Annotated in this window: 184 protein-coding genes, 3 pseudogenes and 1 riboswitch (1 of these 188 cut by a window edge); of the genes and pseudogenes, 88 read left to right on the forward strand and 99 right to left on the reverse strand. The window is 70.5% G+C overall.

Annotation, left to right across the window (positions count from 1 at the left end; translation table 11 throughout):
- Nucleotides 1–138 precede the first annotated feature (138 nt).
- Nucleotides 139–1,545 (reverse strand): lipase family protein, encoded by a 1,407-nt coding sequence (locus ABTX18_RS29700; RefSeq protein WP_503061232.1) that lies wholly within the window; start codon nt 1,543–1,545, stop codon nt 139–141.
- A gap of 635 nt (nt 1,546–2,180) precedes the next feature.
- On the opposite strand from ABTX18_RS29700, the gene ABTX18_RS29705 reads away from it, so the two are divergent.
- Nucleotides 2,181–2,396 (forward strand): hypothetical protein, encoded by a 216-nt coding sequence (locus tag ABTX18_RS29705; RefSeq protein WP_352125875.1) that lies wholly within the window; start codon nt 2,181–2,183, stop codon nt 2,394–2,396.
- A 193-nt stretch (nt 2,397–2,589) separates the two neighbouring features.
- Nucleotides 2,590–4,119 carry a glycoside hydrolase family 43 protein gene (locus ABTX18_RS29710; RefSeq protein WP_352125876.1) on the forward strand — a complete coding sequence of 510 codons (1,530 nt, stop codon included), beginning with the start codon at nt 2,590–2,592 and terminating at the stop codon, nt 4,117–4,119.
- Between the two features lie 19 nt (nt 4,120–4,138).
- Here the strand turns inward: ABTX18_RS29710 and ABTX18_RS29715 are convergent, their stop codons facing one another.
- Complete coding sequence (locus tag ABTX18_RS29715; RefSeq protein ID WP_352125877.1) at nt 4,139–4,849, reverse strand: hypothetical protein; 711 nt, start codon at nt 4,847–4,849, stop codon at nt 4,139–4,141.
- A 190-nt stretch (nt 4,850–5,039) separates the two neighbouring features.
- Here ABTX18_RS29715 and ABTX18_RS29720 point away from each other — a divergent pair, with 190 nt between their 5' ends.
- From ABTX18_RS29720 to ABTX18_RS29760, 9 genes are all read left to right on the forward strand, one after another.
- Entirely contained in the window at nt 5,040–5,219 is a 180-nt protein-coding gene (locus ABTX18_RS29720) for a hypothetical protein (protein WP_352125878.1), read from the forward strand.
- A 304-nt stretch (nt 5,220–5,523) separates the two neighbouring features.
- Nucleotides 5,524–6,258: an SDR family NAD(P)-dependent oxidoreductase gene (locus tag ABTX18_RS29725; RefSeq protein WP_503061236.1), complete on the forward strand. Its 735-nt coding sequence runs from the start codon at nt 5,524–5,526 to the stop codon at nt 6,256–6,258.
- A gap of 191 nt (nt 6,259–6,449) precedes the next feature.
- On the forward strand, nt 6,450–7,811 hold the full coding sequence (locus tag ABTX18_RS29730) for a carbohydrate-binding protein (protein ID WP_352125880.1): 1,362 nt from the start codon (nt 6,450–6,452) through the stop codon (nt 7,809–7,811).
- A gap of 298 nt (nt 7,812–8,109) precedes the next feature.
- On the forward strand, nt 8,110–9,234 hold the full coding sequence (locus ABTX18_RS29735) for a LacI family DNA-binding transcriptional regulator (RefSeq protein ID WP_352125881.1): 1,125 nt from the start codon (nt 8,110–8,112) through the stop codon (nt 9,232–9,234).
- Nucleotides 9,235–9,580: 346 nt separating this feature from the next.
- The gene (locus ABTX18_RS29740) at nt 9,581–10,972 is read left to right on the forward strand and encodes an ABC transporter substrate-binding protein (protein WP_352125882.1); all 1,392 of its coding nucleotides are present in this window, start codon (nt 9,581–9,583) and stop codon (nt 10,970–10,972) included.
- 2 nt (nt 10,973–10,974) lie between these two features.
- Entirely contained in the window at nt 10,975–11,934 is a 960-nt protein-coding gene (locus tag ABTX18_RS29745) for a carbohydrate ABC transporter permease (RefSeq protein ID WP_503061233.1), read from the forward strand.
- Between the two features lie 2 nt (nt 11,935–11,936).
- Entirely contained in the window at nt 11,937–12,902 is a 966-nt protein-coding gene (locus ABTX18_RS29750; RefSeq protein ID WP_503061237.1) for a carbohydrate ABC transporter permease, read from the forward strand.
- A gap of 54 nt (nt 12,903–12,956) precedes the next feature.
- The gene (locus tag ABTX18_RS29755) at nt 12,957–15,086 is read left to right on the forward strand and encodes a beta-galactosidase (RefSeq protein ID WP_352125884.1); all 2,130 of its coding nucleotides are present in this window, start codon (nt 12,957–12,959) and stop codon (nt 15,084–15,086) included.
- Nucleotides 15,087–15,135: 49 nt separating this feature from the next.
- The gene (locus ABTX18_RS29760) at nt 15,136–16,941 is read left to right on the forward strand and encodes an RICIN domain-containing protein (RefSeq protein WP_352125885.1); all 1,806 of its coding nucleotides are present in this window, start codon (nt 15,136–15,138) and stop codon (nt 16,939–16,941) included.
- Between the two features lie 150 nt (nt 16,942–17,091).
- Here ABTX18_RS29760 and ABTX18_RS29765 read toward each other — a convergent pair whose 3' ends face one another.
- The 7 genes from ABTX18_RS29765 to ABTX18_RS29795 all read right to left on the reverse strand — a co-directional run bounded on the left by ABTX18_RS29765 (nt 17,092) and on the right by ABTX18_RS29795 (nt 26,628).
- Nucleotides 17,092–18,669, reverse strand: coding sequence for an RICIN domain-containing protein (locus ABTX18_RS29765; protein ID WP_352125886.1), 1,578 nt, complete (start codon nt 18,667–18,669; stop codon nt 17,092–17,094).
- Nucleotides 18,670–18,882: 213 nt separating this feature from the next.
- Nucleotides 18,883–19,923: a LacI family DNA-binding transcriptional regulator gene (locus ABTX18_RS29770; protein ID WP_352125887.1), complete on the reverse strand. Its 1,041-nt coding sequence runs from the start codon at nt 19,921–19,923 to the stop codon at nt 18,883–18,885.
- 94 nt (nt 19,924–20,017) lie between these two features.
- Entirely contained in the window at nt 20,018–21,043 is a 1,026-nt protein-coding gene (locus ABTX18_RS29775; protein WP_352126063.1) for a LacI family DNA-binding transcriptional regulator, read from the reverse strand.
- A gap of 119 nt (nt 21,044–21,162) precedes the next feature.
- Nucleotides 21,163–23,214, reverse strand: a complete 2,052-nt coding sequence (locus ABTX18_RS29780; protein WP_352125888.1) for a beta-galactosidase — start codon at nt 23,212–23,214, stop codon at nt 21,163–21,165.
- A 98-nt stretch (nt 23,215–23,312) separates the two neighbouring features.
- Nucleotides 23,313–24,653, reverse strand: a complete 1,341-nt coding sequence (locus ABTX18_RS29785) for an ABC transporter substrate-binding protein (RefSeq protein WP_352125889.1) — start codon at nt 24,651–24,653, stop codon at nt 23,313–23,315.
- Nucleotides 24,654–24,765: 112 nt separating this feature from the next.
- The gene (locus ABTX18_RS29790; RefSeq protein WP_503061234.1) at nt 24,766–25,704 is read right to left on the reverse strand and encodes a carbohydrate ABC transporter permease; all 939 of its coding nucleotides are present in this window, start codon (nt 25,702–25,704) and stop codon (nt 24,766–24,768) included.
- 3 nt (nt 25,705–25,707) lie between these two features.
- On the reverse strand, nt 25,708–26,628 hold the full coding sequence (locus ABTX18_RS29795; protein WP_352125890.1) for a carbohydrate ABC transporter permease: 921 nt from the start codon (nt 26,626–26,628) through the stop codon (nt 25,708–25,710).
- Nucleotides 26,629–26,902: 274 nt separating this feature from the next.
- On the opposite strand from ABTX18_RS29795, the gene ABTX18_RS29800 reads away from it, so the two are divergent.
- The 4 genes from ABTX18_RS29800 (at nt 26,903) to ABTX18_RS29815 (ending at nt 29,881) form a co-directional block, all read left to right on the forward strand.
- Nucleotides 26,903–27,154: a hypothetical protein gene (locus ABTX18_RS29800; protein WP_352125891.1), complete on the forward strand. Its 252-nt coding sequence runs from the start codon at nt 26,903–26,905 to the stop codon at nt 27,152–27,154.
- Between the two features lie 217 nt (nt 27,155–27,371).
- Nucleotides 27,372–28,406 (forward strand): glycoside hydrolase family 11 protein, encoded by a 1,035-nt coding sequence (locus ABTX18_RS29805; RefSeq protein ID WP_352125892.1) that lies wholly within the window; start codon nt 27,372–27,374, stop codon nt 28,404–28,406.
- A 92-nt stretch (nt 28,407–28,498) separates the two neighbouring features.
- On the forward strand, nt 28,499–29,506 hold the full coding sequence (locus ABTX18_RS29810; RefSeq protein ID WP_352125893.1) for a polysaccharide deacetylase family protein: 1,008 nt from the start codon (nt 28,499–28,501) through the stop codon (nt 29,504–29,506).
- 132 nt (nt 29,507–29,638) lie between these two features.
- On the forward strand, nt 29,639–29,881 hold the full coding sequence (locus ABTX18_RS29815) for a hypothetical protein (RefSeq protein WP_352125894.1): 243 nt from the start codon (nt 29,639–29,641) through the stop codon (nt 29,879–29,881).
- Here the strand turns inward: ABTX18_RS29815 and ABTX18_RS29820 are convergent.
- The 5 genes from ABTX18_RS29820 to ABTX18_RS29840 form a co-directional block, all read right to left on the reverse strand.
- Nucleotides 29,833–31,572: an amylo-alpha-1,6-glucosidase gene (locus ABTX18_RS29820; RefSeq protein WP_352125895.1), complete on the reverse strand. Its 1,740-nt coding sequence runs from the start codon at nt 31,570–31,572 to the stop codon at nt 29,833–29,835. The two genes, ABTX18_RS29815 and ABTX18_RS29820, sit on opposite strands and share 49 nt — an antisense overlap.
- An 86-nt stretch (nt 31,573–31,658) precedes the next feature.
- Entirely contained in the window at nt 31,659–32,525 is an 867-nt protein-coding gene (locus ABTX18_RS29825; protein WP_503061235.1) for a carbohydrate ABC transporter permease, read from the reverse strand.
- A complete protein-coding gene (locus ABTX18_RS29830; protein WP_352125896.1) occupies nt 32,522–33,493 on the reverse strand; it encodes a carbohydrate ABC transporter permease in 972 nt (323 codons plus the stop codon). Before ABTX18_RS29830 ends, ABTX18_RS29825 begins: the two co-directional genes overlap by 4 nt.
- Nucleotides 33,494–33,513: 20 nt before the next feature.
- Nucleotides 33,514–34,758: a sugar ABC transporter substrate-binding protein gene (locus tag ABTX18_RS29835; RefSeq protein WP_352125897.1), complete on the reverse strand. Its 1,245-nt coding sequence runs from the start codon at nt 34,756–34,758 to the stop codon at nt 33,514–33,516.
- A 163-nt stretch (nt 34,759–34,921) separates the two neighbouring features.
- Nucleotides 34,922–35,968 carry a LacI family DNA-binding transcriptional regulator gene (locus ABTX18_RS29840; protein ID WP_352125898.1) on the reverse strand — a complete coding sequence of 349 codons (1,047 nt, stop codon included), beginning with the start codon at nt 35,966–35,968 and terminating at the stop codon, nt 34,922–34,924.
- A 374-nt stretch (nt 35,969–36,342) separates the two neighbouring features.
- Here ABTX18_RS29840 and ABTX18_RS29845 point away from each other — a divergent pair, with 374 nt between their 5' ends.
- From ABTX18_RS29845 to ctaF, 3 genes are all read left to right on the forward strand, one after another.
- Nucleotides 36,343–40,008, forward strand: a complete 3,666-nt coding sequence (locus ABTX18_RS29845; RefSeq protein ID WP_352125899.1) for a LamG-like jellyroll fold domain-containing protein — start codon at nt 36,343–36,345, stop codon at nt 40,006–40,008.
- A 265-nt stretch (nt 40,009–40,273) separates the two neighbouring features.
- A complete protein-coding gene (gene ctaD / locus ABTX18_RS29850) occupies nt 40,274–42,025 on the forward strand; it encodes an aa3-type cytochrome oxidase subunit I (RefSeq protein WP_352125900.1) in 1,752 nt (583 codons plus the stop codon).
- Nucleotides 42,022–42,411: an aa3-type cytochrome oxidase subunit IV gene (ctaF, locus tag ABTX18_RS29855; RefSeq protein WP_352125901.1), complete on the forward strand. Its 390-nt coding sequence runs from the start codon at nt 42,022–42,024 to the stop codon at nt 42,409–42,411. The genes ctaD and ctaF overlap by 4 nt, the downstream gene beginning before the upstream one ends.
- A 29-nt stretch (nt 42,412–42,440) precedes the next feature.
- Here the strand turns inward: ctaF and qcrB are convergent, their stop codons facing one another.
- A complete protein-coding gene (gene qcrB / locus ABTX18_RS29860) occupies nt 42,441–44,111 on the reverse strand; it encodes a cytochrome bc1 complex cytochrome b subunit (protein WP_352125902.1) in 1,671 nt (556 codons plus the stop codon).
- 17 nt (nt 44,112–44,128) lie between these two features.
- Nucleotides 44,129–45,922 carry a glycoside hydrolase family 15 protein gene (locus ABTX18_RS29865; RefSeq protein WP_352125903.1) on the reverse strand — a complete coding sequence of 598 codons (1,794 nt, stop codon included), beginning with the start codon at nt 45,920–45,922 and terminating at the stop codon, nt 44,129–44,131.
- A gap of 353 nt (nt 45,923–46,275) precedes the next feature.
- Here ABTX18_RS29865 and ABTX18_RS29870 point away from each other — a divergent pair.
- Nucleotides 46,276–46,787: pseudogene (locus ABTX18_RS29870) on the forward strand (MFS transporter); the annotation flags it as partial.
- A gap of 147 nt (nt 46,788–46,934) precedes the next feature.
- Entirely contained in the window at nt 46,935–47,531 is a 597-nt protein-coding gene (locus ABTX18_RS29875) for a DinB family protein (protein WP_352125904.1), read from the forward strand.
- On the opposite strand, the gene ABTX18_RS29880 is transcribed toward ABTX18_RS29875, so the two are convergent.
- The 8 genes and pseudogenes from ABTX18_RS29880 to ABTX18_RS29915 all read right to left on the reverse strand — a co-directional run bounded on the left by ABTX18_RS29880 (nt 47,509) and on the right by ABTX18_RS29915 (nt 58,354).
- Nucleotides 47,509–47,880 carry a hypothetical protein gene (locus ABTX18_RS29880; protein WP_352125905.1) on the reverse strand — a complete coding sequence of 124 codons (372 nt, stop codon included), beginning with the start codon at nt 47,878–47,880 and terminating at the stop codon, nt 47,509–47,511. The two genes, ABTX18_RS29875 and ABTX18_RS29880, sit on opposite strands and share 23 nt — an antisense overlap.
- A gap of 657 nt (nt 47,881–48,537) precedes the next feature.
- A complete protein-coding gene (locus ABTX18_RS29885; protein WP_352125906.1) occupies nt 48,538–50,418 on the reverse strand; it encodes a TerD family protein in 1,881 nt (626 codons plus the stop codon).
- 217 nt (nt 50,419–50,635) lie between these two features.
- Nucleotides 50,636–50,794, reverse strand: a pseudogene (locus ABTX18_RS29890) (leucine zipper domain-containing protein); the annotation flags it as partial.
- Between the two features lie 388 nt (nt 50,795–51,182).
- Nucleotides 51,183–52,319 (reverse strand): DNA polymerase III subunit beta, encoded by a 1,137-nt coding sequence (gene dnaN / locus ABTX18_RS29895; protein ID WP_352125907.1) that lies wholly within the window; start codon nt 52,317–52,319, stop codon nt 51,183–51,185.
- 102 nt (nt 52,320–52,421) lie between these two features.
- Nucleotides 52,422–53,183 carry an SDR family oxidoreductase gene (locus ABTX18_RS29900; RefSeq protein WP_352125908.1) on the reverse strand — a complete coding sequence of 254 codons (762 nt, stop codon included), beginning with the start codon at nt 53,181–53,183 and terminating at the stop codon, nt 52,422–52,424.
- Between the two features lie 163 nt (nt 53,184–53,346).
- Nucleotides 53,347–56,523, reverse strand: coding sequence for a non-ribosomal peptide synthetase (locus tag ABTX18_RS29905; RefSeq protein WP_352125909.1), 3,177 nt, complete (start codon nt 56,521–56,523; stop codon nt 53,347–53,349).
- Nucleotides 56,524–56,601: 78 nt separating this feature from the next.
- Nucleotides 56,602–56,829 carry an acyl carrier protein gene (locus ABTX18_RS29910; protein WP_352125910.1) on the reverse strand — a complete coding sequence of 76 codons (228 nt, stop codon included), beginning with the start codon at nt 56,827–56,829 and terminating at the stop codon, nt 56,602–56,604.
- 16 nt (nt 56,830–56,845) lie between these two features.
- Entirely contained in the window at nt 56,846–58,354 is a 1,509-nt protein-coding gene (locus ABTX18_RS29915) for an amino acid adenylation domain-containing protein (protein ID WP_352125911.1), read from the reverse strand.
- Between the two features lie 673 nt (nt 58,355–59,027).
- On the opposite strand from ABTX18_RS29915, the gene ABTX18_RS29920 reads away from it, so the two are divergent.
- The 18 genes from ABTX18_RS29920 (at nt 59,028) to ABTX18_RS30005 (ending at nt 81,411) form a co-directional block, all read left to right on the forward strand.
- Nucleotides 59,028–59,303, forward strand: coding sequence for a phosphopantetheine-binding protein (locus ABTX18_RS29920; RefSeq protein WP_352125912.1), 276 nt, complete (start codon nt 59,028–59,030; stop codon nt 59,301–59,303).
- Nucleotides 59,300–60,070 carry a thioesterase II family protein gene (locus ABTX18_RS29925; RefSeq protein WP_352125913.1) on the forward strand — a complete coding sequence of 257 codons (771 nt, stop codon included), beginning with the start codon at nt 59,300–59,302 and terminating at the stop codon, nt 60,068–60,070. Before ABTX18_RS29920 ends, ABTX18_RS29925 begins: the two co-directional genes overlap by 4 nt.
- Nucleotides 60,071–60,190: 120 nt before the next feature.
- On the forward strand, nt 60,191–60,406 hold the full coding sequence (locus tag ABTX18_RS29930) for an MbtH family protein (RefSeq protein WP_352125914.1): 216 nt from the start codon (nt 60,191–60,193) through the stop codon (nt 60,404–60,406).
- A 36-nt stretch (nt 60,407–60,442) separates the two neighbouring features.
- Entirely contained in the window at nt 60,443–61,717 is a 1,275-nt protein-coding gene (locus ABTX18_RS29935; protein ID WP_352125915.1) for an MFS transporter, read from the forward strand.
- On the forward strand, nt 61,714–63,258 hold the full coding sequence (locus tag ABTX18_RS29940; protein ID WP_352125916.1) for an amino acid adenylation domain-containing protein: 1,545 nt from the start codon (nt 61,714–61,716) through the stop codon (nt 63,256–63,258). The genes ABTX18_RS29935 and ABTX18_RS29940 overlap by 4 nt, the downstream gene beginning before the upstream one ends.
- Nucleotides 63,255–63,554 (forward strand): acyl carrier protein, encoded by a 300-nt coding sequence (locus tag ABTX18_RS29945; RefSeq protein ID WP_352125917.1) that lies wholly within the window; start codon nt 63,255–63,257, stop codon nt 63,552–63,554. Before ABTX18_RS29940 ends, ABTX18_RS29945 begins: the two co-directional genes overlap by 4 nt.
- A 75-nt stretch (nt 63,555–63,629) precedes the next feature.
- Nucleotides 63,630–64,685: an N-acetylneuraminate synthase family protein gene (locus ABTX18_RS29950; protein ID WP_352125918.1), complete on the forward strand. Its 1,056-nt coding sequence runs from the start codon at nt 63,630–63,632 to the stop codon at nt 64,683–64,685.
- Complete coding sequence (locus tag ABTX18_RS29955) at nt 64,682–65,458, forward strand: SDR family oxidoreductase (protein WP_352125919.1); 777 nt, start codon at nt 64,682–64,684, stop codon at nt 65,456–65,458. The genes ABTX18_RS29950 and ABTX18_RS29955 overlap by 4 nt, the downstream gene beginning before the upstream one ends.
- Before the next feature lie 44 nt (nt 65,459–65,502).
- Nucleotides 65,503–67,410, forward strand: coding sequence for a thiamine pyrophosphate-binding protein (locus ABTX18_RS29960; RefSeq protein ID WP_352125920.1), 1,908 nt, complete (start codon nt 65,503–65,505; stop codon nt 67,408–67,410).
- Between the two features lie 45 nt (nt 67,411–67,455).
- Nucleotides 67,456–68,130: an RraA family protein gene (locus ABTX18_RS29965; RefSeq protein WP_352125921.1), complete on the forward strand. Its 675-nt coding sequence runs from the start codon at nt 67,456–67,458 to the stop codon at nt 68,128–68,130.
- A complete protein-coding gene (gene rfbD / locus ABTX18_RS29970) occupies nt 68,127–69,038 on the forward strand; it encodes a dTDP-4-dehydrorhamnose reductase (protein WP_352125922.1) in 912 nt (303 codons plus the stop codon). Before ABTX18_RS29965 ends, rfbD begins: the two co-directional genes overlap by 4 nt.
- Nucleotides 69,035–70,369 (forward strand): D-arabinono-1,4-lactone oxidase, encoded by a 1,335-nt coding sequence (locus tag ABTX18_RS29975; protein WP_352125923.1) that lies wholly within the window; start codon nt 69,035–69,037, stop codon nt 70,367–70,369. Before rfbD ends, ABTX18_RS29975 begins: the two co-directional genes overlap by 4 nt.
- A gap of 4 nt (nt 70,370–70,373) precedes the next feature.
- Nucleotides 70,374–71,060, forward strand: coding sequence for an HAD family hydrolase (locus tag ABTX18_RS29980; protein ID WP_352125924.1), 687 nt, complete (start codon nt 70,374–70,376; stop codon nt 71,058–71,060).
- Nucleotides 71,061–71,095: 35 nt separating this feature from the next.
- The gene (locus ABTX18_RS29985; RefSeq protein ID WP_352125925.1) at nt 71,096–72,043 is read left to right on the forward strand and encodes a branched-chain amino acid transaminase; all 948 of its coding nucleotides are present in this window, start codon (nt 71,096–71,098) and stop codon (nt 72,041–72,043) included.
- Nucleotides 72,040–72,852 (forward strand): thioesterase II family protein, encoded by an 813-nt coding sequence (locus ABTX18_RS29990; protein WP_352125926.1) that lies wholly within the window; start codon nt 72,040–72,042, stop codon nt 72,850–72,852. Before ABTX18_RS29985 ends, ABTX18_RS29990 begins: the two co-directional genes overlap by 4 nt.
- 58 nt (nt 72,853–72,910) lie before the next feature.
- Nucleotides 72,911–76,849, forward strand: a complete 3,939-nt coding sequence (locus tag ABTX18_RS29995) for a non-ribosomal peptide synthetase (protein ID WP_352125927.1) — start codon at nt 72,911–72,913, stop codon at nt 76,847–76,849.
- Nucleotides 76,846–80,091 (forward strand): non-ribosomal peptide synthetase, encoded by a 3,246-nt coding sequence (locus ABTX18_RS30000; protein WP_352125928.1) that lies wholly within the window; start codon nt 76,846–76,848, stop codon nt 80,089–80,091. The genes ABTX18_RS29995 and ABTX18_RS30000 overlap by 4 nt, the downstream gene beginning before the upstream one ends.
- A 90-nt stretch (nt 80,092–80,181) precedes the next feature.
- Nucleotides 80,182–81,411 (forward strand): cytochrome P450, encoded by a 1,230-nt coding sequence (locus tag ABTX18_RS30005; RefSeq protein WP_352125929.1) that lies wholly within the window; start codon nt 80,182–80,184, stop codon nt 81,409–81,411.
- Between the two features lie 91 nt (nt 81,412–81,502).
- Here ABTX18_RS30005 and ABTX18_RS30010 read toward each other — a convergent pair whose 3' ends face one another.
- Entirely contained in the window at nt 81,503–82,909 is a 1,407-nt protein-coding gene (locus ABTX18_RS30010) for a condensation domain-containing protein (protein ID WP_352125930.1), read from the reverse strand.
- Nucleotides 82,910–83,457: 548 nt separating this feature from the next.
- On the opposite strand from ABTX18_RS30010, the gene ABTX18_RS30015 reads away from it, so the two are divergent.
- Nucleotides 83,458–85,038: a condensation domain-containing protein gene (locus tag ABTX18_RS30015; RefSeq protein WP_352125931.1), complete on the forward strand. Its 1,581-nt coding sequence runs from the start codon at nt 83,458–83,460 to the stop codon at nt 85,036–85,038.
- A 47-nt stretch (nt 85,039–85,085) separates the two neighbouring features.
- Nucleotides 85,086–86,294: a cytochrome P450 gene (locus ABTX18_RS30020; RefSeq protein WP_352125932.1), complete on the forward strand. Its 1,209-nt coding sequence runs from the start codon at nt 85,086–85,088 to the stop codon at nt 86,292–86,294.
- A 64-nt stretch (nt 86,295–86,358) separates the two neighbouring features.
- On the opposite strand, the gene ABTX18_RS30025 is transcribed toward ABTX18_RS30020, so the two are convergent.
- Together ABTX18_RS30025 and ABTX18_RS30030 are read right to left on the reverse strand one after the other, a co-directional pair.
- Complete coding sequence (locus ABTX18_RS30025) at nt 86,359–87,420, reverse strand: helix-turn-helix domain-containing protein (protein ID WP_352125933.1); 1,062 nt, start codon at nt 87,418–87,420, stop codon at nt 86,359–86,361.
- A gap of 159 nt (nt 87,421–87,579) precedes the next feature.
- Nucleotides 87,580–87,753 carry an RICIN domain-containing protein gene (locus ABTX18_RS30030; protein ID WP_352126066.1) on the reverse strand — a complete coding sequence of 58 codons (174 nt, stop codon included), beginning with the start codon at nt 87,751–87,753 and terminating at the stop codon, nt 87,580–87,582.
- Nucleotides 87,754–87,947: 194 nt separating this feature from the next.
- Here ABTX18_RS30030 and ABTX18_RS35900 point away from each other — a divergent pair.
- From ABTX18_RS35900 to ABTX18_RS30050, 3 genes and pseudogenes are all read left to right on the forward strand, one after another.
- Nucleotides 87,948–89,044, forward strand: a pseudogene (locus tag ABTX18_RS35900) (transposase); the annotation flags it as partial.
- Nucleotides 89,045–89,269: 225 nt separating this feature from the next.
- A complete protein-coding gene (locus ABTX18_RS30045; protein WP_352126067.1) occupies nt 89,270–89,749 on the forward strand; it encodes a hypothetical protein in 480 nt (159 codons plus the stop codon).
- Between the two features lie 302 nt (nt 89,750–90,051).
- Complete coding sequence (locus ABTX18_RS30050; RefSeq protein WP_352125934.1) at nt 90,052–90,372, forward strand: thioredoxin family protein; 321 nt, start codon at nt 90,052–90,054, stop codon at nt 90,370–90,372.
- 633 nt (nt 90,373–91,005) lie between these two features.
- Here the strand turns inward: ABTX18_RS30050 and ABTX18_RS30055 are convergent.
- Nucleotides 91,006–91,374 carry a hypothetical protein gene (locus tag ABTX18_RS30055; RefSeq protein ID WP_352125935.1) on the reverse strand — a complete coding sequence of 123 codons (369 nt, stop codon included), beginning with the start codon at nt 91,372–91,374 and terminating at the stop codon, nt 91,006–91,008.
- A 621-nt stretch (nt 91,375–91,995) separates the two neighbouring features.
- Nucleotides 91,996–92,673 (reverse strand): hypothetical protein, encoded by a 678-nt coding sequence (locus ABTX18_RS30060; RefSeq protein WP_352125936.1) that lies wholly within the window; start codon nt 92,671–92,673, stop codon nt 91,996–91,998.
- Between the two features lie 402 nt (nt 92,674–93,075).
- Here ABTX18_RS30060 and ABTX18_RS30065 point away from each other — a divergent pair, with 402 nt between their 5' ends.
- The 5 genes from ABTX18_RS30065 (at nt 93,076) to ABTX18_RS30085 (ending at nt 98,394) form a co-directional block, all read left to right on the forward strand.
- Entirely contained in the window at nt 93,076–93,882 is an 807-nt protein-coding gene (locus ABTX18_RS30065; RefSeq protein ID WP_352125937.1) for a DUF2589 domain-containing protein, read from the forward strand.
- 272 nt (nt 93,883–94,154) lie between these two features.
- The gene (locus ABTX18_RS30070) at nt 94,155–94,520 is read left to right on the forward strand and encodes a hypothetical protein (RefSeq protein ID WP_352125938.1); all 366 of its coding nucleotides are present in this window, start codon (nt 94,155–94,157) and stop codon (nt 94,518–94,520) included.
- Nucleotides 94,517–96,070, forward strand: coding sequence for a DUF2589 domain-containing protein (locus ABTX18_RS30075; RefSeq protein WP_352125939.1), 1,554 nt, complete (start codon nt 94,517–94,519; stop codon nt 96,068–96,070). Before ABTX18_RS30070 ends, ABTX18_RS30075 begins: the two co-directional genes overlap by 4 nt.
- Nucleotides 96,067–96,852 carry a hypothetical protein gene (locus tag ABTX18_RS30080; RefSeq protein ID WP_352125940.1) on the forward strand — a complete coding sequence of 262 codons (786 nt, stop codon included), beginning with the start codon at nt 96,067–96,069 and terminating at the stop codon, nt 96,850–96,852. The genes ABTX18_RS30075 and ABTX18_RS30080 overlap by 4 nt, the downstream gene beginning before the upstream one ends.
- 1,287 nt (nt 96,853–98,139) lie before the next feature.
- Nucleotides 98,140–98,394, forward strand: a complete 255-nt coding sequence (locus tag ABTX18_RS30085; protein ID WP_352125941.1) for a hypothetical protein — start codon at nt 98,140–98,142, stop codon at nt 98,392–98,394.
- Nucleotides 98,395–99,423: 1,029 nt separating this feature from the next.
- On the opposite strand, the gene ABTX18_RS30090 is transcribed toward ABTX18_RS30085, so the two are convergent.
- The gene (locus tag ABTX18_RS30090) at nt 99,424–100,317 is read right to left on the reverse strand and encodes a bile acid:sodium symporter family protein (RefSeq protein ID WP_352125942.1); all 894 of its coding nucleotides are present in this window, start codon (nt 100,315–100,317) and stop codon (nt 99,424–99,426) included.
- A gap of 239 nt (nt 100,318–100,556) precedes the next feature.
- Between ABTX18_RS30090 and ABTX18_RS30095 the strand changes: the two genes are divergently transcribed.
- The 9 genes from ABTX18_RS30095 to ABTX18_RS30135 all read left to right on the forward strand — a co-directional run bounded on the left by ABTX18_RS30095 (nt 100,557) and on the right by ABTX18_RS30135 (nt 112,124).
- Nucleotides 100,557–101,318 (forward strand): SDR family NAD(P)-dependent oxidoreductase, encoded by a 762-nt coding sequence (locus ABTX18_RS30095; protein WP_352125943.1) that lies wholly within the window; start codon nt 100,557–100,559, stop codon nt 101,316–101,318.
- 166 nt (nt 101,319–101,484) lie between these two features.
- Nucleotides 101,485–102,780, forward strand: a complete 1,296-nt coding sequence (locus ABTX18_RS30100) for a PucR family transcriptional regulator (protein WP_352125944.1) — start codon at nt 101,485–101,487, stop codon at nt 102,778–102,780.
- Between the two features lie 188 nt (nt 102,781–102,968).
- Nucleotides 102,969–103,739, forward strand: coding sequence for a glucose 1-dehydrogenase (locus ABTX18_RS30105; protein WP_352125945.1), 771 nt, complete (start codon nt 102,969–102,971; stop codon nt 103,737–103,739).
- Nucleotides 103,740–103,781: 42 nt separating this feature from the next.
- Entirely contained in the window at nt 103,782–105,290 is a 1,509-nt protein-coding gene (locus ABTX18_RS30110) for a class I adenylate-forming enzyme family protein (RefSeq protein WP_352125946.1), read from the forward strand.
- A 2-nt stretch (nt 105,291–105,292) separates the two neighbouring features.
- A complete protein-coding gene (locus ABTX18_RS30115) occupies nt 105,293–107,101 on the forward strand; it encodes a DUF3556 domain-containing protein (protein WP_352125947.1) in 1,809 nt (602 codons plus the stop codon).
- A gap of 5 nt (nt 107,102–107,106) precedes the next feature.
- Nucleotides 107,107–108,567, forward strand: a complete 1,461-nt coding sequence (locus ABTX18_RS30120; RefSeq protein WP_352125948.1) for a phytoene desaturase family protein — start codon at nt 107,107–107,109, stop codon at nt 108,565–108,567.
- A 39-nt stretch (nt 108,568–108,606) separates the two neighbouring features.
- Nucleotides 108,607–110,046 carry a DUF1254 domain-containing protein gene (locus ABTX18_RS30125; RefSeq protein ID WP_352125949.1) on the forward strand — a complete coding sequence of 480 codons (1,440 nt, stop codon included), beginning with the start codon at nt 108,607–108,609 and terminating at the stop codon, nt 110,044–110,046.
- Between the two features lie 49 nt (nt 110,047–110,095).
- Entirely contained in the window at nt 110,096–111,514 is a 1,419-nt protein-coding gene (locus ABTX18_RS30130; RefSeq protein WP_352125950.1) for a DUF1254 domain-containing protein, read from the forward strand.
- A 469-nt stretch (nt 111,515–111,983) separates the two neighbouring features.
- Entirely contained in the window at nt 111,984–112,124 is a 141-nt protein-coding gene (locus ABTX18_RS30135) for a hypothetical protein (protein ID WP_352125951.1), read from the forward strand.
- A 226-nt stretch (nt 112,125–112,350) separates the two neighbouring features.
- Here the strand turns inward: ABTX18_RS30135 and ABTX18_RS30140 are convergent, their stop codons facing one another.
- Complete coding sequence (locus ABTX18_RS30140; RefSeq protein ID WP_352125952.1) at nt 112,351–113,694, reverse strand: class I SAM-dependent RNA methyltransferase; 1,344 nt, start codon at nt 113,692–113,694, stop codon at nt 112,351–112,353.
- 145 nt (nt 113,695–113,839) lie between these two features.
- On the reverse strand, nt 113,840–115,888 hold the full coding sequence (locus tag ABTX18_RS30145; RefSeq protein WP_352125953.1) for an APC family permease: 2,049 nt from the start codon (nt 115,886–115,888) through the stop codon (nt 113,840–113,842).
- Nucleotides 115,889–116,252: 364 nt separating this feature from the next.
- On the opposite strand from ABTX18_RS30145, the gene ABTX18_RS30150 reads away from it, so the two are divergent.
- Both ABTX18_RS30150 and ABTX18_RS30155 read left to right on the forward strand, forming a co-directional pair.
- Entirely contained in the window at nt 116,253–116,921 is a 669-nt protein-coding gene (locus ABTX18_RS30150; RefSeq protein ID WP_114247122.1) for a potassium channel family protein, read from the forward strand.
- A complete protein-coding gene (locus ABTX18_RS30155; RefSeq protein WP_352125954.1) occupies nt 116,921–117,598 on the forward strand; it encodes a potassium channel family protein in 678 nt (225 codons plus the stop codon). Before ABTX18_RS30150 ends, ABTX18_RS30155 begins: the two co-directional genes overlap by 1 nt.
- 75 nt (nt 117,599–117,673) lie before the next feature.
- Here ABTX18_RS30155 and ABTX18_RS30160 read toward each other — a convergent pair whose 3' ends face one another.
- The 11 genes from ABTX18_RS30160 to ABTX18_RS30210 all read right to left on the reverse strand — a co-directional run bounded on the left by ABTX18_RS30160 (nt 117,674) and on the right by ABTX18_RS30210 (nt 129,223).
- On the reverse strand, nt 117,674–118,432 hold the full coding sequence (locus tag ABTX18_RS30160; RefSeq protein WP_352125955.1) for a DUF3159 domain-containing protein: 759 nt from the start codon (nt 118,430–118,432) through the stop codon (nt 117,674–117,676).
- Between the two features lie 3 nt (nt 118,433–118,435).
- Nucleotides 118,436–118,852 (reverse strand): OB-fold nucleic acid binding domain-containing protein, encoded by a 417-nt coding sequence (locus ABTX18_RS30165; protein WP_352125956.1) that lies wholly within the window; start codon nt 118,850–118,852, stop codon nt 118,436–118,438.
- A gap of 47 nt (nt 118,853–118,899) precedes the next feature.
- Complete coding sequence (locus ABTX18_RS30170; RefSeq protein ID WP_352125957.1) at nt 118,900–119,631, reverse strand: response regulator; 732 nt, start codon at nt 119,629–119,631, stop codon at nt 118,900–118,902.
- Between the two features lie 49 nt (nt 119,632–119,680).
- Complete coding sequence (locus ABTX18_RS30175; RefSeq protein WP_352125958.1) at nt 119,681–122,224, reverse strand: DUF4118 domain-containing protein; 2,544 nt, start codon at nt 122,222–122,224, stop codon at nt 119,681–119,683.
- Nucleotides 122,225–122,462: 238 nt separating this feature from the next.
- Entirely contained in the window at nt 122,463–123,140 is a 678-nt protein-coding gene (locus ABTX18_RS30180) for a potassium-transporting ATPase subunit C (protein WP_352125959.1), read from the reverse strand.
- A gap of 6 nt (nt 123,141–123,146) precedes the next feature.
- A complete protein-coding gene (kdpB, locus tag ABTX18_RS30185) occupies nt 123,147–125,243 on the reverse strand; it encodes a potassium-transporting ATPase subunit KdpB (RefSeq protein ID WP_352126068.1) in 2,097 nt (698 codons plus the stop codon).
- A 26-nt stretch (nt 125,244–125,269) separates the two neighbouring features.
- On the reverse strand, nt 125,270–126,934 hold the full coding sequence (gene kdpA / locus ABTX18_RS30190) for a potassium-transporting ATPase subunit KdpA (RefSeq protein ID WP_352125960.1): 1,665 nt from the start codon (nt 126,932–126,934) through the stop codon (nt 125,270–125,272).
- A gap of 7 nt (nt 126,935–126,941) precedes the next feature.
- A complete protein-coding gene (kdpF, locus tag ABTX18_RS30195; protein ID WP_148021375.1) occupies nt 126,942–127,031 on the reverse strand; it encodes a K(+)-transporting ATPase subunit F in 90 nt (29 codons plus the stop codon).
- Nucleotides 127,032–127,339: 308 nt separating this feature from the next.
- Nucleotides 127,340–128,104, reverse strand: coding sequence for a DUF3710 domain-containing protein (locus tag ABTX18_RS30200; RefSeq protein WP_352125961.1), 765 nt, complete (start codon nt 128,102–128,104; stop codon nt 127,340–127,342).
- Between the two features lies 1 nt (nt 128,105).
- Nucleotides 128,106–128,639: a dUTP diphosphatase gene (gene dut, locus ABTX18_RS30205; protein WP_352125962.1), complete on the reverse strand. Its 534-nt coding sequence runs from the start codon at nt 128,637–128,639 to the stop codon at nt 128,106–128,108.
- On the reverse strand, nt 128,639–129,223 hold the full coding sequence (locus tag ABTX18_RS30210) for a PaaI family thioesterase (protein WP_352125963.1): 585 nt from the start codon (nt 129,221–129,223) through the stop codon (nt 128,639–128,641). Before ABTX18_RS30210 ends, dut begins: the two co-directional genes overlap by 1 nt.
- 58 nt (nt 129,224–129,281) lie before the next feature.
- On the opposite strand from ABTX18_RS30210, the gene ABTX18_RS30215 reads away from it, so the two are divergent.
- Nucleotides 129,282–129,740 carry a DUF3093 domain-containing protein gene (locus ABTX18_RS30215; RefSeq protein ID WP_352125964.1) on the forward strand — a complete coding sequence of 153 codons (459 nt, stop codon included), beginning with the start codon at nt 129,282–129,284 and terminating at the stop codon, nt 129,738–129,740.
- A 160-nt stretch (nt 129,741–129,900) separates the two neighbouring features.
- Here ABTX18_RS30215 and ABTX18_RS30220 read toward each other — a convergent pair whose 3' ends face one another.
- From ABTX18_RS30220 to ABTX18_RS30235, 4 genes are all read right to left on the reverse strand, one after another.
- Nucleotides 129,901–130,935 carry a hypothetical protein gene (locus tag ABTX18_RS30220; RefSeq protein ID WP_352125965.1) on the reverse strand — a complete coding sequence of 345 codons (1,035 nt, stop codon included), beginning with the start codon at nt 130,933–130,935 and terminating at the stop codon, nt 129,901–129,903.
- Nucleotides 130,936–130,948: 13 nt separating this feature from the next.
- Nucleotides 130,949–131,245 (reverse strand): DUF4193 domain-containing protein, encoded by a 297-nt coding sequence (locus ABTX18_RS30225; protein WP_352125966.1) that lies wholly within the window; start codon nt 131,243–131,245, stop codon nt 130,949–130,951.
- A gap of 406 nt (nt 131,246–131,651) precedes the next feature.
- Nucleotides 131,652–132,887 (reverse strand): sensor histidine kinase, encoded by a 1,236-nt coding sequence (locus ABTX18_RS30230; RefSeq protein WP_352125967.1) that lies wholly within the window; start codon nt 132,885–132,887, stop codon nt 131,652–131,654.
- Nucleotides 132,888–132,892: 5 nt separating this feature from the next.
- On the reverse strand, nt 132,893–133,546 hold the full coding sequence (locus ABTX18_RS30235; RefSeq protein WP_018551468.1) for a response regulator transcription factor: 654 nt from the start codon (nt 133,544–133,546) through the stop codon (nt 132,893–132,895).
- A 378-nt stretch (nt 133,547–133,924) separates the two neighbouring features.
- On the opposite strand from ABTX18_RS30235, the gene ABTX18_RS30240 reads away from it, so the two are divergent.
- Entirely contained in the window at nt 133,925–134,098 is a 174-nt protein-coding gene (locus tag ABTX18_RS30240) for a hypothetical protein (RefSeq protein ID WP_352125968.1), read from the forward strand.
- Nucleotides 134,099–134,208: 110 nt separating this feature from the next.
- On the opposite strand, the gene ABTX18_RS30245 is transcribed toward ABTX18_RS30240, so the two are convergent.
- Nucleotides 134,209–135,027, reverse strand: coding sequence for an inositol monophosphatase family protein (locus tag ABTX18_RS30245; RefSeq protein WP_352125969.1), 819 nt, complete (start codon nt 135,025–135,027; stop codon nt 134,209–134,211).
- Between the two features lie 41 nt (nt 135,028–135,068).
- Nucleotides 135,069–136,196 (reverse strand): ferrochelatase, encoded by a 1,128-nt coding sequence (locus ABTX18_RS30250; RefSeq protein ID WP_352125970.1) that lies wholly within the window; start codon nt 136,194–136,196, stop codon nt 135,069–135,071.
- A 150-nt stretch (nt 136,197–136,346) separates the two neighbouring features.
- Here ABTX18_RS30250 and ABTX18_RS30255 point away from each other — a divergent pair, with 150 nt between their 5' ends.
- Together ABTX18_RS30255 and ABTX18_RS30260 are read left to right on the forward strand one after the other, a co-directional pair.
- A complete protein-coding gene (locus tag ABTX18_RS30255) occupies nt 136,347–137,594 on the forward strand; it encodes an MFS transporter (protein WP_352125971.1) in 1,248 nt (415 codons plus the stop codon).
- Nucleotides 137,551–138,873 (forward strand): D-arabinono-1,4-lactone oxidase, encoded by a 1,323-nt coding sequence (locus tag ABTX18_RS30260; RefSeq protein ID WP_352125972.1) that lies wholly within the window; start codon nt 137,551–137,553, stop codon nt 138,871–138,873. Before ABTX18_RS30255 ends, ABTX18_RS30260 begins: the two co-directional genes overlap by 44 nt.
- Before the next feature lie 25 nt (nt 138,874–138,898).
- Here ABTX18_RS30260 and ABTX18_RS30265 read toward each other — a convergent pair whose 3' ends face one another.
- The gene (locus ABTX18_RS30265; RefSeq protein ID WP_352125973.1) at nt 138,899–139,873 is read right to left on the reverse strand and encodes a hypothetical protein; all 975 of its coding nucleotides are present in this window, start codon (nt 139,871–139,873) and stop codon (nt 138,899–138,901) included.
- 497 nt (nt 139,874–140,370) lie between these two features.
- On the opposite strand from ABTX18_RS30265, the gene sepH reads away from it, so the two are divergent.
- Nucleotides 140,371–141,435: a septation protein SepH gene (gene sepH / locus ABTX18_RS30270; RefSeq protein WP_352125974.1), complete on the forward strand. Its 1,065-nt coding sequence runs from the start codon at nt 140,371–140,373 to the stop codon at nt 141,433–141,435.
- A gap of 102 nt (nt 141,436–141,537) precedes the next feature.
- Here sepH and ABTX18_RS30275 read toward each other — a convergent pair whose 3' ends face one another.
- On the reverse strand, nt 141,538–142,371 hold the full coding sequence (locus ABTX18_RS30275) for a sulfurtransferase (RefSeq protein ID WP_352125975.1): 834 nt from the start codon (nt 142,369–142,371) through the stop codon (nt 141,538–141,540).
- A 233-nt stretch (nt 142,372–142,604) separates the two neighbouring features.
- On the opposite strand from ABTX18_RS30275, the gene ABTX18_RS30280 reads away from it, so the two are divergent.
- A complete protein-coding gene (locus ABTX18_RS30280; RefSeq protein ID WP_352125976.1) occupies nt 142,605–143,381 on the forward strand; it encodes a VOC family protein in 777 nt (258 codons plus the stop codon).
- 78 nt (nt 143,382–143,459) lie between these two features.
- On the opposite strand, the gene ABTX18_RS30285 is transcribed toward ABTX18_RS30280, so the two are convergent.
- The 5 genes from ABTX18_RS30285 to ABTX18_RS30305 form a co-directional block, all read right to left on the reverse strand.
- The gene (locus tag ABTX18_RS30285; RefSeq protein WP_352125977.1) at nt 143,460–143,645 is read right to left on the reverse strand and encodes a hypothetical protein; all 186 of its coding nucleotides are present in this window, start codon (nt 143,643–143,645) and stop codon (nt 143,460–143,462) included.
- A gap of 236 nt (nt 143,646–143,881) precedes the next feature.
- Nucleotides 143,882–144,532 carry a thymidine kinase gene (locus ABTX18_RS30290; RefSeq protein WP_352125978.1) on the reverse strand — a complete coding sequence of 217 codons (651 nt, stop codon included), beginning with the start codon at nt 144,530–144,532 and terminating at the stop codon, nt 143,882–143,884.
- A gap of 57 nt (nt 144,533–144,589) precedes the next feature.
- Nucleotides 144,590–145,777 carry an alkaline phosphatase family protein gene (locus ABTX18_RS30295; protein WP_352125979.1) on the reverse strand — a complete coding sequence of 396 codons (1,188 nt, stop codon included), beginning with the start codon at nt 145,775–145,777 and terminating at the stop codon, nt 144,590–144,592.
- Nucleotides 145,777–146,373, reverse strand: coding sequence for a DUF5998 family protein (locus ABTX18_RS30300; RefSeq protein WP_352125980.1), 597 nt, complete (start codon nt 146,371–146,373; stop codon nt 145,777–145,779). Before ABTX18_RS30300 ends, ABTX18_RS30295 begins: the two co-directional genes overlap by 1 nt.
- Before the next feature lie 73 nt (nt 146,374–146,446).
- On the reverse strand, nt 146,447–149,335 hold the full coding sequence (locus tag ABTX18_RS30305) for a bifunctional acetate--CoA ligase family protein/GNAT family N-acetyltransferase (RefSeq protein WP_352125981.1): 2,889 nt from the start codon (nt 149,333–149,335) through the stop codon (nt 146,447–146,449).
- Between the two features lie 172 nt (nt 149,336–149,507).
- Here ABTX18_RS30305 and ABTX18_RS30310 point away from each other — a divergent pair, with 172 nt between their 5' ends.
- A complete protein-coding gene (locus ABTX18_RS30310) occupies nt 149,508–149,789 on the forward strand; it encodes an HPr family phosphocarrier protein (RefSeq protein ID WP_136327836.1) in 282 nt (93 codons plus the stop codon).
- Between the two features lie 181 nt (nt 149,790–149,970).
- Here ABTX18_RS30310 and ABTX18_RS30315 read toward each other — a convergent pair whose 3' ends face one another.
- From ABTX18_RS30315 to ABTX18_RS30330, 4 genes are all read right to left on the reverse strand, one after another.
- On the reverse strand, nt 149,971–150,663 hold the full coding sequence (locus ABTX18_RS30315; RefSeq protein WP_352125982.1) for a GntR family transcriptional regulator: 693 nt from the start codon (nt 150,661–150,663) through the stop codon (nt 149,971–149,973).
- Between the two features lie 253 nt (nt 150,664–150,916).
- Nucleotides 150,917–151,753, reverse strand: a complete 837-nt coding sequence (locus tag ABTX18_RS30320) for a M23 family metallopeptidase (RefSeq protein ID WP_352125983.1) — start codon at nt 151,751–151,753, stop codon at nt 150,917–150,919.
- Between the two features lie 13 nt (nt 151,754–151,766).
- Nucleotides 151,767–151,934, reverse strand: a riboswitch (cyclic di-AMP (ydaO/yuaA leader).
- Nucleotides 151,935–152,162: 228 nt separating this feature from the next.
- Complete coding sequence (locus ABTX18_RS30325; RefSeq protein ID WP_352126069.1) at nt 152,163–153,545, reverse strand: M16 family metallopeptidase; 1,383 nt, start codon at nt 153,543–153,545, stop codon at nt 152,163–152,165.
- Nucleotides 153,546–153,571: 26 nt separating this feature from the next.
- Nucleotides 153,572–154,942 carry a M16 family metallopeptidase gene (locus ABTX18_RS30330; protein WP_352125984.1) on the reverse strand — a complete coding sequence of 457 codons (1,371 nt, stop codon included), beginning with the start codon at nt 154,940–154,942 and terminating at the stop codon, nt 153,572–153,574.
- Nucleotides 154,943–155,205: 263 nt separating this feature from the next.
- Here ABTX18_RS30330 and ABTX18_RS30335 point away from each other — a divergent pair, with 263 nt between their 5' ends.
- Nucleotides 155,206–157,656 carry a DNA gyrase/topoisomerase IV subunit A gene (locus ABTX18_RS30335; protein ID WP_352125985.1) on the forward strand — a complete coding sequence of 817 codons (2,451 nt, stop codon included), beginning with the start codon at nt 155,206–155,208 and terminating at the stop codon, nt 157,654–157,656.
- 24 nt (nt 157,657–157,680) lie between these two features.
- Here the strand turns inward: ABTX18_RS30335 and ABTX18_RS30340 are convergent, their stop codons facing one another.
- On the reverse strand, nt 157,681–158,781 hold the full coding sequence (locus tag ABTX18_RS30340) for a CobW family GTP-binding protein (protein ID WP_352125986.1): 1,101 nt from the start codon (nt 158,779–158,781) through the stop codon (nt 157,681–157,683).
- 42 nt (nt 158,782–158,823) lie between these two features.
- Nucleotides 158,824–159,984, reverse strand: a complete 1,161-nt coding sequence (locus ABTX18_RS30345) for a citrate synthase (RefSeq protein ID WP_352125987.1) — start codon at nt 159,982–159,984, stop codon at nt 158,824–158,826.
- Between the two features lie 150 nt (nt 159,985–160,134).
- Here ABTX18_RS30345 and ABTX18_RS30350 point away from each other — a divergent pair, with 150 nt between their 5' ends.
- Nucleotides 160,135–161,439, forward strand: a complete 1,305-nt coding sequence (locus ABTX18_RS30350; RefSeq protein ID WP_352125988.1) for a citrate/2-methylcitrate synthase — start codon at nt 160,135–160,137, stop codon at nt 161,437–161,439.
- Nucleotides 161,440–161,468: 29 nt separating this feature from the next.
- Here ABTX18_RS30350 and ABTX18_RS30355 read toward each other — a convergent pair whose 3' ends face one another.
- On the reverse strand, nt 161,469–162,488 hold the full coding sequence (locus tag ABTX18_RS30355; RefSeq protein ID WP_352125989.1) for a LacI family DNA-binding transcriptional regulator: 1,020 nt from the start codon (nt 162,486–162,488) through the stop codon (nt 161,469–161,471).
- Nucleotides 162,489–162,585: 97 nt separating this feature from the next.
- Here ABTX18_RS30355 and ABTX18_RS30360 point away from each other — a divergent pair, with 97 nt between their 5' ends.
- Nucleotides 162,586–164,232 carry a sensor histidine kinase gene (locus ABTX18_RS30360; RefSeq protein ID WP_352125990.1) on the forward strand — a complete coding sequence of 549 codons (1,647 nt, stop codon included), beginning with the start codon at nt 162,586–162,588 and terminating at the stop codon, nt 164,230–164,232.
- The gene (locus ABTX18_RS30365) at nt 164,229–164,909 is read left to right on the forward strand and encodes a response regulator (protein WP_352125991.1); all 681 of its coding nucleotides are present in this window, start codon (nt 164,229–164,231) and stop codon (nt 164,907–164,909) included. Before ABTX18_RS30360 ends, ABTX18_RS30365 begins: the two co-directional genes overlap by 4 nt.
- 99 nt (nt 164,910–165,008) lie before the next feature.
- On the opposite strand, the gene ABTX18_RS30370 is transcribed toward ABTX18_RS30365, so the two are convergent.
- The 6 genes from ABTX18_RS30370 to ABTX18_RS30395 form a co-directional block, all read right to left on the reverse strand.
- A complete protein-coding gene (locus ABTX18_RS30370; RefSeq protein WP_352125992.1) occupies nt 165,009–166,601 on the reverse strand; it encodes a monocarboxylic acid transporter in 1,593 nt (530 codons plus the stop codon).
- Complete coding sequence (locus tag ABTX18_RS30375) at nt 166,598–167,041, reverse strand: DUF485 domain-containing protein (RefSeq protein ID WP_352126070.1); 444 nt, start codon at nt 167,039–167,041, stop codon at nt 166,598–166,600. Before ABTX18_RS30375 ends, ABTX18_RS30370 begins: the two co-directional genes overlap by 4 nt.
- Nucleotides 167,042–167,172: 131 nt before the next feature.
- A complete protein-coding gene (locus ABTX18_RS30380; protein WP_352125993.1) occupies nt 167,173–167,847 on the reverse strand; it encodes a response regulator transcription factor in 675 nt (224 codons plus the stop codon).
- Complete coding sequence (locus ABTX18_RS30385) at nt 167,844–169,007, reverse strand: sensor histidine kinase (protein ID WP_352125994.1); 1,164 nt, start codon at nt 169,005–169,007, stop codon at nt 167,844–167,846. The genes ABTX18_RS30380 and ABTX18_RS30385 overlap by 4 nt, the downstream gene beginning before the upstream one ends.
- Nucleotides 169,004–169,546: a DUF1453 domain-containing protein gene (locus ABTX18_RS30390; RefSeq protein WP_352125995.1), complete on the reverse strand. Its 543-nt coding sequence runs from the start codon at nt 169,544–169,546 to the stop codon at nt 169,004–169,006. Before ABTX18_RS30390 ends, ABTX18_RS30385 begins: the two co-directional genes overlap by 4 nt.
- 158 nt (nt 169,547–169,704) lie before the next feature.
- Entirely contained in the window at nt 169,705–171,825 is a 2,121-nt protein-coding gene (locus ABTX18_RS30395) for a DNA gyrase/topoisomerase IV subunit B (protein WP_352125996.1), read from the reverse strand.
- Nucleotides 171,826–172,257: 432 nt separating this feature from the next.
- On the opposite strand from ABTX18_RS30395, the gene ABTX18_RS30400 reads away from it, so the two are divergent.
- Nucleotides 172,258–172,491, forward strand: a complete 234-nt coding sequence (locus ABTX18_RS30400; protein WP_024489001.1) for a DUF7455 domain-containing protein — start codon at nt 172,258–172,260, stop codon at nt 172,489–172,491.
- 102 nt (nt 172,492–172,593) lie between these two features.
- Here the strand turns inward: ABTX18_RS30400 and ABTX18_RS30405 are convergent, their stop codons facing one another.
- The 6 genes from ABTX18_RS30405 to ABTX18_RS30430 form a co-directional block, all read right to left on the reverse strand.
- Nucleotides 172,594–173,427 (reverse strand): S1 family peptidase, encoded by an 834-nt coding sequence (locus ABTX18_RS30405; RefSeq protein WP_352125997.1) that lies wholly within the window; start codon nt 173,425–173,427, stop codon nt 172,594–172,596.
- 187 nt (nt 173,428–173,614) lie between these two features.
- A complete protein-coding gene (locus ABTX18_RS30410; RefSeq protein ID WP_352125998.1) occupies nt 173,615–175,162 on the reverse strand; it encodes an RNA polymerase sigma factor in 1,548 nt (515 codons plus the stop codon).
- A 325-nt stretch (nt 175,163–175,487) separates the two neighbouring features.
- Nucleotides 175,488–176,348, reverse strand: coding sequence for a FadR/GntR family transcriptional regulator (locus ABTX18_RS30415; protein WP_352126071.1), 861 nt, complete (start codon nt 176,346–176,348; stop codon nt 175,488–175,490).
- Between the two features lie 181 nt (nt 176,349–176,529).
- Nucleotides 176,530–178,374, reverse strand: coding sequence for an ATP-binding cassette domain-containing protein (locus ABTX18_RS30420; RefSeq protein WP_352125999.1), 1,845 nt, complete (start codon nt 178,372–178,374; stop codon nt 176,530–176,532).
- 184 nt (nt 178,375–178,558) lie between these two features.
- On the reverse strand, nt 178,559–179,323 hold the full coding sequence (locus ABTX18_RS30425; protein WP_352126000.1) for an NUDIX hydrolase: 765 nt from the start codon (nt 179,321–179,323) through the stop codon (nt 178,559–178,561).
- Between the two features lie 138 nt (nt 179,324–179,461).
- Nucleotides 179,462–180,763 carry a DUF4192 domain-containing protein gene (locus tag ABTX18_RS30430; protein WP_352126001.1) on the reverse strand — a complete coding sequence of 434 codons (1,302 nt, stop codon included), beginning with the start codon at nt 180,761–180,763 and terminating at the stop codon, nt 179,462–179,464.
- Nucleotides 180,764–180,874: 111 nt separating this feature from the next.
- Here ABTX18_RS30430 and ABTX18_RS30435 point away from each other — a divergent pair, with 111 nt between their 5' ends.
- Entirely contained in the window at nt 180,875–183,046 is a 2,172-nt protein-coding gene (locus tag ABTX18_RS30435; RefSeq protein WP_352126002.1) for a RecQ family ATP-dependent DNA helicase, read from the forward strand.
- A 218-nt stretch (nt 183,047–183,264) separates the two neighbouring features.
- Nucleotides 183,265–183,894 (forward strand): hypothetical protein, encoded by a 630-nt coding sequence (locus ABTX18_RS30440; RefSeq protein ID WP_352126003.1) that lies wholly within the window; start codon nt 183,265–183,267, stop codon nt 183,892–183,894.
- Nucleotides 183,895–184,062: 168 nt separating this feature from the next.
- Here ABTX18_RS30440 and ABTX18_RS30445 read toward each other — a convergent pair whose 3' ends face one another.
- The 3 genes from ABTX18_RS30445 to ABTX18_RS30455 form a co-directional block, all read right to left on the reverse strand.
- The gene (locus tag ABTX18_RS30445; RefSeq protein WP_352126004.1) at nt 184,063–184,683 is read right to left on the reverse strand and encodes a hypothetical protein; all 621 of its coding nucleotides are present in this window, start codon (nt 184,681–184,683) and stop codon (nt 184,063–184,065) included.
- A 60-nt stretch (nt 184,684–184,743) separates the two neighbouring features.
- Nucleotides 184,744–185,454, reverse strand: coding sequence for a ribonuclease HII (gene rnhB / locus ABTX18_RS30450; protein WP_352126005.1), 711 nt, complete (start codon nt 185,452–185,454; stop codon nt 184,744–184,746).
- Between the two features lie 308 nt (nt 185,455–185,762).
- The gene (locus ABTX18_RS30455) at nt 185,763–186,389 is read right to left on the reverse strand and encodes a TetR/AcrR family transcriptional regulator (protein WP_352126006.1); all 627 of its coding nucleotides are present in this window, start codon (nt 186,387–186,389) and stop codon (nt 185,763–185,765) included.
- 252 nt (nt 186,390–186,641) lie between these two features.
- Here ABTX18_RS30455 and ABTX18_RS30460 point away from each other — a divergent pair, with 252 nt between their 5' ends.
- The gene (locus ABTX18_RS30460; RefSeq protein ID WP_352126007.1) at nt 186,642–188,195 is read left to right on the forward strand and encodes an MFS transporter; all 1,554 of its coding nucleotides are present in this window, start codon (nt 186,642–186,644) and stop codon (nt 188,193–188,195) included.
- Nucleotides 188,196–188,305: 110 nt separating this feature from the next.
- Here ABTX18_RS30460 and ABTX18_RS30465 read toward each other — a convergent pair whose 3' ends face one another.
- The 4 genes from ABTX18_RS30465 to ABTX18_RS30480 all read right to left on the reverse strand — a co-directional run bounded on the left by ABTX18_RS30465 (nt 188,306) and on the right by ABTX18_RS30480 (nt 192,565).
- Nucleotides 188,306–190,051: a DUF4153 domain-containing protein gene (locus ABTX18_RS30465; RefSeq protein WP_352126008.1), complete on the reverse strand. Its 1,746-nt coding sequence runs from the start codon at nt 190,049–190,051 to the stop codon at nt 188,306–188,308.
- Between the two features lie 244 nt (nt 190,052–190,295).
- Complete coding sequence (locus ABTX18_RS30470) at nt 190,296–191,192, reverse strand: ADP-ribosylglycohydrolase family protein (RefSeq protein WP_352126009.1); 897 nt, start codon at nt 191,190–191,192, stop codon at nt 190,296–190,298.
- Nucleotides 191,193–191,202: 10 nt separating this feature from the next.
- Nucleotides 191,203–191,862, reverse strand: a complete 660-nt coding sequence (locus tag ABTX18_RS30475) for a histidine phosphatase family protein (protein ID WP_352126010.1) — start codon at nt 191,860–191,862, stop codon at nt 191,203–191,205.
- 97 nt (nt 191,863–191,959) lie between these two features.
- Nucleotides 191,960–192,565 (reverse strand): YdbC family protein, encoded by a 606-nt coding sequence (locus ABTX18_RS30480; RefSeq protein WP_352126011.1) that lies wholly within the window; start codon nt 192,563–192,565, stop codon nt 191,960–191,962.
- A gap of 262 nt (nt 192,566–192,827) precedes the next feature.
- On the opposite strand from ABTX18_RS30480, the gene ABTX18_RS30485 reads away from it, so the two are divergent.
- Complete coding sequence (locus ABTX18_RS30485; protein ID WP_352126012.1) at nt 192,828–193,364, forward strand: TerD family protein; 537 nt, start codon at nt 192,828–192,830, stop codon at nt 193,362–193,364.
- A 99-nt stretch (nt 193,365–193,463) separates the two neighbouring features.
- Here ABTX18_RS30485 and ABTX18_RS30490 read toward each other — a convergent pair whose 3' ends face one another.
- Nucleotides 193,464–196,370: a vitamin B12-dependent ribonucleotide reductase gene (locus ABTX18_RS30490; RefSeq protein ID WP_352126013.1), complete on the reverse strand. Its 2,907-nt coding sequence runs from the start codon at nt 196,368–196,370 to the stop codon at nt 193,464–193,466.
- A gap of 174 nt (nt 196,371–196,544) precedes the next feature.
- Nucleotides 196,545–197,057, reverse strand: a complete 513-nt coding sequence (gene nrdR, locus ABTX18_RS30495; RefSeq protein WP_352126014.1) for a transcriptional regulator NrdR — start codon at nt 197,055–197,057, stop codon at nt 196,545–196,547.
- 555 nt (nt 197,058–197,612) lie between these two features.
- Between nrdR and lexA the strand changes: the two genes are divergently transcribed.
- On the forward strand, nt 197,613–198,407 hold the full coding sequence (gene lexA / locus ABTX18_RS30500; protein ID WP_136327878.1) for a transcriptional repressor LexA: 795 nt from the start codon (nt 197,613–197,615) through the stop codon (nt 198,405–198,407).
- A 77-nt stretch (nt 198,408–198,484) separates the two neighbouring features.
- Here the strand turns inward: lexA and ABTX18_RS30505 are convergent, their stop codons facing one another.
- The 5 genes from ABTX18_RS30505 to ABTX18_RS30525 are packed head-to-tail and all read right to left on the reverse strand — an operon-like array spanning nt 198,485 to nt 206,667.
- Nucleotides 198,485–200,455 carry an ATP-dependent DNA helicase gene (locus tag ABTX18_RS30505; protein ID WP_352126015.1) on the reverse strand — a complete coding sequence of 657 codons (1,971 nt, stop codon included), beginning with the start codon at nt 200,453–200,455 and terminating at the stop codon, nt 198,485–198,487.
- Between the two features lie 50 nt (nt 200,456–200,505).
- Nucleotides 200,506–202,479 carry an IucA/IucC family protein gene (locus tag ABTX18_RS30510; protein ID WP_352126016.1) on the reverse strand — a complete coding sequence of 658 codons (1,974 nt, stop codon included), beginning with the start codon at nt 202,477–202,479 and terminating at the stop codon, nt 200,506–200,508.
- Between the two features lie 60 nt (nt 202,480–202,539).
- Nucleotides 202,540–203,289: a GNAT family N-acetyltransferase gene (locus ABTX18_RS30515; RefSeq protein ID WP_352126017.1), complete on the reverse strand. Its 750-nt coding sequence runs from the start codon at nt 203,287–203,289 to the stop codon at nt 202,540–202,542.
- A 55-nt stretch (nt 203,290–203,344) separates the two neighbouring features.
- Nucleotides 203,345–205,258, reverse strand: a complete 1,914-nt coding sequence (locus tag ABTX18_RS30520) for an IucA/IucC family protein (protein WP_352126018.1) — start codon at nt 205,256–205,258, stop codon at nt 203,345–203,347.
- Between the two features lie 29 nt (nt 205,259–205,287).
- Entirely contained in the window at nt 205,288–206,667 is a 1,380-nt protein-coding gene (locus ABTX18_RS30525; protein ID WP_352126019.1) for a diaminobutyrate--2-oxoglutarate transaminase family protein, read from the reverse strand.
- A 361-nt stretch (nt 206,668–207,028) separates the two neighbouring features.
- On the opposite strand from ABTX18_RS30525, the gene ABTX18_RS30530 reads away from it, so the two are divergent.
- Nucleotides 207,029–208,258: a trypsin-like serine peptidase gene (locus ABTX18_RS30530; RefSeq protein WP_352126020.1), complete on the forward strand. Its 1,230-nt coding sequence runs from the start codon at nt 207,029–207,031 to the stop codon at nt 208,256–208,258.
- A 235-nt stretch (nt 208,259–208,493) separates the two neighbouring features.
- Nucleotides 208,494–209,666, forward strand: a complete 1,173-nt coding sequence (locus ABTX18_RS30535) for a trypsin-like serine peptidase (protein ID WP_352126021.1) — start codon at nt 208,494–208,496, stop codon at nt 209,664–209,666.
- An 84-nt stretch (nt 209,667–209,750) separates the two neighbouring features.
- On the opposite strand, the gene hflX is transcribed toward ABTX18_RS30535, so the two are convergent.
- From hflX to miaA, 6 genes are all read right to left on the reverse strand, one after another.
- Nucleotides 209,751–211,271: a GTPase HflX gene (hflX, locus tag ABTX18_RS30540; protein WP_352126022.1), complete on the reverse strand. Its 1,521-nt coding sequence runs from the start codon at nt 211,269–211,271 to the stop codon at nt 209,751–209,753.
- Between the two features lie 176 nt (nt 211,272–211,447).
- On the reverse strand, nt 211,448–212,914 hold the full coding sequence (locus ABTX18_RS30545; protein WP_352126023.1) for a M1 family metallopeptidase: 1,467 nt from the start codon (nt 212,912–212,914) through the stop codon (nt 211,448–211,450).
- A gap of 97 nt (nt 212,915–213,011) precedes the next feature.
- Nucleotides 213,012–215,177: a RelA/SpoT family protein gene (locus tag ABTX18_RS30550; RefSeq protein ID WP_352126024.1), complete on the reverse strand. Its 2,166-nt coding sequence runs from the start codon at nt 215,175–215,177 to the stop codon at nt 213,012–213,014.
- A 304-nt stretch (nt 215,178–215,481) separates the two neighbouring features.
- Nucleotides 215,482–216,354 carry a diaminopimelate epimerase gene (gene dapF / locus ABTX18_RS30555; RefSeq protein WP_352126025.1) on the reverse strand — a complete coding sequence of 291 codons (873 nt, stop codon included), beginning with the start codon at nt 216,352–216,354 and terminating at the stop codon, nt 215,482–215,484.
- A 75-nt stretch (nt 216,355–216,429) separates the two neighbouring features.
- On the reverse strand, nt 216,430–216,870 hold the full coding sequence (locus tag ABTX18_RS30560; RefSeq protein ID WP_352126072.1) for a hypothetical protein: 441 nt from the start codon (nt 216,868–216,870) through the stop codon (nt 216,430–216,432).
- 107 nt (nt 216,871–216,977) lie between these two features.
- Nucleotides 216,978–217,916, reverse strand: a complete 939-nt coding sequence (gene miaA, locus ABTX18_RS30565; RefSeq protein WP_352126026.1) for a tRNA (adenosine(37)-N6)-dimethylallyltransferase MiaA — start codon at nt 217,914–217,916, stop codon at nt 216,978–216,980.
- 237 nt (nt 217,917–218,153) lie between these two features.
- Here miaA and ABTX18_RS30570 point away from each other — a divergent pair, with 237 nt between their 5' ends.
- The gene (locus ABTX18_RS30570; RefSeq protein ID WP_352126027.1) at nt 218,154–218,411 is read left to right on the forward strand and encodes an antitoxin; all 258 of its coding nucleotides are present in this window, start codon (nt 218,154–218,156) and stop codon (nt 218,409–218,411) included.
- A gap of 94 nt (nt 218,412–218,505) precedes the next feature.
- Here ABTX18_RS30570 and ABTX18_RS30575 read toward each other — a convergent pair whose 3' ends face one another.
- Both ABTX18_RS30575 and miaB read right to left on the reverse strand, forming a co-directional pair.
- Complete coding sequence (locus ABTX18_RS30575; RefSeq protein ID WP_352126028.1) at nt 218,506–219,219, reverse strand: class III extradiol dioxygenase subunit B-like domain-containing protein; 714 nt, start codon at nt 219,217–219,219, stop codon at nt 218,506–218,508.
- A gap of 119 nt (nt 219,220–219,338) precedes the next feature.
- Nucleotides 219,339–220,859, reverse strand: coding sequence for a tRNA (N6-isopentenyl adenosine(37)-C2)-methylthiotransferase MiaB (miaB, locus tag ABTX18_RS30580; protein ID WP_352126029.1), 1,521 nt, complete (start codon nt 220,857–220,859; stop codon nt 219,339–219,341).
- A 123-nt stretch (nt 220,860–220,982) separates the two neighbouring features.
- On the opposite strand from miaB, the gene ABTX18_RS30585 reads away from it, so the two are divergent.
- On the forward strand, nt 220,983–221,981 hold the full coding sequence (locus ABTX18_RS30585; protein ID WP_352126030.1) for a TAXI family TRAP transporter solute-binding subunit: 999 nt from the start codon (nt 220,983–220,985) through the stop codon (nt 221,979–221,981).
- A 62-nt stretch (nt 221,982–222,043) separates the two neighbouring features.
- Here ABTX18_RS30585 and ABTX18_RS30590 read toward each other — a convergent pair whose 3' ends face one another.
- Together ABTX18_RS30590 and ABTX18_RS30595 are read right to left on the reverse strand one after the other, a co-directional pair.
- The gene (locus ABTX18_RS30590; RefSeq protein WP_352126031.1) at nt 222,044–223,438 is read right to left on the reverse strand and encodes a sensor histidine kinase; all 1,395 of its coding nucleotides are present in this window, start codon (nt 223,436–223,438) and stop codon (nt 222,044–222,046) included.
- A gap of 16 nt (nt 223,439–223,454) precedes the next feature.
- Nucleotides 223,455–224,147 (reverse strand): response regulator transcription factor, encoded by a 693-nt coding sequence (locus ABTX18_RS30595; RefSeq protein ID WP_352126032.1) that lies wholly within the window; start codon nt 224,145–224,147, stop codon nt 223,455–223,457.
- Nucleotides 224,148–224,471: 324 nt separating this feature from the next.
- On the opposite strand from ABTX18_RS30595, the gene ABTX18_RS30600 reads away from it, so the two are divergent.
- The 8 genes from ABTX18_RS30600 to ABTX18_RS30635 form a co-directional block, all read left to right on the forward strand.
- Nucleotides 224,472–225,257, forward strand: coding sequence for an amino acid ABC transporter ATP-binding protein (locus ABTX18_RS30600; protein ID WP_352126033.1), 786 nt, complete (start codon nt 224,472–224,474; stop codon nt 225,255–225,257).
- Nucleotides 225,258–225,326: 69 nt separating this feature from the next.
- Entirely contained in the window at nt 225,327–226,169 is an 843-nt protein-coding gene (locus tag ABTX18_RS30605; protein ID WP_352126034.1) for a glutamate ABC transporter substrate-binding protein, read from the forward strand.
- A 74-nt stretch (nt 226,170–226,243) separates the two neighbouring features.
- Nucleotides 226,244–226,909, forward strand: coding sequence for an amino acid ABC transporter permease (locus tag ABTX18_RS30610; RefSeq protein ID WP_352126035.1), 666 nt, complete (start codon nt 226,244–226,246; stop codon nt 226,907–226,909).
- Nucleotides 226,906–227,796, forward strand: a complete 891-nt coding sequence (locus ABTX18_RS30615; protein WP_352126036.1) for an amino acid ABC transporter permease — start codon at nt 226,906–226,908, stop codon at nt 227,794–227,796. Before ABTX18_RS30610 ends, ABTX18_RS30615 begins: the two co-directional genes overlap by 4 nt.
- 251 nt (nt 227,797–228,047) lie before the next feature.
- A complete protein-coding gene (locus ABTX18_RS30620; RefSeq protein ID WP_352126073.1) occupies nt 228,048–229,661 on the forward strand; it encodes an FAD-dependent monooxygenase in 1,614 nt (537 codons plus the stop codon).
- 82 nt (nt 229,662–229,743) lie between these two features.
- Nucleotides 229,744–229,830 (forward strand): putative leader peptide, encoded by an 87-nt coding sequence (locus ABTX18_RS30625; RefSeq protein WP_311307652.1) that lies wholly within the window; start codon nt 229,744–229,746, stop codon nt 229,828–229,830.
- 74 nt (nt 229,831–229,904) lie between these two features.
- Nucleotides 229,905–230,456: a cupin domain-containing protein gene (locus tag ABTX18_RS30630; RefSeq protein WP_352126037.1), complete on the forward strand. Its 552-nt coding sequence runs from the start codon at nt 229,905–229,907 to the stop codon at nt 230,454–230,456.
- A protein-coding gene (locus tag ABTX18_RS30635; protein WP_352126038.1) for a rhodanese-like domain-containing protein crosses the window boundary here: on the forward strand, nt 230,453–230,686 show its 5' portion. The gene runs 177 nt beyond the window's last position; the window shows 234 of its 411 coding nt (coding positions 1–234); the start codon lies at nt 230,453–230,455; the stop codon falls past the right edge of the window. The genes ABTX18_RS30630 and ABTX18_RS30635 overlap by 4 nt, the downstream gene beginning before the upstream one ends.

Here is a 230,686-nt window from a genome sequence, read left to right on the forward strand (position 1 = left end):
CCCGCACCCCCCACCCCACCCCCCCCCCCTCCGGCGTACACCCCCCCCTGGGTGTCCCCCCGGGGGGGGGCCCCCCCCGCCCCCCCCCCGCCGCCCCCCCGCGCCGTTTCCGGTCACTCGGTGAGCAGTCCCCCTGCGTCAGGGCTGGAGCGGCATCGTCCAGCAGTTGGACGACGTGCCCTTGCCCGAGAGGCGGTCGGTCATCCAGGAGATCGCGTCGCCCTGGTCGGTGATCAATGGGACCAGGTGGTTGGTCAGGAGCTTGTCGCCGAGGTTCGGCAGAACGACGGCGTCGTACGTGACGTCGGCACCCTTGCGGCACCAGTCCACGGCCAGTTGGCGCGCCTGGGCGTGGGGCACGATGTCGTCCTGCACGCCGGTGGCCAGGCGCACCGGGCCTGCGGGCTTCAGCGTGCCGATGCGCTGCCGGTCGAGGGCGGCCTGTGCCCCGGGCTCGGCTGCGATCACCTCACCGAGGGACTTGCCGGTGGTGGTCCACTTGGTGCTCTTGGTGAAGCCGTATCCGAAGATCGCGTCGCCGACGCACATGGTCGAGGCGTCCTTCAGCGCGGCGCGGCCCGCGTCGTTGACGTTGGCCTCGACGACGTCGCGCAGATCGGGGTCGGACTGTGCGAAGCCGTTGATCGACCAGGCCAGGGCGCCGGCGAGGGCGCTGCCGTCGATGCCCTTCATGACGGCGGTGAGGTTGGCGGGCGGCGCACCGGCGTAGGTGCCGGCGAGCTTGACGTCGGGCGCGTAGGACGGCTGGAGTTCGGCCGCGGACGCGCTGGCGCCGCCGCCCTGGCTGTAGCCGTACAGACCGGTGCGCGAGTCGGGCGTGAGCGAGGTGCCGGGCAGCTGGTGCGCGGCGCGGGCCGCGTCCAGCAGGGCGTGGCCCTGGTCGAGCCGGTTGACGTAAGTGTGGAGCCGGTCGGTGGTGCCGAGGCCGACGTAGTCGGTGACCACGACGGCGACGCCGGCGGAGAGCAGCCGGTAGACGGCCAGGATCTCGTACCCGACGGACACGGTCTCGCCGTTCAGGGTCAGCGGGTGCTGGAGGGTCATGGAGGGCGCGCACTGGTCGCCCTGGCCCATGGTCCCGGAGGCCAGTGCCACCAGGGGGCGTGGACCGGACCCCTGCCAGGCGGCGGGCGGTTCGATGTAGGCGCCGGTCACCGCGACGGCCCGGCCGCCGGAGTCGGTGGAGCGATACATCAGCCGCGTCGCCGTACCCGGCAGCGGGCGGCCGTCCAGGCCGGGCAGGCTCAGCCCGAGCGGCAGCGGTTCATGCCGGATCACCGTGCCGTTGGCGGCGGGCAGTTCGGCCGGCGGGTGGTAGAAGTCGGGGATGGTGACTCCGCGGGACACCACGGGCTGCGTCCCGTCGCTGGCGGAAGCGGGTGCGGCGTACGCGGCCACGCAGGCCGCCGCGGTCACGGCGACGGCCACCGCGCGCAGGCCGCCGGCGCGGGGTCCGCGGGCGGCGGAAACCATGGGGGACGCCGTGGGGGAGGTGGATGGCGAACGGGTGCTCTTGCGGCTCACAGCTCACTCCTCGCTCTGCTCGGAATGTGGGTGAACGCAAGCTAGCAGCGCCCCTTACCGAAGGTAACCCACCGGTAAGTTACGCTGTGGTAACTGTCGGGTGATCGCCGTCGGGCCGGTCGCGGCGGACGCCCCCGACAGGTCGGACGTGCCGCCTCAGGCGGCGTCCGCCTGGGCGGCCAGGCCCGCCACCACCACGTCGAGGCCGAGGTCTACTGAGCGGCCGCCGTTGCGGGGCCTTCCGGGCCGGTCGGACCCATGGCAGCGGGGGCAGTTCCGCGGCGGTTCGCCGGCTCATCCGTCGCCACCCTCCTTGTTCGCTCTGGCCGGCGTGGACGACCACGAGGTCGGTTCCGCCTCCGGTCTGCTGAGCGCCACGCAGCAGCTGGGCAGCGCCATCGGCGTCGCGGTTCTCGGCACGGTCTTCTTCGGCCTCCTGGGTGGCGCCTCGGACCCCGCGGCCGACGACGTGGCCCCCGCCGTGCGCCACGAACTCGGCGCGGCGCACGTCTCCGCCGCCGGCCAGGACCGGGTGATCGCCGACTTCCGCGACTGCCTGCGAGAGCCCGCCACGTCCGAGGACGAGAAGGCGACCCCCCGCCGCCTGCGCGGCGCTGGAGAAGAGCGTCGCCGCGGTGGCGCCCGCCCCGCAGGACGCCCGGCGGATCGGCAAGGTGCTCGGCGAGTCCGCCCAGGAGGCAGGCAAGGCGTCCTTCACGGCGCCGATCCAGACCGTCGCATGGATCACCCTGGGCCTGTTGGCCACCACCTTCGCGGTCTCGTTCCTGCTGCCCACCCGGGCCAGGGACGAGGAGGAGGTACTGGAACTGGTGGCCATGGGCGACCACTGAGCGGGGGCTACTCAACGCCATCCTTGCGCCCGGCGCCGCTTTCCGACCGGCGGGCGAGTCCGGCCGGGTCCGTACTCGCCCGCGATCCGTTGACAGCGCGTCCTCCCCATGCGAGCGTCGAAGCGCTTCGATGATCGTGGCGGTGCGGCGGGCAGCCGCCCCCGCCACCCGGCCACCCCTGGGACTGACAGACATGGCGCTCTTCGACAATCCCGTGATACCCGGCTTCAGTCCGGACCCGAGCATCTGCCGGGTGGGCGACGACTACTACGTCGCGACGTCCAGCTTCGAGTACGTGCCTGGGGTGCCCCTGTGGCACAGCCGCGACCTGGTGAACTGGCGGCTGACCGGGCACGCGCTGGACCGCCCCGGGCAGTTGGAGCTGCCCGCCTCGGTCCCGGCCTCGTGCGGTGTGTACGCGCCCACCCTGCGGCACCACGACGGCCGGTTCTGGATGATCACGACGGTGGTCGACGGTGCGGGCACCTTCCTGGTGACCGCGAAGGATCCGGCCGGGCCCTGGTCGGACCCGGTTCCGGTCGGCATACCCGGCATCGACCCCGATCTGGCCTGGGACGAGGACGGCACCTGCTGGTGCGTGTACTCGGACGGCGGCATCCACGGGGTGCGCATCGATCCCGCAACGGGCGAAGTGCTGGGCGAGCCGGTGGCGTTGTGGTCGGGCAGCGGGCTGCAGTACCCGGAGGGACCGCACCTGTACCGGATCGGCGCGTGGTGGTACCTGCTGCTGTCGGAGGGCGGCACCGAGCGCGGCCACGCGATGTCGGTGGCGCGGGCGCGCAGCCTGCCGGGGCCGTTCGAGCCGCACCCGGACAACCCCGTGCTGTCCCACCGCAGTACCGGCCACCCCGTGCAGAACGTCGGCCACGGAGATCTCGTACAGGCGCAGGACGACACCTGGTGGATGGTGCTGCTGGGCACCCGGCCCCGCGGCGACACCCCGAAATACCACGGCCTCGGCCGGGAGACGTTCCTCGCGCCCGTCCGCTGGGAGGACGAGTGGCCGCTGCCGGGCCCGGTGGACCTGCGGGCCGAGGCCCCCGCCCTGGCGCCGCATCCGTGGCCGGACGAGCCGGAGCGGGACGAGTTCGACTCGCCCTCGCTCGCACCGTGCTGGGTGTCGCCGAGGCGGCAGGACCCGGCGGCCGTCCGCCTGGACGAGCGACCGGGGCACCTGGTGCTGCACGCGGGCGCGGACAGCCTCGACACGCCCGGCGCGGTCTTCGTGGGGCGCCGCCAGCAGGACCCCGACTGCACGGCCCGTGCCCGGGCCGACGTCGACCGGGGCGGCCTGGGCGGGCTCGCCGTACGGCTCGACGAGGCCCATCACTACCGGGTGGAGACGGACGGCTCCGGCCTGGTCCGCGTCGTCGCCAGGATCGGCCCGCTGTGCCACACGGTGGCCGAACGCGTGGCGCCTGCCGGCCCGCTGACCCTGCGGATCGACGTCACCACCACCGTGGTCCTGCCGCCGTCGGTCACCGACCCAGGGGCGACGGCCCCGCCCGGCCTCCGCGTGGGCGGCCCCGACACGCTGCACCTGGGGTACGAGACGGCCGACGGCGACTTCGAGATCCTGTCGGCGCTCGACGGCCGCTACCTCAGCACGGAGGTCGCCGGTGGCTTCACCGGCCGGGTCATCGGCATGTACGCGACCCGGGGCGGCGCCGCCTTCGACTGGTTCGGCCTGCGCCGGGCGTGACGCCGGCGCCGTGCCGCGCTCAGTTCTGGTTCACCGGCCAGACCGCCGCCGGGTCGCAGTGGGCAGGGCACGCCATCAGATAGACCTCGTTGCCGAGGAACATTCCGTAGGTGTCGGCCCGTACGCTGTACGGCTGCTCCGGCAGCCCCGGCCGGACCGCGAAGTCCATGCCTTCGGGCACCTGGCAGAGGTACTGCAGATCCGCACCGCACGCACAGGTGTGGGATTCGGGATCCTGCGCCCAGGACGGCGTACCACCCAGCTTGAAGGTCTGGGCTCCGATGCCACGAGGGCTGGGTGTGTCCGCGAAGGACCGCAGCGTCAACGGCAGTGCGCACACGGACGGTTCGGCCTCGGCGGCCGGAAGTGTCGCCTGCCGTTGGAGCAGAATGCGCCAGAAGGGCCCCGGGTAGGGCGATTGTGGGGCGTCCCAGTACCGGGGTACGAGCCGGCCACCGGCGTACTCGGGCTCGGACGCGTCATTGTGCGCACGGCAATGGAATACCAGCAGGTGATCCCCGCCGAAGGGGCCCAGGTCCGCGGGCACGTCGAGCTGGAAGAGCAGAGCCAGCTTCTCCCCGCAGAAGCACGCGGGCCACTCCTGCCCGTCGTCCAGGAAGGGCCATCCGCCGACGGAGTCCCGCGCCGGCCTGTCCAGCGGACCGTCCCCGACCTCGATCACGTAAGCGGGCAGTGCCACCGGCTGTGCCCCCGCACCTCGTTCGTCCATCCGCTCAGCCTAGCCTCGCCCACCCACAGGCATGCCCGGCCCCGCGAGCCCGCCCCCGTCGCCGGTCGGTCCGGGGCCGTCCCGTATGGGCGGTCCGCCGTCCGGTCCGCCGTCCGAACGCTTTGGGGGCCGTCCTCCTGATCGTGGCGGCGGTCTAGCAGTCCTCGGCGCCCTGGTGTCCCTGTGCGGCATGATGCCGCTCCCCCGTCCCTGGTCGCCCGAAGGCTGCTACTGCTGGACCGTCGGCGGCTCTCGCACCTGGGAGGTGTACGGGAGTTCTGAGCATCCGAAGCTCTTCGTCTTCATCGGCGACCCCGACTCCTGGGACCTCTACGCCCTGCGACGCCGGGGAGTATCGCCGGATCACTGACGGCGGGAGTGCGCCGTCGAGGACGGTCGCCCGAATCGGACGGTCGCCGGCGTTCGTCCGGGCCGCCCCCGAGCGTGGATCGACCCCGCGAATGCCATCCATCCACAGAATCGATTTCCCCGATCACACGTGCCGGGTCCAGATTGGTCACACCGCAATCAGGAGGACATGTCGTGAAACCCGAGGCCGCTTCCACGCTCTCCGCCGGACCCTTCGCCCTCGCCGCTCCCCCGGTCCCGTTCCCCGGCACACGGGTCCGCGTTCTCTCCCACCGCCCCGCCGGCCAGGAGCGACCGTGAACGACGTGCAGTCCAAGAGGCTCGTGGGCAAGGTCGTCGTCGTCACCGGTGCGGCCCGCGGTCAGGGTGCCGCCGAGGTGGCGGCGCTCGTCCGAGAAGGGGCCCGCGTCATCGCCACCGATGTCGCCGACGCACCCGGCTGCCGCCGGCTCGACGTCACCAGTGAGGCGGACTGGGCCGCGCTGGCCGGGGAGCTCCGGGAGCGGTACGGGCAGGTTCACGGGCTGGTCAACAACGCCGGCATCACCTGGCGCGCCCGCGTCGGGGAGGTGCGGGCCGAGGACATGGCGCGCGTCCACGCGGTCAACGTCATCGGCCCCCTGCTCGGCATCCAGCAGCTCGCCCCGCTCATGCCGCCCGGCTCCTCCATCGTGAACGTCGGCTCATCGGCGGGGCTCACCGCCCACTACCCGGTCGCCTACACCACGAGCAAGTGGGCGCTGAGGGGGCTGTCGAAGACCGCGTCGCTGGAACTCGGGCCGCGCGGTATCCGCGTCAACACGATCCACCCGGGCTACATCGAGACCGAGATGACCGCCTCCGCCGCTCCCGCGTTCCGTGCGGCCAACATCCGCGAGACGCCGCTGGGCCGGACCGGGACGGTCGACGAGGTCGTTCCGGTCGTGGTCTTCCTGCTGTCGGACGAATCGTCGTTCGTCACGGGCGCGGAGATTCCTGTCGACGGCGGGCTCACTGCCCACGGCGGCGTCAAGTCCGTCTCGGACGCCCTGCGCGCGTAGGGGCCCGCTCGGCCACAGGCTCGCCGCCGAGGCGCGCCGTCGCCGGACCACCCCCATGTGCCGCCCGGCTTAGGCCGCCCGGTGGTTCCCATGTCTGCCATCGCGCCGAACGCGGAGCGCATAAGCATCATTTGCCTGATTTCGGCAATGTCTGCGGTTCACACGTTCTCCCTGAGGAATCGAGGAACACGATGGCCCACAGAAGTGCCGGAGCCGCTCACGCCGCCCTGACCCTGGCCACGGCGGCCCTGCTGCTGACAGGAACGCCCGCCGCGGTCGCCGCCGGGCACGGGACGCCGCCCGGCGGCCCCGCAGCCGGCGCGCGCGGCGGCGACGAGCCGTCGCCCGCGTTGCTGAGGGCCCTGGAGCGGGACCTGCGTCTGACGCCCCAGCAGGCGCAGCGGCGGCTGAGCAATGAGGCGGACGCCGGTGCGCGCGCCGGTCATCTCCAGCTCGCTCTGGGCAAGACCTTCGCCGGCGCATGGGTGCGCGGTGACGACTCCGCCCATCTGACGGTGGCCACCACCGAGGCCGCAGACGCCCCCGCGATCGAGGCCGCGGGAGCCGATGCCGAGGTCGTGCGGTTCGGCCTCGCCGAGCTGCGTGACGCCGCGGCGAAGCTGGACCGTGCCGCCACCGGCACCAGGGCACTCGACACGCCGGTGCGGTACGTCGACATCCGCAGGAACCGCGTGACCGTCCAGGCTTCCGCGAGCAGCGCGGCGGAAGCTCTCGTCAAAGCCGCCGGGGTGGACCGGGCACTCGTGAACGTCGCGCTCTCACCGGAGCGCCCCCGCGCCCTGTACGACATCGTCGGCGGCGACGCGTTCTACATCGGGAGTGGACGCTGTTCCGTCGGGTTCTCCGTCACCAAGGGCGAGGAGCAGGGATTCGCCACCGCGGGGCACTGCGGCCAGGCCGGTGCGACGACCACCGGCTACAACATGGTCGCCCAGGGCACTTTCCAGGCGTCCACCTTCCCGGGCCAGGACACCGCCTGGGTGAAGACCGGGACCGACTGGACCGCGACGCCGCAGGTCAGGGGCGCGGCCGGGGAGAACGTTCAGGTGGCGGGTTCCACCCAGGCCATGGTCGGCGCCGCCGTCTGCCGTTCCGGCTCGACGACCGGCTGGCACTGCGGCGAGATCGAGCAGCACGACACCTCCGTCACGTATCCGCAGGGCACCGTCAACGGGGTGACCAGGACGACGGTGTGCGCCGAGCCCGGCGACTCGGGCGGCTCATTCATCTCCGGGAGCCAGGCGCAGGGCGTCACCTCGGGCGGCTCGGGAGACTGCACCAGCGGCGGCACGACGTACTACCAGCCCATTAATCCGCTCCTGGAGAAGTACGAGCTCGTCCTGAAGACCACCGCACAGGACGGCACCACGCCCGGCGCGGAGACGGACCAGGGCTCCTGGGCGCCGGGGCACGTCTACCGGACCGGCGACGAGGTCACGTACGACGGCGTCACCTACCACTGCGTCCAGACGCACCAGGCACAGGGGGCGTCGCGCCCGACGGACGCGCCGGCGCTGTGGGAGCGCGCCTGACGGTCCGATGACGGTATACGACCGTGTGGGGCGAGCCCGGGCCAGTCGGTCCGGGCTCGCCCCATGGGCGTACGGGGGCCTTGCGCGTACGGCGGGCCCTGCATGACCGACCGGCCGAACAACCGTGGGAAACAACGGCTTTCACATGACGGATCTGTTCCAAACTCTTGACGGCCACCTTATGACTGCGTAGACATAGCGACCAGCACCTCACAGCGGAGCACGGTGTGACTACGTAGTCACACCGACGGCGCCCGCGCCACCGGTTCGCTCATGTACGGCATCACAGGAGGACACCATGACGCGTGGAACGGGACGGGGACCGAGCCCCGCCGCGCCTCGTAGCGTAGATGTGGCCCGGTTGGCCGGGGTCTCGCAGAAGACGGTGTCCCGGGTGTTCAACGACGAGCCGTACGTCTCCGCCGATGTGCGCCAACGGGTACTCGCCGCCGCCGAACAGCTCGGCTACCGGCGCAACAACGCCGCCCGGGCGCTCGTTTCGGGGCGGACCCGTTCGATCGGCGTGGTGACACTCGGCACCGCTCTGTACGGGCCCGCCTCGCTCCTCATGGGGGTGGAGCGGGTCGTCAGGGACATGGGCTACGCGCTCCGCGTGGTGAACACGATGGAGGGCGACCCGTCCGGCATCGCCGGCGCCGTGGACTCGCTCCTCGACCAGGGGGTGGACGGGATCGTCATCTCCGAGCCGATCGACGAGGGCGACGAGGGGCACGGGGGCGGCACGGCCCTCCGTGTCGACGTCCCGGTGCTGGTCCTCGGTGCGCCGCCGACCTTCACCGCTCCCACGGTGCTCACCGCCGGAGGCCGCGCGGACCTCATGGCCTGCCGGGCCACTCAACACCTCCTGGACCTGGGCCATGAGACGGTGCACCACCTGGCCGGCCCGCAGCGGTGGTACGCGGCCCGGGACCGGCTGGAGGGGTGGCAGGCCACCCTGCGTGCGCAGGGCAGGACCGTCCCTCCGGTGGTCCAGGGCGACTGGTCCGCGGCGTCGGGGTACCGCGCCGGACGCCGGCTGGCCGAGGACGGCGACCTCACCGCCGTCTTCGCGGCCAACGACGACATGGCCATCGGCCTGATCCGCGCACTGGCCGAGTCCGGCCGGCGCGTGCCGCAGGACATCAGCGTCATCGGCTTCGACGACATCCCCGTCGCCGCCTACATCAGCCCGCCTCTCACCACCGTGCGGCAGCCGTTCGAGTCCGTGGCGCAGGAAGGGCTCAAGCGCCTGGTCCACGCCATCGAAAGCCCCGAGGAGGAACCCTTGCCGTTGAGCGACCCACCGGTCGATCTCGTCATCCGGGCCTCGACCGCGCCACCGCCGGACCCGGAAGATCCCGGCTCCACCTCGCACTACACCGTCCTGCCCTCCCCGGCAGCCGGCACCGCCCGTCCCTCCTGAGGGAGGACGTGCACCCGCCTCGCCTCCGAGCGGTGGCCGGGTCGGCGGATGCCGTGGACGTGACCCGCGCGCCCTGACGCGCCGGGCCCCACGTCCCGGCACGGCCCGGTCGCAGCCCCTGAGAACCAGGAGCCCCCGGCCGCCTTCCGGCACCCCGCCGCCCGACCCGCACCACCGCCTTCCGGCCGCGCTGTCCCTCAGGGTTCCACGCCGCCACGGCCATGCCGCCGCGCCCTCGTGCGTCGGCATGCGCGCCCCATGGCCGCGTCCGTGTCCTTCCTCTCCTCACTCATCCCCGCACGCCCTCGCCCGGCGTGCCGTCACTTCGCCTCGGCGGGAGTCAGCCATGCCCAGATCAGTGTTCACACCCAGCCCCTCCGCTCTGAACCGCCGCTTGTTCCTCACCACGACAGGAGCCCTGTCGCTCGGCGCCGCCCTCACCGCCTGCGGCGGCGGTGGCTCCTCGGCCTCCTCGTCCTCCGGAAAGCCGGTCAGCACGGCCGAGCTCGACAAGGCGATGAAGACGCCGACGGAGCTGACGTTCTGGACGTGGGTCCCGGACATCCAGAAGGAGGTCGCGCTCTTCGAGAAGCGGTACCCGGCCATCAAGGTCAAGGTCGTCAACGCCGGTCAGGGCGTGGCCCACTACACCAAGCTGCGGACCGCGCTGAAGGCCGGCAGCGGCGCCCCCGACCTGGTGCAGATGGAGTACCAGGCGATCCCCACCTTCACGATCACGGACAGCCTGCTGGACCTGCGTCCGTACGGCGCGTCCGCGCTCAAGGACACGTTCGTCGACTGGACCTGGGGGCAGGTCAGCGGCACCAACGGCGAGGTCTGGGCGATCCCCCAGGACAGCGGTCCGATGGGCATGCTGTACCGCAAGGACATCTTCGACGAGCACGGCATCGACGTCCCCAGGACGTGGGAGGAGTTCGCCGCCGCCGCGCGCAAACTCCGCAAGGCCGCACCGGATGTCCGTCTGACCAACCTCGCAGCCAACGAGGCCGCGGCGTGGCACGGACTGCTGTGGCAGGCGGGCGCCAAGCCGTACGCCACCTCCGGCAAGAGCGATCTCACCATCAGCGTCGACGACGCCGTTTCCCGCAAGCTGGGCGCGTACTGGGGCGGGCTGGCTCAGGAGGGTGTCATCGGCACCGAACCGGACTTCACCGACGCCTGGTACGCGGCGCTCAACAAGGGCAAGTACGCGACCTGGATCACCGCGGCCTGGGGGCCCGTCTTCCTCTCCGGTTCGGCCAAGGCCACGGCGGGCAAGTGGCGGGCGGCCCCGCTGCCGCAGTGGGACGCCTCGAAGCCGTCCTCGGGGAACTGGGGCGGCTCGACGACCGCGGTGATTCGCTCGACGAAGAACGCGATCGCGGCGGCCCGGTTCGCGCAGTTCCTCAACAGCGACCCGGCCAGCGCGAAGATGTTCGCCGAGACCCAGTCGTTCTTCCCCGCGACCAAGGCGCTGCTCGCCGATCCGGGCTTCACGGGCGACACCCCCTCCTTCTACGGCGGCCAGAAGGTCAACGAGGTCTTCGCCGACATCAGCACGACGGTCGCCTCCTCCTTCCAGTGGCCGCCGTTCCTGGACCAGGCCGCGACGGACTGGACCGAGACGGTCGGCAAGTCCCTCGCCAACCGGAGCGGCACCGAACGCGCCCTCGGCACGTGGCAGTCACGCCTCACCACGTACGCCAAGAACCAGGGCTTCACGGTCAAGGGGAACTGAAAATGGCCCCCACCATGGCCACCACCACGGCCACCACCACCGCCTCGTCCCGGGGCCGGCGCCGGGGCGGCACCCGGCGCCGGCCGGGGACGGTCAACCGCCGGCGCACGGCCGGACCGGTGTTCGTCGCACCGTTCATGGTCCTGTTCGTCCTGCTGTTCCTCGCTCCGCTCGGCTACGCCGCCTACCTCAGCCTCTTCCATGAACGCCTGGTCGGCGGAACCTCGTTCGTCGGGCTCGACAACTACGTGAAGGCCCTGGGGGACTCCCAGTTCCTCCACGGCATCGGCCGCGTCGCGCTGTTCTTCGTCATCCAGGTCCCCCTCATGCTGGTGCTGGCGCTGCTCTTCGCCCTCGCGCTGGACAGCGGGCTGCTGCGGCTGGCACGCGTCATCCGGCTCGGCATTTTCGTGCCCTACGCCGTGCCGAGCGTCGTCGCGGCCCTGATGTGGGGCTATCTGTACGGCCCCGACTTCGGGCCGTTCGCCCAGCTCAGCGAAAAACTGGACTGGCCGGCCCCGCACTTCCTGAGCGAGAGCTGGATGCTCGGAAGCCTGGCGAACATCGTGACCTGGGAGTTCGTCGGTTACAACATGATCATCCTGTACGCCGCCCTGCGCACCATCCCGCCGGAGCTGTACGAGGCGGCGGCGATGGACGGGGCCGGCCCCTGGCGGATCGCCTGGTCCGTCAAGCTCCCCGCGCTGAGACCCGCGCTCCAACTCACCCTGCTGTTCTCGGTCATCGGCAGCTTCCAGCTGTTCAACGAGCCCAACCTGCTGATGCGCGTCGCCCCCGACGTCATCGACAGCTCCTACACCGCGAACCTCTACGCCTACTCCCTCGCCTTCACCGGCCAGCAGGTCAACTACGCGGCCACCGTGTCGTTCCTCCTGGGTCTGGTCATCGTGATCGCCTCCTACGCCATCCTGCTCACCGCGAACCGCAGGCGGACCCCGTGACAATCTCCCGCGAAGCCTTCGCCTCGTACGATCCGGGGACGTCCTCGTCCCCGGCGGGCCCGGTCCCTCCGACGACGGATGCGGTCCCCTCCCGGCGGCCGAAGCGGCGCCGGGCCAACAAGCGCCGCAGCACCCCGCTCACCATCGCCATGCTGGCGGTCCTGGCGTACTTCCTGCTGCCGCTCTTCTGGCTGCTGGTCGCCTCCACCAAGAGCAGCCAGGACCTGTTCAACAGCTTCGGCCTGTGGTTCTCCGAGGCCCCGCAGCTGCTGACGAACATCAAGAACACCTTCGCCCAGGACGGCGGGGTCTTCACCCACTGGCTGCTCAACACCCTGGTGTACGCCGTCGTCAGCTCCGTGGGGGCCGCGCTGATCGCCGCGGCCGGCGGGTACGGATTCGCCAAGTTCCGCTTCCGGGGCGACCGGGCCGCCTTCAACCTGGTCCTCGGCGCGGTCATGGTCCCCACCACCGCCCTGGCGATCCCCACCTATCTCCTGTTCGCCGAGATGGGTCTGGTGAACACCCCCTGGGCGATCATCCTGCCCTCGCTGGTGAACCCCTTCGGCCTGTACCTCATGCGGGTCTACGCCGAGGACGCCATCCCCGACAGCTTCCTGGAGGCCGCCCGCATCGACGGTGCCGGCGAGGCCCGGATCTTCTTCCGGATCGGGCTGCGGCTGCTCGGGCCCGGCCTCGTGACGGTGCTGCTGTTCACCCTCGTGGCGACCTGGAACAACTACTTCCTGCCCCTGATCATGCTCAACGACCCGGATCTGTATCCGATCACGGTCGGCCTGTCCTCCTGGGCGGCCCAGGCCCAGAACGGCGGGGCGGGCGCCGGCAGCGACATGATCGCCCTGGTCGTGACCGGTTCCCTGATCTCGGTCCTGCCGCTCGTCGTGGCCTTCCTCATGCTCCAGCGCTACTGGCAGAGCGGCCTGGCCACCGGCGGCGTCAAGCAGTAACCCGCGGGCCCGCCCACGTCTTGTCAACTCCCCCTGTTCCCGGAGGTCTCCTTCATGGCGGCTCTGCCTGCCCGCGTCCTTTTCGGCGCCGCTTACTACTACGAGTACCAGCCCTACGAACAACCCACCGAGCGCCTCAAGACCGACCTCGACCTGATGACGGAGGCGCATGTCACCGTCATCCGGGTCGGCGAGTCGGTGTGGTCGACCTGGGAACCGGAGAACGGGCGCTTCGACCTCGACTGGCTCCAGCCCGTACTGGACGGCGCCCATGAGCGCGGCATCTCCGTCATCCTCGGCACCCCGACGTACGCCGTACCGCCGTGGCTGGCCCGGCAGTACCCGGAGATCACGGGCGAACGCCGCAGCGGTGAGCGCATCGGCTGGGGCGCCCGGCAGGAGGTGGACTTCACCCATCCCGCCTTCCGCTTCCACGCCGAGCGGGTCATCCGCCGGATCACCGCACGGTACGCGGACCATCCGGCGGTCATCGGCTTCCAGGTCGACAACGAGCCGGGTCTGGAACTCCTCCACAACCACGGGGTCTTCCAGCGCTTCACCGACCACCTGCGTGAGAAGTACGGGGACGTGGAGACCCTGAACCGCGAGTGGGGGCTCGTCTACTGGTCGCACCGCCTGGCCACCTGGGCCGACCTGTGGACGCCGGACGGGAACGCCCAGCCGCAGTACGACGTCGCCTGGCGGGACTTCCAGGCCCGCCAGGTCACCGAGTTCATCGGCTGGCAGGCCGACCTCGTCCGTGAGTACGCCCACCCCGAGCAGTTCGTCACCACCTGCATCTCCTACACCCGCCCCGCGGTGGAGGACGACGAGCTGACCGACCGCCTCGACATCGCGACCGGCAATCCGTACTACGACATGCAGGACGGCCTGCTGCTCCCCGACCCCGCGCCGGAGGACCACGAGCAGATCTGGAAGACCACCGGTGTGTGGGCACTCCAGCAGACCGCGGACTGGATGTACTCCTCCCGCCAGGAACCGTTCCTGGTCACAGAGACGAACGCCGGCTCGATCGGCTTTCCGTGGGACAACCGCCCCGCCTACGACGGGCAGTGGCGTCAGGCCGCCTGGGCGCTCGTCGCCCGTGGGGCCCGCATGATCGAGTACTGGCACTGGCACACGCTGCACTTCGGCGCGGAGACGTACTGGGGCGGCATCCTGCCCCACACCGGGCAGCCCGGCCGTACGTACACCGAACTCGCCCGGCTGGGCGGGGAGTTCGAAAAGGCGGGCGCGCTCGTCGCCGGTCTCGAACCGGACGCGGACATCACGATGGTGTACTCGACGCCCAGCAAGTGGCTCATGCAGAAGTACCCGCCGCTGTCGACCCCCGAGGGCGACCCCGACCCGGCCGCCTACCACCGGATCTTCGACCCGTTCTACCGCGGCGCCTTCGAATCGGGGCGCCAGGTGCGCATCGTCCACGCCCGGCAGCTGCACGATCCGCGCGGCGAGCGGGAGGGCATGGCGCCGGAGGAGGCCGTGCGACGCCACCCCGTCCTGGTCGTCCCGGCGCTGTACATCGCCGACGACGCGACGCTCGACTGGCTGGCCGCCTACGCCCACGCGGGCGGCCATCTGGTCCTCGGCCCGCGCACCGGCTACGCCGACCACGAGGCCCGTGCCCGGCACGAACGGGCGCCCGGCCGGCTCACCGAGGCCGCGGGCGTCTCGTACGACGAATTCAGCAACCTGCGGCAGCCCGTCCCCCTGCGCGCCGGCCCCGGCAGTCCGCTGAAGCTGCCACCCACCGCCACGGCGACCCGCTGGGCCGACGGTCTCGCCGTCGACGACGCGGAGGTGCTCGCCGAGTACGACCACCCGCACTTCGGCCGCTGGCCCGCCGTCACCACGCGTCTCCACGGCGCGGGCCGCGTCACCTATGTCGGTACCGTTCCCGGCCGCGACCTCGCCAGGGCGCTGGCCACCTGGGCGGCCCCCGCCCCCCGCAGCGGATGGCAGGACCTTCCGGCGTCCGTCACCGCGACGACGGGCGTCTCCCCCGACGGCCGCCGTGTCCACGTGGTCCACAACTGGAGTTGGGAGCCGGCCCGCGTGCAGGCCCCCACCGACCTCGTCGACGTACTGAACGGCACGTCCCTCCCCACAGGCGGCGCACTGGAACTCGGCGCCTGGGACGTGCGGGTGCTCGTCTCGCGCTGACCCCATTGAACCGGCCCGCACCACACATGCTCATCCCGGAGGAGAGATCATGAGAAGGACAAGGCTCGGGCAAGCCGTCGGAAGCGTCACCGCCGCGTTCGCACTGCTGGCGATACCTCTGACCAGTGCCGAGGCGTACGCGCCCACCGGCGGGATCCTCTACCAGCTCGGCAACGAGGCCTGCCTGAAGGGCAGGGGGAACTGCGCGGTCTACCCGAAGTCCGCTCAGCTGGCGAGCGGCCGTCTGGTCGCCTCGTTCGAGAAGTCCACCGTCGTTCCGCAGACGGGCAGCGCCGACCGGCAGACTCTTCCCGTCTACAAGAGCGACGACCGGGGCACGACCTGGCAGCCGCTCTCGGAGGTCAAGGCCCCGGCCTACCTCTCGAACGACCCGCGGTACGCGAAGTACACGAGCAACTGGACCAACCCGTACCTGTACACGCTCCCGCAGGACGTCGGGAACCTGAAGCAGGGCACGCTGCTCCTCGCGAGTGTCGTGTCGGGCGACGACCAGTTCTACAGGGAGCACAAGGCGGCCGACCCGAACTGGACGCCGTCCAACGACGGAGACCGCCAGGACCTGGCGATCGCCCTGTACTCCAGCACCGACCAGGGCGTGACATGGAACGTCGTCAACGTCATCGCGACCGGCGGCTGGCAGGGCGGCAGCGCGGGCGCCCTCGGGCAGAACGTCGCGCGCGCCAACACCTTCCGCCAGGTGGATCCCGTCTGGGAGCCGTACCTGATGGTCCACAACGGCCGGCTCGTCTGCTACTACTCCGACGAGAACGACTACCTCGGCTTCGACCCGTCGACCGGAGTGCCCACGCTCGACCCGGCCAACGCCACGGCCCCGGACTCGCACGGCCAGATCCTCGCCCACAAGACGTGGGACGGCGTCGGCGCGCAGTGGAGCGCCCCCGTCGTCGACCTCGCGGGGCTCAGCCAGGACATGGGCGGCGGAAAGAAGGAGATCGGCTGGGGCCGCCCGGGCATGGCCAACGTGGTCCCGACCACGGACGGCAAGTGGATGCTCCCTTACGAGTACTGGGGCGGCGGGTCCAACACCCGGTACCGGATCGCCGACAGCCCCCTCGAGTTCTTCCGCGGCTCCCCCACCGGCGAGAGCGTCACGTCCTTGCCGCTCGACGCCGGCTCCCGCCCCCTCGCGACCGGTGGCAGCCCGGTGATCATCAGGCTTCCCGACGGCCGTCTGGTCTACAACGCCGGCGGCAGCGGCAACGTCTGGGTCAACGAGAGCGGACGCAGTGACGGCACGTGGAAGGAGTATCAGACGACCTCGCAGGCCGGCTACAGCCGAAATCTGCAGTACGTCGCCGGAACGGGCCGGATCGCGATCCTCAACAACCAGGGCACCTCGACGCTCGCCTACGCCGAGACCGATCTCGGCCGCTCGGACGGCGCGTACTACCAGCTCGCGAACCGCAGGACCAGCCAGGTGATCGGCACCGGCGGCAGGACCAACGACGCGAACATCGGCAACCAGGACGTCCCCGACGTCGTCCTCGAGTCCCCCGGCTCCGCCGCGAACCGTGACACCCAGTACTGGCACGTGACGAACGAGCCGAACGGGGGCGTCACCCTGCTGAACAAGTCCGGCGGCCGTGCGGCGGCCATCTGGACCGGCTACGCCACGGCCGGCCAGCGGATCGGCCAGTGGGTCGACAACAGCCCCCGAGGCAGCTGGAATCTCGTCCCGACCACCAACGGGTTCTACAAACTGCAGTCGGTCAGCGACACCAGCCTCTATCTGACCGGCGCGTCCAACGGCGCTCCGCTCACTCTGCAGTACGCGGCCACGGACGGTTCCCAGGAATGGAAGCTCGTCCCTTAGCCCTCGTGCCCGTACGGGGAGGGCCGAGGCGCGGGGAGGGCCGAGGCGCGGGGAGGGCCGAGGCGCGCCACGTCCGTGTGGCGTGGTCCCGGCCCTCCCCTCCTTCACCCGCCGCGGTGGGTCAGGCGTGCGGGTGAAGGAGTGCCGGCACTACTGCCGGGTCCACTTCTGGTTGCTGCCGCCGTTGCAGGTCCAGATGTCGACCGCGGTTCCGTTCGCCGTCCCGTTCTCGGCCACGTCCAGGCACAGACCCGACTCCCTTCCGACGATCGTGCCGTCGGGGTTGAGAGTCCACTGCTGGTTGGGGCCTCCGTTGCAGTCCCAGATGTCGACCCTGGTGCCCGGGGTCGTGGCGTGTTTCGGTACGTCGAGACACTTGTTGCCGTAGACCCGGAGTTCCCCGGTCGACGAGGTGTAGCTCCATTGCTGGTTCGTGCCGCCGTTGCAGTCCCAGATGTCGAGCAGGGAGCCGTTGGCCGTGGCCCGGTCCGGCACGTCCAGACAGCGGTTGGCGTTCGTCGCCCGCACGGCCGTTTCGGCGCCACCTCCCCCACCGCCCAGGTCGACCGTGCTGTACCAGACGTTGTTGAGGCCGCTGCCGTTTCCTCCGCCGCTCAGCACCAGCACGCTGTGCCCGTCGGACAGCGGGACGAGGCCACGGCTGTAGCCCCCGCCCATGAGGGACGAGACGTGCGTCCATGTGTTGGCGGCGCCGTTCTGCGTGTTCAGGAACAGCTGATCGGAACTGAGTGAGGTGACGATCAGCGTGCCGTTCGGGCCGCCGGCCGGCGACCACTCGATGTACGGGGTGCAGCACGGCACGATCCCGTCGGTGGTCCGCAGCGGAATGCCGGCCACCGAGCCGAATCCCTCGGGGTTGGCCGCGATCTTGTAGTAGGTCGTGAAGTTGCCCTCGCGGGCCCCTCCGTACTCGTACGTCATGACGTAGTTGCCGTTGGGCAGCCGCACGACGGTCGGCATGCCCGGGCGGTCGCCGTAGTTCGGCTGCGCGACATCGTCGACGACGGGGCCCCAGTTGACCCCGTTCGTGCTGACCTGGTGCACGACCTTCTGGCCGTGCGCGAGGTCACGCTGGTCGGAGTAGTACACGACGAGTCGTGAGCCGTTCATCAGGAAGAACGGTTCCCAGACGGGGGTGTAGCCGTTGACCGAGTAGGCAGGCCCGCCGGTGGCGATGTTGCTGACGAACCGCCAGGTCACGCCGTGGTCGGTGCTGGCGTACATGTCGATCTTGCTTGCGTGCAGGTCGCCCGGGATGGAGTCGCCCGCGATGAGGAGCGTGCCCGCGGGGAATCCGCCGACTGCCACGGGGAGTTCGAAGAGGTGCGGCTGCCAGCGCAGGCCCCAGCCGTTCTGCGTGTCCCGGACGTCGGAGAGGTGGCTGAAGGTGGCGCCGCCGTCGGTGCTGCGGAAGATCGGGAACACTGGCGTGCCGTTGGTGTACTGCTCGAACGTCGCCAGGACCTGCCCGTTCGCCGCGCCGCTGTGCTTCAGCTGCAGTCCGTGGGCGTAGAGGGCGCCGGGCGCCGGCGCGTTGGACGGCGGCGTGTACATGACCTGCTGTCCCCGCGTGACGGCGCCGGCGCCGCCGGCGGCGGAGACGAGCGTGACGTACGAGGCGATCAGGGCGAAGACCAGAGCGGCCACGGTGACGGCGCGGGAACGCCGGGCCGCGGGTGGCCTGGTGGCTATGGGTATACTGGACATGAGGATTCCTCTGTTGAGGGGGATCTGACTGCGAAGCAGTGCTTCGCGTTGAGCACCTGCCGCTTCTGCTTCCGGATCAGGGTCTGCGTGAGCGGCAGGAGTTCGGCGCACCGGGTGGCGAGCCCGTGCGGGAGCAATGCGTCTTCTCTCGGAACGGGCGGACGTCGGCGAGGGCCGTGGCGGCCGCCCAGAGTGTGCGTACGGGCGTATCGGTCAGTGGCGAGCGGGCGGGGGCCCGGTCGAGGAACGGATGACGAGTTCGACCGGCGGGGCAGTGGCGGCCGGGGGTTCGGATCCGGGCTTTTCTATCGCGTGGATCAGGCGGCTGAGGCCTTCGCGTACCGCGGCGTCGAACGGCTGGCGGACGGTGGTCAGGGGCGGGCTCACATAGGCGAACACCGGGTTGTCGTCGAAGCCGACCACACTGATGTCGTCCGGCACGCGTCTGCCTGCCTCCACCAGGGCGTGGATCAGGCCGATGGCCATGTCGTCGCCGGCCGCGAACACCGCTGTCACGCTCGGGTCGCCGGCCAGCTCGCGCCCTGCCGCGTATCCGGAGGCGGCCGACCAGTCGCCCTGGACCACGGGAGGCGCCACCCTGCCCCGCTGCTCCAGAGCCGTCCGCCAGCCCTGCAGGCGGTCCCTGGCCGCGTACCACCGCTGGGGTCCGGCGAGGTGATGGACGGTGTCGTGGCCCAGGCCGAGCAGGTGATCGGTGGCCGCCTGCGCCAGGATGTCGGAGCCGACGCTCGCGGCCACCACCTTCGGAGCGGTGAACACCGGGGGCGCGCCCAGGAAGAGGACGGGCACGTCGACGTTGACGGAGACCTCCCCCTCGTCCACCGGTTCGGAGATGGCGATGCCGTCCACGCCCTGTTCGAGGAGTGACGTCACGGCTCCGGCGATGCCGCCCGGGTCGCCTTCCAGGGTGTTGATCACCCTCAGTGCGTATCCGGCGTCCCGGACGGCCCGTTCGAGGCTCACCAGCAGCGAGGCGGGGCCGTACCCGGCGGTTCCGAGGGTCACCACGCCGATGGAACGCGTACGCCCGGAGGCGAGGGCCCGCGCGGCGTTGTTCCGCCGGTAGCCGAGCTTCTCCGCGGCGCCGAGGACGCGTTGGCGGACCTCCGCGGAGACGTACGGCTCGTCGTTGAACACCCTGGACACCGTCTTGCGGGAGACGCCCGCCAGCAGCGCCACGTCCTCGCTGCGGGGCAGGGCGGCGGCGCCGCCCCGCACCGTCCCTCGGTTCATGTGTGTCTCCAGAGCGCAGGGTTGGATACCGTCACTTCAAGCGTATGACCGCGCGGTCATTTCTACGCAGTCACCCCTGGGGCGTCAAGGCTTCTCACACGATGCGGCCCCTCCCGTCCGTGCTGTTGTCACGGGGACCCGGAGGCGGGGCGGTGCTCCGCCGGACGATCAGCCGGGTGGGTACGAGCGTGGTGCTCCTGGCCGGCTTCTCGTTACGGATCTGGCGGAGCAGGTCCTCGACACCGCGTTGGCCGACCCCGGCGAAGTCCTGGCGGACGGTGGTGAGGGGCGGGATGAACGAAGCCGCCTCGGGGATGTCGTCGAAGCCCACCACGCTGATGTCGTCCGGCACCCGCCGGCCGGCCTCGTGCAGGGCGCGCAGCACGCCGAGGGCCATCTGGTCGTTGGCGACGAACACCGCGGTGCAGTCCGGATCCGCGGCGATCCGCCGCCCCGCCCGGTAGCCGGATTCCGCGGTCCAGTCGCCGCGCAACGGCTCGGGCACCGCGCGCCCCGCCTCCGCCAGCACGGATCGCCAGCGCTCCACCCGGCGTTCGGCCGAGAAGGAGCCCTCGGGTCCCGCGACGTGCCGGACCGTCTCGTGCCCGAGGGCGAGCAGGTGCCGTACGGCCGCCGCCGCGCCGCCGGCCTGGTCCGAGTCGACCACGGTGTACCGGTCGTGGGCGTGGGAGTCCACCACGACCACGGGCGCGTGCGGCGGCAGCGCCACGGTCGCGGTGTCCAGCAGATGCACCTCCATGATGATGACGACGCCGTCCACGGTCAGCTCGTCGAGCCGGGTGAAGGCCCCCTGGACCGCGTCCTGGGTGGGGACGCTGACCGGCATCAGCGTGGTCGCGTAACCCGCCAGCGCCGCCGAGGAGACGACCGCCTCCAAGGTGCGCATGTTTCCGATGGTGGAGAGGTTGGACAGGATGACGCCGAGCGTGCGGAACTCGCCTCGTTTGAGGGCGCGGGCCGCGCTGTTGGGGCGGTAGCCGAGTCGTCGCATCGCGGCGAGCACTTGCTGCCGGGTGGACTCCACCACCCCGGTGGAGCCGTTGGCGACCCGGGAGACCGTCTGGGCCGAGACTCCGGCGGCTTCGGCGACGTCCGCCATCGACGGCCCGCGTGTGCGCCGCGCCCGCCTCCCGTCCCGGGTCCCGGCGGTTCCGGCCGGGGCCGGGTCCGCGCCAGGGCGTGCCGAGCCGGCGGTCTCGTCCCCGCTGCTCGCGTACGTCACCCGGTACGGTCCCGCATCATGACGGTGACGCCGCGCGGGGCGAGGACCAGCGGGTCCTCGCCGCTCGTCGTTCCTCCGAGGACCCGCCCGGTGGTGAAGGACAGGTCGACGGGCGAGTCGGTGCGGTTGACCAGGAACCAGTAGAAGTGGGCGTCGTCCGCGCGCACCGTCAGCTCCACCTGCCCGCGGACCGCCGGCGGCAGCTCGCTCGTCACGCCTGCCGCTTCCAGCAGGCGGCCGAGCAGGGGCGGCAGGCCCTCGGCCCCGAGCCGGGTGGAGACGTACGCCGCGGAGCCGCCACCGGCCACCGTGCGCCGGGTGACGGCCGGGAGGCCGGTCTGCTCCCCGCTCGCGTACGAGACGAGGACGCTCGCGGACGGCTCGGTGACGGTGATGCGGTCGGTCCACAGGGTGCCCGTGCTGCCGTCGTCGAGTGTCACCTGCTCCCCCTCGAACAGCGGGGCGAACTCGTCGACGCGGATACCGAGCAGGTCGCGCAGGGCGCCGGGGTGACCGCCGAGCCGTATGTGATCGTTCTCGTCGACGATGCCGGAGAAGTAGGTGGTCACCAGGTGGCCGCCGGCGTCGACGTAGGCGGCGAGCCGGTCCGCGAGATCCTGGGGCACGACATGCAGGACCGGTGCGACGACGACGTCGTACGCCTCGAAATCGGCGCGGGTGGTGAGGACGTCGACGCGCACGCCCAGGGCGAGGAACGCGGAGTACCAGTCGAGTGCCTCCTGGCGGTAGCGCAGCTCCGAGGAGGGATGCGAGTCCTGCTCGCAGGCCCACCACGACTCCCAGTCGAAGAGGATCGCGGCACGGGCGGGATGGCGGAGCGATCCGGCGGCCGGGGAGAGCTGCGCCAGCGTGCGGCCGAGATCGGTCACCGCGCGGAAGATGTCGCTGTCGGACCCGGCGTGCGGAACCATGGCGGAGTGGTACTTCTCCGCACCGGCCGCCGACTGGCGCCACTGGAAGAAGCAGACGGCGTCCGCTCCGTGGGCGACGTGCAGCAGTGAGTCGCGGGCCAGTTCGCCTTCGCGCTTGGCCTTGTTGACCGGCTGCCAGTTCACCGCGCTGGTGGAGTGCTCCATCAGGAACCAGGGCCTTCCGCCGGCGATGCCGCTGGTGAGGCCGGCCGAGAAGGACAGTTCGTCCAGGCTGCGCGGGCCCGTCGTGCGGTAGTGGTCGTTGGAGACGAAGTCGACCTCGTCCGCCCAGCTCGCGTAGTCCATGCCCTTGATGCCGTCCATGACCATGAAGTTGGTGGTCACGGGGACATCGGGGGTCAGCCTGCGCAGCACGTCGCCCTCGGCGCGCAGATGGTCCTTGAGGACGTCCGAGGAGAAGCGTTTGAAGTCGAGTTGCTGGGTGGGGTTGGGGTGGGCCGCGGCGAGGCGGGGCGGCAGGATCTGCTGCCAGTCGGAGTAGATCTGGGACCAGAAGGCGGTGCCCCAGGCATGGTTGAGCGCGGCCAGGGTGCCGTACCGGCTGCGCAGCCAGTCGCGGAAGGCCGCGGCGGCGTCCTCCGAGTAGTCGTAGATGTTGTGGCAGCCCAGTTCGTTGGAGACGTGCCAGGCGGCGAGTGCCGGATGGTCCGCGTAGCGGGCGGCGATGGTCTCCGTCAGGCGCAGGGCGTGGCGGCGGAAGACCGGGGAGGTGGGACGCCAGTGCTGGCGGGCACCGGGCCAGACGGTCTCGCCCGTCCGGGTCACCGGCAGGATCTCGGGGTGGCGGTGGGCGAGCCACGGCGGCGGGGAGGCGGTGGCCGTGGCCAGGTCGACGGCGATGCCGGAGCTGTGCAGCAGGTCCATCACCTCGTCGAGCCAGCCGAAGTCCCAGGTGTCCTCGTCCGGCTGGATGCGCGCCCAGGAGAAGATGGCCAGGGAGACGATGCTCACCCCCGCCTCGCGCATGAGCCGGACGTCTTCCTTCCACACCTCGCGTGGCCATTGCTCCGGGTTGTAGTCGGCGCCGTAGGCGAAACGCGCGGCCCGGCCGTCGGCAGGAAGGCGCAGCCAGCGGTGTGCGGGAGTGGAAGGCATCGGGTTTCCTTTCGGATGCTTCGGGTGGTGCGGTCTGCGGCGTGGCGGCGAGGCCCGGACCGTCGTTCCGGGCCTCGCCTTCCGTACGTACGCCGGGGTCAGCTTCCGGCGCTGAAGCCCTGGTCGTTGCCGTACTTGACGATGGCTTCCTGCCACGTCTTGAGGCCGCTGGTCAGCGTCGTGTCGGAGACGTACGCCTTGCCGACCGTGTCGTTGAAGATCGAGTTGGCGTATGCCTGGTACGGCAGGTAGTTCCAGCCGGGCAGGACGTTCTTCGCGGACTCGGCGAAGATCTTGTTGGCCTGCTGGCCGCCGAAGTACGGGAACTTCGTGTCGAGGAACGCGGACGAGTTCAGGTCCGCGGTCGTGGCCGGGAAGGCCCCGCCCTTGAGGCGGGTCTGCACGCCGGCGCCCTTGTTCGCGTACTCGATGAACGCGTAGGCGAGTTCCGCGTTCTTGCTCGCCTTCATGACGGCCATGGAGCTGCCGCCGTTCTCCGCGCTGGCGGTCTCCCCCTGCTTCCACTGCGGGAGCGGTGCGACGCGCCAGTCACCGGCGGCGGCCGGGACACCGGTGGCGAAGTTGGCGGGCATCCAGGCGGCGCTGGGCAGGGTGGCGATGGTGCCGTTGCCGAGGCCCTTGTACCACTGGTCGGTCCAGCCGGTGACGGGCGCCAGCAGGTGCTCCGAGAGGAGCTGCTGCCACACCTGGGTGAACTCGGCGACCTTCGGGTCGCTGTAGTCGACGGTGACCTTGGTGCCGTCCACCTTGTACGGGTGTCCGCCGGCCTGCCAGATCAGGCTGTTGACGAAGCCCGCCTCACCGGTGTCGTTGGCGATGTACACCTTGGGGTCGGCCTTGTGCAGGGCGCGGGCGGCGGTGAGGAACTCGTCCCAGGTGGTGGGCACCTGGATCTTGTGCTCGTCCAGGACCTTCTTGTTGTAGTACAGCGCCATCGGACCGGAGTCCATGGGCAGCCCGTAGACGCCGCCGTCGATGCTGACGGAGTTCCAGGGCCCGGGCGAGTAGCTCTTGGCGAGGCCCTTGGCCCCGTAGCCACTGATGTCGGTGACCGACTTGCCGAGTGCGAACTGGCTGAGCGCGAAGTACTCGATCTGCGCGGCGTCGGGGCCGCCCTTCCCTGCCTGGACGGCGTTCTGCAGGGCCGTGTACTGGTCGTTGCCGGTGCCGGCGTTCACCAGCTTGACCTTGACCTTGGGGTACTTGGTCTGGAAGTCGGCGACGACCTGCTTGAGCGTGGGCTCCCAGGCCCAGACGGTGATCGTGCCGCCCTTGGCCAGAGCGGCCTTGACGTCGCCGGCCCCGGAACTCGTGTCGTCGGAACCCGAGTCGGAGGATCCGCAGGCCGTCAGTCCGAGCGTCGCGGCGCAGAGCACCGCGATCCCCTGCGCCAGACGGCGTAGTGGCTTGTTCGTCATCTTTTCACTCCGTTGTACGTGATGAACTGCGGCACCGGACCTGTCGGCAGCATGGGCGTACCAGGGGGAAGGCCCGCAGAGGAAAGAGACGGCGACCCGGGGCCGCCGAGGGTCACTCCTTGACGCTGCCGGCGGCCAGTCCGGACTGCCAGTAGCGCTGGAGGAGGAGGAAGGCCGCGATCAGCGGCACGATGGTCAGCAGGGACCCGGTGATCACCAGGTTGAACAGCGGCTGGCCGCCGGCGGTGAAGGCCTGCTTGTTCCAGGAGTTGAGCCCGATGGTGAGCGGGTACCAGTCCGGGTTCTTGATCATGATCAGCGGCAGGAAGTAGTTGTTCCAGGTCGCGACGACCGTGAAGAGCAGTACGGTCACGATGCCGGGGGCCAGGAGCGGCAGGCAGATCCTGAAGAAGGTGCGGAACTCTCCGGAGCCGTCCATCCGGGCGGCCTCCAACAGCTCGTCCGGAATCGCCTCGGACGCGAACACCCACATCAGATACAGCCCGAACGGGGAGATGAGAGAGGGCACGATGACCGCCCAGGGGGTGTCGGTCAGACCCATCTTGCTGAACATCAGGAAGGTGGGCACCGCCAGGGCCGCGCTGGGCACGGCGACCGCGCCGATCACGACGGCGAAGACGCCGCGCTTTCCGGGGAAGTTGAACTTGGCGAGCCCGTATCCGCCCAGCACGGCCAGGAAGGTCGCCCCGCCCGCGCCCACGGCGACGTACAGGAGGGTGTTGAGCAGCCAGCGGACGAAGATGTGGTCGTTGTGGGTCAGCGTCTGCTGGATGTTGTCCCACAGCGCGAAGTCGCCGCTGAACCACAGCCCGAACGAACTCATGAGACTGGGCTGCGTCTTGGCCGAGTTGATGAGCAGCCAGACCAGCGGAAGCAGGCTGTAGATCACCACCAGGGAGATGAGCAGTGTGAGTACGACGCTACGGCGTGGCCGGTCGGCCGAGTGTGAGCCGTTGCGGCGGCGGCGCGAAGGCGACGGCAGGGGACGGGTCCGCATGCGGGGCGGGGTGACAGAGGTGCCGGCGGCCATCGATCACACCTCCTTTCTCATACCGCGCAGCTGCACGGCATAGGCGATGATCATCGTGAGGACGCCCATGACGATGGCGACGGTGGCGGCGTAGTTGTGCTGCCGGCCGGAGAAGGACAGCGAGAACGTGTACAGGTTGGGCGTGAAGTACGTGGTGATCGCGTTGGGCGCCAGGTTCTTGAGGATGCTCGGCTCGTTGAACAGCTGGAAGCTGCCGATGACCGAGAAGATCGTCGCGATGACCAGGGCTCCCCGGATCGCCGGGATCTTGATCGCCGAGATGATCCGCCACTGGCCGGCGCCGTCGATCTCGGCCGCCTCGTAGAGGGCGCGCGGGACCACCTGCAGGGCCGCGTAGAAGATGAGCATGTTGTAGCCGACGAACTCCCACGTGGTGATGTTGCCGATGCTGGCGAGCACCAGGTCGGGCGAGAGCGGGTCGGGCAGCTGGGTGCCGAGTTTGTCGTTGATGTTGGCGACCAGACCGAACCGGTTGCCGTACATGAAGCCCCACATCAGGGTGGCGACCACGGCGGGCACGGCGTAGGGCAGGAAGATCGCGATGCGGAAGAAGTCCCGGCCGTACAGCCGGCCGCTGTCCAGCGCGAGGGCGACCAGCAGGGCGATGCCCAGCATGATCGGCACCTGAACCGCCAGGAACAACGCCACCCGGCCCAGTCCCGACCAGAACTGCGGGTCGCCGAACGCGTCCCGGTAGTTGTCGAGCCCGACGAACCGGTTGCCACCGATGAGCTGGTCGCGGAAGAGGCTGAGATAGAGCGAGTACGCGATCGGCGCCAGGAAGACCAGGGCGAAGACGACGAGGAAGGGCCCGATGAACCCCCAGCCGGCCCAGCGGCGCCTGCTGTGCCACCGCCGCGCCGACGCGGCTCCCCTCCCCCTCGCGGGTGAAACAACTGCCATGGGACCCATCCCTCGCATCGACACCTGAGCCCGGTCGGCGTCTTCGACCAGAGCGATTGTTTGCGCTAACATGCCTGACCCGACAGTCCCGTCCCACGCTCTTGACACACGGGTGTCCCGTGATCGGAGAGCTGGATATGGCGTGATCAGACGTATGACCGCGCGGTCAGTTCTACGCAGCACCCACTCGGGCGTCAAGGGTTCTGACAAAACGCGACGGCGGAGGGGGCGGTCAGGTGCGGGGAACCGGAGCGGGGCGGGGAGAGGCCGCGGCATGCGGCTCCTGGTCGGCTTCGACCCGCGCGAGGCCGGGAACAGCGCCGGGGTGCAGCGCCTGGACACCAAGGCCATGGACGCCGCGCTGAACCGCGGACGCGACGCCGGACGACACCGCGGAGGAGAAGGCCGCCGCCACCCGTTCGAAAGTTTCGAAACGGTCCGTGATGCACAATGGATCACCCTCCCCACCCCGTTCATGTCGCATCACGACCACCCATGCGACCTATGCGCGGACCTGCGGGTATGACCTCGTCGACACCCTCCATTCAGCCCGAAGCTTTCGAAACAATTGCCGAAAGTATTGACAGCTGTCAGGGGCAGATCAAGACTCCGTGATCGGGCCGGACACCTCCCGCCGATAACCGCGTGGTCCCAACTGCGCTGCTCCGACCTCGTGTTGAGGGCGGTCGGCGGAGACCCGTCCGGCATCACCCGTACGTAGACAGCCCCTGGAGGACACCGACATGAGTGCACCCGTGCCATCACCAAGCCGACGCAGACCCGCCCGCTTCATGACCCTGCTGCGAAGCTCCTGGGCGATCGCCCTGGCCGCGGTCGCCGTGCTGCTGCTGCCCAACGCCGCCAGCGCCGACACCGTCGTCAACTCGAACCAGACCGGCACCAACAACGGCTACTACTACTCGCACTGGAGCGATGGCGGCGGCTCGGTGTCGATGACGCTGGGCTCGGGCGGCAACTACGGCTACCAGTGGAGCAATGTCGGCAACTTCGTCGGCGGCAAGGGCTGGAGCACCGGCGGACGCAAGTCCGTGAACTACTCCGGCACCTTCAACCCCTCGGGCAACGCCTACCTCGCGCTCTACGGCTGGACCACCAGCCCGCTGGTCGAGTACTACGTCGTCGAGAACTTCGGCACCTACCGCCCCACCGGCACCTTCAAGGGCACGGTCACCAGCGACGGGGGCACGTACGACATCTACGAGACGACCCGGGTGAACCAGCCGTCGATCGAGGGCACGAAGACCTTCAAGCAGTACTGGAGCGTCCGCCAGTCGAAGCGGACCGGGGGCACCATCACCACGGGCAACCACTTCGACGCCTGGGCGAGCCATGGCATGAGCATGGGTTCCTTCAACTACATGATCATGGCGACCGAGGGCTACCAGAGCAGCGGCAGCTCCAACATCACCGTCAGTGAGGGCAGTTCCGGCGGCGGCACGGGCGGTGGTGGCACGGGCGGCGGCACCGGCGGCGGCACCGGCGGCGGCACGGGCGGCTGCACGGCGACGCTCTCCGCAGGCGACAAGTGGAGCGATCGCTACAACCTCAACGTCTCCGTCTCCGGCTCCAGCAACTGGACCGTCACCATGAAGGTGCCGTCGCCGGAGAAGGTCCTGTCGACCTGGAACGTGAGCGCCAGTTACCCGGACAGCCAGACCCTCGTGGCCAAGTCCAACGGCAGCGGCAACAACTGGGGAACGACGATCCAGACCAACGGCACCTGGACCTGGCCCACGGTCACCTGCAGCGCCGGCTGATCCCACCGCCGGTTCCGCACTTCCCCCATGTTCCCCACGCGTCCGGCCACGCCTCGCGGCGCGGCCGGACCTCCGCCACCAGGAGGACCCCCATGCATCTCCCCTCCCGCCGTCGCCCGGCCGCTCTGGCCGCCGGACTCGCTCTCGCCGCGACGGCCTCCCTGGGCCTGACCGCCACGGCCGCCGCCCCCGCACAGGCCGCCACCTGCAACGGCTACGTGGGCCTGACCTTCGACGACGGCCCGTCCAACGACCACACCCCCGCCGTGCTCAACGCTCTCAAGCAGAGCGGCCTGCGGGCCACCATGTTCAACGAGGGCCAGTTCGCCGCCTCCTATCCGGGCCAGGTGCAGGCCGAGATCAATGCCGGCATGTGGGTCGGCAACCACAGCTACACGCACCCCCATCTCATCCAGAAGAGCCAGGCCGAGATCGACTCGGAGGTCTCCCGCACCCAGCAGGCCATCGCCAACGCGGGCGGAGGCACGCCGAAGCTGTTCCGGCCGCCGTACGGGGAGACGAACTCCACCCTCAAGGCCGTCGAGGCCAAGTACGGGCTGACGGAGGTGATCTGGGACGTCGACTCGCAGGACTGGAACGGTGCCAGTACCGACGCGATCGTGCAGGCGGCGGGCCGGCTCACCAGCGGGCAGGTCATCCTGATGCACGAGTGGCCGGCTAACACCCTCGCCGCGATCCCGCGCATCGCCCAGTCGCTCGCATCCCGCGGCCTGTGCTCCGGCATGATCTCGCCGCAGACCGGGCGGGCCGTCGCACCCGACGGCAGCACCGGCGGAGGCGGAACCGGCGGCGGCGGCGGGGGCACGGGCGGCTGCACCGCGACCCTGTCCGCCGGGCAGCAGTGGGGCGACCGCTACAACCTCAACGTTTCTGTCTCCGGCTCCAGTTCGAGTAACTGGACCGTGACCATGAACGTCCCCTCCCCCGAGAAGATCCTCTCCACCTGGAACATCAGCGCGTCGTTTCCCAGCGCCCAGGTCCTGACCGCGAAGCCCAACGGCAGCGGGAACAACTGGGGGGTGACGCTGCAGACCAACGGTTCGTGGACCTGGCCGACGGTCTCGTGCACGACGGGCTGACCACGGACAGCCCCGCCGTTCCCGGTGTGCGGCGCCCTCGCGGCGCGGTACACCGGGAACGTTCTTCGTGCGGGAGCGGCGAGTCCGAGCAGCTCATCGTTTCCTACCTCGGCAGATACGGACTCGCCTCCCGTGCCAGGCGCTCGGCCGCGTGTCCTTCCCCGCGTCCATGAAGGCACCGAGCCCGAAGCCGATCAGGATCGGGCCGTACTTCCGCTCGTCGCCGGCCTCGGCGCGCTGCTCGCCGAGGGGCTGGAGGCGGTGCACGCGGTCGACTTGCTGCACCGCGACCTCAAGCCGCAGAACGTCATGCTCGGCGCCGCCGGCTACGCGTCCTCGCCGCGGCTCACGTGGGCCTCCGCCAGCAGGAGATAGCTGCTGGCGGTCCAGGTGTAGGCGCGGTCCCGCAGGCCCGTGCCGGTCAGGGCGTCGAAGTTCTCGGCGAAGCCGTGGTTCTCGCACAGGGTGCGGAAACAGGCGCTGACCTCGTCCGCCAGCCGGACCTGCCCGGCGCGGCGCAGGCCGTCCTCGATGAGGACCGTGGCGGGGGCCCAGATCGGGCCGCGCCAGTAGCCGTCGGCGAGGTAGTGCGGCGAGGCCGGCAGTTCGGTGGCCAGTCCGTGCGGGGTCAGGTGGGCCTCGATGCGGGCGGCCAGCACGGCGGTGACGTCGTCCGGCAGATGCTCGCCCAGCACGATGGGCATCAGGTCGAGGAGGCTGGAACTGTGCCACGTGTCGCCGCTGCCGACTCCCCGGGTGACGAACCGGTCGCCGCTCCAGAGCTCGTCGAACATCGCCGCCTGCGTCGCCCCGGCGGCCGCTGTCCACCGGTCGACGTCCTCCGGGATGTCCAAGAGGCGTGCCAGTTCGGCGAGTTCATGGAACTGGAGGATGAGGAAGGCCGCCAGGTCCGCGGTGACGACCACGCGTTCGGGGTCGAAGGTGGTGGCGTTGTCCCAGCCGCTGTCGTTGCCGTGCTGGTAGTGGGGCAGCGCGGCCCCGGGGGCGCGTCGTCCGGTGAGCCAGAAGTCCGTCCAGCGCGTCAGCCTGTCGTACGTCTCGGCCAGCTCGGCCGGGCCGAGCGGCATGGTCAGCCGGTGCCGCAGGTAGCCGAACGCCCAGCCGTGGATGGGCGGTTTGACGAAGTTGCGGAGGATCTCGGAGTGGGTGACCGAGTCGGGCAGCGCCCCGGTCGCGTCCTGGTGGTCGAAGGGCAAGTGGTACTGGTCCCAGGCCAGTTCGGGCTGTCCGGGTGCCAGGGCAAGGGCGTTGAAGCAGTGGTCCCAGCTCCAGACCTTGTCCATCCAGTGCTTGGACATCAGGACGCCGGGCCGGGTGACCAGCCCCGCCGGGTGGACGGTCGCGGACCACACGACGTAGGCCGCGAGTTCGGCGGCCGGAGTGGCGGACGAGCGCCAGGGGGCCACCGTGTCGACGAAGTCCGCGAAGGAGCTCTGCGCGGCTTCGGCGGTCTTGTCGAAGGAGGCCCTCCGGGCATACGCGGGGCGTGCGGTGTCGAGTTCCTCGATCGCGATCTCCCAGACGCCGTCCGCCTCGGCGGCGACGGTCAGGCCGCGGTCGGCGCTGCCCAGGGCCTGGCTGCCGAAAGCGTCGGTGACCGTGCCGGAGAGCACGGTGACGCGGTAGCGCCGCCCGGTCTCGTACGAGGTGAACACGTACGCGCCGACGGACGCGTCGTGGAAGAAGTAGGTACCGCCGAACGGCGTCAGCGTCCGGGCCGCTGCCGCGACGCGCAGCGGCAGCCCCCCGCCGCGCAGGCGCACCGTGTCCGGTGACTCGTAGGCGAGGTCGATACGGCCGGCGGCGCCGGTCCAGCTCAGCAGGCCCGGAACCGCTGCCACGCGGGTCTCCGCCCGCTCCCCCGTCGCGGCGTCCAGCGGCACGAGGCTGAGCACGGCGTGCATGCCGTTCTGGTGCGAGACGAGGTGGAGGTCCTCGGCGCGCTCCTTCTCCGCGAGCACGGGGGAGATGCCGAACCAGGAGCCGTACGTACTGAAAGGGATGTCCTGGACGGAGAAGGCCGGGCCGGGTCGGGCGGCGGTCATGAGATGTCACTCGTTTCTCGGGCAGGTGCACCGGCCGCCCCGGAGGACGGCACGGCCGTGGCGAAGAGGGAAGGAACGGGGAGGAGTCAGTCCTTGACGGCGCCGGCGGTCACGCCTGCGGCGACGTAGCGCTGGGCGAGGACGAGGATGACCGCGGCCGGCAGCGAGGCCACGACGGCGGTGGCCATGATGGCGTTCCACTCCTGGTTGTTGTTGCCGATGTAGTGGTAGATACCGAGGGTGATCGGCTCGTGGGCGCCGCCGTTGACCAGGGTTCCGGCGAAGACGAAGTCGGACCACGACCACAGGAACGCGAACAGGGACACCGTGACGACGGAGTTGCGGCTCATCGGCAGGACGATCGACCAGAAGGTACGCAGGGGCCCGGCCCCGTCCGTCTTCGCCGCCTGCATCAGCTCGCCGGGGATACCGGACATGAACGCGGTGAAGATGAGCACCGCGAAGGGAACGGCGAGGGTGGAGTCGGCGACGATCAGGCCGGGGACGGACTGGAGCAGGCCGAGCTGGAGGTAGATGGCGTAGAAGCCCATCGCCATGATGATGCCGGGGATCATCTGGGCGACCAGCAGGACGAAGCCGAGGACGCCGCCGCCGCGCGGGCGCAGCTTGGCCAGCGCGTAGCCGGCCGGTGCGGCCAGGGCCACGGTCAGGGCGACGGTGCCCAGGCCGATGACGAGGCTGGTGCCCAGGTAGGGCAACTGCTCGGCGAGGACCGTGCGGTAGCCCTCCAGGGTGGCGTCGACGGGGAACAGGTCCGGTGGGCTCTTGCGCATGTTCTGGTCGCGGGTCAGGGACACGTTCAGCATCCAGTAGACCGGGAAGAGCATGATCCCGGTCAGCAGGACGCCGATGGCCGTCTTTCCCCAGGTGCGCTTGCCGGCCGCCCGGGTGCGCTTGGTGATTGCCCGGGGGTGCGTGGTGCTCAGGTTCATGACCAGGCCTGCTTTCGCTGCACCCTGATGTACACCAGGCCGAAGACCAGGGCGGCGATCACCAGCAGGTTGCCGACGGCCGCCCCGGGGCCGAAGGCCGGGAGCATGTTGCCGAATCCGAGTTGGTAGGACCAAGTGGCGAAGGTGGTGGAGGACTCCGCGGGGCCGCCCTTGGTCATGATCCAGATGATGTCGAAGACCTTGAGCGTGTAGACCAGGCCCAGGAGCAGGGTGATCGCGGACACCGGGCGCAGGAGCGGGAAGGTGATGCTCCAGAACCGTCGCCATGCGCCGGCCCCGTCCAGAGCCGCGGCCTCGTACAGGCCGGCCGGAATGGACTGCAGGCCGCTGTAGAGCACGACGAGGTTGAACGGTACGCCGATCCAGATGTTCGCGATGATCACCGAGATCAGTGACCAGCTCGGTGAGGTCAGCCAGTTCACCGGGTCGATGCCCACCCCGTGCAGGACGGTGTTGACGATGCCGGAGTCGCTGTTGAGCATCCACGACCAGGTGGAGGCCGACACGATCAGCGGCAGCAGCCACGGCACCAGGAACAGGGCCCGCAGCGTGGCGGACAGCCGGAAGTGCTGGTGGAAGAAGACCGCGAGCGCCAGCCCGATGACGTACTGGAAGACCAGGCACACCACGGTGAACAGGGCGGTGTGCAGCAGGGCGGGAAGGAAGGTCGCGTCGGCGAAGACCGTCCGGTAGTTCTCCAGGCCCGTGAACGGGGCGTCGCCCTGGACGAAGGAGCGGACGGTGTAGTTCCGCAGGCTCAGGTCGATGTTGCGGTAGAGGGGGTAGGCGTAGAAGAGAACGAGGTAGAGGGTCACCGGGGCGAGGAAGGCCCAGGCGGCCCACTGCTGGGAGGAGGGGCGGCGCCGCGCAGGGGGCGGTGCGGGAGGGGCCGCCTCGCGGGGGCCGGTATCGGCCCCGGTCAGCGGCACTTGCGTCAGGTGACTCATCAACGGACCTTGTTGCTCGGCTACTTGACGGCGGACTGGGCTGCGGAAAGCGCGTCCTTCGGAGACTTAGAGCCGCTGAGGGCGGACTGCACGGCCTTCCACAACTGCTCGGAGATCTTCGGGTACTTGGTGCCCAGGTCGTCACTGGTGCGGCCCTTGGCCGCGTTGACCGCGTCGACCCACGGCTTGAGCCCGGGGTCGGCCGCCAGCTGCTTGCTCTGCACCTCGGCGGTGGGGGCGACGTAGGAGAGGGTGGTGTCGGTGTCGTACAGGTTCTGGGTGCTGGTCAGACAGGCCGCGAGCTTCTGCGCGGTGGCGTAGCGGCCGGTGTCGCTCTGTACCGGGAGGGTGACGAACTCGCCGCCGGTCGGGGCCGCGGCGCTGCCGCCGGTGGCGCCCGGTATGGGCAGGACGCCGTACTCGAAGCCCGCCTTCTTGGCGTTGGCGAGCTGCCAGGTGCCGTTCTCGGCGAAGGCGTAGTCGCCGCTCGCGAACTCCTGCCAGCTGGTGGTCTGGGTGTTGTTGAGTACGGAGTTGGGGGCGTAGCCCTGGCCCAGCCAGTCCTTCCACAGGGACAGCGCGGAGACGGCCGCCGGGGAGCCGATGTCGGTCAGTTCCGCGCCCGAGCCCCAGAACCACGGCAGGAACTGGAAGCTGCCCTCCTCCGTGCCGATCGCGGAGAAGGTGATGCCCTTCTTGCCCGTCTTCTTGACCTTCGCCAGCGCCGCCGTCATGGTCGGCCAGTCCTTGACCGAGGCGATGTCCACCCCGGCGTCCTTCAGGATCTTCTTGTTGTAGTACAGGGCCAGGGTGTTGGCGCCGATCGGAGTGCCGTAGGTCTTGCCTTCCGACTGGCCGGCCGCGAGCAGGTTGGGGTTCACGCCCGAGGTGTCGAGCTTGTTCTCGTCGGCGGTCGTGAGGGCGCCGGCCTCGGCCAGCGTCGACACCACCGGGTTGTCGACGACGAGGACGTCCGGGGAGTTGGCCTGCTGCGCGGCGAGGAGCGCCTTGCTGGTCAGGTCGCTGGTGTCGAAACCGGTCCGCTTGATCTTCACGTCCGCCTCGGCGCCGCACGCGTCGAGGAGCTTGCTCCAGGCCGAGCCCTTGGCGAACTGCGGGTAGGGGTCCCAGACGGTGTACGTGCCGTCGTCGGCGCCCTTGGCCCCGGTGCCTCCCGAGGAGCCGCAGGCGGTGGCGCCGAGGGCGACGACCAGGGTGGTCGCGGCCAGGATCGTGATGCGGCGCTGTCTGGCGGAGCTGTTCATCGCGGGTTCCTTTGTCTTGAGCATGCGGGTGCCGAGGGTGGTGAGCAGGTGAAGGAAGGCGGGTGGTGAGCGCGCGGGCATGCCGAACGGCGCGGACGGCCGGTTCGGGCGCCGAGGGGTCCGGACCGCGGGGCGTGGTCAGGGAGCAGTCAGGGGCGGGCAGTCAGGGCGTACGGGCCCCGGGGTCCGCCGAAGAGGCCGCGCCGGCCGGCCCGGTGCTGGCCCGCAGGGACACCGGGGGCACGAGGAGGTGGTGCCGGGGCGGTGCGCCGGGGTGGGCGAGCCGCTCGACCAGGAGGTCGACGGCGAGACGGCCGAGCTCCGCCGCCGGTACGTCCGCCGCGGTGAGCTGCGGGGTCACCGTCTGGGCCCAGCGGCTGGCCACGACGCCGGTGACGGAGAAGTCGCGCGGCACGTGGCGGCCGGCCTCGCCCAGCCCCCGGTAGAGGCCGCCGAGCGCGGCCTCGTTCAGGGTGACCAGAGCCGTGGTGTCCGGGTCGTCGTGCAGGATCTGCTCCACACACGTCTGGCCCGAGGCGGGGTCGTCCCCGCAGCAGTACGTACGGGCGGCCGTCAGCCCGCGCTCGGCGGCGGCCTTCGTGAAGCCGTCCAGGCCGCGCTGCGCGGACTCGTACCCCGTACGCAGCAGTTGCTCGGGGCGGTTGACGAAGGCGATGCGGCGGTGGCCGAGGTCCGCCAGGTGGTGCACACACGCCTCCACCAGCGCGGTGTGGTCGATCCCCGCCCACCAGCCGGCGTCGGGACGGGCGGTGCGGCCGATGGCGACGAACGGGAAGTCCACGGCGGACAGATGGTTCACCCGGTCGTCCTCGAGGCGGATCTCCATCAGGATCGCGCCGTCGACGCGCCGCTCCCCCAGCAGCCGCTGGAAGGAGCGGTCGCTGTCCACTCCGCTGGGGGACAGCAGTACGTCGTAGTCGTACGCCGCCGCTGCCTCCACCACGCTGCCGATGAAGTCCAGTTGCATGCCCGTGTAGTGGTTCCCGGCCGGCGGGAAGACCAGGCCGAGCGTGCTGGTCCGCCCGTTGGCCAGGGCGCGGGCGCTGGCGCTGGGCTGGTAGCCCAGCTCGTCCACGACCTGCTGGATCTTTCTGCGGGTGTCGTCCGAGACGGGACGCTTGCCGCTCAGGGCGTACGACACGGTGCTCCGCGAGACACCGGCCCGGCGGGCGATCTCACCGATGTTCACGGCAACTCCTTCATCGAACCGGTTCGCATGGAGTGAAGGTAGAAACCGTCGGAGCGGCTGTCAATACCCGGGACACACTTCACCAATCCCGCCAGGCAAAGGGAATTTCCTTGTGTCGGAAGGATTGCTGGCCGCTTGGCCCGGTGCTAGCTTCGCCGAACCGGTTCGACTAGGGAGGCCCTGGACCGACCAGCGAACCGAGCCGGCCCCTCCGCTCCCCCGGAGGGCGCCCCCGTTCGGATCATCCGGGCCGAACGGGTTCGACGTACGCCTCCCCCGCACCCTCCCTCCGCACGGGAACGGCAGATGGACGAGCCGCCGGCCGAGGAGGGCCGCCGGCCCGACCCCTGACTGAAGGATTGAGGACGCTCTCCATGCCATCCGCTGACAGATCCGCCCGCCGCCGGAGCTCGGCCGCCGTGGCCCTGACTCTCGGCGCGGGCCTGCTGGCCGCACCCGCCGTACCGGCGCAGGCGGCCGACGTGCCCCGGCCCGCCGCCCACTACACCTTCGACCAGGACGATCTCGCGTCCGGAAAGATCGGCGACAGCTCAGGCAACGGTCTGACCGCGAGCCTGCTCAACGGATCCACCGCGCAGTCCGTCACCGGCGCCGACGGAGGCAAGGCGCTGTCCCTGCCGGGCGGAGCACCCACATCCGACGGCGCCTACGTCCGGCTGCCCCGCGAAGTGGTCGCCGGAGCAAGCGACTTGACGGTGTCCGCCCGCGTGAAGTGGGGCGGCGACGCGTCGGCCTGGCAGCGGATCTTCGATCTGGGCACCAACAGCACGCGGTACCTCTTCGCCACCCCGTCCAACAACAGCGGCGTGCTGCAGACCTCGGTGACCACCGGCGGAGGAGGCGCTGAGGCGCAGACCCGCGGGTACGCGACGCTGCCGACGGACGCGTGGCGGACGCTCACCGTCACCCTCGACTCCACCGCCGGCCGGGTCACCACCTATCTCGACGGTGTGGCGGTCTCCTCGGCCGCCACCGGCGTCAAGGCCAAGGACCTGCTCGACGCCTCGGCCACGACAGCCGGATACCTCGGCAAGTCCTTCTACCCGGACCCCCTGTTCAAGGGCGCCATCGACGACTTCACCGTGTGGCACGCGGCGCTCAGTGCCGAGCAGGTGGCCGGCACGGCCGGGACCACCCTGCCCACCCTGAAGGAGCTCTCGAAGACATCCTTCGAGGTCCGCACGACCTTCGGGACCGCTCCCTCCCTCCCCGCCGCCGTCCGCGCCTCCTTCTCCGACGGCTACGACCGCGACACACCGGCCACCTGGGACGACGTGCCGGCCGACGCGTACGCCAAGCCGGGCACGTTCACCGTCGCGGGAAGAGCAGCCGGGCGCACCGTCCACGCGACCGTCACCGTGGTCCGCGAGGGGCAGCTCGACGTCGACCTCGGCTCCGACACCGGCGCGTTCCACGGTGGCGCCTCCGGCACCCTCTACGGCGTGTACGGACCGGACGTCCCCACCAACAACCTCATCGAGGGCATGGGCCTGCGCACGGTCTCCACGAAGGCGCAGGACGGCCCGCAGCACCCCGGTGCCGACGCGCTGGAGGTCGTCAAGCCGCTGGCCGACTCCACCAACGGTGACGTGTACATCTACATGACCGACATCCACCGCGGCTTCCCCTACCAGTGGCCGGGCGACACCCCCGAGCAGAAGATCAAGCTGTACGGGGAGAAGGTCGTCAAGCAGGTCGACCAGGTCCTGAAGCTGCCGAAGGAGTACCAGGACAACGTCGTCTTCGTGCCGTTCAACGAGCCCGAGGGCAACATGTTCGGCACCGGCGAGTGGAGCTACAACAAGATCAGCTGGCTGAGCGACCCGGACGACTACTTCGCCGCCTGGGACGACTTCTACCACCTCATCAAGAGCCGGATGCCCGAGGCCCGTATCGCGGGACCCAACACCAGCGTCCTCTTCGACCAGGTGAAGGGCTTCCTCACGCACACCCAGGCCGCCGGTACGCTCCCCGACGTCATCACCTGGCACGAGCTGAGCCACCCGGAGGCGGTGCGCGAGAGCGTCGCCACGTACCGGACGTGGGAGAAGGCACTCTTCAAGGGCACCGCCAGGGAGGGCACGCAACTCCCCATCAACATCAACGAGTACGCGTTCAACTACCACACCTCCGTGCCCGGCCAGATGATCCAGTGGGTGTCCGCGATCGAGGAGTCCAAGGTCGACGCCGACATCGCGTACTGGAACATCGACGGCAATCTGTCCGACTCCGCGGTGCAGTCCAACCGCGGCAACGGCCAGTGGTGGCTCCTCAATGCCTACGCCTCGATGAGCGGGCACACGGTGGAGGTGACCCCGCCGTTCCCGGGCGCCAACTACACCATGCAGGGCGTCGCCACCCTCGACGAGAAGAAGAAGCAGTCCCGGCTGCTCTTCGGCGGGTCCACGGGCAACGGCCACATCGCCTTCGACCACATACCGAAGGAGACCTTCGGCGACCGCGTGCACGCCTGGGTGCGGGAGATCGAGTGGAGCGGCCAGCTGGGGGACTCCCCCGGGCCGCAGCTGCTCGCGGAGCAGGACGTACAGGTCGGTGACGACGGCTCGGTCGTCTTCGACTTCGGCGACGGCGGACTGCCGGAGCTGAAGGAGTCCTCGTCGTACGAGATCATCCTCAGCCCGGCCGGAAGTGCCGCCGGCACCCAGTCACCGTCCACGCGCTGGAAGTCGTCGTACGAGGCGGAGGACGCCGCCCACACCGGCGCCGGCTACTCGAAGAACGGCCCGGAGGGCTCACCCCGGGACGTGTCGAAGTTCTACACCTCCGGCGGCTACAACGTGGGCGGCCTGCGCACCGGTTCCGATGTCACGCTCGACTTCACCGTGGATGTGCCCGAGGACGGCACGTACGACCTGAGTGTCTTCTCCAACTCCCTCAACACCTTCGACAAGGTGAAGGAACAGGGCCCCACGAACGTCTTCCTGCGCGTCGACGGCAAGGCGGACAGCGAGCAGGAGGTGTACCTGCCACTCGGCTACAAGTGGGTGGTGTGGGACCACGCCGACACCAAGGTGAAGCTCAGCAAGGGCAAGCACACCCTGACGCTCGCCGCGAAGAGCGCCGACGGCAAGCGCGCCACCCGGGGCGACGCCATCGTCGACCGCCTGCTCCTCTCCCTTCCCGGCGCTTCGGCCACCACCCAGGTGTACGAGGGTGAGCTGGCCTGGCTGAAGGGCGGGGCGCAGCCCACGTACACGCTGCCGAAGCAGGCCAAGGCCCCTGCCACCGGCTCGGGCGCGGTCAAGCTCGCCAAGGGCCAGACCGCCACGTTCTGGGTCCACTCCCCCGCCGACCGCGAGGCCACCCTCAAGGTCGAGACTCTCGGCGCCGCGAACGCCCGGCTCGCCGTCAACGGGCACGAGGTCCTGCGCCTGTCCCCAGGCAGGAGCAGCGTGGCGGTGTCCCTCTCCGGGGGCCTCAACAAGGTGACATTGACCGGTGGTTCGGCCACCACGCTCGTGGACCGGCTCACGGTCACGCCCACCGAGGGCGCGCTCGCCACACGTACGTACGAGGCAGGCGACGCACGTCTCGCCGGCACGGCCTCGCTCGTCCCGCTCTCCCTGGCCACCGGCAACACGGCGATCACCGGAATCGGCGGCGAACCCGGCAACGGCAACACCGCCACGTTCACCGTCGCCGCCGACCGGGCCGGCCTGTACGCGCTGCGCGTCCGCTACTCCAACCCCGAACAGTCCGAAGCCACCCACTACAACCCGGACCCGCTCGCCCGGCACGCCGACATCACCGTGAACGGCGGCGGGATACAGCGGGTCGGCTTCCCGCACAGCTTCCACAGCAACAACTTCTGGGAGCTGACCATCCCGGTCCACCTCGAGAAGGGACAGAACACGGTGTCCTTCGGCTCCGAGGAGCTGCCGGAGTTCGACGGCACCACCTACGCCTCGGACACGTTCCCCGGCGTGCTGCTCCGCTCCCGCTACGCACCCCTGATCGACCGGATCACCGTCGCGCCGTACGCACGCGAGGTGCGGTGAGGCCGTCCTCATGGTGACGCGCTAGCAGCGTTGCCCGGCACGGCCGGAACCCCGCCCGGTGAAGGGCGGGGTTCCGGTCGTGCCGCGTGCTCACTCCCAGGTTGCCGCGTGCTTACTCCCAGGTCTCGGCGGGCGACGGAGACAGCCACCGGCAACCTTCGTCCCCCGACGGCGCGCCTTTCAATTCCGGGGAACGGGTACCCGGAGTGCGAGGGTTGGACGGCGACCGCCTTGCCGGTGGCGGCAGGTTCGGATCGGAGGGCTTATGACGTCGCTGGAGAAGCAGGCGGGGGCGGCGCAGGAGGAGCGGACAAGGGAGCAGGAGCGGGGCGCAACCGAGCGGCGGGTCGCGCAGGGGTCGAAGCTTCTGAGGCTGTTGTCGACGACCGATCACAAGGTGATCGGGAACATGTATCTGGTCACCGCGTTCGGGTTCTTCCTGTTCGCCGGGGTGCTGGCGATGCTGATGCGCGCCGAGCTGGCCCGTCCGGGCACGCAGATCGTCTCCCACGAGCAGTACAACCAGCTGTTCACGGTGCACGGCACGATCATGATGCTGCTGTTCGCCACCCCCACCTTCACGGGCTTCGCCAACGCGATCATGCCGTTGCACATCGGGGCGCCCGATGTGGCCTTCCCCCGGCTGAACGCCTTCACCTACTGGGTGTACCTGTTCGGCGGCCTTCTGGTCGTCTCCGGTTTCCTCACGGCGAACGGTGCGGCGTCGTTCGGCTGGTTCGCGTACGCGCCGCTGAACAGCGCCGTGCACACTCCCGGCACCGGCGCGGATCTGTGGGTGATGGGCCTGGTGGTGTCCGGCCTGAGCACCATCCTGGGATCGGTCAACTTCATCACCACGATCGTCTGCCTGCGCGCCCCCGGCATGACCTTGTTCCGCATGCCGATCTTCACCTGGAACGTGCTGTTCACGTCCATCCTCGCGCTGCTGGCCTTCCCGGTGCTCACCGCGGCGCTGCTCGCGCTGGAGGCCGACAGGAAGTTCGGTGCGCACATCTTCGACGCCGCCAACGGCGGCGCGCTGCTGTGGCAGCACCTGTTCTGGTTCTTCGGACATCCGGAGGTGTACATCGTGGCGCTGCCGTTCTTCGGCGTCGTCAGCGAGATCATCCCGGTCTTCAGCCGTAAACCGGTCTTCGGCTACCTCGGGCTCGTCGGCGCCACGATCGCCATCACCGGCCTGTCGGCCACCGTCTGGGCGCACCACATGTTCGCCACCGGCGGGGTGCTGCTGCCGTTCTTCTCCCTGATGTCGTTCCTGATCGCGGTGCCCACGGGGGTGAAGTTCTTCAACTGGATCGGAACCATGTGGCACGGTTCCCTGTCCTTCGAGACACCGATGCTGTGGTGCATCGGCTTCCTGGTGACCTTCCTGCTCGGCGGGCTCACGGGGGTACTGGTGGCCTCGCCGCCGCTGGACTTCCATCTGACGGACAGCTATTTCGTCGTCGCGCACCTGCATTACGTCCTGTTCGGCACCATCGTGTTCGCCACGTTCGCCGGGTTCTACTTCTGGTGGCCCAAACTGACCGGACGGATGCTCGACGAGCGGCTCGGGAAGATCCACTTCTGGACGCTGTTCGTCGGCTTCCAGACCACCTTCCTCGTCCAGCACTGGCTGGGTGAGGCCGGCATGCCCCGCCGGTACGCGGACTACCTGGCCGCGGACGGCTTCACGGCCCTCAACACGATCTCCTCGATCGGGGCGTTCCTGCTCGGCCCGTCCACGCTGCCGTTCCTGTACAACGTGTGGAAGACCCACCGGTACGGCGAGAAGGTCACCACGGACGATCCGTGGGGCTGGGGCCGCTCCCTGGAGTGGGCGACCAGCTGCCCGCCGCCCCGGCACAACTTCCACGCCCTGCCCCGTATCCGTACCGACTGCCCCGCCTTCGACCTGCACCATCCCGAGGTACGGACCGAAGGCACGCACCCGGACAGAACGGCGGGCCATCACACCACCCCGGACCCCGAGACGACCAGGGAGGTGACGGGATGAAGGGCGAGGCATGGCTGTTCACGGGCGTGGCCCTCTTCTTCGCGGTGACCGGTTCCGTGTACGCGGCCTTCGCGCCCGATCCCGCCGGCATCGCGGCGCTGGCGGTGTCCGGCCTGATGTCGGCGCTGATCGCCGCCTACGTCTGGTGGGGTTTCGCGCGTATCGGGCCCCGGCCGGAGGACCGCAGGGACGCGCGGGTACGGGAAGTGGGCGGGACGCGGAAGTTCTTCCCCGCGCGCAGCTACTTCCCCGTCCTCGCCGCCGCCGGTACCGCCCTGCTCGGGCTGGGTGTCGTCCAGGGGCTGTGGCTGTTCCTCATCGGCGTCGGCGTGCTGATCCCGGGCGTGTACGGCTTCGCGTTCCAGTACGCCGACCGCGAGGGCTGACACGCGGCCGAAGACGGCCGGGCACCTCCTCAGTCCGCGTGATCCGCGCGTTCCCCGGCCGTCTTCGGTTCGTCCGGTCCGGCCAGGACGGCGCCGATCGCGCGCCGCTGCTTCTCGCTCGTCGGCGGCTGCACACTGTCCCGGTAGTACCAGCGGCTGAGCGAGGACCGCAGCCGCGCGACAACCCGTGCACGCGCCGGTCGGCGCCGGTCCGCGCGGGCCTCCAGAGGCCGGGGGAGATCCCGGGCCAGCAACACGTACCGCTTCTGGGCAGGAAGCCGTTCGTGCCCCGGGTGGTAGCCGCCCTCGACCGACTGGCGTACGTCCCCCGTCTCCTCCCCCTCCCCCAGCAGCTCGCGGTCGTGTGCCTGCAACGCGAGACAGAGCCGCCCCGTCAGCCAATAGGCCGCCACCGGCAGGACGAAGAGTGCGATGCGGAAGGTCCAGGTCAGCCCTTGGACGGGTACGTCGAAGATGAAGGCGATCACGTCCTGGGCGCCGGCGAGCAGCAGCACTCCGTACGCCGTGAGCGCTCCGACGCCCAGGCCCGTGCGGACCGGCCGGTCGCGCGGCCGGTCGCACAGATGGTGCTCGCCGGAGCCCCGGGTGATCCAGCGTTCGAAGAAGGGGTACGCGTACAGCACCAGGAACAGCGCACCCGGCAGCAGCACGCCCGGGACCAGCGGGTTCCACATCAGGGTGTGGCCCCACAGCCTGGTCTCCACGCCGGGCATCAGCCGCAGCGCGCCCTCCAGGAAACCGACGTACCAGTCGGGCTGGGAACCCGTGGAGACCTGATCGGTGCGGTAAGGGCCGTAGTTCCAGACGGGGTTGATCTGTGCGACCGCCCCCAGCACGGCGAGAACGCCGAAGACCACGAAGAACAGCCCGGCCGACTTCGCCGCGTACTGCGGGAAGAACGGCTTTCCGACCGCGTTGCGGCCCGTCCTGCCGGGGCCGGCCCATTGGGTGTGCTTCAGGTGGACGATCAGCAGGAGGTGGAGGCTGACCAGGGCGAGAAGGAGCCCCGGGACCAGCAGGATGTGCACCGGGTAGAGCCGGGAGACGATGTCGTCGCCCGGGTATTCGCCGCCGAACGCGAAGAAGCTCAGGTACGTGCCGACGACCGGAAGGGACAGCATGATGCCCTGTGCGGTGCGCAGGCCCGTACCGGACAGCAGGTCGTCGGGGAGCGAGTAGCCGGCGAAGCCTTCCAGCAGGGCGAGGAGGAACATCGTCAGCCCCACCATCCAGTTGGCCTCACGCGGCCTGCGGAACGCTCCGGTGAAGAAGACCCGCAGCATGTGCGCGCCGATGGACGCCACGAACACGAGCGCCGCCCAGTGGTGGATCTGGCGGACGAGGAGCCCGCCGCGCACGTCGAAGCTGATGCGCAGGGTGCTGGCGTACGCCTCCGACGTACGGAGCCCCTGCAGCGGGCCGTACGAACCCCGGTACACCGACTCGGTCATCGAGGGCTCGAAGAACAGCGTCAGATAGACACCGGTCAGCATCAGCACGACAAAGCTGTAGAGGGCGAGCTCGCCCAGAAGAAAGGACCAGTGGTCGGGGAAGGCCTTGCGGAGCAGTGCCCGGCCGCCGTCGGCCAGCGGGAGCCTGGCGTCGACGGCGTCCACCGCCTTCTCGGCAGCATGCCACGCCCTGCCCTCCACGCGCGCCTTCTTCTTCGCCGGCAGCATCGGTGTGCTCGCTCCTTTCAGGGCCCGGGTACGGCAACGGGTGCGTCGCTGAGCCGCGTGGCGGTTTCCAGCATCAGGGCGTGGACGAAGGCCTGGGGCAGGTTGCCGCGCAGCTGGCGTTGCTGGATGTCGTACTCCTCGGCGTAGAGGCCCGGGGGGCCGCAGGCGGCGCGGTTGCGTTCGAACCAGCGCAACGCCTCGTCCTGACGGCCCTGTTGGTGCTCGGCCAGGGCCATCACGTAACCGCACAGCAGGAAGGCCCCTTCCGCCTCGCCCGGCGGGCGTTCGTCATGGCGGAAGCGGTAGGCGTAGTGGTCGTCGGTCAGTTCCCGGGTGTACGCGTGCAGGGTGCGCAGGGTCCTCGGAGCGTCGGCCGGCACGGCCCCGCGCAGCGGGGGCAGCAGCAGGGCGGCGTCCACGCCCGGATCGGCCGGGGAGCGCTGCCACCGGCCGCTGGGGTGGGTGCATGTGGCCGCGGTCTCGGCGACGAGGGAGTCCGCGAGGCCTGCCCAGGCGCGGGCGCTTGTGGCGGGGGCGGCCCGGGCGAGCGAGCGCAGCCCGGCCGCGCAGGCGAGCCGGCTGTGGGCCCAGGCCCGGTCGTCCAGTTCCCAGATGCCGGCGTCGGGTTCATGCCGGCGCCGGGCGATGGCATCGGCCGCGATCCCGGCCGCCCGCCAGCCCTCGGCGTCCAGCCGGCCGTGCCGGTGGGCGGCGGCGAAGAGCAGCAGGGCCTCGCCGAACACGTCGAGCTGGAACTGCCGGTTGACCCAGTTGCCGATCCGGTCGTGGCCGCCCGGGTAGCCACGCAGGTCCAGCGTGCGCTGGTCGGGGACCGGCCCGCCGGTGACCGTGTACGCGGGGGCCGTGCGGGGACCGTCCTCGTGCAGGCGCGCGGAGACGAACCGCACCGCGTCGTCGAGCAGCGGGTGGGGCCCGGCCGCGGCGACGGCCTGACCGGCATAACACTGATCGCGTAACCACACATACCGGTAGTCGTAGTTGCGGCCCGCCTCCGCGCGTTCGGGCAGGCTCGTGGTGACCGCGCCGACCATCCCGCCCGTGGAGCCGGTCAGCCCGCGCAGCACGGTGTAGGAGTGACGCGAGTCCCCGGGGGCGATGTTGTTCTCCAGTGCGGGGACCTCGCGGCGCCAGGCGTCCTCGGTCGCGCGCCACGCGCGGGAGGCGTCCGGCGTCCCGGCCGGCGGGTCCTCGCCCAGCTCGACGACCAGGTCGTGGGAGGCGCCGGGGACGAGGTGGAGCTCCATGGTCAGGCCGGTGACGCCTCCGGCGCGGCGCCGGGGCCGGGCGGCCGCCGCTCCCGACCAGCGCCACCGGAGTGCCCCGCTGCGCCCGCACCAGGCACCGTCCTCGTCGCGCCGCACGTCCCGTGGGCTCGCGGAGCCGTAGTCGGCGTGCGGTTCCAGGCAGACCGTGAGTGCGGCGGGGCCCTGGACGGCGATGATCCGGCGCAGCAGCACGGCACGGCGCGGGTCGCCGGGGAAGGCGAGGGCCTCCCGGCACTCCACGATGCCGCTTTCGGTGACCCAGCGGTTGCGCCAGATCAGCGTGCCTTCCTCGTAGTAGCCGCCCCAGACGAACCGGCCGCGCGGGCTGACCGTGTAGTGGCCGTTGCCGCCGATGAGAGAGGAGAAGAGCGCGCCGGAGTCCCAGCGCGGCGCACACATCCAGACGATGTCCCCGCGCGGCCCGACGAGGGCGCCGCGCTCTCCGTCGGCGAGGAGCGCGTACTCCCGCAGGACGTGCGGCGGAGGCTCGTGCCCATCGGCCTGCGGCCCGTGCGGCTGGCTCACTCTTCCTCTTCCGGTCGGGGGCGGTCGGCGAGGCATCCGGACGCGGCACGGCCCGGCTGCTCACGGCCGGACGACACCCGGCAGGCCCTGCCCGACGCCTCGCCACCGGGCCCTCGACCACCTCGGGCAAGCGGCCGGGACGAGCACCGAGGCCGCCCTTTTCGTACCGTAAGGGTCTTTGCCGGAAGACGGGCCCCGCAGCTCCCGACACCTCGCATATTCGGCTAACCGGTGGACAGCCGGAGAAACCCGCCGCGTGGGCAAAGGAGCGGTCAAGGCGCGATCGGGCTGCGGATCGAGCTGCGACACGATGAAGGCCCGCCGCATGCGAAGCGCAGGGGAACCGGACTAACGAGGGCCTGCTCGTCGCCTACGCGGGAGGACGCCACTTCGCACCCGGCTGGTACGCGGTGCTGATGGGCTGTCTGCCGGTCGGCATGCTTGTCGGTGAGCTGGTGGGGCGACTGCTACGGCCGCCCGCCCGGGAGCGACTGGTGGTCCCGTTGATCACGCTGACGGGACTGCCGCTGGTCGGCTTCGCTGCTGAGCCCGGAGTGGGCATCTCGTCCTGTCTGCTGCTGCTCTGCGGCTTCGGACTCGCCTACGGCCTCGGCCTGCAACAGCCGTTCCTGGACGCCCTGCCGCCCGATGGCCGGGGTCAGGCCTTCGGGCTGCTCGGCTCCGGCAGCATGACGCTGCAGGGCGTCGGTCCGGCCTGCTTCGGCTCGGTGGCCGCAGGCATCGGCACAGGGGCGCCATCGCGCCGGCAGGCGGCGCGGCTGTGCTTACCGCCGGCTGGATTCTCAGCTGGCACCCGGCCGCCCCCGCCTCCCCGGTCCCCGTCCCGGACTGCTCAACGGGATGAGACAACGGCACCGACCAGCGTGCGAGCGGCTCTCGTGAGCATGAGGGCCTCTCGTCCTCGGCCGCGAACCGACACCCACCCCACCCCCGTGGCGGACTGCGTACGGGAACTTGAGACCGCGAACAGCCCATGGAAGGTTTAGGCCGCATGATCGATGAATTCGCGAAGGACAACCTGCACGGAAGACTGCGGCGGGACCGCGAGGCGCTGCTCTGGAAACTCGACGGCTTGTCCGAATACGACGCCCGCAGACCTTTGACGGCGACCGGGACCAACCTCCTCGGCCTGGTCAAACACGTGGCCACCGTCGAGGCCATGTACTTCGGCGAGGTCTTCGACCGCCCTTCCCCGGAACGGCTGTCCCGGTGGCAGGACTCCGACGGCAGCGATCAGTGGGCCGCCGGGGACGAGACCCGCGATCAGATCGTCGGGTTCTACCAGCGCACGTGGGAACACTCGGACGCGACGATCGACGAGCTTGCCCTCGACGCCCCCGGCCACGTGCCGTGGTGGCCGGAGCCTTATACCGACACGAACCTGTTCGCCGTCATGGTCCATGTCCTCGGCGAGTCCATCCGGCATGCCGGGCACGCCGATATCCTGCGCGAGGGCCTGGACGGCCGGACCGGGTTGCGCCCCGAACACGAGAAGCAGATCGACGAGGAAGCCCGTGCAGCCCATTGCACGAAGATCGAGCAGGCTGCCAGATCAGCCGCATCGATCAAGGATGAGTCCTCGAGCTGAACATGGAGGACGAGGACCCGTCCGCGTGGTCGAGCGTGGTCAGGAAGAGGACCGGTCCGCGGTTCTGGCACGCGGGGGGCGGCAGGCGGAACAGTCCCTCCAGCCTGCGCAGGGCCTCGCTGTCGCCGGACACCGACGCGTCCCCGCTCCCGATCGTCTCGGCGAGCGTGCGGGACTGGCCCGTCGGGCGGAGGAACGCCCGCTGGCCGTCATCGAAGCGAGCCTCAGCCGGGAGGGGTTCGACCTCATCCGCGCCGCGATAGAGCTCAACGGCGCCTTGGGCGAGCTGATACCGGGTGCCGTGGCCCGCGATCCACTCCGCCGTCTCCCGGCTCGTAGTGCACCGCACTGGCGCTCGGGCTCCACGTCCCGATCAGTGGTACGTCGCTGATCAGGCGGTAGACGGAGTCCGGCGGCAGGGCGACCCAGCACCGCCTGGCGAAGGTGAAGGGCGTCAGATCGAGACCGGCCAGCGCATCTCGCGGGCCGGGTGTGACGCTCTTGGACGTGGTAACGCTCGTGGCCGCTCCGTACGGTGTGAGGAGGGCAGGTAGGGGCCGCGTTCGCCCTGCGACCGTCGGCCGACGAGCGCGCTGCGGGCTCATCCTGGGGGACGGTGCGAAGGCCCGGCCACACCCTGCGGAGCCGTACCCCAGCAGGGTGAGGCACGGCTTCCGGGCCGCGCATACTCTTTCCACGCATCCGGCCCGACGGCACCAGCACCGGCACCAGCACCGGCACCAGCACCGGCACCAGCACCGGCACCAGCACCAGCACGAGCACCAGCACCACCGTCCTGGACGCAGCGACGGACTCCAGAACCCCACCTCTGTCGCCGTTCGCGGCAAGGATGTGTACGCCCTCCGCGCCGCTCACACCACGGCGACCGGTCCCAACCTCCTGGGCGCCCGCCCGAGCGGCCACTTCCGCCGCTGGGCTCGATGCCGAACACGGGCTCCGCGCCCGGTCCCACCGGCCTGAGCGCGACGCGGTTTCGCCGGGGACGTCAATCCGCGATGTCGATGCCGTAACCGCGGGCGAGGTCGGCCATGCCGTGGTCGTACCCCTGCCCGACGACCCGCAGCCGCCAGCCCTCCCCCCGGCGGTAGAACTCCGCCAGGATCATGGTGCGTTCGGTGGTAGCACCGTCGAGGGTTGCCCGGGCGGCCGGGGCCGCACCGATGCCGCACGTGGCAGTGATCTCCATGGCTCCGATATCGGCGAAGGTCGCGGCACCATCGATCGCGGCGGCGACGACGACCCGGTGCACTTCCAGGGGCAGACGCGCAAGGTCCGCGGTGACGAACTGCTCCGTCGGACCGTCCGTGCCGAGCCGCACAGTGCCGTCCGGATGCTCGGGCGCGCCGTAGAAGACGAAGTCCTCGTCCCCCTGCGCCTGTTCGTGTGCGTCAACGGCGAAGGCGACGACGTCCACGTCGCAAGGGGCCTGCTGACGCCACTGGGCGGACACGGTCCAGGCTTCACCGCTGTCGGACAGGTCGAGGACGGCTCCTCGGACGAGTACCGCCGCGTCGTCCTGCCGGTTCCCGGTGGTGCCGCGCCCCAGCGCGCCCACCATCGCGGGCGCGAGCAACCAGTCGCCGTCATGAACGGGCAGGCCGAGAGCGGCGATGCGGCTCATGCGCCTGTCCGTTTCGCTCCCGGGGAGCAGGACGACGTCGGACACACTGGCCGAGAGGTTGACCGCCGCGGAGGCACCCATATACAGCGCGCGAGCACGCGCCTCGGCGGCCTCCTCATGACCGCCGCCCAGAACAAGGACCCTGCGCCCGGTGAGCGGACGGCCCTTATGGGCTGCGGGCGCGGCCGTCACGGCCGCAGGCGCGACCGTGGCGTCCGCAGGCGCGACCGGCGTGGCCGCGCGTTGTGCCGGAACGCTCGGCACGGGCTCAGGTCGTGCGCCGGTGGCGCCGACGGCCGTCTCGGCCGCACGACTCTGCCGAGCGGCGCCCTTCGCCTGGCCGGCCCGCACGTTCTCCAGCAGTCGAAGGTACGTCTGCTCGTCCAGGAGGGGAACGCCCCCGTCCGCGGCTCGCCGCAGTTTGGAGGATCCGGTGCCGGGGTCATTGGTGACGACGACGCTCGTCTGGCCGCTGACCGAGCCGGTTACGTTCAGCCCGGCCGCCACCGAGCGGGCAACCAGTTGCTCACGGGAGACCCGGGTTTCCCCGGTGAAAGCGATTTTCATGCCCTGCACCAACCGTCCGCCAGGCGTCAGCCGGCCCGGATTGCGGTAGGCGCAGGGCGTCTTCGGAACGTACGGCTTGTAGTCCTGGCGCGGCGGGCAGTCCAGGAGCGGCAGGGCCAGCCCCAACTCCTCCGCAGCGCCCAGCGAACCGCGCAGAATGCCGGAAAGGACCCGCACGTCGTCCTGCGCGTCGTGGGCACGTTCCTGGCGCACCCCGTAGTGCGCGGCGAGGGTGCCCAGCTTGAGGTCGGGCGTCGCGGGCCCGACCAGCCGGTTGAGAGCCAGCGTGCACAATCTCCTGCTCACGGGCAACCAGGACCGCGCATGGGCGAATTCGTGGGCCAGGAAGTCGTAGTCGAACTGCGCGTTGTGCGCCACCATGACGCGCTTGCCGAGCAGCGCCCCCACCTCCGGCGCGATCTCCTCGAAGGTGGGCGCACCGGCGAGACGGGCGGGGGTGAGCCCGTGAACGTGCACCGGTCCAGGGTCGCAGCCCGGATTCAGGAGCGTGGAGTACTCCCCCGTCGGGTTGCCGTACGCGTCCAGCGTGAGGATCGCGAGCGAGAGCACACGGTCCCGCCCGGGCCTCAGTCCGGAGGTCTCCACGTCCACCAGCGCCCAGTCGTGGCAGTAGTCGGGAAGAGCGGGCCACTTCGCGCTCGACGCCAACAGGGCCATACGAGGCTCCTCCCCCGGATGCGGCGGGCGGCAGGCGCCCACTCCGCGACGATGATCGACCGGATCGGATTTTCGCACGTCTCGAGCGCGATTCGTGAGGAACCTGTGAAGAAGGGCGGGCGGAGGGCCGCTGCACGGCCTCACCGAAAGCCGCCGAACGGAGGTCACCGTGATCAAGACCTGCCGGGACCACCCAACTTCACGTCATGACCAGAAGTCCGGCCTGACGCTCCTGCGGACCTCCACAGACGACGTCGGGCGAGGTGCGGTGCGGTGTCGTGAGCGGCCTGCTGGACCGGTCGCGGAGCCCCGCCTCGCCCTCGGTCCGCCAGCGGCGCATCCACTTGTGCGCCGTTGCTCTGGAGATACCCGTCTCAAGACGTCGCGGGGAGCGGGGCCAGCAGAAACGGCTGGTCAGGGCGGCCTTTTCCCATCGGGAAGTGACACGTCGGAGCCCGGAGCGTCATATGAGCGTCATGGCCAGACGGGGCCGGGAAAGGGGCGGCGTGGAGGTGCGCTCCAGTGACCCGAGTCCTGAGGTAGCGCTCGCTCCCCGTCGGCGCCCGAGCCGCCGAGCCCCTGTCCCATCTTTCTGGCCGCGCCGGGTTGTCAGTAGCGGCTGCTCACGTGGCGCCCTGAGCACTGAGGCCCCGGGCCTGGCGCGATCAGCGTCACCAGCGCGACTGAGGCCCATCGCCCGCCTCGGAGGTGACCGAGGCGGGTGATGGGGGCCGTTCGGGATCAGCGCTCGAACCGGCAGGTGCTCAGACGGAGCGCAGCGGCATGAACAGGTAGCGGTAACTGGGGTCGTGCTCGGAGTCCAGCTCGGTCCGGGCAGTGAAGACGGCGGGCTTGGTCGGCGTGGTGTAGCTCAGCTCCAGAAAGGGAGCGTCGATCATCGTCAGGCCCTCGGTTATGTAAGTGGGGTTGGCGGGGAAGCAGATGCCCTCCCCCTCGTAGTGTGCCGGCAGGGTCTCCCGGCCACGTGCCTCGACGCTGCTGCCGGCGTCCACCGTGATCTGTCCCGGCGCGAGCGTCAGTCGCATCTGCGAGTTCCGCTCGGTCACCAGGGCGACGCGCTTGGCGGCTTCGAGCAGTGCAACCCGGTCGATGACCGCGCTGCCGACGTACGTCTCCGGAAAGACGGACTGGTACTTGATGAAGTCGGTCCCCAGAAGTCGCGACGTGGCACGTCGGGGGCCGGCCCCCAGCCCGATCAGGGCGGCACCGGAGGACTCGTCCGTGGAGAGTCCGATCGACACCTCGTCGCCCTTGCTGAGCGACCGGGCGATCTCGTGGAGGCTCCTGGCCGGAACGAGCGCGACCTCCTCCAGCTCTGCCTGCGGGTCGGCGGGGCGCCACGTCACATCGCGCACCGCGAGACGGTAGCGGTCGGTGGAGACCATCCGCAGGGTGGAGCCCTTGATCTCGATGCGGACACCGGTGAGGACGGGCAGGGTGTCGTCCCGCCCGGCGGCGACGGCGACCTGGGCGACCGCCGAGGCGAAGACCGCCCCATCGATCGTGCCTAGGTGCGGGGGCATCTCCGGCAGCTTGGGGTAGTCCTCCACCGGGACGGTGGGCAGCTCGAACCGCGACGCCCCGCAGGTCAGCACCGCGTCGGTGTCATCGGTGCTGACCTCGACCGGGAGGTCGGGCAGCGATCGGGCGATCTCGGACAGCAGCCGGCCGGAGACCAGCACTGTGCCCGGCTCCAGGACCTCCGCCTCGGCGTCGAACTTCGCCGAGACCTCGTAGTCGAAGCCCGAAACGGTGAGTCTGCCGTCCGACGCCGTCAGCAGGAGGCAGGCGAGGACGGGCACGGGAGAGCGTGCGGGAAGGGCGCGCGCCGCCCAGGTCACGGCTTCGGCAAGGGCGTCGCGCCCGAGACGGATCTTCACTGGTTGCCTGCTTTCATCAGGGACGACCGGGGGTAGTGGTCAAGCTCGTTCGAAGGGAATCCGGCGCGGGGGCGGAGTCCTCGGGGTTCGGCGCCGACTGGTTCAGAGCCCACGAAGTGCGCCGCCGTCCACGGGGACCGTGATCCCCGTGAGATAGGAGGCCGCGGGCGAGAGCAGGAAGGCGGCCACGCGCCCGAACTCCTCGGGACGACCATAGCGGCGCAGTGGGATCGCGGCCTCATTCGCGGCACGGGTGGCCACCCTGTCCCCGCTCAGCGAATCGAGCTCCCGCACCCGCTCCGTATAGATCTGATTGGGCATCAGCCCGATGACCCGGACACCGCGGGGGCCGAGTTCGTCGGCCAGACCCTTGGCGGCCATCGCCAGGCCGGGACGCAGGCCGTTGGACAACGCCAGGCCGGGCGCGGGCTGCCGGACCGTGCCGGAGAGCACGAAGCCGATGACCCCGCCCTCACCGAGGACTTCGGACGCGGTCCGGGCCAGCCGGACGGCGCCGAGGAAGACGGACTCGAAGGAGGTACGCCACTGGGCGTCCGCAACTTCGGTGACACTGCCTGCCGGTGGCCCGCCCGAGCTGATGAGCACGCCGTCCAGCCGGCCGAAGTGCTCCATGGCGGCATCGACTAGCGACCGCGCGGCGTCGGGGTCGCCATTGTCCGCCACCATGCCATGCGCCACATCACTTCCGCCGAGCGCCACGACGGCCTTGTCCACGGATTCCTGGGTGCGGCCGGTCACCAGGACCCTGGCCCCCTCGGCCACCAGTTCCTTCGCCGCGGCGAAGCCGAGACCGCGGCTGGCGGCCGTGATGAGGAACGTCTTTTCTCGAAGTCCAAGATCCATGGGTTTCATTCTGCCCGCCGTGCGGTGCGGCCCGCAGGTGGTCGAACAACTCGTTCCACAGCGGGAGTTCGAAGGCTTCGCTCCCCGTGACGCGCAGCACGGTGTACCGCCCGATGATATTCGAGCGGTACACCGAGGCGAACGCCTACGGACTGACGGCAAGTCAGTTTTGTCGGGGCCCGTGCCCCCCCATGGCCGCAAGGCGTTCCTCGATCAGCCCCTCCACGTGCTGGGCGAGGGCCCTGAGACGGGGGTACTGGAAGGCCACCGTGACGGGCATGGCGAGCTTCAGCCTCTTACGCATGGCCGCCACTACGCGGGTGGCGTGCATGGAGTGGCCGCCGAGGGAGAAGAAGCTGTCGGACGGCCGGACGGATTCAAGGCCGAGGACCATCGTCCAGATCTCACCGATGAGTACCTCGATCGGGCCTGAGAGAGCGCCGTCCTCCTCGTCCGAGTCCGGCATCACCGGGTCGGGCAGCCGGTCCATGTCCACCTTGCCGCCGGGACCGATCGGCAGATCGTCCACCAGCACGATCATCTCGGGCACCATGTAGGCGGGCAGGCGCCGGGCGGACTCCTTGCGGACCGCCTCACGGTCCGGCCTCACGTCCGCCGAACCCGTGCAGTACGCGACCAGCCCCGGACCGCCGGGCAGTTCGCGCACCATGGCGACGACGCGCCCGATGCCGGCGACCGAGGACAGCACCGACTCGACCTCGTTGAGCTCCATCCGGAACCCGCGCAGCTTGATCTGCCGGTCCCCCCGGCCCAGGTACTCCAGGCATCCGTCCCGCAGCCACCGGACCCGGTCACCGGAGCGGTAGAGCCGCGATCCGTCGGTGCGGAACGGGTCCGCCCGGAAGGCGCTCGCCGTCTGGCCGGGGCGGCCACCGTAGCCACGGGCGACACCGGCGCCGCCTATGAGCAGTTCGCCGGGCACGCCGGGGGGCACCGGCCGGCCCGACTCGTCCACGACGGCCACGTTCACCCCTCGCAGCGGGCGGCCGATGTGCGGGACGTCACCGGTGATCCATCCGGCGGTGGCGTCGACCGTGGTCTCCGTGGGGCCGTACACGTTGATGCCCCGGATCGCCCCCTCGTCCGTAAGAGCGGTGATCTTCCGCCACAGCGCCGGGCTGATCCGCTCGCCGCCGACGAGGAGATGGAGCGGGCCCGCGTCCGTGGCCTTGAAGGGCACGTGGTCGATCATGAGGTCGAGGTGGACCGGGGTGATGTCCAGGTGCGTGAGCGCCGCCGACTCGATCAGCTCACCGAGGAGGACGGGGTCCTGCCGCTCGTCGTCGCTGACGACCACCACGGTGTCCCCCCGGCCGAGCCGGATCCACTGCTGCACCGACGCGTCGAAGGACGGACTCGCGTTCCACCCCACCCGGTTGTGCCCGGGCCCGGCGGCCCCGGCCTCCTCAAGGGCGGCCAGGAGGTTGGCGGCGCCGCGGTGCGTCACCTGGACGGGCTTGGGCGTGCCGGTGGACCCCGACGTGTAGATGGCGTACGCCAGGTTCTCCCCGGTGAGCGCCGCCGCGGGCACCTCCTCGCAACCGTCCGCGTCGGTGACCGGTACCAGCTGGACACCGTCCGGGCAGACGAGGTCGTCCACCGCGGCATCCTGGTCCGTCAGGACGACCCGCGCGCCGCAGTCCTCGATCATGCCCCGGAGACGCTCCGCCGGATAGGCGGGGTCCAGCGGCACGTAGTACCCGCCGGCCCTCATGGCGCCCACTATGGCCGGCACCAGGGAGACCGAGCGGCCCATGAGGATGCCCACGGGCGACTCGACGCCGACTCCGTGCGCGCGCAGCAATCCCGCGATCCGGCCGGCCCGCGCCTCCAGTTCGGCGAAGGTGAGGGAATCCGTTCCCACCCTCACCGCGAGACGGCCGGGGTGCTCGGCCGCCCGGGCGGAGATGGCCTCGTGGACCGGCACGACGTCGCTGCCGGTGGCGGGCCCCTCGCTCCACGAACGGATCTGCCGCTCCTCTTCGGGGGTGAGAGTGTCGATGCCGGACATCGCCGCGTCGGGCGAGGCGAGCAGACTGTCGAACGTGTACACGAAACGTTGCAGCAGCGCGTCGATCGTGTCGCGGCGGAACACGTCGGTGGCGTAGTTGGCCTCCACCTTCAGGCGTCCGTCGCTCAACGGGCAGTAGTAGAAGGTGAGGTCGAACCGCACCGAATCCGGGCGTGAACTGATGTGCTCGACGTCCAGGCCACCGAGGTGCGGATCGGTCGCGGGCTCCTCCGTGAGTGTGACCTGGATAGCGGTGTTCCGGGTGGGCGTGCGGTCGGGCGATATCTCCTCGACGATGCGGTCGAACGGCACCAGAAGGTGCTCGTACCCGTCCAGAGTCGTATCCCGTACCTGCCGCAGCAGCTGTCGGAACGGCGCGGACTCGTCAACCTGTGCGCGCAGCGGCAGCATGTTGGTGAACGGCCCGACGATGTCCTCGGTGCCGGGCACCGACCGGTTGGCCGCGGCCGTGCCGACGATGAGATCCCGCTGACCGGTCCACCGGGAAAGCGTCAGCTGGAAGGCCGCGAGCAGCACCATGAAGAGCGAGGCGCCCTCTTCCTGCGCCAGGCCCTCGGCCCGGTCCCTCAGCTCCTTCGCGGCCAGGTGGGAGACCCACTGGCCACGGAACGACTGCCGGGCCGGCCAGGGCCGGTCCACCGGGAGGTCCATTGTGGTCTTCGCATTCGACAGCTGCTTGCGCCAGTAGGCCAGGGCCGACTTGGCACCGGTGCCGGCGAGCCACCGCGCCTGCCACTCGGTGTAGTCCCGGTAGCGCAGCTCCACCGCCTTGAGCTCCGGCTCCTCGCCCGCCGCGTACGCCTTGTACGCCTCGGCGAGCTCCTGCATCAGGATGCCGTTGGAGAAGCCGTCGGTGGCCACGTGGTGAATCGCCAGCACCAGGGCGTGGTCCGTGTCGGAGAGCTGGAGGAGGACGGCCCGCAGCGCGCGTCCGTCACCGAGGTCGAACGGGCGGTTGACGAACTCGTGCACGGCCTCGGGCAGCGACGCCTCGTCGGCCACGGGGCGGGGCGTAAGGTCGATGCCGTACGCCGGTTCGACGACCTGCCACGGAACGCCGTCCCGGGCGGTGATGCGGGTCCGCAGCACCTCATGGCGCGCGATCAGCAGCTCGATCGACCGCTGGAGCGCACCGACGTCGACCGGGCCGCGCAGCCGCAGGCCGGACGAGTAGATGAACTGGAGACCACTCTCGTCCAGCTGGTCGTTGAACCATATGCGGCCCTGCTGCGGCGACGCGCGCAGTGCACCCGATTCCCCGGTCAGAATGATCTCGTATTCGTCCACAATATCCACCCTGCTCTTCAGTTCGGGCAATCCGAGGTCGTGTTCGTTGTCGGCAACGGCCGTCGGCCGGCGACCTCTTTATTTCCTGTCGGGATGCGCTTCCTCGACATGGGCTATGAGCTGCCGCAGCGTGACATTGTCGAAAATGACCGCCATGGAGAGTGCGGCACCTGTCTCCTTACGAATACGCCCGACCAGTCGAGCTGCGACGATGGAGTCACCACCGAGTTCGAAGAAGCCGTCGTCCTCGTCGATTCCTTCGATCCCGAGCGTCTCCTGCCACGCCCTCGCGACAGTCGTCTCCACACTCTGGGATTCGCCGCTAAACATAGATCGCCCGCTCTCGCCAGTCAGGAACAGTAAGCGCCCTTCGATCCACTTTCCCGTTCGATGTCAACGGAAGGTGGTCGATTTCCACGAAGGCCGCCGGAACCATGAAATTCGGTAGAAGTGCCGTCAGGTGGCGCCGGAGGTCCTTCCGGTCGATACCGCCGGGCCGGGCGAGCACCATCCAGGCGACGAGCTTGTCGTCGCCGAGATGGTTGGTCCGGCGCGCTACCGCCGCCTGCCTGACACCGGAGTGCCGCACGAGGGCGTGCTCGACCTCGCCCGGCTCGATGCGGCGACCGTGCAGCTTCATCTGCCCGTCGATCCGGCCGAGGTATTCCAGCAGGCCGTCCGGGCGCCATCTCACCAGGTCGCCGCTTCGGTACATCGGCCCCCGGTCGTCGTCGGCGAACTTCTCGGCCGTGAGGTCTTCGCGGCGCCAGTACCCCCTGCCGACCCCTTGGCCGCCGATCCACAGCTCGCCGGTGGACCCGGGGGCCACGTCGTCGCCGTCCTCGCCGACCACGCGTACCCGGACGTTCTGAATCGGCCGGCCGATGGGAACGGAGTCCGCGAGCGTCTCGTCCGCGCCTACGCGGTGGCAGCACGCGAACGTGGTGGTCTCCGTGGGGCCGTAGCCGTTGACGAGGACGGTTTCCGGGGCGGCCTCGCGTAGTTTCCGGACGTGCGGCACGGACAGGACGTCACCGCCGGCAAGCACCGTAGCGACGCCGCGCAAGGCGTCGACGTCCACGTCCACCTGGCTGTGCAGCAACGCGGCGGTCAGCCAGAGCTTCGTGACGCAGTGCTTCCGAAGGAGGTCGCCCATCGCGTCGGGCAGGATCTGGCCGGGGGGAGCCATGACCAGGCACCCGCCGTTCAGCAAGGGGCCCCAGATCTCGAAGGTCGCGGCGTCGAACGCGATCGGAGCCAGCTGAAGCACACGGTCGTTGTCGTCGAAGTCGCAGTAGGTGGGGCGCGTGACGAGGTTGACCACGTTGCGGTGCTCGATCATCACTCCCTTCGGCCGCCCGGTGGAGCCCGAGGTGTACATGAGGTAGGCGAGGTCGCGGGAGCGGAGCTCGACGCTCCACGCGGACTTCGCCGTCGCGCCGGAGTCCGCCGGGTCGAACGCCGTGAGCCCCAGGTTCCGGACGAGGCCCACGTCCGTCGGATCACAGATCGCCGCCTTCGCACCCGTGTCGTCCGCGAGCAGGGCAAGGCGCTCCATCGGTTCACGGGCGTCGAGAGGCACGTAGACGGCACCGACCTTCAGGACAGCCAGCAGCGCGACCGGCAGGAGCACCGACCGCTCCATCAGCACGATGACGCGCTCCCCGCGGACCACGCCGCCCTCATGCAGCGCGGCGGCGAGCCGATCGCTGCGACTGCCGAGGTCGCGGTAGGTCAGGCGATCGCCGTCCGTGACGACGGCGTCCGCGTCAGGAGTGTGTGCGGCCTGGTTCTCGAATGCTTCCACGATCGTGGAGGCGTCGGTTTTCACGTGGAGATCCCCCAACTCCGAATGAGCACAGCGCGTTGGGCTTCGGGCGGCTTCCGCTTCCTCGCCACCCGCACGGCCTCTCCGGCGTGCCGCATCGACGCCGGCCACCCTGTCGGTCCGTTCGGCTGTTGAGGAGAAGAGGCTGCCCACGGCACCCGAGCGGCCGTCGGCGAGGGCGTCACGACACGAAAGAACCGGGATCCCGCCCTACGCCGGGGCAGGACTCGCCCGCCACGACGGCTGCTGAGGCCGCAGTCTTTACCCCTGACGATCCAGAAGTCAACAGAATCGATCCCTTGGTCGCCTCAGCCTGCCGGTTATCGACTTGATGAGACAACGGCTGGCAACAGGGCGTAAATCAGCCGTAGTTCAGACACGCCATTACGCCAACGCACTTCGGTCTCCAGCGCCGGATCCACCCGACGCGGCGCCCGAATGTCACCGAGCGCCCCCATTTTCACCCGTCGCGGATGCGCCAGGCGTAGATACGACCCCCGGGGTGCTCGCCAACGTTTCCGTTCGTCGTGCAGAGTTACCGCTCGGAGATCGAACAGGCATCCGTTCGCTCGGACAGGACACAGAAGTCCACCCGCATCGGCGGACCGCAATCCGACCGGCTCCGTATCACGTCCCGCCGTCCGCTCCCGGCCGGCGCCAAGCCCTGGAGACCGCTGTGCCCCCTCCACTCGACCGGAACGAGATCATGCTCGCTGTCGTCGACGCCTGGCGCAGAGCGCTGGACGTCGAGACGGTCACAGCCACCGACAACTTCTTCAGTCTCGGCGGGAACTCGATGAGCGCCCTGCGGGTTTGCAGTCACCTCTCCGGTGAGCTCGGCCTGCAGCTGTCCATCAGGACGCTGTTCGAGCACAGCGACATCGCCGACTTCGCCGGTGAACTGGAGGTGCTTTCGGCCCGGTCGGCCGCGCCGGCGGGGGCGGGCCGATGACCGACCGCACCTTGCCGCGACAGACACCGACCGCGTCACCCTGGCTGTACGAACTCAAGGACGCCACCCGGCCCGCCACCTCGACCGTGCTGATGCTGCCCCACGCCGGGGGCAGCTCGCACGCCCTGGCCGAACTGGCGCAGGGACTCCCGGGGTCGGTGCGGGTGTTGTCCGGTCAGTACCCGGGGCGTGGACCGAGGACGGCGGAGCCCCTTGCCCCGACGCTCTCGCATCTGGTCGAGCCCCTGGCGGCCGCGGTCGAGCAGCACGTGGCGGGCCCGCTCGTGGTCTTCGGGCACAGCCTGGGCGCCATGGTGGGGTGGCAGCTGGTGCGGCTCCTGGAGTCGCGTGGACATGAAGTGCGAGGTTTCGTGCCTGCCAGCTGCAACCCCCCGCATGTGGCCCGTACGGCCGGCGGCGGCGAGGTGCCGCTGCGGGAGAAGAACGAGGTGCTCGCCTACCTGCGGCGTCTGGGCGGACTGCCCGAGGAAGTGCTCGACGAGCCCGAACTGCTGGATCTCGTCCTGGACATCGTCACCGCGGACTTCGTCCTCACCCAGGACTACCCGACCCCGGGCCGGGTGCGGCGCATCGCCTGCCCGGTCATGGCCATCGGCGGCGAGGACGACACCGCGGTGCCGACGGACCAGCTCCCTCGCTGGGCCGACTGCACCGAAAAGGAGGCGCGCTGGCGGACCTTCGACGGCGGGCACTTCTTCTACCAGGAGCACTTGACCGAGGTCGCCGGACTCCTCGCCTCCTTCTGAACCCTCACCGCGCCCGGCCGCCACCGGTCACCGGCCACTCCTTACGACCGGACGCCCACCGCCCTCTCAGCCCTGGCAAGCGCGGGCGCTCGGTCCCCACCAACGTCAAGGAGTCACATCATGCCTGAAGACAACACCCTGGCCTGGAAGGTCCTCATCAACGACGAGGAGCAGTATGCGCTCTTTCCCGAGCCACTGAGCACGCCGGGCGGCTGGCGGGAAGCCGGATTCACCGGCAGCGAGGAGGCCTGCGCCGAATACGTCGACACGCACTGGACGGACATGCGGCCTCGCAGCCTGCGGGAAGCGATGGACGGAGCCGAGAGCGCCGCCTGAACAGTCTGCCCGCGCCCGACGGAAGAAAGTTCGAACATGCTCCCCTACGCCTCCTTCAGATCATTGCTCGGGATCCGCGACTTCCGCCGGTACTACCTGGGCCAGACGATGTCGGCCTTCGGTGACTCGCTGGCCCCGCTGGCGATCGCCTTCGCGGTGCTCGAACTCACCGGCTCACCGGGCGCTCTCGGTCTCGTCGTGCTGAGCAGCCGGCTTCCGATGATCCTCCTCGCGCTGCTCGGCGGCGCGGTGGGCGACCGGGTCTCGCGGCGTCAGGTCATGCTGGTCACGGACTGCGTCCGATCCGTCTCCCAGGGCGTCACCGCCGTGCTGCTGCTCACGGGACACGCCAGCGTGTGGATGGTCGCCGTACTGCAACTGATCGCGGGCACGGGCTCCGCCTTCTTCAACCCGGCCGCCCAGGGCCTGGTCACCTCACTGGTGCCCAAGGACAAGCTGACCGAGGCCAATTCGCTGCTGGGGATCTCCCGGAGCACCGGCCAGATCCTGGCACTCGGTCTCTCCGGCGTGCTGGTGGCGACCGTGGGCGCCGGCTGGTCCATCCTCATCGACGGGCTCACCTTCGCGGCCAGCGCGTGCTTCCTCTACCGGTTGCCGCGCACCCTGGCCGCCGAGCGGCTGGAACGCCGCACCGGGCTGCTCGGCAGCGTCGCCGAGGGGCTGGCGGCCGTACGTACACGGGGCTGGCTGTGCATATGGATTCTGCACGTCTCGCTGGCCAACATGCTCGTCATCGCGCCGGCTGTGGTCCTCGGCCCCTTCATCGCCGACGAGTACCTGGGCGGGGCCCCCTCCTGGTCGGCGATCGGCATCTGCTACGCGATCGGCGGGCTGGCCGGAGGCATCGTCTCCGCCCGCGTCAAGCCACGCCGCCCCCTGGTGGCGGCCGCACTGTGGTTCTTCCTGATGGCGCCCTTCCCCGCCTTCCTGGCCCTTCCGGGCTGGGTACCCCTGATCGCGGCCGCCGGACTCGCGGCCGGTCTCCAGCAGTCCGTGTACGCGGTGCTGCAGACCACGACCCTCCAGAAGAACGTGCCGGGCGAGCTGATCGCCCGCGCCAGCTCGGTCTCCATGCTGGGCAGCCTGATCGGCGCCCCCATCGGCATGGCTCTGGCGGGCCCGGCCGCGGTGCAGTTCGGCGCACGTCCAGTCCTGGTCTTCTGCACGGTGACGGTGCTGGTCATCTCCACGGTGGCACTGCTGATCCCGGCGTCCTGGCGACTGGTCGCGGAGAGATCCGAGGAGCGGCAGTCCCCGAACGACGCCACGGAGAAGAAGGTCGAGGCATGAGCGGGGAACACGCTGGGACGCCGGTGGAGGAGCGGATACGCCTCCGCGCCCGGGAGACACCGGACGCGCCGGCCCTGGTCGACGAGGACCGCCGGCTGACGTACGCGCAACTGGACGCGCTCACCGACGCCCTCGCCGCGCGGATGCGTGGACTGGGCGTCGGCCCCGAGCGGGTCGTGGCCGCCTTCGTCCACCGGAAGCTGGAAGCCGCGGTGACGCTGGTCGCGGTGCTCAAGGCCGGCGGGGTGTACCTGCCGTTGGAGGCCGGAGCACCGGTCGAGCGCAAGGCGCTGATGCTCGCGGACAGCGACGCGGCGCTGCTGGTCGTCGGCAGCGGCGTGGACGCCGACGGGCTCGACACGCGAAAGCTCCACTGGGAGAAGCCGGAGGACGTGCACCCGGCCGCGCCGCCCGAGCCGAATGGTGCCCGGCCGGGCAACGCCGCGTACGTCCTCTACACCTCGGGGACCACCGGCCGTCCCAAGGGCGTGGTCATCGCCAGGGACCTGCTGGCAGAGCAACTGCGGGCCATCACCGCGGGCTTCGGGCTGCTCCGCGAGGACCGGATCCTTCAGTTCTCCCCCATGCATGTGGACACGGCGATCGAGCAGGCCCTCAGCGCGCTCACCCTCGGAGCGACGCTGGTGATCAGCGACGAAACGCTCAGCGTCGCGGGGATGCTGGAGTTCCTGGAGCGGCACCGGGTCACGGTGGCGCACCTGGCGACCGGTTACTGGCACGCGATCGCGAACTCCCTCGAGTGGCGGGACTGGCCCGGGCTGCCGCTGCGGCACATGATCGTCGGCGGCGACCGGATGTCCGTCAAGTCCGCCGAGCTGTGGCAGCGCAAAGCGGGCATCCCCCTGACCAACGCGTACGGCCCGACCGAGACCGTGATCACGCCCACCATCAGTCCGGTCACCGCGATCGACGAGGAGTTGGGCGCACCCCTGGGCGCGCCGATCGGGGACCGCACCGCGTACATCCTGGACGAGGACTTCAGGGAGTGCGGAGAGGGCATCGCCGGTGAACTGCACCTGGGCGGGGGGCTGCTGGCCAGGGGCTATCTGGGACGACGGGGCCTGACCGCGCGCTCCTTCGTCGCGGACCCGTTCAGCGACGTGCCCGGGGCGAGGCTGTACCGGACGGGCGACATCGTCCGGCGCATGCCCGGGGGGGAGCTCTACTTCATCGGGCGCAAGGACGGTCAGCTGAAGGTCCGGGGTCACCGGGTGGAACTCGGCGAGATCGACGCGGTGCTTGCCGCCCACCCTGCGGTGCGCGAAGTCGCCGTGGTGGCGCGCGAGGACAGCCCGGGCAGTCAGCGGCTGGTGGCGTACACGGTGCTCCGGCAGGACACGGTTACGCCGGCCGAGCTGCGGGCCCATGCCGCCTCGCGTCTCCCGGCGCACATGGTGCCCACGGTCTTCCGCTTCCTGGACGCCCTGCCGCTCACCTCCAACAGCAAGGTCGACCGCCGTGCCCTGCGGGGTGAGGCGTTCCGGCCGGCCGACACCAGGCGTAAGGGGTCACCCGTATGAGTACTCAGGACGTCGAAGCGGTCGGCTCGCGCGAAGCCGTCGAGAAGAAGGTCACCGCGATCTGGGAGAGTCAGCTGGATCTTCAGGGCATCGGCCCGGACGAGGACTTCTTCGAACTCGGCGGGCACTCCTTGCACGCGGTGGAGATCATCTCCCGGCTGGAACACGCCTTCGGCGTGGCGGTCCCGCTGCGCGACTTCTACCTGACGCCGACCACCGCCGGCGTCGCCGCGGTCGTGGTCTCGATGACGGGCCCCGGCCCCCAGCCGACTTCGACGCGTCACCTTCCGGCCTGACCAAGGTCACACCTTCCCTTCGCCGCCCTATCGTGCCGGCGAACCGCGAGCCGAGATTCCGGGGGTTCCTCCACCATGCGTTCCATCGAGATATCCGGACGTGCCATCGGTGACACGACCGACGGCTACACCATCGCCGAGATCGGCCACAACCACGGCGGCAGCGTCGAACAGGCCGTTCAGCTCTTCCAGGCCGCGGCGGCCGCCGGCGCGAGCGCCGTCAAACTGCAGAAGCGCGACAACAAGAGCCTCTTCACACAGGCGATGTTCGACGAGCCCTACACCAGCGCCAACAGCTACGGGCGCACGTACGGCGAGCACCGCGAGGCGCTGGAGTTCGGCCGGTCCGATTACGAGTACCTGCGCTCCGTGGCCGGCGAGCTGGGCGTGGACTTCATCTCCACCGCCTTCGACATGCCCAGCGTGGACTTCCTGGCCGAACTGGGTCTGCCGGCCCTCAAGATCGCCTCGGCCGACATCACCAACACGCCCCTGCTCGCTCACGCCGCCAAGAGCGGGCTTCCGCTGATCGTCAGCACGGGAGGAGCAGGGCTGGAGGACGTGCGCCGGGCCTGTGAGACGGTGCTGCCGCTCAACCCCCAGCTAGCGCTGCTGCAGTGCACGGCGATCTATCCGGCGGCACCGGACGACCTGCATCTGTCGGTGATCACCGCCTACCGCGAGGAGTTCCCCGACGTCGTGATCGGCTTCTCCGGCCACGACCTCGGTCCGGAGCTCAGCTGGGTCGCCTACGCGCTGGGCGCGCGGGTCATCGAGAAGCACTTCACACTGGACCACGCGGGCAAGGGAAGCGACCACCACTTCTCGCTCGACCCTGCCCAGTTCACCGAGCTGACCGAGGGCCTGCGCCGCACGCGTGCCGCGCTGGGCTCGCCGCGCAAGACGCTGGGCAACCGTGAGGCGGTCGCCGTGCGGAAAATGGGCAAGAAGCTCGTCGCCGCCCAGGCGCTGTCGGCGGGGCACGTGCTTACCGAGGGCGACTTCGCGTGCAAGTCCCCGGGCGACGGCCTCAAGCCGTACCGGATGGGAGAACTCCTCGGGTGCCGGCTCGCACAACCCGTGGCCGCCGACCAGGACTTCGCCCTCGACCTGCTGGAAGACGCCCGGTGACCCCCGATCTGTCGGGTGAGGTCGCCGTCGTCACCGGCTCCTCCGGGCGCCTCGGGCAGGTGTGGACGGCCGCCCTGGCCGGCGCGGGGGCGACGGTCCTCGGCCTGGACGTCGAACCGGACTCAGCCGCCGCGAGCGCACCGCACCTGTCGCTGCGCGCCGACGTGACGGACCGTGAATCCCTCGGGCGGGCGCTGGCGACGGCCATCGAGCAGGTCGGGCCTCCCAGCATCCTGGTGAACAACGCGGGGATCGACCAGCCGCCCAGCGCCGAGACGGGCAGCTGGCTGTTCGAGGACATCCCCGACGACCTCTCGGCGCGTGTGCTGGAGATCAACACCCTGGGGGTGCTCCGGGTCTGCCAGACCTTCGGCGCGGACATGGCCCGGCGTGGCCGCGGCAGCGTCATCAACATCGGCTCCCTGTACGGGAACGTCGCGCCCGACACCCGGCTCTACGAGCACATCGAGCTGGACCCGCCGTTCCTCAAGCCTCCGGCGTACGGGGCTTCCAAGGCCGGGGTGAGCGCGCTCACCCGCTACCTGGCCGCATTGTGGGGACCGCGCGGAGTCCGCGTCAACACGCTCTCCCCCGGCGGTGTGCTCGGCGGCCAGGACGCCACCTTCCTGGAGCGGTACACCAGCCGGGTCCCCATGCGCCGGATGGCCGAACCCGACGACCTCGCCGGCCCGTTGCTCTTCCTCGCCTCCGGCATGAGCGGCTACGTCACCGGCCAGGAGCTGCTGGTGGACGGCGGGTTCGTGTGCTGGTGACCACCGACAACGATCCAGGAACATCCCGTACGACTGGAGAATCCGTGCCCCATCCGCTGCGCCGGGTCCCCGTGCGCGAGTTCGAACGTGTGCTGGCCGCCATCGATGAACCGTACGAGCGGACACGCGCCTTCGCGGCGCTCTGCCGCGTCAACACCCTCTACATGGTGACAAGGGCAGGCTCCGGACATCTGGGATCCAGCTTCAGCGCTGCCGATCTGGTCGCCCAGCTGCTGCTCCAGGAGATGGACGAGCCCGGCACCGACGACGGCGACGTCTACTTCTCGTCCAAGGGCCACGACGCTCCCGGCCTGTACGCCGCGCTGATCGGACTCGGGAAGCTGCCGGAGGAGGACCTGCACCGGCTGCGGCGCCTCGGCGGGCTGCCGGGCCACCCGGACGTACACACACCGCACATGCCCTTCAATACCGGTTCGCTCGGCATGGGCGTCTCCAAGGCCAAGGGCCTGATCCTCGCCGACCGGCTGCGCGGCCGGCGGCGCCGTGTCTTCGTCACCATGGGCGACGGAGAACTCCAGGAGGGCCAGGTCTGGGAGTCGCTGAGGGGCGCCGTGCACCATCGGATGGACGAGCTCACCCTCATCGTCGACCACAACAAGATCCAGTCCGACACCTGGGTCCGGGACGTGAGCGACCTGGGCGACCTGGAGGCCAGATTCCTCAGCCACGGCTGGGGGGTGCTCCGCTGCGACGGCAATGAGGTGGCCGCACTCGCGGACGCCTTCGGCGCGCGGCGCGAGCGCTTCCCCGGGATGCCCGCGGTGCTGATCGCCGACACGGTCAAGGGCGCCGGGTGTGCCACCTTCGCCGCCACCTCCATGCCCGACGACGAGTGGCGCTACCGCTTCCACAGCGGCGCGCCCTGCGAGGAGGACTACCTCACCGCCCACGCCGAGCTGGTGGAGGCGGCCGCGACGATCCTCGCCCGCCACGGGCTCGGCGAACCGGATCTGGTGTCCGAGGAGCCGCGGGTGGCACCTCGTCCGGCCGGCGAGCGGCTGCCCGAGGTCTACGGTGAGGTGCTGCTGGACCGGGCCGCAACCCATCCCGGGATCGTCGCCCTCGACGCCGACTTGGTGCTGGACACCGGACTGATCCCGTTCTCCCGGGCGTACCCGGACCGCTTCCTCGAGTGCGGGATCGCCGAGCAGGACATGGTGTCGACGGCGGGCGGACTCGCGGCCGGCGGGCTGCTGCCCTTCGTCCACTCCTTCTCCTGTTTCCTCCACGCCCGGCCCAACGAGCAGATCTACAACAACGCCACCGAGGGCCGGCGGGTGGTCTACGTCGGTTCGCTCGCCGGGCTCCTTCCGGCGGGCCCAGGCCACTCGCATCAGGCGGTCCGGGACGTCTCCGCGCTGGGGGCGGTCCCCGGCCTGGTGATGCTGGAGCCCGCCAACGCGGCGGAGCTGACCGCGGCTGTGGACTTCTGCCTGGAGTCCGAGGAGAGCGTGTACCTGCGCCTGGCGAGCGTTCCTGTGCCCGCCGAGAGCGCGGCCATCGGGAGCGGCCCGCTCCAGCCCGGTCACGGACGCACCGTTCGCGAGGGCGACCGGGTCGTGGCCGTGGCCGCGGGCCCGGTGGTGCTGACGCAGCTGCTGCGGGCCGCCGATCTGCTCATGGCCGACGGCGTCCGGCTGCGGGTCGTGAACCTGCCCTGGCTGAACCGGGTGGACGAGCAATGGCTGACCGGGCTCGCCGCCGAGGCGGACACGCTGGTGGTGGTGGAGAACCACTACCGGCACGGCGGTCAGGCCGACACCGTGGCCCGGGCCCTCCTGGAGGCGCGGGTACCCCGGCTGCCGGACTTCCACGGAATCGGTCTGACCGAGGTTCCGGTGTGCGGCACCGAGGACGAAACCCTCGACGCACACGGCCTCAGCGCACCGAGCCTGGCCGGGCAGATCCTCAAGGCCGTCCGTTCCCGCTGAGCCTCACACGCCCAGCAGACCCCCTTCACAAAGGAGTTCTCACCAGTGGAGACCATCCGCAATACGATGCAGCGTCCTGATCCGGCCCTGCTCGACGCCTTCCGCGAGGTGCTGAAGGAGTACAGCCCCAGCTGTCTGGTCACCGACGCCCGTCGCCGCGTCGGCGCCATCGGCGGACTGCTGCCGGTGCTTCCGCAGCACAAGATCGTCGGCCCCGCGCTCACCGTGAACCTGTCCATCGACGACCTCGTCGACTGCATGCCGGTGCTGGCCCTCGCCGAGCCCGGTGACGTGATCGTGGTCGCCTGCCACGGCACCACCACCACGGCGATGTGGGGCGGGCTGATGTCCACCCTGTCCCTCAAGGCGGGAGTCGCCGCCGGCATCGTGGACGGGGCGGTTCGCGACGTGGACGAAATCCGCGACCTGGGCTTCCCGCTGTGGTATCGCAGCACGGTGCCGAGGCCGTCGCCCACCGCGGTCCACGACCGCACCGAACCGGTCCAGGTGAACGTTCCGGTCGTGGTCAACGGTCAGGTCATCTCCCCCGGCGACATCCTGGTCGCCGACGAGAACGGCATCGCGGTCGTCCCCCAGCTCGGCGCCGAGGACGTGCTGACCGGTGTACGCCGGCAGATGGACAAGGAACGGGTGGTCCGCGAGCGGATCAACTCCGGCGCCACGGTGCAGGAGCTCCTCGTCGAGTTCGGTCACCTGTGAGCAGCCGGCCCCCGCGGGTCTATCTGACCGGCGCCGACGGGATGCTCGGCACGGCGCTCACCGCCGCCCTGGACGCGGACCCGGCGACCGCTGACTGGCCGCTGACCGGGGTCTCCGTCAAGGACTTCGACATCGGTGACCGTGCCGCCGTGGCCGCCTCCATCGACGCCTTCCGGCCCGACGTGGTGGTGCACACAGCCGCGCACGCGATCGTCGACGACTGCGAACAGGACCCCGCGCTGGCGCTGCGGGTCAACGTCGCCGGGGTGCGCCACGTGGCGGACGCCTGCCGCCGCACCGGTGCGCGCCTGATCTACGTGTCCAGCGACTACGTCTTCGACGGGGAGCACACCCCCGACCGGGGTTACCGCGAGGAGGACCTGCCGGCGCCCCGTAGCGTCTACGGCCTGACCAAGCTCGCCGGTGAACGCCTGGCCGAGATGGCGCCCAGGCACGTCAACGTCCGCACCTCGTGGCTCTTCGGGGGTGTGGACGAAGGCCTGGACACGGTGCTCTCCGTGGTGCGCGGGCTCCAGCGGGGCGAGCGGTCCCGGCTGATCGGCGATCAGTTCAGCTGCCCCACCTACACAGTGGACCTGGCCCGGGCCCTGGTTTTCCTGATGACCGACGGGAGCGACGTCACCGGAACCCTGCACGTGACCAACCAGGGATCGGCCAGCTGGTACCAGGTCGCGTCGGAGATCCACGCGCTGCTCGGCGCGGACGCGGGTCCGGCCCCCGAGCCCGTGTTCTTCGAGGAAGCCGGATTCATCGGCGGCCGGCCGAGGAACTCCACCCTGGACACCGCCCGGCTGCGGAGCATCGGGCTGACCATGCCGAGCTGGCAGGACGCGGTGGCCCGCTACTGCGACACCCTTGTCCCGACCCCGGTGGGGAGCGGCCGATGACCCCCCGGGGATCCACCACGGCCTGGAGCAACTGGGCCAGGACCGTGCGCTGCGAGCCCCGGTACCGCATCGCGCCACGGAGCGAGGAGGACATCGCCGCGGCCGTGACGCGGGCCGCCGAGCGGGGCCTCACCGTGCGGGCGGCCGGCTCCGGCCACTCCTTCAATCCGCTTGCGCTGACCGACGGCGTCATGGTCGACCTCTCCCGCTACTCGGGGGTGGAGCACCTGGACCGGGAGGGGCGGACCATCACCGTGCGCGCCGGGACGTCGCTGGCCGAGATCAGCGCCGTGCTGGACCGGGCCGGCCTGGCCCTGGCCAACATCGGCACGCTCGCCGAGCAGACCGTCGCCGGAGCCGTCTCCACCGGCAACCACGGCACCGGTCTCAAGCACGGCACCTTCGCCGACCAGGTGGAGGGACTGCGTCTGGTCACCGCCGACGGCGGCGTGCGCGAGCTGTCCAGGGACGGCTCCGCACAGTCGCTGCGCTGCGCCCGGACCGCGATGGGCGCGCTGGGCGTGATCAGCAGTGTGACGCTGCGCTGCGTGCCGCGCTTCCGGCTTGCCGCGACCGAGCGGACCGAGCGGCTGGACACGCTACTGGAGGGCTTCGAGGAGTGGGCCGGCAGCGCCGAGCACGTGTCCTGCTCGTGGTTGCCATGGAACGACACGGTCTGCAGCCGCCTCCTGAACGCCACCGAGGACGCTCCCACACCGGGGGCGGGGCGACGGCGGTACGCCACCACGCTCTCCGAGGTGCGGTGCGGCCTGGTGGGCCTCGCCGCCGGGGCGACCCCCGCCGCGGTGCCCCGGCTGAGCGGATTCCTGTCCGGCCGGGGCGGCGAACCGGGGGCGCACGTGGACGTCAGCCACAAGGTGTTCACCTTCCCCCAGCCGGTGAAGTTCGTCGCGCTGGAGCACGCGTTGGCGCTCGGTGACGTACCCGAGGCGTTGCGGCGGCTGCGACGCACGCTGCGCCGGGCCGGCCGCTACTCGCCGTACTCGGTGCTGGTACGGGTCGGTGCCGCGGACGACGCTCCGCTCAGCCCGGCCTACGGGCGCGCCACCGGCTACGTCAACCTGACGGTCCCCCGGTCAGTGGCCTTCCTGGAACTGCTCCGCGTGGTCGAGCGGGAACTGCGCGACCTGGGCGGGCGGCCGCACTGGGGCAAGGCCCACACGGCGACCGAGCAGGTGCTGGCCCCGCTCTACCCGGAGTGGGACGCCTTCCAGGGGGTGCGTGCCGATCTCGATCCGCGGGGCCTGTTCACCAACGACTTCGTCGCCCGCGTCCTCGGCCTCGTCCGCCCGGCCGGAAAGGCGGGCTGACGAAGTGATACCCCGTGCGCTCTTCCTGGACTTCGACGGCCTTATCTGCGACACCGAGCGCGCCGCCAGACGCTCCTGGGACGAGACCTGGGCGCGGCTCGGCGTCAGGTTCCCCGAGGAGCTGTGGGAGCGGATGGAGGGCCGGGCCGACGGTGAACAGCTGGCGCTGGACGCCCTGGGCGCGGCGCTGGGCCGGCCTCCGGAAGCCGGGGTGCGGGACACACGGGCCTTGCTCAAGAAGCGGCTCAGCGAGAGAGAGCCGCTGCGCCCGGGTGTCGGCCGGCTGCTGGCCCTGGCCCGGCGGGGCGGACTGCCGCTGGCCGTGGTCTCCAGTTCTCCCGCGGCATGGGTGGAGGGTCACCTCGCCCGGCTGGGAGTACGCGACCACTTCGCCGTGGTGGTCACCAGGGAGACCGCCGAGCGGCACAAGCCCGCTCCCGACCTGTATCTGGCGGCCCTGGCGCGGATGGGCGTCGCGCCCTTCGAGGCGGAGGCGCTCGAGGACTCCGCCGTCGGAGTCCAGGCGGCGCGCTCGGCGGGGCTGCGCTGTGTCGCCGTCCCCGCCTCCGGCGGAGCGGCGGAGCGGGTGACCGAGGCGGATCTCGTGGTTGCGGACTTCGAGGAGTACCTGCGGCAGGCGGCGTGGACGGACGTGGACGAGCGACAACGCGAGAACCGGTGGGCGGGATGACTGCAGAAGCAGAAGCCATGATGACGGATCGGCATGTGGCCACAAAGACGCCTGCGTGGCTGTGGCGCTCGGGCGAGATGGTGCCCTGGAACGACGCGCTGATCCATGTCAACGCCGTCGGCCACGCCTCGGCCGCCGCGATCTTCGAGGGCATCCGTGCCTACCGCTCCGCCGACGGCCGCTCGCTGCTGCTGTTCCGCCTCGAGGACCATGTGCGTCGGCTGCTGGACTCCGCCCGAATCTGCCGACTGGATCTGGGGCACACTCAGGACGAGTTGGCCGCGGCGGTCGTCTCGGTGCTGCGGGCCAACGGATACCGGGAGGACGCGTACGTCCGCCCGTGGGCGTTTGCCAAGGGCTTCGTCAAGGAGCAGATGGTGCCGGCGGACAGCCTCTGCGAGGTGGTCGTGGACAGCTGGCCGTTCTCCAGTGAGCTGGCCGCGCCGGACGGCTGCCGGGCGGCGGTGAGTTCCTGGACGAGGATCAGCGAGGCGTCGATGCCGCCCCGGGTGAAGGCGTTCTCCAATTACCACAACGGCCGCCTTGCCGCTATGGAGGCCCGGGCCAACGGGCACGACCACCCGATCCTGCTCAACGAACGGCACAAGGTGAGCGAGGGGCCGGGCGCCTGCGTCGCGCTGGTACGGGCGGGGAGGGTGATCACGCCTTCGCTGACCAGCGGGGTGCTGGAGAGCGTCACGAGGGACACCGCGCTGCACCTGCTGAGCGAGGTGATGGACATGCCGGTCGAGGAGCGCGAGGTGGACCGCACCGAGCTCTATCTGGCCGACGAGATCTTCTTCATGGGAACGGCCTGGGAGATCCTGCCCATCACCTGGATCGACGGGCTCCGGGTGGGGTCGGGGAGTCCCGGACCGGTCGCACGACGGTTGCGTGAGATCTACACCCGGGTGGTGCGCGGCGAGTCCGCTTCCCACCGGCACTGGCTGACCGAAGTCCCGACGACCGGAGACGAAGAATGACCGACGTTCAGAACTGGCTGCGCACCTGGTCCGTCGCGGGCACGGGAGAGGAGGCGCGGCGGGCGGTCCTGCTCTGCTTCCCGCCCACCGGGCTCGGCGCGTCCACCTTCCGCCCCTGGCAGGAGCACCTGGGCTCCCGGGCCTTGGTCGCGGGGGTCCAGCTGCCCGCGCGGGAGGAGCGGATCGAAGAGGAGCCGCCCCGCACGGTCGAGGAGGTCGCGGAGGCGGCCGTCGAAGCGCTGGACGCGCTGGTACCGGCGCGGGGCCTCGCGCTCACGCTGGTCGGGGTCGGCTCGGGCGCCGCACCGGCGCTGGAGGCCGCCGCGCTGCTGCGGGACAGGGGCGGGGCGGTGCGCAGACTGGTGGTGGCCACCGCCCGGCCGCCGCACTTCGTGGGGTCTCCCGGCGACGAGACCATCGACCAGGCCACCGGCATCCTGAACCAGACCGACGAGGAGATCGTGGCGTCCGGCTGCTCCTGCCTGCCGGGCCTGGAGGTGGCCGCCGAGCTGGACAGCTGGCTGGTCGAGCGCATGCTGGTGAGCTTCCGCGGCACGGTGCGGATGATCGCCGGCTACCGCTGGACCCACGAGCCGCTGACCTGCCCGGTCGAGGCGTGGCACGGAGCCGACGACCGTCTCGTGCGCACCGAGCACAACGAGGGCTGGCGGCAGTACGCGGCGGGCGGCTTCTCGGCCCGGTCCTTCCCCGGCTGCCACGACTACTTCACGGTCAGCCGCAACGCCATGCCGCCGGCGCTGGCCGCGCTGCTGGACGTGGACGAGGCCGCCGCGACCCACGTCGACTAGTCCAGGAACGACGCGGCCGCGGCAACACGACACCGCCCGAACGACAGGACGAGAGAGCATGGAACCCAATAGCCCCGCCGTGGCACCACGGGCACTGCTGTGCCAGGCGGCACGTCCGGACGCCGCGGTCGTCGTCTACGCCATCGCCCACGCCGGCGCGGGGGCGGCGCCGTGGAATCCGGTCGCCGCCGCCCTGCCGGATTCGGTGGAGCTGAAGTCGGTCAGGCTGCCCGGCCGGGAGAGCCGCATCGCCGAGCCGACGCACACGACCGTGCCGGAGGCCGCCGAGGAGGTCGCCCGGGTCATCGCCGCCGACGCCCGTGAGCACGGCAAGCCGGTCCTGGTGGTCGGATCCTGTTTCGGAGCCATGGTCGGACTCGCGGCACTCGGTCTGCTGCCCTCCGATGTGGCGGCGCTGGGTCTGCTGGCCGTCCGTCAGCCGATCCCCGGCCACATCGCTCCCCCGGGCGGGGCCCGGCCCGCGTCGATGGACGCCCGGCAGCTGCGGGCGTGGCTGCGGGACTACCGACTCACCCCGGCCGCGCTGCTGGACGACGACCACGTCTACGAGTTCTTCGAACCGCTGCTGCGGGCCGACCTGACCATGACCGACGGGTGGTCCTTCGACGGGCCCCCGCTCCGGGCGCCGGTGTTCCTGCTCCAGGGGACCGACGCCGGCCAGGCCCTCGACGCGGAGGCGTGGTCGGCTGTGACCAGGGCTCCGGTGCACGTCCACGGTCTTGCGGCCGGTGGGGATCCGCTGACGGAGCATCCCGCGCTCCTCGCCGACGCCATCGCCTCGGTCGCCAGACAGGCGCTGACGGGGGTGGCCCGCCGCGCGCCGGCTTCCCCCGCCCAGCGCAGGCTGTGGTTCGAGGACGTGATGCACCGCAGGGAGGGGCGTCCCGCCGCCTACCACTCGGTGATGTCGGTGCGAATGCGCGAGGCGGTCGACCGGGACCTGCTCGCGGACTCGCTCGCTCTGGTGCGGACCCGCCACGAGGTCCTGCGCACCCGCCTGGAGCTTGCCGACGGTGAGCTCCACCAGCTGATGGACGCCCCGGGAACGCCGGTCCGGCTGCCCCTGGTGGACGTTCCCGGCCGGACGCCGCAGGAGCGTGAGGAAGCGCTGCTGGAGCTGATGCGGGCGGAGTTCGAGAAGCCTTTCGACCTGGGCGCGGACGCCGTATTCCGCGCCCAGCTCTTCCGACTCGCCCCCGACGAGCATGAGTTGCAGCTGGTGGTCCACCATGTCGCCACCGACGGGTGGTCCATGGATGTCCTGCTGCGCGAACTGTCCGACGCGTACGCGGCGAAGGCCGAGGGCCGCCCGCCGCTGCTGCCGGACCTCCCGATCCAGTACGCGGACTACTCGGTGCGCCAGCACAAGCGCATCGCGTCCCCTGCCTTCGACGACGAACTGGCCTACTGGCTCGCCCACTTGGAGGAGGCGCCCCGGGTCCTGGAACTGCCGACCGACCGGCCCCGTCCCCCCGTGCAGTCGTACCGGACCGGAAGTCTGACCTTCGCGTTGCCGGACGACCTCGCGGCGCAGGCGTGCCAGGTCGCGAAGGAGCAGCGGGTCAGCCTCTACATGTTGCTGCTGACCACGCTCCAGATCACCATGTCGCGATGGACGGGCCTGCACGACCTGGTGATCGGCACGCCGGTCGCCAATCGCGCGATGCCCGATACCCAGCGGCTGATCGGCTTCTTCGTCAACCTCCTCCCGCTGCGACTGCGCACGGACGAGAGCCTCACCTTCGCCGAGGCACTGAAGAGGACCCGGACCGTCGCTCTGGACGCCCACGACCACCAGGCCGTCTCCTTCGATCAGCTGGTCGAGGCGATCGCCCCTGAGCGCAGCCTCACGCACGCGCCGGTCTTCCAGGTGCTCTTCTCCCTGGCCGAGCCGCACGACGGCGGCCCGAACGCCCTCGGTGTGCTCTCCGACGTCGACTACGGGGTGGAGAGCAACCTCGATCTCACCTTCGTCGCCGAGACTCAGGGACCCAAGGGCGAGGGCCTGGCCCTGTGGACCGCGTACTCCTCGGACCTCTTCGACGGCGAGACGATCCAGCGGCTGCTGGAACGCTTCACCGAGGTGCTGCGGTCCGTGGTCGTACACCCCGGCGCGACGCTCGCGACCCTGCCCGTCACCACCGAGGCCGAGCGGTCGCGGCTGGGCACCTTCGCCTCCGGTCCCCGGCTGCCCGTGGGCGGCCGCCTCGTCGACGTGCTGCGTACGGGCGAACCGGCCCGGGGGCGGCAGGACGAGATGGCGGTGGACGACGGCGGGGCATCGCTGACCCACCGTGAACTGCACCGGCGCTCCGACCGCATCGCCCGGCATCTTCTGGAGCACGGCGTGGGCCCGGACAAGGTCGTCGGCGCCTGCCTGCCGCGCGGCGCCGACCTGGTGGTGGCGCTGACCGCCGTCATCAAGGCGGGCGGCGTCTACCTGCCCCTCGACCAGGCCCACCCCATGGACCGGCTGCGCTACATGGTGGACGACAGCGCCGCCTGCGCGGTGCTCACCGATGCCAGAGGGACGGCCCTCGACTGGCCGGCGGAGCGCCCGGTGCTGGAGGTGGCGGCGCTCACGGAGCCGGATACCGAGGAGCCCGCGGAGACGCCCTGGCCCCCGGTCCATCCGGACAACCTTGCCTACGTGATCTACACCTCCGGCTCCACCGGCCGCCCCAAGGCGGTGCAGGTCACCCATCGGGGTATCGACAACTTCATCGCCTGGTACGTGGACGAGTTCCGGCTCACCGCCGAGGACCGGGTCTCCCAGCTGGGCACACCCAGCTGTGACGCCAGCCTGCTGGACATGCTTCCCGCGCTGACGGCCGGCAGTCGGCTGGTCGTCGTCCCGGAGGACACGCACCTCGCCTTCGACCAGCTCTGGGACTACTTCGCGCGGACCGGCGTGACTGCCTCGTTCATGGTCACGCCCACGCTTACCGCGAGCGCGGCGGGCGCGCCCGCCGCCCACCCCACCCTCACCCGGCTGGGAGTCGGCGGTGAGCGGCTACCCTCCGTGCCCGAGGGGCTGCCGTGTCCGCTCAGCAACCTCTACGGGCCGACGGAGGCGACCATCGCCGCCACGGCCGGACGGCTCGTCCCCGGGGCTCCGTCGCACGTCGGCACCGCGCTCGCCAACACGCGCACCTACGTACTGGACCAGTGGCTCCGCCCGGTGCCGCCGGGTGTCGCAGGTGAGCTGTACCTGTCCGGACCGCACCTCGCCCGCGGTTACAGCGGCCGTTCCGGGCTGACCGCGCGGACCTTCCTGCCGGACGTGATCGCCGGCGACGGCGGGCGGATGTACCGGACGGGGGACCAGGCCCGCTGGACCGAGGACGGTGCGCTGGACTTCCTCGGCCGGATGGACCGCCAGGTCAAGGTGCGCGGCTTCCGCGTGGAGCTCGAGGAGATCGAGCGGGCGATCGCCTCCGCACCGGGCGTACGGGAGACCGTCGTCCTGCTGCGTGAGGACCTGCCGACCGGTGCGGGGCTCGTCGCCTACTGCCGGGTGGCGCCGGGCGACGCGGCGGAGAGCGGGTGGGTCGAGAAGACACACCGGCATGCCTCCGAGCACCTTCCCGCGCACATGGTGCCGTCGGCCTGGATCGGCATGGAGCACTTCCCGCTCAACAAGAACGGCAAGGTCGACCGTAAGGCGCTGGCGGTGCTGGAGGTGCCGAAGGACGGCGGTCCCACCGGTGAGTACACCGCTCCCGAGGGGGCGATCCAGGAGTTGGTGGCCGAGGTCTGGCAGGAGGTCCTGGGGGCGGACCGGGTGTCCGCCATGGACGACTTCTTCCACCTCGGCGGGCACTCGCTGCTCATCGTGAGGGTGGTGTCCCGGCTGGAGGCAGCCCTCGGCATGAAGATCAGGATGACCATGGTGTTCGAGTACCCGGTGCTGCGCGAACTCGCCGCACGGCTGGAGGAGTCGGTGCTCGCGCACCTCGCGGAGGTGGAGGCATGAGTACAACGTCGGCCGACGGGCCCGGCCGGGAGGACCGGAAAGAGGCCCAGCTACGCGCGTTCCTCGCCCGCCGCCGGGGCGTCGCGGAGCGCGGCGGGATCGATCGGGCCGACCGCACGGCTCCGGTGCCCACCTCGTTCGGGCAGCGCCGCCTGTGGTTCCAGCGGGAGCTCGACCCGGAGGCCGGCAGCCGCAACCTGATCTTCGCCTGGGCACTCGACGGGCAGCTGGACCCGGCGGCCCTGTTCCGCGCGGTCGAGCTGGTGGTCGGCCGGCACGAGGTGCTGAGGCTGCGCATCGAGGCCCGGGACGGCGAGCCCTACCAGAGCGTCGCGGACCCCCGCGGCCTGCCGGTGGACGTGGTGGAGGTCCGGGGGAACACGGCTCAGGAGCGGGAGCGGGAGGCCCGTCGGCTGATCGCGGAGACCATGCGGCCGCCGCTGCCGCTGGACTCCGGCCTGCTGCTGCGGATGGGGCTCTGGCGGGTGGCACCGGAACGGCACCTGCTGGCCCTCGCCGTCCCGCACATCGCGTTCGACGACTGGTCGGTTGGGCTGCTCTTCACCGAGATGGCGGCGGGCTACGAAGCTCTGGTCAAGGGCGAGAAGGCCGTCCTGCCCGCCCTGCCGGTGCAGTACCCCGACTACGCGGCATGGCAGCGCGGCCTCTACGAACAGGAGGGTCCGCGCGCCTGGGTGGAGGAATGGGCCGAGTCCATGGCGGACGCGCCGCCCGTTCTGGAACTCCCCGCCGACCGGCCCCGGCCGCAGTCCGGCGCCGTGCGCACCGAGACCGTCGACATCGCCGTCGCCCCGCGGCTCACCGGCGCGGTCGAGCGGCTGGCCGAGGCGGAGGCCGCTACGCCGTTCATGGTGTACCTCGCCGTGTACTGCCTGCTACTGGCCGAGCTGTCCGGCGGCGAGGACGTCGTGGTCGGCACCCCGGTGACCACGCGTACCGTGCCGGCCCTGGAACCGCTGCTGGGCTTCTTCGTCAACACGCTCATCCTGCGTGCGGACGTCGACCGTGCCGGGAGTTTCGAGCAACTGCTGCGCCGGGTGAAGAGCCGGGTGCTGGAGCTGATTGAGCACTCCCACACCCCGTACGAGCTGTTGGTGGAGCGGCTGAACCCGGCGCGCGTCCCCGGAGTGAACCCGGTGATCCAGACCATGCTGACGTTGCAGAGCGGGTCGGCGTCGGAACTGCGGCTCGCCGGTCTCCGGGCCGAGCCGATCGGCGTCGGCGACGGAGCCAGCGAGTACGACCTGGTGGTAGCGCTGGCACCGGGCGGGGAAGGCCCGTCCGGCAGCGGGGGCCTGCGCGCCCGGCTGTTCTACTCGGCGGATCTCTTCGACCGGGTGACGGTCGAGGGTTTCGGCCGCCACTACCTCTCCCTGATCGAGGCGTGCACAAGCGAGCCGAAGGCGCCGTTGTGCGCCCTGGAGGCGACCGGGGACTCGCCCGGTACGTCCGGGCTGGCGGGGCCCATCGCACCGGTCGCGGTCGTGGAGAGTTATGACGTCGGCCTGCGGGTGCGCGCCGGTGCCGCGGCCCACCCCGGCCGGCGGGCCGTGCTCGCCGACGACGGCGAGCTGACCTTCGCCGAGCTGGACCGGCGCGCCGACGTCCTCGCCGGGGTCCTGCTGCGGTCCGGGGCCGGGCCCGAGCAGGCGGTGGGTGTCCATCTGCCGCGCTCCTGCGCGCTGGCGGTGGCCGTGCTGGCGGTCTGGCGGGCGGGGGCCGTGTTCGTACCGCTCGATCCGAACCACCCCGACGGGCGGCTGTCGGGGATCGCCGCCGACGCGAACCTCAAGGTCCTCGTCAGCGCCGACGGGACCGGTCCCGGCTGGTGGCGCGGCGAGACCGTGTCCGCCCTCGCCGGCGCCGGCGAGGGGACCGGAAGGAACGAGGCCCTGCCGGTGCCGCACCCCGCTTCCCTCGCCTATCTCGTCCACACGTCGGGGACGACCGGGAAGCCCAAGGGCGTCGGGGTCTCCTACGCCAATCTCACCAACCTCGCCTGGGCGGTCGGCTCACTGGCCGACTTCCGCGCGGAGACGGCCGCCAACGTTCTGGCGCCCTCCTTCGACGGCTGGATCTGGTCCATGGTGCTGCCACTGGCCCATGGCAAGGGTGTGGTCATGGCCGACCCGGTGGGCGAGGAGGGCCTGGACGAGCTGCTGACCCGGACCGGCGCGGGCGCGGTCACCGTGACCCCGTCCCTGCTCAGCGTCTCGGAACGGCTGCCGGACACCCTGGACACACTCGTTGTCGCGGGCGAGCCCTGCCCGCCCGCCCTGATCAGGCGCTGGGCCCCCGGCCGGCGCTTCGTCAACGCCTACGGGCCGTCCGAGATCACGGTCTGCGCCACGTGGGCCGACTCCCTGGCCGGTGACGACGTCAGCACCATCGGCAGGCCCATCGGCAACTACCGGGTCCACGTGACCGACCGCTACCTGCGGGCCGTACCGCCGGGTGTCACCGGGGAACTGCTCGTCGGAGGTGCCGGGGTCACCCGCGGCTACCGGAAAAATCCCGGGCTGACCGCCCGGCGGTTCGTCGCCGATCCCTTCTCGAAGGACGGCGGCCGCCTCTATCGCACCGGCGACCTGGTCCGCCAACGGCCGGACGGCACGCTGCAGTTCGTGGGGCGGCTGGACCAGCAGGTGAAGATCCGCGGCTTCCGGGTCGAGCCGGGTGAGATCGAGCGCCGCGCGGTCGAGGTGCCCGGGGTGGCCGACTGCGCCGCGGTCGTCCTGGAGGGCGGCCATGTGGGGACGCTGGGGCTCGCCCTGGTGGCCGACGAGGGCGGGACGGGAGCGGCGAGCGCTCTCGTGCGCGGGGTGCGGGACGTGCTGGAGCGCGAGCTGCCGCCGTTCATGGTCCCCACCCGGATCATCGTGGTCGAGGCGCTGCCGCTCACCCGGGTCGGCAAGCTGGACCAGGAACGGCTGGTACAGGACTTCGCGTCGGCCGCGGCGCCGCGGCAATCGGCGTCGATGACGGCCCTGGAGGCCGTGATCGCCGGTCTGTGGGCGGAGGCGCTGGACTGCCCCGTGCTGGACGCGTCCGCCAACTTCTTCGACCTGGGCGGCCATTCGCTCGTCGCGGCGAAGCTCATGCCCCGGCTGTCGGAGGCGCTGGGAACCAAGCTGTCGGTACGGCATCTGATGACCCGTCCGACCGTGCGCGCCCTCGCGGGCGAGGCGGAGCGGCTGGGCGCCCAGGTCCCGCGCCCGTAGAAAACGACACATGGTCAGGCATCCGGGCCTCCGGGTGCCTGACGAATCAGGACGCAGTGAACACTGCCCGCGTACGGAAGGACTTGCCGCATGCCCTCGTCCCACCTCACCAGCGTGGACCTCGCGGACCCGCACACATTCCTCGATCGTGACCTGCACGAGCTGTGGCGTTCCCTGCGCACGGACTCCCCCGTGTACTGGAATCCGCCGTCGGAATCGGCCCCCGGGTTCTGGGCCGTCATGCGGTACAAGGACATCGTGAGTGTCTACCGGGACCCGGAGGAACGTTTCACGTCCACGCGGGGCAACGTCCTCGCCACCTTGTTGCAGGGACACGACTCCGCCTCGGGTCAGATGCTGGCCGTCAGTGACGGGCCCCGGCACCGTGCCACCCGTGCGCTCCTGCTGAAGTCGTTCACACCCAAGGCCCTGGCCCCGGTGATCGCCAAGGTGCACGCGCGTACGCGGCGGCTGGTCGCCCAGGCCATCGACCGCGGCGAGGTGGACTTCGCGACGGACGTGGCCGACCAGATTCCGATCAACACGATCGGCGACCTCATGGACGTGCCCGAGTACGACCGTCCTCAGCTGGTCGACTGGAACACCATGTCGTTGGCGAGCGACGGTGCGGGCGGCGGCGAGCTGGACGAGATCCTGGCCCGCAACGAGATCCTCATGTACTTCGCGGACCTCGCGGAGCAGCGCCGCCGCGAACCGGGCGACGACGTGGTCAGCGCACTCGCCAACGGGACCATCGACGGGGAGCCACTGACAGAGGACGAGATCGTCCTCAACTGCTACAGCCTCGTCCTGGGCGCGGAGCAGTCCAGCCGGATGTCGTCGATCGGCGGTGTCCTCGCGCTCGCCGAGTACCAGGACGAGTGGCGCAGGCTCAAGGACGGGAGCGTGGGCCTGGACACGGCCACGGAGGAGATCCTGCGCTGGACCACGCCGGCGATGCACATGGGGCGCCGGGCCCTGGCCGACGCCGAGATCGGCGGGCAGGCGATCGCCAAGGACGACATCGTCACCCTGTGGAACACCTCGGCCAACTTCGACGACGAGGTCTTCACCGATCCGACGCGGCTCGACCTGGGGCGCAAGCCCAACAAGCACCTCGCGTTCGGTCTCGGCGCGCACTTCTGCCTGGGTGCCTTCCTCGGACGAACCCACCTCACGGCCGCTCTGGAAGCCGTCCGCGACCTGGTCAGGACAGTGGAGGTGAGCACGCCGCCGAGGCGGCTCTTCTCCAACTTCGTCCTCGGTTACACCAACGCCCCGGTCCACCTGCACGGTGAACCGGGTGCGGCCGGGCAGTGACGTCGCGGCCGGTGCCCGCCCCAGCGGCACACAGGGCCGCGCGATGAGGGCGTCCCGGGATCCTCGCGCTGCCCGACCGCGCCGGGACGCCCTACTCCGGGGACGTGAGGGGCAGGGGCAGGCCGACGGAGCCCAGGGGCTCGTCCGGGTGCCTCGTGGCGTGGTCGAGAGCGGCCGCGTACGCTGCGGCGAGCGCTTCGACGGTCGCCCGGTCCCACAGGTCCGAGGCGTACGCGACACTGAGCTGGTCACCCCGTTCGCCGGTGACCTCCAGGGCCAGGTCGCGCTGCACGTCGATGTCCTGCGCCGGGATTTCGGCCACGGTCAGCCCCGGCATCGTGACCGGTTCGATCACACCGGACTTGTAGGTCATCGTGACCTGCACCAGCGGGTTGTACGCCGGACTGTGCGTCACGCCGGCGCTGTCGAGGATGAGCTCGAAGGGGACGTCCTCGTGCTCCCGCGCGTCCAGTACCTGCTGCTTCACCTCTTCGAGGTGCTCGCGGAAGGTCAGCCCGTCGCGCACCGTGTACCGCACGGGAAGGATGCTCGCGAACGGCCCGATCATGTCGTCGGTCTCCGGCAGCGGCCGGTGGTTGACGGCCGTCCCGACGACCAGGTCCCCGCAGCCCGTCCACCGGGCCAGCACGGAGACGAACACGGCGAGCGTCACGATGTGCGGAGTCGCGCCGGCCTCCCCGGCGAGGGTGTCGACGCGTCGTACGGCCTCGGACGGCAGCGGGGCGCGCAGGCAGTCGCCCCGGAAGGACTGCGTCGGCCGGCGCGGCCGGTCCGTCGGCAGGGGCATCGGCTGCGGCACACCGGCCAGCGCGTCGCGCCAGAACCTGACACCGTCCGCGTACCGCCCGTCGGCCACTTCCCGCCGCTGCCATTCCGCGAAGTCCAGGTACTGCAGGGACATCGGTTCGATCGCCTCACCGGCGTAGAGCGCGGCGAGATCCCGTTGCAGTACGGAGACCGACCAGCCGTCCAGGGCTATGTGATGGATGATCAGCACAAGGATGTGCTCGTCGTCGGCGACGTTGAACAACCGCGCCCGCATGACCCGTCCGCTCGTCAGGTCCAGCCCGTCCCGGGCGGTTTCGGCGAGGGCGGACCGGAGGTCCTGCTCCGGGACACCCGTCGTGGCGGGTACGGGCTCGGGCCGCAGCTCCAGGGAGTACGGGGGACGGACGTCCTGCCGGACCAGATGGCCGTCGACGTAGAAGCCCGTCCGGAGTATTTCGTGCCTCTCGACCAGCCGGTCGAGCGCTCGAGACAGCGCCTCGGCGTCGAGTGGGCCGCTCATCCGGTAGCTGTGCTGGGTGGCGAACCCCGTGGCGCCCCCCTGTATCTCCTGGGCGAGCCACAGGCCCAGCTGGGCAGGAGATGCCTCGACCGGAACACTCCGGTCGACCCGCGACAGTTCCCGGTCGGGCGCGGAGGCGGCCGCCAGCCACTGAGTGAGGATGTCCGCTCGGCGGTTGTCGGTGGTCACGTCGTAGCTCCTCGTCGCAGGCGTCAACTACCGGTCGGGGCAGGGGCTGAGGGGGTGGCGGAGGAGGCGCACTTTAGCAGGCACGCCTGGTCTGCGGGCATCGCGGGTGACCGTCTGAGGCCCGGCGCACACTCTGATCAAGGGTTGATTGTGGGGCCGCATTACCGAATAATCCAACTGGGTTCATCCGAGCGGCCGTTCGCACGGATTCCGACCGGATGCGAGGGCGGCCGATGGCAGGGCGGTACGGCCGAGCTCGCCGAATCCGCAAGGGCGACGGTGTCGCGCCTTCCGCGCATCACCCGGTTCCTCGTACTCCTGACATCAGGCGCCCCGGCCCGTGTGCCGGCCACCCGACCGCACGGCGACCGGGCCCGGCCGTCGGCACGGCGGCGTGAACCCGGTCGAGCTCTCCCCCGGCGATCCCCGTACCCGCCCCCTTCTCGCCACCGATACGGCGCAGTGAACCTCCGGAAGGCTGAATCATGACGCGAACTCCCGGCCATGCGGCGGGGGCGCCCGAGACGAACGATTCCCCTCTGGCGCCCGTGACCCCTCCGCAGCTCGCCATGCTGATGCACGGTGACGAGGATCCCGAGTCGGCCGTATACGGGATCGCGAATCTCCTGCGGGTGGACGAGGAGGTCGGCGCCGAGGTGATCGCCGAAGCGTGGCGGACGGTGATCGCCGAGTTCTCGGCGCTGCGCAGCGGATTCACCCTCGATGCCCGGGAGTCCTGGGCGATCACCACGGCCCCTGCGGCCACCGGCATACCTGTCCACCTGTGCCGTTGCTCCGGTGACAACGTCGACGCGCACCTGAACGCCCGTACGCGGGACGCCGCGGCCGAGGCGGCGGACCGGCACCGGCCGGTCCGGATCGAGGTGCATCTGGCGGACCGCCCGCATGTGATCTTCGCGTACCATCACGCGCTGCTGGACGGGTGGTCCGCCGCTGCCGTCATCAGCCGGTCCCTCGCCCATATGCGCCATCTCGCGGGTCTCGGCGATGCTCCGGCCCCCGCGCCGGATGTCATGCCGGAAGCCCAGAAGAGCCTTCTCGCCGCTGCCGGGTCCGCCGACGCGAACGACTTCTGGCACCAGGCGATCCGCCGGATGCCGCCGTCGCTGCTCGGGCAGCGGGCGGCCGGGCCGGCCGACCATCGCGAACTGGTCGAAGAGATCGACCGGGACCTGTGGGATGCGCTGGTGGCCGTGGCACGGCGGCTGGGCGTCACACTGCCCATGCTCGTCATCTCGGCCTACGCGGCGGCACTCTCGAAGGCACTGGGGCAATCGGGCGTGACGTTCGGTCTGGTCACCTCGCTGCGCGGGATCGTCGAAGGCATTGAGGAAGAGGCGATCGGCCTGTTCCTCAATACGCTGCCGTACGGCGTGGACCCGGGCGCGGCCGAGGACTGGGCGCAGTTGGCGCGAACCGTGCGCCGGAAGACGGCCGAGGCGTCACAGCACAGCGCTGTCGACGTCGCGTCGTTGTCGTCGGTGACACACCCGGTGTCCCAGCTGATGAACACCGCTCTCGCGTTCCAGACGTATCCCGGCGCGAAGGGTCGCTTCTCGGACCCGTCGGCGTCCGACGGCCGCCGGGGCATCGTCACCGTCCGCGTGCAGGACCACACGCACTACGCTCTCACGGCCTGCGTCTACCCCGCCGACGACGGGCGGTGGGCCATGCGCGTCTCCTACGACGCGGCCCGGGTGGCACCGGCCGTGGTGGCGGACCTGGCCCAGGACCTTCTGCTCGGGCTGAGGGACATCATCGAGGACCCGGCCCGGCCGACCAGGTGTGCGGCCCCGGCGGACGCCGCCGTCGGTCCGCAGACGCGGCCCGACCCCGGTTCCGGCGCGGAGGACGTGCCGCTGATCGCCGACTCGCCGGCGGCCTCGGCGGTGGCGGCGGCGTGGAAGGACCTCCTGGGGCGGGAGTTCGACCCTTCCGAGGACTTCTTCCTTTCGGGTGGAAGCAGCATGTCGGCGATGAGGCTGGCGATGCGCCTGCAGAGCGGCCTCGGCATTCGCGTCCCCGTGCGCGCCGTCTTCGAGAGCCGCACCGGGCTGGAGATCGTCCGGTACCTGGAGAAGGCTGCTTTCGAGTCGGGCCAGGAGTGAGGCGGAGCACGTATGCGGATGTATGACACGCGGATCGGGGCCGAGGGATGACACTGCTCAGTGCCGACTTGCTCGACCCACAGGTGCACGCCACCCGTGACCTGACGGAGGTCTTCGGGTGGCTGCGGGAGCACGATCCCGTGCACTGGCACGACGGTGCGCCGGGCTTCTGGAGTGTGACCCGGCACGCCGACGTGATGCGGGTCGTGCGCGACGAACAGCGCTTCACCTCCTTGCGCGGCAACATGCTCGCCACGCTGCTGCGGGGCCACGACCCGGGTGCCGGCAAGATGCTCGTGGTGAGCGACGGGCCGTACCACAAAGCGCTGCGCCGGTTGCTGATGAGCGGTTTCGGGCCGAGGTTCCTCGGCCCGATCACCGAGTCGATCGCCCGGGCCACCCGCACGCAGCTCAGGGCGCTGGTCGCTCGTGGTGGCGGCGACTTCGTCTCCGAGGTGGCCGCACAGGTGCCGTTGCAGGCGATTTGCGAGCTGCTGGGAGTGCCCGCGCGCGACCGGGGCGAGATCCTGGAGCTGACGAACTCCGCCATGCTGGCCGCACCTCCCGGGGAGGCCATGAGTTCCCAGGCGCGCATCGCTCAGAGCGAGCTCCTCCTCTACTACATCTCCCTGGCCGCCGAACGCCGGGACGCACCTGGGAGCGACATCGTCAGCCTGCTCGTCCAGGGAGAGGTCGACGGCAGGAGGCTGACCGAGGAGGAAGTGCTCCTCAACTGCTACAACCTGATCATCGGAGGCGACGAGACGGCACGTCTCGCCATGGCGGGCGGGCTGCTCGCACTCGTCGAGCACCCGGCCCAGTGGGCGCGGCTGCGCTCCGACCCGGGTCTGGTCGACAGCGCCGTCGAAGAGGTCCTGCGGTGGACGACGCCGGCGCGGCATGTCGGCCGGACGGTGCTGTCGGACACCGGGCTGGGCGGACGCACCCTGCGCGCGGGCGACGTGGTGGTGTTGTGGAACATCGCCGCGAACCGGGACCCCGCGGTGTTCTCCGAGCCGGAGGTCTTCGACCTGGCACGTACACCGAACCGGCATCTGACCTTCGGCTATGGTCCGCACTTCTGCATCGGAGCACAGCTCGCCCGGGCGGAGATCCGGACGATGCTGACGGAACTGCGTACGACGGTCTCGGCGATCGGACTGACGAGCGAAGCGACGCGCATCCCGTCGACGTTCATCACCGGCCTCGAAACCCTTCCCGTCGCCTTCGTACCGGCCGAGGGGCAGGGAAGCTGACGGCGGGCGCCACGGAAGCGGACCGTGGCGCCTCCCGCCCGGACAGAACACCCCCGTTCCGCTCTCAGGAATCGCGTTCCAGCAGGTGGAGCTTGTGGATCAGATAGCCTGCGTGCAGCCGGTTGCGGGCGTCGATCCGCCGCATGATGCCGGAGAGGTGGCGCTGATACGTGCGCAGCGACATGCCGAGGCGTTTGGCGATGACCTTGTCCTCGTATCCCTCGACGAGAAGGCGGATCACGGCGAGCTTGAGGTCCTCCGAGATACTGAGGACGTGCTCACGGTTGTAGGCGTAGGGGAAGGGGGTCCCCTGGGACCACGTCCGCTCGAAGGAGGCGACCGCGAAGTCCACCACGTTCGGGTCGCGCACCACGACGGCCCCGGCCGGGTGGTCCCGCAGCGGCATAACGGCGACCTCGCCGTCGAAGACCAGCAACTCGGCGAAGGCGTCGCCGACGGTCCGGACCTCTGCTCCCCGTTCGGTGAGCATGCCCACGAACTCCACGGTCGGCTGGCTGAATTGCGCGGTGTGGTGATAGAGGGTGCGGACTCCCGCCCCCCGTTCGAGTAGGCGCGCGGCGTGCTCCTGGGACTCCTGCAACGCCTCCTCGGGCCGGGCCCCGCCGGGCCGGGAGGCGAGCACTTCCTTGGTGCAGTGTGCGGCGAGTTCGGCGATGGCCCGTCGTACACCCGCGTGGTCCGTGATCACCTGGGTCGCGCACCGGTCCATGCCCCCCCGGGCGCTGGACGCGTAGACCGGTGTCAAAGCGGCCAGCCCGGCGTAGGCGCGGTCGAACTCCCGCTGGTGTTCCTGGAGTGCGCGCATCGCCGGCAGCAGCAGGTCCGCGCTCACGGTGGCCGGCGGAACCGCGACGAGCCGTTCCGGGTCGCCGCCGGTCGCGCGCAGCAGCCCGAGCTCCATGAGCTGGTGAACGGCCGCGAGGACTTCGTCCTCCGCCGCGGATTCACCGGACGCCATGAGCAGTTCGGCTCTGGATACCTCCTGGCGCCCCTCCGCGTAGGCGTACAGCGTGACGCCGATGTCTCCGATCGGTGCGTCCGATTTGCCGGGATTCGTCGCGCGGAAGTCCGAACGCTCGTCCCTGACCATGCGGTGCAAAGCCACGGATCCCCCCGTGCGCGTGGATGACACCGCCCCCATAACGGCATCACACATGTCCACGCGTTCGCTGCGGACCATATCTCAAAAACCTCGGAATACGCCCGCGCCCCTGGAATAACCGTCGTCTCGCCGACCGTGGACGGAGGCCGCCGGTCCGGTTCGTCACGCCAGCGTCCACGACTGGTTCGCCGTGCCGCCGCAGGTCCACATCCGGAGCTGGCTGCCGTCCGTCGTGCTCCAGTCCGTGACGTCGAGACACTTGCCCGAAGCCGTGGTGACCAGGCTGCCGTTGGACCCGTCGCCCAGGACTGGGCGCCGGAGCCGTTGCAGTCGCAGAGCTGCACGTTCGTACCGTCGGCCGTGCCCGCCGCCGGGGACTGCAAGACGTTCAGCCCTGTCTCATTCGCTGGTGACGGAGGTAGGCGCTATCCGAGGAGGATGCACTGGCGGAGCAGGGTGAAGCCTGCATCGAGCACGGGTCCCCGGCTGAGCCGGTCGGTGGCGCCAAGTCGGACGAGCAGTTGATCGCGATGCTGGTCGACCGGGCCCGGAGTGAGGGCATGCAGCTGACCGACGTCGGTCCGGTCGAGGACAAGGTGCCCCGAGACGTGGAGGGCGGCTTCGAGCCGCAGATCGTGCGCAAGCGGCAGCGCCGGCTGACGGGCGTGGACGAGATGGTGCTGTCGCTGTCGGCGAAAGGTCTCACCCACGGGGAGATTTCCGCACACCTGGCCGAGATCTACGGCGCCGAAGTCTCCAAGCAAACCATCTCCACCCTCACTGACCGGGTGATGCAGGGCATGACCGGATGGCAGAACCAACCGCTTGACCGCGCTTGAGTTCTATCGGTGGTTGCGAACGTTCCCGAAGGAGAGCGTTCGGATGCCGAAGTACGCCCCCAACAAGATGTCGACCTCGGTGAAGAAGCGGTACTTCGAGCTGCTGCGCGAGGGCTACAAGGGTGCCGCTGCCGCCCTGGTGGTCGGGGTCTCCACCGGATGCGGCTCGCTGTGGTTCATCGATGCTGGCAGCATGATCGTTCCTGACCCCGGCCCGATATCGCCGCGCTTCCTCACCCAGGACGACCGGATCGCCATCGCTGACGGGCTCAAGGGCCTCCCCGACGCGGTCGAGACCCTATGGCCCCGCACCAGCGTGCACGCGTGCATCGTCCACCTCCTGCGCAACAGCTTCCGATACGCCTCGCGTGCGGACTGCGACAAGATCGCCAAGGCGCTCAAGCCCGTCTGCACCGCGCCGAGCGAGGGCGCGGCCACGCCATGGTTCCCGGAATTCGCCGAGACTTGGGGCAAGAGATACCCAGCGATCGTCCGCCTCCGGGAGAGCGCCTGGGTCGAGTTCGTGCCCCTCCTCTCCTTCGACGTCGAGATCCGCACCGTCACCTGCTCGACGAACGCCATCGAGTCCGTCAACGCGCGGATACACAAGGCCGTCCGGGCCTGCGGACACTTCCCCACCGAAGCCGCCGCCCTGAGATGCATCCACCCGCGGCACTGATGAGCCTCGACCCGACCGGCAAGGGCTGCAAACGCTGGACCATGCGCTGGAAGGCCCCCTCAACGCCTTCCAGATCGCCTTTGTCAGCAGCCTGCGCGCTTCACGTCGTGCACTTCGAAAAACAGGTCGAGCACGCCCGGCCACCCTGGCTGATTCACATGAAATAGCAGGTCAGAGTCCCTTTTCTCTGCGCAGCGTGAGTGCGCCCAGAGCGTCAAACGAGCGTCCCGGTCGATAGCCCCTCCCGCCCACTCGGGCCAGACGGGGCTGGCACGACCAGACCGCCCACGCACGCTTCCTCCTCGAGGACAAGCACGCCCACTACATCGCACTGATCAAGGGCAACCACCCCACCCTGCACCGGTGGCTGAAGGCCCTGCCATGGCGGCAAGTACCACGCCAGGACAAGGCCCGGGCCACCGCACACGACCGCGACGAGATCCGCCGGATCAAGCACGCCACCGTGACGGGGGTCCCCTTCCCACATGCGGTGCAGGCCATCCACATCGTGCGCCGCAGACAGATCGTCACTACCGGCAAGGTCACACTGGAACGCATCTACGGGATAACCGACCTGGCTGCGGAGCAGGCCGACGCAACCGAGATCGCAGGCCGCGCCCGCAACCACTGGGGCATCGAGAACAAGATCCACCACGTAAGAGACACCACGTACGCCGAGGACGCCTCCCGCGTACGCACCGGCACTGCTCCACATGCCATGGCATCCCTGCGCAGCCTGGCCATCGGTGCTCTCCGACTCGCCAGCCAGACGAACATCGCCGCCACAACACCTGCGATGCAAACCGTCCACTGATCACCCTCGGCATCATGTGATCAACCAGGACACGTCAGCTGAACGACGCCGCGCTGGCATCAAACCACCGGCTGCTCGCGTATTGGGAAATCGGTGTGTCCTGCTCCGGAAAAGGACGGGCCGGGGCGGCGTGCAGGCGAAGCGGGCACGGGTGTGGCGAACGAGGCTGAGAGGTGGGTAACACGCCGCGAAAGGAGCACGTTCGCCGGTCAGCGGGGGATGTGCTGAAAGGCTGGCGCTTGCGCAGCAAGGAGACTGCGGTCGGTTGATACACGGCCGCGTCCAGAACAAGGGAGATTCGCATGCCGGGGATTGTTACTGTCACTGACAAGGACTTCGAGGACGTGGTCCTCAAGAGCACCAGCGGCAAGCCCGTCCTTGTCTATTTTTGGGCGCCGTGGGTTGGACCGTGCAGGGAGATGACGGGCCACGTTGAAAAGATCGCCGAAGAACATGACGAGCTCGTCGTCGTGAGGGTCAACGCTGACGACGGCCAGAAAAGCATCGAGCAGTGTGGAGTCCGGGTCCTTCCCACCCTGGTACTCGTCCGCGAAGGTCACCACGACGGGGCGTGGCAGGGTTTCATGACGAAGGAAATGATCGAAAATAAGGTTCTCGCATAGACCGGTGGCGAGAGGTGTTCGTACTGGTCGTGAGGAGAGGGGAATGCCCTGCGGACGGGCGCGCGGGGCTGACCGCGCCGATACGTCCGGCCCCCTCATGGCTTTCTGTGGAGCATCCTTCGCGGTATCGGCGGTGTCCATCCCCCGACGCCTGACAACCAAGAACAGTGCGTGTGCCGTTCCGAGGAAATGTCACCGCGACGGCGCCTCGGAACGGCACCTCAGGGGCCGGCAGCGGACGCTCGCGCCACGGCCCCGCGTCCGGAGCATCTGTAGCGCCTCCCGAGGTCGTGAAAACATCCGAGAAGGGCCGCCGGTCGTAGTGCCGCCCGAACTGCTGTCGAAACGCTGCTCATTGTGAACCCGGCGCATCGACGTCGACGGCAGTGACGCACACGTCATCACCCAATAAAAGCGCCTTGGCCGCCTCCTGCTCCGGGGGACGAACTCGCGGCCGCCCCGGACGCCCAGCGCGTCTCATGACGCCGTGGCAGGAGTTGAGATCCCCGCACTGGCGCAGTGGGCTGGCAGGGCTGTCGGCCTCATCGACGACCGGCCTTCCGCAGTCGGCCAGGCCGGTCCCTCGCCGCCCAGGGGGGATGGAGCGCTGACCGCAGCCGCGAGGACGCGGCCTCACCCTCCCTGGGGGCCGACCTTCTTCTTCTGGAACGGTGCCTGGTCCTGGCCCAGCTCCTTATCGATCAGGTACTGGCCGGGTACTTTGGTGTGCTCGCCCAAGGCCACCAGGTGGAAGCTACCGGAGGGATTCTCGAAGTAGTAGAAGAGAGTGACGCTCACGTCTGCCCCGGTTTTGCCGGCGCTGGCGTGGAGGACCTGCCGCTGTACGCCGTCGACGACGTGGCTCCCACTGTCCTTCCCTTTGCCGTCGTACGCATGATTCAGCGCCTGGCCCAAATCGGTGACTTGCCCAACGCCTACGTAACCCTTCAGGCCCGCCATCGCCTTGACCTGATTGTCGTAGGTCCTCAGCGTCCTCGTCATGACAACTCCTTGTCGATGCTTTTCTGTTTCCTTCGGACAGTCTCCGCATCACGTCCCTGCCTCGGGGCACGGCAACGGCGCAGGGCCGGCCAGTCAGCCCGATGAACGACCCCGGGCCAGAGCCAGCTGGCCCAGCGAGCGAACGAGGGCGGCGGAGCATATGTCTCCGTCGCTGCCAGGGCTTGGCCCCGTACCAGGTCCTGGCACATCTCCAATCGAGGACGCCGGTCCGGACGGGGTGGTCCGAGCCAAGCCATGAAGGTCGTGGACGGGGTGCCGGTATGCGACCAGCGAGCGGGTACCGGCGTTCCGCGGACGAAGACCCATTGGTCAGGATGCGGCGCAAGCCGGCCCCGGGGCAGCGTCCGGTCGTAGTCGGCGGGTCAGACGGCTGGTACCACCTGGCTCTCCCCGGCGGCTGACGCGAGCGGACCGGCTGTCAGCGCCAGGGTGCTGCTGAGCGAGAGGCGCAGCGCCCTGGTGCAAGCGGTGCGAGGAGAAGTTCACCGGCTACAACCCAGGGAGACGGGCCTCCGGCAGGAGGTTGCATGCTCTGCACGCAGTCCGGAGTTCGGCGCTGACTGCATGCCTTTCCCCTTTTCCTGTGCTTGGGGCAGAGTTTCAGCGCCAGGAGGTGCCCACCAATTCATGCCACTTGTCATTTTTGGTGTATTCATTCACTTTTTCCTGGTATTGGCGGAAGGTGAAGGTTGCAGGATGACTCCTTTTCGGAGGGAAGTGGGCGATCTCTCCGAGTTTCGGGTGGCCAACAAATTCGTAGCCGCACGATTTGAGACCGATCAGCTCACGGGAAAACACGGTAAAGCCGGGCCTGAATGTCCTGCTCGGCTTGAACCAGTCAGGACGGGCCGTCCGGTAGAGGTTTTCTTTCGTGCGGGGGGAGGCGAGGAAGAATTCTGCGGCGCAGTGCGCCCCTCCGAGCAGCCAGGCGTCGTTCACGAGGATCGTCCACTTATCCGAGTCGAGGACCTGCCCCTCCCCGGGCTTGGTGAGCTCACTGATGGTCCTGAAGTTTTTGATGAGGGCGTCGTCGATGCCAGGGATGTCCTCTGTGGCGATTACTTCGTCCTGGTCCAGTCGGTTTCCGGCAACCAGCCCCTTGTCTTTATGGCTTTGCACAGACCACTGGGCGGCCCGGTAGACGCTGAAAGCTACGCCTACGCACTCGTCGGAGAAGGCGTCTTTCATTCTCGTTTTGTCCTCTTCCCCGGCCGACTCAATATACAAAGGGCGGGCCTCTTCTACTGCCCGATCGAAGGCGTGCCGGTCCTGGAACATTTAAAATTTCCTCTCGTGAACGTATTGCGGAGTTTCGTTGTCTTCCCGGCCGGCATGCGTGGGGCAGGCCGGCATCGCCAGCGCGCACGTCTCAAGGCGTGTCCGGGCGGGCGGTGACGACTATGCCCAGAGCGCGCAGATCCCGCAGTCACAGCTGGGTGCGGTCACTCCATAGGGTCAGAGGGAGCGTTTCTGCGTGCGGCGAATGAGGCAGCGCAAAACGGGATCACTCAGGGGGCGCACGTGTAGTGCGGTTCGGCACCTTTTCGCTCCCTCTGCGCCGCCTGTCCGGGCAAGGGCAGGGGTACGACTTTCGAGGGGCTCTGCGTGTCGGGACGGCGGGCGGAAAGATAGCGCTAAAGGATCACTTCAAGATCCACTGCCAGGTTGAGGGAGCACCCGATGACCGAGACGAAGAAGAAGCCCACGACGGCTACGACGACGGCGACGAGGAAGAGAACGACGGCGGCGAAGGCGACAGCCGGCACGCCGGCCCCGGGCGGGCCCGGCGGCACGGGCTCCGGACCGCGCATCCAGAAAGCCCCGCTCATGCCGGACGTCCCGACCATGCCGGGCGGGATGACGCCGCCGGTCGATCTGGGGGCGGAAATGTCCATGCCGTTCGACCAGATCATCGGCGGCCCGCTGCAGGGAGTCATCCGGGCCAGCGCGATGGCCGCGAACGAGACCGCCAAGTTCATCAAAGACGTCGGCTTCACCAAGCAGGGCGCCGTCGAAATGGTGACGTTCAATTACACCTCGAAGGAACCCACGAACACCAACGGCACCCCCGAAACGAAAGACGTGGTGAAGAAGGTGGAGGTGCCCCTTCTGGCGGTGGTACCGATCCCCTATCTCCAACTCTCCAAAGTGACGCTCGACTTCAACGTGAAGATCGACTCGGTCTCGACCCAGAAGCACGATACGCAAATCGCAGGCGAGGCATCGGCCAGTGGCGGCTTCTGGGGCATCACGGCCTCGGTCAAGGCCAGCTACGACAACAGCAGCTCGAGTTCCGACACGGTCACCCGAAGCGCGGCGATGTCGGTCCACGTGGAAGCCGAGCAAGGACCTATGCCGGCCGGCATGGAAAAAATCCTTTCGATGCTGACCGACAATGCCGTCACCGTCCAGAAGAGCGAGACTCAGAAGAACAACGAGACTGAGAAGAAGACCGAGACTGAGAAGAAGACCGAGCCTGAGGGCTGACGGACTCCGGCACCGAATCTACCGGCGCCGAATCCTCGTGTGTTCGTCTCCGGAAACCCGGGTGCGGGACTGCATCGTCCCGGTCGCAGTGCCGCACCCGGGCCCCCTCAGTACCCGGCGCCCGGCCCGTTCCTCATCGTTCGGCCGCCGCGCCCTTCCCGCTCCTCCCATTCCCTCGTTCGGGTTGCTCTCCGTTATCGGGGGAGGCGATGGTCACCGCCACCGCCAGAATGAGGGCCCGAGCCGGGAATTATCTAACCTAGGAATATTTTATGAGTGAGTTGACGATGCGTCAGCTGCTGGAGAATCTGCAGCAGGCGGTAGCCGAAGCCGACCAGACGGTGCGCGAGGCCCAGAAGCCGGGCAGCGACTGTGTGGGAATCCAGCCGCAGATGGCCATTGACGAGGTTTCCTTCACCCTCTCCTTCGTGGCCGACCAGATCCCGCCAATCACCCCCTCCGCTCCATCCGGGCCCTCCGCGGCAGACGTCCGCATCGCCGTCGACCAGCAGACCCTCGCCGACGCCAAGCACGTGAACCAGGTCTCCTTCACCATCCGCAACCAACCCGTCGAGCGGCTCGAAGTCAACGGCCGCCATCACATCGTCCCGGCGGGACCTGCGGGGGGTGAGCGATGAGCGAGGACAACGTCCCGGTCAGCGCACTGCTCGGCGCGGCATACGAGGCGGTGGTCCACGGACAGGGCTTCGCCGCACGCGAAGCGGTCGACCTGGTCCGGGATCTCGGATTCGAGAAGGACGGCACCGCGAAGCCATTCCGCTTCGCCTACCAGCGCACCGAGGCAACGGAAGCCGGCCCGCAGGTGCGCACCGTGCACGCCACCGTGCCGCTGCTGTCGCTGATCAACCCGCCGGTCATCAGCATCGACAAGGCCGAGATCAGCATGAGTCTCCACGTGATCAGCCAGGCCGTCGAGACCGGGCCCGCCGATACCGCCATCGCGAACGGGGCGCCGGCGGCGGAGAAGACCACGCCCAAGCTGGCGGGGCGCATTGTTCACCAGAACGACAACAATGCCGTCCTCACGATCGCGTCCACCCTCAAGCAGCGCGACCTGCTGGGCAGCAGCCGGCTCACACAGCTGCTCGACGCGGCGGTCAGCGACCGCGACCACGTCTGGTACCAAGTACTCGAGCGGGCCGAACCGTTCCGGGAAGCCGCCACCGCGTTCATCAAAGCCGTCGATGACGACGGCGCCACCGGGACCGGCGCAGGGGTGCACAAGTGGCTGCAAGAGCTGTGGCAGCTGAAGGAGACCGTCACAGAAGCGGTCAGCGCCTTCCGCGACGGGCAGCCGGAGAAAATCCCCCAGCTCCATGAACGTTGGAACACCCAGTGCAAGGAACTGGAACAGAACTGGGTCGACCGGCATACCGAGCCCAAGCCCATGACGCCGCTGCGGCGTACCTTCCTCGCCACCGCCACGCACGTGTGGCACGCCCTCCTGCCCGGCGCATATGTCGCCGAATTCGGCCCGCCCACCATGGAGCAGCTGCAAGCCCAGTTCAACGCCGCAGTCGCGGCATTCGCTGCGGCCGTACCGAACCTGAACCGTCTGCTTGGGCAGCTGAACCAGCTCGAAGGGGACGTCGCGCAAGGCTGCACCGCTCACAAGTACGAGCAGCAGGATGCCGTCGCCCAAACTCTTGCCCGCTACAACACGACTGCAGCGGAGATCCGGATGATGTGGTACCCGTCCACGCTGAATCCCGATTCCCGGGCCAAGCAGGATGATTTGATCGAAACTGCCAAGACGGTATGGGATGCGCTGGTACCACGCACGGTCCCGGTCGACTTCCGCGTCGCCAACGAGCTGGAAGCGGCATGCAATCTTCAGCTTTACTCACTTCGTGAGCTTTTGAAAAAGCTCAGGCTGGGTGTCCTGCGCGATGCCGTCGGCCACGCCCAAACAGCATTGCTTCTCACCAGGCCCGCTTGGGAAGCTGGGGAGCAGGTCACAGACCAGCAGATGCAGAAGGTCAGCCAACTGCTCAACGACTTCAACACCGAAATCGACAGGGTCCGCCCACAAACGAGATGGCCCACTGGACTCGGTGGCAGCATCATGAACCCCGCGGCTTCGTCTTGGGACAAGCACGCCGACACATTCTGGGGACACCTCATCACCGAAAGCCACACGGTGACCCACCTCAACATGCGCAAATGAGCTGCCCGCACGACGCGCTGCGCGCGGAAGGAGAACAGGGCCCGGCACAGGTCGCGCCCCTGGCCGCGCTGCTCGCCGGGGCCTGCCGCACGGTGCTGGACGGGCAAGTCATGGCGGTGGGCGCCGGCCTGGCGTACGCGGCCCGGAACCTGCTCACGTCCGGTGACGACGGCCGTCCGCAGCCCGTCGCCCAGATCGCGGCTGTCGCTGGACCGGTCCGCAACAGGCACATCGCTCTTGCCGACCTGTGCGGATGGCCTCTCTACAGCGTCGAATCCGCCAGCATTACCCTGCGCCTGGCCACACCCGCACCCGGCCCGGACGGCATCCTGCACCCCTTCATCCCGGCAACGACCGCCAATGCGACCATGACCGCGACCATCCAGCTGACCACCCGGCCCGGTCCCCGGCCGCTCGCCGACGACCTCGTCGCCGCCGCACTCACCCCCACCCCGCCCACCACCGACAGCGACCGATACCCGGCGCCGGCCCGGCGGGCCGTCGCGGCCTGGAGACACCTGCCGCGCCTGTACCGCCTGGCCGAACGGCTGACCAGCGAGGCACCCGACCACCCCGCCACCCCTGGGGCGGTCCGGGCCGTGGAAGACCTGGCCGCGGCCGTGTGCAGGTGGTGCGCGGGCGGGCCACCGGTCGGCACCCGCCTCATCGCAGACGCTCCCCACGCTGAGGGCCTCGGCCCGAATCCCCCGCCCGCCCTGTCCGCGCTCGCCGACCAGGTGTCGAAACTCGACCGCGCCCTCAGCACGCCGGACAGTTCCTGACCCACCCGCCCGGCACCGCCCCACGCGCTCGATTTCCCCGGCCAGGTACCCCGGACGGCTCACCAGCCACTGAACGGCACGCTGTGAACAGTGCCTGCATCCGGAATTCCCGGACGCAGGCACTGCGCTGTGGGCTGGCGCCCCCGGAAGACACTCGTCGGCGCCTCTCATCCTCATGGCGCACCCCGGGGACCGGGGTAGACGACGCGCGGGGCGGGAGCGGATATCGAGGACCGGGCAGGATTGGTCGGGGGCGGCCGGTGTGCCTGGCAGGACACGGGGCAAGGACCATAGCGATCACTCCTCTGCGCAGGGGTGAAAAGGGCGCGCCGCCACCTGGGGAGGTCGAGGCGCGCCCTTTCCCTTGGACAGCTCTGACCGGTCTGGGGGTGGAGTGGGTGGCGTGGCCGGACGGAGTGATGCCTCCTGCCCTGTGAGCGTGAAGTGGAGGGCTCGTCGTTGATGCGAGCGGGGCACAGGCGCTGGGCCTTCAGCCTCTGCTCTCCTGCTCGACCGGGTCGTTCGCTGCCGCGCCTGAGCGGCGCGTCTCGGTTGCGGATACAGGGAATCACGACGATGTCGAACAGCGAACTCCGGGCACATCTGTCCTTTGGAGGATCAGCAGGGCTATCCACGAGATGCCGTCGGCCGTGGCCGGGTTCAGCCCTGGCACCACTCATATGAGGGACGAACGCGCCTCGGCCGTCGCCCTTCCCCTCTACCTTGACAATCCCATCCGCACCCTCGAGTGGAGCCGGAGTGGCGAAGTACGCAGTGTCTGCACCGCAGGCCGACTTGCTGCGCGAGCTCGCGGCGGTCTCCGATGCCGTGCGCACTCCACCCGGCCGTACGCACTCCACCCGGCCGTACGCAGGTCGCCTGGGCGCGGGAGCAACGAGGGCTGATCAAGAGGACCTGGCGCGGCAGTGGTCACGTCGCCGTGTAACTGCGGACGGCCGCTACTACCTCAAACACGGCAAGCATCCCCGGCAGGTCCAGGCGGAGAAGGAGCGGCTGGCGGGTGACAGCGCTCAACCCGCGCTCGCTCCGGCACCGTCGCGACTGTCGCGGCCTTGAACCGCAGCACCGTCACGACTCCGACCGCTCGCCCACCCCGACATGGCCGTCCTCGGCAGGCTCTCACCGACCCTCACCGGACGTGCTCGATCATCTCTCCGCAGAACAACGAGCGTCCCTGATCGAGGAGGGCATCCAGGTCTGTCGGGGCCGTGGCCCGGCGCCTGCGCAGAGATCAAGTGGCGAGGTGAGCCCGTCGAGATCAACGCGATGAGCCGCCATCTCGTTCGCGTCTACGGACGCTCGGAAGTCCGCGCGCTGTTCATATCAGCCTCCGGATTCACCGGGCCCGCCATCAAGGAATGCGAGCGGGCCCTCAACCAGCGAGTGATCGTTCTCGGTGAACTACGAGAACTCGTCCTCCTACTCGAACAGGAAGGTGATGTCGCGCACTGGCTGCGCGAGAAGATCCGCATCGCTCAGCTCGATCGCCGCCCGCTCGCTGTACTGGGCGCCGACTTCTGAATCACCATCGCCCAAGACCGGAACAAGCCGACGGGGCCCACCGAACCGCGGCCGAGCAGCGCCACGTCAGCGGCCCGCAGGTCGACGAGGGCCAACATCTGTCACGTCCGTGTCACCAACAGCGTCGACGCACCTGAACCACCAAGACCAAACCCGCGTGAACGGCGCCGAACTGGACCACGTGGACGTCAGAAGACGGTCTTGCCTACCTGTGCCATGTGGTACAGGTAGGCCCGCTCCCCAGCGCTACGGAGTCCTCACCGAGATCCGGACCAGGTGCGGACCGACTAGCCTTCGCAGCGGACGACTCCGCTCGTTTCCGCAGGCCAGAAGTGCGATCGAGCGTGTACCACCAGCAGACGAAGAACCCGCTGGCACTCTGCGCAGGTGGCTGAGTGGGACCGCTCAGCACCACGAAATTCCCAGCACCTTGCCGCACCCGTACGGTCAGGAGGCCGCCCGACCAGCGGTGCAATGCGTCTGATGGCGCATCAGAACGAGCGTCAAGATGCCTCTGAGAGCGTCATTTCAGCGTCAAGATATCGCCCGTAACGCCCACACCGCACATAACGCACACCACTCAAACCCGCAGGTCAGGCGGCCTTTGTGATGGGTTCAAGGATCGCGACGCACTCCACATGATGCGTCATCGCGAAACATGTGGAACAAATACAGGTGAAAAAAGGCGCAGGCCAGGCAGCCCTACTGCGCAAATCTGGTTAATTCACCTGTGAGCACTATGGGCGTTGCGGGCGCTTCGTGCGGCCAGTTGACGCACGTCTACAGGTACGGCGCCAGCCCTTCGGCGTTGGTTGACGCCGTGTCGTGTCACCGACTACCGCTAAGCCGCCCGACACACCGACCAGCGGAGTTAGCGGGTCACGCTCAGCCCACCGGCAAGAAGGGCGCCGACACCGAGAAACACTCGTGAGCACCCATCCCCGCTTCGGCTACGCCCCGCCAACCGGCTGCGCTTCAACTACCACGGAGATTCCGCGCTCACATCGCCTGCACGCACGTGCGGCAGGGTCAGTCGCCGCGTCCCACTGCGACAACCGGAGGAGTCTCGGCGCGGAATGTCAGCGCCCTGCCGAACAGCGCGGCGGCGGGGATGATCACCAGCCCGTAGACCGCCGCCGGCACGGCCAGGGCGCTGCTGTTCAGGACGCTCACGGCGATGGTGATGGCGAGGGTCGCGTTGTGGGCGCCGATCTCGAAGGACGCGGCAATCGCCTGTGCGCGCCCCACGCGGACGGCGCGCGGCACGACGAAGCCGAGGGTGAGGCTGAGCGCGCAGAAGGTCACCACGGCGACGCCGACGGAGGCGATGTAGTGCGGGAGGTTCTCGCGTTCCGTCCAGGCGGAGCCGAGGACGGCGAAGACCAGGACGGCGGACGACCCGATCCGCACCGGCCGGTCGAGGGCCGAGGCGAGTGACGGGCGGAAGTGGCGCAGCACCATGCCGAGGGCAACGGGCACGAGCACGATCGCGAACACCTCGAGCATCTTGCTGAACTGCAGCGTCACCTGACCGGCGCCGAGGTCCGGCTTGAAATAGGTCAGGCCGAAGTTGGTGACCAGCGGGATGGAGACGATCGCGACCACCGAATTGATGGCGGTGAGCGTGATGTTGAGGGCGACGTCGCCGCCGAAGAGATGGCTGAAAAGGCTGGAGACGGTGCCGCCCGGCGACGCCGCGAGGAGCATCATCCCGGCGGCGAGCACCGGCGGGACCTGCAGCGCGATCACGAGCCCGAAGCACAGCGCGGGCAGGACCACGAGCTGCAAGGCCATGGTGACCGCGGCGGCCCGGCGGTGGTTCTTGACGTTGATGAAGTCCTGGACGGTGAGGGAGAGTCCGAGACCGACCATGACAAGGGCCACGGCCGCGGGCAGAAATGCCGAGATGATCGGTGAGTTCACGAATGCGGCTCCAGCCGGGAGGCTAAGCCGGGGCCCTAAAGGCACCCGGCGCCGGGCGTCATTGCCCGCCACAGCGCAACGTAGGCGCCCTGTGCGATCACGCGGACTGGTGCGGGAGGACGAAACGTCGGCGCGATGTCGTGCGCTGACCCCAAGAGCCGCTGGCCGCCGGATACCTAGCGTGGCCGCCACCCGTCGGTCGGCAGCACGGTCGGCACCGCATTCCAGGAGGCTTCTCCATGACAGATCTGACCGGACGCCGCGCCCTTGTCACCGGCGGAGCACAGGGCATCGGCCGCGCCATCGCCGAGCGCCTGATCGCGGCGGGCGCCCGCGTCGCGATCGCCGACATGAACGAAGAGGGCGCGCAGGCCACCGCCAAGGAGCTCGGCGGTGACACGGTCGCCATTCGCTGCGACGTGCGGTCCGCCGACGACGCGAAGGCCGCCGTCGCCCAGGCCGTCGAGGCGCTCGGCGGGATCGACGTGCTGGTGAACAACGCCGGCATCGAGATCGCCAAGCCCATCACGGAGCTGACGGACGAGGAGTTCATGCGGTGCCTCGACGTGAACGCGGGCGGCACGTTCCGTGTCACCCAGGCCGCGATCCCGGCTCTCGCCGCGTCCGGCAGCAGCGCCATCGTGAACCTCGGCTCGGTGGCCGGCATGTCCGGCGGCCCGGTCCTCAGCGCGTACTGCGCCTCGAAGGGCGCGATCCTCCGGTTCACCGAGTCCGCGGCCATCGAGCTGCGGCAGGCGGGCATCACCGTGAACGCGGTGTGCCCCGGCATCGTCGCCACCGAGATGGCCGACCGCCTCGTCGCGCCGATCGAGGCGGTGTCGCCCGTCCCCTTCGAGACGCTGATCAACATGCGCCAGGGCCGCTCGGGCCGCCCCGAGGACGTCGCCGGGGTCGTCGCCTTCCTCGCCTCGGACGAGGCCCGCTTCATCACCGGCGCGAGCTACGCGATCGACGGAGGGCTCACCGCCAGCCTGTTCTGACCCTCGCCGGGCCTGCATACTCCGCCCCGTACACCGGCCGTCACCTGCGCCGTTGTCCGGGGCCGAGGTGCATCAGAACATTGCCGTGGGCCGGTCCCCTCTGTCAGCATGGAGGTCGCCCGCGCCGCACCGTGCCCGGGGGAACCACCGGTACGGGGAGAGCATCGTGGCCCGGCAATCGCTCACGAATGACGAGACGAGCCGCCTCGCCGAAGCCCGGGTCGACGCCCTCGCCCGCCATATGCGAGCCCATCTGGCCGAGCTGACCGAAGAAGTGCACGCGGTCCTGGCCGAACGGGTCACCGAGCTCCAGGGCGACCGTCGGCTCCTCGAACTGCTCTACGGCAGCACCGAGAGCAATCTGGAGACCATCACCGACGCGATGCGGTACGACATCCCGGCCGAGGAGATCGTCACCCCCTCCGCCGCCGAGGAGTACGCCCGCCGGCTCGCCCGGCGCGGCACGTCGTCGACGGCACTGATCCGCGCCTACCGCCTCGGCCAGGAGTACGTGCTCGACCGGGCCTTCTCCTGGATCGCCGCCGAGGAGCCGGACCCGACCGTCGCGTACGCCGCCGCCCAGCTGTTCACCCGCATCACCTTCCAGTACATCGACAGCGTCTCGGAACACGTCGTGCATGTCTACGAGGCCGAGCGCGAGCGCTATCTCGCCAATCGAGACACCGTAAGGGCCGCCATGATCAGGTCGCTCCTCGCGGGCGAACAGGTCAAGGTCCCGGTCGCGGAGAGCGCGCTGGGCTACGCACTCGGGCAGCGCCACCTGGGTGTCGTCATCTGGGGCGCGGATCTGCGGACGTCCACGCAGGAACTGCAGCACTGCGAGACACTGCTCGCCGAGGTGGCGGCCGCGGCGGGCAGCCGGGGCCAGCCGCTGCTCGGCCGCAACGACGGTTCGGGAAGCTGGGGCTGGGTCCCGCTCGGGCACGGCGCGGAACCGCTCGACTTCGCACGGATCGAGAAGATCGTGGCGGCGTCCGGAACCGGGCTGAGGGTGGCGATCGGTACCCCTTCGCCCGGCACGGCCGGGTTCCGGCAAACCCACCTCGACGCGCTCCGGGCTCGCTCCGTGGCCCTCGCGGCAGGCGACCGGGCCCGCCCCGTGACGCCGTTCACCGACCCTGGCGTACGCGCCGCCGCGCTACTCGCGGCCGACCTGGAGGCGACCCGGCGCCTGGTCGCGGACACGCTGGGGGCGCTGGGCGCAGACACCAAGGCGGCGGCCCGGCTGCGCGGAACCCTGCTGGCCTTCGTCGCGGAGAAGGGCAGCTACGTGGCCACCGCCGAGCGCATCCACCTGCACAAGAACACGGTGAAATACCGCGTCGACCGTGCGGTGGAGGAGCGCGGCAAGCCCCTCGGTGAGGACTGGCTCGACCTGGAACTGGCCCTGATCGCCTGCGCATGGCTGGGCACTGCGGTTCTTCCCACTCCGACCGTCTGACCCCGTCCTTTATTCACGCCTCCTCCGCGTCCCTCACCGGCCCCACCCAGCTCCCCCGCGCTCACGCCCCGCTTGGCCTCTCGGGCACGAAGCGGGGGCCAAGCTTTGTGTTCCCGGGACAAGGACCCCGGCCTGCCGCACGCCTAGCTTCAGTGCACATCACTGAAGCTTCGAGCAGGAGGATTCCCATGAGCGAGGATCTGAGCGGCAAGACAGCCGTCGTCACCGGAGCCGCGAACGGCATCGGTTTCGCGATCGCCGCCCGGCTCGCCGAGGCGGGCGCGAGCGTCGTCGTCTCCGACATCGACGAGAGCGCCGCCAAGGCGGCGTCGGACAAGATTCCCGGCTCGATGCCCTTCGCCTGCGACGTACGCGACGAGAACCAGGTGAAGGCACTGGTCGAGGCCACCGTAGAGCGGTTCGGCGCCCTGCACGTCATGGTGCCCAACGCGGGTGTCGCCAAGGCCATGCCGCTCGTCGAGATGGACCTGGCCGCCTGGCGCGAGGTCACCTCGGTCAACCTGGACGGCGTCTTCCTCGCCATCCGCCACGCGGCCCCCGCGATCATTGCCGCGGGCGGCGGCAGCATCGTCACCCTCGGCTCGGTCACCGCGCTCGCGGGCACCCCGCTGATCGGCCACTATGCCGCGTCCAAGGCGGCCGTCGTCAACCTCACCAAGACTGCGGCCACCGAGCTGCGCGCCCACAACGTCCGGGTGAACGCGGTCCTCCCCGGCTTCGTCGGCACCCACCTGGTGACCAGCCAGGTCGACAGCTTCGAGCAGCAGCTCGGCGTCCCGGCCGGCGGGTTCGCAGCGCTGATGGACCAGAAGCAGGGCCGCCTGGGCACGGTCGAGGAGGTCGCCGAGGCGGTCCTCTTCCTGGCCGGCGACCGCTCCTCGTTCTGCAACGGCTCGGGCCTGCTCCTCGACGGCGGCCTGAACGCGTCGCTGTTCTGACGCCGCGAGCCCGGTCCCGTACTCCCGAAAGGTACCCGCACCATGTCCCTGACCTACCTGCCCTGGCGCCGCCCCGCCGCGTACGACGCGCGGCCGTGTGTCGGTGACGAGCAACAGGCGCTCACCTACGCGGAGTTCACCGACCGCGTCGAGGCGGTCGCCGAGCAGTTCGCCGAGCGTGGTGTCGGCCCGGGCTCGGTGGTCGCGATCATGCTGGCGAACCGGGTCGAGCTGCTCGTCTGTCTGGTGGCCGCCTGGCGGGTGGGCGCCGCCGCGACCCCGGTGAACCCGGTGTTCACCGCCACCGAGGCCGACTACCAGATCGCTGACTCGGGTGCGGTGCTCGTCGTGACCGCGGGACCGGGCGCCCCCGACGGGGGCCGGCCCTCCATCACCGTCGACGACCTTCGCCGTGCGCCGGCGGGTGGCGCGCTGCCCGCCCCGGCGACGGCTCCCGGCGACCGGGCCCTGCTCATCTACACGAGCGGGTCCACGGGCCGTCCGAAGGGTGTGATCCTCGACCACGCCAACGTCGACGCGATGGTCTCCTCGATCTCCGCTCACCTGGAGATCACCGGGGACGACCACTGTCTCCTCGTACTGCCGCTGTTCCATGTGAACGCCATCTGCGTCAGCTTCCTCAGCACGCTGCGCGCGGGCGGCCGGCTCTCCGTCCTGAGCCGTTTCCTCCCGGTGGACTTCCTCGCCGCCGTCGAGCGGCTGCGCCCCACGTTCTTCTCCGCCGTGCCCACGATCTACGCCCATCTGGTCGGTCTTCCGGCCGAGTCGACCGTGGACACCTCCTCGGTGCGGGTGGCGATCTGCGGCGCGGCGCCCGCCACCGAGGAACTCCTCGCGGCGGTGGAGTCCCGCTTCGGGTTCCCGGTGATGGAGGGCTACGGCCTGACCGAGGGCAGTTGCGCCTCCACCTCCACCCCGCTGGGCGGCCCGCGCCGCGCGGGCACGGTCGGCGTGGCGCTGCCCGGCCAGCGGGTGGCGATCAAGGGCCCCGACGGCACGCTGATGCCGACCGGCGAACGCGGCGAGATCGTCATCCAGGGTGACAACGTGATGCGCGGCTACCTGGGACGCCCCGACGCCACCGCCGAGACCCTGCGCGACGGCTGGCTGCACACCGGCGACGTCGGCATCCTCGACGACGATGGCTATCTCCGGATCGTCGACCGCATCAAGGACATGATCATCCGGGGTGGCGAGAACCTGTACCCCAAGGAGATCGAGTCCGTCCTGCACCAGCATCCCGCGGTGCAGGAGGCGGCCGTCGTCGGCGCCCCGCACGCGACATACGGCGAGGTGCCGGTCGCGTACGTATCCGCCTATCCGGGATGCCCGTTGGACACCGACGAGCTCCGCGTCCTGTGCGCCGAACGGCTCACCAAGGTGAAGATCCCGGTCGCCGTGCACGTGCTCGACGCCCTCCCGAAGAACCCGGTCGGAAAGATCGACAAGCCCGCCCTGCGCGCCCGTCTCGCTGCCCCCGCCACCCCCACCGCCACGGATTCGTCCGCCGACACCCTTCAGGGAGCCTGACCATGGGATTCCTCACCCCCGATCCCCCACAGGAAGACCCGCAGACGCTCCTGGCCCGCCCGTTTCTGGAGCGGATCAGAATCCTCAGCACGCACTGGGTCGAGCACGGCTTCGGCGCCGCCCGCGCCGTCTCCTGGATCTATGTACTCAAGTTGGCCGTGCTCTACTGCCTGGGCGGTCTCCTCGTCGTCCGGTACACCTCGGACGTCGGCCCGTTCTCGGACTTCACGTCGTGGTGGAGCGAGCCGATCCTGTACCAGAAGCTCATCCTGTGGACGGTGCTCCTGGAGGCGCTGGGCCTCGCGGGCTCCTGGGGTCCGCTGGCCGGGCACTTCAAGCCGATGACGGGACCGGTCCTGTACTGGCTGCGGCCGGGCACGTTCCGGTTGCCCCCGTGGCCGGGCAAGGTCCCGCTGACCGCCGGTGACACCCGCACCGTCGGCGATGTCCTGCTCTACGTCGCTCTGTTGGCGAGCCTCGTCGTCGGCCTGGTCCTTCCGGGCTCTGCGGACAGCTCGCTCACCACGACACTGCCGGACAGCACGGGCGGCCTGGTGATGCCCGCCGTGCACGTCGTCGTCGCCGTCCTGCTCGTCCTGTGCGGGCTGCGTGACCGGCTGATCTTCCTGGGCGCCCGCGGCGAGCAGTACCTGCCCGCGATCGTCCTGTCGGCGGCCCTCGGCTTCACAGACATGATCATCGCCTGGAAGCTGCTCATGGTCGTGGTGTGGATGGGCGCCGGCATCTCCAAGTTCGGCAAGCACTTCACCAACGTCATACCGCCGATGATCTCCAACGGTCCGTTCCTGCCGTCGAAGTGGCTGCGGCGGGCGCACTACCGGGACTACCCGGACGACATCCGCCCCTCCCGTCTCGCCTGGGTCATGGGGCACATCTTCGGCACCACCGTCGAGCTGGGCCTCCCGCTGGTCCTGCTGTTCTCGCCGAACCGCACGGTCACGGTGCTCGCCGCGGCCGCGATGGTGCTCTTCCACGTGTTCATCCTGTCCACGTTCCCGCTGGCGGTGCCGCTGGAGTGGAACGTCCTGTTCGCGTTCGGCGCGGTCTTCCTCTTCGTCGGCTACCCGGCGCAGAACGGATACGGCGTCCTGGACTTCTCCCAGTGGTGGATGCTGCCGCTGATCTTCGTCGCTCTCGCGTTCATCCCCGTCCTGGGCAACTTCCGGCCCGACCTCGTCTCGTTCCTGCCGTCGATGCGTCAGTACGCCGGCAACTGGGCCTCCGCCACCTGGGCGTTCGCCCCCGGCTGCGAGGAGCGCCTGAGCGAGCTGGGCACCCCCGCGGACATCCAGGTCGAGCAGATGCAGAAGATACTCATGGCCTACGACGAGGGCGCCGCCCAGGTCGCCATGCAGATGCCGCTGGCCTGGCGCTCGCTGCACAGCCAGGGCCGCGGCCTGTACTCCGTCATGACGCGTCACCTGCCCGACATCGACAACTACACCGTCCGCGAGGCCGAGTTCGTCTGCAACCAGCTCACCGGCTGGAACTTCGGCGACGGACACCTGCACGACATCCGGCTCATCAACGCGGTGCAGAAGCGGCTGAACTTCGCGCCCGGCGAGCTGACCGTCGTCTGGGTCGAGTCCCAGCCGATTCACAAGGACACCCAGAGCTACCAGATCATCGACGCCGCCCTCGGCGTAGTGGAGCGGGGCACCTGGAAGGTCGCGGACTGCGTGGAGCGCCAGCCCTGGCTGCCGGAGCCGCTGGGCCCGGTGCCGGTCGAGGTCGCATGGGTGCGCACGGACGACGACCAGGTGCCGGACTCGCTGGTCGCAGGGAGCTGAGCCAGATGAGCACAGCAGTCGTCGTGGGCAGTGGCCCCAACGGTCTCGCCGCCGCGATCCGGCTCGCGCAGGCCGGGCTCGCGGTCACCGTTCTCGAAGCAGCGGACCGCCCGGGCGGCGGCACACACACGTCGGAGCTGACCCTGCCGGGGCTGCTGCACGACGATTGCGCGGGCATCCACCCGACGGGTGTCGCCTCGCCCTTCCTGTCGTCGCTCGGCCTGGACCGCTTCGGTCTGCGCTGGCGCTGGCCCGAGATCGACCTCGCGCACCCGCTGGACGACGGCCGGGCCGCCGTGATCGACCGCGACATGCAGCGCACCGAGGCGTCCCTCGGCCGGGACGCGGCGGCGTGGCGGCGGCTCTTCGCCCCGCTCGCCGCCCGCTTCCCGAAGATCGCCGAAGAGGTCCTGCAGCCGGTGCCTCATCTGCCGCGGCACCCGGTGGCTCTCGCCCGCTTCGGGATGTTCGCCCTGCCGCCCGCGACGTGGACGGCCCGCCTGTGGCGGGACGAACCGGCCCGCGCCCTGTTCATGGGCGTCGCCGCGCACGCCTTCGGCCGGCTCGACACGCCGCTGAGCGGCTCGGTCGGGATGCTGATGGCCGTGGCGGGCCACGCTGTCGGCTGGCCCGTCGCCGAAGGCGGCACCTACGCGATCACCGCCGCGATGATCCGGCTCCTGGAGAGCCTGGACGGCGAGGTCCGCACCGGCGTCACGGTCACTGGGCTCGATCAGCTGCCCGACCTCCTCGGCCGTGCACCGGACTTGGTGCTCCTGGATACAGGGCCGCACGCCGCCGCCCGCATAGTCGGCGACCGGCTGCCGCCCCGGGTCCGCCGCGCCCTGAACCGCTACCGCTACGGCCCGGCCGTCCACAAGGTCGACTTCGCGATCGACGGAGACGTGCCCTGGACCAACGAGGACTGCCGCCGCGCGGGCACCCTCCACCTCGGGGGCGGCGCGGCTCAGATCGCGGCGGCCGAGGCCGCCTCCGGGCGCGGCGTCATGCCGCGCCGGCCCTTCGTCCTGGTCGGCCAGCAATACCTGGCCGACCCGTCGCGCTCCGTCGGCAACGCCAACCCGCTGTACGCCTACGCGCACGTCCCGCACGGCTACGCGGGGGACGCCACCGACGCGGTCGTCGGTCAGATCGAACGCTTCGCCCCGGGCTTCCGCGACCGCATCCTGGCCACACATTCCCGCACGACACAGCAACTCGGCGCCGGTAACGCCAACTACGTGGGCGGCGACATCACCGGCGGCTCCAACCACGCCCGCCAGCTCGTCCTGCGCCCCCGGCTCACCACCCATCCATACAGCCTGGGCGTGCCCGGCGTGTACCTCTGCTCGGCGTCGACCCCGCCGGGCGCCGGCGTGCACGGCATGTGCGGGTTCAACGCGGCGGAGTCGGCCCTGGCCCACTTGGACACATCGCCCCGCAGCCCGGCCGAGGCCACCCGATAGCCGCCCGTAACCACCCCCGCAAGGAAAGGCCCCGTACCCGTGCAGACCTGGTCGTCCGACCGCAGCATCGCCACCCCGCCCGCCCGCTTCATCCGCGCCGACCGCGTGGAGCGCGACGACTCACCGCTGAACGCCACGCTCTACGAGTCGCGCGTCCTCGACGCGTACACGATCGGTGTGCAGGCGTACGTCTACGGCTGGCCGACAGTGGCGAACTGGCAGATCCGCTCCCGGATGCTCGACCCGGACTTCCCTCAGCACGCCCCGCTGGGCGCGTTCCTGCACGAACCACTGCCCGCGGACCACCACTACCGCCTCTTCGTCACCCCGAACGCGGACCTGCTCTACTCCGAGGCGTTCGTGGACCTGCGCGACGAACCCACACTGCTGCACGTCCCGAACACCGGCAACATGCGCTACTGGGCGGCGCAGATCCTGGACAGCTTCACCGACACCGCGGCCAACATCTCCAGCCGCTCGGTGGGTTCGGGCCCGGGCGACTACGCGCTGACGGGGCCCGGCTGGGACGGTGTGCTGCCGCCGGGCGTCACGCAGGTGCGCGTTCCCACCCGTACCTGTTTCATCCTGCTGCGCACGCTCTTCGAGACCGAGGCGGAGCTGCCGGCCACCCGCAAGATCCAGCAGCAGTTCACCCTCGCCCCCCTCTCCCACGTCCTGGCCGGCACCGCCTACGAGCCGCCCACGATCACGGCGGCCGACCCCCGGCGCGACGTACCGCAGGACGAGGAGGAACTCTCCACATCCCTCTCCTTCTTCACCGTCCTGAACCGCTGCCTGACCGAGGGCGGCGTGCGCCCCGGTGAAGAAGGGCTGCTGCACCTGTTCGCCCGGATCGGCGTGGGCCCCGGCCACGCCTTCGACCCGGACACCCTGGACTCCGCCACCCGCGAGGGCCTCACCCGGGCCCTGGCCGACGGCTGGACACTCGTCCAAGCCCGCTCGGCCACCGCCCGCACCGTCTTCCGCAACGGCTGGGTCCTGCCCGACCCGATCGCGCAGACCGGTTCCTACGGCCACGACCACCTCCAGCGCGCGGGCGTCGCCCACCGCGGCATCTACGCGAACACCGCGGACGAGTACGCCGCCCTGCCCGCGGTCCTGGACTCCGTGGGCCGCCCGCTGGACGGCGGACACACATACACGATCCACATGGACGCCGACCAGATCCCGCAGGTCGACTCCTACTGGTCCATCACCCTCTACTCGCTCCCCGACCGCGCCCTGACGAACCACCCGTCGGGCCGCACGACGGTCAACAGCCTCCAACCGGAGCTGCGTTACGGATCCGACGGCTCGCTCGACATCACCATCCAAGCCGACGCGCCGAGCCCCGACGACCGCGCCAACTGGCTGCCCTGTGTCTCCGGGCCGTTCCAGCTCATCCTGCGCGCATACGGCCCCACCGACCCCTCCATGCACCGGGGCGAGTGGCCCGCACCCGCCATCAAGCGTGCGTAATAACTATACTTTTGACGGACTTCTACACTTTTGCTACGAGGGGCGAGCGATGACTCACCTGCACGACGCGCGGCTGACGGGCGACGAGACGATCGAGACCTCGTTCGGGACGCTGAAGCTCGAACACACCTTCCCCACCGACGAGACGTCCGCGCTGCTCTACGACCGGATGGACGCGCAGCGCGCCGCCCAGGCGTACCTGTGGGCGCTGCCCCTCGTCGGGTTCGCGACCTGGCGGGAGCGGGCCGCCGAGACCTTCGGGGCCACCGGATTCGGCGACTTCGTCGTCTACGACTCGCTGCGCGAGAAGCGCGGCATCGTGACCGCGAACCTCACCACCCCGTACATCATCAATTTCACGAACCTCGCGGGCGGCCCCGTACTCATCGACTACCCGGCGGGCCCCACCGCCGGCGGTGTCCTGGACTTCTGGCAGCGCCCGGTCGTCGACCTCGGCCAGACCGGGCCGGACGCGGGCAAGGGCGGCGGCTACGTCATCCTGGGTCCCGGCCACGACGAGGCGCCGTTCGCGGACTCCGGCCGGTACGTGGTCCGCTCCGAGACGGTGAACATCTTCATCGCCTTCCGCGTCCTTACACAGGACCCTCAACTCATGGCCTCGGCCAAGGAGGGGCTGAAGCTGTCACGGGCCGGAGCGGAGCCCGCACCCGTGCGGTTCATCGAGAACGTCGACCGCGAATGGAGCGCGACCCCCGCGCGCGACCTGCAGTTCTGGAAGGACCTCGCGACCATCCTGTCGGAGGAGCCCGTCCGCCAGGTCGACAAGGCACTCACCGCGATGCTGGAGCCGCTGGGCCTCGTCAAGGGCGAGCCCTTCGCACCGGACGAGCGCCAGACGCGCATCCTGGAGGAGGGCGCAGCCCTCGGCGAGCTGTACGTCCGCAACCTCCAGGTCAACCCCCGCTACACGGAGCCGTATTGGAAGGACACCAGCTGGTACAAGAGCTTCGACTTCGAAGTCGAGCAGGAGACCGGCACCACCCTGCAGCTCGACCAGCGCGCCACCTGGTTCTACGAGGCCGTCACGAGCACCAAGGGCATGGTCCACCCGACGCCGGGGGCGGGCCAGGTCTACATGACTGCCAAGCGCGACAGCGAAGGCCACCTCCTGCGCGCGGACCGGACCTACCGGCTGCACGTGCCCGCGAACGTGCCCGTCGCCCAGTTCTGGTCAGTCACCCTCTACAGCGAGGACACCCGCCGCCCGTACGACAACGGCGGCACCGAGATCCGCAGCGTCAGCCTGGACAGTCACGACGAACAACTCCAGGCCAACGACGACGGCAGCATCGACCTGTACATCGGCCCGTCCGCCCCGGCCGGCACCGAGAACAACTGGATGAAGACCGTCGCCCAGGACGGCTGGTTCGTCTACTTCCGCCTCTACGCCCCGACCGAGCCGTTCTTCGACAAGACCTGGGCACTGCCCGACTTCCAAGCCCTGTGACGAAATCAAACTCGTCGACATCCCCGCCTGGCGCCTCGCCGAACTCACCCAGCTCCCCGTTCCGGCCAGACTCACCAAACCCCACTCCCTCGTGGCCGCCCTGCAACAACGGCCACAGCCCATGGGGCTCACCAAATCCATCCAAGGCCGAGCCCTGCGCATCATCCAGGCCCTCATCATCGCCACCGAATCACAAGGCCATAAGGCAGCACTCGGAACCACGCAAGGCGCTCCCCCACCCCACCGTCGCCGCAGCGCACCACCGCTCACCATCACCGCCCAAGGCGAAAGCGTCGGATTCCTCGTCCTTCAAGAACAGGACCGCAGCGAACACATCCCCACGACAAGGAACTCGCCGACGCCAAGAAGCACTCATGGATGCGCATCGCCCGCTTCGACTACACCCCCTCAAACCGCGTGCGCTTCATCCTCCGCGGCGGCAGCCCGCACCGTGCGAGCGAATGGGCCGATGTCCCCGACCGGCGCCCGGCTCCAGCACCTCACCGAGTCCGCCGCAGCGCCGAAGCTGCCCACCCCGCCCAAGCCCAGCGGCGACGACCTCAAGCCTTTCCTCGGCCACTGGAGCCCTTACGGACCCCGTTCCTACTGAGCCTTAAATCAGGCGATATCGAGCACCGGTTCACCAAGAGGCGGTAAAGAGGGAGCCCCCTCAAGCCGTACTCGACACACCGCCACCTGCAGAAACGGGCATCTGGCACCACATCAGAACGTGCGTCAAACGTGCGTCAGAAGGGCCCGACGTGCGTCGAATATGCGTCAAGATATCGCCCGTAACGCCCAGAGCGCACATAACGCACACTCGGCGAAACCGCAGGTCAGGCACCCTTTGCGGCGGGCTCAAGGATCGCGACGCACTCGACATGATGGGTCATCGGAAACAGGTCGAACGCCCGCAGCGTCCGCACCTTGTAGCCGCCCTCGGCGAAGTACGCCAGGTCCCGTGCCAGTGCCGCCGGGTCGCAGGCCACGTACGCGATCTTGCGGGCCCCGAGCTCCGACAGGCGCTTGACGACCTGCTTGCCGGCTCCCGCTCGCGGCGGGTCCAGGACGATCAGGTCGCACTCGGTGATGCCCGTGCGGGGCAGGACCTGGTCGACCTTGCCGTGCTCGATGCGGACCCGCTCCAGGTCCTTGAGGTTGTGGCGGGCGTCCTCGACCGCGCGCTTGCCGGACTCGATGCCGAGCACCGCGCCCTTCTCGCCGATGCGCTGGCCGATGGCGCCGGCGAAGAGGCCGACGCCGCAGTAGAGGTCGAGCGCCGTGTCGTTCTTGCGGGGCAGCAGGCCCTGCATGACGGCGCGGACGAGGGTGTCCGCCGCCTGGGGGTGGACCTGCCAGAAGCCGCCGGAGCCGACGCGGTAGGTGCGGTCGTCGGCGCGTTCGCGCACGAAGCCGCGGCCGTGGACGCGGTGCACGCCGCCGTCGCGTTCGTCGACGCGCAGCACCGAGACCGGCTTGTCGAGCTCGACCAGCGGGAGGCGGCCGCCCTCGCGCGGGGTGAGGATGACCTGGCGGTCGTTGGAGCCGGTGGCGGCGATGGCCTCCACCGTGGCCATCTGGGGCCAGTCCTGCTTCTCGATGCCGAGTTCGGTGACGCCGGGGGCGGCGATCATGCACTGGTCGATGATCTCGATGTCGTGCGAGCGGTGCTTGCGCAGGCCGACGCGGCCGTCCTCGTCGATCGCGTACTGGACGCGCGTACGCCAGGCCGGAACCTCGCCCGCCGGGAGCTTGTCGCCCTCGGCCGGCATGACGGTGCCGTCCCAGCCCGCCTCCTCCGGGGTGAGGCCCGCGAGGCGCTGGAGCTGCTCGGCGATCACTTCGCCCTTGAGGCGTCGCTGGGCGCCGGGCTTGGCGTGCTGCCAGTCGCAGCCGCCGCACTTGCCGGGGCCGGCGAACGGGCACGGGGCCTTCACCCGGTCCTTGGACGCCTCGATGATCCGCACCGCGTCGGCGCGCAGGAAGCGGGAGTCGGTGGCGCCGTCGGTGACCTTGGCAATGACCTTCTCGCCGGGCAGTGCGTGGCGTACGAAGAGGACCTGGCCCTCGGAGGTGCGGGCGATGCAGTGGCCGCCGTGGGCGACCGGGCCGACCTCGACCTCGTACTCCTGCCCCACGAGCGATTCCGCGGTCTGCGGCGGAGTGGATTCGTTCTGCATGCGGGGAGGGCTCCAGAGATCAGGGGAACGGCGAACGGCCGGACAACAACCTACGAGTCTACGTGGGTGTCGTCCGGCCGCTTACCAGGAACGGATACCGCAGGAACCGCTACGGGGCGTCAGCGCCGCCGCATCAGCCCCGCGCTCAGCTCTTGTGCGTCGGCTCCTTCGTCCTGCGCTCCACGGGACCGCGCCGCACGGCGCCCGGGGCGTTCCACTCGGCCCGCTTGCGGGCCCGCTTCTTGGCCGCCTCGGAGGACTCGAGCTGGTAGGGCACCGAGGTGACCATCACGCCCGGGGTGAAGAGCAGCCGGCCCTTGAGCCTGAGGGCGCTCTGGTTGTGGAGCAGGTGCTCGTACCAGTGGCCGACGACATACTCCGGGATGTAGACGCTCACGACGTCGCGCGGGCTCTCCCGGCGCAGGCCCTTGACGTACTCGATGACCGGGCGGGTCACCTCGCGGTAGGGCGAGTCGAGGATCTTCAGCGGTACGTTGATGCCGCGCCGCTCCCAGTCCTCCTTGAGCGCCTTCGTCTCGGCCGGGTCGACGCTGATGGACAGCGCCTCCAGGTGGTCCGTGCGGATCAGCTTCGCGTACGCGAGGGCGCGCAGGGTGGGGCGGTGGAGCTTGGAGACCAGGACGATCGAGTGGACCCGGGAGGGCCGGACGCTCTCGTCGGAGGGCGTCTCGTCGGCGGCGATCTCCGCGGCGACCCGGTCGTAGTGCTTACGGATCGCGGTCATCGTGCCGTAGAAGATCACCATGCCGAGCAGCGCGACCCAGGCGCCGTGGGTGAACTTGGTGGCGAGGACGACGACGAGCACCAGACCGGTGAAGAAGGCGCCGAAGGTGTTGATCGCGCGGGAGCGGATCATGTGGCGGCGCTTGGCCGGGTCCTTCTCGGCGCGCAGGTGCCGGTTCCAGTGCCGGACCATGCCGGTCTGGCTGAGCGTGAAGGAGACGAACACGCCGACGATGTACAGCTGGATCAGCCGGGTCGAGTCGGCTCCGTAGATCCAGACCAGCAGGATCGCCGCACCGGCCAGCAGCACGATGCCGTTGGAGAAGGCGAGCCGGTCGCCGCGGGTGTGGAGCTGGCGGGGCAGGTACCGGTCCTGGGCCAGGATCGAGCCGAGCAGCGGGAAGCCGTTGTACGCGGTGTTGGCGGCCAGGAAGAGGACGAGGGCGGTGGCCGCGGCGAGGATCACGAAGAAGAACGTGCCGTCGCCGAAGACCGCGGCCGCGACCTGGGAGATGACCGGGTCCTGGACGAAGGACGAGCCGACCGGGGTGCCGTTGTTGATCAGGTCCTTCGCCGGGTTCTCGGCCATCTTGACGTCGGTGGCCATGGCCAGCCCGATGATGCCGCAGAACATGGTGACGGCCAGCAGGCCCATCATCGCGAGCGTCGTCGCGGCGTTCTTGCTCTTCGGCTTGCGGAAGGCGGGGACGCCGTTGCTGATGGCCTCGACACCGGTCAGAGCCGCACAGCCGGAGGAGAACGCGCGCAGCAGCAGGAAGACCAGGGCGAAGCCCGCCAGCCCCCCGTGTTCGGCCTTGATCGTGTAGCCGGAGGTCGGGGCGTGCATGGCGTCGCCGAGGACGAGTCCCCGGAAGGCGCCCCACGCGATCATGATGAAAACGCCGGCCACGAAGAGGTACGTGGGGATGGCGAAGAGCTTGCCGGACTCCTTGACGCCCCGCAGGTTCATCAGCGTCAGCAGCACGATGGCCGCGATGGCACAGGGCGTCTTGTGCTCGACGACGAACGGAACCGCTGAACCGAGGTTCTCCACCCCGGAGGCGATGGACACCGCGACGGTCAGCACGTAGTCGACAAGCAGCGCGCTCGCCACGGTCAGTCCGGCCTTCGGGCCGAGGTTGGTCGTGGCGACCTCGTAGTCGCCGCCACCGCTCGGGTACGCGTGCACGTTCTGCCGGTAGGAGGCGACCACGGTGAACATGAGGACCACGACGGCGACCGCGATCCACGGGCTGAAGTGGTACGCCGACACGCCCGCGATGGACAGCACCAGGAGGACTTCTCCGGGCGCGTACGCCACCGAGGACAGCGGGTCGGATGCGAAGACGGGGAGGGCGATGCGCTTGGGGAGGAGCGTCTCCCCCAGTTTGTCGCTGCGCAGGGCCCGGCCGATCAGGATCCGTTTGGGCACGTCGGTCAGTTTGGACACGCTGAGGATCGTAAGGGTTCCGTACGCGGGCCACCCACCCACCACCCCCGTGGCCGCGCAATCTCCTGCGCCTGGCCGGAAAAGCCACGGAATCCTTAACGGAATCCTTGCACCGTGACCGCCCGGAAGCCCCTCGAAAGGCTCTTCGAGGGCAGCCCGGGTACTTCGCGGCACGTCGCCTTTGCCACAGTGCCCCCGGGATGAGCACACTCGGATGAAGCAACGCACCCGGCGCCGCTTAAGCTCATCCTGGGCAACGGGAACAACCGTTGCCCCATTGTTTGCCCGGCCAGCCGAGGAATGAGTGTGAGCAGGGTGTTTTCGCAGGTCAGCCGGACGACCAGGACTGCGAGGTAGGCGCAAGGTGCACATCGTCATCATGGGCTGCGGGCGTGTGGGGGCCGCTCTCGCGCAGACCCTGGAGCAGCAGGGGCACACGGTCGCCGTCATCGACCGGGACCCCACGGCGTTCCGGCGCCTCGGATCCGGCTTCGGCGGCCGTCGCGTCACGGGCGTCGGGTTCGACCAGGACACCCTCCGCGAGGCGGGGATCGAGGAAGCCGGCGCGTTCGCCGCCGTGAGCAGCGGCGACAACTCCAACATCATCGCGGCCCGCGTGGCGCGCGAGATGTTCGGCATCGAGAACGTCGCGGCCAGGATCTACGACCCCCGGCGTGCCGAGGTGTACCAGCGCCTCGGCATCCCCACGGTCGCCACCGTGCGCTGGACGGCCGACCAGATGCTGCGCCGGCTGCTGCCTTCGGGCGCGGAGCCGCTGTGGCGTGATCCGAGCGGTGGTGTGCAGCTCGCGGAGGTCCACACCACGCCGTCCTGGATCGGCCACAAGATCAGCACCCTGCAGGAGGAGACGGGCGTGCGCGTGGCCTTCCTCACCCGGTTGGGCGAAGCCATACTGCCGTCGTCGCAGACGGTGCTGCAGGAGGGCGACCTCGTCCACGTGATGATGCGTACGGACGAGATCGCGAAGGTCGAGGCGGCCTTCGCCGAGGGCCCCGAGGAAGGCGGTCACTGATGCGTGTCGCGATTGCCGGGGCCGGCGCGGTGGGCCGTTCCATCGCGGCCGAGCTGCTGGAGAACGGGCACGAGGTGCTGCTCGTCGACAAGGCGCCGACCGCCATCTCGGTGGAGCGGGTGCCGATGGCCGAGTGGCTGCTGGCGGACGCCTGCGAGATCACCTCGCTGGACGAGGCGGCGCTGCAGCGCTGCAACGTCGTGATCGCGGCGACCGGCGACGACAAGGTGAACCTGGTCGTCTCGCTGCTCGCCAAGACGGAGTACGGCGTGCCGCGCGTCGTCGCCCGGGTGAACAACCCGAAGAACGAGTGGCTGTTCAACGAGTCGTGGGGCGTCGATGTGGCGGTCTCCACGCCGCGTCTGATGTCGGCTCTGGTCGAGGAGGCGGTGAGTGTCGGCGATCTGGTCCGGCTGCTGCGCTTCAGCCACGGCGACGCGAACCTGGTCGAGCTGACGCTGCCGCCGGAGTCGGCGCTGGCGGGCACGCCGGTCGGGGAGGTCGCCTGGCCGGAGGACACCTCGCTGGTGACGATCATCCGCGGGCAGCGCGTGCTGACGCCGAGCGTCGAGGAGACCCTGGAGGCCGGGGACGAGCTGCTGTTCGTCGCCGCCCAGGCGCGTGAGGAGCAGCTGGAGGACCTGCTGTCGGTGCGCCAGGGCGACCCGGAGAACTGAGAGCGACTGAAGCCGTGAGAGGGGCCCGTGACCGCCGGTGGCGGTGACGGGCCCCTCTCACGTCGGACGTGCTGCTCAGAAGTCCTGGCTGCGGGCCGCTTCGGCGGCGGCTGCTGCCTTACGGGCCTTCTCGGCCTGCTCCTGTGCCTCCATCTCGGCGAAGACGTCGATGGGCGGCGGCGCCTTCGCGAGGAAGACCCAGGTGAGGTAGACCGCCAGCAGGAACGGCGGGATCTTCAGGGCGATCAGGACCCAGCCGAACTGGGTGGTGTCGGCCCACCAGTACAGCGGGAAGAGGATCGCGCACTTGGCGAGCAGGATCAGTCCCCAGGCGTAGCTGGCCTTGGCGTAGGCCTTCTTCCGGCCGGGGTTGCGGGTGCGCCAGGAGAGGTTCTCCTTGAACACCGGGCCCAGGATGAGGCCGATCAGCGGGAGACCCGCGAGCGCGGTGATCAGGTAGGCGAGGGCCAGGCCGAGCGTGTAGATCATGCCCGGGAGGTAGAAGTCCTTGGCGTTGCCGGTCATCTTCGCGAAGACGACGCCGAAGGCCACCCCGAAGACGCCGCTGAAGGCGTGCTTGACGGTGTCCCTGCGGATCAGCCGGACGGCCACGAGCACCAGCGACACGGCCACGGCCGCGATGGCCGAGTTCGTCAGGTTCTTGTCGATGGTGAAGATCGTGACGAAGAGGAGTCCGGGCAGGACCGTCTCCACCATGCCCCGGATGCCGCCGAAGGCCTCGAAGAGCGCGGCCTCCGTGACCGCCTTCGCGTCGGCCTGCTGCTGGTCGGTGGTGCGGTCCGTGTCGGACGTCGGCTTGTCGAGAGACGTCACCGGCTACTCCTTGCCGAGCGGTCGGAGTTCGTATTTGGGGTTGAACAGCACCCGGCGCCCGTGACTCATGGAGATGCGGCCGGAGGCGATGAGCTTGCGGCCCGGTTCGATGCCCACGATGGAGCGGCGGCCGAGCCAGACCACGTCGAGCGGCGCGGTGCCGTCGAAGAGCTCCGCCTCGAGGGCGGGCACTCCGGCGCGCGGTCGCAGGGTGACCGTCCGCAAGGTACCAGTGACCTTCACGATCTGGCGGTCGGTGCACTCGGAGATCCGGGTGCATCCGGATGCCTGCGAGTCCTCCTCCAGCTCTTCGCACTCCAGATCTTCCTGGGAGGTGGAAAGCCGGTCGAGCATCCGCCGGAAGCGCCCGGACGGCCGCCCGGCCTTCTGGGACTTCTCGAATCGAGGAACAGCACTCATACCCGAAGGGTACCGGTCCCCGGAGGTCCTGGAGGGTGGCCGCCGTCTCACTCGAACGGGTGAGGCGGAACTCCTTCCGCGGGCTTACGGGCCGGCTCGAAGCGGTAGCCCATCCCGGGCTCGGTGACGAAGTGCCGGGGGTGCGAGGGGTCGGCCTCCAGCTTGCGCCTGAGCTGGGCCATGTAGACCCGCAGGTAGTTGGTCTCGGTGCCGTAGGACGGCCCCCAGACCTCCTGGAGCAGCTGTTTCTGGCTGACCAGCCGGCCGCTGTTGCGGACGAGGACCTCCAGCAGGTGCCACTCGGTGGGGGTGAGCCGTACGTCGCGTCCCTCGCGGTGGACCTTCTTCGCGGCCAGGTCGACGGTGAAGCCCTCGGTCTCCACGAGCACGACCGCGTCGCCGCCGTCCTGGCCGACGGGCTCGGCGCGGCGCACCGAGGCGCGCAGCCGGGCCAGCAGCTCGTCCATGCCGAACGGCTTGGTGACGTAGTCGTCGGCCCCGGCGTCCAGTGCCTCGACCTTCTCGTCGGAGGTGTGCCGGGCGGAGAGCACCAGGATCGGTACGCGGGTCCAGCCGCGCAGCCCCCGGATCACGTCGACGCCGTCCATGTCGGGCAGCCCGAGGTCGAGGACGACGACGTCGGGGTGGCGGGCGGCGGCCAGCTGGAGCGCGGTGGCCCCGTCGGGCGCGGCGTCCACCTCGTACTTGCGCGCCTTCAGATTGATCACGAGGGCGCGTACGATCTGCGGCTCGTCGTCGACCACAAGCACCCGGGTCATCGCGGTCCTGCCTTTCTGCTGTACGTGGATGTGCGGAGGTCCTCGCGGGTCATGAGGTGACCCGTGCGGGCAGGTCCGGGCCGGCCGGGACGTGTCCCGGGGCCGCCTTGAGGGTCAGGACCATGGTGAGCCCTCCGCCGGGGGTGTCCTCGGCGTCCAGCGTGCCGCCCATCGACTCGACGAAGCCGCGGGCCACCGCGAGGCCGAGGCCCACTCCGGCTCCGCGCGGGGCGTCGCCGTAGCGCTGGAAGGGCTCGAAGATGCGTTCCTTGGCCTCGTCGGGGACGCCCCGGCCGCCGTCGGCCACCCGTAGCTCGACCCGGGCGCCCAGTGCGCTGGCGGCCACCGTGACGGGTGCGCCGTCGGGGCTGTATTTGACGGCGTTCTCGACGATGTTGGCGACGGCCCGCTCCAGCAGTCCGGGGTCGACGGCGACCATGGGCAGCGTTTCGGGGATGTCCAGCTCGACGCTGTCCTCGGGGACGCCGCCCAGGGCCATCGGCACGACCTCGTCGAGGTCGATCTCGCGGATCAGCGGGGTGACGGTGCCGGTCTGCAGGCGGGACATGTCGAGGAGGTTGCCGACGAGGTGGTCGAGGCGGTCGGCGCCGTTCTCGATGCCTTCGAGGAGTTCGGCCTCGTCCTCCTCGGACCAGGCGACGTCGTCGGAGCGCAGGGAGCTGACGGCGGCCTTGATGGCGGCGAGGGGCGTCCGCAGGTCGTGGCTGACGGCGGCCAGCAGAGCGGTCCTGATCCGGTTGCCCTCGGCGAGCCTGCGGGCCTCCTCGGCCTCGCCGACCAGGCGCCGGCGGTCCAGGACGACGGCGGCCTGGGCCGCGAAGGCGCCGAGCACGCGGCGGTCCTCGGCGGGCAGCACCCGGCCGGAGAGCGCCAGGGCCATGTGGTCGCCGACGGGCATGTCCACATCGGCGTCCTCGGGCCGCGCGACCGGCGCCGGGCCGACGCTTCCGGCGCACGTCCACGGGTCGACGTCGCTCTGCCGCTCCAGCAGGGCGACGGACTCCATACCGAAGGTCTCGCGGACCCGGTCCAGGAGTGCGTCCAGGGTGGTCTCGCCGCGCAGCACGCTGCCGGCCAGGAAGGAGAGGATCTCGGACTCCGCGCGCAGCCTGGCGGCCTGGTGGGTGCGGCGGGCCGCGAGGTCGACGACCGAGGCAACCGCGACGGCCACCGCGAAGAAGATCACGATGGCGACGAAGTTCTCGGGGTCCTGCACGGTCAGGGTGTGGGTGGGCGGGGTGAACCAGTAGTTCAGCAGCAGCGAACCCACGGCGGCCGACGCGAGGGCGGGCCGCAGTCCGCCGAGCAGGGCGGCGGCGACGGTCATGAAGAGGAAGAGCAGGACGTCGTTGGCGAGCCCGGGACCGTTCTCCATGCCCTTCAGGAGCAGCGACAGGAGGACCGGGCCGCCCACGCCGACGAGCCAGCCCCAGATGATGCGGGCCCGGCCGAGCCGGGCGCCGCGGGCGATGGGCAGGCCGCGGCCCTTGGCGACCTCGTCGTGGGTGACGATGTGGACGTCGAGGTCGGTGCCGGAATCGCGGGCGACGGTGGCGCCGACGCCGGGGCCGTAGATGTACTGCCAGGCCTTGCGGCGGCTGGAGCCGAGGACGATCTGGGTGGCGTTGACGCCCCGGGCGAACTCGAGGAGCGCGGAGGGTATGTCGTCGCCGATGACGTGGTGGAAGGTGCCGCCGAGGTCCTCGACGAGCGTGCGCTGGACGGTGAGCTCCTTGGGCGAGGCCGACGTCAGTCCGTCGCTGCGGGCGATGTAGACGGCGAGGATCTCGCTGCCGGATCCCTTGGCCGCCATCCGGGAGGCGCGGCGGATGAGGGTGCGGCCCTCGGGACCGCCGGTGAGCCCGACGACGATGCGCTCACGGGCCTGCCAGGTGGTGCGGATGTTGTGCTCGCCCCGGTACTGCTGGAGGTACTCGTCGACCCGGTCGGCGACCCAGAGCAGGGCCAGCTCGCGCAGGGCGGTGAGGTTGCCGGGGCGGAAGTAGTTGGAGAGCGAGGCGTCGATCCGGTCCGGCTTGTAGATGTTGCCGTGGGCCATCCGGCGGCGCAGGGCCTGGGGCGACATGTCGACCAGTTCGAGCTGGTCGGCGCGGCGGACCACCTCGTCGGGCACGGTCTCGCGCTGGCGTACGCCGGTTATGGACTCGACGACGTCCCCGAGGGACTCCAGGTGCTGGATGTTGACCGTGGACACCACGTCGATGCCGGCCTGGAGGAGTTCCTCGACGTCCTGCCAGCGCTTGGCGTTGCGGGAGCCCGGCACATTGGTGTGCGCGAGTTCGTCCACCAGGGCGACGGCCGGGGCCCGCTCCAGGACGGCGTCGACGTCCATCTCGGTGAAGGCGGCGGAGCGGTATTCGATCGTGCGCCGCCGGATCTGTTCCAGGCCGTGCAGCATGACCTCGGTGCGCGGGCGGTCGTGGTGCTCGACGAAGCCGACGACGCAGTCGGTGCCCCGCTCGACCCGGCGGTGCGCCTCGGAAAGCATCGCGTACGTCTTGCCGACGCCGGGTGCCGCACCGAGGTAGATCCGAAGTTTGCCGCGCGCCATGGCCTCATTGTCTTTCTGAAACCGGGCTCTGTTCGCCGAGACCGGCGGCGGCCCATGCGGCAGCCACTGTCGAAACTACCGCGTGGATTTCCGGCATATCGGGCGAGGGGTGGAGGCTCGGTCCCTCTTGACGTAATTCTGATGCCTGGGCGGAGGGCCGGCAGCGCGTGCGCGGGTGGCCCAGGACGGGGCAGCGCCCGGGTCCGGCCTCAACGGCGGACCCGGGCTTTCGGCGCGTTCAGCCCGTTCCCGGGCCGTTCACGAGGTCGCGCAGCGCGATGTTGAGCTGGAGGACGTTGACGCGGGGTTCGCCGGCGAAGCCGAGGATGCGGCCGTGGGTGTGCTGGTCGACGAGCTCCCGGACCTGGGCGGCGTCGAGGTGGTTGCGTGCGGCGACGCGGTTCACCTGGAGCTGTGCGTACGCCGGGGAGATGTCCGGGTCGAGGCCGGAGCCGGAGGAGGTGACGGCGTCGGCCGGCACGTCGGAGGGGCTGACGGGGTGGCCGGGGACGGAGTTGTCCCTGACGACGGCGGCCTTGGCGGCGGTGACCCAGCCGATGAGTTCCCTGTTGTCGCCGGAGCGGTTGGTCGCGCCGGAGAGGAGCAGGGAGTACCGGGTGTTCACGCTGTTGGTGCCGAGGCCGTTCGAGGGGCGGGGCTGGAACCACCGGAGGTCGGGGGCCGGGGTCTCCTGGCCCTTCTTCAGCGGCAGGTCGTAGCGCTGGCCGATGAGTGCGGAGCCCGCCACCTTGCCGTTCGCCGTGATCTCGGAGCCGTTGGCGCGTCCGGGCATGAGCCCCTGGGCGATGCCGGTGACGGCGAGCGGGTAGAGGACTCCGCAGACCAGGGTGAGGACCAGCAGCGCGCGCAGTGACGCCCAGAGCAGCCGGGCGGGGTTTCCTGGGGAGTTGTTCATGACAGGTCAGCCGATTCCGGGGATGAGGGAGAGGAGCAGGTCGATGATCTTGATGCCGATGAACGGGGCGATCAGCCCGCCGAGCCCGTAGACGCCGAGGTTGCGCCGGAGCATCGCGTCGGCGCCGCTGGGCCGGTAGCGGACGCCCTTCAGGGCGAGCGGGACCAGCGCGACGATGATCAGCGCGTTGAAGATCACGGCGGACAGGATCGCGGACCGCGGCGAGGACAGGTCCATGATGTTGAGCTTGTCCAGGCCGGGGTAGACCGCGGCGAACATCGCGGGAATGATCGCGAAGTACTTCGCGACGTCGTTGGCCAGCGAGAACGTCGTCAGCGCTCCGCGGGTGATCAGCAGCTGTTTGCCGATCTCCACGATCTCGATCAGCTTGGTGGGGTCGGAGTCCAGGTCCACCATGTTCCCGGCCTCCTTGGCGGCCGAGGTCCCGGTGTTCATGGCCACGCCGACATCGGCCTGGGCGAGCGCCGGCGCGTCGTTCGTGCCGTCGCCGGTCATCGCGACGAGTCTGCCGCCCGCCTGCTCCCGCTTGATGAGGGCCATCTTGTCCTCGGGGGTGGCCTCGGCGAGGAAGTCGTCGACGCCCGCCTCCTCGGCGATGGCCTTCGCGGTGAGCGGGTTGTCCCCGGTGATCATGACCGTACGGATGCCCATCCGGCGCAGTTCACCGAACCGCTCCCGCATGCCCTCCTTGACGACGTCCTTGAGGTGGACGACGCCCAGGACCCTGGCGCCCTCCGCGTCCCGGCGGGCCACCAGCAGCGGGGTGCCGCCGGCCGCGGAGATGCGGTCGGTGAGCGCCTGCGCGTCCGGGGAGACGCTGCCGCCGCGCTCCCTCACCCAGGCGACGACCGATCCGCTCGCACCCTTGCGGATCTCGTGTCCGTCGACGTTCACGCCCGACATACGGGTCTGGGCGGTGAAGGCCACCCACTCGGCGTGGGCGAGTTCGCCCCGGTGGCGTGCGCGCAGGCCGTACTTCTCCTTGGCGAGGACCACCACGGACCGGCCCTCGGGTGTCTCGTCGGCCAGCGAGGAGAGCTGGGCGGCGTCCGCGAGCTCGGCCTCCGTCACGCCGGCCACGGGGAGCAGGGCGGCGGCCCGGCGGTTGCCGAGGGTGATGGTGCCGGTCTTGTCGAGCAGCAGCGTCGAGACGTCGCCCGCCGCCTCGACGGCGCGCCCGGACATGGCGAGCACGTTGCGCTGGACGAGGCGGTCCATGCCGGCGATGCCGATCGCGGAGAGCAGCGCGCCGATGGTGGTCGGGATCAGGCAGACCAGCAGCGCGGCCAGCACGGTCACGGACTGCTCGCTGCCGGCGTAGACGGCGAATGGCTGCAGGGTCACGACGGCGAGCAGGAAGACGACGGTGAGGGATGCCAGGAGGATGTTCAGGGCGATCTCGTTGGGCGTCTTCTGCCGGGCCGCGCCCTCGACGAGGGCGATCATCCGGTCGATGAAGGTCTCCCCCGGCTTGATGGTGATCTTGACGACGACGCGGTCGGAGAGCACCTTCGTACCGCCGGTGACAGCACTGCGGTCGCCTCCGGACTCGCGGATGACCGGGGCGGACTCGCCGGTGATCGCGGACTCGTCGACGCTGGCGACGCCCTCCACGGCGTCTCCGTCGCCGGGGACGATGTCCCCGGCCTCGCAGACGACCAGATCGCCGACGCGCAGCTCGGTGCCGGGGATCCGCTCCTCGTCCGAGCCGGTGACCCGGCGGGCGACGGTGTCCGTCCTCGCCCTGCGCAGGGTGTCGGCCTGGGCCTTGCCACGCCCCTCGGCGACGGCCTCCGCCAGGTTGGCGAAGACCGTCGTCAGCCACAGCCAGAGCGCGATCGCCCAGCCGAACCAGTCGGCCGGATCCAGCGCCGCGAGCACGGTGGTGAGCACGGAACCGACCAGCACCACGAACATCACCGGCGACTTGGCCATCAGCCGTGGGTCGAGCTTGCGCAGCGCGAGGGGGAAGGAGGCGATCAGCATGCGGGGACCGAACGGCCCGGCGCCGACGCGCCCTTCGGGAGCGGACCCGGCCGGGGCGTCCTGGTGCGGTGCGCGGGGCGGGGTGACTGTGGACATGGAGTCCTCCTGCTTCGTACGGAGGGTCATGACGCCAGCCCCTCGGCCAGCGGTCCCAGAGCGAGGGCCGGGAAGTAGGTCAGACCGGCGATGATCATGATCGTGGCGACCAGCAGTCCGCTGAAGAGCGGTTTGTGGGTGCCGAGGGTGCCGGCGGTCGCCGGTACGGGCCGCTGCCCGGCCAGCGAGCCGGCCAGGGCCAGGACGAACACCATGGGCAGGAACCGGCCCAGCAGCATCGCGAGCCCGATCGTGGTGTTGAACCACTGGGTGTCCGCGTTGAGCCCGGCGAACGCCGAACCGTTGTTGTTGGCGCCGGAGGTGTAGGCGTAGAGGATCTCCGAAAAGCCGTGCGCGCCCGAGTTGGTCATCGAGTTCCCCGGTGTGGGCAGGGCCATCGCCACGGCGGTGAAGCAGAGCACCAGGGCCGGTGTGACGAGGATGTAGCAGGCGGCGAGCTTGATCTCGCGGGTGCCGATCTTCTTGCCCAGGTACTCCGGCGTACGGCCGACCATCAGACCGGCGATGAACACCGCGATGACCGCCATGATCAGCATCCCGTAGAGGCCGGATCCGGTGCCGCCCGGCGCGATCTCGCCGAGCTGCATGCCGAGCATCGTGATGCCGCCGCCGAGGCCGGTGTACGAGGAGTGGAACGAGTTGACCGCGCCGGTCGAGGTGAGGGTGGTGGCCACCGCGAAGAGGGACGAGCCGCCGACACCGAAACGGTTCTCCTTGCCCTCCATCGCCCCGCCCGCGATGTCGAATGCGGGCCCGTGATGGGCGAATTCCGTCCACATCATCAGCGCGGTGAAGCCGAGCCAGATGACGCCCATGGTGGCGAGGATCGCGTACCCCTGCTTCAGCGAGCCGGCCATGCGGCCGAAGGTGCGCGTGAGGGCGAAGGGAATGACGAGGATCAGGAAGACCTCGAAGAGGTTGGAGAGCCCGTTGGGGTTCTCGAAGGGATGGGCCGAGTTGGCGTTGAAGTAGCCGCCGCCGTTCGTGCCCAGCTCCTTGATGACCTCCTGGGAGGCGACCGCGCCGCCGTTCCACTGCTGCGCGCCGCCCGTGAACTGCCCGACCTCGTGGATGCCGGAGAAGTTCTGGATCGCTCCGCAGGCGACGAGCACGAGCGCGCCGATCACCGAGATCGGCAGCAGGATGCGCACGGTCCCGCGGACCAGGTCCGCCCAGAAGTTGCCGAGTTCACCGCTGCGGGTGGCGGCGAAGCCACGCACGAGTGCCACCGCGACGGCGATGCCGACGGCGGCCGAGACGAAGTTCTGCACCGCCAGGCCGCCGGTCTGCACGACGTGACCCATGGCCTGTTCGCCGTAGTACGACTGCCAGTTGGTGTTGGCGACGAAGGAGGCCGCCGTGTTGAACGCCTGGTCGGGGTCGATCGAGGAGAAGCCGAGCGAACCGGGCAGGGAGCCCTGGATCCGCTGCAGCAGATACAGGAAGAGGACGCTCACGGCGGAGAACGCCAGGACGCCGCGCAGATAGGCGGGCCAGCGCATCTGTGTGTTCGGATCGGCGCCGATGGCCTTGTAGATCCACTTCTCCACCCGCAGATGGCGGGGCGAGGTGTAGACGCGGGCCATGTGGTCACCGAGCGGGCGGTACGCCAGGCCGAGCGCCACGACGAGCGCGAGTACCTGGAGCACGCCGGCGAGGACGGGGCTCATAACGGGCTCAGAACCTCTCCGGGTACAGGAGGGCGAGGACGAGGTAGCCCAGCAGGGCCACGGCCACGACGAGGCCGGTCACGTTTTCCGCGGTCACAGCTTCGCCACCCCCTTGGCGACGAGTGCCACCAGCGCGAAGACCGCGATCGTGATGACGACGAAGGCCGGATCGGCCATCGGATGCTCCTGGATGAGGTGCGGATTTCTCGGACCTCTTGAGCAAACCTCCCGCCCGCACCCTTGTGACCTGCGTTGATGGCTTCCTTACGGGAACGGGCCCGGCCTTGACGGCGTCTGTACGTGCCCGATACGCGCCCCATACGGCGCGCACCGCCCACGCAAAAGGCCGGTGGCCCTGCCCCTGCGAAGGGGTAGGGCCACCGGCCGGTGCTTACGGGGTGCGGGTCAGCGCACCTCGGTGATCTCGGGGCCACGCTGGAGGCCCGCCATGCCACCGGAGAACTTCGAGCCCTCCTGCTCCTCCTGCTGAACGCCCTCGGGAACCATCTGGGCGTCGTTGGGGAGCTTGAGGACGATCGGGTCGCGCGGGGCCATCGGGCCGTCGCCGCGGACCACCACGGTGTCCCGGAAGACCGTCTCCAGGAGACCGGCGGCCTCCGGCTGCACCGCGCCCTGGCCGGAGATCACTCCGCGCAGGAACCAGCGCGGGCCGTCGACACCGACGAAGCGCACCATCTGCACGCCGTTCGCCCCGTCCGGGAGCTGTACGGGGACCTGCGCACGCAGCTCCCAGCCCAGCGGGCCCTCGACCTCGTCGATGATGCCGCCCTGCTGGGTGATGCCGGAGGCGATCTCCTCGCGGACCTCGCCCCAGATGCCCTCCTTCTTGGGGGCGGCGAAGGCCTGCAGCTGGATCGCGCTGTCGCGCAGCACGACCGTGGCGGCGACGATCGCGTCACCGGCGACCTCTACGCGCAGCTCCATGCCCTCGACACCGGGCACGAAGATGCCGCCCAGGTCGACCCGGCCCTCGCCGGGCTGGGAGACCTCGGCGATGTCCCAGGGTCCGTCGGGCCGCGGCGCCGGCGGAAGGTTCGTCCGGCGCGATCCGCCCTGGGCGTCATCGAGCCCGTCGACGACCTGCTCGGCCTCGCGCGCTTCGTCCGCCGTGTCATCGGCGGAACCACTGTTCTTGCGACGTCCGAACACGTCACTTTCCTTCCCGGTCGGATTCGACCGAAGCGTAGCTGTTCCCGCCCTGGGGAACCCCGCCCCGGACGCCATCAACATCAACGGCGGCATGACCGCCGGTGGACCCGAAGCCCCCTTCGGCCCGCGCCGAACCGGGAAGCTCCGACACTTCGTGGAAGCGCACCTTCTCGACCTGCTGCACGACCAGTTGGGCAATCCGGTCGAACCGCTCGAACCGCACGGACTCGCGCGGGTCGAGATTGATGACGATCACCTTGATCTCTCCACGGTACCCGGCATCCACCGTCCCCGGGGCATTCACGAGGGCGACTCCGCAGCGGGCGGCGAGGCCCGAGCGGGGGTGCACGAACGCGGCGTACCCGTCCGGCAGGGCGATCGACACGCCGGTCGGCAGCACGGCCCGCTCGCCGGGCGCCAGCTCGGCGGCCTCGGTGGTGACCAGGTCGGCTCCGGCGTCGCCCGGATGCCCGTACGCCGGAATCGGCACCTCGGGGTCGATCCGGCGGATGAGGACGTCGACGGGGTGGCGCATCAGGGGTTCACCTCGAAGGCCCGGGCCCGCCTGACCTGGTCGGGGTCGGACATCGCCGCCCGGATCTCGGCCGGGCGGCCGTTGTCGATGAAGTGGTCGACCTTGACCTCGATGAACAGGGCCTCGGCACGGACCGCCACGGGCCCGTCCGGGCCGCCGATCCGACCGGTCGCGCGGGAGTAGATCTTCCGCCCGTGCACGGCGGTGATCTCGGCGTCCAGGAACAGCACGGTGTCCACCGGCACGGGGCGGACGAAGTCCGTCTCCAGCCGTCCGGTCACCGCGATCACGCGCAGCAGCCAGTTCAGCGAGCCGAGCGTCTCGTCCAGCGCGGTGGCCAGCACCCCGCCGTGGGCGAGGCCCGGGGCGCCCTGGTGGGCGGCCTGCACGGTGAACTCGGCGGTGACGCCGACGCCCTCGCCGGCCCGCGCCTGGAGGTGCAGCCCGTGGGACTGGCCGCCGCCGCAGCCGAAACAGTGTTCGTAGTGCGCGCCGAGCAGCTCGCCGGGTGCCGGGGCGTCGGGGTGCCGGACCGGTTTCACCGCGTCGGCGGGGGGCTTCAGGGCCGCAGATGTTCCACTCACAGGCGCAGACCTTACCCGCGCGGGTACCCGCAGGTCGCGCCGTGCCAAGCTTGGGTCCATGCAGCCTTCCACCCCGCCGTTCGACGAACGTCTCACCGCACCCCGTTCGTGGTGGCTGATCGCCGCCCTGGTCGGCGTCGCCTGTGCGCTGATGCTCCTGCCGCTGGGCACCCTGCCGCTGCTCGCCGGGCTGGCGGGCGGCACCGTGCTGTCGGCGGTGGCGGTCAGTTCGTACGGCTCCGCTCGGATCCGGGTGGTGGCCGGCGCTCTCGTCGCGGGCGACGCGCGGATCCCCGTGTCCGCGCTCGGTGAGGCCGAGGTGCTGGACGCCGAGGAGGCGCGCGCCTGGCGCTCGTACAAGGCGGACACCCGGGCCTTCATGCTGCTGCGCAGCTACATCCCGACGGCGGTGCGCGTGGAGGTCACGGACCCCGGGGACCCGACGCCGTACGTCTATCTGTCGACGCGTGAGCCGCAGGCGCTGGCGGCGGCCCTGAAGGCGGCGAATCCGGCCTAGGGGCTGTCCCGCAATTCCTGGTGGATCAGCGCGCGGCGTCAGATGCGGTGCATCGCAAGGCGGAGAGGCGCCCGCATACTGGATGTATTCGGGCGTTTCGACAACGCGGCGAGGTGCCGTAGCTGTCGTCGCGCGCCCGCCAGGAATTGCGGGACAGCCCTTAGGGTCGTTCGTTCGGGTCCTGGGGGTCTTTCGGATCCCCGGCGCCATGTGATTCCTCGGCGCCGTGCGGGTGCTCGGTCAGGACCGGGTACGGGCTCTCGGGGCGCTCCAGCGGCGGCAGCTCCGGCAGGTGGCCCCAGGGGACCTGCCGCTTGCGCAGGTCCTTCCTGACCCGCTCGGCGAGCTTCCTGGTGTCGCGCCGGTTCATCATCGCGCCGACGGCGGCGCCGATCATGAACGGGATGAGGTTGGGCAGATCGCGGATGGTGCGCTTCATGATCTGCTGGCGCAGCTCGCGCTTCATCTGGCCGCCGAGCGCGGCGTTGACCGTCGTGGGGTGGGTGACGTCGATCCCGCGCTCCTCCGTCCAGGACGTGAGGTAGGCGGTGGAGCGCTGGCCGATGTTGCCCGGTGGGCGCAGACCGTAGACCTCGTGCAGCTCCGCGACGAGCTTCATCTCGATCGCGGCCACACCGGTGATCTCCGCGGCCAGCTCGGCGAGCATGGCGGGCGGGACCGGCATCATGGCCGCCGCGCCGATTCCGGCGCCGACGGTCGCGGTGGCCCTGCTCGCGCCGGCGACGAGCCGGTCGGCGATCTCGTCGGGCCCGAGGCCCGGGAACTGCTTGCGCAGGGTGGCGAGGTCGCGCACAGGGACGCGGGGAGCGATATCGATGATCAGGTCGGCGATATGACCGATCGCCGCCTTGGCGCTCTCCCCGCCCTTGCGTACGCCCCGTTTCACTGATTTCAGACGGCCTGCCCCGGTCACGGGCTCCGTCCTGTCGACCTGTCCGGCCCTGTCGGCCGCGTCGACCTCCGCTGCCGCCTCAATGGCCGCGACAGCTGCTTCGACTGCTTCGAGCGAGGCCTGGAGGCCTCGCTCGTCGTCGTGTTCGCCCGGCGTGGGTGGCAGGGCGGACCGCTCGGCAGGCGCTGCTACGCCCTCTGCCGGGCCTGTACCGCCCTGTTGCGCCTCCGGCGCTTCCTTGCGCCGGGAACGCCGCTTCCGGAACGGTGAGTCCCCTGCCACGGCCGACCGGACCTCAGTCGCAGTCGCGGCAGATCGGCTGGCCGTTCTTCTCGCGGGCCAGCTGGCTGCGGTGGTGCACGAGGAAGCAGCTCATGCACGTGAACTCGTCGGCCTGCTTGGGCAGGACCCTTACGGCGAGTTCTTCGTTGGACAGGTCTGCGCCGGGCAGCTCCAGTCCTTCGTTCGCGTCGAACTCGTCGACGTCGACGGCGGACGCCGACTTGTCGCTCCGGCGAGCCTTGAGCTCTTCAAGGCTGTCCTGATCGACGTCGTCGTCGGTCTTGCGTGGGGTGTCGTAATCCGTTGCCATTTGTCGCTCTCCCCCTCTGGGTGTCTGCGGTGTCTCAGCGCTCGTAACGCGTGAGAGGCCGGACTTGTGCCCGACCCGAGGCGGAGATTTTGCCTCACATCAAGGTCTGTTACTCAATCGACACCCAAAAGGACCGCTCGAGAGTGATCGGCTTGGGTGGCGATGGGGACCGTACACGGTCCCGGAGGCACTGTTCGCCAGCGCCACCCCGTGTACTTCCCGTGATATCGGGCCCTGAAAACCCGACTTTTGCCGGTTTTCCGGTGGGATCCCTGATCACGGAGCGTGGACGGGCGAAAAATCGCTCCTGTGATCGATCACACACGGCCCCTCCGGGATCGAGTCCCGAAAATTCCGCTCAAAGCGAACAAAAATAATCCGTTCGCTACTCGCCCTGTCCAGCTTCTCAGACAGGCAGTGAGACGCGCATCACAAGACCACCGCCCTCGCGGGGCTCGGCGATGATACGGCCTCCGTGAGCGCGCGCGACGGAGCGTGCGATCGACAGGCCGAGCCCGACCCCCTTGTCGCTCCCCGTGCGCTCCGTACGGAGCCGCCTGAAGGGCTCGAAGAGGTTGTCGATCTCGTAGGCCGGGACCACCGGTCCGGTGTTCCTGACGACCATAAGAGCCTGCCCCGGCATCAGCTCGGTGCTGACCTCGACCCAGCCCTCCTCCGGCACGTTGTAGCGCACCGCGTTCTGGACGAGATTGAGCGCGATCCGCTCCAGCAGGACGCCGTTGCCCTGGACGACGGCCGGGGCCAGTTCGGCCCGCATCTCCACGCCCTTGGTCTCGGCCTCGCCCCGGGCCTGATCCAGCGCCCGGGAGGCCACCTCCGCCAGGTCGACGGGCTTTCGCTCGACGATCTGGTTGTCGCTGCGGGCCAGCAGCAGCAGGCCCTCCACGAGCTGCTCACTGCGTTCGTTGGTGGCCAGCAGCGTCTTGCCCAGCTGATGGAGCTCCGGGGGCGCCTCGGGGTCGGAGAGGTGGACCTCCAGCAGCGTGCGGTTGATCGCCAGCGGGGTGCGCAGCTCGTGCGAGGCGTTCCCGACGAACCGCTGCTGCGCGGTGAAGGCCCGCTCCAGCCGGTCCAGCATGTCGTCGAAGGTGTCGGCCAGCTCCTTGAACTCGTCGTCGGGACCGTCCAGCTCGATGCGGCGGGACAGATCGGTTCCGGCCACCCTGCGGGCGATGCGGGTGATCCGGCCCAGCGGCGAGAGCACCCGGCCCGCCATGGCGTAGCCGAAGGCGAAGGCGATGACGCTGAGGCCCACGAGGGCCAGCAGCGACCGGTTGAGGAGCGTGTCGAGCGCCTGCTGGCGCTGGTGGTTGACGCAGGAGTTCATCGCCGCGTTGACGGCGCTGGGCGAGCTGCCCTCCCCCAGCAGGTTGCAGACCTCGCTGGACACATGACCGTCGACGATCTTGAACGGCAGTTCGCTGCCCACATGCAGGGCCTGGGCGGCCAGCATGTAGATGATCGACAGCAGCAGAATGCCGGCGATCAGGAACATGCCGCCGTACAGCAGCGTGAGCCGTATCCGGATGGTCGGGCGCAGCCAGGGGTACGGGGGCTCCTGCTGCTTGGGCTCCCAGGTGGGTTTGGGGGGCGCCGACGCGGGCGGCGGGACGGTGGGCACCGGCCTCAGATCCGGTAGCCGGAGCCGGGCACCGTGACGATCACCGGGGGCTCGCCGAGCTTGCGCCGAAGGGTCATCACGGTCACCCGCACCACGTTGGTGAAGGGGTCGGTGTTCTCGTCCCAGGCCTTCTCCAGGAGCTGCTCGGCCGAGACGACCGCGCCCTCGCTGCGCATCAGGACCTCCAGCACCGCGAACTCCTTCGGAGCGAGCTGCACCTCCTGGTCGCCGCGGAAGACCTCACGGCGGTTCGGGTCGAGCTTGATTCCCGCGCGCTCCAGCACGGGCGGCAGCGCGACCGTCGTACGCCGGCCGAGCGCCCGGACCCGCGCGGTCAGCTCGCTGAAGGCGAAGGGCTTGGGCAGATAGTCGTCCGCGCCGAGCTCCAGGCCCTCCACCCGGTCGCTGACGTCCCCGGACGCGGTGAGCATGAGCACCCGGGTCGGCATGCCGAGCTCGACGATCCGGCGGCAGACGTCGTCGCCGTGCACCAGCGGGAGGTCCCGGTCCAGGACCACGACGTCGTAGTCGTTGACCTCGATGCGCTCCAGGGCCGCGGCGCCGTCGTACACGACATCGACGGCCATGGCCTCACGGCGCAATCCGGTGGCCACCGCATCGGCGAGCAGCTGCTCGTCCTCCACGACGAGTACGCGCACGGCGCTTCCTTCCCTAGAACTTCACGGTGGACTTCACGGACCGGCGGGGCGTCCGGACGGACCCGTGGTCCATGATCCGGACCGCGTCCCGGCACGGTCTGTGCGGCTCCATCCTGCCCGTAACGCGTATAAACCGGCGGTAAGGCGGCGCGGCCCGACCTGCGGCTTCGGGGAATCCGGAGGATTTCCGGGCCAGTTGAGGTTTCTCTGAGGTCCGGGCAGGGGAGGACGAATTCACACCCGCGATCACGTCTTGTATGTGGCGTGCCACAGGCACCTCCATCCCCCGGAGTGTGCGTGATCACCCGCCCTACCGCCTCGGCGGAGGGAAACCCGGGCACACCCCCGTGCCACCGACCCACGATGAGGGGGCGCTTCATGGACGCTTTCACCGCAGGTCTGCTGCAACGCATCCAGACCACCGAGTCCGACCTCACGAAGGCACGTGAGACGGGCGACGACTTCCTCGCGGACGTCGAGCAGGGCGAGCTGGACGACCTGCGCCGCCTCGCTGCCGAGCATGGTGTTCACATCGGCGCCACAAGCGTCTGAGCCGTTACGAGAGGGCCCCGCGGTGCCGTATGCGCATCCGCGGGCCTTGTCGGTTCCGCTCACGTCCACGGCCCGCTCAGGGCCCCTCGCAGGCCGTGGGCGGCCGGTTGTCAGTCGTGCCAGGCGCCCAGTTCCTCGAGCAGGGCCTGGAGGGGCTCGAAGACCCCGGGCGCCGCGGCCACCGTCAGTCCGCCGTCGGCGGGCAGTCCGGGGCGGCCGCCCGTCAGCGCGCCCGCTTCCCGGGCGATCAGGTCACCGGCGGCGAGGTCCCACGGTTGGAGGCCGCGCTCGTAGTAGCCGTCGAGGCGGCCGGCGGCGACGTCGCAGAGATCGATCGCCGCCGAGCCGCCGCGCCGGATGTCGCGCAGCCGCGGGATCAGCACGCGTGCCACGTTCGCCTGGTGCACGCGGACGTCGGCGACGTAGTTGAAGCCGGTCGACACGAGCGCCTGGTCGAGCGGCGGGGCCGGCCGGCAGCGCAGCCGCGCGCCTTCGCCGTAGGTCCCGCCCTTTGCGTACGCACCGCCGCCGAGGACCGCGTGGTAGGTCTCCTGGCGCATCGGGACCTCCACCACGCCCACGATCCGCTCGCCGTCGCGTTCCGCCGCGACGGAGACGGCCCAGGTGGGCAGTCCGTAGAGATAGTTCACCGTGCCGTCGAGCGGGTCGATCACCCAGCGGACACCGCTGCTGCCCTCGGTGCTGGCACCCTCCTCGCCCAGGAAGCCGTCGTGCGGGCGGTGCTCGGACAGAAAACCGGTGATGAGCTGCTCGGCGGCGATGTCCATCTCGGTGACGACATCCACCGGACTGGACTTGGTCGCGGCCACTCCCAGGTCGGCGGGGCGGCCGTCGCGCAGCAGCGCACCGGCGCGGTGGGCCACGTCCAGGGCGAGGTCGAGCAGTTCGGGCAGCAGGGGGTCGGTCACGGCTCTCCCAGGGTGAGGGTTACGGGTGGAATCGGCGGGTTCTACGCGTACGGGCTGTCGGCCCCCGCGGCGGCCGGCTTGAGCGCCCGGGCCGGGCAGCAGCCCACCGGGCACAGGTCGTGGCTCGCCCCGAGGCTCCCGAGGGCGCACCGCTCGCGGACAAGGCCCTGTTCGGTGGCGGCGCGCTCCAGCACCAGGTCGCGCACGGCAGCCGCGAACCGCGGATCGGCGCCCACCGTCGCGGAACGGCGCACGGTGAGCCCGAGCTCGGCCGCCTTCGCGGTGGCCTCCGTGTCGAGGTCGTACAGGACCTCCATGTGGTCCGAGACGAAGCCGATGGGCGCCATCACCACGGCGGGGACACCGGCACCGTGCAGCGTCTCCAGGTGCTCGCAGATGTCGGGTTCCAGCCACGGGATGTGCGGGGCGCCGCTGCGCGACTGGTAGACGAGCCGCCAGGGGTGCGCGACGCCGGTCCGCTCGGCCACGGCCGCCACGATCAGCCGGGCCACGTCCAGATGCTCCGCGACGTACGCACCGCCGTCGCCATGGGCCTCCAGCGGGCCGGAGGTGTCCGCGGCGGAGGTCGGGATGGAGTGCGTCGTGAACGCGAGGTGCGCGCCCTTGCGTTCCTCGGGCGTCAGCCCGGCCAGCGAGGCGAGGACGCCCTCCACCATGGGCTCGACGAAGCCGGGGTGGTTGAAGTAGTGCCGCAGCTTGTCGACACGCGGCACGGGCAGCCCCTCGGCCTCCAGCACGGCCAGTGACTCGGCGAGGTTCTCGCGGTACTGCCGGCAGCCGGAGTACGAGGCGTAGGCGCTGGTCGCCAGGACGGCGACGCGGCGGTGCCCGGCCCGGACCATCTCGCGCAGGGCGTCGGTCAGGTAGGGCGCCCAGTTGCGGTTGCCCCAGTACACGGGCAGATCCAGCCCGTGCTCCGCGAAGTCCTTGCGCAGGGCGTCGAGCAGCGCCCGGTTCTGGGCGTTGATCGGGCTGACGCCGCCGAAGAGGAAGTAGTGCTTGCCGACCTCCTTCAGCCGCTCCTCGGGGATGCCCCGGCCGCGGGTCACGTTCGCCAGGAACGGAACCACGTCGTCCGGGCCTTCGGGTCCACCGAAGGAGAGCAGCAGCAGGGCGTCGTAGGGAGCGGGATCGCGCAGATCGGACATGCCGTCGATCCTGCCACCCGCCCACGGCCCGGCTCCCACCGACACCTGCCACCCGGCCACGCCCGTCCGGGCCCGGGCGATCGTAAGCTGTATCGGCCACATTCACCCCTGACAACGCGTGTGATCACGCACGCCGTAGCGGAGCCCTCCTTGCCCAGTCCCTACCGCGCGATCTTCGCCGCCCCCGGCTCCAAGGGGTTCTCCTCGGCCGGCTTCTTCGGCCGGATGCCGCTGTCCATGATGGGGATCGGCGTGGTGACCATGGTGTCCCAGCTGACCGGCCGGTACGGGCTGGCGGGCGCGCTCTCCGCGACGCTGGCGATGTCGGCCGCCGTGGTCGGACCGCAGGTGTCCAGGCTGGTGGACCGGCACGGACAGCGCCGGGTACTGCGCCCGGTGACGCTCGTCGCGCTGGCGGCCGTGGCCGGGCTGCTGGTCTGCGCGCAGCAGCGGCTGCCCGACTGGACCCTGTTCGTCTTCGCGGCGGGGGCGGGCTGCGTGCCCAGCGTCGGATCGATGGTCCGGGCCCGCTGGGCGGAGATCTACCGCGGCTCGGCGCAGCAGCTGCACACCGCGTACGCGTGGGAGTCGATCGTCGACGAGGTCTGCTTCATCTTCGGTCCGATCATCTCCATCGGACTCTCCACCGCCTGGTTCCCGGAGGCCGGCCCGCTGCTGGCCGCCGGGTTCCTGCTGGTCGGGGTCTTCTGGCTGACGGCCCAGCGGGCCACGGAACCGGTGCCGCACCCGCACGCCCGGCACGCCACCGGTTCGGCGCTGGGCTCGCGCGGGCTGCAGGTGCTCGTGGTGACCTTCGTGGCGACCGGGGCCATCTTCGGGGCGGTCGACGTGGTGACCGTCGCCTTCGCCGAGGAGCAGGGCCACAAGGCCGCGGCGAGCCTGGTGCTGGCGGTGTACGCGCTGGGGTCCTGTGTGGCCGGCGCGGTGTTCGGCCTGCTGCATCTCAAGGGCCGGCCGTCCACCCGGTGGCTGGTGGGGGTGTGTGCGATGGCCGTGAGTATGATCCCCCTCCAACTGGCCGGGAGCCTGCCGTTCCTGGCCGTGGCGCTCTTTGTCGCGGGCCTCGCCATCGCACCGACGATGGTCACGACCATGGCCCTCGTCGAACAGCACGTACCGCGCACCAGACTGACCGAGGGCATGACCTGGACCAGCACCGGGCTCGCCGTAGGCGTGGCGCTCGGCTCCTCGGCCGCCGGCTGGGTGGTCGACGCGTCCGGGGCGAAGGCGGGGTACGCGGTGCCCGCCGTGGCGGGAGCGCTCGCGGCCGCGGTGGCGTTCCTGGGGTACCGCCGGCTCACCGGGCCGGTTCCTAGGGAAGGGCGCGGGGAAGATGACCGACACCTACGCACGGACGACGACGAGCACGTGGCGTAACTGGGCGGGGAACGTCACCGCCCGTCCGGTGCGCGCCGTGTCCCCCGCCTCGGTCGGCGAACTCGCCGAGGCGCTGCGCAGGGCGTCCGAGGACGGGCTGAAGGTGAAGCCCGTCGGGACCGGCCACTCGTTCACGGCGACCGCGGCCACCGACGGGCTGCTGATCCGCCCCGATCTGCTCACCGGCATCCGTGAGATCGACCGTGCGGCGATGACGGTCACCGTCGAGGCCGGCACCCCGCTGAAGCGGCTCAACGCCGCGCTCGCTCGCGAAGGACTCTCGCTCACCAACATGGGCGACATCATGGAGCAGACGGTCGCCGGAGCCACCTCGACGGGCACCCACGGCACGGGCCGCGACTCGGCCTCCATATCCGCGCAGATACGCGCCCTGGAACTGGTCACCGCGGACGGCACGGTCATGACCTGTTCGGAGACGGAGAATCCCGAGGTCTTCGCCGTGGCCCGGATCGGCCTGGGCGCGCTGGGCGTCATCACGGCGATCACGTTCGCCGTGGAACCGGTCTTCCTGCTGACGGCCCGTGAGGAGCCGATGGCCTTCGACAAGGTCACCGCGGACTTCGATCAGCTGGTGGCGGAGAACGAACACTTCGAGTTCTACTGGTTCCCGCACACGGGAAACTGCAACACCAAGCGCAACAACCGCAGCGCGGGCCCCGCGGCCCCGCCCGGAAAGGTCAGCGGCTGGATCGAGGACGAGCTCCTCTCCAACGGCGTCTTCCAGGTGGCCTGCTCGCTCGGCCGGGCGGTCCCCGCCACGATCCCCTCCATCGCCAAGCTCTCCAGCCGGGCCCTGTCGGCGCGTACGTACACCGACATCCCGTACAAGGTCTTCACCAGCCCGCGCCGGGTGCGGTTCGTGGAGATGGAGTACGCCCTGCCGCGCGCGTCCGCCGTCCAGGCGCTGCGCGAGGTCAAGGCGATGGTGGACCGTTCCCCCCTGCGGATCAGCTTCCCGGTGGAGGTGCGCACCGCCCCGGCGGACGACATCGCGCTCTCCACGGCCTCGGGCCGGGAGAGCGCGTACATCGCCGTCCATCTGTACCGGGGCACGCCCTACCAGGCGTACTTCACGGCGGTCGAGCGGATCATGACCGCGCACGGCGGCCGCCCGCACTGGGGCAAGGTCAACACCCGTGACGCCGAGTACCTGGCCGGGGTGTACCCGCGCTTCGGCGAGTTCACCGCCGTACGGGACCGGCTGGACCCGGACCGGCTCTTCGCCAACGACTACCTGCGCCGGATTCTGGGCGACTGACCTCGTACCGGCGGGCCGTGGCCGCTCACTCCCCGGTGTCCGTACCGGCGGGTGCGGGGTCCTCCTGGGCCGGGGCGCTGCCCGTACCCGTCGGGTCGGGTGCGGAGCCGGTGCCGGTGGCCGTCGGGCTGGGCACGGGCGTCGGAGCCGTGCCGTCCCCGGCGGATTCCGAAGGGGTGGGTGTGGGCGTCGGATCGGCCGTGGAGGCGCTGCCCGGGTCCTGATCCGGGTTCGCGCTCCGTCCGTCCTCCGGGTCGGGGGCGGGAGCCGTCCCGTCGTCCTCGCCGGGCGCTGTGGCGTCCTGCTGCGGGCCGGTGCTCGGGGACGGTGCCGGGCCGGAGGAGCCCGAGCCGTGCTCGCCGCGCACGACGGAACCGACGGTGGTGCCCCGGCCGCCGCTCAGGTCGTTGCCGGAGACCAGCTCGAACGTGGTGATCCCCATCATCGACACGACGAACACCACGGCGGCCCCGACGGCCGAGCGCTTCCAGCCGCGGACGCGGGTGCCGTGGGTGGTCGCCTGCGTGAACGCGTCGTCCGGCGCCGCCGCGAGCCGCCGGGTTCCGTCGAGCGCCCCCATCAGCTGGGTACGGTCGGGCTCGGCGCTCACCTTGCGCAGCACGGTCGTGGCGTCAAGGTTCTTCGGGGCGCCGCCTGCCGGTTCCACCGGGCGCAGCACGGTCGTGGCGTCGAGGCCCGCCGTGCGCAGCACCGTCATCGCGTCGACGTCCACCGTCGCCTCGCGGCCCGGGTGCTTGACCTGGACGGTCACCTCGCGGATCTGCTCACCGGTGCGGCGGAAGAAGTGCTGGAAGACCGAGCCGCCGCACGTCGCCACGATGCTCATCACCCCGGCGCCGGCAATCGTCCCGTACACGCCCAGTTGGGAGGCCGCCACCGCCGCGGCGACCGCCGCCATCGCACTGCCCGCCACCTGGGGCAGGCTCAGATCTATCCGCTTTTCTCCGGTTTGTATGTCACTTTCTGGCTTCTGCACCATTTCCAGCCCTTGATCGACATCTCTCCCGCCATGCAACAAGTAGGGACATTCGAGCGAAGCGGATAGTTCCGTTTGCGGTGATTCTGTGAAGCAGGACACGCATTGCGGGCATCCCGTCTCCAACTGGGTATCTCAACTCCCGTGCCGCACGAGAACTTCGGCGGCGCGGCGTTCCACCCCCGTGGCCCGAATGGAGTACTGTGGCGAGCCCTGGGGCCGGACTCCCGCACGGAAGTCCGGAACCTTCGGGAGGGGGCCGAAGGAGGCACTCGATCCGGCGGCGCCGCGGCATCGCACGGGGGCCAGCTACGAAGAGTGACGATCGGTTACTTTACGTTGCGCAAGAGGTCACCGTGTCATACCGGCGATCAAGGGCTCACGCCCGACACGCCGGGCAACACGGCAATGTTGTGGCAGGCTGCACCCGGGCAGGTCACACTCGACTAGCGGAAGCAGCGACGCACGTGACGTCGGCAGGCACCACCCGGGAGGTCCCCATGCCCGAACTGCGTGTCGTGGCCGTCTCCAATGACGGCACACGACTGGTGCTCAAGGCTGCCGACAGCACGGAGTACACACTTCCGATCGACGAGCGGCTGCGAGCCGCCGTGCGCAACGACCGCGCGCGGCTCGGCCAGATCGAGATCGAGGTGGAGAGCCACCTCCGTCCCCGCGACATCCAGGCCCGGATACGAGCCGGCGCCTCCGCGGAGGAGGTCGCTCAGTTCGCCGGGATTCCGGTCGACCGTGTCCGCCGTTTCGAGGGCCCCGTGCTCGCGGAGCGCGCCTTCATGGCCGAGCGGGCCCGGAAGACCCCGGTACGCCGTCCCGGAGAGAACACCGGCCCCCAGCTCGGCGAGGCGGTGCAGGAGCGCCTCCTGATGCGCGGCGCCGACAAGGAAACCGTCCAGTGGGACTCGTGGCGCCGCGACGACGGCACCTGGGAGGTCCTCCTGGTGTACCGGGTCGCCGGCGAGCCGCACTCGGCGAGCTGGACCTACGACCCGCCGCGCCGGCTGGTCCAGGCCGTCGACGACGAGGCCCGCTCGCTGATCGGCGAGACCGACGACGTCGCCGCACCCGAGCCCAGTTTCCCGTTCGTCCCCCGGATCGCCCGGCTGCCGCGCGACCGGCCGCTGGACCGCGCCCTCGACCGGCAGATGGAGCGTCCCTCGCCGCCTCCGCCGCCGGAGCCGGAGGAGCGCATCGGCGGGGTCACCGCGAGCGAGCGCGATTCGCTCACCAGCCTGCTGGAGGCGGTACCGAGCTTCCGCGGCGACATGGTCGTACCGGAGCGGCCCGCACCGCCCGAGCCCCCGGCGCTCGAACCCGCCGTCCACGAGCCGGAGGCGGAGGAGCCGCCGGCCCCCGCGGCCTCGGCCGGCGCGGGTTCCGCGTACGCGGACGTCCTGATGCCGCGCGCGGTCGCGGGTCACCGCGACCGGCTCACCGGGACGACGGACCGGCAGGCCGAGGCGGACGGGGTCCGGCCCGGCCGACGGGCCGCGGTGCCGAGCTGGGACGAGATCGTCTTCGGCACGCGCCGTAAGAAGCAGGACTGAGAGAGTCCGGGAGACAGCAGCGTGACGAGGGCCCGTACGCAGCCGCGTACGGGCCCTCGGGTGCTTCGGCGGGGCGGCCGGAGCCGAGCGGCGGCTCCTCCGTTACTGCGGATCGGGGCCGGTGGCGACCGGCCGGGACTCGTCGCGCGTCCAGTGAGACCAGGAACCCGCGTAGAGGGCGGCGTCCGCGAATCCGGCGATCTCCAGTGCCAGCACCTGGTGGGCGCCGGAGACCCCCGAGCCGCAGTAGACGCCGATCTCCCCGGTGTCCTCGGTGGCGCCCAGCGCGGAGAACCGGGAGGCCAGCAGCTCGGCGGGGAGGAACCGTCCGTCCGCGCCGGCGTTCTCCACCGTGGGGGACGACACCGCTCCCGGGATGTGGCCGCCCACCCGGTCGATCGGCTCCACGTCACCCCGGTAGCGCTCCGCGGCCCGCGCGTCGAGCAGCAGGCCCGAGCGGGCCAGGGCGGCCGCGCCGTCCGCGTCCAGCACGGGCAGCGCACCGGGCACCGGTACGAAGTCCCCCTCCGCCGGATCCGGGATCTCCTTGGACAGCTCGCCGGTCCAGGCCGCGAGACCGCCGTCCAGCACCCGGACATCCCGGTGACCCGTCCAGCGCAGCAGCCACCACGCCCGGGCCGCCGCCCAGCCCTGGCCGCCGTCGTAGACGACCACCGCGCTGTCCCGGCCGATCCCGGCACGGCGCATCACGGCACCGAATTCCACCGGGTCGGGCAGCGGGTGGCGTCCGCCCTCACCGGCCGGACCGGCGAGCTCCGCCTCCAGATCGACGAAGACGGCGCCGGGGATGTGGCCGGCCTCGTAATCGGGCCGCCCGTGGGGACCGCCGAGCTGCCAACGTACGTCCAGGAGGACGGGGGGCCGCGGCCCCGCCGACTCGCTCGCGTATTCGAATGCGGAGATGATGGGCTTCATGCCTGCCATCTTCGCGCAGAGGCCGGCGCACGCGTCACAATGCCGAAACGGATGTTCCGCCCCAAACCGGACCACCTCTGTCGAGATCACGGAAATTGCGGCGCGGCCGGGACGCATCATGCGCCCGGTGGTGCAAGCATCTGCACGGGGCGTACACATCCCGTACCGCACAACGGCGCGCCGGCCCCGTTTCCCCGTTACGGCCACCACGATGGTCCGAGGAGAGTGTGACGATGACCGAGGCTGCCGCCCGGCGTACACCCGGAACACCTTGCTGGGTGAGTCTGCTCGTGCACGGCCTGCACACGACCCAGGAGTTCTACGCCGGTCTGTTCGGCTGGGAGTTCGGCCCCGGTCCCGAGCAGCTCGGCCCGTACGTCCGGGCCCTGATCGACGGGCAGGAGGTCGCGGGCATCGGACAGTTGCCGCCCGACCGGCACCTTCCGGTCGCCTGGACGACCTATCTGGCCACCGACGACGCCGATGTGACGGCGGAGACGATCCGCGCCTGCGGCGGCACCGTCGGCGTCGGACCGCTCGACGCCGGGGAGGCGGGCCGGATGGCCATCGCGTCCGACCCGGGCGGGGCCGTGTTCGGGATCTGGCAGGCCGCCGCGCACGTGGGCACCGCGCTGGCCGGCGCACCGGGCACTCCGGTCTGGAACGAGCTGGTGACGCGGGAGACGGCGACGGTCGCCAAGTTCTACCAGGCGGTCTTCGGCTACGGGACCGAGGCGGTCGTCTCGGCCGACTTCGACTATCAAACGCTCCAGCTGGACGGCCGCCCGGTGGCCTCGCTGCACGGTGTCGGCCACGCCCTGCCCCGCGACCGGGGCCCGCACTGGATGACGCACTTCGAGGTCGCCGACACGGACGAGGCCGCACGGCGGGTGGTGGAGCTCGGCGGACACGTCCTGCAGCCCCCCAGGGAGGAAGCCGGCGGCAGGATGGCAACCGTCGCGGACCCGGAGGGCGCGGCTTTCACGATCGTGCGGTCGGCGGGGCACTGAGGCGTTCGCCCGCCGGGCCGGAGCGGGCGGCCCCTGCACCACCCGGGCCCCGTCGCCCGAAGGGGCCCCGCTCCTCCTTCAGCTGCCGGTACGAGCCCGGCGGCCGAACGCGAAGTAGAGCCCCAGCAGCACGGCGCCCACCACGGCGACGACGGCCGTGACCTTGCCGTCGGCCAGCGCGCCGACCACGATGACGATCAGGGCGTAGAGGACGGGGAAGATCACGTTCGGGTTGGTGACTGCGGTCTGCGGTCGCTCGCTCATGGCGGTGTCCTCTGCTCACTTGTCGGTACGCCGTGCGCGTGGCAAGTGCGGCGGGCGGCGTGTGATGTGTGGCGTGGGGGGTGATTGTGAACGCGCGGGGGGCCTGAAACTCGCGTGATCATGACATCGCGGTCCGCAGCGCAGGTGCCACTTTGCGATCTCATTGCACGGCCGTGCGTGCACACGCGGCGGCGACGGGCGCCCTGACCCCGTTCAGCGCCTCCCCGGCCGCTTCCTCAGTCGGAGCCCACCGGCAGGACGTCCGGCGAGAGCACGCCGGCATGGACGGACGCGCTCGTCATACGGCGACGGTGGTGACGCCGGCACAGCACCTCGTAGCCGACCTCCGCGGCGGGGCTGCTCACGTCGCCGACGACCACCTGCTCACCTTCCACGACCATCTCGCCGTCAACCGTCCGGGCGTTGTGGGTGGCGCGGGCGCCGCACCAGCACAGGGCCTCCACCTGAAGCGCCTCTATGCGGTCGGCGAGCTCGATCAGCCGCTGGGAACCGGGGAAGAGCCTCGTACGGAAGTCCGTGGTGATGCCGAACGCGAAGACGTCCAGCCCCAGGTCGTCGACGACACGGGCCAGCTGGTCGATCTGTTCCGGAGCGAGGAACTGCGCCTCGTCGACGATCACATAGTCCACCCGGCCGCCCTGGGAGAGCTGACCGACAAGGTGCGCGTACAGGTCCATGCCCTCGGAAGCCTCGACCGCCTCCGTGACCAGGCCCAGCCGGGAGGACAGCTTGCCCTCTCCCGCCCGGTCGTCGCGGGTGAAGATCACGCCCTGGAGCCCGCGCGCCGAACGGTTGTGTCCGATCTGGAGGGCCAGCGTGCTCTTTCCGCAGTCCATCGTTCCGGAGAAGAACACAAGCTCGGGCATGGGGGTTGAGCACCTTTCAGGACGGGCGGGGGGGGGTGGGCACGCGAGCGAGCGTGACTAGGTACGCACTTCGAGGAGGGGGACGAGCTGCTCGACGGGGGTCATCGAGCCGTGCATGCCGACCATCGCGGACTCGTGCGGCTCGTTGACCGACGCGGTGATCACCACGTCGTCGTGGGCCGCCGCGACCACGTCGCCGATCCTGCCGCGCACCCGCTCGTCGATCCGCGGGCCGAACCAGCCCGCCTCGATGGCCTCGTCACGGCTCGCCACCCAGAACTGCTCGCCGAGCACCTCGCGCCAGACGGTCAGCACATCGGCCTCGGCGCCCGGTACGGCATAGACATGGCGGGCGCGGCCCTCGCCGCCGAGCAGTGCGACGCCCGCGCGCAGCTCCCAGTCCTCGTCGAAGTCGATCCTGGACTGCTCGTCGAACGGGATGTCGATCATGCCGTGGTCGGCGGTGATGTACAGCGCGGAGCGCGGCGGGAGCTGCTCGGCGAGGCGCCGGGCCAGCCCGTCGACGTACATCAGCTGACCGCGCCAGGCGTCGGAGTCGACACCGAAGCGGTGCCCCTTGCCGTCGACCTCGCTGTAGTACGTGTAGACGAGGGACCGGTCACCGGCGGCCAGCCGTTCGGCGGCGACGTCCATCCGTTCCTCACCGGCGAGCCGGCCGAGGAACGAGCCGCCGCTGAGCGCGACCTTGGTCAGCGGGGTCTGCTCGAAGGTGGGGGCGGACACCTGGGCGGTACGCACGCCGGCGGCGTCGGCCAGCTGGAAGACGGTCGGGTACGGCTGCCAGACCTTGGGCGGGGTCCACGGCTTCCAGCGCAGCTGGTTCATCAGCTCGCCGGTCTCCGGATTGCGGGTCGTGTAGCCCGACAGGCCGTGCTCGCCCGGCGGAAGCCCGGTGCCGACGGACGCCAGCGAGGTCGCGGTGGTCGCCGGGAATCCCGCGGTGAGCGGGCGGCCGGTGCCGCCGCGCGAAGTGGGCAGCAGGGAGTGGAGGAACGGCGCCTCGTCCGGATGCGCCTTGATCTGCTCCCAGCCGAGGCCGTCGATCAGGAAGACGCAGTTGCGGTCGGCGGGGGTGAGCTCGGGCATCGCCGCTGTGAAACCGGGAACGCCCTGCCCCGCGACGAGCGTCGGCAGCAGATCGGCCAGCGAGCCGCTGCCGTACTCGGGTACGGGGGCGGTGTCGACGGGCAGCAGTACGGGATCTTCCCAGGCCGGCTGGGCCATCAGCGGCCGGCTGCCGCGGTCGCGGCCGTGGCCTCGGAGAGGGCCTGGGCGAACGCGAGCGTCTGGCGCACGGTGTCGGGGCCGTCGCCGGCCTCGCTGACCCGCAGGCTCAGGTCGTCGGCGGTGGAGCTGCCGGTGTAGCCGTGGTCGGCCTCGCAGTTGGGGTCGCCGCAGGCGGCGGGCTCCAGGTCGATCCGGGAGACCGCGCCCCAGCCGATGGTCAGGACGACCTCGCGGGGCAGCGTGCCGGGGACGTACTTCTCCGGGTTGGCCACGACGCGGCTGACCACGACCGAGGAGATCCGGTCGAGCTTCACGGATTCCGTGGAGGTGGTCGCGTACGGCGTCGGGGAGCTGGTGTCCGCGTTCTGCTCGTCGGTGTGGCTGACGATGAAGCGGGTGTCCGTGAGCACCAGCACCGTGACGTGCCTGCGCACCTCGTTGGAGTCGAAGGTCGTCTCCTGGTGCACCAGGTACGAAGCGACCGGCTCACCGCCCACGGCGGCCTCCACCGCCTCGGCCACGAGGGCCGGGTAGTAGCCGCTGCGCTCGATCGCCGCGCGCAGCCCCTTGGTCGTCGTACCGGTCTTTGCCATACGCACCATCCTACGGGGGGCGGATGACTGCCGGGGACGTCCTGCCGCCCCCGCCGGGCGGGCCCGGGGCGGGTCAGTAGTTGGACAGACGGCGGGGGCCGAGGTCGGTACGGGCCGGGGGCGGCGAGAGCCGGACGCTCGCGCCGAGGACGGTCAGCCCGTGGGTCGCGACCACCACCGGCTCCAAGGAGAGCGAGACCACCTCGGGGTGGTCGTCGACCAGCCGGGAGACCCGCAGCAGCAGCTCCTCCAGCGCGGCGGTGTCCACGGGCGCCGCTCCGCGCCAGCCGAAGAGGACCGGGGCCGCCTTGATGGACCGGATCAGTTCGGCGGCGTCACGGTCGGTGGCGGGGACCAGGCGGTGCGCGGTGTCGCCGAGGAGCTCGGAGGGTGCGCCGGCCAGGCCGAAGGAGAGGACGGCGCCGGCCGCCGGGTCGATGGTGGCCCGTACGACGGTGTCGACGCCGCGCGGGGCCATCGACTGCACGACGGGCCGGAGCTCGGCGGGCTGGCCGAGCAGGCCGGTCAGCTCGCCGTACGCCCGCCGCAGCGCGGCCTCGCCGTCGAGGTCCAGGCGGACTCCGCCGAGGTCGGCCCGGTGACGCAGATGGGGCGCGGTGGTCTTCAGCGCCACCGGGTAGCCGAGCCGCGCCGCCGCGGCGACGGCCTCCTCAGGACCGGGGGCCGGCAGGGTCGGGCGGACCGTGATGCCGTAGCGGGCCAGGAGCTCGCGCGCCTCGTCGTGTTCCAGTGGCCGGCCGCGCGGATCGGGGTCCGGGCCGAGCAGGGTCTCGATGAGGGCGGCCGCGGCCGGCTCGTCGATGGTGTCGTCGAGGAACTCGGGCACCTTCCCCGGTACGGCGGTCTCGCGTCGCCACTGGGCGTACCGCACGGCCTCCGCGAGCGCCCGGACGGCGCGTTCGGCGGCGGGGTAGGCGGGGATCCGGCCGAGGGGGCGGGGTGCTACGGGGGCATCTCCGGCAGCGTTCTCGGGGGCTGCCTCGGTGGCGGCGGCAGTACGGGCAGTGGTGGCGGGGGGTGCCGGTACCGCGAGGGCGGGCGGCGGCGGCGCCGGACGCTGTTGCGCCACCGTGCTGGTCGCGGCGGCCAGCGCCTCCGCGAGGCCGCCCATCTCCACATGGACCACGGCCACCGGCTTGGCGGGGCCGGACGCGGCCGCCGCGTGCAGGGCCGTGGCCAGGACCTCCCCGTCCCCCGACTCCGCCTCGCCGTTCTCCCCCACCCACGGGATCGCCGTCACGACGACCGCGTCGCAGCCGCCGTCGGCCAGCGCCTCGGCCAGCGCTTCCCGGAAGTCCTGAGGGGTGGCGGCCGTGGTGAGGTCGATGGGCGGGCGCGGTCGCAGCCCCTCCGCCAGGCAGGCGTCGTACGTGAGCAGCCCGAGCGACTCCGAGTTGCCGAGGATCGCGACGCGCCCGCCCGCGGGAAGCGGCTGGTCGGCCAGGAGCAGTCCCGCGTCGACCATCTCCGTCACCGTGTCGACGCGGATCACGCCCGCCTGCCGCATCAGCGCGGACACCGTCGCGTCGGGGATCCGGCTGACGGGGACCGCGTGACCGGGGGGTGTGGAGCCGCTGTGCCGGGCACCCTTCACCACGACCACCGGCTTCACGGCCGCGGTCCGCCGGGCGAGCCGGGTGAACTTGCGGGGGTTGCCGAGCGACTCCAGGTACAGCAGGGCGACGTCGGTGTCCGGGTCCTCGAACCAGTACTGCAGGAAGTCGTTGCCGGAGATGTCGGCGCGGTTGCCGGCCGAGATGAAGGTGGAGAGCCCCGCGCCTCGCCGGTAGAGCCCGGAGAGCAGGGCGATGCCGATCGCGCCGGACTGGGTGAACAGGCCGATGCGCCCGGGGGCGGGCCGCTCGGGCGCGAGGGAGGCGTTGAGCCGGACCGCCTCGGAGTTGTTGATGATGCCGAAGGCGTTCGGGCCGATGATCCGCATGCCGTACGCGCGCGCCTGGCGCACCAGTTCGCGCTGGCGCTCGCGGCCCTCGGCGCCCCACTCGGCGTACCCGGCGGACAGGACGACGAGTCCCTGGACGCCGTGTTCTCCGCAGTCCGCGACGGCCTCGGGCACCCGCTCCGCCGGGACGGCGACGACGGCGAGGTCGACGGATTCACCGATCTCGCCGAGGGAGCGATGGGCGGGCACGCCGTCGATCGTGGCCTGGTCGGCGGCGAAGGCGCGGTTCACGGCATAGGCGCGGCCGGTGAAGCCGGCGCCCAGGAGGTTGCGCAGGACGGTGCGGCCGACGCCGCCGGGGGTGCGGCCCGCGCCGATGACGGCGACGGAGCCCGGGGCGAGCAGCCGCTGCACGGAGCGGGCCTCGGCGCGCTGTTCCCGGGCGCGCTGGACGGCCAGCGACTCGGCGGTCGGTTCGAGGTCCAGGGTGAGGTGGACGGCGCCGTCCTCGAAGCTGCGCTGCTGGGTGTAACCGGCGTCCCGGAACACCTTGATCATCTTGTTGTTGGCGGGCAGCACCTCGGCCGCGAAGCGGCGGATGCCGCGCTCGCGGGCGACGGCCGCGATGTGCTCGAGCAGGGTCGAGGCCACGCCCCGGCCCTGGTGCGCGTCCTGGACGAGGAAGGCGACCTCGGCCTCGTCGGCCGGGGCCGTGGCGGGCCTGCCCTGCGCGTTGATCCGGTCGTAGCGGACGGTGGCGATGAACTCGCCGCCCACCGTGACGGCCAGCCCCACCCGGTCGACGTAGTCGTGATGGGTGAAGCGGTGGACGTCCTTGGCGGAGAGCCGGGGGTAGGGGGCGAAGAAGCGGTAGTACTTCGACTCGTCGGAGACCTGCTCGTAGAAGCTGACCAGCCGTTCGGCATCGTCCGTGGTGATGGGCCTGATGCGCGCGGTGCCGCCGTCGCGGAGCACCACGTCCGCCTCCCAGTGATCGGGGTAGGCGTGATGCGGACTCTGCTCCGGAGAGGGCTGCATGGCCAAAGCGTACGGCTCCGCCAGCGGTCGCGTGGGTGCCGGGGCGGGGGCAGTGTGAGGGTTGCCGGGCGACGGTGCGGCGTGGTGGGAAGGGGGCGGCGGGTCGGCCGGAGCATCGCGCACTGCATGAGAGACTGGTCTAGACAACCATTGATTCGTGAAGGGCAGAACCATGGCTGAGCGCCGCGTCAACGTCGGTTGGGCCGAGGGCCTGCACGCCCGCCCCGCTTCCATCTTCGTCCGTGCCGCCACGGCTTCCGGCGTCCCCGTCACCATCGCCAAGGCCGACGGCAACCCGGTGAACGCGGCCTCCATGCTCGCCGTGCTCGGTCTCGGCGCGCAGGGCGGCGAGGAGATCGTGCTCGCCTCCGACGCGGACAACGCCGAAGCCGCCCTGGACCGCCTGTCCAAGCTGGTCGCCGAGGGGCTCGACGAGCTTCCGGAGACCGTCTGATCCCGTCGGGTCACGCACTGCGGGAATTCCCGCGCGAGAGCCGCGGCACCCTTGACGGGGAGCCGCGGCTTTTTCGTACGGACACATGCGCTCGCGTCACCGCACGGCTCCGCCATCAATGAATTCGGGCAGCGAAAAGAAAGCCCTGCGGAATGCCTATTCTTTGTATACGGCGCAATTGTTAATGCCGGCCGCTCGGGGTGTTTACGACATGTTGCGAAGTCCTCACCCGGGCGGCGTCCGGCCGGCCGGGGCGGCGCAGCCGGTACGCGGCGGTGGCCCGCTCGGCGTGCTGGGCGGTCAGCGCCCTCGCCCTCTCCGCGTCGCCGCGCGCCACGGCGTCCACGATCGCTCCATGCTCGGCCCAGGAATCGGCCGGACGGGCCGGCTGCTCGATCGTGTACATCCAGGCGGTCTTGTGCCGGAGCTGGGTGAGCAGCGCGATCAGACCGGGACTGCCGGAGGCCTGCGCGAGGGTTTCGTGGAACCAGCCACCCAGGGAGCGCAGGTCCTCGCCCTCGCCCCGGCGGGCGCGCTCCTGACCGAGCCTCACCAGGCCGCGCAACACCTTGAGGTGCGCGTCCGTGCGGCGGTGGGCGGCGCGGGCCGCGCCGAGCGGCTCCAGCAGCGTCCGGACCTCCAGGAGGTCGGCGGCCTCCTGCTCGGTGGGCTCGGCGACGCAGGCTCCGGCGTGCCTGCGGGTGACCACGAATCCCTCGGATTCCAGGGTGCGCAGCGCCTCCCGTACCGGGACGCGGGAGACCCCGTACCGGCGTGCGAGCACCTCCTCGGTGAGTCGGCTGCCGCGTTCGTAGACACCCTGGACGATGTCCTCACGGATTGCCGTGCATACCGAATGCGCCGGAATGCGCATGTCCGAACCTCCGCCTTAATCCCCGCGAAACGCGGCCGATCGACGCCTGCCCTGCGACTCTATTGCAATGCGGTCGCATTTCCGACGGCGGGTGGAAATTCATGAATATCTTTTGGTCTCCGGCCACCCGGGCACACCGGTGCGTGCAGCCCTCCGGTACGCGGAGACGGCGAAGACCCCGGCGTGATGCCGGGGTCTTCGAGTCTTCGGAACGGCTGTCCGGGGATCGGCTGTTCCGGGTGGGTCAGGAGGGTCAGACGAAGACGCCGTGGGCGCGCAGGTAGGCGACCGGGTCCATGTCGGAGCCGTACGAGGGTGTGGTGCGGGCCTCGAAGTGGAGGTGCGGGCCGGTCGAGTTGCCGGTGGAGCCGGAGAGGCCGATCTGCTGTCCGGCGCCGACGCTCTGGCCGACGGACACGCCGATCGACGAGAGGTGGCCGTACTGGGTGTACGTGCCGTCCGTCATCCGCAGCACGATGTTGTTGCCGTATGCCCCGCCCCAGCCGGCCTCGACGACCGTGCCCGAGCCGACGGCGACGACGGAGCTCCCGGACGCGGCGTGGAAGTCGATGCCGGAGTGGCTTCCGGAGGACCAGAGCGAGCCGCTGGACTTGTAGCCGGTGGTCACGTACGAACCGGCGACGGGAAGCTGGAAGGCGCCGAGCCGGGCGCGTTCGGCGGAGCGCGCGGCGCGGGCGGCGCGCTCACGGGCCTCCTCGGCGCGGGCGACGGCCTTCGCCCTCGCGGCGGCCTTCGCGGCGGCCTTGGCTTTGGCGTCGGCCTTCGCCTTCGCGGCGGCCTTCGCCTTCTTGGCCTCGGCCTCGGCCTTCTTCTCGGCGACGTCGGCCTGGTGCTGCTGCGCGTCCGCCTGCGCCTCGATCCGGTCGGCGAGCACGTTCTCGATGGCGATGACCTGGGTGAGGCCGGTCTCGCCGGCGGCGGGGGTCTCGGTGTCCGCGGCGAGGGCCGGCGAGGCAAGTCCGCCGATGACGCCGGTGGTGGCCAGGGTCGCGATGCCGATGGCCTTCGCGCCGCTGCGCGTCAGACGGCCCGGGGCACGGTGCTTCCCGGAGGCACGGGTGAACGCCATGAAGTGGCTGGTCCTTTCCTTCCTTCTCGCCTACCGGGTTAGCTGACGGGTTCGGAGCAGGAAGGTCTCCTACGGATCCACCCGCCTCGTACGAGGCGCGGGCATCCGATTCACCCCAGGGACTGCGTGGGTCCCCGGCTCCCCGGGCTCGCGCCTGACGGGGACTCGGCGATGACTGCCCGGTACGTCGCGGATGCGGCATACGAGTGACGGACAGCGGAGCCGACGCTAGGCGGGGGCGCTTGCCCGCACCAAACGGACAGGCCGTTTTGTCGTGTATCCCACAGGGCAGACAGGCAACCTCTCCCGCAAAGCGGGCAAAAGGGAAGACCCCGACGGAGTCCGCTCCGTCGGGGTCTTCCTTTTGCCCCGGTATCAGGGGAAGTGGCCGCGGCCGTCAGTTCAGCCGTCAGCCGGTAACGACCGACACCTCACCGATGCCGAGGGCCCTGACGGGCTCCGCGATCTGCGAGGCGTCGCCGACCAGGACCGTGACCAGCCGGTCGCCCGGGAAGGCGTTGACCACGGCCGCGGTCGCCTCGACCGTGCCGGTCTCCGCGAGGCGCGCGTACAGCTGTGCCTGGTAGTCGTCCGGGAGGTGCTGCTCGACCTGGTCGGCGAGGGTGCCCGCGACGGAGGCAGCCGTCTCGAACTTCAGCGGGGCGACGCCGACGAGGTTCTGCACGGCCGTCTCGCGTTCGGCGTCCGTCAGCCCTTCGGCGGCCAGGGTCCGCAGGACCTTCCACAGGTCCTCCAGGGCCGGGCCGGTGGACTCCGTGTCCACGGAACCGCTGATGGCGAGCATCGCGGCACCCGTCGCCCCGGACGCGGAGCCCGGGGCCGAGGAGCGCAGGACCTGGGCGAAGGCCCGTACGCCGTAGGTGTAGCCCTTCTCCTCGCGCAGCACCCGGTCGAGCCGGGAGGTGAGCGTGCCGCCCAGGCAGTACGTGCCGAGCACCTGGGCCGGCCAGACGCTGTCGTGCCGGTCCGCGCCGATCCGGCCGATCAGCAGCTGCGTCTGCACAGCGCCGGGGCGGTCCACGATCACCACGCGGCCCGTGTCGTCGGCGGTGATCGGCGGGACGGGCCAGGGCTCGGCGGTGTTGCCCGACCAGTCCCCGAGGGTGTCGGCGAGCAGCGCGTCCAGGTCGATGCCCGTGAGGTCCCCGACGACCACGGCGGTCGCGGTCGACGGACGGACGTGCGCGTCGTAGAAGGCGCGCACGGCCGCGGAGTCGATCCGGGCCACGGTCTCCTCGGTGCCCTGGCGGGGGCGCGACATACGGGCCGTAGCCGGGAAGAGTTCCTTGGAGAGCTGCTTGGCGGCACGGCGGGCCGGGTTGGCCTGCTCGTGCGGGATCTCGTCCAGCCGGTTGCCCACCAGCCGCTCGATCTCGCTGTCGGTGAAGGCGGGAGCCCGCAGCGCCTCGGCGACCAGGCCGAGCGCCTTGGCCAGCCGCGAGGCCGGAACCTCCAGGGAGACCCGGACGCCAGGGTGGTCGGCGTGGGCGTGCAGGGTGGCACCGCAGCGTTCCAGCTCGGCGGCGAACTCCTCGGCGCTCTGCTTGTCGGTGCCCTCGGACAGCGCTCGGGACATGATCGTGGCGACCCCGTCCAGGCCCTCGGGCTCGGCGTCCAGAGGGGCGTCGAGGAAGATCTCGACGGCGACGACCTGCTGGCCGGGGCGGTGGCAGCGCAGCACCGTGAGGCCGTTGGGCAGGGAGCCGCGCTCGGGCGCGGGGAAGGCCCATGGCCTGGCCACGCCGGGGGCGGGCTGCGGGTGGTACTCCATCGGAACTCCAGTCGCGGCAGCGTCGGTCACTTGTCCGCTCCTTCGTGCGCGTCGGTGTCGGTGGCGGCGTCCGCCTCTTCGGCGGCCTCGGCGGGCGCGAGCGGCTCGTAGACCAGCACGGCCCGGTTGTCGGGCCGCAGCTGGGCCCTGGCGGCCGCCTTGACCTCCTCCGCGGTCACGTCGAGCACCCGGTGCACGGCTGTCAGGGCGAGCTGCGGGTCACCGAACAGCACGGCGAACCTGCACAGTTCATCGGCGCGGCCCGCGACCGTACCGAGGCGGTCCAGCCACTCGCGCTCCAACTGGGCCTGGGCACGCTCCATTTCTTCGGGCGTGGGGCCTTCCTCGGCGAACCGGGCCAGCTCCTCGTCGACCGCGGTCTCGATCTGCGCCACCTCGACGCCGCCGGACGTCTTGACGTCCAGCCAGCCGAGCGAGGGCGCGCCCGCGAGCCGCAGCAGCCCGAATCCGGCCGCGACGGCCGTCCGGTCGCGGCGGACCAGGCGGTTGTGCAGCCGGGACGACTCGCCGCCGCCCAGCACGGTCAGTGCGAGGTCGGCCGCGTCGCACTCGCGCGTGCCGTCGTGCGGCAGCCGGTAGGCGGCCATCAGCGCACGCGCCGGCACCTCCTCGCGGACCTCCTCGCGCAGCTGGCTGCCGATGATCCCGGGGAGCGTGCCGTCGCGCGGCGGCTGCTTGCCGTCGTGCGAGGGGATGCTGCCGAAGTACTTCTCGATCCAGGCGAGCGTCCGCTCGGGGTCGATGTCGCCGACGACGGAGAGCACCGCGTTGTTGGGCGCGTAGTACGTACGGAAGAAGGTCCGCGCGTCCTCCAGTGTCGCCGCGTCCAGGTCGGCCATCGAGCCGATCGGGGTGTGGTGGTACGGGTGGCCCTCCGGGTAGGCGAGGGCCGTCAGCTTCTCGAACGCGGTGCCGTACGGCACGTTGTCGTAGCGCTGGCGGCGCTCGTTCTTGACGACGTCACGCTGGTTCTCCATGGACTCGTCGTCGAGCGCGGCGAGCAGCGAGCCCATCCGGTCGGCCTCGAGCCACAGGGCCAGCTCCAGCTGGTGCGTCGGCATCGTCTCGAAGTAGTTGGTCCGCTCGAAGCTGGTGGTCCCGTTGAGGGAGCCCCCGGCGCCCTGCACCAGTTCGAAGTGGCCGTTCCCCTTGACCTGGCCGGAGCCCTGGAACATCAGGTGCTCGAAGAGGTGAGCCAGGCCGGTGCGTCCCTTGACCTCGTGGCGCGAACCGACGTCGTACCAGAGGCACACCGCGGCGACCGGGGTCAGATGGTCCTCCGAGAGCACCACGCGCAGGCCGTTGGCCAGACGGTGCTCGGTCGCTGTCAAGCCGCCGGAGCCGGCCTCGGCTGTGGCCGTGTGACCCATGGGCATGTACGTCCCTTCGATCGCGATACTGGATGCTGGTTTCGAGAAGTTGATGCGAGACCTGCCACTGTAAGCAAGCGCACCGGCACCTGGCGAAGTTCCCGTGTCGCGAAAGTTCGCGGGAAAGAGGGTCCCGGGCACCTCGGGACGGGGTGCGGAACGCCCTTTGGGACGGGTCGAGGTCCGGGTTGTCAGTGGGGCGGTCCACAATGGTGCGCGTCAGAACCTGAGGTTGCCCGAACAGAATCCGTGAAGGAGTCGCAGCAGCGATGGCCCGCCGCAGCACGAAGACCCCGCCGCCGGTCGACTTCGAGGAGAACATCCTCGACATCGACGTCGTCGACGAAATGCAGGGCTCCTTCCTCGAGTACGCGTACTCGGTGATCTACTCACGGGCCCTGCCGGACGCCCGTGACGGCATGAAGCCGGTGCACCGCCGCATCGTGTACCAGATGAACGAGATGGGCCTGCGCCCGGACCGCGGCTTCGTCAAGTGCGCCCGCGTGGTCGGCGAGGTCATGGGCAAGCTGCACCCGCACGGCGACGCGTCGATCTACGACGCGCTGGTGCGGATGGCCCAGCCGTTCTCCATGCGGCTCCCCCTCGTCGACGGACACGGGAACTTCGGCTCGCTCGGCAACGACGACCCGCCGGCCGCCATGCGGTACACCGAATGCCGGATGGCCGACGCGACGTCACTGATGACGGAGTCGATCGACGAGGACACCGTCGCCTTCCAGTCGAACTACGACGGCCAGGAGCAGGAGCCGGTCGTCCTTCCGGCCGCCTATCCGAACCTCCTGGTCAACGGGGCGACCGGGATCGCCGTCGGCATGGCCACCAACATGCCCCCGCACAACCTGGGCGAGGTCATCGCGGCCGCCCGGCACCTCATCAAGCATCCGGGCGCGGACCTGGAGACCCTGATGCGGTTCGTGCCCGGTCCCGACCTGCCGACCGGCGGGCGGATCGTGGGGCTCGGCGGCATCAAGGACGCGTACGCGGGCGGTCGCGGCTCGTTCAAGATCCGCGCCACCGTGGCCGTGGAGAACGTCACACCGCGCCGCAAGGGCGTGGTCGTCACCGAACTCCCCTTCACCGTCGGCCCGGAGAAGGTGATCGCCAAGATCAAGGACCTGGTCTCGGCGAAGAAGCTCCAGGGCATCGCCGACGTCAAGGACCTCACCGACCGCTCGCACGGTCTGCGCCTGGTCATCGAGATCAAGAACGGCTTCGTCCCCGAGGCCGTGCTGGAGCAGCTCTACAAGCTGACGCCGATGGAGGAGTCCTTCGGCATCAACAACGTGGCGCTGGTCGACGGACAGCCGCTCACGCTCGGCCTCAAGGAGCTGCTGGAGGTCTACCTCGACCACCGCTTCGACGTGGTGCGCCGGCGCAGCGAGTTCCGGCGGACCAAGCGCCGCAACCGGCTGCACCTGGTCGAGGGCCTCCTGATCGCCCTGATCGACATCGACGAGGTCATCCGCCTCATCCGTTCCAGCGACAACTCGGCGCAGGCCAAGGAGCGGCTCATCGAGCACTTCTCGCTGAGCGAGATCCAGACCCAGTACATCCTGGACACGCCGCTGCGCCGGCTGACCCGGTTCGACCGGATCGAGCTGGAGAGCGAGCGGGACCGGCTCGACGCCGAGATCGCCGAGCTGACCGCGATCCTCGACTCGGACACCGAGCTGCGCAAGCTCGTCTCCACCGAACTGGCGGTGGTCGCGAAGAAGTTCGGCACCGACCGGCGCACAGTGCTGCTGGAGTCGGCGGGTTCGCAGGTCGCGTCCGTGCCGCTGGAGGTGGCGGACGACCCGTGCCGGGTGCTGCTGTCCTCGACCGGCCTGCTGGCGCGTACGGCCAACGACGACCCCATCGTGTTCGCCGAGGACGCCAAGCGGGCCAAGCACGACGTGATCGTCTCGGCGGTGCCGGCGACGGCGCGCGGCGACGTCGGCGTGGTCACGTCGACCGGGCGGCTGTTGCGGCTCGCGGTGATCGATCTGCCCCAGCTGCCGGACACCCATGCGGCGCCCAGCCTGTCGGGCGGGGCGATGGTCGGCGAGTTCCTCACCCTGGAGGCGGACGAGGAGGTCGTCTGCCTCACCACCCTCGACGAGTCCTCGCCCGGGCTGGCGATCGGCACCCTGCAGGGCGTCGTGAAGCGCGTGGTGCCCGACTACCCGGCCAACAAGGACGAGCTGGAGGTCATCACGCTCAAGGACGGTGACCGGATCGTCGGGGCGGCGGAACTGCGGACGGGCGAGGAGGACCTGGTCTTCATCACTTCGGACGCGCAACTGCTGCGCTACCCGGCGGCGCAGGTGCGCCCGCAGGGGCGTCCGGCCGGCGGAATGGCGGGCGTGAAGCTCACCGCCGGAGCGGAGGTGCTCTCGTTCGCCGCGGTGGATCCGGCGGTGGACGCCATGGTGTTCACGGTCGCGGGTTCGCACGGCACGCTGGACGATTCGGTGCTGACGTGCAAGCTCACCCCGTTCGACCAGTATCCGCGCAAGGGCCGGGCGACCGGTGGGGTGCGCTGTCAGCGGTTCCTGAAGGGCGAGGACGTGCTGGTCTTCGCCTGGGCGGGTGCCACGCCTGCCAGGGCCGCGCAGAAGAACGGCACGCCGGCCTCGCTGCCCGAGCCCGATCCGCGGCGCGACGGTTCGGGGACGCCGCTGGAGAGCCCGGTCGCGGTGATCGCCGGCCCCGTGTAGGCCGCGGGCCCGGCGGCTTCGGCGCTACGCGTCGTCGCCGGGCTGTTGCACGTACCGCAGGACGCCCCACATGGATCGCTCGTGTGCGGCGTCCTGCGTCGTTTCCCGCCCCGGCTCCCCCGGCGTGCGGCACCCCTCCAGCTCCTTGCGCAGGGCCTGGGCGTCGATCCCGGAACCGATGAGTACGAGCCGGGTCAGCCGCTGCTCGCCGCGTGCCCAGGGCCTGGGGGCGAACCGCAGGAACCTGCCGACGGCGTGCACCCCGTACGCGTGGTCCGCGTCGCCCGTGCCGAAGTCGACGTAGCCCTTGATCCGGTAGAGGCCGCCGGGCCGGGAGTCCAGGAACTCCATCAGCCGGCGGGGATCCATCGGCGCGGCGGAGGTGAAGTCGACGCTCTCGTACGCGGTGTGCAGATGTTCCCCGTGCTCCTCGCCGGTCTCCCACGCCCGCTCTTCCAGGTACAGGTCCTCGAAGGTGAGCTGCCGCGCCTTCTCCTCGCCGTCGGGCCGCAGCGCCGGGTCGAAGAGCAGCTCAGGGTCGATGCGTCCGTACGTGGCGGGCACGACCGCCGCCACGCTGCCGGTCGCCGCGACGGCCTCCCGGACGCGCGCCTGCTCCCCCTCCCCGGCCCGGTCCGTCTTGTTCAGCACGACGAGGTCGGCGACGGCGAGATGGCGGTCGATCTCCGGGTGGCGTGCGCGGGTGGCCCCGAACTCGGCGGCGTCGACCACCTCGACCAGTCCCCCGTACAGGATGTGCGGGTTGTCGCTGGCCAGGAGCATCCGTACGAGTTCCTGGGGTTCCGCGAGTCCGCTCGCCTCGATGACGATCACGTCGAGGCGGGCGGCGGGCCGGGTCAGCGTCTCCAGATAGGTGTCCAGTTCGCTCGCGTCGACCGCGCAGCACAGACAGCCGCCGCCCAGCGAGACGGTCGAGCCGACCTGCCCGGAGACGGTCATGGCGTCGATCTCGATGGACCCGAAGTCGTTGACGATCACACCGATGCGGTTTCCCCCGCGATGGCGCAGGAGGTGGTTGAGCAGCGTCGTCTTGCCGGATCCGAGGAACCCCGCGAGGACGATGACGGGGATCCGGCGGCCGGGGGGCGGGGGCGACGCGTTCAACGGAGGGCCTTCCTGCGGTGTCGGAGACCGCCCGGCAGCCTCTCAGACTGCCGGGACCGGCTGCGGCGGGGGCGGGCCGACATAGCGGGCCGCCGGGCGGATGATCTTCGAGTCCTCCGCCTGCTCCAGGATATTGGCGCTCCAGCCGACCACCCGCGCCGTGCAGAAGGTGGGGGTGAACATCTCGCGCGGCAGCCCGCAGAGCTCCATGACCACTCCCGCGTAGAACTCCACGTTGGTGTGCAGTTCGCGCCCCGGCTTGAGCTCGGCGAGGATCGCCTCGACCTGCCGTTCCACCTCTACGGCAAAGTCCACGAGCGGGCCGCCGAAGCCCTGGGCGATGGACCGCAGCATGCGTGAGCGCGGGTCCTCGGTGCGGTAGACCGGGTGCCCGAAGCCCATGATGCGGTCGCCGGCGAGCACGCGTTCGCGGATCCAGCCGTCGATGCGGTCGGGAGTGCCGATGGCGTCCAGGGTGTCGAGGGCGCGGCTGGGCGCGCCGCCGTGCAGCGGCCCGGAGAGCGCGCCGACGGCGGCCACCAGGCAGGCGGCGACGTCCGCGCCGGTGGAGGCGACGACACGGCCGGTGAAGGTCGAGGCGTTGAAGCCGTGGTCGACGGTGGAGATCAGATACTGCTCGACGGCCCGGACCCGGTCGGCGTCCGGTACGGAGCCGGTCAGCATGTAGAGGTAGTTGGCCGCGTACGGCAGGTCGTCGCGCGGCTCCACCGGTTCGAGGCCGCGGCCGAGCCGGTGCAGGGCGGTCAGCACCGTGGGGACGGCGGCGCACGCGGTCAGGGCGTCGGCGCGGCGCCGGTCCGTGTCGATGTCGTACACCGGCCGGAATCCGGCCGAGGCGCCGAGCAGGGAGAGTGCCGTGCGCAGCCCCGCGAGCGGGCCTGACAGGGCGCCCGCCCGGGCTATGGCGGGCAGCGCGTCGCGGACCTCGGCGGGCAGGCGGCGCAGCCCTGCGGTACGGGCGGCGAAGTCGGCGCGGGCCGCCGGACCGGGCAGCTCGCCCTCGGTCATCAGGTACCAGACGTCCTCGAAGCTGCGGCTCTGCGCGAGCTCGATCGCCGAGTACTGACGGTAGTGATAGAAGCCCTCGCGGCCCCGGACGTCACCGAGGGCGGTGTCGGTGACGACGACGCCCGCAAGGCCCCGGGGGATGTCGAGCGGTGGTGTGGCGGTGCTGGTCGTCATTGCTTCCTCCAAGGACCTTGCGCCGGGCACCGTTTCGGCTCGGATGTTCCGGCGACTGATCTGCGGCGACTGCTGGCATTGATTCGACTGTCCATGCTTGACTTGTGTTCTGTCAATGTTGATTGAATCAATATGGATACGGTGGACAGCATGACGGATCAAGCAGGCGCGGCCGGCTTCACCGGCCCGCCGACCCCACGGCTCACCACACGGGAGACGGCGGAACGCCTGGGCGTGAAGCCCGAGACGGTGTACGCGTACGTGAGCCGGGGCCAGCTCAGCAGCAGCCGCGCCCCGGGTGGGCGGGGGAGCACGTTCGACGCGGCGGAGGTCGACGCCCTCGCGCGCCGTACCGGGCGCAGGGAACCCGCCGCCGCGGCGGGCGCCCTGTCGTTCCCCACCGGCATCACGCTCATCGACGGGGACCGGTACTTCTTCCGGGGCGTGGACGCCACGGAGCTGGCCCTGTGCCATGCGTACGAGGAGGTCGCGGAGTGGCTCTGGACCGGGGAGCTGCGGCCCGGCATCCGCTTCACGGCGCCGGCCGAGGCGCTCGCCGCGGCCCGCCGGGCGGTCGGCGCGCTGCCGTCGCACTGCGGGCCGACGGACCGGCTGCGGGTGGCGGTCGTCGCGGCGGCGGCAGCGGATCCGCTCCGGTTCGACCTGTCGCGCGAGGCGGTTCTGGGTGGCGCCCGGAGCCTGATCCCGACCCTGGTGGCGGCGCTGCCCACGGTCGCGGAAGGGGACGGGGACGGGGACGGGGACGGGGACGGGGAGACGGTCGCGTCCGCCCGGCTGGCGCGTCAACTATGGCCGAAACTCACCGGCCGCCCGGCCGACGAGGCGTCACTCACAGTCCTGGACACCGCACTGGGCCTGCTGATCGACCACGACCTGGCCGCCTCCACCCTCGCGGCGCGGGTCGCCGCCTCCGCGCGCGCCCATCCGTACGCCGTGGTCTCGGCGGGCCTCGGAGTGCTGGAGGGCCCCCTGCACGGCGCCGCGAGCGGGCTGGCGCACCGCATGCTGACCGAGGTCCTGGAGCGGGGCGGAGCGGCTCCGGTGGTCGCGGACCATCTTCGCAGCGGACGCCGAGTACCGGGACTCGGGCATCGGCTCTATACCGGCGAGGACCCCAGGGCCCGCGCCCTGTTCGACCTGCTCGCCGAGGTGCCGCGGGCCGAGCCCGCCCTGGCGGCCGCCCGCGACGTCGTCTCCACGACCGCCCGGCACACGCCCCTGCACGCCAATGTCGATCTGGCGCTCGCGGTCCTGTCCGTCTCCTCGGACATGGCCGTGGAAGCGGGAGAGACGGTGTTCGCGGTCTCCCGCACGGCCGGCTGGATCGCGCACGCCCTCGAGGAGTACGGGGAGCCTCCGCTGCGCATGCGTCCCAGCGGTCAGTACACGGGTCCTCAGCCACCCCAGCCGCTACCTGCCGCCATCACGCAATAGACGATTACCGCAGCGCAAATCGGCGACGATCAGCGGGAAGCGCTGCGCGGGGGCTGGGCCGTCGAGCCGCGCACGACCAGCTCCGGCTCGAAGAGCAGCTCGTCGGAGGGGACCTTGCGGCCTCCGATCTGCACGGTGAGCAGTTCGACGGCGGCCCGCCCCATGGCCTCGATCGGCTGGCGGACGGTCGTGAGCGGCGGCTCGGTGCAGTTCATGAACGCCGAGTCGTCGTAGCCCACGACGGAGACGTCCTGGGGCACCGAGAGGCCCCGGCGGCGCGCCGCCCGGACCGCCCCCAGGGCGAGCGGGTCGCTGGCGCAGATGAAACCGGTGACCCCCTCCTCCAGCAGTCGCATGGCCGCCGCCTGGCCGCCTTCCAGCGAGAACATCGCCCGGGCCACCCACTCGTCGGGAATGGCCGTGCCGGACGCCTCGGCGAGCGCCCGGGCGGCGGCCAGTTTGCGCTGCGAGGGCATGTGGTCGGAGGGGCCGAGCACCAGACCGATGCGCTCATGGCCCAGCGAGACCAGATGACGCCAGGCCTGCTCGACGGCCACGGAGTCGTCGCAGGAGACGCAGGGGAAGCCGAGGTGGGCGATGGCCGCGTTGATCAGGACGACGGGGATCTTACGGTCGGCCAGCACCTTGTAGTGGTCGTGCGGGGCGTCGGCCTGGGCGTAGAGGCCACCGGCGAAGACCACGCCCGAGACCTGCTGCTGGAGCAGCAGCTCGACGTAGTCCGCTTCCGAGACCCCACCCGTGGTCTGGGTGCACAGCACGGGCGTCAGGCCCTGCTGTGCGAGTGCGCCGCCCACCACCTCGGCGAAGGCGGGGAAGATCGGGTTCTGCAGCTCGGGCAGGACCAGCCCGACCAGGCGGGCCCGCTCACCGCGCAGCTGGGTCGGGCGCTCGTAACCGAGCACGTCCAGCGCGGACAGGACGGCCTGCCGCGTGGCGTCGGAAACGCCCGGCTTGCCGTTGAGTACCCGGCTGACCGTGGCCTCGCTGACCCCAACCTTCTGTGCCACCTGAGCAAGTCGTCGCGTCATGTGTGCAAGATTAGCGCAAGAAGCGCAAGCTAATTGCGTGGAACGGGAAACGAGACGAATTTCGGAAAGCACCGGAATGCCCTCTACCGTTCATACGATGAGCGCCCCACCGCCCACGACCAGGAGACCGCGCCGGCTCGGCTGGCCCCAGCGGGTCTTCTCGCAGGTACTGCTGATGCAGCTGGCCATCGCCACCGGCGTCACCGTACTCGCCACCGGGCTGTTTCTGGCACCCCTCAGCGCCCAACTCGACGACCAGGCGATGCGCCGGGCCCTGTCGATCGCGCAGAGCACGGCCGCCCAGCCGCAGATCGCCGAAGGGCTGCTCACCACCGACGCGACGCCCCGGGGCCCGGTGCAGGCCGCCGCGGAGCGGATCAGGCGGGCCACGGACGCCGAGTACGTCGTCGTGATGGACCGCCGCGGGGTGCGCTGGTCACACCCTGACCGTTCCCGGATCGGGCAGGTCGTCTCCACCGACCCCGGCAGGGCGCTCGAGGGCGGCGAGGTGATGGAGATCGACAGCGGCACGCTCGGACGCTCCGCCCGGGGCAAGGTGCCGTTGCGCAACGCGTCCGGACACGTAGCCGGTGCGGTCTCCGTCGGGATCGCGTACGACAACGTCCGCGCCCGGCTCCTCGCGGCGATTCCCGGCCTGCTCGCCTACGCGGGCGGGGCGCTCGCGGTGGGTGCGCTGGCCGCGTATCTGATCTCCCGGCGCCTGCAGCGGCAGACACACGATCTGGCCTTCTCCGATATCGCCGCGCTGCTGACGGAGCGCGAGGCGATGCTGCACAGCATCCGGGAGGGGGTCGTCGCACTCGACCGCGGCGGCCGCATCCGCCTGCTGAACGACGAGGCGCAGCGGCTCCTCGGGGTCGGGCCCGAGGCGTCGGGCCGTCCGCTGGCCGAGGTGTTCGGCACCGGGCGGACCACCGATGTGCTGGCCGGTGACGTGGCGGGCGAGGACCTGCTGACCGTCCGCGGCAGCCGGGTGCTGCTCGCCAACCGCATGCCGACAGCCGACGGAGGAGCTGTCGTCACCCTCCGCGACCGCACGGAACTCGAACACCTGGGCCGCGAACTCGACTCCACCCGCGGGCTGATCGACGCCTTGCGCGCCCAGGACCACGAGCACGCCAACCGCCTCCACACGCTGCTCGGCCTGCTGGAGCTGGAGCTGCACGAGGATGCTCGGGAGTTCGTCACCGAGGTCGTCGGCGTCCACCGGGCCACCGCGGAGCAGATCACCGAGAAGGTCCACGACCCTCTGCTGGCCGCGCTGCTGGTCGGCAAGGCGACAGTCGCCGCGGAGCGCGGCGTGGCGCTGCGCATGGCCCCCGGCACCCTGCTCCCGGACCGGCTCGTCGACCCGCGCGGGCTGGTGACGATCGTCGGCAACCTGGTCGACAACGCCCTGGACGCGGCCGCCGGATCGGCCGGCGCCCTGATCGAGGCGGGCCTGCGCGCCGAGGGCCGTACGGTGGTGCTGCGCGTACGCGACAGCGGCCCCGGCGTCCCGCCCGGTCAGCGTGAGTCGATCTTTACGGAGGGCTGGTCGACGAAGGAACTCCCGGCGCACGGCAAGCGCGGCCTCGGCCTCGCGCTGGTGCGGCGTCTGGCCGAGCGGCAGGGCGGCAGCGTGAGGGTGGGCACCGCGGACGAGGGCGGGGCGACCTTCACCGTCGTACTCCCCGAGGCCATCTCCGAAGACGAATCCGACAAGGCGGGAGCGGCGCAGTGATCGAGGTCCTGGTCGTCGACGACGACGTCCGTGTCGCGCGGATCAACGCCGCCTACGTCGCGAAGGTGCCCGGCTTCCGGGTGGCCGCCCAGGCGCACTGCGCCGCCGACGCGCTCGCCGCGGTCGAGGCGGGCCCCGTGGACCTGATCCTGCTTGACCACTACATGCCCGACCGCAGCGGGCTGGACGTGGTGCGGGAACTGCGCAGCCTCGGCCACCGCACCGACGTGATCATGGTGACGGCGGCGCGCGACGTCGCCACGGTCCAGGAGGCCATGCGCCAGGGCGCGCTGCAGTACCTCGTGAAGCCGTTCACGTTTGCGGGGCTGCGGACCAAGCTGGAGGCCTACGCCGCACTCCGCCACACCCTGGAGAGCGGCGGCGAGGCCGAGCAGGGCGAGGTGGACCGGCTCTTCGGGGCCCTGTGGGCAGCGGGCGAGCCCGATCTCCCCAAGGGACACTCGGCCACGACGGCCGAGCTCGTCCGCACGGCGCTCCGCGGCGCCGAGGGCCCGCTCTCCGCCCAGGAGATCGCGGACAGTGCGGGAATGAGCCGGCAGACGGCCCAGCGCTACCTCAAGCTGCTGGAGCGGTCGGGACGCGTCCGGCTGACCCTGCGGTACGGCGAGACGGGGCGCCCCGAACACCGCTATGCGTGGGTCCCCGGCGGCCGATGACCGCGGCGGCCGGCCCTGCGCTCGGGGATGCTCCGCGTCGTAGGCGCTCTGGCCGAGCCCGATGCCGGGGTTGCGGCCGGCGCAGGCGCGGACTCCCCGTCACACCGCTCCGGCTCCCGTCAGCGCACGCACCTCCGTCTCGGCGTGCTTGGCCTCGTCGGGCGGCTCGACCGAGGTGACCGTGCCGGCCCAGCCGGCCAGGAAGCCCAGCGGGATGGAGACCAGGCCGGGGTTCTCCAGCGGGAAGAGCTGGAAGTCCACACCGGGGAACAGAGACGTGGGACTGCCGGACACGACGGGCGAGAGCAGGACGAGCAGGACAGCGGGAAGCAGACCGCCGTAGACGGACCACACCGCCCCGCGCGTGGTGAACTTCCGCCAGAACAGTGAGAAGAGCAGCACCGGCAGGTTCGCGGATGCGGCGACCGCGAAGGCCAGGCCCACCAGGAACGCCACGTTCAGATCCTGCGCGAGCAGTCCCAGTCCGATGGCGGCGACCCCGATCCCGGCCGCGGCGACCCGTGCCACGGCGACTTCGCTGTACTGCCGGGAACCCGGCCGTCTGAGCGAGGCGTAGAGATCGTGGGCGACGGACGCGGACGAGGCGAGGGTGATACCGGCGACGACGGCGAGGATGGTCGCGAAGGCCACCGCCGCGACCACGGCGAACAGAATCGTTCCCCCCGTCGAGCCCTCGCCGCCGCCGAGGACGAGGGCGAGCAGCGGAACGGCCGTGTTCCCGGCGGGATTCGACTCTCGCACCTCGGCCGAGCCGACCAGCGCCGCGGCTCCGAACCCGAGCACGATCGTCATCAGGTAGAAGCTGCCGATGAGGCCGATGGACCAGACGACGGACCGGCGGGCGGCACGGGCGGTGGGCACGGTGTAGAAACGCGACAGGATGTGCGGGAGGCCCGCCGTGCCGAGCACCAGGGCCAGCCCCAGACTGATGAAGTCGACGCGTGCCGTCCAGCTCCCGCCGTAGCGCAGCCCGGGCGAGAGGAACTCCTTGCCGTGACCACTGCGGCCGGCCGCGGAGTTGAGCAACTCGTTGACGTTTCCGTGGAAGTGGACCAGGACCAGCACGGTGAGCACCACGGTGCCCGACATCAGCAGGACCGCCTTGACGATCTGGATCCAGGTGGTGGCGCGCATTCCGCCCAGCGACACGTAGACCACCATGAGTGCCCCGACGCCGATGACCGTCCAGGACCGCGCGGCTCCGCTCGTTCCGCCGAGGAGCAGGGCGACGAGACTGCCCGCCCCCACCATCTGCGCCACCAGGTAGAGCACGGAGACGGTGACGGACGATGTCCCGGCCGCGATCCGGACGGGACGCTCCGCCATGCGCGCCGCCACCACGTCGGCGAGGGTGAACCGCCCGCAGTTGCGGACGAGTTCCGCTACGAGCAGCAGGACGACGAGCCAGGCGACCAGGAAGCCGACCGAGTAGAGCATGCCGTCGTAACCGTAGAGGGCGATCACCCCGGAGATACCGAGGAACGATGCGGCCGACATGTAGTCGCCGGCGATGGCAAAACCGTTCTCCATGGGCGAGAACAGCCGCCCGCCCGCGTAGAACTCCTCGGCCGAACCCTGCCGGTTGCGGCTCACCCAGGTCGTGATGCCCAGGGTGACGGCGATGAAGGCGCTGAACAGCAGGAGCGCCAGGGTCTGGTGGTTCCCGCTCAACGTCCGATCCCCCGCGTCATCTCCTGGGTGTCCCAGCGCAGATCGAGCGCGGCCCGGTCCCTGCGCAGCCGTGCGTGCCGGGCGTACGCCCCGGTGAGCAGGAACGTGGTGAGGAACTGCCCCAGCCCCGCGACCATGGCCACATTTACCGCTCCGGCCACCGGGCGGGCCATCAGGGCGGGTGCGGTGACCGCCGTGACGACATAGGCGAGGTACCAGACGAGGAAGGCGAGGGTGGCGGGGACGACGAATCGCCGGTACCGGCGGCGCACCTCCTGGAAGGCCTCGCTGCGCTGAACCTCCAGGTAGATCTCCGCGGCACTGGGGCCGCGCCCGGGTGCGGCGGCGCCGGGCGGCGCGACGGGCGCGAAGCTTCCCGTTCCGTCCAGTTCCCCCCATCCGGAGGCCAGCGCGTCGTACCACGGGTCGTCGAGCCGCATCCCTGCGGCCTCGCGTCCTGCTTCCTTCTCCACCGAACAACTCCCCTGATCCACGGACCACTTCGGCCGCGTACCCAAGAATGGTCAGATCGGGAAGATCCCGGGCACTTCATTCCTCAGACTTCACCTCTTCAGGTGAAGGATGTCCCGGGCGGCCGTGCGATTCCTCGAACGTACGCATAGCGGACCGCCTGGGCCCGGTCACGGAGCCCCGCCTTGGCGAACAGGTTGTTGATGTGGCTCTTCACCGTGGCCTGCGAGATGTGGAGGCTGCGGGCGATCTCGCCGTTGGACATCCCCTCGGCGATCAGCACGAGCACCTCGGCCTCGCGGGGGGTCATCCCGTCGGGCAGCTCCGGCTCACCGCCGTCCGCACGCGGCGGGCCCTCGGTGACCTGTTCCAGCAGACGGCGCTGAATGGCGGGCGAGAGCCCCGCCTCGCCCGAGAGCACGGCATGGACGGCCCGCACGATCTCGTCACCGCCGGCGTCCTTCGTCAGATAGCCGCGGGCCCCCGCCCGGAGCGCCGGGAAGAGCGAATCGTCGTCGTCGAAGGTCGTCAGCACAACGACCTGCGTGCCGGGGAAGTCCCTGCGGATCCGGCGTGTCGCCTCCACCCCGTCGCAGCGGGGCATCCGCAGGTCCATCAGGACGACATCCGGCGCGTGCTCGGCCACGAGGGCGACGGCCTCCTCCCCGTCCTTCGCCGATCCGACCACCTCGATCCCGGGCAGCAGCCCCAGCAGCATCACGATTCCCTCACGCACCACCGACTGATCGTCGGCGACCACCACTCGCGCGCTCACGCGGGCACTCTCAGACTCACCACGAACCCCTCCTCGCCGGGACCGGCCTCCAGGCTGCCGCCCAGCAGTTCGGCACGCTCCCTCATCCCCAGCAGACCGTAGCCGGAGCCACTGACAGCGAGGTCTCCGCCGCCACCGTCCCCTCCCGAATCGCTGACCTCCAGGGCGACCGCGTCCGGCTCGTACGCCAGCCTGATGAGCACTCCGGCCCCCGGCGCGTGCTTGCGCACATTGGTGAGCGCCTCCTGCGCCACGCGCCGGATCGTCTGTGAGGCCTCGGCGGTCAAGGTCCGCCGCTCACCCTCCACCCTGACCTCGACCGGCTCGGCCCCCACCAACTGCCGCAGGAACTCCTCCACGGGCGACACCTCGCCTCGTAGGGCGGACAGCGCCTGCCGGGTCTCCGCGAGCCCCTCACGGGCCATGGAGCGGGCCGCGACGACCCGCTTCAGCACCTGGTCGCGGAACTCCCCCGCCGGCTCCCTCTCGATCAGCAGCCGCGCCGCCTCGAGGTGCACCAACTGCGCGGAAAGACTGTGTGCGAGCACGTCATGGATCTCCCGGGCGATCCGGGACCGCTCGTCCAGCGCCGCCGTTTCGGCTTCCGCCACCCGGGCCGCCCGCTCCTGAGCCAGGAGCCGCTGCGCGCTTCCCCGGGCCTCGGCGTCCAGTCGCAGCACATACCCCGCGAGACAGAGCCCTCCCGTGGTCACGGCCGCGGTCCTCCAGTCGTCGCTCCCCACCACGGCGTACGCGCCGAGCGCCACGGCCGTGGCCGGAACACCGGCCGACAGCGGCAGCCGCTCCAGGGCCGTGACCGCGCAGCCGCACCAGAGCACCACGGCAGGCACGTCGGCCCCGGCCCGCTGCGCGCCGAACGCCGCCAGCATCAGCAGGGCCAGCAGACCGAGCGAGGGCCACAAGCGGTTCTCCAGGGTGGTCCGGAAGAAGGCCACGGCGACCGCCGCACATCCCGCGACGCCGGCCAGACCGACCACCGTCTCCCACGGGCCGAACAGACCGCCCGTGAAGGTCCCCCACAGCATCGCGGTGAGCAGCCCGGCCCTCACGCACCACCCGATCACGGCCCGTGACCGGGTGCGGGTCTCGCGCGAGAGCGCCTCCCTCGAAGGCCAGCTCGTCCAGGCAGCGGGTGTCACACACGGTCCTTCCACGTCGGCCGGAACAGCGCGCTCCCGGCGGGGCCACGGCCCGCGCCCTCGGCAGGAGCACCGCCCGTCTGCGCCATCCCTGCGGCCCGCAGGGCCAGCGCACCGCTGCGCACCAGGAGAGTGACCGCGAGAGCCATCATCAGGGCCGGGCCGCCCTGATGTATGCCCATGGCCGCGCCGAGCCCGTACAAAGCCGCTCGCAGGACCAGTCCACCGGTCCAGACGCAGACGGTGGCCCTGGTGCCCTTGCTCCACAGCGTGCCGTCCTCCGCGCGCCAGAGCCGGCTGGTCCAGGCCCAGCCTGCGCCGGTGACCAGACCCACGGCCAGTTCGGCTCCCAGGACGACGACGGACAGCCCCTCATGGTGCGGATCCACGAGTCCGGGCTCGCGCAGAGCCATGACGAGCAGCACGCCCGGCAGGACCCACCAGCGGCGGTCGCCCGAGATCCGCTGCGCCGAGCACTGGCGGACCACGACGACAACGATGACCGCGATGACCACCAGGACATTGACGAGCCCGGACATGGGCGCCTCCGTTTTGCGGGAAGTTCTTTCACTCCGACGCTACGGAAACGGCCTGCTCAGCGGATCGGCTCACGGGTGGATCACGGGTGGAGCCGTGGTCTCCACCCGTGGGTGGAGACCACGGCTCCGTGCTGCGGGATGCCGGGATGGACGCGGGCTCAGACGTCGATGCGCGAGCGGTCCAGAGTGGCCGCCGAGCTGGTGATGAACTCCTTGCGAGGCGCCACTTCGTTGCCCATCAGGAGATCGAAGACCTTCTCCGACGATTCCAGGTCGCCGATGTTGATCCGCCGCAGCGTGCGGTGGCGAGGATCCATCGTCGTCTCCGCCAGCTGGTCGGCGTCCATCTCACCGAGACCCTTGTAACGCTGGATCGAGTCCTTGTACCGGACGTTCTTCCGCTGGAGCTCCAGCAGCCGCTGGCGCAGCTCGTTGTCCGAGTACGTGTAGATGTACTTGTCCTGCCCCTTCTTCGGCTGGACCAGCTCGATCCGGTGCAGCGGGGGCACCGCGGCGAAGACCCGCCCCGCCTCGACCATCGGACGCATGTACCGCTGGAAGAGCGTCAGCAGCAGGATGCGGATGTGGGCCCCGTCCACGTCGGCGTCCACCAGCAGCACGATCTTGCCGTAGCGGGCGGCGTCGATGTCGAAGGTCCGGCCGGACCCTGCTCCTATGACCTGGATGATCGCCCCGCACTCGGCGTTCTTCAGCATGTCGGAGACGGATGCCTTCTGAACGTTGAGGATCTTGCCGCGGATCGGCAGCAGCGCCTGGAACTCGCTGTTCCGTGCCAGCTTGGCGGTGCCGAGCGCGGAGTCGCCCTCCACGATGAACAGCTCACTGCGCTCCACGTCGTCACTGCGGCAGTCTGCGAGCTTCGCCGGCAGCGAGGAGGACTCCAGAGCCGTCTTGCGACGCTGCGCGTCCTTGTGCTGGCGGGCGGCGATCCGGGTGCGGGCGGCTGCCACCGCCTTCTCCAGAACGGCCCTGGCCTGGGCCTTCGCGTCCCGCTTGGTGGAGGTCAGGAACGCCTTGAGCTCCTTGGCCACGACGTTGGCGACGATCCGGTTGGCCGCCGAGGTGCCCAGCACCTCCTTGGTCTGCCCCTCGAACTGGGGCTCCGCCAGCCGGACGGTCACAACCGCGGTGAGCCCTTCCAGCGCGTCGTCCTTGACGATGTCGTCCTCGGCGACGCGCAGCATCTTCGCGGAGCGGAGCACCTCGTTGACCGTCTTGGTCACCGAACGTTCGAACCCGGATACGTGCGTGCCGCCCTTGGGGGTGGCGATGATGTTGACGAAGGACTTCAGATTGGTGTCGTATCCCGTGCCCCAGCGCATCGCGATGTCGACGACCAGCTCCCGGGTGACCTCGGTCGCCGTCATGTGCCCGACCTCGTCGAGCACCGGGACGGTCTCCTTGAAGGTGCCCTGTCCGGTCAGGCGCAGGACGTCGCAGACGGCCTTGTCCTGGGCGAGGTACTCGCAGAACTCGCTGATCCCGCCGTCGTAGCGGAACGTCTCCTGCGACTTGCCCTCTCCGTCCAGGCCGCGCTCGTCGTGCACGACGATGGTGAGGCCGGGGACGAGGAAGGCCGTCTGGCGGGCCCGCTGGTGCAGCGTCTCCAGGTTGAGCTTGGCGTCCTTGAGGAAGATCTGCCGGTCTGCCCAGTACCGCACCCTCGTGCCGGTGCGCGCCTTCGGGACCCGCTTGCCCTTGAGCAGCCCGTTGGCCGGGTCGAAGGGGCTGTCCGGCCCCTGCTCGGTGAACATGCCCGGCACCCCGCGCCGGAAGCTGATCGAGTGGGTCGCGCCGTGGAGATCGACCTCGACGTCGAGCCGGGCGGAGAGGGCGTTGACGACGGAGGCGCCGACCCCGTGCAGACCGCCGGAGGCGGCGTAGGCGCCGCCGCCGAACTTGCCTCCGGCGTGCAGCTTGGTCATCACGACCTCGACGCCGGACAGGCCGGTCTTGGGCTCGATGTCGACCGGGATGCCCCGGCCGTTGTCCCGCACCTCGACGGAGGCGTCGTCGTGAAGGATGACCTCGATGTGATCGCAGTACCCGCCGAGGGCCTCGTCGACGGAATTGTCGATGATCTCCCAGAGGCAGTGCATGAGGCCGCGGCTGTCGGTGGACCCGATGTACATGCCGGGGCGCTTGCGAACCGCTTCGAGCCCCTCGAGTACGAGCAGGTGCCGCGCGGTGTAGTTGGAACCGTCTCGGTCTGCTCCGGTCAGCAGCGCAGTGGACGGCACGGACGTATCGGCGGTCACGCGGTTCGCTCCTCGCTGAATTTCATTTGGGGCCCAGTGGGTCACGGGCTCGGCTTCGGTCACCGCTGAGAGGGTACCGAGGCCTGGTAGAGCGGGTGTAACGCCACCCTCGGAGAACGCTCACACTAGTCCAGCCTCGCATGCACGTTCGATCCCTCGTTGGAGTGACATGCACATCACGTTCCCTTCCAGGCATGAACCATTTAGGCTCCGGGCACGTCCTCATCAACAACCGGCAAGCCAGCCGGCGGGACCGACCAAGACAAGCAACGCGAAACCGTAGCGCCACGCAATACGGCACATTCGCCGCGAACCGGCAACAGACAGCCATCCTGAGAAGAATTTTCGAAAAATGCCACGAGCGGGAACGTTTTCGGCCTGGTTGGATGTTGACCCTGGTACGACAGCTCGTCGAGCTAGAGAAGAGGCGACGTGACTACTGTTCTGACCCCCGCGAGCCCGCTGACCGCAGCAGACCGCTGTGACCGTTGCGGCGCCCAGGCCTACCTGCGCGTCGTACTGATCAGCGGCGGTGAACTGCTCTTCTGCGCCCACCACGGTCGCAAGTTCGAGCCGGAACTCAAGAAGATCGCCGCGGAAATACAGGATGAGACGGACCGGCTGACGGCCGTGCAGGCCCAGGCGGCCGAAGAGGAACAACACTGACACCTCGCATCCACGACGAGCCAGGGGCTGGTCCCGACCGGCCGACGGGCGGCTCCCCCACGCGGGGAGCCGCCCGTTCTCGTATCCGTTTCCCCGCGCCGGTCAGCCGGCGCCCTCCATCCACGTGAGGGCGGCGGAAACCCGCGTGTAGACGCCCGGGCTGCCCGCGCGCCCGCACCCGCTCCCCCAGGACACGAGACCGACGAGCCTCCCCTGGGCCACCAGGGGCCCTCCGCTGTCTCCCTGGCAGGCGTCGTACCCACCCCGGGGTTCGCCCGCGCAGAGCATCGCGGATGCGTCGTACGCGCCGTTGACGGCGCCCGGCGGATAGGCCTGCTCGCACGAACTGTCCGGGAGCACGGTCACATCCGCGGACCGGAGCGACGACGCGTAGTCACCGTTGCCGGTCGTATCACCCCAGCCGTAGACCACCGCGGCGGCTCCGGAGTCGTACGCGGAATCACCGGCCCCGGCCATGGGAATGACGCTGCGCTCCGGCAGCGCCTCGGCGAGGGTGAGCACCGCGACGTCACCGCTGTTGGTGGCAGGTTCGAAACCGGGGTTGACCCACGTTCCGCTCACCGCGATCTCCTTGCCGCCTGCGGCGTTCAGCTCGTCCCGGCCCGAGATGATCCGCAGATCGCGTACCTGGCCGACATCGACGCCCAGCGCCTCCCGGCTCAGACAGTGCGCGGCCGTAAGGGCCTTCTTCGGCCCGACCACGACGGCTCCGCAGAACTGACCGGCGCGGGTTCCACCGAACCGGTCACGGCTGGACAGCGCCACCACCCAGGGGCTGTCCTTGACGTGAGCGGGCCGGCCGCCGATGACGATGCTGTCGGCGACTGCCGAGGCAGGTGACGCGAGCGGTATCGCGGCCGTTGCGGCGGTGAGGGCGAGCGCCCCGGTCATGGCGCGGAAGACGGTGCGGGACATACCTGCTCCTGACTCTGTGATGGACGATGCCCACCCAGAGTCATTCCGCAGACCATGACCCGCACCCTCACGGAGCCGCCGCCCCCTGTCGGCACACAGGCCGAGGGCCCGGATCCCGCAGGGTGCTGTTGGTCCATTCCAACGGCACCCCGGGTATCCGGGCCCTCGGCCTTGCGACTGAGCCGGCCTAGTCGAGATAGTCGCGCAGGACCTGCGAGCGCGACGGGTGGCGCAGCTTGGACATCGTCTTGGACTCGATCTGACGGATGCGCTCACGCGTCACGCCGTAGACCTTGCCGATCTCGTCCAGCGTCTTCGGCTGCCCGTCGGTGAGACCGAAGCGCATGGAGACCACGCCCGCCTCACGCTCGGAGAGGGTGTCGAGCACCGAGTGCAGCTGCTCCTGGAGGAGCGTGAAGCTGACCGCGTCCGCCGGAACAACGGCCTCGGAGTCCTCGATCAGGTCACCGAACTCGCTGTCCCCGTCCTCACCCAGCGGGGTGTGGAGGGAAATCGGCTCACGGCCGTACTTCTGGACCTCGATGACCTTCTCGGGGGTCATGTCGAGTTCCTTGGCCAGCTCCTCCGGGGTGGGCTCACGGCCCAGGTCCTGGAGCATCTGGCGCTGCACGCGCGCAAGCTTGTTGATGACCTCGACCATGTGCACCGGGATACGGATGGTGCGGGCCTGGTCGGCCATGGCGCGGGTGATCGCCTGACGGATCCACCAGGTGGCGTACGTGGAGAACTTGTAGCCCTTGGTGTAGTCGAACTTCTCGACGGCACGGATCAGGCCGAGGTTGCCCTCCTGGATCAGGTCCAGGAAGAGCATGCCGCGGCCGGTGTAACGCTTGGCCAGCGAGACCACGAGGCGGAGGTTGGCCTCCAGCAGGTGGTTCTTGGCGCGGCGGCCGTCCTCGGCGATGATCTCCAGCTCGCGCTTGAGCTTGGGAGCGAGCTTGTCGGCATTCGCCAGCTTGTCCTCGGCGAACAGACCCGCCTCGATGCGCTTGGCGAGCTCGACCTCCTGCTCGGCGTTGAGGAGCGGGACCTTGCCGATCTGCTTCAGGTAGTCCTTGACCGGGTCGGCCGTGGCGCCGGCGACGGCGACCTGCTGAGCAGGTGCGTCGTCCTCGTCGTCGTCGGAGAGGACGAAGCCCTTGTTCTCGCCCTCGCCCTCCTCTTCCTCACCCTTGGCAGCCTTGACTTCCTCGACCGCGTCGTCGCCGTCGAGCATCTCGTCGTCCTGCTTGCCGGCCTTCTTGGACGCGGTCTTCTTCGCCGCCGTCTTCTTCACGGCGGTCTTCTTGGCAGCCGTCTTCTTGGCTGCCGCCTTCTTCGCAGGTGCGGCCGCGGCGGCGTCATCGGCCACCGCGTCCACGGTCTCGGCCGACGGGGCGGCGGCCGCAACGGTCCGCGTCACGGCCGGCTTGGCCGCGACGGTCTTGGTGGCGGTGCGCTTGACCGGGCTCTTCGCTGCGACGCTGCTCTTGCGGGCGCGCTTCGACGGCTCCGCGGCACTGACCATCAGCGTCACACCCTCTTCCTCGAGGATCTGGTTGAGGCTGCGCAGAACGTTCTTCCACTGGGTTGGCGGAATCTGGTCAGCCTCGAAGGCCCGACGCACGTCATCGCCGGCGATCTGCCCATCAGCCTTTCCCCGCTCGATGAGCGCCATGACAGATTCGGACTCGGCGATCTCCGGCGGGAGCGTACGGGATGTGCTGGCCGACACGAACAACCTCTCGGAACGATGGAAACGGCTTCCGGCCCGGCCCTGAGGGGCTGGAACCGACGACCGTCGGGCTGGGAATGTACCGACGGCGCGGGCTACGCCTTAGAACTGCACAGCGCACTGAACGGCTGCTGTATTCCTTCCGTGGCGGTCACCTCTTAAGTCATCGCGCTGTTTCGAGGAGTGTTACGCCCAATCCGCGTGGCCCGAGTCACACCCCATGGGGTCACGAACCAGATCAAGGGTGACATCTCTCCACAATTGTGCCGCCGGACCGTCGCGGTCCGACGACACATGGCCCGTACACCCTGACCGCGCGCCGCGGTCAGTGCTCGCGCGGCGCCGGCACGACTCGCTCCACCTGCACCACGAGCAGCTGACGCATGGCCGCCTCGGCGCCCGCGGAGTCGCCGGTCGCGAGGGCGTCGACGATACGGGCGTGGTGGCCGAGCGATGCCTCGTTGGGCCGGTCGCAGCCGGTCACCGGACCGCCGGAAACCTGAAGCGCGGCCGAAACGATGCCGGAGAGGTGCTCCAGCATGCGGTTGCCGGCGGCCTGGATGAGCAAGGAGTGGAACTCCGCGTCGGCGCGGGCACAGGTGATCACGTCGCCCTGCCCGAGCGCGTGCCCCATGATCTCGACCATGTCCCCGAGCCGCTGCTGGAGATCGTCACGCTTGTGACCGGCGGCGAGCCTGGCGGCCAGAGGTTCGATCGTCCACCGGAGCTCCGCCAGCTCACGACGCTGGTCGTCGCGCTGCGGGCCGAACGCGCGCCATTCGATGATGTCGGCATCGAGCAGATTCCAGTCACTGACCGGCCGGACCCGGGTGCCCACATTGGGCCGGGCACTGACCAGCCCCTTGGCCTCCAGCACGCGCAGTGATTCCCGGACAACGGTGCGGGAGACCTCGAATCGCTGGCCGATCTCCTCCGGGACCAGAGGCCGGTCGGCACCGAGGTCACCGGAAACGATCATCTGACCCAGCTGCTGAACAAGTTGGCCGTGCAGGCCGCGGCCCCGGCTGGCCGATCCGCGCCGGCCCACCCGGCCGAGTTCACTGTCGGGATCCCCCCAGGACCGGGCGGCGGCACGCTCGCCGGCCGGCGCATCCGCGTGGGGGTAACGGTCGAGTTCGCCCGGGCCGGCGAGGCCGGTGTCGGCAGTGCGGGCGGCGGTCATCATGGTGTGCGCAAGGGTACTCACGCATCATTTGTCGGCGCGGCCCAGCCACCCCTTGAGGTCTTTGGTGAAAAGCACACGAAAGGGTGATCGGCACTCGCCTGCCAATTGACGCCTTACTGGCACAAACCAGGCATTTCTTATGGAGTTGTGGATCTTTACGGATTCGGATTCCCTTCAGCGATCACCAACGCACTCTGCCGCGAAGGCTCGTGAACAGATACGCGCAGACAAGGACGGACAACGACAAGGTCAGCGCTGCTCCCACGGGGTGCGCCACGACCCGCACCAGGGCCAGCACCCACCGGTCGGCCTCCTGCGGCCACTGCAGCCAGGCCAGTTCCCCGAGCCGGCCCGGAAGTCCGCTCATCGACCGGGCGGTCGGCGCCTTCGGCATCGCCTGGATGAGCGGAACCATCAGCACGGGAACGGCGAGTACGGCCGCGACGCCCGCCGCCGTCACGCGGAAGATCCCTGCCGCCAGCAACCCTGCCCAGGCGCAGCCGACCGCCAGACCCGACCAACTCACGGCCAGTGAGACCGCGTTCGAAGGGACCCTGACCAAGTCACCGCCGTACACAAGACGGAGAGACTCTGCCGAGGCGAGCACGACGAACAGCGCCAGGAACAACGCGACGCCCGCCGACACGGCCAGCTTGGCGAGGAGGAGGCCGAGCCGGCGGGGAACGGTCCCGCGGCCGGCCGCGAGCGCGGGATAGCGGAACTCGTCGCCGAAGGAGAGGGCGCCGAGCAGTCCGGCCCCGAGGGCGGCGGGTGGCAGCGGCAGCAGCGAAGGCCAGGCGACCAGCACGTGCGGCAGCGGCGTACGGCCGTTGCGGGCGAGCACGACCGACAGCATCGCCGAGGCGACAAGAGTGACGGCGATGATCAGAGTCGTGGTCCTGACGCCGAAGAGGCGGCGCAGTTCATAACGCACCGGACGCAGCGGACCGCGCGCCGGGCGCCGCCTGATCGGCGGCGGCAACTGGGCCCCGCCGGAGTCCGCGGCCGCCCCGGAGGCGTCTTTGGCGGCGGCAGCGCCGATCGCACGGGAAGCGGCGCCGCCATCCGTGGCGGCACCGCCGGTATTCCTGGTGGCGCCGACAGCCGGCGCATCACCAGGGAGGCCGTCGCCCGGGGCACGAGAGGCGGGACCCGTGTCCCCGACCTCGTCGGCGAGCTGATGGACCGGAATCCGGTGGCGGAACGCCGCGTCACCGACCTCCGCACAACTGCTGCCGTAGACGGAGAGGCGGCTGCTGCTCTCCTCGGTGACGACTTCGATGGAGCGCCGGGCGACGCGCGCCTCGCGGCTGACGATCGCGGCGAGGCGTGCGGCGTGCGGGGAACGGACCGCGACGCGGGGGCGCAGACGGGTGCGGGAGAAGTCCGCACCGTCCTGGTCGGCGACGAGACGTCCTGCGTGGATGGTCACCACGTGGCCGGCCGACCGCGCGGCTTCCTTGGGGTTCTGCGTGGTGTAGAGAACCGTCCCGCCCCGATCGGCATGGGACCTGAGCATTCCGTGCAGCCAGTCCGCCTCCCGGGCGCCGAGACCTTCCGCCGGTTCGTCGAGGATGAGCGTGTGAGGGTCGGCGAGCAGCGCGGAGGCGAGCGCCAGCCTGCGGTCCATGCCCGGGGAGAGCGTGCCGATGCGCTGGTCCCCCAGCCCGGCGAAACCCACGGCGTCCAGCACCTCGTCGGCCCTGGACGCGGGCACTCCCCCGGCGGCGCAGAGCATGCGGAGCTGTCCACGGGCCGTGCGCGCGGGGTGCCCGGGCACGTCCCCGAGCACCACGCCCACCTCCCGGGCCGGATGGGCCACGCGGTGCAGCGGCCTGCCCCGGAAGTATGTGATGCCACGTCCCGGCTCGAGTTCGAGCATCAGGCGCAGGGCCGAGGTCTTGCCCGAGCCCGGTGGGCCCAGGAGCGCGGTCACACAGCCGGGCCCCGCTTCGAACGTGAGGTCGTCCACGGCGGGCGGAAGTCCGCGGTGGCGGGCACTGGTGAGTCCGATGGCCTGGAGCATCGCTTCTCTCGCAGGAGGTGAGGCCGCTCGACGGCAGGAGTACCGCAGCAAGATAACCCGACATATCAGACTTTTTGCGCAAGGCCGGATCCATGGCGTTCCGACGGATCACCGCACCGGGCCCCGGCGAACCGGACCCGGGTCAGGCCGCGGGACCTGGTCTCCGGCGTCCGGACGCCAAGCGTCAGACCTCGGGCCGCAGCATCGGCGGATTCAGCACGGTGGCCGAACCGGACCGGAACAACTGGGCGGGGCGGCCGCCCTGCCTGGTGGTCGTGCCGCCGGCGGGCACCAGGAAGCCGGGCGTGCCCGTCACCTTGCGATGGAAGTTCCTCGGATCGAGCACCACGCCCCACACCGCTTCGTACACCCTGCGCAGCTCGCCGACCGTGAACGCCGGCGGGCAGAACGCGGTGGCCAGGGAGGAGTACTCGATCTTGGAGCGGGCCCGCTCCACTCCGTCGGCGAGGATCCGGGCGTGGTCGAAGGCCAACGGCACCTGGTGTTCGCCGTCACGCCCGTAGCCCTCCTGCGCACCGAGCAGGTCCTCGACGGGTGCCCAGCGCGCGCTGTTCGCGTCACCGCCCGCCCGGGGAGCGGGCAGGTCGGGGGCCAGCGCGAGATGAGCGACGCTGACGACCCGCATGCGGGGATCGCGCGCGGGGTCCCCGTATGTGGCCAGCTGTTCCAGGTGGGCCCCGTTGCCGACCGCAGGGGTGGCCGGGTCGTGCGCACACAGCCCGGTCTCCTCGACGAGCTCGCGCGCCGCCGCGGCACCGAGGTCCTCGTCGGCCCTGACGAATCCGCCGGGCAGCGCCCATCGGCCCTGGAACGGCGTCTCGCCCCGGCGTACCACCAGCGCGCAGAGCGCGTGACGGCGCACCGTGAGCACGACCAGGTCGACGGTGACAGCGAAGGGCGGGAAGGTCGACGGGTCGTAGGGCGGCATGCCGTGATCATAGTCGTCTGCCTGACGATAAACACTCCCTTCGCGATGCTCTTCATCGGTCACCGCGATGGTCCTCATCGGTCACGGTGCCCGGTGGAACCGAGCGGTGCGGTGCCGGAATCCGGCACCGCACCGCTCTCACCGTCCGGTCCTGGTCCCGCGGCGGCCCTGAGCGCGCGGCCGGCCTGCGCGGCCCTTGCCGGCCACCGTGCCGGAACGGGCGGCTCCGGACCGCGTCCGACGCCGCGCAGCCGCCTGCACGCGCACGGAACGGGCCCCCGCGACCCGTCCGGTACCGTGCCCCCGCCGCGCCGTCCGTCCGCCGCTCTCACCGCGCAGGCAGCGCCGCAGCGTCTCCGGATCGAGGCCCTGGTTACAGGCCTCGTGCAGCAGCTGGGCGAAGGTGTATCCGGGATCCAGCCTCAGGGCGAGGCCCAGCGCGACCCTCGCCGCCGGCTCGTCACCGGTCGACCACGAGACCCAGCCCGCCAGGGTGAGCGGCGCCGCCGCATGCTCCTCGTACGGTGCGACGCACCGGCGCGCCAGCGCCCGCCACAGCCGCAGCGCGGGCTGCGCCCCGGGCCCTTCCATCCACTCCGCGGCCCTGTCCCGGGTCTCCCGGTCCTGCAGACCGAGGATCAGCGCGGCGGCCTCCTCATCGCTGATCAGCCGGTCGTCGTTGAGGTCGGACAACGAGGGCGTTGCCGCCGGGGCCTGTCCGAGGCGCTCCATGAGCCGACGGGCGAGCTCCAGGGTCGTGTCGCCCACCTCCTTGCGGCTCTCTTCGTCGAGAAGCTTCGGCACCAGCGCGGACCCGGCCGCGTCCAGAGCCCGTTCCTGCTCCCGGCCTTCCCCGCCCGGCTGGGGCACAAGCCTGGCCTCCATCTCCCGCAGCGAGCCCCGCACCTGGATGCCGGCGTAGGCCGCTGCCGCGGCCATCACCGAGGTGCCCTGCATGGCCAGCGGATTTCCCTCGGCCGGGCAGCAGCGGGCGTCGGGGCAGACGTAGGACCAGAACCTGTCTCCGGAGATGCAGAGCGCTTCGAGCACCGGCACGTCCAGCGCCCCGCAGGCGGTGCGCAGCCGCTGGGCGAAGGGCCGCAGCCGCTCCATGGTCTGGTGGCCCGATTCTCCTTCGGCCGGGTCCTGGCAGAGGAAGACCACGATCGCGTCGGGCCGGCCGCCGCGCCGCTCGCTCCCCTTGATCAGGCACTCGGCCAGCTGCTCGGCCACCGATGGCCACTCGTGCGCGGACTGCGGGATGCCGAGCCTCAGCCGCCCGCCGAAACGGCCGCGGCCGCCGTGCAGCGCGACCATGACCACGCTGTCGTTCGGATGGAATCCCATGAGATACGGAAGGGCGTCCGCCAGCTCGGCCGGCCCTCGCAAGGTGATCTGCTGGTCGTCGGACGGTCCGGTGGGTTCGTGGTGCTTGTTCATGGGATGACCGTCCCCCGACGGGCCACATTCCGCGACCCCCTGTGGATAACTTATCCACAGGGACCGCGCGGGCGTTCGCGCTTTGTCGTACCCATCGGGTTGCATGGGGGTATGACCAACGCAGACCGTGCAGAGCTCAGGGCCTCGGCCGATTCCGTACTGGCACGACTCGTCGGGGACGCCTCCGGCACTGCCCGGCTGCGCGAGGACCAGTGGCGGGCCATCGAGGCGCTTGTCGCGGACAAGCGCAGGGCGCTGGTCGTCCAGCGGACCGGCTGGGGAAAGTCCGCCGTGTATTTCGTCGCCACGTCGCTGCTCCGTGCGCAGGGCAGCGGGCCGACGGTGATCGTCTCGCCGTTGCTGGCGCTGATGCGCAACCAGGTGGCGGCCGCGGCCCGGGCCGGGATCAGCGCGCGGACGATCAATTCGTCCAACACCGAGGAGTGGGACACCGTGCAGGCCGAGGTGGCCGCAGGTGAGGTGGATGTGCTGCTCGTCAGCCCCGAGCGGCTCAACAACCCCGATTTCCGGGATCAGGTCCTGCCCAGGCTCGCCGCCGCGACCGGGCTGCTCGTGGTCGACGAGGCGCACTGCATCTCCGACTGGGGCCATGACTTCCGGCCCGACTACCGGCGGCTGCGGACCATGCTCGCCGATCTGCCCGCAGGCGTGCCCGTCCTCGCGACCACCGCCACGGCGAACGCCCGCGTGACGGCGGACGTCGCAGAGCAGCTGGGGACCGGCGCCGGTACGGACGCGCTCGTCCTGCGGGGCCCGCTGGACCGGGAGAGCCTGAGCCTCGGCGTCCTGCAACTGCCCAACGCCGCGCACCGGCTGGCCTGGCTCGGCGACCACCTCAAGGAGCTCCCCGGTTCGGGGATCATCTACACCCTGACGGTCGCGGCGGCCGAGGAGGTCACCGCGCATCTCCGCCAGTGCGGCCACACCGTCGCCTCGTACACCGGCCGTACCGAGAACGCCGACCGGCAGCAGGCCGAGGACGATCTGCTCGCCAACCGCGTCAAGGCACTGGTGGCGACCTCCGCGCTGGGCATGGGATTCGACAAGCCCGATCTCGGATTCGTCGTCCACCTGGGCTCGCCCTCCTCCCCCATCGCCTACTACCAACAGGTGGGCCGTGCCGGCCGCGGCGTCGAGCACGCCGAGGTGCTGCTGCTCCCCGGCAAGGAGGACGAGGCGATCTGGCAGTACTTCGCGTCGGTCGCCTTCCCCCCCGAGGAGCAGGTCCGGCGCACGATCGACGCGCTCGCCCAGGCCGGCCGGCCGCTCTCGCTGCCCGCACTGGAACCGCTGGTCGACCTGCGGCGCACCCGCCTGGAAACCATGCTCAAGGTGCTCGACGTCGATGGAGCGGTCCGACGGGTCAAGGGCGGCTGGACCGCCACGGGCGAGCCCTGGGTCTACGACGCCGAGCGGTACGCCTGGGTGGCGCGTCAACGGGCGGCCGAACAGCAGGCGATGCGCGACTACGCGACGACGGACGGCTGCCGGATGGAGTTCCTGCGCCGCCAGTTGGACGACGAGGTGGCGACCGCCTGCGGACGGTGCGACAACTGCGCCGGATCCCGCTTCGACGAGGCCGTCTCCACGGCCGCCCTGGACACCGCACGGGGGGAACTCGGCCGGCCGGGCGTCGAGGTGGAGCCGCGCAAGATGTGGCCGACCGGTCTCGCCGCGGTGGGCGTCGACCTCAAGGGCCGGATCCCCGCCGGAGAGCTGGCCGGCACCGGCCGGGCGCTGGGCCGCCTCTCCGACATCGGCTGGGGCAACAGGCTGCGCCCCATGCTGGCCGCGCAGGCGCCCGACGCCCCGGTCCCGGACGATGTGGCCACAGCGGTGGTGACGGTGCTGGCGGACTGGGCCAGGGGCCCGGGAGGCTGGGCACCCGGTGCGGTGAACGCCGTCCCGCGGCCGGTCGGCGTCGTCACCGTGGCCTCCCACAGCAGGCCCCAGCTCATCCAGTCGCTCGGCAGCCGCATCGCCGAGGTCGGGCGCATGCCCCTCCTGGGCAGCATCGGCTACGCCCCGGGAGCCGAAGGGAACCGGATCTCGCAGACCAACAGCGCCCAGCGGGTCCGCGCCCTGCACGAACGGCTCGTGGTGGGGCCGGAGCTGGCCGAGGCGCTGTCCGCAGCGGACGGGCCCGTCCTGCTCGTGGACGACCGCTCCGACACCGGCTGGACCCTGGCGGTGGCGGCCCGGCTCCTGCGGCGGGCCGGGGCGGGCGGCGTGTTTCCGCTGGTCCTCGCTGTTCAGGCGTGACGGATGGCGTCACCAGGTGCCGGACTGGGCAGGGATATCCGTGTCATTCCGGCTGATTACCGTCAGCCGCACCAATTGCTCGTTGCCGCCTGCCGATACGCCAGGGAGAATTGGACTCGCTCCCCGCACGGTCTTTTCGCGGGCCCGGAAGGGCTGTGCCGCGGCGCGCCCTCACCCGACCCTGCCCGCATCGTGGGCGCGTATGCGAAGGGAGGACCGTGACCTTCGGATTCGCACCGTCCGCAGCCACATCGATGTCGCCGGCCGCCGACTCCGCCAACCGCCTTGCCAGGATGCTCGAACCGGCCGAGTGGGCAGCGGCGGGCATACCGCTGCTGCGCAGCCCGCGTGAGGTGGTGAGCGGCCTGCACGCGAGGCACCGGCCGACCGCGCAGACAGCGGTCGTCGCCGTGCTCGACCACGAGGAACGCCTGACGGCCAGCGCCTCGTTCGCCCGTCGTTCGGTGACGGCGGACGGCTGGGAGTTCCGTAACGCCCTGCTGGCGCACCTGCGTCGGGTGATCCCGCACGATCTTCGCCGCCGCACGCCCGTGCGTACCGCCGTGCTGCTCTACTGCCGCGAGGGGGACGAGCGTTGGACGGAGGAGGACGGGGCCTGGATGTGGGGACTGCGCGACGCCTGCACCCTGCACGGGCTGCGGTGCGGCGCGTACATCACGCTGACCCGCGGCGGCTGGCAGGTGCTGGGAGAGGGCCGCGGCGGCCGTCGCCCCCACTCCATGTCGCAGCCGTCCTCGCTCGCCGACACTGCGCTGGACCAGGATCCCGGCCCGCTGCGGACGGGCGGTGGCGCGGTGCAGGCGTTGCACCGCACCGCGGCTCGCTGACCCGGGCGGAGCGAACCGGCGGTGCAACCGGGGAAGTGCAACCCCGGCGGTGGGACCCGGCCGCCCTCAGTGGCAGCCGGGTCACCGGGATGGTTCCGGACGCACCGTCAACTCCACGCGGGCCCGTCCGGATACCCGCACCGAACGCACCCTCGACGACGCTCCGCCTCAGACGCCCGCGCCGAGCACGGCGTTGACCCGCTGCGGATCGCCGCAGACGATCAGCAGGGCTCCGGCACGGCGCTGCGCCGCCGACAGCGCACGCGCGGCGGTGTCGTCGTCCACGCTGTTGACCGCGATGATCACCACCGGTCGTGACATCACCCGGTCCGCTGCTGCGGCGCCGGCGAAGAACACGTCGTCGCCCGCTTCGTGCTGGGCCCAGTAGGCGGCCTCGCCGAAGGAGAGCTCGTGCGTCGCCCACGGGTGCTGCTCGCCCGTGGTGAGCACCAGGATGTCGCCGGGTGCGCGGCCGGAGTCGAGCAGCAGGTCCACCGCCTCGTCGGCGGCGTCGAGCGCACCGTCGGCCGCGGCGGGGATCACCTGGAGCTGGGGTGCGGAACGATTCTCCGGCCGGGCCGCCTGGGGCTGGCCGGAGGTGGGGTGCGGGCGCGGCGCCGGGGGCGCGGGCCTCGCGGGGCCGGGACCCGGACGACCGGGGCGCGGCGTGGCCGCGGAACGCGGACCGGGTACGGGACGAGGGGTCGACGCGGTACGGCCGGTGGCCGGTGTGACGCGGGGACCCTGGGCGCTCTCGTGAATCTGAGGCTCCTCGGGGATGAGAGGCATGGGTGGTTGTCTATCAAACGCCGGCGCACGAGGCGTCGGCGGGTGGGCACATGTGCGCGATCAGAAGTCGAAGCCGAGCTGGCCCCCGCTTTCCAGTGCGGCCGCCTCGGCGGAGAAGCGGACCTTCTTGAGGTGCTGCCACCTGGGCAGCGCGTCGAGGTAGGACCACGAGAGGCGGTGGTGGACCGTGGGGCCCCGCTCCTCCAGCGCGGCCCTGTGCACAGGGGACGGGTAGCCGGCGTTGGCGTCGAAGGCGAAGTCCGCGTACTCGCCGGAGTCGGCGCCGAGTGCGGCCATCACGGCGTCCCTGCGGACCTTCGCGATCACCGAGGCCGCGGCGACCGCGACGCAGGACTGATCGCCCTTGATGACCGTACGTACCTGCCAGGGCAGACCCAGATAGTCATGTTTGCCGTCCAGGATCACCGCGTCGGGTCGCACCGGCAGCGCTTCCAGGGCCCGCACGGCGGCGAGCCGCAGCGCAGCGGTCATCCCGAGGTCGTCGATCTCCTGCGGGGTGGCGTCGCCGAGCGCGTACGCGGTGACCCAGCGCTCCAGCAGCGGCGCGAGCTCCGCGCGGCGCTTGGGGCTGATCAGTTTGGAGTCGGTGAGTCCGGCGGGAGGCTTACGGAGGCCGGTGACCGCTGCACACACGGTGACCGGTCCCGCCCACGCTCCGCGTCCGACCTCGTCGACACCGGCGACGGTCTTGGCACCGGTGGTGGCGCGCAGTGAGCGCTCGACGGTGTGCGTGGGTGGTTCGTACGGCATGGCGCCAGCCAGCGTACGCCGATGACGGCGCGGGGAACACCCCGGGGCACACCTGAGCGCTCGCCTTCCGACGCCGGGCCGCCGGAAGGCGGGCTGAAGACGACCGGAAGTGCAATGGAAGGCGAGCGGGACGCGGCCGAAAGGGCACCCCGCAGTCGCCCGGGACGCGGCCGAAAGGGCACCCCGCAGCCGCCCGGGACCCAGCCCAAAGGGCACCCCTCAGGCGCCCGGACCCGGCCGAAGAGGCACCCCGGAGGCGAGCAGGAGACCCCGGCCGGCCATGGGGAGCCAGGCCGGGAGCCCCTGTGTCAGCGAGGCCCCGCGCGGAAGAACGGCACCGCCACCTGATCGATCAGGTCAGTGATGTCCTCGTCGGTCCATTCACTGCCGCACACCTTGCTGCGATACATCATCATCGCCGGGATGACGTCGAAGGCGAGCCCGCGCAGCGCGTCGGGTCGCACCTCACCGCGGTCGACCCCCCTGCTCACGACCTCTCTGATGAGAGCGGTCGTCGGGCCGATCACGCCACTGAGGATCACCGCCTGGAACCGTTCGGCCGTGTCCGCGTCGCATTCGTGAAGGACGGCGCGCAGCGCGGAGCCGGACTTGGAGAGCATGGCGTCGCGGAGGCGGCAGCACAGCTGGTAGAGGTCCTCGCGAATGTTCCCGTGGTCCGGCGCGGCGCCGATCGCCGGCAGGGCGCTGCGCAGCGCGTCCGCGACAAGTTCCTCCTTGGAGGGCCATCGCCGGTAGATCGCGGCCTTGCCGGTCTGGGCGCCGGCCGCGACTCCCTCCATCGTCAACCCGCTCCAGCCGACCGTACTGAGCCCTTCCAGTGCGGCATCGAGGATCGCGCGTTCGAGTACGGGCCCGCGGCGCCTCAGGGACACCACCGGCTGCCGGGCGGCGGCTGCCGATCGCGAAGTAACCATGAGCTTCTCTCCATCGGAACAGGTCAGTACGCCCGCACCGGCCGGCCGGTGCTCGGAACCGGGCGGACAGGAGCAGGACGGGCGCCTGAAGGGGTCGGCGCGGGACTGAGCAGGTCCCGGCCGGGACGGTGGATCCGGACCCGACACGGAAACGAAGGATTCAGTGAACGCTTGCGTTCACTGAAGGGGACTCACTAAGTTGACGCGACAGTGAACGGATCCGTTCACTAATTCACTTGTGGGGGACCCATAGTGACAACCTCTCAGTTGGAAAAACGAAGCGCACCGGGCGCGGCACGACGACAAGGGCGCCCGGGGATCGCCCTGGCCGTCATCGCGGCCTGTCAGTTGATGGTTGTGCTCGACTCGACGATCGTCAACATCGCCCTCCCGCACATCCAGGACGCACTGAGCTTCTCGACCACCGATCTCTCCTGGGTCCTCAGTGCCTACACGCTCACCTTCGGCGGTCTGTTGCTGCTCGGCGGCCGGGCCGGGGACATCCTCGGCCGCCGCCGCGTCTTCATGACGGGCATCCTGGTCTTCACGCTGGCCTCGCTGCTGGGCGGTTTCGCCCAGGAGCCCTGGCAGTTGCTCGCAGCCCGCGCGCTCCAGGGCATCGGTGGCGCCATCGCCTCACCGACCTCCCTGGCCCTGATCACCACCACCTTCCCCGAAGGCCCCGAGCGCAACCGCGCGTTCGGCGTCTTCGCCGCGGTGTCCGCGGGTGGCGGTGCCATCGGGCTGCTGGCGGGCGGACTGCTCACCGAGTGGCTCGACTGGCGCTGGGTCTTCTTCGTCAACGTACCGATCGGCGTACTGATCGCCGTCCTGGCACCGATGTACATCAACGAGTCCGAGAAGCACCCGGGCCGCTTCGACATCTCGGGGGCCCTGACCTCGACCCTCGGCATGGCCTCGCTCGTGTACGGGTTCATCCGGGCCTCCGAGGAAGGGTGGCGGGACTCCCTCACCCTGGGTTCGTTCGGCGCCGCGGTGATTCTGCTCGCCTCGTTCGTCCTCATCGAGATGCGGGCCAAGGAACCGATCACTCCGCTGCGGATGTTCGCCGACCGCAACCGTTCCGGCACGTACGTGATCATGCTCAGCCTGGCCGCGGCCATGTTCGGCATGTTCTTCTTCATCGTCCTGTTCGTGCAGAACGTCCTGGCGTACAGCCCCATCGAGTCGGGCCTGGCGTTCCTGCCCGTGACCGTCGCGATCGTCGTGGGAGCGGGTCTCTCCCAACGGTTCCTTCCGGTGCTCGGGCCGAAGCCGTTCATGGTCACGGGGTCGGCGTTGACCGGTGTGGGCCTGGTCTGGCTCACGTTCATCTCCCCCGACAGCTCCTACCTGTCCGGAGTCCTGGGGCCGATGCTCGTGTTCGGCTTCGGCATGGGGCTGAACTTCGTGACCCTCACGCTGACGGCGGTCTCCGGGGTCGCGCAGCACGAGGCCGGAGCCGCCTCCAGCCTGCTCAACGCGAGCCAGCAGGTCGGCGGTTCGCTGGGACTCTCCATCCTGGTCACCGTCTTCGGTACGGCCAGCCGCACCGAGGCGGAGAAGCAGGTTCCGCAGTTCCTGGCGCACGCGTCACCGGAGCAGAAGGCGGAATTCGCCAAGACGCACGAGCTGACCGGCAGCTGGGGGCACGCGGTGCTCTCCCAGGGCATCTCGACCGCGTTCCTCGCCGCGGTGGCCATGGCCGGTCTCGCCCTGCTGACCGCGCTGCTGGTGATCCGGGTGCGCAAGAGCGATCTGGAGGCGCTGAGCGGAAGGGCGGCGGCGGGAGGACCTGTCGCGTAGCGTGCGGACGGCTAAGCCGTACGGACGACAGGAAGCGGGCCGCCCCGAGGGGACGGCCCGCTTCCGGCCCGGAGCGCTCAGGGGCTCGTCGCCTGTACGCGCGCCGGCGATCAGTACGGGTCGTAGGGGTCGTACGGATCGTCCGAGTCGCCGCGTTCGCTCCCGTTGTCGCCCGAGCCGGGACCTCGGCAGTCGCGGGTGCGGGAGCCCGGGTCCCAGTCGCCGAGGATGTCCCTCGCCCTCGCCTCGCCCCAACTCGTGGCGTACCACGGTTCGTCCGAGCTCCGAAGTGACCGCTGGATGTCCTCCAGGGCGCAGGAGCGCAGGGGCTCGGGAAGGGTGTCGAGGGCCGGTACGGCGTCGGCCGACAGGCCGCGGAGGTACTCGATGTCGATCGAGTGGTGGCGGCTGTACCGCTCGACGTTCTGTTCGGCGATCAGGCCGTCGGGCGAGACGAGTCCGAACGCCAGGACGCCGATGGCCGCGCTCGCCGCGACGGCGCGCGGCAGCAGCTTCGCGCCGAAGATCCCGGCCGCCATGATCAGCAGGAGGACCACGCCGAGCCACAGTTCGACCGCCGCGACCGAGATCCGCAGCCTGGTCAGGCCGTACGCATCGACGTACAGGTCCATGCGCCGCAGTGCGGAGGCGACAACGACGAGCGTGAGCAGGCACAGCGTACCGAGCACGGCGCGGACGAGCGTACGGTCGCGAGCTCCGCCGCGCGGCGCCCAGCGCAGCGCGAGGGCGATGACCAGCAGGGTGAGCAGCGTGGCCCAGAGCAGCTGCCAGAAGCCCTGGCGGGCGTACTCGGAGTAGCTGAGATCGGTCTCGGCCATCACCTTGTCGTACCCGCCGAGCAGCACCGTGAGCTGGATGGCGAGGAACGCGGCGAACAGCAGGTTCAGCACGACCAGAGGCAGGGCCCACTCCAGGCGCCCGCGCGCCTTGCCCGGGCGTACCGTCAGACCGTCCCAGCGGATGGGGGCCGCAGCCGTGTACGCGGCGGCGAGCGCGCCGACGAGACCGAGCACGCCGAGGAAGAACCTCCACGGGCTGTCTCCGACCGACACATCGGGCATCAGGCTGCCGAGTACGTCGGCGAACGCGGCGTCGGCGCTCGCGAAGAGCGTTCCGAACACGACGAGCAGGACGACCGCCACGAGCGTGGAGCGGAAGACCACGCCCCAGCGTCCCCGGGAGCCGGCCATGCGGTCGCGTACCCCTCGGGCGCCCCAGCCCAGTGATTCGGCGACGGACGTGAGCAGGCCCAGCGAACCGAGGAAGATCCCGAGCCAGCTGCGGCTGCCGTGCAGCGCGAGGGAGCCGAGCGCGAAGGCGGACACGATGGCCAGGAGACTCGGCCAGCCGGCGTCCCGGAGTGCCGGGACGACGAGCAGGGCCGGCCCGCCGACCGCCCAGACGGCGGTCCAGGGACGCAGCCGACGGCCCGCGCCACGGGCGGCGAAAGCGGCCGCGAGTGCTGCGGGGACCGCCACGAGTAGCAGGTTCAGGCCGATCCCGTCGCCCAGCAGCAGGGCGCTGAGCAGTCCGGTCGCCAGTACGGCCCAGAGTGTGGCGCTCGGGACCGCACCCGGCTTGGCCGGGCGGAGCCGCGAGAGTTCCGAGGGGGGTGTCCGCTTGGGCTGTCCCCACGGGTTGGCCTGCGGCGGCCGCGCGCCCTGCGCGTAGGCCGGTATGCGCGGAGGCTGCGGTCCGGTGTCCTGCGGCTGGGGTCCGGTGCCGCGTGGCGGCGGGACCGTGGGCGTCCCGGACTCCGGTGCCCCGGCTGCCGGGGACTTTGCAGGCTCCGGCTCAGCCCGGGACGCTCCCGACGGCTCGGCGGCGCCCGGCACAGTCTCCGGCCTGGCTGGTTCTGGCGTGTGATCGTGATCGGGCACTAGACCCCTCCCCACCGAGGTCCGCTCACGCGAGCCCTGGGCAGCGCAGCCCCCCGGCGTCTCATTCGGTGCTCGCCCGTCGTGATGATCACCGCGGGCGGCGTGGCCGAAAGAGTAACCCCCCGTGACGGCCGTCAGCCTTACGGGGCAACGCTGTGGCAGTTCCGTGACAGTCCGGTGCCCGGGAGCGCCCTGCGGCCTACCGCGCCATCCAGTCGGGCAGCTCTTCCGTCTGTGCCGTCCACGGAGCGGGCGGCGCACCCGCCGTGCCCGCCGCGACCACCCCGCCGACGATCGCGCACGTCGTGTCGACGTCGCCGCCGGCCTGCGCTGTCACCCAGAAGGCCTGCTCGAAATCGCCGAGACTGCGTGCCGCGGACCAGAGGGCGAAGGGAACCGTGTCGTGGGCGCTCGTACGCCGGCCGTTGCCGAGGACCGCGGCGACCGTGCCCGCGTCGTTGTAGTCCAGCATGTCGCGGGCCCTGCGGAGCCCGGCGCCGACCGCGCTGCGCGGTACGAGCGCGATCACGCCGTCCAGGAGGTCCGCCGGCGCCGGCGGCCCGGTGGGCGCCGCCGCGAGGGATGCGGCCGCCGCGACGGCCATCGCGCCGACGACGGCTTCCCGGTGCTGGTGGGTCGTGTACGAGGAGATCTCGGCCTGGTGCGTGGCCTGCTCGGGGTCGTCCGCGTACCAGGCGCCGAGCGGGGCGATGCGCATCGCCGAGCCGTTGCCCCACGAGCCCTGCCCCTTGAAGAGCGCCGAGGCGAGTTCGCGCCAGTCGCCGCCCTCCCGGACCAGCCTGAGCAGGCGGTTCACGGCGGGGCCGTATCCCCGGTCGAAGTCGTGGTGCACGGCGAAGGAGTGGGCGAGGGCATCCTGGTCGATCCGGCCGTGCCGCGACAGCACGGCCAGCACCGAGGCGGCCATCTCGGTGTCGTCGGTCCACTGCCAGGGCCCGGGGGGCAGGGCGCGCTCCTTCAGGAGCGGATAGTTGGCGGGCACGAAGAACTGGGAGCCCAGGGCGTCCCCGACGGAGAGGCCGCGCAGGCTGGCAAGGGCGCGTGCGAAGCGCGGATCGGAAGCGGATTCGGTCATCGGTTCCACTCTATCCGGTGATGCCGTACGGCTCAGGGGTGCGCCAGCGCTCGAACGGCCTGTCCAGCGTGTAGCGGCCGTCCTCGCCGAGCACCAGCGTCCGGGATTCCCCGTTGCACGGGTTGGAGAGCGATTCGAATTCGGCCACGGACCAGTGGAACCAGCGCATGCAGAAGAGCCGCATGGTCAGTCCGTGCGTGACCAGCAGGACGTTCGGGGGGTGGTCGGGGTCCTCGAAGCTCCGGTGCAGGCTCTCCAGGAACGCGCCGACCCGGTCGTACACGTCCGCGCCGGACTCGCCCTGCGCGAAGCGGTAGAAGAAGTGACCGTAGGCGTCCCGGTAGGCCTTCTGGAGGCGCACGTCGTCCCGGTCCTGCCAGTTCCCCCAGTCCTGCTCGCGCAGCCGGGGCTCCTCGCGCACCCGGACGCGTTCGAGATCGAGCCCGAGGGACCTGAACGTCTCGTGCGTCCGGCGGTAGGGCGAGACGTACACGCTGACCCGCTCCTCGCCGAAGAGCTCCCGCAGCCGCACCCCTGTCTCGCGGGCCTGCCGCAGCCCGTTCGAGGTCAGCCTCAGTGCGTGGTCGGGTTCGCGCTCGTACACGGTGTCGTCGGCGTTTCCCTCGGACTCGCCGTGTCTGACGAGGACAATGCGTTGCGGTCGTGCCATGTACCGACCCTAGAACGAGTCCGGGGCGTTCGAGCACTTGTCCGGAACTCGACGGTCCATGTCGCCTCTGGACCGCGACCGCGACCGCACCGGTCGGTCACACCGTCCATGCCCGTTCGAGCTGGACGACGTCCCCGGCGAGCGAGGCCACGTCGTCCTCGGTCCGCGCGCGCTGCGAGAGCCGTTCGACGCTCGCCGGCCGGTACTTGCCGCGCTCGGCGCTCGACTGCCACATGGACAGGACCAGGAACTCGTGCCCGGGCGCCTCGCCGCACACGCCGCGCAGCATCCCGGGTGATCCGGCCATCGCGGGATTCCACACCCGCTGCTGCATCAGCGCGAAGTGCTCGACACGGTCCCCGTGGACCCTGCTGTGCGCCACCCTGACCACATCGGCGTCCGTGAAGTCGGGTTCGAAGCCGGTCTTCACATCGAAGCGGAACTCGAACAGCTTGACCTGGATGTCGTGGCACGTGCCGGCCTGCGCGGCGGCCAGGGCGTCGTGCCCCCGCGCCATGAACGAGTCGTAGAAGACCCGGTTCTCCCAGAACGCGAAGACGTGGGCCACGTCGGGACGGCTGCGGCTCCAGCCGCCGCCCTGCCCCCTGAACCCCGGCTCACCCAGCAGCCCCGCCCATTTCCGCTGCCCCCGCTCGAAACCTCGACGGTCCCCCACATTGCAGCGAATCCACTTGACCAACACAGCGCCATCGTACGGGGGGCGGACGTGGCGTGGGTCACGCTCCGACGGAGTGCGTCAGAACCGGTCACGGGTGATCGCACAGTGATCGTCATGTCCTCGCTGTACACCAACCCGCCGGGGCGCATCCCTCATTGAGACACCCGGGCCGCCGCGATGGCCCGATTCCGTCGTTCGCCCCAAGACGGTTGGTCCTGCGGGCCGTTGCGGACACGATCGGGTGATAGAACCGGACCGACGGCCCCGCGCGAAGGAGCGAAGTCCGATGAGCACTCCCAACAAGGACCTGGAGAAGGTCGAGGTCAGGGTCAAGTGGGATCCCAGTCCCCACGGCGAGCCCGCCAACGACCTCGACATCATCGCGGCGACCTATCCGGCCGGGGAGCCGTACGGGAGCCCCGCGTACCTAGTGCACTTCGACAGTCGTGCGCCCGATGGCACCATCACGCTCAACCGCGACAGCAGGACCGGCCAGGGCCTGGGGTACGACGAGGTCATGACGCTGGAGCTGGGCCGGGTCTCGGAGGCGTACTCCCGGGTGGTCGTCGGGGTCGCCATCCAACAGCGCGACGGGCACAAGACGTTCGGGGCCATAGAGAACACCGGGGTGCAGATCCGGGAGGGCTACACCATCCTCTCCGAGGACGACTTCTCCGGAGTCGGGACGGCGACGGCGGCCGTCGTCGCCGAGTTCGTACGGGATTCCTCGGGGATCTGGCGGTTCCACGACTCGGTTCGGGGATTCGACGGGGACGCCGACGCGTTCGCCGCGGCGATGGGAAGCCGTTCGTTCGGGGAGTGACAGAACCGAACGAAAAGGGGGCGGGCAGGAACTCCGCCATCGGAGTCCTGCCCGCCCCCTTCGGTGAGGCCGTGGCCCCTCACGGGGCACCGGGTCCGGTCAGCTGCAACCGCTGGTCGAGCCGCAGCCCTCGCAGATGTAGCAGGAACCGGCGCGCTGCATCTTCGTACCGCAGGAGAAGCAGAGCGGGGCGTCGGCGCTGATGCCGAGCTGCATCTCGACGAGCTCCGCCGAGGTGTGCGCCGTCCTCGGAGCCGGCGTGCCGGCCTCCTCGACGGTGGTGACCACCTTCAGCGGCTCCGGCTGTGCGGTCGGAGCCGACTGGGCCAGGCTCTCGGCCTCCAGCTGCTCCTCCTCGAACGTCGGCTCGTAGGAACCGGTGTCGAGGTGGCGCTGGCGCTCCTCGGCGGAGTGGATGCCGAGGGCCGAACGGGTCTCGAAGGGCAGGAAGTCCAGCGCCAGGCGGCGGAAGATGTAGTCGACGATCGACTGCGCCATCCGCACGTCCGGGTCGTCCGTCATGCCGGCCGGCTCGAAGCGCATGTTGGTGAACTTCGAGACGTACGTCTCCAGCGGGACGCCGTACTGCAGACCGACCGAGACGGCGATGGAGAAGGCGTCCATCATGCCCGCGAGGGTCGAGCCCTGCTTGGACATCTTCAGGAAGACCTCGCCGAGACCGTCGTCCGGGTAGGAGTTGGCGGTCATGTAACCCTCGGCGCCGCCCACCGTGAAGGAGGTGGTGATGCCGGGACGGCCCTTGGGCAGACGCTTGCGGATCGGGCGGTACTCGACGACCTTCTCGACCGCGGTACGGATGGTGTCCTCGGCCTTGGCCGTGACCTCGTCCTTCTTCTCCTCCCACTTCTTGGTGGAGAGCGGCTGGCCGACCTTGCAGTTGTCGCGGTAGATCGCGAGCGCCTTGACGCCCATCTTCCACGCCTCGAAGTAGACCTCCTCGACGTCCTCGACGGTGGCCGTCTCCGGCAGGTTCACCGTCTTGGAGAGCGCGCCCGAGATCCACGGCTGGATGGCCGCCATCATGCGGACGTGGCCCATCGCCGAGATGGAACGCTCGCCCATCGCGCAGTCGAAGACCTCGTAGTGCTCGGTCTTCAGGCCGGGGGCGTCGATCACGTTGCCGTGCTCGGCGATGTGGGCGACGATCGCCTCGATCTGCTCCTCCTGGTAGCCCAGGCGGCGCAGGGCCTGCGGGACGGTGCCGTTGACGATCTGCATCGAGCCGCCGCCGACGAGCTTCTTGAACTTGACCAGGGCGAGGTCGGGCTCGAGGCCGGTGGTGTCGCAGGACATCGCGAGACCGATGGTGCCGGTGGGGGCGATGACCGAGGCCTGCGCGTTGCGGAAGCCGTTCTTCGCGCCGAGGCGGATGACGTCCTGCCAGGCCTCCGTCGCTGCGGCCCAGACCGGGTTGTCCAGATCGTCGGCGTGCACGGCCACGGCGTTGGCGTCGGCGTGCTGCTTCATGACGCGCTGGTGCGGCTCGGCGTTACGGGCGTAGCCGTCGTACGGGCCGACGACCGCGGCCAGCTCGGCGGAGCGCTTGTACGAGGTGCCGGTCATCAGCGAGGTGATGGCACCGGCGAGCGCGCGGCCGCCATCGCTGTCGTACGCGTGACCGGTCGCCATCAGCAGGGCGCCGAGGTTGGCGTAGCCGATGCCGAGCTGGCGGAAGGCGCGGGTGTTCTCGCCGATCTTCTCGGTCGGGAAGTCGGCGAAGCAGATCGAGATGTCCATCGCGGTGATGACCAGCTCGACGACCTTGGCGAAGCGCTCGGACTCGAAGGACTGGTTGCCCTTGCCGTCGTCCTTGAGGAACTTCATCAGGTTGAGCGAGGCAAGGTTGCACGAGGTGTTGTCCAGGTGCATGTACTCGCTGCACGGGTTCGAGCCGTTGATCCGGCCGGACTCGGGGCAGGTGTGCCAGGCGTTGATGGTGTCGTCGTACTGGATGCCCGGGTCGGCGCAGGCCCAGGCCGCCTCGGCCATCTTGCGGAAGAGGGACTTGGCCTCGACCTCTTCGATGACCTCGCCGGTCATGCGGGCGCGCAGCCCGAACTTCCCGCCGGACTCGACGGCCTTCATGAACTCGTCGTTCACCCGGACCGAGTTGTTGGCGTTCTGGTACTGGACGGACGTGATGTCGTCGCCGCCCAGGTCCATGTCGAAGCCCGCGTCACGCAGGGCGCGGATCTTCTCCTCCTCCTTCACCTTGGTCTCGATGAAGTTCTCGATGTCGGGGTGGTCGACGTCGAGAATGACCATCTTGGCCGCGCGGCGGGTGGCGCCACCGGACTTGATCGTTCCGGCGGACGCGTCCGCGCCGCGCATGAAGGAGACCGGGCCGGAGGCGTTGCCGCCGGAGGAGAGGAGCTCCTTGGAGGAGCGGATACGGGAGAGGTTCAGGCCGGCGCCGGAGCCGCCCTTGAAGATCATGCCCTCTTCCTTGTACCAGTCGAGGATCGACTCCATGGAGTCGTCGACGGCCAGGATGAAGCAGGCGGAGACCTGCTGCGGCTGGGGCGTGCCGACGTTGAACCAGACCGGCGAGTTGAAGCTGAAGATCTGGTGCAGGAGGGCGTACGCCAGCTCGTGCTCGAAGATCTCGGCGTCCGCGGGGGAAGCGAAGTAGCTGTAGTCCTCGCCGGCCTTCCGGTACGTCTTCACGATCCGGTCGATCAGCTGTCGCAGACCGGTCTCGCGCTGAGGGGTGCCGACAGCCCCGCGGAAGTACTTGCTGGTGACGATGTTGACCGCGTTCACCGACCAGAAGCCGGGGAACTCGACGCCACGCTGCTCGAAGTTGATCGAGCCGTCGCGCCAGTTGGTCATGACGACGTCACGGCGCTCCCACGCCACCTCGTCGTACGGATGCACGCCGGGGGTGGTGTGGATGCGCTCGATACGCAGGCCCTGCTTGGTCGCAGTCGACTTGGGCCCCTTGGTGCGGGAACCTCGTGCCTGGCCGCTCGCCGTCTCTGTCATGCCGCCTCCCATATGTGGCATACGTGGGCAAAAACGCCCTGAGGTGCCGAGAACTTCCCCGGGCACCGTGTGTGTCTGATGCTTCGGACGCCGCGTACGTCATGCGCCGCCCGGAGCAGGTCCAGGTGCCGGCCCGCGGCCGATCATCGGATCAGCGGGGCCGGCGGGTGCCGCTCAGTCGGCGGCGACGGCGGGAACGGGGACCTCCAGGGTCTCGCCGGTCCCGCATCCTTGTACGGGAGGCCGCCGCTCGCGGAGTTCCACGATGGCGGCCTCGAAGTCTTCGAGGCTGTTGAACGCCCGGTACACGGACGCGAACCGCAGGTAGGCGACGAGGTCGAGTTCCTGCAGGGGGCCGAGGATGGCCAGACCCACGTCGTGCGTGGTCAGCTCGGCGCTGCCGGTGGCCCGCACCGCCTCCTCGACCCGCTGGCCGAGTTTGGCGAGAGCGTCCTCGGTGACCGGCCGCCCCTGGCACGCCTTGCGCACGCCGGAGATGACCTTGGTACGACTGAAGGGCTCGGTGACGCCGCTGCGCTTGACCACCATGAGCGAACACGTCTCGACCGTCGTGAAACGGCGGGAGCAGTCGGGGCACTGGCGACGCCGGCGGATCGAGGTCCCGTCGTCGGTGGTGCGACTGTCGACGACCCGGCTGTCGGGGTGCCTGCAGAAGGGGCAGTGCATGGCTCCCAACCCTCCTTCTCAGCACGACTGAATAGCCTCTTCAGGCCCGGTGGGGGGCCTTCGAAGCGGTCTCAAGCATAGGCGATGACCACACCCCCGATGGACGGGGACCACAACTTCTGGGTGGCTGTAGCAATCCAACCACTAGATCTTGGGTTTGGTCGCGCATCTGGCCCTAGCGCGTGTCGGGCACCCCGGGCGGCCGGAAGGCAGCGTACGGCCGACCAAGAGGGTACGGGAAGCGGGCGGCGCGGCGGAGTGCGGGGAGGCGGCCGCCGGGCGGCGCGAAGGGCCGGACGCAGGCATGTGGGACCACCCCCGCGCGTGGGCGCCGCGGGGGTGGAGGGTAGCGTCATGGTCCGAATTGACGGTCGCCCCACCCGGACGGGCCCTGTGGGCGGACCGAGCGGCGAAACACTCCCGGCTTCGCTCATACACCCAGCACCGAACACGCGACAGGCTTTTATTCGTTTTTCACTCGAACGTGTGTTTGGCGCAACCTTTCGAAAGCTACTACCGTTGTCCAGCTAGGGAGACCATTCGAGAGGGGCCGACGTGACCACCACCGCAGACAGTGCCATCATCACTGCCCAGGACCGCTCCCAGAGCCGACTCGAGCCGGTGCATGCCATGAATGACTCAGTCACGAACACGGAGGGGCCGGAGCCCGCGCGCCCAGCGCGCTCGCTGCCCGGACGACCTCCTGGAATCCGGGCGGACAGCTCGGGGCTCACGGACCGGCAGCGGCGAGTGATCGAGGTCATCCGGGACTCCGTACAACGGCGGGGCTACCCCCCGTCGATGCGGGAGATCGGTCAGGCGGTGGGCCTGTCCAGCACGTCCTCCGTCGCACATCAGCTGATGGCCCTGGAGCGCAAGGGGTTCCTGCGCCGCGACCCCCATCGCCCGCGGGCGTACGAGGTGCGTGGCTCGGACCAGCCCAGCACACAGGCCACGGACACCACGGGGAAGCCCGCGGCGTCCTACGTGCCGCTGGTCGGCCGGATCGCGGCCGGTGGTCCGATCCTCGCCGAGGAATCGGTCGAGGACGTGTTCCCCCTCCCCCGCCAGCTGGTCGGGGACGGTGAGCTCTTCGTGCTGAAGGTCGTCGGTGACTCGATGATCGAAGCGGCGATCTGTGACGGCGACTGGGTCACCGTGCGACGCCAGCCCGTGGCGGAGAACGGCGACATCGTGGCCGCGATGCTGGACGGCGAGGCCACGGTCAAGCGCTTCAAGCGCGAGGACGGCCATGTGTGGCTGCTGCCGCACAACTCCGCGTACCAGCCGATCCCCGGTGACGAGGCGACGATTCTCGGCAAGGTCGTGGCGGTGCTGCGGCGGGTCTGAAGCCCCGCCCCGCAGGGCCCTTGGATCCGCAGTGCGGATCCAAGGGCCCTGCTCATGTCTCAGGGGCCCGCGCCCGGCTACTTCCCGTCGGCCTTGGCCGCCGCGTCGATCGCGGCGAGCGAACGGCGTGCCTGGTTCGGGTCGGTCGTGTACCAGAAGTCGGGGAGCGAGGCGCGGAGATAGCTGCCGTACCTGGCATTGGCCAGGCGTGGGTCGAGCACCGCGACGACGCCCTTGTCCCCGGTGGCCCGCACCAGACGGCCGGCGCCCTGGGCCATCAGCAAGGCCGCGTGCGTGGCGGCCACGGCCATGAAGCCGTTGCCCCCCGCCTCCTCGACGGCCTTCTGGCGCGCGCTCATCAGCGGATCGTCGGGCCGCGGGAACGGAATCCGGTCCATGACCACGAGCTGGCAGCTGGCGCCGGGGACGTCGACGCCCTGCCAGAGCGAGAGCGTTCCGAAGAGGCAGGTCTCGGGGTCGGCCGAGAAGTTCTTGATCAGCTCCCCCAGGGTCTCCTCGCCCTGGAGCAGGATCGGCTTCTCCAGCCGGCCCCGCAGCTCCTCCGCGGCGGCCTGGGCCCCGCGCATGGAGGAGAACAGTCCGAGTGTGCGCCCGCCCGCGGCTTCCACGAGCTCGGCGAGCTCGTCCAGCATGTCGGTGCGGGACCCCTCCCGGCCGGGGGTCGCCAGATGCCGGGCCACGTACAGGATTCCCTGTTTCGGGTAGTCGAAGGGCGAACCGACGTCCAGGCCCTTCCACTGCGGGATGTCATCGCCCGCGGTGCCTTCCGGGGAGAGGCCGAGGGACGCCCCCACGCCGTTGAAGTCCCCGCCGAGCTTGAGGGTGGCCGAGGTGAGGACCACGGAGCGCTCGGCGAAGAGCTTCTCGCGCAGCAGCCCGGACACCGAGAGCGGCGCGACCCGCACGGAGGCGCCGAAGCGGTCGTGGCGCTCGAACCAGACGACGTCGTACTCGGAGCCCTGGGTGATGCGCTCGGCCACCCCGTGGATCGACTCGATCGAGGCCATCGCCTGTTTGCGGACCGCGTCCTCGTCCGCCACGGACTTGTCGCGCGTGGAGCCGAGCGCGGTGATCACCGTACGAGCGGCGTCGCGCAGCGCCATCAGTGCGTACCCGAGGTCCTCGGGCACCTCCTCCAGCCGGCCCGGCAGAGCCAGCTCCATCACCCGCTCGAAGCCCTCGGACGCCGTCTGCAGGGCGTCGGCGGCCTTCTCGTTGACCAGCTTCGCCGCGCGGCGCACCGCGCGGTTGACCTGGCCGGGCGTGAGCTCGCCGGTCGCCACTCCGGTGACCCGGGAGACCAGCTCATGCGCCTCGTCGACGATCAGGACCTCGTGGCTCGGGAGCACCGGGGCACCCTCGATGGCGTCGATGGCCAGCAGGGCGTGGTTCGTCACCACCACGTCGGCGAGCTTGGCCCGCTCCCGGGCCTGCTCGGCGAAGCACTCGGCCCCGTACGCGCACTTGGTGGCGCCCAGGCACTCCCGGGAGGAGACGGAGATCTGCGCCCAGGCCCGGTCCGAGACGCCGGGGGTGAGGTCGTCCCGGTCGCCCGTCTCGGTCTCGTCCGCCCAGTCCCGCATGCGCAGCAGGTCCTGACCGAGCTTGCTCGACGGCGCCGCGGCCTCGAACTGGTCGAAGAGCCCCTCTTCCTCCTCCTGCGGCACGCCCTCGTGGAGGCGGTGCAGACAGAGGTAGTTCGACCGGCCCTTGAGCATGGCGAACTGGGGGCGGCGGCGCAGCAGCGGATGCAGGGCGTCGACCGTTCGCGGAAGATCACGCTCCACGAGCTGGCGCTGGAGGGCCAGGGTCGCCGTGGCCACCACGACGCGCTCGCCGTGGGCCAGGGCGGGCACCAGATAGCCGAGCGATTTGCCCGTGCCGGTGCCGGCCTGGACGAGCAGGTGGGATCGGTCGTCCACGGCCTCGGCGACGGCACCGGCCATGGCGGCCTGGCCGGGTCGCTCCGTACCGCCGACGGCGGTCACGGCGGCGTGCAGGAGCTCGGGGAGGGATGGCTTCGTCATAGCCCGACCAGCCTACGGGGCCCCACTGACAACGACGGCCACTGGCGGACTCACGCGGAGGGGTGGAGCGGATTGGCCACCGTGCCGTGCACCGCCGCGTGCGGCCGCTCGGGCCGGTCGCGGTAGCCGTCCAGGTGCAGGCGGTTGCGGTTGAGACAGAGGCGCTCGATGCGGGGCGTCAGCATGTCGAACATCTCGAACCTGTCCTTCAGCTCGGGGAAGCGGGCGTGGTGGCGCAGGATCTCCGCCCGGACGAGTGACCAGAACACGCGCTCCGGGACGCCGAGCTGTTCCTCGCAGAGCGGGGACAGGAAGCGGAAGACTCCGGTGAAGAGACCGGAGTGGATGAACTGGGTGAGGAAGGCGGGTTCCTCGGTGAGCAGGACGCGGCGTACGTCCGGCGGCATGGTGTCGTGCTCGGGCAGCGGCCGGGCGCTGATGTTCACGTCGTCGACGAAGTCCTTGATCGCCAGGCGCACCGGGACGTCGCTCTCGTCGAAGACGACGATGGCGTTCTCGCCGTGCGGGGAGAAGACGGTGCCGTAGCGGTACAGGAAGTGCAGCAGCGGCGGGAGCAGCGCGGCGAAGAGCCGGGTGAGCCAGCCGGTCGGCGTGAGTCCGGAGCGGGCGACCAGCTCGGCGGTGAAGGCGCGGCCCTGCGGATCGGTGTGCAGCAGCGAGGCGAGGGTGCGGGCCCGCTCACCGGGCGCGAGGCGCGGCAGGAGGGGCTCGCGCCAGATCGCTCCGAGGATCTCCTTGAACTGGTACGGCGTCTCGGGGAGGTGGTCGTAGAGCGGATGCTCCACCGTGACCGAGGCGACCTCCCCGAGGAGGATGACGCCGCAGGTGTCGCGCAGGAACGGATCGCTGTCGCGCATCCCCTGCACCCAGTTGGTGACTGCGGGTGCGGCGAGGGTGCGTTCGGTCGGCAGGCCCCGCCAGACCAGGGTGTTGAGGATGGACAGCGGCAGCTTGACCGTGTGCCGGTCGGGCCGGGTCAGGTTGGCGAAGGTGCGGATGGACTGCTGCGGGAGCCGCAGGTCCGCATCGGCGTGCAGGGGGACGATGTCGCCGACGGCGATGGCCGGGGCGAACAGGGGCACGATCCACTCGTCCCACTGCCAGGGGTGGACGGGGAGGAAGTGGTAGCCGTCCGGGTCGAGGCCGCGGCCGCGCAGGACGGCGGCGAAGGATTCACGGACCGCGGGGTCCAGTTCCTGGGCGTAGAGCCGGCCGGGGTCGGTGAGCGCGCTCACGCCCCGGTAGGCGGCGATCCGTGAGGAGACGGCGATCCACGGCAGGGTGACCGGGGTGCGGGCCTCGGGGGTGAAGCGGGCCGCGTCGGTCGCGGAGAAGCCGAGCCGTCCCTTGTTGGCGACGATCCAGGGGTGGCCCGTCTGGTGGCCTTCGAGCTCGGCGTAGCCGAGGTCGGCCAGCTCGGCGGCGCCGAGGGCGCCGTGGTCCAGGCGGGCGTCGGCGGTCAGCGTGGTGGTGAGCTCGCGGACGAGGTGGCCGAGGGTGGCGCCGTCCAGCCCGATGAGGCGGCGGGCGCGGGCGAGGAACAGCAGCGGGTCCCGGAAGGGGACGCTGCCCGCGACCTGGCCCGGGTCCGCCGGGGCCCCGACGCCGGCGCCGGCCGCATCCGCCTCCGTCGCCTCGCCGCGCGCTTCCCGGGCTGCCGGGGACGCCCCCGGATCCGCGCCGATCACCTCGCAGGCCGCCAGGTCCGCCTCCGTCGCCGCGCTGCTCGCCTCGCGGATCGAGTCGGGGGCGACGCGCCAGCTGCCGTAGACCCCTCGGCGGGCGGTGAAGCTCAGGCTGCCACCGTCGTCGAGCACGAGGGTGTACGTGTCGCCGCCGGCGGATCGTGGAAGGGGCCGGATGACATCCTCGTAGGCGAATTCGCCGAGCATCTTGGCGAGCATCCGGGCGGCGGCCCGGTCCCAGACCGCGCGGTTCAGTTCCGGGGTGCTGAGCAGCGTGGGCGACTGGGCTGCGTCACTGCTCGCGGGATATTGCGTCACGGGGACTCCTCGGGAGAAAACCGACGGGGTTCGAGCGGCGGGGGCAGGACAGCGGATCGTTCACAGCTGGGCGCGGTGGGGCCGGTCGCGGACCATCAGCGCGGCCCGCTTCTCCGGGAGTTCGACCTCGGCGGCGAAGCGGAATCCGGCGCTCAGGAAGGCGGAGACGGAGGGTGCGTTCCCGAGGTCGGGCTCGGCGACGACCCGTGTGCACCGGGGACGGTGGTCGAGCACGAGGTCACCGACCGCGCGGAGCAGGGTGCTCCCGATCCCCTGGCCCCGCTGGTCCGCGTCGCCGATGAGGAGGTGGACCCCGGTGTCGTGCGGCCGGATCCGGCAGTGCCGGGCCAGGGGGTCGAGGTCGGCCCGGTAGATCTCCCAGTAGCTCATCGGGACGCCCGACAGCACGCCCAGGCACGGGATGCTGCGTCCGTCGCCGTCGAGTTGCGGCTTCAGGTGCCGCGCGGTGACCGTCTCGTCCCCGGCAAGCTCCCAGAAGGCCGCGACGGCGGGGTCGTTCATCCAGCGGCTGATCAGCGGGAGGTCGCGCTCCAGCCGCACGGGGACGAGCTGGAACACTCCGGCCGAGGTCGTGACGGGCTTCCACTCCGCGGGCCGGCCGAGCAGCGGACCGGAGTCCTCCGGTCCGTACGCGGGGCCTCCTGAGGCCGGGGCCCTGGTTACGGGCCCCTCCTCCCCCAGGAGCGCGAGCAGTTCGGCGGTGAGGCGCAGATCGAGCGTGTCCTCGGCGCCCGGGCCGGTCTGGGCGGCGCCGGGCCCGGGGGCCGTGGGCGCATCGGTGGGAGGCACGGTGGCGCTCTCCTCTCTCGACGGTGGGCGTCCCGGCTGGGACGGGGTGGGCCCCTCAGCCGCACAAGGGGTTGGTGAGGGTGACGTAGACGGACTGGGTGTCCACGGGCCCGACGAGTTCGTCGAGGCCGCGCAGGCGCGTCAGCATGTTGGCCTTGCAGCGCAGGCGGGGGGATTCCAGCAGCTGCGCGGGGAGCGGGGACCCCAGCGCGGTGGCCGATCCGAGGAACCGGCGGAATGCGGCGAGGAGCACCCGCTCGTCGGCGAGCTGCTGGGAGCCGAACGCCCCGATCAGTCCGAACACGTTGTTGATGCCGAGGTAGTACGCGAAGCGTTCGTCGGTGACGGCGTCGGAGACGAAGGTGTCGCTGACCGATCCGATGCCGGGGAGCCTGCGGTCGAGAGCGGCGCGGTGGGACTCGCGGAAGTAGTAGCCCTGATTGTCGCGGTAGCGGCCGCCGACCGGCCAGCCCTCGGCGTCGAGCAGGACCAGCGTGTTCTGCTGGTGCGCTTCGAGGGCGACGCCCGCGTTGCCGTCCAGCCAGAGGACCGGCCGCACCACGCGGTCCAGGTAGCGCAGGAACCACTCGGCGGCGACGGCGGTCGTGGTCCGCCCGGTGGCGGTCCCGAGGCGGCGGACGATGTCGGCGAGGCGGGAGCACATGCCGGCCCGGTCCGGCCAGGGGCGCGGCGCGGTGAGTCCGGCGATGCAGACCGCGTCGTCGTACCGGTCGAAGGGGTTGTGGCGCAGCATGACGTCGAGGCCCGGGATGTGTTCGCCCTCGGGGGTGTCGGCCGCGAGCCACGCGGGGTCCCGGACGATGTCGAACGCGGGGTGGACCGCGTGCCACTGCCGGGCGAGTCCGCTGCGCAGCAGCCGGTGGACCTCGACGCCCCGGTGGAGTTCCTTGCGGAGGTTCTCCCGGCGGGAGTTGGTGATGCGTACGCCGAGGGAGAGCTTGAGCATGAGGTCGGTGCCGGGCCGTTGCACGGTGCGCACCGAGGAGGTGGGGTGCCAGCGCTCGCCAAAGGGGCCGAGGTCGTGCAGCAGACCGGCGTCTGCGAGGGCGGCGACTTCGGGCCGCATCGCCAGTTCGCGGGCCTGCCAGGGGTGGAGCGGGATCGGCGTGGTGTGCGCGGGGTGGCGCAGGCCCTCGGCGTGGCGGGCCACGAGTTCCGCGGCGGGGACCGGCCGGCCGTGTTCGGTCCAGGCGGAGTCGGTGGCCAGTACGGACCGGTCGACGGCCATCCAGTGGAGGGGGAAGGAGCCGTGCGACTCGGGTGAGTAGAGGCGGGACTCGGAGTCGGAGAGGCCTTCCCTGCTCTTGGGCGAGGGGTGGAGCGGGTGGCCGAGGAGGAGTGACTGCTCCGCGGTGAGGAAGAGGTCCGCCTCGGGGGGCGCGGCGGGCCGGCGCCGTCGCTCGGCGATGAATCCGGCGGTCCGCCGTACGGAGTCGGCCACCCTGGCCACCATGTCGGCGCCGTCGTGGTGGTGGTCCGCCTCCCGGCCCAGGAGGGCCGCGACGGTGACGGCGTCGGCGGTGGGCGCGCCCTCGGGGGCCTGTTCCAGGAGGGGCGGGCCGAACCGGTGCCAGCCGGTGGCGGACCAGTGGCGGACGGGGACGAGCAGGGCGGTGCCGCTGGCGGGGAGCGGAATGCGCAGGGTCTCCCCCTGCGGGCGGGGCAGGTCGCACTCGCGGACCCAGCAGCGCAGCAGGTTCTCGATGCCCGCCACGTCGGCGGCATGGAGCGGGTCGGGGTGGTCCAGCGGATCGGGGTGCTCGAGCGGGCCGGCCGCCGGTGCGGCACAGGCGGTCGCCGTCCGGTGGGCGGGCCACTGCGCGTGCGGCACCTCCTTCTGGCGCGGCACGGTCGACGCCTCGACGGCGAGGTGGCCCGAGGGCCCGGCCTCTCCCGGGTGGCGGCTGGAGTCGGGGCCGTCGGCCTCGGGCGCGGGGGTGGGGTTCACGGCGGTCTTTCCTGTGAGGGTGTGCCGGGTCAGCGGATCGACCCGGTCGCGGTCCGCCGGTGCGGGGAGCGCTCGGCGGCTGCCAGGGCGTCGGCGAGGCGGTCGACGACCGCTGTCGCCTGTTCGTCGGTGAGCGTGAGGGGTGGCAGCAGTCGTACGACGGTGGAGTGACGGCCGCCGAGTTCGACGATGAGCCCGCGGCGCAGGCATTCCTGCTGGACGGCCGTGGCGAGGACGGGGTCCGGCGGCGCCTCGCCGCCGGCGCCGACCGGGGCGGCCTCGGGGTCGACGAGTTCCACGCCGATCATCAGGCCCCGCCCGCGGACATCACCGATGCACGGGTGGCGGGAGACCAGTCCTCGCAGGCTGGCGAGCATCCTGGCGCCTAGGTCGGCGGCCCGGTCGGCGAGCCCGTTCTCCCGCACGTAGGCCAGGGTGGCGGTGCCGGCGGCCATGGCGAGCTGGTTGCCGCGGAAGGTGCCCGCGTGGGCCCCGGGCTGCCAGGTGTCGAGTTCGGAGCGGTAGACGATCACGGCGAGTGGGAGGGATCCGCCGATGGCCTTGGACAGCACCATCACGTCGGGCACGATGCCGCTGTGTTCGACGGCCCAGAAGGCACCGGTCCGGCCCACCCCCGTCTGGACCTCGTCGGCGATCAGGGGGATGGACCGGGAGGCGGTGATCTCCCGCATCCGGCGCATCCAGCCGTCGGGCGCGGGATTGACCCCGCCCTCGCCCTGGACGGGTTCGAGGATCATCCCGGCCGGTGCGGGGGTTCCGCTCTTGGGGTCGTCCAGCACGCTCTCGGTCCAGCGCGCGGCGAGTTCCGCACCGTGCTCGCCGCCGGTGCCGAAGGGGCAGCGGTAGTCCTGCGGGAAGGGCAGCCGGGTCACCCGGACGTCCTCGGCGCCGCCGGACGCGGCCAGCGCCCCCGCGGTCATGCCGTGGTAGGCGCCGGTGAAGGCGAGCAGCCCGCTGCGGCCGGTGGCGGCGCGGACCAGGGTGAACGCGGCCTCGACCGCGTCGGTGCCGGCGGGTCCGCAGAACTGGATGCGGGCGTTGTCGGCGAACTCCCGCGGCAGCGTGGCGAACAGCTCCGTGGTGAAGGCGTCCTTGACGGGCGTGGCCAGATCGAGCACGTGCAGCGGCGCGCCGGAGTCGATGACCTTCTTGATCGCTTCCAGGACGACGGGGTGGTTGTGCCCGAGGGCCAGGGTCCCGGCTCCGGACAGGCAGTCGAGATAGCGCCGCCCGTCCGCTCCTTCGATGGTCAGTCCCCGGGCCCGTACCGGCACGATCGGCAGCGAACGCGCATAGGTGCGGGCGGCGGACTCACGCAGCGACTGGCGGCGCAGGATGCCTTCGTGCGGCGCGAGGGGTGGTGCCGGAGCTGGTTCGGTCACGGCCACGGCTGTTGATCCTCCCGCTGTAACAGTTGCGTTGCACGTCAGCACGATTCCGCAAGGACGGACTGCGGGGGTGAACGCTGTCTCCGTGTCCCCCGTACGTACCAACGACGCCGGACGCGGAGGATCACGGGTAAATCCGAAGATCCTTGCGGGCCCGAACCCGGCCCTGCCGCACGCCGTCGGGAACCGCACCGGCATAGTGGGGGACCGTGCCGCAGCCCCGGGACAGCGTTCCGGGCAGCCGTGACTGCCCGGAAAGGCGCCCGGACCGCCGTCCGCCGGAGCCGGACCGGATGCGGTCGAGCAGTACAGAAGTGCCGTACAGAAGCGTTGGGTTACGAAGTCCCAGGGGGATCACCAGATGCGACTCATTCGACCAGGATTCACCGGTCGCCGTGCGGGGAGCGCTCGCCGCACCCGTTCCACCGTGCTCGCCACGGCGGCGACCGCCGCCGTCCTCGCCCTCACCGCGACGGCCTGCGGGCCGGGCGACGAGCAGGCGGCCACCGAGCCGAGCAGCAGTTCCGCGGGCCAGACGTCGGACGGCAAGATCGCCATTCCGGACGATCTGAAGGACCGGCTCAAGGAACACGGGATCGACCTCGACCAGTGGAAGAGCGGCGACTGGAAGAACTGGGACAAGGACAAGTGGCTGCGTGAGGCCAAGGACTACATCAACCCCATCATCGAGGGCCTCTGGGACCCGGACCGGATGCGGGACGCGGACAAGGCGCCCGAGCAGCCGGTCGACAACGACATCTCCGGCGACGAGGGCGTGACGGACCCGACACCCGTCCCCGTCAGGGCCGTTGGCGTGCAGACGCCGTACCACGACAACGCCGCCGAGTCGGGGAAGCTGTTCTTCGACGGCCCCGAGGGTTCGATGGTCTGCTCGGCGACCGTGGTGAAGGACCCGGCGCATCCCGGCAAGTCCAACATGGTGTGGACCGCGGGTCACTGTGTGCACGCGGGCAAGAAGGGCGGCTGGTACCGCAACATCGCCTTCGTGCCGTCGTATAACAACAGCGGGCTGTCGACCGACGAGCTCCGGAACAACCCGCCCAAGGAGAAGGTCGCCCCGTACGGCGTGTGGTGGGGCTCGTGGGCGCAGACCTCCGAGCAGTGGATCGACCAGGGCGCCTCGGTCGGCGGCCTCGGAGCCCCGTACGACTTCGCCGTGCTGCATGTGACGCCGGAGAAGGGGTCCACGGGCAAGTCCCTGGAGGAGACGGTCGGTTCGGCTCTGCCGGTCGAGTTCAACGCCCCGGCGGTGCCCAAGATCGCCGAGATGACGGCCACCGGCTTCCCGGCCGCTCCTCCGTACGACGGCCAGAAGCTCTTCCGCTGCGCGGACAAGCCGGGCCGGCTCTCGCTCACCAGGGACGACCCGACGATGTACCGCATCGGCTGCACGATGACCGGGGGTTCCTCCGGTGGCGGCTGGGTCGCGGCGGGTCAGGACGGCAAGCCCGCACTGGTCTCCAACACCTCCATCGGCCCGGTGACGGCCGGCTGGCTGGCCGGACCCCGCCTCGGCAAGGAAGCCAAGGGCGTCTACGACTCGGTCAGCAAGAAGTACGCGGGACAGTAGAGCCTCGCCACTACCGTCCTGGCACGAACATGTGACGACGCATCAGGGGCCTTCGGCGGAACACCTTCCGCCGAAGGCCCCTGGGCCGCCCGCGGCTCCCGCCGCGCTCCGGGGGCAACCGACCGCCGCCCGGGCCGTCATAGGGTGGTCCCCGCACATCACCGACAGCCGGCCATTCCGGCGCACGGCATGACACGCTCATGCCATTCTGAAGGTTTCAGGGGGAATCTTTTCCATGCGATCCATACGTCCGCTGCTCACCGCGACCGGCCTCGTCGCCGTCCTCGCGCTGACGGCGACGGCCTGCGGTCCCGGCGAGGACCCGGCGGCCGGCAAGCCCGCGGCCACCACGTCCGCCGACGGCAACGGCTTCGGCGGTGGCCTGTCCACCGATCTGGCCGACACCCTGAAGAAGCACGGTGTCGATCTGGACCAGTGGAAGAGCGGCCAGTGGAAGAACTGGGACAAGGACAAGTGGCTGCGTGAGGCCAAGGACTTCGTCAACCCGGTCATCGACGGGCTGTGGAAGCCCGACCGGATGAAGACGGCGAAGGACCCGGCCAAGACGATGTCGGCCGGGGACCTCTCGGGCGCCCAGGGTGTCAGCGACCCGGAGCCCGAACCGGTCACGGCCGCGCGCGAGAAGACGCCGTACCACGACTACGCGGCGCCGGTCGGCAAGGTGTTCTTCGACTCCCCCGAGGGCTCGATGGTCTGCTCGGGCACCGTCGTCAAGGACCCGGAGAGCCCGGGCAGGTCCAACCTGGTGTGGACGGCCGGTCACTGCGTCCACGCCGGAGCGAAGGGCGGCTGGTACCGCAACATCGTCTTCGTGCCCGCCTACAACGATCAGGGCAAGGACGCAGCGTCGCTGAAGAACGCGCAGCCGCAGGAGGTCGCCCCGTACGGCGCCTACTGGGCCGACTGGGCCAGCACCTCCGGCGAGTGGCTGACCGACGGAGGCCCCACCGGCGGCGAGGGCGCCCCGTACGACTACGCGGTGCTGCACGTGAAGCCGGAGCACGGCACCAAGTCCCTCGAGGAGACCGTGGGCAACGCCCTGCCGGTCAACTTCGCGGCCCCCGAGGCCGCGAAGATCAGCGCGATGGGAGCCTGGGGCTACCCCGCCGCACCCCCGTACGACGGTCTGATCATGCACAAGTGCGTCGACCGTCCCGGCCGGCTCTCCATCAGCCCCGCCACCCCCACGATGTACCGCATCGGCTGCACCATGACCGGCGGCTCGTCCGGGGGCGGCTGGTTCAGTGAAGGCAGCGACGGCAAGCTGGCGCTGGTCTCCAACACCTCCATCGGACCGGTGACGGCCGGCTGGCTGGCCGGACCGCACCTCGGCGAGGGCGCCCAGCAGATCTTCACGATGATGAGCGAGAAGTTCGGGTCCAAGTAGCACGCACCCGGAAACGGACGGAGGGCCCGCACCCATGGGGTGCGGGCCCTCCGTCCGTGCTTGCTGCTGCTGCTGCGGCGGCGGTCAGTGCACCGCGGGTACGAACGCGGCGAGGTCCGAAGCGAGCTCCGCGTGCACGCGGGCCTTGAGCAGGGTGCCCTCGGAGGTGTGCTCCTCGGAGATAACCTCGCCCTCGGCGTGCACCCGGGAGACGAGTCCGCCCTGGGTGTAGGGCACGAGTGCCTCGATCTCGACCGACGGCCTCGGCAGCTCGCTGTCGATGAGCGCGAGCAGCTCGTCGATGCCGGCGCCGGTCCGTGCCGACACCGCGATCGCGTGCTTCTCGTTACGCAGCAGCCGCTGGAGAACCAGCGGGTCCGCGGCGTCCGCCTTGTTGATCACCACGATCTCGCGCACGTCGACCGCACCCACCTCGCGGATCACCTCGCGCACAGCGGCGAGCTGCTCCTCCGGCACCGGGTGCGAGCCGTCCACCACGTGCAGGATGAGATCGGACTCGCCGACCTCCTCCATGGTGGAGCGGAACGCCTCGACCAGGTGGTGCGGCAGATGCCGTACGAACCCGACGGTGTCGGCGAGGGTGTAGATCCGCCCGCTCGGCGTCTCGGCCCGGCGCACGGTCGGGTCGAGGGTGGCGAACAGGGCGTTCTCCACCAGCACACCCGCACCGGTCAGCCGGTTGAGCAGCGAGGACTTACCGGCGTTGGTGTAGCCCGCGATGGCGACCGAAGGCACCTTGTTGCGCTTGCGCTCCTGGCGCTTGATCTCGCGGCCGGTCTTCATCTCCGCGATCTCCCGGCGCATCTTCGCCATCTTCTCGCGGATCCGTCGCCGGTCCGTCTCGATCTTGGTCTCACCGGGGCCACGAGTGGCCATGCCGCCACCGCCGCTGGAACCGCCGCCGCCCATCTGACGGGACAGCGACTGGCCCCAGCCGCGCAGGCGCGGCAGCATGTACTGCATCTGTGCCAGCGAGACCTGCGCCTTGCCCTCACGGGACTTGGCGTGCTGGGCGAAGATGTCGAGGATCAGGGCGGTCCTGTCGACCACCTTGACCTTGACGACGTCTTCCAGATGGATCAGCTGGCCGGGGCTGAGCTCACCGTCGCACACGACGGTGTCCGCCCCTGTTTCGAGAACGATGTCGCGCAGTTCGAGCGCCTTGCCGGAACCGATGTAGGTGGCCGGGTCGGGCTTGTCACGACGCTGGAAGACGGCGTCGAGCACCTGGGCTCCGGCCGTCTCGGCGAGTGCCGCAAGCTCGGCGAGCGAGATCTCCGCGTCGTGCACCGTGCCGGAGGTCCAGACACCGACCAGCACGACGCGCTCCAGGCGCAGCTGTCGGTACTCGACCTCGGTGACGTCCTCGAGTTCGGTGGAGAGTCCCGCCACGCGCCGCAGTGCGGCGCGGTCGGAGCGGTCCAGCTGGTCGCCGTCCCGCGCTCCGTCGATCTCGTGGCTCCAGGCGACGTCCTCTTCCATCAGGGCGTCGGCCCGAAGGCTTTCGGTGAGGCTCTCGGTGACATTCTCCGTGGCACTCTGCGCTTCCTGCGCGTCCTGGGGAAGGGAAGAAGAGGAGGTCATTGGATCCTTACGTCGATAGGTATGAGCTACATCAGTCACAACGTGTGACCTCCCGGAATGATTCCCCGGGGATTTCTCCCCGGGATTCTTCGGTCCGGCCACGGTGCGACCCGACCGGTTCTCTCCGGTCAGGCCACGGTGCGACCCGTCGATAGTGGCACGGCGGGTCCCGCCCGTCACGCGGGTTTCCCGCCGCCCACGGGGGCGGTGCTCACCCAGTCCGGGTGGCCCGGCATGGGGGGCGTCTTCCTGCCGTACAGCCAGCCGTCGAAGAACGCGGTCAGATCGCGTCCGGCCACCCGGGACGAGAGGGCGGTGAAGTCGGCCGTGGCGGCGTTGGAGTCACGGTGCTTGCGCACCCAGAGCCGCTCCAGCCGGTCGAAGGCATCGTTGCCGATCTCCTGGCGGAGCGCGTAGAGGACCAGTGCGCTTCCGTCGTACACCACCGGCCGGAACAGGCTGATCTTCTCGCCCGGCGCGGGCGCGGCGGGACGGGCCGGCGGGCCGCCGACGGCACGCCAGCCGTCCGAGCGCCGGTAGGCGTCACGCATCCGGCGCTCCAGCGGCTTGCCTGCGTGCTCCTCGGCGTAGCGCGCCTCGTACCAGCTGGCGTGTCCCTCGTTGAGCCAGAGATCGGACCAGGTCCGCGGGGAGACGCTGTCGCCGAACCACTGGTGGGCCAGCTCGTGGACCATGACCGAGTCGACGTACCACTCGGGAAAGCCGGCGTCGGTGAACAGGCGGCGCTCGAAGAGGGAGAGGGTCTGGGTCTCCAGCTCGAAGCCGGTCTCCGTGTCGGCGACCAGCACGCCGTAGTTCTCGAACGGGTAGCGGCCGACCTGCTGTTCCATCCATTCCAGCTGGCCGGGGGTCTTCTTCAGCCAGCGCTCCAGTTTCTCCCGGTCGGCGGTCGGTACGACGTCGCGCACGGGAAGCCGGTGCGGACCGGTGCGCTCCACGACGGTCGACCGGCCGATGCTGACCTGGGCCAGCTCGGTGGCCATGGGGTGGTCGGTCCGGTAGGTCCAGGTGGTCCGGTCGCCGTGCCGGATTCGCCCGGTCCGCTGACCGTTGGCCACCACGGTCAGCTCCTGCGGGGCGGTGACGTGGAAGGTGAAGTACGCCTTGTCCGCGGGGTGGTCGTTGCCGGGGAAGACCCGGTGCCCGGCGTCGGCCTGATTGGCCATGGCGAGCCCGTCGGCGGTCCGCACCCAGCCGCCGCTGTCCCGCTCGCCCGAGGGGTCGCTGGTGTGGCGGACGGTGATGCGCAGGGGGATTCCCGCGGGGAGGCTGCCGATCGGCTCGATGATCAGGTCCTCGTCCTCGGCCGCGAACTCCGCGCGCAGGCCGTTGACTTCGACGGAGCGGACGGTGCCACGGGCGAAGTCGAGGTTGATCCGGTCCAGCGGCTCGGTCGTCCGCGCGTCGATCGTGGTGACGGCGTCGAGCGGTTCGCTGTTGCGGCCCCCGTAGGTGAGGCCGATGTCGTAGGCGAGTACGTCGTATCCGGGGTTGCCCAGATGCGGGAACAGCGGGTCCCCGATGCCGAGGGGCACCGGTGCGGGCAGGGTGGCGGCGACAAGAGTGGTGGCCGATGCGGTGGCCAGCAGGGCGGCCCGCAGACGGCGGGAGAGGAACGGCATGGACTACGGCTACCAGCGCCACCCCCGCCATACCGGGACGGCGCGCACCGCGCCACCCGAACGGGGACCGCCGTGGCGGAGGGTGCGGCGCGGCGGATCAGATCGCGGCGGCCGGGTGCTGGGCGCGGCTCACGTCGTACACCCCCGGTACGTCGCGCATGGCACGCATCAGCGCGGGCAGTCCGGCCGCGTCGGGGAGTTGCAGGGTGTACGTGTGGCGTACGCGCTGTTCGCTGGGGGGTTCGACGGTGGCGGAGATGACCGCCGCGTCCGCTCCGGCGATCGCCTCGGTGAGGTCCGCGAGGAGGCGGGGCCGCCCGAAGGACTCCGCCACCAGGGTCACTCGGCAGGCGGCGGCGTCGCCCCAGCTCACGGCGACCGGCACCCGGCCGACGGCCTCCATCCCGGCCACGACCGGGCACTCCAGCCGGTGCACCGTGACCACGCCGCCGCGCACCGTGAAGCCGGTTACCTCGTCGGGGGGTACCGGGGTGCAGCAGCCCGCGAGACGCACGGTGGTGTCGGGCCGCTCGACCACGGCGCTCACGGTGCGGCCGGCCGTCCCGGTGGATCCGGACGGCGCCGGCCGGGTGGACCGGTCCGGCTGCGGGCCGGACCGGCGGTTGTCGGGGGCGCTCGCGGCTGCGGATTCCGCGTCCTGCGGGTGGGCGTCGAGCCAGCCGGTGATGGCGATGCGCGCGGTGGGCGTCCGGGCGTGGTCGAGCCAGTCGGGCGAGGGCCCGGACGCGGCGTCCTCGGCCAGGAGCGGCTGGACCGTGTCGCCGTCGCCGAGCACGGTGCTGAGGGTGGCCAGCCGGCCGTTCACCCGGGCCCCGATACAGCTGTGCGCGGCGTCCCCGTACTGCGCGTAGGCGGCGTCGACGCAGGTGGCGCCCGCGGGCAGGCCGAGCGTGCCGCCGTCGGTGCGGAAGACGGTGATCTCGCGGTCCTGGGCGAGGTCGGCGCGCAGGGTGGTCCAGAAGGTGTCGGGGTCGGGGGCGGACTGCTGCCACTGGAGGAGGCGGGAGAGCCAGCCGGGGCGGGTCGGGTCGGCCCGTTCGCCGTCGGCGGGTTCGGCGCCCGGTGCGGTGCCGTCCGCGGACTCGGCGTTCGGCGCCGCGCCGTCCGCGGCGTACGGATTGCCGAGCGCGATCACGCCGGCCTCGGCGACCTTGTGCATGCGGTGCGTACGGATGAGGACCTCGGCGACCTCGCCGTCCGGGCCCACCACCGCGGTGTGCAGCGACTGGTACAGGTTGAACTTGGGTGAGGCGATGAAGTCCTTGAACTCCGAGATCACCGGGGTGAAGCAGGTGTGGAGCTCGCCGAGGACGGCGTAGCAGTCGGCGTCCTCGGCCACGAGCACGAGCAGGCGTCCGAAGTCACTGCCGCGCAGTTCGCCGCGTTTGATCCTGACCCGGTGCACGGAGACGAAGTGGCGTGGCCTGAAAGCCACTTCGGCGGTGATGCCGGCCTCCCGCAGCACCGAGGCGACCTTGTCCGCGACAGCGGTGAGCGGGTCCCCGGTGGCGGTCGCGGCGGAGATCAGGGCGCGGGTGTGTGCGTACTCCTCGGGATGGAGGATGGCGAAGACGAGATCCTCCAGCTCGGTCTTGAGCGCCTGCACACCGAGCCGTTCCGCGAGGGGGATCAGCACGTCCCGGGTGACCTTGGCGATCCTGGCCTGTTTCTCGGGGCGCATCACGCCGAGCGTGCGCATGTTGTGCAACCGGTCGGCGAGCTTGATCGACATCACCCGGACGTCGTCGCCGGTGGCGACGAGCATCTTGCGGAAGGTCTCCGGCTCGGCGGCGGCCCCGTAGTCGACCTTCTCCAGCTTGGTCACGCCGTCGACGAGGTAGCAGACCTCTTCGCCGAACTGCTCCCGCACCTGGTCGAGGGTCACCTCGGTGTCCTCGACCGTGTCATGGAGGAGGGACGCGGTCAGCGTGGTGGTCTCGGCGCCGAGCTCGGCGAGGATGAGGGTGACCGCGAGCGGGTGCGTGATGTACGGCTCGCCGCTCTTGCGCATCTGTCCGCGGTGCGAGCTCTCGGCGAGGACGTAGGCCCGGTGCAGGACGGCGAGGTCGGCGTCGGGGTGGTGGGCGCGGTGCGCCTCGGCGACATGGGCGATGGCGTCCGGCAGCCGGTCCCGGGGGACCGGGCCGAGCAGGGCGACGCGGCCGAGCCTGCGGAGATCGATCCGGGGGCGGCCCCGTCTGCGGACGGGAGTGGCACCTGGATTGGTGGCCTCTGCGCTCATGGGGCACCTCCGGCAACGTCGACCGGCGGTGGGAAGGGGCGGTCGCGCCTCCGGGGCCGGTGCTTGATGCTACCGACCCCACCACGTGGCGGAGTCCCGCTCTCGCCCAGCGTGAAACGGATCACCCATTCGAGCGAAGCTCGAGGGGCCTCTCCTTTGGATCATGCCGGGCTCGCGGGGTCTGGCACGCACATCTGCCGCGTTGTCGTCGGTCGCCAGGGCTCCGCCATGACTCCCTCCTCCGCCTTGCAGCTGCACGCACCAGACCCCGCTCCCTGATCCGGCCTGATCCAAGCGGGAGGCCCTATCCCTTGAGCGTTTCCAGCCATACCGGATCGATCATGCCCTCGGCGACGATTACGGCCGCTCCGGTCATGTCGATCTCGCCGTCCGGGTGCTCGGTGATCACCAGGGTGCCACCCGGCAGATCGACGGTGTACGTGACCGGGGCCCCGGTCTCCGCCGGGTCCGCCGCGTCCCGGCGGGCCGCGGCGACGGCCACCGCGCAGGCGCCGGTGCCGCAGGAGCGGGTCTCGCCCGAGCCGCGCTCGTGGACCCGCATCGCGACATGGCGTGGACCGCGGTCCACGACGAATTCGATGTTGACGCCGTCGGGGTAGACGGCTGCGGGCGCGAAGGCCGGCTCGGTGAACAGGCTTCCGGCGTGCGCGAGGTCGTCGACGAACGCGATGGCGTGCGGATTGCCCATGTTCACGTTGCGGGCGTCCCAGCTGCGGTCGCCCACGGTGACGGTGACCCCGTCGCCGGGGAGCAGGGCCCGGCCCATGGAGACGGTGACGTCGCCGTCCTTGGCCAGGTGCACCTTCTTCACGCCACCACGGGTGGCCACCGCGAGGTCGCCCTCCTCGACGGCTCCCACGTGCTGCAGATAGCGGGCGAAGACCCGCACGCCGTTGCCGCACATCTCGGCGACGGAGCCGTCGGCGTTGCGGTAGTCCATGAACCACTCGGCCTCGCCCGCCATGTCCTGCGCCTCCGGGTGGGCGGCGGACCGCACGACATGGAGCAGGCCGTCACCGCCGATGCCGGCGCGACGGTCGCACAGCCCGGCGACGAGGGACGCCGGCAGGTCGATGGCGTTGTCCGGGTCGGGAACGATCACGAAGTCGTTCTCGGTGCCGTGGCCCTTGAGGAAGGCGATCTGCGAGGTGGTCACAGGACAACTGTACGAGCCCACACCGACAGCGTGGCGAACCGGCCCGCCGCGGGCGGGGACGGCCGCACAGGGAGGTCAGCCCCGCAGTCGTGCCACGCGCCAGACGGCCAGCGCGACCAGGACGGCGCACACCGTCACGTACAGCGCGATCACCCGCCAGTCGGCCCGCTCCCCTGAACTCCGGGACGGCAGTCCCGGCCAGGTGTGTCCGACGCGGCGGGCGGCCATCATGCCCCAGCCCGCGGCGCAGCAGCTGATCAGCAGTCCCAGCATGGCGACCACCGGGCCGCCGTCGCCCACCTCGAAGGCGAGCGGGAAGGCGAACATCAGCGATCCGAGCGCGGCGAGCATGACGATCGGCGCGAGCTGCCAGATACGCATCCGCCGGGCGGGACGCAGCTCCACCTCGACCTCGGGGGTCACGGGGAGCTCATCGGGCCCGTCGGGGCTCAGTCGTCCTGCCTCGTGCTGCGTGTCCGGTGCGTCTTGTTCTGTGTCGCGAGGGCCGGCCTCCATCGCCACGCGCCCTCCCAACTCGGACTCCACTGGTCGATCGATGCTCGATGATGGCACGCCGCAGGTCGCCGAATTGACGGGCAGGGCTTCCCGATGCCATCACGTGATCAGGCTGTAACCGCTCGTTCGACCAACGCCAGCGCGAGGCCGGAGAGTTCCCCGCGGTGCTCCGCGGCACCGTTCAGCCACTGGACGCGCGGATCGCGGCGGAACCAGGAGTCCTGGCGGCGCGCGAAGCGTTTGGTGGCGCGCACGGTTTCGGTGCGCGCCTCGTCCTCGGTGCACTCCCCGGCGAGAGCGGTCAGCACCTGCTGGTAGCCGAGGGCCCGGGAGGCGGTGCGCCCTTCCCGCAGGCCACGTGCCTCCAGGCCGCGTACCTCGTCCACGAGTCCGGCCTCCCACATCCGGTCGACGCGCAGGGTGATGCGCTCGTCGAGTTCGGGGCGCGCCACGTCGACGCCGATTTGGACGGCGTCGTAGACGGGGTCGTCCCCCGGGAGGTTGGCCGTGAAGGGTTTGCCGGTGATCTCGATGACCTCGAGGGCCCGCACGATGCGGCGGCCGTTGCCCGGGAGGATCGCGCGGGCGGCCTCGGGGTCGGCCGCGCGGAGCCGCTCGTGCAGTGCTCCGGAGCCGTGCTCGGCCAGCTCCGCCTCCAGCGCGGCCCGGACGCCGGGGTCCGTACCGGGGAACTCGAGAGCGTCGATGGCGCCCTTCACGTACAGGCCGGAACCGCCCACCAGGACGGGTGTGCGACCCTCGGCGAGCAGCCGGTCGATCTCGGCGCGGGCCAGGCGCTGGTACTCCGCGACGCTCGCGGTCTCGGTGACGTCCCAGATGTCCAGCAACCGGTGGGGGACCGAGCCGCGCTCCTCGAGCGTCAGCTTGGCGGTGCCGATGTCCATCCCCCGGTAGAGCTGCATGGAGTCGGCGTTGACCACCTCGCCCCCGAGCTGCTGGGCGAGGAACACCCCCAGGTCGGACTTTCCGGCTGCGGTGGGACCGACGACGGCGATGACCCGCGGAGCGGGAGCTGGACTTCTCACTGCCACAGTCTCGCAAACCTCGGGGCTGATCCCCGAATGGGCGATGCCGGGCGGTGAGGGTGGCCGCCCGGTCACCCTCCGCCGAGTAAAATGATGCCTACATATGGGTGGTTTCTCATGGTTCCGCCGTTTGTCCTCGTGCACCGCCGATGCCGCGGTCCGGAGTACGGGACGGCGTGGCGGGTAGCGGGACCGGAGAGAACACGCGCACGCAGCCCCCAGCAGAGAAGGTGTCCGATGGGCTTCATGGACAATTTGAAGGCGAAGCTGAGCCCCGCCAAGGACAAGGTGAGCGACCTCGCGCAGCAGCACGGGGACAAGATCGACCAGGGGCTCGACAAGGCCGCGCGGACGGTGGACGCGAAGACCAAGGGCAAGTACAGCGACAAGATCGTGACCGGCACGCAGAAGGCCAAGCAAGCCGTGGACCGGCTCTCCCAGAAGGACGGCGGCACCCCGCCGCCCCCGCCGGGCAGCACGCCGCCCGCCTCCTGACACCGGGCCGCGAAGAACAGCACGACGGCCGTGGAGTGATGCCGCTCCACGGCCGTCGTGCGTTCTTTTCCCGCTCCGAGGGAGAGGGGTGGGGTCAGGACCAGGCCGCGACCATGTACCCCACGCCGTACGGAGCGTCGTCGTACAGCAGCCGCCCGTCCAGCCCGGCTCCCTCGGCCGCCCCCGCGAGCACCTGCCAGGGGGCGCGGCCCGCGGCCTTGAGTTCGTACGCCAGCGCCTCGTCCAGCGCTATCAGCGCGGCCGTGTCCGCGGCACCCAGCGCGCGCGACGCCTCCGCGTCGAATCCGACGGCCCGCTCGTCCAGGTAGCCGGGCGACTTCAGGGTGCGGCAGGCACTGCCGTCGCCCATGACCAGCAGCGCGACGCGGTCCGCCCGGGCGGCCAGCGCCCGCCCCGTCTCCGTACAACGGCCGGTCTCCAGCGGCTCGCCCACGCCCAGCGCCTCGACCGGGGCGCCCGTCCACCCGGTGCGGGCCAGCAGCCACGCGCCGACCGCGAGCGACGGGGGCAGCGGGCGCTCGGCGACGGTGCCCAGGTCCCGCCCCAGCCGTACGCCGAGGTCCACGCCGAACTCACGGAAACCGCCGGTGGCGCCCTCCGGGTGAGTGCCCCGGCCCGCGAGGTCCGCCGGGCCGATCACGACCAGCAGATCGGGCCGGGAGGCCGCGAGTACGCCCAGCGCGTCGGTGCACGCGGCTCTGGCCCCGTCGAGCTCGGGCGCGGCACCGGCGGCGACGTCGGGGACCAGCAGCGGCGGACAGGGGCAGACAGCGGCGGCGACAAGCATGAGGGGCAGCGTACTGGTCGCCCGCCGCGCACCCGGCGGACCCCCGCGGCGGGCAGCCGGTCAGGTCGGCGGACCCCCGCGGCGGGCAGCCGGTCAGGTGCCGGGAGCCGTACCGCCCGTCAGTCGCAGCCGCAGCCCGGGGCCGAGGCGGCGGGCAGCGGTGCCGGGGCGCCGATCCCCGGCAGGCCCAGCATGACGCCGGCGGGCTTGGCGGCCGCGGCGGCGGTGCGCTTCTCCCAGGCGTCCCCCGAGCGGGTCCGCCGCACCCCGAGGGGGGCACCCTCGGCCAGCAGGTGGTGCGGGGCGGCGTAGCTGATCTCGACGGTCACCACATCGCCCGGCCGCACCTCCTGGTCCGGCTTGGTGAAGTGGACCAGGCGGTTGTCGGGTGCGCGGCCGGACAGCCGGTGGGTCGCGCCGTCCTTGCGGCCCTCGCCCTCGGCCACCATGACCTCGAGCGTGCGGCCGACCTGCTTCTTGTTCTCCGACCAGGAGATCTCCTCCTGGAGGACCGACAGGCGCATGTAACGCTCCTGCACGACCTCCTTGGGGATCTGCCCGTCCATGTCGGCGGCGGGGGTTCCGGGGCGCTTGGAGTACTGGAAGGTGAAGGCGTTGGCGAAACGCGCCTGGCGGACCGCGTGCATCGTCTGCTCGAAGTCCTCCTCGGTCTCCCCGGGGAAGCCCACGATGATGTCGGTGGAGATCGCCGCGTCCGGCATCGCGGCCCGCACCGTGTCGATGATGCCGAGGAAGCGTTCCTGCCGGTACGAGCGCCGCATCGCCTTCAGGACCGTGTCCGAGCCCGACTGCATCGGCATGTGCAGTTGCGGCATCACGTTCGGCGTCTCGGCCATGGCCGCGATCACGTCGTCGGTGAAGTCGCGCGGGTGCGGCGAGGTGAAGCGGACCCGCTCCAGGCCCTCGATCCGCCCGCAGGCGCGCAGCAGCTTGGAGAAGGCCTCGCGGTCGCCGATGTCGGAGCCGTACGCGTTGACGTTCTGGCCGAGCAGGGTGATCTCGGAGACGCCCTCGGCGACCAGGGCCTCGATCTCGGCCAGGATGTCACCGGTCCGGCGGTCCTTCTCCTTGCCGCGCAGCGCCGGGACGATGCAGAAGGTGCAGGTGTTGTTGCAGCCGACGGAGATCGAGACCCATGCGGCGTACGCGGACTCACGGCGGGTGGGCAGCGTGGAGGGGAACGCCTCCAGGGACTCGGCGATCTCGATCTGCGCCTCCTCCTGGATCCGGGCGCGCTCCAGCAGCACGGGCAGCTTGCCGATGTTGTGCGTACCGAAGACGACGTCGACCCAGGGGGCGCGCTCGACGATGGTGTCGCGGTCCTTCTGCGCGAGGCAGCCGCCGACCGCGATCTGCATCCCGGGGCGCTTCGTCTTCATCGGGGCGAGGCGGCCGAGGTTTCCGTAGAGCTTGTTGTCGGCGTTCTCCCGCACCGCGCAGGTGTTGAAGACCACCACGTCGGCGTCGCCGTCGGAGCCCTCGGGCGCCCGCACATAGCCGGCGTCCTCCAGCAGCCCCGACAGCCGCTCGGAGTCGTGGACGTTCATCTGGCACCCGTAGGTGCGCACCTCATAGCTTTTTCTGACGTCCACTGCTTCGCTCCGGTTGCCGCTGCTCATGCGACAAGGGTAGGCGCTGTACGGGCGCCTCCCGCCGCGGGCGGCCTCCCGCCACCGCGGACGGGCGGGATATCCGGCGGCGCCCCTGGCCAGGGGCGGGAACCACCTGGCAGGATCGCCGCCATGCTCCCGGCTCTGTCCCGAATCGGCCGGCGTCGCTCGCTGCGGGCGGGCGCCGCCCTCCTCGTCGTGCTCGGACTGCTCCTCTGGTGGCTGCTGCCCCTCGGGAACCCGGCGCCCAACGGGACGCTGACATTCAGCACCGGCGTACGCAGCGGCGTCTACCAGCGCTACGGGGAGCGGCTCGAGGCCGCCCTCGCCAAGGATCTTCCCGAGGTGTCGATACACCTCCAGACCAGCGAGGGCTCACAGCAGAACATCGCCCGGGTGGCGACGGGCAAGGCCGACTTCACCATCGCGACGACCGATGCCGTCGCCACGTACCTCAGGGACCGGGGGCCGGGCGCCGACCGGCTGCGCGGCTGTGTCCGGCTGTACGACGACTACATCCAGCTGGTCGTGAAGCGGGACTCCGACATCCGCAAGGTCGGGGATCTGCGGGGCAAGACGGTGGCGGTCGGGCAGCCGGGGTCGGGGGTGCGGCTGGTCGCCGACCGGCTGATGACGGCCGCGGGCCTGGACCCCGTCGCCGATGTGACGGCCGTGCCCGTGGGCATCGACACGATGCCGAAGCTGCTGGAGGAGGGCCGGCTCGACGCGTTCTTCTGGTCCGGCGGGCTGCCCACGAGTGCGGTGGCCGATCTCTCGGACCGGTTCTCGATCCGGCTGGTTCCGCTGGAGGACCCGCTCATCAAGGAGCTCCAGGCGGCCGGCGGTTCCACCCGCTTCTACCGCTCGGCTGTGATGCCCGCCGACGCCTACCGCAACGCGCAGCAGGGGCAGGCCGTCCCCACGGTGGCGGTCGCCAATGTGCTGGTGACCACCGACCGCACCGACGCGGCGATGACGGAGGCGTTCACCCGGACGGTGATCGACAGCCGGGACCGGATCGGGCGCGAGGTGCACGCCGCGCAGCTGGTGGACCTGCGGACGGCGATCTACACGGATCCGCTGCCGCTGCACGAAGGGGCCAAGCGCTACTACCGCTCGGTCAAGCCCTGACCTCTCGGCCCGGCGGGGCGCCTCCTCAGCCCGGTTGCGCGAGAAGCCTGCGGGCCGCCTCCTCAGCCCTGCGGTCCGTTGCGCGGCACCGTGACCGTCACGCGCAGCCCGTGCGGTTCGTTCCGTGTACAGGCCAGCGACCCGGCGCTCGCGGCGAGGAGCGCCTTGGAGATGGAGAGGCCGAGGCCGGACCCCCGTACGTTCTGATGCTGCGAGCTGCGCCAGAACCGGTCGCCGACGCGCTCCATCTCCTGTTCGGTGAGCCCCGGCCCGCGGTCGGCGACGGCGACCGTGACGCAGGTGCTGTCGGAGGCGACGGTGACCCGGACCTCCTCGTCCTCGGGGGTGAACTTCAGGGCGTTGTCGATGACGGCGTCGAGCGCGCTGGACAGCGCGATGGGATCGGCCCAGGCCGTGACGGCCGGGATGCCGTCCGCGATCAGCCGCACGCCCTTCTCCTCGGCCACCGGCCGCCAGGAGTTGACCCGTTCGGAGCTGAGGGCGCCGATGTCCGTGAGCTGCAGATCGGCGTCGGCGTGCTCGGCGAGCGCCAGGTCGAGAAGGTCGTCGAGGACCTGGCCGAGGCGCTTGCCCTCCGTACGCACCGAGGCGATCTCCTCGTTGCCCTCGGGGAGTTCGAGAGCGAGCAGCTCGATCCGCAGCAGCAGCGCGGCCAGCGGATTGCGCAACTGGTGCGAGGCGTCCGCCACGAAGGCCCGCTGCTGCTCCAGTACGTCCTCGACGTTGTCGGCCATCTCGTTGAACGAACGGGCCAGGCGCCTGAGTTCCGGTGGCCCGCCCGACGCCGCGACCCGCGACCGCATCCGGCCGCTGGCGATGTCGTGGGCGGCGGCGTCCAGCGTCCGCACGGGGAGCAGCACCCAGCCGGTGAGCCGGTTGGCGGCGCCGACGGCCACCAGCATCGCGATCACCTCGCCCGCGGCGATCAGCACCCAGCCGCGCAGGGTGGCGGCGCGCATCTGGCCGGTGGGCGAGTCGATGACGACGACGGCGATCACATCGCCGTCCCGGACGACGGGCGAGGCGACGACCACGCGGCCGTCCTGCCAGGGCCAGACCTGCGGCGGATCGTGGCTGCGGCGGCCGAGCAGCGCCTCCTTGAACGCCTCGCGGCCCTCGCCCTCGACGGGCAGCCGCCAGGACCCCGGCGCCTTGGCCATCGCGGAGTCGTCGCGGTAGAAGACACCGGCCCTGATGCCGTACACGGAGTCGTACGTCGCCAGCTCGCCCTGGAGCGTGCGGCGCCGTTCGTCGTAACCACTGGTGCGCTCGGTGATGAACTGGGCGAGCGCGGCGAAGCGCGCCGTGTCGTCGATGCGGTCGATCACGACGCGCTGCTGCTGGGCCGCCGCCACACTGACGGCCAGCGGGAAGCCGAGCGCGAGCAGAACGGCCGCCATGAGGACGATGAGCAGCGGAAGCAGCCGGGTGCGCAAGGGGAACGTACGCCTTCTACGCGGACGGCGCGACGAGGCGGTAGCCGACCCCGCGCACGGTCTCGATCAGAGCGGGCAGCCGCAGCTTGGAGCGCAGGGAGGCGACGTGCACCTCGAGGGTCCGTCCCGTCCCCTCCCAGCTCGTACGCCACACCTCGCTGATGATCTGCTCGCGGCGGAACACCACGCCGGGCCGCTGGGCCAGCAGCGCGAGCAGGTCGAACTCCTTGCGGGTGAGCTGCACTTCACTGCCGTCGACGCTGACCCGGCGGGTGGGCAGCTCAATGTGGACATGCCCCAGACGCAGCGCGGCGAGGGGGGTGGGCGCGGTGTCCTCGGGGCCCGTCTTGCGCCGGCTGACGGCGTGGATACGGGCGAGGAGCTCGCCGGTGTCGTACGGCTTGGTCACGTAGTCGTCGGCGCCGAGGTTGAGTCCGTGGATCCGTGAGCGGACGTCGGCCCGCGCGGTCACCATGATCACGGGTACGGCACTGCGCTTGCGGATCTTGCCGCAGACCTCGTAGCCGTCCTGGTCGGGCAGGCCGAGGTCGAGGAGCACGACACCGAAGGGTTCCGTGTCGGTGGGGAGGAGCGCCTGCAGGGCCTCCTCGCCGCTGCGGGCGTGCACCACCTTGAAGCCGTGCCGGGCGAGAATCGCGGACAGGGCCGCGGCGACGTGGTTGTCGTCCTCGACGAGCAGCAGTCTCATGGCCCCCCTCTCCGCTCTCCGCAGGTGTGCGGTGACTGTACGGTCGCGTACACCTGTGGTTACTTCCCCGTACCGGGGCGTTTCACGTCAGGGTGTACCAGAGCATCCACCCCGATCCCGGGGGGCCAGTCAAGTGCCCGCCTGTTGCATCCACGTTTCCGTTATGCACCCGGTACGCCCCGGGGGCCGCCGAGGCGTCCCGTTCACGCGGAGTGTCCGGTTGCCGCCGGATCGTTATGCTCAATTTCCGCTCAGATGTAATGACGCTGGTCGCACTGCGTCACTAAGGTCCTTCCCAACCGAGGAGGACGGAGCAAAAAGCCGATGAGCGGAGTTTCAGTGACCAAGGGCGCCGAGGACGCTGCACCCGCGGCCGGCGACCTGGTTGTGCTGAGCAACGTCAACAAGCACTTCGGCGCGCTGCATGTGCTCCAGGACATCGACCTGACGATCGCCCGTGGCGAGGTCGTGGTCGTCATCGGGCCCTCGGGGTCCGGGAAGTCCACGCTGTGCCGCACGATCAACCGCTTGGAGACGATCGACTCGGGCGCGATCTCGATCGACGGAAAGCCGTTGCCCGAGGAGGGCAAGGAGCTGGCGAGACTGCGCGCCGATGTAGGCATGGTCTTCCAGTCGTTCAATCTCTTCGCGCACAAGACGGTGCTCGAGAACGTGACGCTCGGCCAGCTCAAGGTCCGCAAGACGGACAAGAAGACGGCCGAGGACAAGGCGCGTTCGCTGCTCGACCGGGTGGGCGTCGGGACCCAGGCGGACAAGTACCCCTCCCAGCTCTCCGGCGGCCAGCAGCAACGTGTGGCGATCGCCCGGGCGTTGGCGATGGACCCGAAGGTCATGCTCTTCGACGAGCCGACCTCCGCACTCGACCCGGAGATGATCAACGAGGTGCTGGAGGTCATGCAGCAGCTCGCCCGCGACGGCATGACCATGGTCGTCGTCACCCACGAGATGGGCTTCGCGCGTTCCGCGGCGAACCGGGTCGTCTTCATGGCGGACGGGAAGATCGTCGAAGAGGCCGTGCCCGACCAGTTCTTCAGCAACCCGCGCAGTGACCGGGCCAAGGACTTCCTGTCGAAGATCCTTCACCACTGATGGAGCCTTCGCCGCCGGTCACCGGACCGGCCGATCACTCACCTCGCGTCAACTCTAGGGAAATTCACCATGCAGCTTCGTAAGGTCACCGCCGCCTCGGCCGCCGTGCTCGCCCTCGCCCTGACCGCCACCGCCTGTGGTTCCGACGACAAGGGCGACTCCGCCGGGTCGGGCGGCGGCAAGAAGATCACGATCGGCATCAAGATCGACCAGCCGGGTATCGGCCTGAAGACCCCGGACGGCAAGTACACGGGCTTCGACGTCGATGTCGCCACGTACGTCGCCAAGGAACTGGGCTACGAGGCCGGGGACATCACGTTCAAGGAGACGAAGAGCGCCGACCGCGAGACGGCGATCGAGCGCGGCGATGTGAAGTTCATCGCCGCCTCGTACTCGATCAACGACAAGCGCCTCGCGAAGGTCGACTTCGCCGGTCCGTACCTCCTCGCCCACCAGGACATCCTGGTCCGCGCCGACGACACCTCGATCAAGTCGCCCGAGGACCTGAACAACAAGAAGCTCTGCTCGGTCACCGGCTCGACCTCGGCGCAGAACGTCCACGACACGCTGGCCCCGAAGGCGCAGCTCCAGGAGTACGGCGGCTACTCCGAGTGCCTGACCGGCCTGGAGAACAAGGCTGTCGACGCGCTGACCACCGACGACAGCATCCTGGCCGGCTACGCCTCGCAGGACGCCAACAAGGGCAAGTTCAAGCTGGCCGGATTCAAGATGACCAACGAGAACTACGGCATCGGCCTGAAGAAGGGCGACGCCGACCTCAAGAAGAAGATCAACGACGCGCTCACCAAGATGGTCTCCGACGGCTCGTGGAAGAAGGCCGTGGACGCCAACTTCGGTCCGGCGGGCTACAAGAACGAAGACGCCCCGAAGATCGGCAACATCGTCAAGTGAAGCAGGGCTGACCGGGCGCGCCGCCACTGAAGGCGGCGCGCCGTGCCCTCCTACACGCGGAAGCGCGGGAGATCGTGTTCGACTTTCTTGATGGTTACGACCTGCTTGGGGCGTTCTGGGTGACGGTGCAGCTCACCGTCTACTCCGCCCTCGGCTCCCTCATATGGGGAACGCTGCTGGCCGGCATGAAGGTCAGCCCGGTCCCCCTGATGCGCGGCTTCGCGACCGGCTACGTCAATGTGGTCCGGAACATTCCGCTGACCGTGATCATCCTTTTCTCGTCGCTGGGATTGTTCCAGACGATGGGCGTCAGTCTCGGCGCCAGCGACTTCACCGACATCAACTTCCGGCTCGCGGTGCTCGCACTGAGCGCCTACACCGCCGCCTTCGTGTGCGAAGCGCTGCGGTCGGGCATCAACACCGTGCCGGTCGGTCAGGCCGAAGCCGCACGTGCCCTCGGCCTGAGCTTCGGCCAGGTTCTGCGTCTGATCATCCTCCCGCAGGCCTTCCGCTCGGTCGTCAATCCGCTCTCCAACGTGCTGATCGCGCTGACGAAGAACACCACGGTCGCGTCCGCGATCGGGGTGGCGGAGGCCTCGTACCTGATGAAGGGCATGATCGAGAACGAAGCGCAGCTGCTCCTGATCTCGGCCGTCTTCGCCTTCGGCTTCATCGTTCTGACCCTCCCGACCGGCCTCATCCTCGGCTGGGTGAGCAAGAAGGTGGCGGTGAAGCGATGACCTCGGTCCTCTATGACGCCCAGGGGCCGCGCGCCAAGCGGCGGAACATCCTCTACACCGTTCTGTTCGTGCTCGTCGCCGCAGCCGTGGTGTGGTGGGTCTACGACGGCCTCGCCTCCAAGCACCAGCTCGACTGGATCAAGTGGAAGCCCTTCTTCACCAGCCACCAGCCGTGGGAAACGTACATCTGGCCCGGGCTCCAGAACACGCTCAAGGCGGCTTTCTTCGCACTGATCATCGCGCTTCCCCTAGGCGCCCTGTTCGGAATCGGCCGGCTCTCGGACCACCGGTGGATGCGCGCACCGTCCGGTGTGGTCGTGGAGTTCTTCCGGGCCATCCCGGTGCTGATCCTGATGATCATCGCGAATGCCGTGTACTCCGAGTACACGACTATCCCCACCGACACCCGGCCGCTGTACGCCGTGGTCACCGGGCTGGTGCTCTACAACGCCTCGGTGCTCGCCGAGATCGTGCGCGCCGGCATCCTGACCCTCCCGCAGGGGCAGACCGATGCTGCCAAGGCGATCGGTATGCGCAAGGGTCAGACCATGATCTTCGTGCTGTTGCCGCAGGCGGTCACCGCGATGCTCCCCGCGATCGTCAGCCAGCTCGTGGTCATCGTGAAGGACACCGCCCTCGGTGGTGCGGTGATGACGTTTCCCGAGCTGCTGGCGTCGGTCCGGCCGATGGCTGCGAACTACGGGGCGAACACCATCGCGTGCTTCACGATCATCGCCGTCATCTACATCGCCCTGAACTTCTCCCTCACCTCGTTCGCGAGCTGGCTGGAGCGGCGACTTCGGCAACGGAAGAAGAGCGACGGCAAGAAGGGCGCACCGACGACGGTCGGTGAGCCGGTGCTCGTCATGGACTCGGCCTCCACCTGACGGCTCGTCGACAGACGTCCGCGAGGGGCGGTGGCGCATCTGCCACCGCCCCTCGCCGCGTTCCGGTGTCACTTGACGCACGCACCGGCAGTAGGTTGCATACGTTCTGTGATCGCGCCCCGAGCCTCCGCCGCCGCATCTCCTTCGACGCCGCCCCCCGCCTCAGGGGCCGCTCCGGCCTCTTCGCTCTTCTCGTGCGCCTTCTCGTGCGCCTTCTCGCGTCCGACCACGGGAGTTCCGGGGGCCGTGCCGTGGACCCGGTGATCATCGTCGGTGCCGGGCCCGTGGGCCTGGTGCTGTCGCTCGCGCTCGCGGCGCAGGGCGTGCCCTCCGTACTCCTCGACGAGGACCCGGGCAGGGACGAGACGCGCCCGGCCCGCACGGTGGTGCTGCGCGAGGACACCGCGGACCTGGTGGAACGGCTCGGCTGCAAGACGCTCCGGGACGAGGGCCTTCGCTGGTCCGGCTGGCGGTCCATGCGGCGTCGGCTGCTCGTACGGGAGCTGCCGCTCGCCGACGGCGCGCCCGTGGGCGACCTGCCGTCCGCCCCCGTCCACGTACCCCAGCACGCGCTGGTGCGGGGCCTGCGGGACGCGGTGGCCGCGCAGGAACTCGTACAGACGGCGGGGCCCAGCCGGGTCGACACGCTGGAGCAGGACCCGCACGGGGTGACGGTCCACACCCGGGAGCCCGGTTCGACCTGGTGGCGCGGGAGTTTCGTGGTCGGCTGCGACGGGGCGAGGTCCACCGTGCGCAAGCTCCTCGACATCCGCTTCCCCGGGCGTACGGCGGTGGAGCGGCACGCCGTCGCCGCGCTGCGCACCGAGCTGCCCTGGCCGGGCGAGGCCGTGCTGCACCGGCTGCCGCCCTGGCGGACCGGTGGTGCCGAGGTCAGCGCACGGCCGCTGCCGGACGGTGTCTGGCGGCTGGACTGGCTGCTGCCGCCGCGCGGTGAGCTCGTCACGCCGGATGTGCTGGTCACCCGGGTCCGGGACACCCTGGCGGGCTGGTGCGGCGAGACACCTGCGTACGAACTCCTGGACACCGGCGTCCACACGCTCCACCACCGGCTCGCGCGGCGGTGGCGGGTGAAGCGGGCCTTCCTGGCCGGGGACGCCGCGCATCTGCTGGGGGCCCTCGGCACCCAGGGGCTCGACGAGGGGCTGCGGGACGCCGAGAACCTGGCGTGGAAGCTGGCGCTCGCCTGGCATCACGGCGCGTCCGACGTGCTCCTCGACAGCTATCAGGCCGAGCGCCGGGCCGCGGTCGCCTCCCGGCTGCGCGCCGCCGACCAGTCGCTGCCGATACTGCGGGGCGGCGGAGGCCTGCGGACCCTGGTCCCGGGGAGCGCACGGGGGCACGACTCGCTGCTCACCGACGGACATCTGGGCTGCGGCCCCCTCGGTGCGCCCCCGTCCTACTCCCATTCCCCCCTCGCGCCCCCACGCGCCGAGGCGCACACCGCGGTGGGTACGCCCCCGGGTGCGCCGGTCGCCGATGTACGCGTGACCGCGCCGGACGGAACGTCCGTACGGCTCCGGGAGCGGCTGGGGCAGGGGCACCTGCTGGTGGTGCTGGTGGCCCCGGGTACCGGGGTGTGGGACCGGCGGCACTGGATGCGGGCCGGGATCATGCCCCGGCTCGTCGAGACGGTCGACGCCCTGCCGGTGAAGGCCGAGCTGCTGGTCGCCGAGAGCTACCCGGGTGCGTCCGCGCACACCGTCCTCCTGGTCAGGCCGGACGGCCATCTCGTGGAGTCGTTCGGCGGGGTCCGGCCGGCCGAACTCCGGGCGGCGGCGGACGCGGCACGCGGCGGCGCGGTCCTCACCTCCGTACGCTCCGACCACACGGCGGACGTCAACTGACCGACGTCCGCACACGGCCGCCTCGCCTCCGTACGCTCGACGTCGATTGACCGACGCAGGCGCACATGGTGTACTCCGGACCATGACCGACACCGATGTGCGCCTGTGGCGGAGGGTCCATATGGACCTGCTCCGCTATGCGGGCTGCGTGTGTCGCCCGTCCTGCTGAATCGCTTCCTCCTGCTCCGCCGCGCGCTGTGACGTGCGGCAGGGGCATCCACGCGAACTCTCAGGACGGTCCCTGTGTCTGCCTCCTCTTCCCCCTCCCCTGTTCCCGTACGTACGTCCGACCCGTCCGCCCCCGGTCCGACCGCTGCGGAACTGCTCGACTTCGTCCGCCGCACCGCCGCGGACACCGCGCTCATCGCCTCGCTCCCCCTCGATCCCGAGGGCCGGACCTGGATCCGGCTCGACGGCCCCGGCGGCAGCGAGGCCTGGCTGATCGGCTGGCCGCCCGGCACCGGCACCGGCTGGCACGACCACGCGGACTCCATCGGCGCCTTCCTCACCGCGGCCGGCACGCTGAAGGAGCACGCGCTTGCCGCGCGGCTGCCCACCGACGGCTGGAAGACCCTGGAACTGGCCGATGACGTCGACCGGGCGCGGGAGTTGACGGCGGGGCAGGGCAAGGCGTTCGGCCGGCACCACGTCCATGAGGTGCTGAACGAGTCCGCCACGGAACACGCCGTCTCCGTCCACGCGTACTACCCGCCGCTGCCGCGGATCCGGCGCTACAGCCGCACCGGCGCGGTACTCCGCCTCGAGCAGACCGAACGCCCGGAGGACTGGCAGTGAGCGCCACCCGGCACGACAACGGTGACCACCGCCTCGGGATCGACGAACTCCTGGAGCGGGTGCGGGCCGGATACGAGCGGATCGGACCGCGGGAGGCGAAGGCGGCGGCCGAGGAGGGCGCGCTCCTCGTGGACATCCGCTACGCGGAACTGCGGGAACGGGACGGGCTGATTCCGGGGGCCCTGGTCGTCGAGCGCAACGAGCTGGAATGGCGGCTGGACCCGCGGGGA

Source organism: Streptomyces sp. NPDC096323 (assembly GCF_040302845.1).
Lineage (GTDB): Bacteria > Actinomycetota > Actinomycetes > Streptomycetales > Streptomycetaceae > Streptomyces.

Bases quoted from the DNA above. Each gene is read 5' to 3' on its own strand.
- ABTX18_RS30485 (WP_352126012.1), top strand. From the start codon at position 192,828: ATGAGCACTCCCAACAAGGACCTGGAGAAGGTCGAGGTCAGGGTCAAG.
- ABTX18_RS30320 (WP_352125983.1), bottom strand. From the start codon at position 151,753: ATGGCGTTCACCCGTGCCTCCGGGAAGCACCGTGCCCCGGGCCGTCTG.
- ABTX18_RS30055 (WP_352125935.1), bottom strand. From the start codon at position 91,374: ATGACGAGGACGCTGAGGACCTACGACAATCAGGTCAAGGCGATGGCG.
- nrdR (WP_352126014.1), bottom strand. From the start codon at position 197,057: ATGCACTGCCCCTTCTGCAGGCACCCCGACAGCCGGGTCGTCGACAGT.
- ABTX18_RS29760 (WP_352125885.1), top strand. From the start codon at position 15,136: ATGAGAAGGACAAGGCTCGGGCAAGCCGTCGGAAGCGTCACCGCCGCG.
- ABTX18_RS30470 (WP_352126009.1), bottom strand. From the start codon at position 191,192: ATGACCGAATCCGCTTCCGATCCGCGCTTCGCACGCGCCCTTGCCAGC.
- ABTX18_RS29745 (WP_503061233.1), top strand. From the start codon at position 10,975: ATGGCCCCCACCATGGCCACCACCACGGCCACCACCACCGCCTCGTCC.
- ABTX18_RS29740 (WP_352125882.1), top strand. From the start codon at position 9,581: ATGCCCAGATCAGTGTTCACACCCAGCCCCTCCGCTCTGAACCGCCGC.
- ABTX18_RS30435 (WP_352126002.1), top strand. From the start codon at position 180,875: ATGACCAACGCAGACCGTGCAGAGCTCAGGGCCTCGGCCGATTCCGTA.
- ABTX18_RS29730 (WP_352125880.1), top strand. From the start codon at position 6,450: ATGGCCCACAGAAGTGCCGGAGCCGCTCACGCCGCCCTGACCCTGGCC.
- ABTX18_RS30475 (WP_352126010.1), bottom strand. From the start codon at position 191,862: ATGGCACGACCGCAACGCATTGTCCTCGTCAGACACGGCGAGTCCGAG.
- ABTX18_RS30250 (WP_352125970.1), bottom strand. From the start codon at position 136,196: ATGTCCGATCTGCGCGATCCCGCTCCCTACGACGCCCTGCTGCTGCTC.
- ABTX18_RS30080 (WP_352125940.1), top strand. From the start codon at position 96,067: ATGAGCTGCCCGCACGACGCGCTGCGCGCGGAAGGAGAACAGGGCCCG.
- ABTX18_RS30105 (WP_352125945.1), top strand. From the start codon at position 102,969: ATGAGCGAGGATCTGAGCGGCAAGACAGCCGTCGTCACCGGAGCCGCG.
- ABTX18_RS30425 (WP_352126000.1), bottom strand. From the start codon at position 179,323: ATGCCGCCCTACGACCCGTCGACCTTCCCGCCCTTCGCTGTCACCGTC.
- ABTX18_RS29790 (WP_503061234.1), bottom strand. From the start codon at position 25,704: ATGGCCGCCGGCACCTCTGTCACCCCGCCCCGCATGCGGACCCGTCCC.
- ABTX18_RS29930 (WP_352125914.1), top strand. From the start codon at position 60,191: ATGCCTGAAGACAACACCCTGGCCTGGAAGGTCCTCATCAACGACGAG.
- dut (WP_352125962.1), bottom strand. From the start codon at position 128,639: ATGCGCCACCCCGTCGACGTCCTCATCCGCCGGATCGACCCCGAGGTG.
- ABTX18_RS30345 (WP_352125987.1), bottom strand. From the start codon at position 159,984: ATGACGACCAGCACCGCCACACCACCGCTCGACATCCCCCGGGGCCTT.
- ABTX18_RS30615 (WP_352126036.1), top strand. From the start codon at position 226,906: ATGACCTCGGTCCTCTATGACGCCCAGGGGCCGCGCGCCAAGCGGCGG.
- ABTX18_RS29715 (WP_352125877.1), bottom strand. From the start codon at position 4,849: ATGGACGAACGAGGTGCGGGGGCACAGCCGGTGGCACTGCCCGCTTAC.
- ABTX18_RS30095 (WP_352125943.1), top strand. From the start codon at position 100,557: ATGACAGATCTGACCGGACGCCGCGCCCTTGTCACCGGCGGAGCACAG.
- ABTX18_RS30175 (WP_352125958.1), bottom strand. From the start codon at position 122,224: ATGGCGCGCGGCAAACTTCGGATCTACCTCGGTGCGGCACCCGGCGTC.
- ABTX18_RS30390 (WP_352125995.1), bottom strand. From the start codon at position 169,546: ATGTCCGGGCTCGTCAATGTCCTGGTGGTCATCGCGGTCATCGTTGTC.
- ABTX18_RS30315 (WP_352125982.1), bottom strand. From the start codon at position 150,663: ATGCGCATTCCGGCGCATTCGGTATGCACGGCAATCCGTGAGGACATC.
- ABTX18_RS30070 (WP_352125938.1), top strand. From the start codon at position 94,155: ATGAGTGAGTTGACGATGCGTCAGCTGCTGGAGAATCTGCAGCAGGCG.
- ABTX18_RS30455 (WP_352126006.1), bottom strand. From the start codon at position 186,389: ATGGTTACTTCGCGATCGGCAGCCGCCGCCCGGCAGCCGGTGGTGTCC.
- kdpA (WP_352125960.1), bottom strand. From the start codon at position 126,934: ATGAGCCCCGTCCTCGCCGGCGTGCTCCAGGTACTCGCGCTCGTCGTG.
- ABTX18_RS30285 (WP_352125977.1), bottom strand. From the start codon at position 143,645: ATGAGCGAGCGACCGCAGACCGCAGTCACCAACCCGAACGTGATCTTC.
- ABTX18_RS30405 (WP_352125997.1), bottom strand. From the start codon at position 173,427: ATGTCCCGCACCGTCTTCCGCGCCATGACCGGGGCGCTCGCCCTCACC.
- ABTX18_RS30000 (WP_352125928.1), top strand. From the start codon at position 76,846: ATGAGTACAACGTCGGCCGACGGGCCCGGCCGGGAGGACCGGAAAGAG.
- ABTX18_RS30180 (WP_352125959.1), bottom strand. From the start codon at position 123,140: ATGAACAACTCCCCAGGAAACCCCGCCCGGCTGCTCTGGGCGTCACTG.
- ABTX18_RS30550 (WP_352126024.1), bottom strand. From the start codon at position 215,177: ATGAGCGCAGAGGCCACCAATCCAGGTGCCACTCCCGTCCGCAGACGG.
- ABTX18_RS29975 (WP_352125923.1), top strand. From the start codon at position 69,035: ATGACCCCCCGGGGATCCACCACGGCCTGGAGCAACTGGGCCAGGACC.
- ABTX18_RS30310 (WP_136327836.1), top strand. From the start codon at position 149,508: ATGGCTGAGCGCCGCGTCAACGTCGGTTGGGCCGAGGGCCTGCACGCC.
- ctaF (WP_352125901.1), top strand. From the start codon at position 42,022: ATGAAGGGCGAGGCATGGCTGTTCACGGGCGTGGCCCTCTTCTTCGCG.
- ABTX18_RS29830 (WP_352125896.1), bottom strand. From the start codon at position 33,493: ATGAGTCACCTGACGCAAGTGCCGCTGACCGGGGCCGATACCGGCCCC.
- ABTX18_RS30335 (WP_352125985.1), top strand. From the start codon at position 155,206: ATGGCCCGCCGCAGCACGAAGACCCCGCCGCCGGTCGACTTCGAGGAG.
- ABTX18_RS30490 (WP_352126013.1), bottom strand. From the start codon at position 196,370: ATGACAGAGACGGCGAGCGGCCAGGCACGAGGTTCCCGCACCAAGGGG.
- ABTX18_RS30085 (WP_352125941.1), top strand. From the start codon at position 98,140: ATGAGCCGCCATCTCGTTCGCGTCTACGGACGCTCGGAAGTCCGCGCG.
- ABTX18_RS30280 (WP_352125976.1), top strand. From the start codon at position 142,605: ATGACCGAGGCTGCCGCCCGGCGTACACCCGGAACACCTTGCTGGGTG.
- ABTX18_RS30600 (WP_352126033.1), top strand. From the start codon at position 224,472: ATGAGCGGAGTTTCAGTGACCAAGGGCGCCGAGGACGCTGCACCCGCG.
- ABTX18_RS30225 (WP_352125966.1), bottom strand. From the start codon at position 131,245: ATGGCAACGGATTACGACACCCCACGCAAGACCGACGACGACGTCGAT.
- ABTX18_RS30050 (WP_352125934.1), top strand. From the start codon at position 90,052: ATGCCGGGGATTGTTACTGTCACTGACAAGGACTTCGAGGACGTGGTC.
- ABTX18_RS30350 (WP_352125988.1), top strand. From the start codon at position 160,135: ATGACGGATCAAGCAGGCGCGGCCGGCTTCACCGGCCCGCCGACCCCA.
- ABTX18_RS30535 (WP_352126021.1), top strand. From the start codon at position 208,494: ATGCGATCCATACGTCCGCTGCTCACCGCGACCGGCCTCGTCGCCGTC.
- ABTX18_RS30530 (WP_352126020.1), top strand. From the start codon at position 207,029: ATGCGACTCATTCGACCAGGATTCACCGGTCGCCGTGCGGGGAGCGCT.
- ABTX18_RS30115 (WP_352125947.1), top strand. From the start codon at position 105,293: ATGGGATTCCTCACCCCCGATCCCCCACAGGAAGACCCGCAGACGCTC.
- ABTX18_RS30120 (WP_352125948.1), top strand. From the start codon at position 107,107: ATGAGCACAGCAGTCGTCGTGGGCAGTGGCCCCAACGGTCTCGCCGCC.
- ABTX18_RS30135 (WP_352125951.1), top strand. From the start codon at position 111,984: ATGTCCCCGACCGGCGCCCGGCTCCAGCACCTCACCGAGTCCGCCGCA.
- ABTX18_RS30170 (WP_352125957.1), bottom strand. From the start codon at position 119,631: ATGACCCGGGTGCTTGTGGTCGACGACGAGCCGCAGATCGTACGCGCC.
- ABTX18_RS30240 (WP_352125968.1), top strand. From the start codon at position 133,925: ATGGACGCTTTCACCGCAGGTCTGCTGCAACGCATCCAGACCACCGAG.
- ABTX18_RS30375 (WP_352126070.1), bottom strand. From the start codon at position 167,041: ATGCGGCTCGACGACCCGTGGTACGACGCGCTGGCCTCCGGATGGGGG.
- ABTX18_RS29780 (WP_352125888.1), bottom strand. From the start codon at position 23,214: ATGCCTTCCACTCCCGCACACCGCTGGCTGCGCCTTCCTGCCGACGGC.
- ABTX18_RS30075 (WP_352125939.1), top strand. From the start codon at position 94,517: ATGAGCGAGGACAACGTCCCGGTCAGCGCACTGCTCGGCGCGGCATAC.
- ABTX18_RS29765 (WP_352125886.1), bottom strand. From the start codon at position 18,669: ATGTCCAGTATACCCATAGCCACCAGGCCACCCGCGGCCCGGCGTTCC.
- ABTX18_RS29820 (WP_352125895.1), bottom strand. From the start codon at position 31,572: ATGACCGCCGCCCGACCCGGCCCGGCCTTCTCCGTCCAGGACATCCCT.
- ABTX18_RS29720 (WP_352125878.1), top strand. From the start codon at position 5,040: ATGATGCCGCTCCCCCGTCCCTGGTCGCCCGAAGGCTGCTACTGCTGG.
- ABTX18_RS29995 (WP_352125927.1), top strand. From the start codon at position 72,911: ATGGAACCCAATAGCCCCGCCGTGGCACCACGGGCACTGCTGTGCCAG.
- miaB (WP_352126029.1), bottom strand. From the start codon at position 220,859: ATGAGCAGCGGCAACCGGAGCGAAGCAGTGGACGTCAGAAAAAGCTAT.
- ABTX18_RS30110 (WP_352125946.1), top strand. From the start codon at position 103,782: ATGTCCCTGACCTACCTGCCCTGGCGCCGCCCCGCCGCGTACGACGCG.
- ABTX18_RS30355 (WP_352125989.1), bottom strand. From the start codon at position 162,488: ATGACGCGACGACTTGCTCAGGTGGCACAGAAGGTTGGGGTCAGCGAG.
- ABTX18_RS30265 (WP_352125973.1), bottom strand. From the start codon at position 139,873: ATGGTGCAGAAGCCAGAAAGTGACATACAAACCGGAGAAAAGCGGATA.
- ABTX18_RS30415 (WP_352126071.1), bottom strand. From the start codon at position 176,348: ATGATGACCGCCGCCCGCACTGCCGACACCGGCCTCGCCGGCCCGGGC.
- ABTX18_RS30165 (WP_352125956.1), bottom strand. From the start codon at position 118,852: ATGAGTGCTGTTCCTCGATTCGAGAAGTCCCAGAAGGCCGGGCGGCCG.
- ABTX18_RS30445 (WP_352126004.1), bottom strand. From the start codon at position 184,683: ATGCCTCTCATCCCCGAGGAGCCTCAGATTCACGAGAGCGCCCAGGGT.
- ABTX18_RS30430 (WP_352126001.1), bottom strand. From the start codon at position 180,763: ATGAACAAGCACCACGAACCCACCGGACCGTCCGACGACCAGCAGATC.
- ABTX18_RS30140 (WP_352125952.1), bottom strand. From the start codon at position 113,694: ATGCAGAACGAATCCACTCCGCCGCAGACCGCGGAATCGCTCGTGGGG.
- ABTX18_RS29935 (WP_352125915.1), top strand. From the start codon at position 60,443: ATGCTCCCCTACGCCTCCTTCAGATCATTGCTCGGGATCCGCGACTTC.
- ABTX18_RS30585 (WP_352126030.1), top strand. From the start codon at position 220,983: ATGCTCCCGGCTCTGTCCCGAATCGGCCGGCGTCGCTCGCTGCGGGCG.
- ABTX18_RS30605 (WP_352126034.1), top strand. From the start codon at position 225,327: ATGCAGCTTCGTAAGGTCACCGCCGCCTCGGCCGCCGTGCTCGCCCTC.
- ABTX18_RS30625 (WP_311307652.1), top strand. From the start codon at position 229,744: ATGACCGACACCGATGTGCGCCTGTGGCGGAGGGTCCATATGGACCTG.
- ABTX18_RS30325 (WP_352126069.1), bottom strand. From the start codon at position 153,545: ATGGAGTACCACCCGCAGCCCGCCCCCGGCGTGGCCAGGCCATGGGCC.
- ABTX18_RS29795 (WP_352125890.1), bottom strand. From the start codon at position 26,628: ATGGCAGTTGTTTCACCCGCGAGGGGGAGGGGAGCCGCGTCGGCGCGG.
- ABTX18_RS30560 (WP_352126072.1), bottom strand. From the start codon at position 216,870: ATGGAGGCCGGCCCTCGCGACACAGAACAAGACGCACCGGACACGCAG.
- ABTX18_RS30575 (WP_352126028.1), bottom strand. From the start codon at position 219,219: ATGCTTGTCGCCGCCGCTGTCTGCCCCTGTCCGCCGCTGCTGGTCCCC.
- ABTX18_RS29785 (WP_352125889.1), bottom strand. From the start codon at position 24,653: ATGACGAACAAGCCACTACGCCGTCTGGCGCAGGGGATCGCGGTGCTC.
- ABTX18_RS30420 (WP_352125999.1), bottom strand. From the start codon at position 178,374: ATGCTCCAGGCCATCGGACTCACCAGTGCCCGCCACCGCGGACTTCCG.
- ABTX18_RS30275 (WP_352125975.1), bottom strand. From the start codon at position 142,371: ATGAAGCCCATCATCTCCGCATTCGAATACGCGAGCGAGTCGGCGGGG.
- kdpB (WP_352126068.1), bottom strand. From the start codon at position 125,243: ATGTCCACAGTCACCCCGCCCCGCGCACCGCACCAGGACGCCCCGGCC.
- ctaD (WP_352125900.1), top strand. From the start codon at position 40,274: ATGACGTCGCTGGAGAAGCAGGCGGGGGCGGCGCAGGAGGAGCGGACA.
- ABTX18_RS30005 (WP_352125929.1), top strand. From the start codon at position 80,182: ATGCCCTCGTCCCACCTCACCAGCGTGGACCTCGCGGACCCGCACACA.
- hflX (WP_352126022.1), bottom strand. From the start codon at position 211,271: ATGACCTCCTCTTCTTCCCTTCCCCAGGACGCGCAGGAAGCGCAGAGT.
- ABTX18_RS30300 (WP_352125980.1), bottom strand. From the start codon at position 146,373: ATGGCAAAGACCGGTACGACGACCAAGGGGCTGCGCGCGGCGATCGAG.
- ABTX18_RS29900 (WP_352125908.1), bottom strand. From the start codon at position 53,183: ATGGATCTTGGACTTCGAGAAAAGACGTTCCTCATCACGGCCGCCAGC.
- ABTX18_RS29885 (WP_352125906.1), bottom strand. From the start codon at position 50,418: ATGGCCCTGTTGGCGTCGAGCGCGAAGTGGCCCGCTCTTCCCGACTAC.
- ABTX18_RS30020 (WP_352125932.1), top strand. From the start codon at position 85,086: ATGACACTGCTCAGTGCCGACTTGCTCGACCCACAGGTGCACGCCACC.
- ABTX18_RS30295 (WP_352125979.1), bottom strand. From the start codon at position 145,777: ATGGCCCAGCCGGCCTGGGAAGATCCCGTACTGCTGCCCGTCGACACC.
- ABTX18_RS29805 (WP_352125892.1), top strand. From the start codon at position 27,372: ATGAGTGCACCCGTGCCATCACCAAGCCGACGCAGACCCGCCCGCTTC.
- ABTX18_RS30570 (WP_352126027.1), top strand. From the start codon at position 218,154: ATGGGCTTCATGGACAATTTGAAGGCGAAGCTGAGCCCCGCCAAGGAC.
- ABTX18_RS29875 (WP_352125904.1), top strand. From the start codon at position 46,935: ATGATCGATGAATTCGCGAAGGACAACCTGCACGGAAGACTGCGGCGG.
- ABTX18_RS29940 (WP_352125916.1), top strand. From the start codon at position 61,714: ATGAGCGGGGAACACGCTGGGACGCCGGTGGAGGAGCGGATACGCCTC.
- ABTX18_RS30215 (WP_352125964.1), top strand. From the start codon at position 129,282: ATGCAGCCTTCCACCCCGCCGTTCGACGAACGTCTCACCGCACCCCGT.
- ABTX18_RS30505 (WP_352126015.1), bottom strand. From the start codon at position 200,455: ATGACGAAGCCATCCCTCCCCGAGCTCCTGCACGCCGCCGTGACCGCC.
- ABTX18_RS30155 (WP_352125954.1), top strand. From the start codon at position 116,921: ATGCGTGTCGCGATTGCCGGGGCCGGCGCGGTGGGCCGTTCCATCGCG.
- ABTX18_RS30065 (WP_352125937.1), top strand. From the start codon at position 93,076: ATGACCGAGACGAAGAAGAAGCCCACGACGGCTACGACGACGGCGACG.
- rnhB (WP_352126005.1), bottom strand. From the start codon at position 185,454: ATGCCGTACGAACCACCCACGCACACCGTCGAGCGCTCACTGCGCGCC.
- ABTX18_RS30290 (WP_352125978.1), bottom strand. From the start codon at position 144,532: ATGCCCGAGCTTGTGTTCTTCTCCGGAACGATGGACTGCGGAAAGAGC.
- ABTX18_RS29800 (WP_352125891.1), top strand. From the start codon at position 26,903: ATGCGGCTCCTGGTCGGCTTCGACCCGCGCGAGGCCGGGAACAGCGCC.
- ABTX18_RS30305 (WP_352125981.1), bottom strand. From the start codon at position 149,335: ATGCAGCCCTCTCCGGAGCAGAGTCCGCATCACGCCTACCCCGATCAC.
- ABTX18_RS30260 (WP_352125972.1), top strand. From the start codon at position 137,551: ATGACCGACACCTACGCACGGACGACGACGAGCACGTGGCGTAACTGG.
- ABTX18_RS29945 (WP_352125917.1), top strand. From the start codon at position 63,255: ATGAGTACTCAGGACGTCGAAGCGGTCGGCTCGCGCGAAGCCGTCGAG.
- ABTX18_RS30595 (WP_352126032.1), bottom strand. From the start codon at position 224,147: ATGAGACTGCTGCTCGTCGAGGACGACAACCACGTCGCCGCGGCCCTG.
- ABTX18_RS30060 (WP_352125936.1), bottom strand. From the start codon at position 92,673: ATGTTCCAGGACCGGCACGCCTTCGATCGGGCAGTAGAAGAGGCCCGC.
- sepH (WP_352125974.1), top strand. From the start codon at position 140,371: ATGCCCGAACTGCGTGTCGTGGCCGTCTCCAATGACGGCACACGACTG.
- ABTX18_RS30545 (WP_352126023.1), bottom strand. From the start codon at position 212,914: ATGCCGTTCCTCTCCCGCCGTCTGCGGGCCGCCCTGCTGGCCACCGCA.
- ABTX18_RS29845 (WP_352125899.1), top strand. From the start codon at position 36,343: ATGCCATCCGCTGACAGATCCGCCCGCCGCCGGAGCTCGGCCGCCGTG.
- ABTX18_RS30360 (WP_352125990.1), top strand. From the start codon at position 162,586: ATGAGCGCCCCACCGCCCACGACCAGGAGACCGCGCCGGCTCGGCTGG.
- ABTX18_RS29925 (WP_352125913.1), top strand. From the start codon at position 59,300: ATGACCGACCGCACCTTGCCGCGACAGACACCGACCGCGTCACCCTGG.
- ABTX18_RS29825 (WP_503061235.1), bottom strand. From the start codon at position 32,525: ATGAACCTGAGCACCACGCACCCCCGGGCAATCACCAAGCGCACCCGG.
- ABTX18_RS29950 (WP_352125918.1), top strand. From the start codon at position 63,630: ATGCGTTCCATCGAGATATCCGGACGTGCCATCGGTGACACGACCGAC.
- ABTX18_RS30330 (WP_352125984.1), bottom strand. From the start codon at position 154,942: ATGCCCATGGGTCACACGGCCACAGCCGAGGCCGGCTCCGGCGGCTTG.
- ABTX18_RS30130 (WP_352125950.1), top strand. From the start codon at position 110,096: ATGACTCACCTGCACGACGCGCGGCTGACGGGCGACGAGACGATCGAG.
- ABTX18_RS29775 (WP_352126063.1), bottom strand. From the start codon at position 21,043: ATGGCGGACGTCGCCGAAGCCGCCGGAGTCTCGGCCCAGACGGTCTCC.
- ABTX18_RS29710 (WP_352125876.1), top strand. From the start codon at position 2,590: ATGGCGCTCTTCGACAATCCCGTGATACCCGGCTTCAGTCCGGACCCG.
- qcrB (WP_352125902.1), bottom strand. From the start codon at position 44,111: ATGCTGCCGGCGAAGAAGAAGGCGCGCGTGGAGGGCAGGGCGTGGCAT.
- ABTX18_RS29835 (WP_352125897.1), bottom strand. From the start codon at position 34,758: ATGAACAGCTCCGCCAGACAGCGCCGCATCACGATCCTGGCCGCGACC.
- ABTX18_RS29735 (WP_352125881.1), top strand. From the start codon at position 8,110: ATGACGCGTGGAACGGGACGGGGACCGAGCCCCGCCGCGCCTCGTAGC.
- ABTX18_RS29990 (WP_352125926.1), top strand. From the start codon at position 72,040: ATGACCGACGTTCAGAACTGGCTGCGCACCTGGTCCGTCGCGGGCACG.
- ABTX18_RS29810 (WP_352125893.1), top strand. From the start codon at position 28,499: ATGCATCTCCCCTCCCGCCGTCGCCCGGCCGCTCTGGCCGCCGGACTC.
- ABTX18_RS29755 (WP_352125884.1), top strand. From the start codon at position 12,957: ATGGCGGCTCTGCCTGCCCGCGTCCTTTTCGGCGCCGCTTACTACTAC.
- ABTX18_RS29770 (WP_352125887.1), bottom strand. From the start codon at position 19,923: ATGAACCGAGGGACGGTGCGGGGCGGCGCCGCCGCCCTGCCCCGCAGC.